General features: G+C 70.5%; 185 protein-coding genes, 5 tRNA genes, 6 pseudogenes and 1 riboswitch. Of the genes and pseudogenes, 136 read left to right on the forward strand and 60 right to left on the reverse strand.

The features are described 5' to 3' along the window. The 4 genes and pseudogenes from AV521_RS51105 to AV521_RS25920 all read right to left on the reverse strand — a co-directional run. Positions 1-75 (reverse strand): annotated as a pseudogene (locus tag AV521_RS51105) (ATP-binding protein); the annotation flags it as partial. Further along, positions 56-454: a DUF742 domain-containing protein gene (locus AV521_RS25910; RefSeq protein ID WP_076091212.1), complete on the reverse strand. Its 399-nt coding sequence runs from the start codon at positions 452-454 to the stop codon at positions 56-58. The gene AV521_RS25910 and the pseudogene AV521_RS51105, both read right to left, overlap by 20 nt. Before the next feature lie 112 nt (positions 455-566). Then, complete coding sequence (locus AV521_RS25915) at positions 567-980, reverse strand: roadblock/LC7 domain-containing protein (protein WP_037654657.1); 414 nt, start codon at positions 978-980, stop codon at positions 567-569. Positions 981-989: 9 nt separating this feature from the next. Next, entirely contained in the window at positions 990-4,805 is a 3,816-nt protein-coding gene (locus AV521_RS25920; RefSeq protein ID WP_107481017.1) for a nitrate- and nitrite sensing domain-containing protein, read from the reverse strand. Positions 4,806-5,397: 592 nt separating this feature from the next. Here AV521_RS25920 and AV521_RS25925 point away from each other — a divergent pair. The 3 genes from AV521_RS25925 (at position 5,398) to gltX (ending at position 8,040) form a co-directional block, all read left to right on the forward strand. Continuing rightward, the gene (locus AV521_RS25925; RefSeq protein ID WP_076091214.1) at positions 5,398-5,592 is read left to right on the forward strand and encodes a hypothetical protein; all 195 of its coding nucleotides are present in this window, start codon (positions 5,398-5,400) and stop codon (positions 5,590-5,592) included. Between the two features lie 185 nt (positions 5,593-5,777). Further along, positions 5,778-6,563: a fumarylacetoacetate hydrolase family protein gene (locus AV521_RS25930; protein ID WP_076091216.1), complete on the forward strand. Its 786-nt coding sequence runs from the start codon at positions 5,778-5,780 to the stop codon at positions 6,561-6,563. After that, on the forward strand, positions 6,556-8,040 hold the full coding sequence (gene gltX / locus AV521_RS25935; protein ID WP_076091218.1) for a glutamate--tRNA ligase: 1,485 nt from the start codon (positions 6,556-6,558) through the stop codon (positions 8,038-8,040). The genes AV521_RS25930 and gltX overlap by 8 nt, the downstream gene beginning before the upstream one ends. 58 nt (positions 8,041-8,098) lie before the next feature. On the opposite strand, the gene AV521_RS25940 is transcribed toward gltX, so the two are convergent. Further along, positions 8,099-8,383, reverse strand: a complete 285-nt coding sequence (locus tag AV521_RS25940) for a hypothetical protein (protein WP_076091220.1) — start codon at positions 8,381-8,383, stop codon at positions 8,099-8,101. Between the two features lie 41 nt (positions 8,384-8,424). Here AV521_RS25940 and AV521_RS25945 point away from each other — a divergent pair, with 41 nt between their 5' ends. The 6 genes from AV521_RS25945 (at position 8,425) to AV521_RS25970 (ending at position 9,740) form a co-directional block, all read left to right on the forward strand. Next, positions 8,425-9,156: an HAD family hydrolase gene (locus AV521_RS25945; RefSeq protein WP_107481018.1), complete on the forward strand. Its 732-nt coding sequence runs from the start codon at positions 8,425-8,427 to the stop codon at positions 9,154-9,156. Positions 9,157-9,246: 90 nt separating this feature from the next. Then, positions 9,247-9,318 (forward strand) — tRNA-Gln (locus tag AV521_RS25950). Positions 9,319-9,339: 21 nt separating this feature from the next. Then, positions 9,340-9,412 (forward strand) — tRNA-Glu (locus tag AV521_RS25955). Between the two features lie 62 nt (positions 9,413-9,474). Further along, positions 9,475-9,547 (forward strand) — tRNA-Glu (locus AV521_RS25960). Between the two features lie 20 nt (positions 9,548-9,567). Then, positions 9,568-9,639 (forward strand) — tRNA-Gln (locus AV521_RS25965). A gap of 28 nt (positions 9,640-9,667) precedes the next feature. Beyond that, positions 9,668-9,740: transfer RNA gene (locus AV521_RS25970), tRNA-Glu, on the forward strand. A 61-nt stretch (positions 9,741-9,801) separates the two neighbouring features. Here AV521_RS25970 and AV521_RS25975 read toward each other — a convergent pair. Beyond that, a complete protein-coding gene (locus tag AV521_RS25975) occupies positions 9,802-10,446 on the reverse strand; it encodes a MerR family transcriptional regulator (RefSeq protein WP_076091224.1) in 645 nt (214 codons plus the stop codon). An 84-nt stretch (positions 10,447-10,530) separates the two neighbouring features. Here AV521_RS25975 and AV521_RS25980 point away from each other — a divergent pair, with 84 nt between their 5' ends. Next, a complete protein-coding gene (locus tag AV521_RS25980; protein WP_076091226.1) occupies positions 10,531-11,040 on the forward strand; it encodes a DUF4188 domain-containing protein in 510 nt (169 codons plus the stop codon). Between the two features lie 75 nt (positions 11,041-11,115). Here the strand turns inward: AV521_RS25980 and ndgR are convergent, their stop codons facing one another. Further along, positions 11,116-11,832 carry an IclR family transcriptional regulator NdgR gene (gene ndgR, locus AV521_RS25985; protein ID WP_014675221.1) on the reverse strand — a complete coding sequence of 239 codons (717 nt, stop codon included), beginning with the start codon at positions 11,830-11,832 and terminating at the stop codon, positions 11,116-11,118. A gap of 200 nt (positions 11,833-12,032) precedes the next feature. Here ndgR and leuC point away from each other — a divergent pair, with 200 nt between their 5' ends. The 4 genes from leuC to AV521_RS26005 all read left to right on the forward strand — a co-directional run bounded on the left by leuC (position 12,033) and on the right by AV521_RS26005 (position 15,343). Then, positions 12,033-13,457, forward strand: coding sequence for a 3-isopropylmalate dehydratase large subunit (leuC, locus tag AV521_RS25990; RefSeq protein WP_076091228.1), 1,425 nt, complete (start codon positions 12,033-12,035; stop codon positions 13,455-13,457). Positions 13,458-13,463: 6 nt separating this feature from the next. Continuing rightward, complete coding sequence (leuD, locus tag AV521_RS25995) at positions 13,464-14,057, forward strand: 3-isopropylmalate dehydratase small subunit (RefSeq protein ID WP_076091230.1); 594 nt, start codon at positions 13,464-13,466, stop codon at positions 14,055-14,057. Positions 14,058-14,322: 265 nt separating this feature from the next. Beyond that, positions 14,323-14,553, forward strand: coding sequence for a hypothetical protein (locus AV521_RS26000; RefSeq protein WP_076091232.1), 231 nt, complete (start codon positions 14,323-14,325; stop codon positions 14,551-14,553). A 136-nt stretch (positions 14,554-14,689) separates the two neighbouring features. Next, on the forward strand, positions 14,690-15,343 hold the full coding sequence (locus AV521_RS26005) for an HU family DNA-binding protein (RefSeq protein WP_076091234.1): 654 nt from the start codon (positions 14,690-14,692) through the stop codon (positions 15,341-15,343). A 70-nt stretch (positions 15,344-15,413) separates the two neighbouring features. On the opposite strand, the gene AV521_RS26010 is transcribed toward AV521_RS26005, so the two are convergent. Continuing rightward, positions 15,414-15,617: a hypothetical protein gene (locus tag AV521_RS26010; protein WP_076091236.1), complete on the reverse strand. Its 204-nt coding sequence runs from the start codon at positions 15,615-15,617 to the stop codon at positions 15,414-15,416. Between the two features lie 195 nt (positions 15,618-15,812). Continuing rightward, positions 15,813-16,451, reverse strand: a complete 639-nt coding sequence (cofC, locus tag AV521_RS26015; protein ID WP_076091238.1) for a 2-phospho-L-lactate guanylyltransferase — start codon at positions 16,449-16,451, stop codon at positions 15,813-15,815. Positions 16,452-16,604: 153 nt separating this feature from the next. Between cofC and AV521_RS26020 the strand changes: the two genes are divergently transcribed. From AV521_RS26020 to AV521_RS26030, 3 genes are read left to right on the forward strand one after another with little or no spacing between them, the layout of a single operon-like run. Beyond that, a complete protein-coding gene (locus AV521_RS26020; protein WP_076091240.1) occupies positions 16,605-17,375 on the forward strand; it encodes a 1-acyl-sn-glycerol-3-phosphate acyltransferase in 771 nt (256 codons plus the stop codon). Next, positions 17,372-18,382 carry an NAD(P)H-dependent glycerol-3-phosphate dehydrogenase gene (locus AV521_RS26025; RefSeq protein WP_076091242.1) on the forward strand — a complete coding sequence of 337 codons (1,011 nt, stop codon included), beginning with the start codon at positions 17,372-17,374 and terminating at the stop codon, positions 18,380-18,382. Before AV521_RS26020 ends, AV521_RS26025 begins: the two co-directional genes overlap by 4 nt. A gap of 59 nt (positions 18,383-18,441) precedes the next feature. After that, positions 18,442-19,599: a D-alanine--D-alanine ligase family protein gene (locus AV521_RS26030; protein WP_076091244.1), complete on the forward strand. Its 1,158-nt coding sequence runs from the start codon at positions 18,442-18,444 to the stop codon at positions 19,597-19,599. A gap of 12 nt (positions 19,600-19,611) precedes the next feature. Here AV521_RS26030 and AV521_RS26035 read toward each other — a convergent pair whose 3' ends face one another. Next, positions 19,612-20,133, reverse strand: coding sequence for a DUF3515 domain-containing protein (locus tag AV521_RS26035; protein ID WP_076091246.1), 522 nt, complete (start codon positions 20,131-20,133; stop codon positions 19,612-19,614). A 20-nt stretch (positions 20,134-20,153) separates the two neighbouring features. Continuing rightward, a complete protein-coding gene (locus tag AV521_RS26040; RefSeq protein WP_023546505.1) occupies positions 20,154-20,387 on the reverse strand; it encodes an Lrp/AsnC family transcriptional regulator in 234 nt (77 codons plus the stop codon). A gap of 248 nt (positions 20,388-20,635) precedes the next feature. On the opposite strand from AV521_RS26040, the gene AV521_RS26045 reads away from it, so the two are divergent. Together AV521_RS26045 and thiD are read left to right on the forward strand one after the other, a co-directional pair. After that, entirely contained in the window at positions 20,636-21,601 is a 966-nt protein-coding gene (locus tag AV521_RS26045) for a thiamine-phosphate kinase (RefSeq protein ID WP_076091248.1), read from the forward strand. Further along, entirely contained in the window at positions 21,598-22,419 is an 822-nt protein-coding gene (gene thiD, locus AV521_RS26050; RefSeq protein WP_076091250.1) for a bifunctional hydroxymethylpyrimidine kinase/phosphomethylpyrimidine kinase, read from the forward strand. The genes AV521_RS26045 and thiD overlap by 4 nt, the downstream gene beginning before the upstream one ends. Here thiD and AV521_RS26055 read toward each other — a convergent pair. The 3 genes from AV521_RS26055 to rpmB form a co-directional block, all read right to left on the reverse strand. Next, positions 22,407-23,612 carry an FAD-dependent monooxygenase gene (locus AV521_RS26055; RefSeq protein WP_076091252.1) on the reverse strand — a complete coding sequence of 402 codons (1,206 nt, stop codon included), beginning with the start codon at positions 23,610-23,612 and terminating at the stop codon, positions 22,407-22,409. The two genes, thiD and AV521_RS26055, sit on opposite strands and share 13 nt — an antisense overlap. A gap of 454 nt (positions 23,613-24,066) precedes the next feature. Continuing rightward, positions 24,067-27,084 (reverse strand): BTAD domain-containing putative transcriptional regulator, encoded by a 3,018-nt coding sequence (locus AV521_RS26060; protein ID WP_076091254.1) that lies wholly within the window; start codon positions 27,082-27,084, stop codon positions 24,067-24,069. 132 nt (positions 27,085-27,216) lie between these two features. Beyond that, positions 27,217-27,402, reverse strand: a complete 186-nt coding sequence (gene rpmB / locus AV521_RS26065) for a 50S ribosomal protein L28 (RefSeq protein ID WP_003993230.1) — start codon at positions 27,400-27,402, stop codon at positions 27,217-27,219. A gap of 257 nt (positions 27,403-27,659) precedes the next feature. Between rpmB and AV521_RS26070 the strand changes: the two genes are divergently transcribed. Next, on the forward strand, positions 27,660-29,342 hold the full coding sequence (locus AV521_RS26070; protein WP_076091256.1) for a DAK2 domain-containing protein: 1,683 nt from the start codon (positions 27,660-27,662) through the stop codon (positions 29,340-29,342). 12 nt (positions 29,343-29,354) lie between these two features. Here the strand turns inward: AV521_RS26070 and AV521_RS26075 are convergent, their stop codons facing one another. Together AV521_RS26075 and AV521_RS26080 are read right to left on the reverse strand one after the other, a co-directional pair. Further along, entirely contained in the window at positions 29,355-32,297 is a 2,943-nt protein-coding gene (locus tag AV521_RS26075) for a hypothetical protein (protein ID WP_076091258.1), read from the reverse strand. Then, positions 32,297-34,147 (reverse strand): HSP90 family protein, encoded by a 1,851-nt coding sequence (locus AV521_RS26080; RefSeq protein ID WP_076091260.1) that lies wholly within the window; start codon positions 34,145-34,147, stop codon positions 32,297-32,299. Before AV521_RS26080 ends, AV521_RS26075 begins: the two co-directional genes overlap by 1 nt. A gap of 221 nt (positions 34,148-34,368) precedes the next feature. Between AV521_RS26080 and AV521_RS26085 the strand changes: the two genes are divergently transcribed. The 8 genes from AV521_RS26085 to mutM all read left to right on the forward strand — a co-directional run bounded on the left by AV521_RS26085 (position 34,369) and on the right by mutM (position 42,695). Beyond that, a complete protein-coding gene (locus tag AV521_RS26085; RefSeq protein ID WP_076091262.1) occupies positions 34,369-37,530 on the forward strand; it encodes a helicase-related protein in 3,162 nt (1,053 codons plus the stop codon). A 141-nt stretch (positions 37,531-37,671) separates the two neighbouring features. Further along, positions 37,672-38,259, forward strand: coding sequence for a 16S rRNA (guanine(966)-N(2))-methyltransferase RsmD (gene rsmD, locus AV521_RS26090; protein ID WP_076091264.1), 588 nt, complete (start codon positions 37,672-37,674; stop codon positions 38,257-38,259). Positions 38,260-38,285: 26 nt separating this feature from the next. Next, positions 38,286-38,765, forward strand: coding sequence for a pantetheine-phosphate adenylyltransferase (gene coaD / locus AV521_RS26095; RefSeq protein WP_179023399.1), 480 nt, complete (start codon positions 38,286-38,288; stop codon positions 38,763-38,765). 57 nt (positions 38,766-38,822) lie between these two features. Continuing rightward, a complete protein-coding gene (locus AV521_RS26100; RefSeq protein WP_076091268.1) occupies positions 38,823-39,902 on the forward strand; it encodes an ATP synthase F0 subunit B in 1,080 nt (359 codons plus the stop codon). A 178-nt stretch (positions 39,903-40,080) separates the two neighbouring features. Beyond that, complete coding sequence (locus AV521_RS26105) at positions 40,081-40,731, forward strand: DUF177 domain-containing protein (protein WP_076091270.1); 651 nt, start codon at positions 40,081-40,083, stop codon at positions 40,729-40,731. 2 nt (positions 40,732-40,733) lie between these two features. After that, entirely contained in the window at positions 40,734-40,907 is a 174-nt protein-coding gene (gene rpmF, locus AV521_RS26110; protein ID WP_003951102.1) for a 50S ribosomal protein L32, read from the forward strand. A gap of 19 nt (positions 40,908-40,926) precedes the next feature. Further along, positions 40,927-41,742 (forward strand): ribonuclease III, encoded by an 816-nt coding sequence (gene rnc / locus AV521_RS26115; RefSeq protein ID WP_076091272.1) that lies wholly within the window; start codon positions 40,927-40,929, stop codon positions 41,740-41,742. A gap of 92 nt (positions 41,743-41,834) precedes the next feature. After that, positions 41,835-42,695 carry a bifunctional DNA-formamidopyrimidine glycosylase/DNA-(apurinic or apyrimidinic site) lyase gene (gene mutM / locus AV521_RS26120; RefSeq protein WP_076091274.1) on the forward strand — a complete coding sequence of 287 codons (861 nt, stop codon included), beginning with the start codon at positions 41,835-41,837 and terminating at the stop codon, positions 42,693-42,695. On the opposite strand, the gene AV521_RS26125 is transcribed toward mutM, so the two are convergent. Beyond that, complete coding sequence (locus AV521_RS26125) at positions 42,668-43,078, reverse strand: helix-turn-helix domain-containing protein (RefSeq protein WP_076091537.1); 411 nt, start codon at positions 43,076-43,078, stop codon at positions 42,668-42,670. The two genes, mutM and AV521_RS26125, sit on opposite strands and share 28 nt — an antisense overlap. A gap of 118 nt (positions 43,079-43,196) precedes the next feature. Between AV521_RS26125 and AV521_RS26130 the strand changes: the two genes are divergently transcribed. After that, positions 43,197-43,781, forward strand: a complete 585-nt coding sequence (locus tag AV521_RS26130) for a flavodoxin family protein (RefSeq protein ID WP_076091276.1) — start codon at positions 43,197-43,199, stop codon at positions 43,779-43,781. Positions 43,782-43,847: 66 nt separating this feature from the next. Further along, entirely contained in the window at positions 43,848-44,327 is a 480-nt protein-coding gene (locus AV521_RS26135) for a GNAT family N-acetyltransferase (RefSeq protein ID WP_076091278.1), read from the forward strand. Between the two features lie 3 nt (positions 44,328-44,330). Here AV521_RS26135 and AV521_RS26140 read toward each other — a convergent pair whose 3' ends face one another. Then, the gene (locus AV521_RS26140) at positions 44,331-45,446 is read right to left on the reverse strand and encodes a CAP domain-containing protein (protein ID WP_079249414.1); all 1,116 of its coding nucleotides are present in this window, start codon (positions 45,444-45,446) and stop codon (positions 44,331-44,333) included. Between the two features lie 538 nt (positions 45,447-45,984). On the opposite strand from AV521_RS26140, the gene AV521_RS26145 reads away from it, so the two are divergent. The 4 genes from AV521_RS26145 to AV521_RS26165 all read left to right on the forward strand — a co-directional run bounded on the left by AV521_RS26145 (position 45,985) and on the right by AV521_RS26165 (position 52,381). Beyond that, complete coding sequence (locus AV521_RS26145) at positions 45,985-46,266, forward strand: acylphosphatase (RefSeq protein WP_076091282.1); 282 nt, start codon at positions 45,985-45,987, stop codon at positions 46,264-46,266. Positions 46,267-46,648: 382 nt separating this feature from the next. After that, positions 46,649-46,852: a hypothetical protein gene (locus AV521_RS26150; RefSeq protein ID WP_023546484.1), complete on the forward strand. Its 204-nt coding sequence runs from the start codon at positions 46,649-46,651 to the stop codon at positions 46,850-46,852. Between the two features lie 244 nt (positions 46,853-47,096). Beyond that, positions 47,097-50,735, forward strand: coding sequence for a chromosome segregation protein SMC (smc, locus tag AV521_RS26160; RefSeq protein ID WP_076091284.1), 3,639 nt, complete (start codon positions 47,097-47,099; stop codon positions 50,733-50,735). Between the two features lie 227 nt (positions 50,736-50,962). After that, a complete protein-coding gene (locus AV521_RS26165; protein WP_076091286.1) occupies positions 50,963-52,381 on the forward strand; it encodes a sugar porter family MFS transporter in 1,419 nt (472 codons plus the stop codon). 115 nt (positions 52,382-52,496) lie between these two features. On the opposite strand, the gene AV521_RS26170 is transcribed toward AV521_RS26165, so the two are convergent. The 3 genes from AV521_RS26170 to AV521_RS26180 form a co-directional block, all read right to left on the reverse strand. Further along, complete coding sequence (locus AV521_RS26170) at positions 52,497-52,874, reverse strand: hypothetical protein (protein WP_076091288.1); 378 nt, start codon at positions 52,872-52,874, stop codon at positions 52,497-52,499. Positions 52,875-52,927: 53 nt separating this feature from the next. After that, the gene (locus AV521_RS26175) at positions 52,928-53,899 is read right to left on the reverse strand and encodes an LLM class flavin-dependent oxidoreductase (RefSeq protein ID WP_076091290.1); all 972 of its coding nucleotides are present in this window, start codon (positions 53,897-53,899) and stop codon (positions 52,928-52,930) included. 135 nt (positions 53,900-54,034) lie between these two features. Beyond that, the gene (locus AV521_RS26180; protein WP_076091292.1) at positions 54,035-55,498 is read right to left on the reverse strand and encodes a cytosine permease; all 1,464 of its coding nucleotides are present in this window, start codon (positions 55,496-55,498) and stop codon (positions 54,035-54,037) included. A gap of 169 nt (positions 55,499-55,667) precedes the next feature. On the opposite strand from AV521_RS26180, the gene ftsY reads away from it, so the two are divergent. Then, the gene (gene ftsY / locus AV521_RS26185; protein ID WP_076091294.1) at positions 55,668-56,882 is read left to right on the forward strand and encodes a signal recognition particle-docking protein FtsY; all 1,215 of its coding nucleotides are present in this window, start codon (positions 55,668-55,670) and stop codon (positions 56,880-56,882) included. Between the two features lie 177 nt (positions 56,883-57,059). Here ftsY and AV521_RS26190 read toward each other — a convergent pair whose 3' ends face one another. Beyond that, positions 57,060-57,716 carry a bifunctional DNA primase/polymerase gene (locus AV521_RS26190; protein ID WP_076091296.1) on the reverse strand — a complete coding sequence of 219 codons (657 nt, stop codon included), beginning with the start codon at positions 57,714-57,716 and terminating at the stop codon, positions 57,060-57,062. Positions 57,717-58,205: 489 nt separating this feature from the next. Between AV521_RS26190 and AV521_RS26195 the strand changes: the two genes are divergently transcribed. The 6 genes from AV521_RS26195 to ftsH all read left to right on the forward strand — a co-directional run bounded on the left by AV521_RS26195 (position 58,206) and on the right by ftsH (position 68,545). Next, positions 58,206-59,684, forward strand: a complete 1,479-nt coding sequence (locus AV521_RS26195; RefSeq protein WP_076091298.1) for a tetratricopeptide repeat protein — start codon at positions 58,206-58,208, stop codon at positions 59,682-59,684. Positions 59,685-60,027: 343 nt separating this feature from the next. Then, positions 60,028-61,374, forward strand: a complete 1,347-nt coding sequence (locus AV521_RS26200; protein ID WP_076091300.1) for an ammonium transporter — start codon at positions 60,028-60,030, stop codon at positions 61,372-61,374. Further along, positions 61,371-61,709 carry a P-II family nitrogen regulator gene (locus AV521_RS26205; RefSeq protein ID WP_076091302.1) on the forward strand — a complete coding sequence of 113 codons (339 nt, stop codon included), beginning with the start codon at positions 61,371-61,373 and terminating at the stop codon, positions 61,707-61,709. The genes AV521_RS26200 and AV521_RS26205 overlap by 4 nt, the downstream gene beginning before the upstream one ends. Before the next feature lie 30 nt (positions 61,710-61,739). Continuing rightward, positions 61,740-64,184 carry a [protein-PII] uridylyltransferase gene (locus tag AV521_RS26210; protein ID WP_076091304.1) on the forward strand — a complete coding sequence of 815 codons (2,445 nt, stop codon included), beginning with the start codon at positions 61,740-61,742 and terminating at the stop codon, positions 64,182-64,184. Positions 64,185-64,992: 808 nt separating this feature from the next. After that, the gene (gene ffh / locus AV521_RS26215) at positions 64,993-66,543 is read left to right on the forward strand and encodes a signal recognition particle protein (RefSeq protein WP_076091306.1); all 1,551 of its coding nucleotides are present in this window, start codon (positions 64,993-64,995) and stop codon (positions 66,541-66,543) included. A gap of 61 nt (positions 66,544-66,604) precedes the next feature. Continuing rightward, positions 66,605-68,545: an ATP-dependent zinc metalloprotease FtsH gene (gene ftsH / locus AV521_RS26220; protein WP_076091308.1), complete on the forward strand. Its 1,941-nt coding sequence runs from the start codon at positions 66,605-66,607 to the stop codon at positions 68,543-68,545. A 99-nt stretch (positions 68,546-68,644) separates the two neighbouring features. Here the strand turns inward: ftsH and AV521_RS26225 are convergent, their stop codons facing one another. Further along, complete coding sequence (locus tag AV521_RS26225; protein WP_179023401.1) at positions 68,645-69,565, reverse strand: class I SAM-dependent methyltransferase; 921 nt, start codon at positions 69,563-69,565, stop codon at positions 68,645-68,647. Positions 69,566-70,087: 522 nt separating this feature from the next. On the opposite strand from AV521_RS26225, the gene AV521_RS26230 reads away from it, so the two are divergent. From AV521_RS26230 to AV521_RS26310, 17 genes are all read left to right on the forward strand, one after another. Next, entirely contained in the window at positions 70,088-70,684 is a 597-nt protein-coding gene (locus tag AV521_RS26230) for a hypothetical protein (RefSeq protein WP_076091312.1), read from the forward strand. A 325-nt stretch (positions 70,685-71,009) separates the two neighbouring features. Beyond that, on the forward strand, positions 71,010-71,429 hold the full coding sequence (gene rpsP, locus AV521_RS26235) for a 30S ribosomal protein S16 (RefSeq protein WP_076091314.1): 420 nt from the start codon (positions 71,010-71,012) through the stop codon (positions 71,427-71,429). A gap of 5 nt (positions 71,430-71,434) precedes the next feature. Beyond that, positions 71,435-71,674, forward strand: a complete 240-nt coding sequence (locus AV521_RS26240; RefSeq protein WP_003973401.1) for an RNA-binding protein — start codon at positions 71,435-71,437, stop codon at positions 71,672-71,674. Positions 71,675-71,779: 105 nt separating this feature from the next. Continuing rightward, on the forward strand, positions 71,780-72,349 hold the full coding sequence (rimM, locus tag AV521_RS26245; RefSeq protein WP_076091316.1) for a ribosome maturation factor RimM: 570 nt from the start codon (positions 71,780-71,782) through the stop codon (positions 72,347-72,349). After that, on the forward strand, positions 72,346-73,179 hold the full coding sequence (trmD, locus tag AV521_RS26250) for a tRNA (guanosine(37)-N1)-methyltransferase TrmD (protein WP_076091318.1): 834 nt from the start codon (positions 72,346-72,348) through the stop codon (positions 73,177-73,179). The genes rimM and trmD overlap by 4 nt, the downstream gene beginning before the upstream one ends. 135 nt (positions 73,180-73,314) lie before the next feature. Continuing rightward, the gene (gene rplS, locus AV521_RS26255; RefSeq protein ID WP_076091320.1) at positions 73,315-73,665 is read left to right on the forward strand and encodes a 50S ribosomal protein L19; all 351 of its coding nucleotides are present in this window, start codon (positions 73,315-73,317) and stop codon (positions 73,663-73,665) included. A 47-nt stretch (positions 73,666-73,712) separates the two neighbouring features. Next, on the forward strand, positions 73,713-74,408 hold the full coding sequence (gene lepB, locus AV521_RS26260) for a signal peptidase I (protein WP_076091322.1): 696 nt from the start codon (positions 73,713-73,715) through the stop codon (positions 74,406-74,408). After that, complete coding sequence (gene lepB / locus AV521_RS26265) at positions 74,401-75,492, forward strand: signal peptidase I (RefSeq protein ID WP_076091324.1); 1,092 nt, start codon at positions 74,401-74,403, stop codon at positions 75,490-75,492. The genes lepB (AV521_RS26260) and lepB (AV521_RS26265) overlap by 8 nt, the downstream gene beginning before the upstream one ends. After that, positions 75,380-76,357 carry a signal peptidase I gene (lepB, locus tag AV521_RS26270; RefSeq protein WP_076091326.1) on the forward strand — a complete coding sequence of 326 codons (978 nt, stop codon included), beginning with the start codon at positions 75,380-75,382 and terminating at the stop codon, positions 76,355-76,357. Before lepB (AV521_RS26265) ends, lepB (AV521_RS26270) begins: the two co-directional genes overlap by 113 nt. 147 nt (positions 76,358-76,504) lie before the next feature. Further along, positions 76,505-77,290, forward strand: a complete 786-nt coding sequence (gene lepB / locus AV521_RS26275) for a signal peptidase I (RefSeq protein ID WP_076091328.1) — start codon at positions 76,505-76,507, stop codon at positions 77,288-77,290. Continuing rightward, a complete protein-coding gene (locus AV521_RS26280) occupies positions 77,280-77,804 on the forward strand; it encodes an NUDIX hydrolase (RefSeq protein WP_076091330.1) in 525 nt (174 codons plus the stop codon). Before lepB (AV521_RS26275) ends, AV521_RS26280 begins: the two co-directional genes overlap by 11 nt. Positions 77,805-77,878: 74 nt before the next feature. After that, on the forward strand, positions 77,879-78,187 hold the full coding sequence (locus AV521_RS26285) for a DUF2469 domain-containing protein (protein ID WP_003965949.1): 309 nt from the start codon (positions 77,879-77,881) through the stop codon (positions 78,185-78,187). 81 nt (positions 78,188-78,268) lie between these two features. Beyond that, the gene (locus AV521_RS26290; protein WP_107481019.1) at positions 78,269-78,664 is read left to right on the forward strand and encodes a YraN family protein; all 396 of its coding nucleotides are present in this window, start codon (positions 78,269-78,271) and stop codon (positions 78,662-78,664) included. Continuing rightward, a complete protein-coding gene (locus AV521_RS26295; RefSeq protein WP_076091334.1) occupies positions 78,665-80,290 on the forward strand; it encodes a YifB family Mg chelatase-like AAA ATPase in 1,626 nt (541 codons plus the stop codon). It abuts the gene before it with no gap. Further along, positions 80,287-81,447, forward strand: coding sequence for a DNA-processing protein DprA (dprA, locus tag AV521_RS26300; RefSeq protein WP_076091337.1), 1,161 nt, complete (start codon positions 80,287-80,289; stop codon positions 81,445-81,447). Before AV521_RS26295 ends, dprA begins: the two co-directional genes overlap by 4 nt. A gap of 321 nt (positions 81,448-81,768) precedes the next feature. Beyond that, positions 81,769-82,611, forward strand: coding sequence for an RNA polymerase sigma factor WhiG (whiG, locus tag AV521_RS26305; RefSeq protein ID WP_076091339.1), 843 nt, complete (start codon positions 81,769-81,771; stop codon positions 82,609-82,611). A 65-nt stretch (positions 82,612-82,676) separates the two neighbouring features. Then, complete coding sequence (locus tag AV521_RS26310; RefSeq protein WP_076091341.1) at positions 82,677-83,231, forward strand: TetR/AcrR family transcriptional regulator; 555 nt, start codon at positions 82,677-82,679, stop codon at positions 83,229-83,231. Between the two features lie 61 nt (positions 83,232-83,292). Here the strand turns inward: AV521_RS26310 and AV521_RS26315 are convergent, their stop codons facing one another. Continuing rightward, positions 83,293-83,865: a M23 family metallopeptidase gene (locus tag AV521_RS26315; RefSeq protein ID WP_076091343.1), complete on the reverse strand. Its 573-nt coding sequence runs from the start codon at positions 83,863-83,865 to the stop codon at positions 83,293-83,295. A 284-nt stretch (positions 83,866-84,149) separates the two neighbouring features. On the opposite strand from AV521_RS26315, the gene rpsB reads away from it, so the two are divergent. From rpsB to AV521_RS26340, 5 genes are all read left to right on the forward strand, one after another. Continuing rightward, positions 84,150-85,010, forward strand: a complete 861-nt coding sequence (gene rpsB, locus AV521_RS26320; RefSeq protein WP_076091345.1) for a 30S ribosomal protein S2 — start codon at positions 84,150-84,152, stop codon at positions 85,008-85,010. Positions 85,011-85,185: 175 nt separating this feature from the next. Next, complete coding sequence (gene tsf / locus AV521_RS26325; protein ID WP_076091347.1) at positions 85,186-86,022, forward strand: translation elongation factor Ts; 837 nt, start codon at positions 85,186-85,188, stop codon at positions 86,020-86,022. A 227-nt stretch (positions 86,023-86,249) separates the two neighbouring features. Then, positions 86,250-87,008, forward strand: a complete 759-nt coding sequence (pyrH, locus tag AV521_RS26330; protein WP_031167360.1) for a UMP kinase — start codon at positions 86,250-86,252, stop codon at positions 87,006-87,008. Positions 87,009-87,192: 184 nt separating this feature from the next. Further along, a complete protein-coding gene (gene frr, locus AV521_RS26335) occupies positions 87,193-87,750 on the forward strand; it encodes a ribosome recycling factor (protein WP_076091539.1) in 558 nt (185 codons plus the stop codon). Further along, positions 87,750-88,895 carry a phosphatidate cytidylyltransferase gene (locus tag AV521_RS26340; RefSeq protein ID WP_076091349.1) on the forward strand — a complete coding sequence of 382 codons (1,146 nt, stop codon included), beginning with the start codon at positions 87,750-87,752 and terminating at the stop codon, positions 88,893-88,895. Before frr ends, AV521_RS26340 begins: the two co-directional genes overlap by 1 nt. 72 nt (positions 88,896-88,967) lie before the next feature. Here the strand turns inward: AV521_RS26340 and AV521_RS26345 are convergent, their stop codons facing one another. The 4 genes from AV521_RS26345 to AV521_RS26360 form a co-directional block, all read right to left on the reverse strand. Further along, positions 88,968-89,639 (reverse strand): YceI family protein, encoded by a 672-nt coding sequence (locus AV521_RS26345; RefSeq protein ID WP_076091351.1) that lies wholly within the window; start codon positions 89,637-89,639, stop codon positions 88,968-88,970. A 124-nt stretch (positions 89,640-89,763) separates the two neighbouring features. Beyond that, positions 89,764-90,018: a hypothetical protein gene (locus AV521_RS26350; RefSeq protein ID WP_076091353.1), complete on the reverse strand. Its 255-nt coding sequence runs from the start codon at positions 90,016-90,018 to the stop codon at positions 89,764-89,766. A 259-nt stretch (positions 90,019-90,277) separates the two neighbouring features. Further along, positions 90,278-90,808 carry a nuclease-related domain-containing protein gene (locus tag AV521_RS51110; RefSeq protein WP_256725685.1) on the reverse strand — a complete coding sequence of 177 codons (531 nt, stop codon included), beginning with the start codon at positions 90,806-90,808 and terminating at the stop codon, positions 90,278-90,280. 623 nt (positions 90,809-91,431) lie between these two features. Next, a complete protein-coding gene (locus AV521_RS26360; protein ID WP_076091543.1) occupies positions 91,432-91,662 on the reverse strand; it encodes a hypothetical protein in 231 nt (76 codons plus the stop codon). Between the two features lie 229 nt (positions 91,663-91,891). Here AV521_RS26360 and AV521_RS26365 point away from each other — a divergent pair, with 229 nt between their 5' ends. The 6 genes from AV521_RS26365 to AV521_RS26390 all read left to right on the forward strand — a co-directional run bounded on the left by AV521_RS26365 (position 91,892) and on the right by AV521_RS26390 (position 98,164). Beyond that, entirely contained in the window at positions 91,892-92,098 is a 207-nt protein-coding gene (locus tag AV521_RS26365) for a hypothetical protein (protein WP_076091355.1), read from the forward strand. 118 nt (positions 92,099-92,216) lie between these two features. Then, a complete protein-coding gene (rlmN, locus tag AV521_RS26370; RefSeq protein ID WP_076091357.1) occupies positions 92,217-93,323 on the forward strand; it encodes a 23S rRNA (adenine(2503)-C(2))-methyltransferase RlmN in 1,107 nt (368 codons plus the stop codon). Positions 93,324-93,376: 53 nt separating this feature from the next. Next, positions 93,377-93,485: riboswitch (TPP riboswitch) on the forward strand. An 83-nt stretch (positions 93,486-93,568) separates the two neighbouring features. Then, on the forward strand, positions 93,569-94,651 hold the full coding sequence (locus tag AV521_RS26375; RefSeq protein WP_076091359.1) for a thiamine ABC transporter substrate binding subunit: 1,083 nt from the start codon (positions 93,569-93,571) through the stop codon (positions 94,649-94,651). A 47-nt stretch (positions 94,652-94,698) separates the two neighbouring features. Further along, entirely contained in the window at positions 94,699-96,300 is a 1,602-nt protein-coding gene (locus AV521_RS26380; protein WP_076091361.1) for an iron ABC transporter permease, read from the forward strand. A 20-nt stretch (positions 96,301-96,320) separates the two neighbouring features. Next, on the forward strand, positions 96,321-97,343 hold the full coding sequence (locus tag AV521_RS26385; RefSeq protein ID WP_076091363.1) for an ABC transporter ATP-binding protein: 1,023 nt from the start codon (positions 96,321-96,323) through the stop codon (positions 97,341-97,343). 23 nt (positions 97,344-97,366) lie between these two features. Beyond that, positions 97,367-98,164, forward strand: a complete 798-nt coding sequence (locus AV521_RS26390; protein ID WP_076091365.1) for a maleylpyruvate isomerase family mycothiol-dependent enzyme — start codon at positions 97,367-97,369, stop codon at positions 98,162-98,164. 99 nt (positions 98,165-98,263) lie between these two features. Here AV521_RS26390 and AV521_RS26395 read toward each other — a convergent pair whose 3' ends face one another. The 7 genes and pseudogenes from AV521_RS26395 to AV521_RS26425 form a co-directional block, all read right to left on the reverse strand. Next, positions 98,264-98,860, reverse strand: a complete 597-nt coding sequence (locus AV521_RS26395) for an LAETG motif-containing sortase-dependent surface protein (RefSeq protein ID WP_371917065.1) — start codon at positions 98,858-98,860, stop codon at positions 98,264-98,266. A gap of 295 nt (positions 98,861-99,155) precedes the next feature. Then, a pseudogene (locus AV521_RS51115) lies at positions 99,156-99,707 on the reverse strand (Rossmann fold nucleotide-binding protein); the annotation flags it as partial. 49 nt (positions 99,708-99,756) lie between these two features. Beyond that, positions 99,757-100,164, reverse strand: coding sequence for a VOC family protein (locus tag AV521_RS26405; RefSeq protein ID WP_076091369.1), 408 nt, complete (start codon positions 100,162-100,164; stop codon positions 99,757-99,759). Between the two features lie 117 nt (positions 100,165-100,281). Continuing rightward, complete coding sequence (locus AV521_RS26410; protein WP_076091371.1) at positions 100,282-101,715, reverse strand: hypothetical protein; 1,434 nt, start codon at positions 101,713-101,715, stop codon at positions 100,282-100,284. Beyond that, positions 101,697-102,437: an ABC transporter ATP-binding protein gene (locus tag AV521_RS26415; RefSeq protein ID WP_076091373.1), complete on the reverse strand. Its 741-nt coding sequence runs from the start codon at positions 102,435-102,437 to the stop codon at positions 101,697-101,699. The genes AV521_RS26410 and AV521_RS26415 overlap by 19 nt, the downstream gene beginning before the upstream one ends. Positions 102,438-102,646: 209 nt before the next feature. Beyond that, complete coding sequence (locus AV521_RS26420) at positions 102,647-104,011, reverse strand: aspartate aminotransferase family protein (protein WP_076091375.1); 1,365 nt, start codon at positions 104,009-104,011, stop codon at positions 102,647-102,649. A 19-nt stretch (positions 104,012-104,030) separates the two neighbouring features. Continuing rightward, positions 104,031-104,549: an Lrp/AsnC family transcriptional regulator gene (locus AV521_RS26425; RefSeq protein WP_076091377.1), complete on the reverse strand. Its 519-nt coding sequence runs from the start codon at positions 104,547-104,549 to the stop codon at positions 104,031-104,033. A 216-nt stretch (positions 104,550-104,765) separates the two neighbouring features. Between AV521_RS26425 and AV521_RS26430 the strand changes: the two genes are divergently transcribed. Further along, positions 104,766-106,205, forward strand: coding sequence for a gamma-aminobutyraldehyde dehydrogenase (locus AV521_RS26430; protein ID WP_076091379.1), 1,440 nt, complete (start codon positions 104,766-104,768; stop codon positions 106,203-106,205). Positions 106,206-106,368: 163 nt separating this feature from the next. After that, entirely contained in the window at positions 106,369-107,562 is a 1,194-nt protein-coding gene (locus AV521_RS26435; protein WP_076091381.1) for a PotD/PotF family extracellular solute-binding protein, read from the forward strand. Positions 107,563-107,702: 140 nt separating this feature from the next. Here AV521_RS26435 and AV521_RS51120 read toward each other — a convergent pair whose 3' ends face one another. Together AV521_RS51120 and AV521_RS52775 are read right to left on the reverse strand one after the other, a co-directional pair. Further along, complete coding sequence (locus AV521_RS51120; RefSeq protein ID WP_076091383.1) at positions 107,703-107,918, reverse strand: hypothetical protein; 216 nt, start codon at positions 107,916-107,918, stop codon at positions 107,703-107,705. An 80-nt stretch (positions 107,919-107,998) separates the two neighbouring features. After that, a pseudogene (locus AV521_RS52775) lies at positions 107,999-108,079 on the reverse strand (hypothetical protein); the annotation flags it as partial. Positions 108,080-108,461: 382 nt separating this feature from the next. Between AV521_RS52775 and AV521_RS51130 the strand changes: the two are divergent. From AV521_RS51130 to AV521_RS26480, 7 genes are all read left to right on the forward strand, one after another. Then, positions 108,462-108,659 (forward strand): SDR family oxidoreductase, encoded by a 198-nt coding sequence (locus tag AV521_RS51130; RefSeq protein WP_079249406.1) that lies wholly within the window; start codon positions 108,462-108,464, stop codon positions 108,657-108,659. 212 nt (positions 108,660-108,871) lie between these two features. Next, positions 108,872-109,753, forward strand: coding sequence for a U32 family peptidase (locus tag AV521_RS26455; RefSeq protein ID WP_256725686.1), 882 nt, complete (start codon positions 108,872-108,874; stop codon positions 109,751-109,753). 57 nt (positions 109,754-109,810) lie between these two features. Next, positions 109,811-111,073, forward strand: coding sequence for an MFS transporter (locus tag AV521_RS26460; RefSeq protein WP_218639366.1), 1,263 nt, complete (start codon positions 109,811-109,813; stop codon positions 111,071-111,073). A 21-nt stretch (positions 111,074-111,094) separates the two neighbouring features. Then, positions 111,095-112,432, forward strand: coding sequence for a hypothetical protein (locus AV521_RS26465; RefSeq protein ID WP_143658649.1), 1,338 nt, complete (start codon positions 111,095-111,097; stop codon positions 112,430-112,432). 55 nt (positions 112,433-112,487) lie between these two features. After that, a complete protein-coding gene (locus AV521_RS26470; RefSeq protein ID WP_076091391.1) occupies positions 112,488-113,846 on the forward strand; it encodes a DUF6002 family protein in 1,359 nt (452 codons plus the stop codon). Beyond that, positions 113,843-115,051, forward strand: a complete 1,209-nt coding sequence (locus AV521_RS26475; protein WP_107481021.1) for a GNAT family N-acetyltransferase — start codon at positions 113,843-113,845, stop codon at positions 115,049-115,051. The genes AV521_RS26470 and AV521_RS26475 overlap by 4 nt, the downstream gene beginning before the upstream one ends. 20 nt (positions 115,052-115,071) lie before the next feature. After that, positions 115,072-116,280 (forward strand): acetyl-CoA carboxylase biotin carboxylase subunit family protein, encoded by a 1,209-nt coding sequence (locus AV521_RS26480; protein ID WP_076091395.1) that lies wholly within the window; start codon positions 115,072-115,074, stop codon positions 116,278-116,280. A 46-nt stretch (positions 116,281-116,326) separates the two neighbouring features. Here AV521_RS26480 and AV521_RS26485 read toward each other — a convergent pair whose 3' ends face one another. Continuing rightward, a complete protein-coding gene (locus AV521_RS26485) occupies positions 116,327-116,839 on the reverse strand; it encodes a hypothetical protein (RefSeq protein WP_256725687.1) in 513 nt (170 codons plus the stop codon). 153 nt (positions 116,840-116,992) lie between these two features. On the opposite strand from AV521_RS26485, the gene AV521_RS26490 reads away from it, so the two are divergent. From AV521_RS26490 to AV521_RS26510, 5 genes are all read left to right on the forward strand, one after another. After that, positions 116,993-118,213 (forward strand): acetyl-CoA carboxylase biotin carboxylase subunit family protein, encoded by a 1,221-nt coding sequence (locus AV521_RS26490; protein ID WP_143658650.1) that lies wholly within the window; start codon positions 116,993-116,995, stop codon positions 118,211-118,213. A 43-nt stretch (positions 118,214-118,256) separates the two neighbouring features. Further along, on the forward strand, positions 118,257-118,694 hold the full coding sequence (locus tag AV521_RS26495) for a hypothetical protein (RefSeq protein ID WP_076091397.1): 438 nt from the start codon (positions 118,257-118,259) through the stop codon (positions 118,692-118,694). A 146-nt stretch (positions 118,695-118,840) separates the two neighbouring features. Then, the gene (locus tag AV521_RS26500) at positions 118,841-119,803 is read left to right on the forward strand and encodes a hypothetical protein (protein ID WP_256725688.1); all 963 of its coding nucleotides are present in this window, start codon (positions 118,841-118,843) and stop codon (positions 119,801-119,803) included. 30 nt (positions 119,804-119,833) lie between these two features. Beyond that, positions 119,834-120,490 carry a hypothetical protein gene (locus AV521_RS26505; protein WP_076091401.1) on the forward strand — a complete coding sequence of 219 codons (657 nt, stop codon included), beginning with the start codon at positions 119,834-119,836 and terminating at the stop codon, positions 120,488-120,490. After that, on the forward strand, positions 120,474-121,424 hold the full coding sequence (locus AV521_RS26510) for an inositol monophosphatase (protein ID WP_076091403.1): 951 nt from the start codon (positions 120,474-120,476) through the stop codon (positions 121,422-121,424). Before AV521_RS26505 ends, AV521_RS26510 begins: the two co-directional genes overlap by 17 nt. Positions 121,425-121,434: 10 nt before the next feature. On the opposite strand, the gene AV521_RS26515 is transcribed toward AV521_RS26510, so the two are convergent. Further along, the gene (locus tag AV521_RS26515) at positions 121,435-122,715 is read right to left on the reverse strand and encodes an SLC13 family permease (protein ID WP_076091405.1); all 1,281 of its coding nucleotides are present in this window, start codon (positions 122,713-122,715) and stop codon (positions 121,435-121,437) included. A gap of 101 nt (positions 122,716-122,816) precedes the next feature. Here AV521_RS26515 and AV521_RS26520 point away from each other — a divergent pair, with 101 nt between their 5' ends. From AV521_RS26520 to AV521_RS26535, 4 genes are all read left to right on the forward strand, one after another. Then, positions 122,817-128,645 carry a TIR domain-containing protein gene (locus tag AV521_RS26520; protein WP_076091406.1) on the forward strand — a complete coding sequence of 1,943 codons (5,829 nt, stop codon included), beginning with the start codon at positions 122,817-122,819 and terminating at the stop codon, positions 128,643-128,645. A 53-nt stretch (positions 128,646-128,698) separates the two neighbouring features. Continuing rightward, positions 128,699-129,211 (forward strand): hypothetical protein, encoded by a 513-nt coding sequence (locus tag AV521_RS26525; protein WP_076091408.1) that lies wholly within the window; start codon positions 128,699-128,701, stop codon positions 129,209-129,211. A gap of 74 nt (positions 129,212-129,285) precedes the next feature. Next, positions 129,286-130,554 carry an alginate lyase family protein gene (locus AV521_RS26530; RefSeq protein WP_076091410.1) on the forward strand — a complete coding sequence of 423 codons (1,269 nt, stop codon included), beginning with the start codon at positions 129,286-129,288 and terminating at the stop codon, positions 130,552-130,554. A 23-nt stretch (positions 130,555-130,577) separates the two neighbouring features. Next, positions 130,578-132,242 (forward strand): sigma-70 family RNA polymerase sigma factor, encoded by a 1,665-nt coding sequence (locus tag AV521_RS26535; protein ID WP_076091412.1) that lies wholly within the window; start codon positions 130,578-130,580, stop codon positions 132,240-132,242. On the opposite strand, the gene AV521_RS26540 is transcribed toward AV521_RS26535, so the two are convergent. Both AV521_RS26540 and AV521_RS26545 read right to left on the reverse strand, forming a co-directional pair. After that, a complete protein-coding gene (locus AV521_RS26540; RefSeq protein WP_076091551.1) occupies positions 132,243-132,929 on the reverse strand; it encodes a glycerophosphodiester phosphodiesterase in 687 nt (228 codons plus the stop codon). It lies immediately after the preceding gene. Positions 132,930-132,960: 31 nt separating this feature from the next. Further along, a pseudogene (locus tag AV521_RS26545) lies at positions 132,961-134,135 on the reverse strand (adenosine deaminase); the annotation flags it as partial. 87 nt (positions 134,136-134,222) lie between these two features. Between AV521_RS26545 and AV521_RS26550 the strand changes: the two are divergent. Both AV521_RS26550 and AV521_RS26555 read left to right on the forward strand, forming a co-directional pair. Continuing rightward, positions 134,223-134,939 (forward strand): DUF4190 domain-containing protein, encoded by a 717-nt coding sequence (locus tag AV521_RS26550; protein WP_076091416.1) that lies wholly within the window; start codon positions 134,223-134,225, stop codon positions 134,937-134,939. 105 nt (positions 134,940-135,044) lie between these two features. Further along, positions 135,045-135,467, forward strand: coding sequence for a DUF4190 domain-containing protein (locus AV521_RS26555; protein ID WP_076091418.1), 423 nt, complete (start codon positions 135,045-135,047; stop codon positions 135,465-135,467). Positions 135,468-135,517: 50 nt separating this feature from the next. On the opposite strand, the gene AV521_RS26560 is transcribed toward AV521_RS26555, so the two are convergent. After that, on the reverse strand, positions 135,518-136,081 hold the full coding sequence (locus AV521_RS26560; RefSeq protein ID WP_076091420.1) for an NADAR family protein: 564 nt from the start codon (positions 136,079-136,081) through the stop codon (positions 135,518-135,520). Between the two features lie 209 nt (positions 136,082-136,290). On the opposite strand from AV521_RS26560, the gene AV521_RS26565 reads away from it, so the two are divergent. From AV521_RS26565 to AV521_RS26600, 8 genes are all read left to right on the forward strand, one after another. Continuing rightward, on the forward strand, positions 136,291-137,826 hold the full coding sequence (locus tag AV521_RS26565) for a gamma-aminobutyraldehyde dehydrogenase (protein ID WP_076091422.1): 1,536 nt from the start codon (positions 136,291-136,293) through the stop codon (positions 137,824-137,826). A gap of 104 nt (positions 137,827-137,930) precedes the next feature. Continuing rightward, positions 137,931-139,178, forward strand: coding sequence for a spermidine/putrescine ABC transporter substrate-binding protein (locus AV521_RS26570; RefSeq protein ID WP_076091424.1), 1,248 nt, complete (start codon positions 137,931-137,933; stop codon positions 139,176-139,178). An 8-nt stretch (positions 139,179-139,186) separates the two neighbouring features. After that, the gene (locus AV521_RS26575; protein WP_076091426.1) at positions 139,187-140,338 is read left to right on the forward strand and encodes an ABC transporter ATP-binding protein; all 1,152 of its coding nucleotides are present in this window, start codon (positions 139,187-139,189) and stop codon (positions 140,336-140,338) included. Continuing rightward, positions 140,338-141,267 (forward strand): ABC transporter permease, encoded by a 930-nt coding sequence (locus tag AV521_RS26580; protein WP_076091428.1) that lies wholly within the window; start codon positions 140,338-140,340, stop codon positions 141,265-141,267. The genes AV521_RS26575 and AV521_RS26580 overlap by 1 nt, the downstream gene beginning before the upstream one ends. Then, positions 141,268-142,068: an ABC transporter permease gene (locus tag AV521_RS26585; protein WP_076091430.1), complete on the forward strand. Its 801-nt coding sequence runs from the start codon at positions 141,268-141,270 to the stop codon at positions 142,066-142,068. It begins immediately after the preceding gene. A 35-nt stretch (positions 142,069-142,103) separates the two neighbouring features. Then, a complete protein-coding gene (locus AV521_RS26590; protein ID WP_076091432.1) occupies positions 142,104-143,534 on the forward strand; it encodes an FAD-binding oxidoreductase in 1,431 nt (476 codons plus the stop codon). A gap of 183 nt (positions 143,535-143,717) precedes the next feature. After that, entirely contained in the window at positions 143,718-144,020 is a 303-nt protein-coding gene (locus AV521_RS48725) for a hypothetical protein (RefSeq protein ID WP_143658651.1), read from the forward strand. Positions 144,021-144,164: 144 nt separating this feature from the next. Continuing rightward, the gene (locus AV521_RS26600) at positions 144,165-144,629 is read left to right on the forward strand and encodes a hypothetical protein (protein WP_076091436.1); all 465 of its coding nucleotides are present in this window, start codon (positions 144,165-144,167) and stop codon (positions 144,627-144,629) included. Positions 144,630-145,015: 386 nt separating this feature from the next. Here AV521_RS26600 and AV521_RS26615 read toward each other — a convergent pair whose 3' ends face one another. Both AV521_RS26615 and gabT read right to left on the reverse strand, forming a co-directional pair. Further along, positions 145,016-145,774, reverse strand: a complete 759-nt coding sequence (locus AV521_RS26615) for a phosphatase PAP2 family protein (protein WP_076091438.1) — start codon at positions 145,772-145,774, stop codon at positions 145,016-145,018. 376 nt (positions 145,775-146,150) lie between these two features. Then, entirely contained in the window at positions 146,151-147,485 is a 1,335-nt protein-coding gene (gabT, locus tag AV521_RS26620) for a 4-aminobutyrate--2-oxoglutarate transaminase (protein WP_076091440.1), read from the reverse strand. A gap of 290 nt (positions 147,486-147,775) precedes the next feature. Between gabT and AV521_RS26630 the strand changes: the two genes are divergently transcribed. The 4 genes from AV521_RS26630 (at position 147,776) to AV521_RS26645 (ending at position 154,941) form a co-directional block, all read left to right on the forward strand. Continuing rightward, a complete protein-coding gene (locus AV521_RS26630) occupies positions 147,776-149,902 on the forward strand; it encodes an ATP-binding protein (protein WP_079249410.1) in 2,127 nt (708 codons plus the stop codon). A 161-nt stretch (positions 149,903-150,063) separates the two neighbouring features. Next, positions 150,064-151,719, forward strand: coding sequence for a PucR family transcriptional regulator (locus AV521_RS26635; RefSeq protein ID WP_076091447.1), 1,656 nt, complete (start codon positions 150,064-150,066; stop codon positions 151,717-151,719). Between the two features lie 160 nt (positions 151,720-151,879). Beyond that, on the forward strand, positions 151,880-153,328 hold the full coding sequence (locus AV521_RS26640; protein WP_076091449.1) for an aldehyde dehydrogenase family protein: 1,449 nt from the start codon (positions 151,880-151,882) through the stop codon (positions 153,326-153,328). A gap of 245 nt (positions 153,329-153,573) precedes the next feature. Next, positions 153,574-154,941, forward strand: a complete 1,368-nt coding sequence (locus AV521_RS26645) for a S8 family serine peptidase (RefSeq protein ID WP_076091451.1) — start codon at positions 153,574-153,576, stop codon at positions 154,939-154,941. A 179-nt stretch (positions 154,942-155,120) separates the two neighbouring features. Here AV521_RS26645 and AV521_RS26650 read toward each other — a convergent pair. Then, positions 155,121-155,561 (reverse strand): annotated as a pseudogene (locus tag AV521_RS26650) (glycoside hydrolase family 3 N-terminal domain-containing protein); the annotation flags it as partial. A gap of 237 nt (positions 155,562-155,798) precedes the next feature. Here AV521_RS26650 and AV521_RS51135 point away from each other — a divergent pair. Then, a pseudogene (locus tag AV521_RS51135) lies at positions 155,799-156,093 on the forward strand (Tat pathway signal sequence domain protein); the annotation flags it as partial. Between the two features lie 216 nt (positions 156,094-156,309). Here the strand turns inward: AV521_RS51135 and AV521_RS26660 are convergent. Then, positions 156,310-158,358, reverse strand: a complete 2,049-nt coding sequence (locus tag AV521_RS26660; protein ID WP_076091453.1) for a TIM-barrel domain-containing protein — start codon at positions 158,356-158,358, stop codon at positions 156,310-156,312. Positions 158,359-158,456: 98 nt separating this feature from the next. Further along, entirely contained in the window at positions 158,457-159,470 is a 1,014-nt protein-coding gene (locus AV521_RS26665) for a LacI family DNA-binding transcriptional regulator (protein ID WP_076091455.1), read from the reverse strand. A gap of 331 nt (positions 159,471-159,801) precedes the next feature. On the opposite strand from AV521_RS26665, the gene AV521_RS26670 reads away from it, so the two are divergent. Continuing rightward, the gene (locus AV521_RS26670) at positions 159,802-161,739 is read left to right on the forward strand and encodes an acyl-CoA dehydrogenase family protein (protein WP_076091457.1); all 1,938 of its coding nucleotides are present in this window, start codon (positions 159,802-159,804) and stop codon (positions 161,737-161,739) included. 33 nt (positions 161,740-161,772) lie between these two features. Here the strand turns inward: AV521_RS26670 and AV521_RS26675 are convergent, their stop codons facing one another. Together AV521_RS26675 and AV521_RS49435 are read right to left on the reverse strand one after the other, a co-directional pair. Further along, complete coding sequence (locus tag AV521_RS26675; protein ID WP_256725689.1) at positions 161,773-162,240, reverse strand: hypothetical protein; 468 nt, start codon at positions 162,238-162,240, stop codon at positions 161,773-161,775. A 93-nt stretch (positions 162,241-162,333) separates the two neighbouring features. After that, a complete protein-coding gene (locus tag AV521_RS49435) occupies positions 162,334-162,501 on the reverse strand; it encodes a hypothetical protein (RefSeq protein ID WP_179023408.1) in 168 nt (55 codons plus the stop codon). Positions 162,502-162,673: 172 nt separating this feature from the next. On the opposite strand from AV521_RS49435, the gene dxr reads away from it, so the two are divergent. From dxr to AV521_RS26695, 4 genes are all read left to right on the forward strand, one after another. Further along, positions 162,674-163,945, forward strand: coding sequence for a 1-deoxy-D-xylulose-5-phosphate reductoisomerase (dxr, locus tag AV521_RS26680; RefSeq protein WP_076091461.1), 1,272 nt, complete (start codon positions 162,674-162,676; stop codon positions 163,943-163,945). Continuing rightward, a complete protein-coding gene (locus AV521_RS26685) occupies positions 163,942-165,246 on the forward strand; it encodes an RIP metalloprotease (RefSeq protein ID WP_076091463.1) in 1,305 nt (434 codons plus the stop codon). Before dxr ends, AV521_RS26685 begins: the two co-directional genes overlap by 4 nt. A gap of 169 nt (positions 165,247-165,415) precedes the next feature. Continuing rightward, complete coding sequence (ispG, locus tag AV521_RS26690; protein WP_076091465.1) at positions 165,416-166,573, forward strand: flavodoxin-dependent (E)-4-hydroxy-3-methylbut-2-enyl-diphosphate synthase; 1,158 nt, start codon at positions 165,416-165,418, stop codon at positions 166,571-166,573. Between the two features lie 143 nt (positions 166,574-166,716). Next, entirely contained in the window at positions 166,717-167,565 is an 849-nt protein-coding gene (locus AV521_RS26695; RefSeq protein WP_076091467.1) for a GNAT family N-acetyltransferase, read from the forward strand. A gap of 174 nt (positions 167,566-167,739) precedes the next feature. Here AV521_RS26695 and AV521_RS26700 read toward each other — a convergent pair whose 3' ends face one another. Beyond that, the gene (locus tag AV521_RS26700; protein ID WP_076091469.1) at positions 167,740-168,783 is read right to left on the reverse strand and encodes a questin oxidase family protein; all 1,044 of its coding nucleotides are present in this window, start codon (positions 168,781-168,783) and stop codon (positions 167,740-167,742) included. 186 nt (positions 168,784-168,969) lie between these two features. Between AV521_RS26700 and AV521_RS26705 the strand changes: the two genes are divergently transcribed. Both AV521_RS26705 and AV521_RS26710 read left to right on the forward strand, forming a co-directional pair. Then, the gene (locus tag AV521_RS26705; protein ID WP_076091471.1) at positions 168,970-169,500 is read left to right on the forward strand and encodes a GNAT family N-acetyltransferase; all 531 of its coding nucleotides are present in this window, start codon (positions 168,970-168,972) and stop codon (positions 169,498-169,500) included. 135 nt (positions 169,501-169,635) lie between these two features. After that, complete coding sequence (locus AV521_RS26710; RefSeq protein WP_076091473.1) at positions 169,636-171,339, forward strand: proline--tRNA ligase; 1,704 nt, start codon at positions 169,636-169,638, stop codon at positions 171,337-171,339. A gap of 74 nt (positions 171,340-171,413) precedes the next feature. Here AV521_RS26710 and AV521_RS26715 read toward each other — a convergent pair whose 3' ends face one another. The 3 genes from AV521_RS26715 to AV521_RS26725 form a co-directional block, all read right to left on the reverse strand. Then, a complete protein-coding gene (locus AV521_RS26715) occupies positions 171,414-172,322 on the reverse strand; it encodes an aminoglycoside phosphotransferase family protein (protein WP_076091475.1) in 909 nt (302 codons plus the stop codon). 61 nt (positions 172,323-172,383) lie between these two features. Beyond that, the gene (locus tag AV521_RS26720) at positions 172,384-172,887 is read right to left on the reverse strand and encodes a ferritin-like domain-containing protein (protein WP_076091477.1); all 504 of its coding nucleotides are present in this window, start codon (positions 172,885-172,887) and stop codon (positions 172,384-172,386) included. Beyond that, complete coding sequence (locus AV521_RS26725; protein WP_076091479.1) at positions 172,884-173,390, reverse strand: hypothetical protein; 507 nt, start codon at positions 173,388-173,390, stop codon at positions 172,884-172,886. Before AV521_RS26725 ends, AV521_RS26720 begins: the two co-directional genes overlap by 4 nt. A 256-nt stretch (positions 173,391-173,646) precedes the next feature. Between AV521_RS26725 and rimP the strand changes: the two genes are divergently transcribed. The 9 genes from rimP (at position 173,647) to AV521_RS26775 (ending at position 185,931) form a co-directional block, all read left to right on the forward strand. Next, positions 173,647-174,156 carry a ribosome maturation factor RimP gene (gene rimP / locus AV521_RS26735; protein WP_076091481.1) on the forward strand — a complete coding sequence of 170 codons (510 nt, stop codon included), beginning with the start codon at positions 173,647-173,649 and terminating at the stop codon, positions 174,154-174,156. A 2-nt stretch (positions 174,157-174,158) separates the two neighbouring features. Then, complete coding sequence (gene nusA, locus AV521_RS26740) at positions 174,159-175,145, forward strand: transcription termination factor NusA (RefSeq protein WP_076091483.1); 987 nt, start codon at positions 174,159-174,161, stop codon at positions 175,143-175,145. 132 nt (positions 175,146-175,277) lie between these two features. Further along, positions 175,278-175,574 (forward strand): YlxR family protein, encoded by a 297-nt coding sequence (locus tag AV521_RS26745; RefSeq protein WP_076091485.1) that lies wholly within the window; start codon positions 175,278-175,280, stop codon positions 175,572-175,574. Between the two features lie 145 nt (positions 175,575-175,719). Then, positions 175,720-178,782: a translation initiation factor IF-2 gene (gene infB, locus AV521_RS26750; RefSeq protein WP_076091487.1), complete on the forward strand. Its 3,063-nt coding sequence runs from the start codon at positions 175,720-175,722 to the stop codon at positions 178,780-178,782. 252 nt (positions 178,783-179,034) lie between these two features. Continuing rightward, positions 179,035-179,328 (forward strand): DUF503 domain-containing protein, encoded by a 294-nt coding sequence (locus AV521_RS26755; RefSeq protein ID WP_023546363.1) that lies wholly within the window; start codon positions 179,035-179,037, stop codon positions 179,326-179,328. A 52-nt stretch (positions 179,329-179,380) separates the two neighbouring features. Continuing rightward, complete coding sequence (gene rbfA, locus AV521_RS26760; protein ID WP_076091489.1) at positions 179,381-179,842, forward strand: 30S ribosome-binding factor RbfA; 462 nt, start codon at positions 179,381-179,383, stop codon at positions 179,840-179,842. After that, on the forward strand, positions 179,839-180,744 hold the full coding sequence (gene truB / locus AV521_RS26765) for a tRNA pseudouridine(55) synthase TruB (RefSeq protein ID WP_076091491.1): 906 nt from the start codon (positions 179,839-179,841) through the stop codon (positions 180,742-180,744). The genes rbfA and truB overlap by 4 nt, the downstream gene beginning before the upstream one ends. Positions 180,745-181,022: 278 nt before the next feature. Beyond that, entirely contained in the window at positions 181,023-184,811 is a 3,789-nt protein-coding gene (locus tag AV521_RS26770; RefSeq protein WP_107481025.1) for a trypsin-like peptidase domain-containing protein, read from the forward strand. A gap of 172 nt (positions 184,812-184,983) precedes the next feature. Further along, positions 184,984-185,931 (forward strand): bifunctional riboflavin kinase/FAD synthetase, encoded by a 948-nt coding sequence (locus AV521_RS26775; RefSeq protein ID WP_076091493.1) that lies wholly within the window; start codon positions 184,984-184,986, stop codon positions 185,929-185,931. An 84-nt stretch (positions 185,932-186,015) separates the two neighbouring features. On the opposite strand, the gene AV521_RS26780 is transcribed toward AV521_RS26775, so the two are convergent. From AV521_RS26780 to eccE, 3 genes are all read right to left on the reverse strand, one after another. After that, positions 186,016-189,237, reverse strand: coding sequence for an SCO5717 family growth-regulating ATPase (locus tag AV521_RS26780; protein ID WP_076091495.1), 3,222 nt, complete (start codon positions 189,235-189,237; stop codon positions 186,016-186,018). A 335-nt stretch (positions 189,238-189,572) separates the two neighbouring features. Then, entirely contained in the window at positions 189,573-190,382 is an 810-nt protein-coding gene (locus AV521_RS26785; RefSeq protein WP_371917066.1) for a hypothetical protein, read from the reverse strand. Then, the gene (gene eccE / locus AV521_RS26790) at positions 190,379-191,719 is read right to left on the reverse strand and encodes a type VII secretion protein EccE (RefSeq protein ID WP_371917067.1); all 1,341 of its coding nucleotides are present in this window, start codon (positions 191,717-191,719) and stop codon (positions 190,379-190,381) included. Before eccE ends, AV521_RS26785 begins: the two co-directional genes overlap by 4 nt. Positions 191,720-191,912: 193 nt before the next feature. Here eccE and eccB point away from each other — a divergent pair, with 193 nt between their 5' ends. The 8 genes from eccB (at position 191,913) to AV521_RS26830 (ending at position 199,951) form a co-directional block, all read left to right on the forward strand. Further along, positions 191,913-193,445 (forward strand): type VII secretion protein EccB, encoded by a 1,533-nt coding sequence (gene eccB / locus AV521_RS26795; protein ID WP_076091499.1) that lies wholly within the window; start codon positions 191,913-191,915, stop codon positions 193,443-193,445. Positions 193,446-193,455: 10 nt separating this feature from the next. Beyond that, a complete protein-coding gene (gene mycP / locus AV521_RS26800) occupies positions 193,456-194,718 on the forward strand; it encodes a type VII secretion-associated serine protease mycosin (protein ID WP_256725690.1) in 1,263 nt (420 codons plus the stop codon). A 142-nt stretch (positions 194,719-194,860) separates the two neighbouring features. Further along, positions 194,861-195,295, forward strand: coding sequence for a hypothetical protein (locus AV521_RS26805; RefSeq protein WP_256725691.1), 435 nt, complete (start codon positions 194,861-194,863; stop codon positions 195,293-195,295). Then, entirely contained in the window at positions 195,295-197,022 is a 1,728-nt protein-coding gene (locus AV521_RS26810) for a hypothetical protein (protein WP_076091501.1), read from the forward strand. The genes AV521_RS26805 and AV521_RS26810 overlap by 1 nt, the downstream gene beginning before the upstream one ends. 85 nt (positions 197,023-197,107) lie before the next feature. Then, the gene (locus AV521_RS26815) at positions 197,108-198,274 is read left to right on the forward strand and encodes a S8 family serine peptidase (RefSeq protein WP_076091561.1); all 1,167 of its coding nucleotides are present in this window, start codon (positions 197,108-197,110) and stop codon (positions 198,272-198,274) included. Between the two features lie 78 nt (positions 198,275-198,352). Next, positions 198,353-198,691: a WXG100 family type VII secretion target gene (locus AV521_RS26820; protein WP_076091503.1), complete on the forward strand. Its 339-nt coding sequence runs from the start codon at positions 198,353-198,355 to the stop codon at positions 198,689-198,691. A 23-nt stretch (positions 198,692-198,714) separates the two neighbouring features. Then, positions 198,715-199,020 (forward strand): WXG100 family type VII secretion target, encoded by a 306-nt coding sequence (locus AV521_RS26825; protein ID WP_076091505.1) that lies wholly within the window; start codon positions 198,715-198,717, stop codon positions 199,018-199,020. Between the two features lie 259 nt (positions 199,021-199,279). Next, on the forward strand, positions 199,280-199,951 hold the full coding sequence (locus AV521_RS26830) for a serine/arginine repetitive matrix protein 2 (protein ID WP_076091507.1): 672 nt from the start codon (positions 199,280-199,282) through the stop codon (positions 199,949-199,951). 335 nt (positions 199,952-200,286) lie between these two features. Here the strand turns inward: AV521_RS26830 and eccCa are convergent, their stop codons facing one another. Beyond that, a complete protein-coding gene (gene eccCa, locus AV521_RS26835; protein WP_076091509.1) occupies positions 200,287-204,252 on the reverse strand; it encodes a type VII secretion protein EccCa in 3,966 nt (1,321 codons plus the stop codon). A 305-nt stretch (positions 204,253-204,557) separates the two neighbouring features. Between eccCa and eccD the strand changes: the two genes are divergently transcribed. Both eccD and AV521_RS26850 read left to right on the forward strand, forming a co-directional pair. Continuing rightward, positions 204,558-206,051 carry a type VII secretion integral membrane protein EccD gene (eccD, locus tag AV521_RS26845; protein WP_076091511.1) on the forward strand — a complete coding sequence of 498 codons (1,494 nt, stop codon included), beginning with the start codon at positions 204,558-204,560 and terminating at the stop codon, positions 206,049-206,051. A gap of 63 nt (positions 206,052-206,114) precedes the next feature. Continuing rightward, positions 206,115-207,605 (forward strand): PQQ-binding-like beta-propeller repeat protein, encoded by a 1,491-nt coding sequence (locus AV521_RS26850; RefSeq protein ID WP_076091513.1) that lies wholly within the window; start codon positions 206,115-206,117, stop codon positions 207,603-207,605. Between the two features lie 49 nt (positions 207,606-207,654). Here the strand turns inward: AV521_RS26850 and AV521_RS26855 are convergent, their stop codons facing one another. Then, positions 207,655-207,948: a DUF397 domain-containing protein gene (locus tag AV521_RS26855; protein WP_076091515.1), complete on the reverse strand. Its 294-nt coding sequence runs from the start codon at positions 207,946-207,948 to the stop codon at positions 207,655-207,657. Between the two features lie 265 nt (positions 207,949-208,213). On the opposite strand from AV521_RS26855, the gene rpsO reads away from it, so the two are divergent. The 5 genes from rpsO (at position 208,214) to AV521_RS26880 (ending at position 213,663) form a co-directional block, all read left to right on the forward strand. Then, positions 208,214-208,501, forward strand: a complete 288-nt coding sequence (rpsO, locus tag AV521_RS26860) for a 30S ribosomal protein S15 (RefSeq protein WP_053664877.1) — start codon at positions 208,214-208,216, stop codon at positions 208,499-208,501. 321 nt (positions 208,502-208,822) lie between these two features. Beyond that, entirely contained in the window at positions 208,823-211,042 is a 2,220-nt protein-coding gene (locus AV521_RS26865) for a polyribonucleotide nucleotidyltransferase (RefSeq protein WP_076091517.1), read from the forward strand. Then, a complete protein-coding gene (locus AV521_RS26870; protein WP_076091519.1) occupies positions 211,039-212,418 on the forward strand; it encodes a pitrilysin family protein in 1,380 nt (459 codons plus the stop codon). The genes AV521_RS26865 and AV521_RS26870 overlap by 4 nt, the downstream gene beginning before the upstream one ends. Positions 212,419-212,444: 26 nt before the next feature. Then, complete coding sequence (dapB, locus tag AV521_RS26875) at positions 212,445-213,197, forward strand: 4-hydroxy-tetrahydrodipicolinate reductase (RefSeq protein WP_076091521.1); 753 nt, start codon at positions 212,445-212,447, stop codon at positions 213,195-213,197. A 13-nt stretch (positions 213,198-213,210) separates the two neighbouring features. Continuing rightward, on the forward strand, positions 213,211-213,663 hold the full coding sequence (locus AV521_RS26880; protein ID WP_076091523.1) for a tetratricopeptide repeat protein: 453 nt from the start codon (positions 213,211-213,213) through the stop codon (positions 213,661-213,663). A 197-nt stretch (positions 213,664-213,860) separates the two neighbouring features. Here AV521_RS26880 and AV521_RS26885 read toward each other — a convergent pair whose 3' ends face one another. Together AV521_RS26885 and AV521_RS26890 are read right to left on the reverse strand one after the other, a co-directional pair. Beyond that, positions 213,861-214,427, reverse strand: coding sequence for a phage holin family protein (locus AV521_RS26885; protein WP_076091525.1), 567 nt, complete (start codon positions 214,425-214,427; stop codon positions 213,861-213,863). A gap of 90 nt (positions 214,428-214,517) precedes the next feature. Beyond that, complete coding sequence (locus tag AV521_RS26890) at positions 214,518-214,754, reverse strand: hypothetical protein (RefSeq protein ID WP_076091527.1); 237 nt, start codon at positions 214,752-214,754, stop codon at positions 214,518-214,520. 169 nt (positions 214,755-214,923) lie between these two features. Here AV521_RS26890 and thyX point away from each other — a divergent pair, with 169 nt between their 5' ends. The 3 genes from thyX (at position 214,924) to AV521_RS26905 (ending at position 218,646) form a co-directional block, all read left to right on the forward strand. Then, positions 214,924-215,673, forward strand: a complete 750-nt coding sequence (gene thyX, locus AV521_RS26895) for an FAD-dependent thymidylate synthase (protein WP_076091529.1) — start codon at positions 214,924-214,926, stop codon at positions 215,671-215,673. A 222-nt stretch (positions 215,674-215,895) separates the two neighbouring features. Further along, positions 215,896-216,795, forward strand: a complete 900-nt coding sequence (dapA, locus tag AV521_RS26900; RefSeq protein WP_076091531.1) for a 4-hydroxy-tetrahydrodipicolinate synthase — start codon at positions 215,896-215,898, stop codon at positions 216,793-216,795. Between the two features lie 165 nt (positions 216,796-216,960). Then, a complete protein-coding gene (locus AV521_RS26905; protein ID WP_076091533.1) occupies positions 216,961-218,646 on the forward strand; it encodes a ribonuclease J in 1,686 nt (561 codons plus the stop codon). Positions 218,647-218,851 lie beyond the last annotated feature (205 nt).

Raw genomic sequence — 218,851 nt, forward strand, 5'->3', positions numbered from 1 at the left:
CACGCCGAAGCCGCCCGCCACCACGATCTTCGCGGAGGTGGTGGCCCGGCCCGCGTCAGAGCTTGCGAAGTCCACTGAGCACCCTTTCGAGCAGCGTCACGTCGGGAGCGCCGCCGTTGTTCTCGTCGCCACCCGGCTGGTGGATGGCGACCAGGCCGGCCTCGGCGAGGTCGGCGACCAGGATCCGGGCCACTCCGAGCGGCATGGCCAGCAGCGCGGAGACCTCCGCGACCGACTTGACCTCACGGCACAGATGGCAGATGCGCTGGTGCTCCGGGAGCAGTCCCATGAGCGCTGCCGGATCGGCCGTGGTGCTGATCAGCGCCTCGATCGCGAGCTGGTAGCGCGGCCGGGTCCGGCCGCCGGTCATCGCGTACGGACGGACCAGCGGCTGGTCGCCCTCGTCCCCGTACGGGTCCGCGTACGGATCGTGATGGGCGGTGGGCGGGGTCATGAATCCTCCGGGCGGGACAGCAAGTCGGTCGGTCAAGCCGTCTTGTCGGGGGCCGGTGGGGGGATTGTGTCGGCCGGACGGTGTTTTGGTGAGGTGGGTGGTGCCGGGGCGGTCAGTGCAGCAGACTGCCTTGGAGTTCGGCGCGCAGGTCCGGGGTGAGTACAGCCCCCGCGCGGTCGACGAGCAGTGCCATCTCGTAGCCGACGAGACCGATGTCGCACTCGGGGTGGGCGAGGACCGCGAGGGACGACCCGTCCGAGATGGACATCAGGAAGAGGAACCCGCGTTCCATCTCGACGACCGTCTGCGCCACGGTGCCGCCCTCGAAGATCCGGGACGCCCCGGCCGTGAGGGAGGTCAGCCCGGACGCGACGGCCGCCAGCTGGTCGGCGCGGTCCCGCGGGAAGCCTTCGGACATCGCCAGCAGAAGGCCGTCGGCGGAGACCACCACGGTGTGGGACACCCCGGGGGTGTTGTCCACGAAGTTGGTGATCAACCAGTTCAGGTTCTGTGCCGCCTGGCTCATCGGACTCAACTAACGCTCCTGCTGGTGAGTGGGGCTCGGGTAGCTGCCGGTCTGGCCGCTGCCGGCCTGCCGGCCCTGAGCGATGCCCCGACGGAGATTGGTCAGCCGTCCGCGTACGTCATCGGGCGCACGCGAGACCTGCGGACCGGCTTGGTGCTGTTGCTGCTGAGCCGTGCCCGGGACGAGGTTCGCCCGGGGCACCCGGCGCGGCAGGCCGGAGGTGGTGACACCGCCCGCGGCGGGCTGCCGGACGCGCTCGGCCTGCCGGACGAGTTCGTCGTTCGGCGAGGTACGCCAGGAGCCGGTGGTCGAGGCCGTGCCGTTCGCGTTGTTGTTGCCGCCGTTGCCGTTCTGGTTGCCGCCGAAGCCGCGCTGCGGAGCCGGGGCGGGCGCCTGCGGCTGCTGGGGCTGCGCCGGTGCGCCTCCCTGCGGACCGCCGTGGAACCAGTTGGTCTCCAGCGTGTCGTACAGCGGGGTACGGGCGTCCACCGGGCCGTTGGCCGGCGGCAGAGCCTCCGGTTCACGGTGTACCGGACGCTGCTGCTGCTGCTGCGGGGCGGGCGGGCGCGGGGCGCCGAAGTCGTCCCGGCCGGCCGGCTGCGGGCGCTCGAACTGGCCGGTGTGGGCCGGGTCCTGGCGTCCGGGCAGCGCGTGCTGCCCGGTGGAGCTGCCGTCGTAGCCGCCGTCGAAGCCCTGCGGAGCGGCGAACTGGCCGGTGTTCTGGCCCGTGCTGCGCGGGAGGTCGTCCGGTCGCGGCGCCGGCGTGCTGAAGACGTCGGAGCGGACGAACGGCCCGGAGTCCTGCTGCCCGCCGCCGGTGCGGTCGTACCCGCCGGGCAGCTCGGAGGCGTCCGGCCGGGCGAACTCGCCGGTCTGCTGCGGGTTGTCGGGACGCGTGAACTGACCGGTCTGCTGCGGGTTCTCCGGACGCGGGAACTGGCCCGTGGCGGAGGGACCCTGGTCGTCGATCCTCGGTATCTCCGCGGTCGAGCCCGGACCCTGCCGGTCGTCGATGAGCGGCATACGCGAGCTGTGCGCCGGGTCCTGCTCGTCGTGGCCACGCGGGGTGTCCAGCGCGGCACGCGACAGCGGGGCCTGGGTGTCGCCCCAGTCCGGGGTGCGCGGCTGGTCGGCGCCGGGCAGCTCGGCCCGCGCGCCGTCGCGCGGCGGCAGCTGGGGCCGGCGGCCCTGGTCGGAGCCGGCGCCGGGCCGCTGCGGGCCACGGCCGCCGAAGGCGTCCTGCGGGCCGCCCGGGTTCGCGGTCGAGAGGCCCTGCGGGGCGCCGGGCGCCTGACCGCCGAAACCGCCCGCACCGGCACCCGCGGGCAACGGCCGGCCCTGCTGCGGACCGCCCAGGCCACCGGGAGCACCGGGACCGCCCTGGGGACCGCGCGCACCGCCCGGCGCACCGGGACGGCCGCCCTGGCCCGAGCCGGGCAGCGCGGCCCGGGGACCCTGGCCGGCGCCGACCTGGCCGCGCGGAGCGGGACCGGCACCGAGCAGACCGCCACCGGCCGGGGCACCACCGAGGGCGCCGCCGTTGCCGGTCTGCCGCCGGGCCGCGGCCGCACCGGCGGCGGCCTGCGCGGCGGCGGGGCCACCGGTGCCACCGGGTGCGCCCGGCTTGCCCGGAGCGGGCTTCTTGCCGCCCTGGGCCACGTCCACGGGCAGCATGACCAGGGCGGTCGTACCACCGGAGTCGGACGGGCGCAGCTGGATGCGGATGCCGTGCCGCTGCGAGAGCCGGCCGACCACGAAGAGTCCCATGCGGCGGGAGACGGAGACGTCCACGGTGGGCGGCGAGGCGAGCCGCTCGTTGATCGCCGCGAGGTCCTCGGGGGAGAGGCCGATACCGGTGTCGTGGATCTCGATCAGCACGCGGCCGTCGGGCAGCGCGTGACCGGTGACCTTGACCTTGGTCTGCGGCGAGGAGAACGAGGTCGCGTTCTCCAGCAGCTCGGCGAGCAGGTGGACGAGGTCGTTGACCACGCGGCCGGCGACCTCGGTGGTGGGCACGGAGGCCAGCTCGATGCGCTCGTACTGCTCCACCTCGGACGCGGCGGCGCGGAGCACGTCGACCAGCGGGACCGGGCGGGTCCAGCGCCGGCCGGGCTCCTCACCGGCGAGGACCAGGAGGTTCTCACCGTTACGGCGCATACGGGTGGCGAGGTGGTCGAGCTTGAACAGCGAGGACAGCTGGTCCGGGTCGGCCTCGCGGGACTCCAGTTCGGAGATGAGCGACAGCTGGCGCTGGATGAGGCCCTGGGAGCGGCGCGAGAGGTTGGTGAACATCGCGTTGACGTTGCCCCGCAGCAGGGCCTGCTCGGCGGCGAGGCGGACCGCCTCGCGGTGCACGTCGTCGAAGGCCGCGGCCACCTGGCCGATCTCGTCCCGGGAGTGCACACCGACCGACTCCACGGACGTGTCGACGTCCTGCGGGTCGGACTCCGACAGCTGCTTGACCAGCTCGGGCAGGCGTTCCTGGGCGACCTTGGTCGCGGTCTCCTGCAGCCGGCGCAGCGAGCGGATCATGGACCGCGCCACGACGAACGCGCCGACCAGCGACACGCCGAGCACGAGGAGAATCAGCGCACCGGAGATGATGGCGTCACGCTGGGTGGCGCTCTTCAGCTCACGGGCCTTCTGCTCCATGTCCTCAAGCAGCGTGTGCTCGATCTTCTTCATCTGGTCGATCTTGGTCGAGCTGTCGTCCACCCAGTCCTTGTAGGAGCGGGCGTTCAGGGTCTGGATGCCGTCGCGGGAGTCGAAGACGCGCTTGGCGTAGGTGTCCGCGGACTCGATCGTCGGGTTGCCCTCGTCGATCGGCTTGAGCAGTTCCTCGGCGTTGTTGCTCGCGTAGATCTTCCGGAAGATCGCGATTTCCGAGTTCTCGCTCTGGTACGCCGACTGGCCGTACAGGCGGTCGTTCTCGGAGAGGTCGCCCTTGGTGGTGTTGGTCGCGGGCAGGGCGGCCGCGATCGTGGCGCGCTGTACGGAGGCGTACTCCTTGGCGGTGGAGAAGGCCGCCAGGGCGCGGGTGCGCGAGATCATCTCCGGGTTGCTGGACGCCTCGGCCATGTCCTGGGACAGGCTGATCAGCTGGGTGATCAGCCGGTGGTAGGACTCGATCGTCTGGGTCGAGTTGCCGTTCGCCTTGAACGCCGTCTTGCGGATCTTGGCGAGGTCGTCCAGCTGGTTGGCGAGACCGACCAGCGCGTCACGGACGCCCTGGAGGTTGCCGTCCTTGCTGGCCGAGTCGATCTGCTCGGAGGCGTTGAGGAAGTTCTCACGGGCCCGGTCGGTCTTGTCCTCGTAGCCCTTGACCGTGTAGTCGTTCGCGCTCAGGCCGTGCGCCAGGGGACCGGCGGACTGGTCGCGCTCCTCCTGGAGCGCGGCGGCCAGCTCGGTGGCCTGCTTGGTCATGTCCGTGAGCAGCTTCATGTTGTCGAGCTGCTGGATGTCCGTGATGTTCTGGTCGATGCGCAACGCGCCCAGCGAGGTCGCCGCGACCACGGGCAGCGCGAGCAGCGACACCAGGCGCGTGGAGATGCGCCAGTTGCGCAGGGCCACCCGCGAACCGGGGCCGGAGGGGCCCTTGGCGGCCTTCACCGCCGGCGCGGGGGTGGCGCCGGCAGGGCCCGACCCGGTGGAGGCGGTCGGGGACGACACGCCGGGGCGTCCGCTGCGCTGACCGCCGTCCCCGGACGGGGCCGAGCCCGGGTTCTGGGCGTGCTGGGGCGAGGAGCTGCCCTTCATGGGGCCAGTCCCGTCGTGCGACTCCGGCTCCGCCGAAGCGCTGCCATCCCTCTTGAAACGTCCCTGCACTAGCGTCGCAACCTCTGGACCAGGCGCCCCTCCGCGTGAACGGAGGGACACGGTGTCGGCGTTGTGGAGAGCGCCCTGAAAACGCCCCCCGGTGGTCTTGAGTGACCGGCGCTGGTTCCCCCCTGTCTCACCGCCGCTGGTCGGCGCTGGTCGCGCCCCTGTGCGCCGGTTCGATCCCCGCGGCGGTCCGGTCCGTGGAATTCCAGCACAGTGCAGGATCTCCAACAAGGGCCGTGGTCCGAGCTGTGACCTCCGTGACGGGCTGTGAGTGCCAAGTCACCAGCCGTGGAAGCCGTTCCTGAATATATCGGGCATATCTCTGCGAGTTGCCGCTCGGTGTCAGGTGTCTGAGTCGCCATGATCAGGAGCGGAATGATGGGTTCAGGGGGTCAATGTCCGTTTCGCTGCGACGCGTTGCGGTGCGGATTTAACCGAATTGTCATCGAGGTCGTGAGCAAACTCACACGCAGATCGTGGGCAGTTGGCGCCGTCGGCAGGGAATCGGATGTTTAGCCTGACGCTTTACATCAGGGAGGAGTCTGTAAACAGACGACTCCGTAAACCCACCCACCAGAGGCACAGGACCACAACGGTGAAGACGACGACGATGTTCCACAAGATCGCCAACCCGCGACGCACGACTCTGGCGCATCTCCAGGACGCCGACGAGCTGCAGACGCCCGAGCTGCCGGAGCACTCCGTCGATCTCCCCACCCAGACCGCCAACCCGCGGCGCACGATCCTGGTGGACGTCCCGGTGGACGCCATGGCCCCGGCCGGAGAGTAGCCGATCACGCTCCCGCGCCCAGCGGCCGGCCGGGCTCCCGCGGCTCACCTTTTCCGCTGAATTCCCGGGACCGCGTTTTCGTACGACGCCTTTCCGGGCCTGCGGCTGTGCCGAACGCCGGACGGTCCTACCGGTTAACCTGGGGCGTCAGTACGCCGGTTCTCAGTAAGGGGCGCAAGGATCCCGTGCGCATCGCCAGGTTCTCCATCGATGGGAACGTCGCCTTCGGCGCGGTCGAGGGCGACAAGCAGGACGAACTCGTCCTCGACATCATCAAGGGCATCCCGTTCGCGGACCACGAGCTGTCCGGTACGAAGGTGCCGCTGAGCAAGGTCAGGCTGCTCCCGCCGATCCTCCCCAACAAGATCGTGGCGTTCGGCCGTAACTACGCCGACCACGCGCGCGAGCTGGGCAACGAGGTGCCCGACGCCCCGTTCGCCTTCTTCAAGCCGTCCACCTCGGTGATCGGCCCCGGCGACGACATCCAGTACCCGGCGTTCTCCGAGGAACTGCACCACGAGGCCGAGCTGGCCGTCGTCATCGGCCGGATGTGCCGCGAGGTCCCGCGTGAACGCGTCAAGGACGTCGTCTTCGGCTACACCTGCGCCAACGACGTCACCGCCCGCGATGTGCAGAAGCGCGAGAAGCAGTGGGCCCGGGCCAAGGGGTTCGACACCTCCTGCCCGCTCGGCCCCTGGGTGGAGACGGACCTGGACCTGGAGCGCGCGAACGACCTGACCATCCAGTGCACGGTCAACGGTCAGCAGCGCCAGCTGGGCCGCACCAGCGAGATGATCCACCCCATCGAGGACCTGGTCGTCAACATCTCCGAGGCCATGACCCTGCTCCCCGGCGACGTCATCCTCACCGGCACCCCCGCGGGGGTCGGCCCCCTGAACGTCGGCGACGAGGTCGCCGTCACCATCGAAGGCATCGGCACTCTCACCAACAAGGTTGTCAAGCGTGGCTAGCGCACCCGGCTCCCCCGTACGCGTCCGTTTCTGCCCCTCGCCCACCGGTAACCCGCATGTGGGCCTGGTCCGCACCGCCCTGTTCAACTGGGCGTTCGCCCGGCACCACCAGGGCACCATGGTCTTCCGCATCGAGGACACCGACGCGGCCCGCGACTCCGAGGAGTCGTACGACCAGCTGCTGGACGCGATGCGCTGGCTCGGCTTCGACTGGGACGAGGGCCCCGAGGTCGGCGGCCCGCACGCGCCGTACCGGCAGTCGCAGCGCATGGACATCTACAAGGATGTCGCCCAGAAGCTGCTGGACGCCGGCCACGCCTACCACTGCTACTGCTCCCAGGAGGAGCTGGACACCCGCCGCGAGGCGGCGCGGGCGGCCGGGAAGGCGTCGGGCTACGACGGCCACTGCCGCGATCTCGGTGACGGGCAGATCGAGGAGTACCAGGCCCAGGGCCGCACCCCGATCGTCCGCTTCCGGATGCCCGACGAGACGATCACCTTCACCGACCTGGTCCGCGGCGAGCTGACCTTCACCCCGGAGAACGTGCCGGACTACGGCATCGTCCGGGCGAACGGTGCCCCGCTGTACACGCTGGTCAACCCCGTCGACGACGCGCTGATGGAGATCACCCACGTCCTGCGCGGCGAGGACCTGCTCTCCTCCACCCCGCGCCAGATCGCGCTGTACAAGGCGCTGATCGAGCTGGGCATCGCCAATCAGACCCCGGCCTTCGGCCATCTGCCGTACGTGATGGGTGAGGGCAACAAGAAGCTGTCGAAGCGTGATCCGCAGTCGTCGCTGAACCTCTACCGCGAGCAGGGCTTCCTCCCCGAGGGCCTGCTCAACTACCTCTCCCTGCTGGGCTGGTCGCTCTCCGCGGACCAGGACATCTTCACGATCGACGAGATGGTCGCCGCGTTCGACATCTCCGACGTGAACCCCAACCCGGCGCGCTTCGACCTGAAGAAGTGCGAGGCGATCAACGGCGACCACATCCGCATGCTGGATGTGAAGGAGTTCACCGAGCGCTGCCGCCCGTGGCTGAAGGCCCCGTTCGCCCCCTGGGCGCCGGAGGACTTCGACGAGGCGAAGTGGGAGGCGATCGCCCCGCACGCCCAGACCCGCCTCAAGGTCCTCTCCGAGATCACCGACAACGTCGACTTCCTGTTCCTCGCCGAGCCGGTCGAGGACGAGGCCTCGTGGACGAAGGCGATGAAGGAAGGCAGCGACGCCCTCCTCCGCACGGCCCGCGAGAAGCTGGAGTCCGCGGACTGGACGTCTCCGGAGTCCCTGAAGGAGGCGGTCCTGGCAGCCGGCGAGGCCCACGGCCTCAAGCTCGGCAAGGCCCAGGCCCCGGTCCGCGTCGCCGTCACCGGCCGCACCGTCGGCCTGCCCCTCTTCGAGTCCCTGGAAGTCCTGGGCAAGGAGAAGACGCTGGCACGGATCGACGCGGCGCTGGCCAAGCTGGGCGCGTAGCCGACCCAAGCATGAGGGGCGGTACCCGGAGTTCCGGGTACCGCCCCTGTCGCGTTGCTCACTGAGCGTCGGCTTCGTCGATCAGGTACTGGGTTTCGTCGAAGATCCAGACCACAACGACGACCATGATCGCGCCAGCCACCACGTATTCCAGCATCACGCCAGGGGCCACATAGGCCTTGCGCAGATTGTCGTCCGGTCCCAGTGGCGCGGTCGAGGTCTTCCGGAAGGGGTCGCGGGCCAGTATGCGTACGGCCCTGTCCAGCTGGGACCGGCGCTCAGAGGTCAGGGCGTCGTACGTCGCACGGGCCTCGACGGTGAACTGGACGCGGTACTCGCTCATGCTCACCAGTTTGCCAGCCGTCGGGCAGTACCGTCGGTGGTATGACGATCAGAGCCGTGGTCTGGGACGTTGACGACACCCTCTTCGACTACACGACCGCGGACCGGGAGGGTATGCGGGCCCATCTCGCGGCGGAGGGACTGCTCGCCGTGTACGGCACCCCGGAGCAGGCCCTGCTGCGCTGGCGGGAGATCACCGACGTCCAGTGGGCCCGGTTCGCCGCCGGAGAGGTGGACTTCGTCACCCAGCGCCGCGACCGTACCCGGGTCTTCCTTGACCGGGAGCTGACCGACGGCGAGGCCGACGCCTGGTTCGAGCGCTATCTGTCCCACTACGAGGCCTCCTGGAGCCTCTTCCCGGACGTCCTGCCCGCCCTGGAGACCCTCGCCGCCAGCCACCGGCACGCGGTGCTGTCCAACTCCAGCCTCACGGTCCAGGAGCACAAGCTGCGCACCCTCGGCCTCCTCGACCGCTTCGAGGCCGTCCTGTGCGCCGCAGAGCTGGGCGTCTCCAAGCCGGAGGCCGGCGCCTTCCTGGCGGCCTGCGAGGCGCTGCACCTGCCGCCGCGCGAGGTGGCGTACGTCGGCGACCACCCGGAGATCGACGGGCGGGGCGCCGCCGAGGCGGGCCTGCTGTCCGTGTGGATCGATCGCGGGACGACTCCCGCGCAGGCCACGGAGGAGGCCGTCGTGCACCGGATCTCGACCCTCGCCGAACTCCCCGCGCTCGTCGGCGCGGATACCCGTTTTGGAGCCCCGTCCACCTTCGGGTAATGTTCTTCCTGCGCCGAGGGGAGCGGGCCGGAAGGCCGAAGCCCCGAGGAGCGAACTAGAACGAGAACCCCGCAGGGGCTTGAGTTCCGGTGGCCTATGGTGTAATTGGCAGCACGACTGATTCTGGTTCAGTTAGTCTTGGTTCGAGTCCAGGTAGGCCAGCTCGCAGAGCTTATCTGCAAAGCCCCCGTTGTGTAGCGGCCTAGCACGCTGCCCTCTCAAGGCAGTAGCGCCGGTTCGAATCCGGTCGGGGGTACAGATCCTTCCCGCGAGGACGGCTCGGGTAGCTCCCACCGTCATCGATGCAGGATCGCTAGGGCCCCCGTTGTGTAGCGGCCTAGCACGCCGCCCTCTCAAGGCGGTAGCGCCGGTTCGAATCCGGTCGGGGGTACGACTGGTCTAAACCATCATTGGTCTATGGTGTAATTGGCAGCACGACTGATTCTGGTTCAGTTAGTCTTGGTTCGAGTCCAGGTAGACCAGCTCGGACCTGCGGAAACGCAGAGTCCACGCCCCCGTTGTGTAGCGGCCTAGCACGCCGCCCTCTCAAGGCGGTAGCGCCGGTTCGAATCCGGTCGGGGGTACGCAACAGGGAAGGCCCTCCACTTCGGTGGGGGGCCTTCGCCGTGTCCGGCATCGACCGGCTCACTCGAAGCCGTACCGCCGCGACGACTCCTCCTCCTGGGCCAGCCGGTGCAGCGCCTGCAGCACCGGCTCGTTGAGGATCGCGCCCAGGATCGCGAACTCGATCCGCTCCGCCTCCGACGGGTACGTCTCCATGTTGTCCAGGTCGAGGACGGCTGTCCGGTGCATCAACTCGGCGTACGGCGCGAGCAGTTCGGCCCCGAAGCCGTAACCGATCCGGCGGAACGCGGCCACCGCCACCACCAGCGAGCGGTACGCGGGGGAGATGGTCGTGAGCCGTTTGGCGTTCTCCCAGCCGAGCATGTCCAGGAGTGCGGTGACCTGCTGGTGCGCGGCCTTGATGTACTCGTCCTCCTCGTCCGGCTCCGGGATCTGCGGCAGCGCCCACAGTGCCGCGCCCAGCCGGATCGTGCGGCCCAGGGAGTTGTCGTCCACGTGCCCGAGCACCTCGCGCACCTTCGCCACCGGCACCCGGCCCACCTGGATCATCGCCCGCACCAGCCGAAGCCGGCGCAGATGCTCCTCGTCGTACTCGGCCGTCGTGGCGTTGATCTGGCGGCCCGGCGGCAACAGCCCTTCGCGCAGGTAGTACTTGATCGTCGCCGTGGACACACCACTGCGTTCGCTCAGTTCGGCCAGCCGCATCTCTTGCGCTCCTTCTCGGATAACGGCACTATCCAAGCATCGCTACTTGGATAGCTTCGCTCACCAACGAGGGGGAAGTTGGTCATGATGACCCGTACGACCGCTGACACGAAGGGCGAGGTCGTCGTCCTGTTGATCGGCATGCGCATCAACCGCTTCTGGGCGGCGCACCTGTGGCTTCCGGTGATGCTCGCGATGCTCCGCATGCTGCGGGATCTGCGGAAGGAACCGGAGCGGGGTCTGCTCAACCACGTCCTGCTGACGGCCTCGCCGCGGACGTACTACGTCGTGCAGTACTGGGAGTCGAAGGACAAGCTGTACGCCTACGCGACCGCGTCGGACGCCTTCCACCACAAGGCCTGGGCGCGCCTCAACCGCATGGAGCGGGCCGGGAAGCTGCGTGGGCAGGTCGGCATCTGGCACGAGTCGTATGTCGTGCCCGAGGGGTCGTACGAGGCGATCTACGGCGACATGCCCGCGTTCGGGCTGGCCGCGGCGCACGGGCAGATCCCGCTGGAGAAGCGGGGCCGGTACGCGAAGGACCGGTTCGCCTACCGGTCCCAGCAGGCGCCGGTGGCCGAGAAGACCGGCTGAACAGGGGGACGGGGGAGCGAGGAGGGCCTGCCGCGGCGTTGAGGCAGGCCCTCCTCGGCGTTCCCGGACCCGGGCTCAGCCCGAGCGGCGCAGGGCCTCGGAGAGGCGGCCGGCCGCGTCGATGACCGCCTGGGCGTGCATACGGCCGGGATGGCGCGTCAGCCGCTCGATCGGGCCGGAGACGGACACCGCGGCCACCACGCGGTTGGAGGGGCCGCGTACGGGCGCGGAGACGGACGCGACGCCCGGCTCGCGCTCGCCGATGGACTGGGCCCAGCCGCGCCGCCGTACGCCCGACAGCGCCGTCGCCGTGAAGCGGGCGCCCTGCAGTCCGCGGTGCAGGCGCTCGGGCTCCTCCCAGGCCAGCAGGATCTGCGCCGAGGAGCCGGCCTTCATCGTGAGCGTGGAGCCGACCGGGACGGTGTCCCGAAGGCCGGACAGGCGTTCCGCGGCGGCCACACAGATGCGCATGTCACCCTGGCGCCGGTAGAGCTGCGCGCTCTCGCCCGTGACGTCGCGCAGGTGCGTGAGCACCGGGCCGGCCGTGGCGAGCAGGCGGTCCTCGCCGGCCGCCGCCGCCAGCTCCGCGAGACGCGGCCCGAGAATGAAACGGCCCTGCATGTCGCGTGCCACCATGCGGTGGTGTTCCAAAGCCACGGCCAGGCGGTGAGCCGTGGGTCGTGCCAGTCCGGTCGCGCCGACCAGACCCGCGAGGGTGGCCGGACCGGACTCCAGAGCGCTCAGGACGAGGGCCGCCTTGTCCAGAACGCCGACGCCGCTACTGTTGTCCATGCAACGATACTCGCGTCTCACTCTGTGAAACGCAAGTTCAATTTTCCGTGGAACGCGCCACCCTGGAATCACACCGCGGCCCGCAGACCAAGGGGCCGGGTGTCGGGCGCCCGCAATCACCGGACATCGGGAACCAGGGCGCTGCTTCCTCAAGATCTCTAGTTGCGTCGGCGTGACCGTGGCCGGCCGGAGGGAAAGCGATGGGTAGGACACTCGCGGAGAAGGTCTGGGACGACCACGTCGTCCGGCGCGCCGAGGGCGAGCCCGACCTCCTCTTCATCGATCTGCACCTGCTGCACGAGGTGACCAGCCCGCAGGCCTTCGACGGCCTCAGGCAGAACGGCCGCCGGGTGCGCCGGCTCGATCTCACCATCGCCACCGAGGACCACAACACCCCGACCCTCGACATCGACAAGCCCATCGCCGACCCGGTCTCCCGCGCCCAGCTGGAGACGCTGCGCAAGAACTGCGCCGAGTTCGGTGTGCGGCTGCACCCGCTGGGCGACGTCGAGCAGGGCGTCGTACACGTCGTCGGCCCGCAGCTGGGCCTGACCCAGCCCGGTACGACCGTGGTCTGCGGTGACTCGCACACCTCCACGCACGGCGCGTTCGGCGCGCTCGCGTTCGGCATCGGCACCTCCCAGGTCGAGCACGTCCTGGCCACCCAGACGCTGCCGCTGGCCCGCCCGAAGACCATGGCCATCACCGTCGAGGGCGAGCTGCCCGACGGCGTCACCGCCAAGGACCTGATCCTGGCGATCATCGCGAAGATCGGCACCGGCGGCGGCCAGGGCTACATCCTGGAGTACCGCGGCTCCGCCATCGAGAAGCTCTCGATGGAGGCCCGGATGACCATCTGCAACATGTCGATCGAGGCCGGCGCCCGCGCGGGCATGATCGCCCCCGACGAGACCACCTTCGAGTACCTCAAGGGCCGCCCGCACGCCCCCGAGGGCGCGGACTGGGACGCCGCCGTCGCGTACTGGAAGACGCTGAAGACGGACGCGGACGCCGAGTTCGACGCCGAGGTCGTCATCGACGCCGCCTCGCTGTCCCCGTTCGTCACCTGGGGCACCAACCCGGGCCAGGGCGCGCCGCTTTCGGCGTCCGTCCCCGACCCGGCTTCGTACGAAGACGCTTCGGAGCGCCTCGCCGCCGAAAAGGCCCTGGAATACATGGGGTTGGAGGCCGGTCAGTCGCTGCGCTCCATCAAGGTGGACACCGTCTTCGTAGGCTCCTGCACCAACGGCCGCATCGAGGACCTGCGTGCCGCCGCGAGCATCGTGAAGGACCGCAAAGTCGCCGACGGCGTACGGATGCTGGTCGTCCCCGGCTCCGCGCGGGTCGGTCTGCAGGCCGTCTCCGAGGGCCTTGACGTGGTCTTCAAGGAGGCCGGCGCCGAATGGCGGCACGCGGGCTGCTCGATGTGCCTCGGCATGAACCCCGACCAGCTGGCCCCGGGTGAGCGCTCCGCGTCCACCTCCAACCGCAACTTCGAGGGCCGGCAGGGCAAGGGCGGCCGTACGCACCTGGTGTCGCCGCAGGTCGCGGCCGCCACCGCGGTCCTGGGCCATCTGGCCTCCCCGGCCGACCTGACCGACGTCCGTACGCCCGCTGGAGTCTGAGAGATCATGGAAGCCTTCACCACGCACACCGGCCGGGCCGTGCCGCTGCGCCGCAGCAACGTCGACACCGACCAGATCATCCCTGCTCACTGGCTCAAGAAGGTCACCCGGGACGGGTTCGAGGACGGGCTGTTCGAGGCCTGGCGCAAGGACGAGAACTTCATCCTCAACCGCCCCGAGCGGCAGGGCGCCACGGTCCTGGTCGCCGGCCCCGACTTCGGCACCGGCTCCTCCCGTGAGCACGCCGTCTGGGCGCTGCAGAACTACGGCTTCAAGGCCGTGATCTCCGCGCGTTTCGCGGACATCTTCCGGGGCAACTCGCTGAAGAACGGCCTGCTCACGGTGGTTCTCGACCAGAAGATCGTGGACGCGCTGTGGGAGCTGACGGAAGCGGACCCCACGGCTGAGGTCACTGTGGACCTTGAGGCGCGTGAGGTGCGCGCCGAGGGCATCACCGCCTCCTTCGAGCTGGACGAGAACTCCCGCTGGCGGCTGCTGAACGGCCTGGACGACATCTCCATCACGCTCCGGAACGAGGCCGACATCGCCGCGTACGAGGCCAAGCGGCCCGCCCACAAGCCGCGGACCCTCCAGGCCTGATCCCGCCCCCCGAGCGGGGCTGGTTTCGGCCACGTCAACATCCCCGTCCGTACCCCCGATCGCCACGATCGGGGGTACGGCCATGTCTGCCCCCGAACGGCCCCGCACAACTGCGGCGCGACGCTCAACTTCCCACGTTACGAAGGACGTTGTCGGGGTACGTGAGTGCTGGGATCGCGTCCTCCGCAAGTGCCTGGAAGGCCATTTGAGGCGGCAGTTGCCCCCTGCGCAGGCGACAACTCGCCCCAGATGGCACAATCTGTGCATGGAACACGACGGCCAACTCCAGCTCTATACGGCGGTCGCGAACCAACTGAAGGAAGCGCACGCAAGGGTGCGCGCACTGCAAGTCCCGGAGGGCGTACGGATGGCGCTGACCCGGAAGCTGCTGGTCATTACGGCCGCGGCCAAGCACGATCTCGCCGCTGCGGCAAGGCGGCTCGAGCAGTTCAACGCGGACCTCGACGAGGGTCGGATCCCCGACGAGGAGCACTGAACAGCCCGAGACCACCGAGTCCGTTGCGGCACAAGGGTGATAAGCCCGTTTCGTGTTTGATTTGCGGTATATATCTGCCTAACGTGCGAAAAAGCTTGAACACTTTCGTTCTGGCGATGTCTCCGAAGGGGAAGACGTGAACAAGGCGCAGCTCGTAGAAGCGATTGCCGACAAGGTCGGCGGCCGTCAGCAGGCCGCCGAAGCTGTCGATCATGTCCTGGACGCCATCGTCCGCGCGGTCGTCGCGGGCGAGCGGGTCTCGGTCACCGGCTTCGGGTCCTTCGAGAAGGTGGACCGCCCCGCCCGCTACGCCCGCAACCCTCAGACGGGCGAGCGGGTTCGGGTCAAGAAGACCTCCGTGCCGCGCTTCCGCGCCGGTCAGGGCTTCAAGGACCTGGTGAGCGGCTCGAAGAAGCTGCCGCGCGGTGGCGAGGTCTCGGTCAAGAAGGCGCCGAAGGGCAGCCTGACCGGCGGCGCCGCGGCGACGGTCAAGAAGGCCGCCGCGAAGAAGACCACGGCGAAGAAGGCGGCCGCGAAGAAGGTCACCGCCAAGAAGGCGGCGGTGAAGAAGACCGCGGCCGCCGCGAAGAAGACGACGGCGAAGAAGACGACCGCCAAGAAGACCACGGCGGCCGCCAAGACCACCGCGGCGAAGAAGGCCGCCGCCAAGAAGGCGACGGCGAAGAAGGCCCCGGCGAAGAAGGTCACCGCGAAGAAGGCCCCGGCCAAGAAGTCGACGGCCCGCAAGACCACCGCGAAGAAGGCCACCGCCCGCAAGGCGACGTCGTAAGGCCGCCGGGCACCCACGCGCCGGGCCGGACTCCCCAGGGGAGTCCGGCCCGCGGCGTGTGTAAGGGAAGTTACAGGGTTTGAAGGGTTACGAGGGTGATCCGCAGGGTGTCGCCCTCCCCCTCGGTCTCGATCCGCACGCGCTGGCCGGGGCGCAGCAGCCGGAGGCCTCCGGCGCTGAACGCGGCGTCGTCGAAGGGCACCGGGGTGCCGTCGTCCAGGAGGACCTGGCCGCTGCGGGTTTCGGGGTCGTAGGTGTATGCGGTGGCTTGCATGGCTGCAGGGTAGCTCTGGTGCCGGGTATCGCCGTGGGGGCGGGGCGTCCGCAGGCTGCGGGTCCGTCGTGGCTTGTCGCGCCTCGCGGCGGAGCCGCACATCGATACAGCCCCGCGCCCCTAGGGGGTTGCGGCCGCCGCACCTCCCAGCGAGCAGTGCGCCGGATCCCCGCCCATCCCCCGCACCGGGCGCCCTTACGACCCCGGGATCAGCAAACCCGCCGATATCGCCGCCGTATACCGGCCCACTCCCAAAGCCAGGGCCGCGCGCAAGTCGTCACCGGTATCCACGTCCTGTCGTACCGAATCGACACCGGCGAGCTCCAGTTCCCGGGCGCCGGAGGCGTGATGCCGGGAACGGGATTCAAATCCGAACTCCGGCCGCAATTCCTCGTCCGGCCCCGCGGCCAGCAACGTCGTGCCCAGCTGCGCCGCATCCGCGAGAAACGCCCGCGGAAACTCCCCGGCCGCGCCGAGGACAACGCCGAGTTCCGCCGGCCGCAACGCCGGCAGATCGGCGTTGAGCGCCGCGACCGGTGTGCGCGGGCGCATTTCCCGTACGACGGCCGCGCCGTGCGCCAGGGCGGCGTTCAGCCCGCTTCCCGGGGCGTCCGGGACGATCCGGGCGCCCAATGCCGCCAGCTCGCGCGCGGCCAGCTGGTCGTCCGTGACGACTGCCACATCCGCCACCGCCGTACAGGCAACCGCCGCGGCCACCGTGTCCTGCGCGAACGCCAGGGCCAGTCCCGGCCGCACACCGTCGGCTGCGGTGTCCGAGAGTCTGCTCTTGGCCCGGGACAGGGGCTTCAGCGGGATGACCAAGGTCCATTGCACCGGCGTACCGTCCCTCTCTCCTCGCGATCATTGTCCCCCGTGCCGGCCGGCGGCCCGACTCTCGGGCGTACGGTGTTCTCGACAGACCGGCGGCCTGGGGCGACACTTGTGCGGCCCCCGCCGAGGTGGCAGCCCCTAGAGGAAGGTGTCCTTGTGCCCCGCCGCAGAATCGGCTTCTGGTACCGCTTCGCCGCGGTGCTCTGCAAACCGCCGCTGGTCGTTCTGATCAAGCGGGACTGGCGCGGAATGGAGCACATTCCGGCCGAGGGCGGATTTATCACCGTGGTGAACCACAATTCCCACGTGGACCCCTTCGCGTACGCGCACTATCAGTACAACACCGGACGGGTTCCTCGATTCCTGGCGAAGAGCGGACTTTTCAAGAAGGGATTCGTCGGCGCCGCCATGCGCGGCACCGGGCAGATCCCCGTCTACCGCGAGTCCACGGACGCGCTGAGCGCCTTCCGCGCCGCGATCGACGCCGTGGAGCGCGGCGAGTGCGTCGCCTTCTACCCCGAGGGCACCCTGACCCGCGACCCGGACGGCTGGCCCATGACCGGCAAGACCGGCGCCGCCCGCGTGGCCCTGCAGACCAAGTGCCCGGTCGTCCCGGTCGCCCAGTGGGGCGCCAACGAACTGCTGCCGCCGTACGCCAAGAAGCCGGACCTCTTCCCGCGCAAGACCCATCACGTGCTCGCGGGCCCGCCCGTGGACCTGTCGCGCTTCTACGGCAAGGAGATGACCCCGGACCTGCTCAAGGAGGCCACCGAGGTCATCATGGCGGCCATCACCCGCCAGCTTGAGGAGATCCGCGGCGAGAAGGCGCCCGCGACCCCCTACGACCCGCGCCGCGAGCGGATCGAACAGCGGCGCCGCACCGAGGCACAGACGCAGGGCAAGGAACCGGAGGGGCAGAGCAAGTGAGCAAGGCGGTAAAGGCGGCGGTCATGGGCACCGGCTCGTGGGGCACCGCCTTCGGCATGGTGCTCGCCGACGCGGGCTGTGAAGTGACCCTGTGGGCCCGCCGCCCCGAGCTGGCCGAGGCCGTCAACTCCACGCGGACCAACCCCGACTACCTGCCCGGCGTCGAACTCCCGGAGAATCTCAGAGCGACCTCGGACCCGGCCGAGGCCCTGCGGGACGCGGACTTCACCGTCCTCGCCATCCCCTCCCAGACCCTGCGCGCCAACCTCGCCGAGTGGACCCCGCTGCTCGCCCCCGACACCGTGCTCGTCTCCCTGATGAAGGGCGTCGAACTCGGCTCCACCATGCGGATGAGCGAGGTCGTCGAGGACGTCGCCAAGGTCGGAGCGGACCGCATCGCCGTCGTCACCGGGCCCAATCTGGCCCGCGAGATCGCCGCCCGGATGCCCGCCGCCGCCGTCGTCGCCTGCACCGACGAGGCCGTCGCCCAGCGGCTCCAGGCCGCCTGCCACACGCCGTACTTCCGGCCGTACACGGAGACCGACGTGGTCGGCTGCGAGCTGGGCGGTGCCGTGAAGAACGTCATCGGGCTCGCCGTCGGCATCGCGGACGGCATGGGCCTCGGCGACAACGCCAAGGGCTCGCTCATCACCCGGGGCCTCGCCGAGACCGCGCGGCTCGGTGTCGCGCTCGGCGCCGACCCGCTGACCTTCTCCGGACTCGCGGGCCTCGGCGACCTGGTGGCCACCTGCTCCTCGCCGCTGTCCCGCAACCACACCTTCGGCACCAACCTCGGCAAGGGCATGACGCTCAAGGAGACCATCGCCGTCACCAGGCAGACCGCCGAGGGAGTCAAGTCCTGCGAGTCGGTGGCGGATCTGGCCCGAAGGCACGGCGTCGACATGCCCATCACCGAGACGGTCGTGGACATCGTGCACGAGGGCAAGCCGCCGGTGGTCGCTCTCAAGGAGCTGATGTCGCGCAGCGCGAAGCCCGAGCGACGCTGAGCGAACCCCCTGTGCCGCCGCTGTATCAGGGCTCTACCAACGGGTACTCTCAACGCGATATGAGCACCGAGAACCTTCCCCAGAGCCCTGAGCAGCCGTCGCGCAAGCCGCGCGTGGCCGTCGTGTTCGGCGGGCGCAGCTCCGAACACGGGATCTCCATGGTCACCGGCGGCGCCGTCCTCGGCGCCATCGACCGGACCAAGTACGACGTGCTGCCGATCGGCATCACGCGGGAGGGCCGTTGGGTGCTCACCGCCGACGAGCCGGAGCGGATGGCCATCACCGACCGCCGGGTGCCCGCCGTCGAGGACCTGGCCGAGTCCACCGAGGGCGGCGTGGTGCTCCCCGTCGACCCCGCGAACCGCGAGGTCGTCTACAGCGAGCCCGGCGCGGTGCCCAAGGCGCTCGGCGAGGTCGACGTGGTCTTCCCGGTGCTGCACGGGCCCTACGGCGAGGACGGCACCCTCCAGGGCATGCTGGAGCTGTCCGGAGTGCCGTACGTGGGCGCGGGTGTGCTCGCCTCGGCCGTCGGCCAGGACAAGGAGTACATGAAGCGGATCTTCACCTCCTACGGGCTGAAGGTCGGCCCGTACGTGGTGATCCGCCCCCGCGAGTGGCAGCAGGACGAGTCCGCCGCCCGCAAGAAGATCATCGACCTGGCCGGCGAGCACGGCTGGCCGCTGTTCGTGAAGCCCGCGCGCGCGGGCTCCTCGATCGGCATCACCAAGGTCGACGACCTGTCCGGCCTGGACGAGGCGATCGCCACCGCGCAGGCCCACGACCCGAAGATCCTGGTCGAGGCCGCCGTCCGGGGCCGTGAGATCGAGTGCGGGGTGCTGGAGTTCGAGGACGGGCCGCGCGCCTCCGTACCGGCCGAGATCCCGCCGCCGGACACGCACGCGTACTACGACTTCGAGGCCAAGTACATCGACTCCACGCCCGGCATCGTCCCGGCGCCGCTCACCGAGGAGCAGACCGCAGAGGTGCGGCAACTCGCGGTCGAGGCGTTCGAGGCCGTCTCCTGCGAGGGCCTGGTCCGCGCGGACTTCTTCCTCACCGAGGACGGCGAGTTCGTGATCAACGAGATCAACACCCTGCCCGGCTTCACACCGATCTCGATGTACCCGCAGATGTGGCAGGCCAGCGGCGTCAGCTACCCGGAGCTGATCGACCGCCTGGTGCAGGCGGCGCTGCGCCGCTCGACCGGGCTGCGCTGAGCACCCGGCGGATCATCCGCGCATGGAGGCGATCCCCTTGGGGATCGCCTTCTTCACGGTGTCCGCGAGACCCGTGAGCACCGCCGTGCCCTCGTCCTGCGCGGACATCCCCTTGGGCAGGCTGACCTGCACATAGGCCTCGCGGCCCGCGGTGGTGAACCGCCAGGTGCCGTCGCCCTGCTTCTCCATCAGCCAGTCGACGCCGTTCACCCCGCCCGCGATGGCATCGGGGTCACCGCCCTCGGCCACCTTGGGATCGATCATCTTCGGCGGCCGTACGACGCCGCAGCGCAGTATGATCGCCGGGTTTCCCCAGCCCGCCGTGTAGGCGGACCGGGGTTCGGGGTCGTCCCGGCCGTGTCCGTCGAGCTTGCGCGGCAGCACCCGGTGCAGTTCCCGGCACACCGTCGCCGTCTTCGCGTCGGGGCTGGGAACCGCCACCGTGGCACTGTCGTCTGCTGATGAGCAGCCCGCGACCGCGATCAGCAGCGCGGGCGCGAGCAGGCCGAAGGGCCGGTGACGGAAGATGTTCACCGGCCAAGCGTAGACGGGGGCTACAGATGCACGACCGGACAGGTCAGGGTGCGGGTGATGCCTTCCACTTGCTGGACCTTGGCGACCACCATGCGACCGAGGTCGTCGACCGTGTCGGCCTGGGCGCGCACGATGACATCGTACGGACCCGTCACGTCCTCGGCCTGGATCACTCCAGGGATCTTGGCGATCACTTCGGCGACGGTCGACGCCTTGCCGACCTCCGTCTGGATCAGGATGTACGCCTGTACCACGGAACCTCCAGGGCGGCCACGAGGATCATGTGGGGAAAAGGAACGCCACGGTATCGCGTCGCCGCTCCCCGCGGGGAGACCTGCGGGAACCGGGCTTGCGCGCCAGGGTGCAGGCACGACGGAAGTTGACGGTCTGCGCGACCGTGTCGACGGCCGTGAAGGACCGCGTCGACGGTCATCTCGACCGTATCGGGGACACTGATGACGCGCGAGTGGGCACGGCATGGCAGAGAAGGGGAGCAAGGGCAATGAAGGGCACTGTTGGTGAGCTCGGGGAGTTCGGGCTCATCAGGGAGCTCACCTCCCGTCTCACCACCACCCCGGCGGTGCGGGTAGGCCCCGGCGACGACGCCGCGGTGGTCGCCGCGCCCGACCGGCGGGTGGTGGCGAGCACCGACATCCTGCTGGAGGGACGGCACTTCCGCCGCGACTGGTCCACGGCCTACGACGTCGGGCGCAAGGCGGCGGCGCAGAACCTCGCCGACATCGCCGCGATGGGCGCCGTACCGACCGCCCTGCTGCTCGGCCTGGTCGTGCCGGCCGAACTCCCGGTGACCTGGCCCAGCGAGCTGATGGACGGCCTGCGCGACGAGTGCCAGGTCGCGGGCGCCTCCGTGGTCGGCGGGGACGTCGTACGCGGGGACACGATCATGGTGTCGATCACCGCGCTCGGCGATCTGCGCAACCAGGAGCCCGTCACCCGAGCCGGCGCCCAGCCCGGCGACCTGGTGGCCGTCACGGGCTGGCTGGGCTGGTCCGCGGCCGGCTACGCGGTCCTCTCCCGCGGCTTCCGCTCCCCGCGCGCCTTCGTCGAGGCCCACCGCCGCCCCGAGCCGCCTTACCACGCGGGCCCGGCCGCCGCCGCGCTCGGCGCGACCGCGATGTGCGACGTGAGCGACGGGCTGATCGCCGACCTCGGGCACATCGCCGAGGCCAGCAAGGTCCGTATCGACATCCGATCCGGAGCGATCGACATCCCGACCCAGATGAACGACATCGGTCAGGCCGTCGGCGTCGACCCGCTGCAGTGGGTGCTGAGCGGGGGAGAGGACCACGCGATCGTCGCGACCTTCCCGGCGGACACCAAGCTGCCGGCCCGCTGGAAGGTCATCGGCGAGGTCCTCAACCCCTCCGCGCTGCCCCAGGTGACCGTCGACGGGGCGCCCTGGACCAGCAAGGGCGGCTGGGACCACTTCGGGGACATCGAGTCATGATCCCGCGCGTGGTCACGGTGGCCGGTTCGGACTCCGGCGGCGGTGCCGGCATCCAGGCCGACCTGAAGACGATGCTGGCGCTCGGGGTGCACGGGATGAGCGTGATCACCGCGGTGACCGCCCAGAACTCGCTGGGCGTGCAGGGCGCGTGGGAACTGCCCGTCGAGGCCGTACAGGCCCAGTACCGCAGCGTCGTCGACGACATCGGCGTCCAGGCCGTGAAGACCGGCATGCTGGCCTCGGCGGAACTGGTCGAGGCGGTCGCCGAGTTGATCTCCGGCACGGACGCGCCCGCCGTGGTGGACCCGGTGGGCGTCTCCAAGCACGGCGACCCGCTGCTGGCAGCCTCCGCCCTGGAGTCCGTACGGACGAAGCTGCTGCCGGCGGCCACCGTGGCCACCCCCAACCTCGACGAGGTGGCCCAACTCACCGGCGTGCACGTCGAGTCCGAGGACGATCTGCGGCGAGCCGCGGAGGCCGTACTGGCGTACGGGCCGCGATGGGTGCTGATCAAGGGCGGGCATCTGCCCGCGGATGCCGGGCGCGAGGGCGGGAACCAGGCAGTCGATCTGCTGACCGACGGCTCGGGCGAGCACTGGCTGCGCGCCCCCCGCCACGACAACCGGCACACCCATGGCACCGGCTGCACTCTGGCCTCCGCGATCGCCTCGGGGCTGGCGAAGGGACTCACCGTGCCGGACGCGGTCACGCAGGCCAAGGAGTACGTCACCGGGGCGATCGCGGCCGGATTCGCGCTCGGCGCGGGCATCGGCCCGGTGGACCACGCGTGGGCGCTGCGCGGCCCTCACGCCGGGTAGTCGCGCAGCTCGATGTCCGTGGCCGCCTTCTCGGTGAGCCGCTTGAAGAAACCGGCCAGCAGGCGCGAGCTGAGCAGCCGGTACATCCGGTCGCGGCTGCGGATGCGCCGCTCGGTGGGCGGTGCGAAGAACGGACCCGCGTTGCCGGAGATCTTCTGGCAGCCCTTGGCGAAGCCCGTGATCCGGCTCTCGTACTCCGTGAAGGCCGTACGGTGATCGCCGCCGGCGAGGGCGAGTTCACCGGCGAGCACATACGCGCCGACGACGGCCACGCCGGTGCCCATCCCGCCCATGGTGGCGCCGTACCCGGCGTCCCCGAGCAGCACGACCCGCCCCTTGGCCAGCCGGTCGACATGGATCTGCGCGATGGCGTCGAAGTACAGGTCGTCGGTCTCGTCGAGCGCCTTGAGGACGTGCGGGGTCTGCCAGCCCATGTCCGCGAACCGCTCGGCGAGGATCCGCTTCTGCGCGCCCGTGTCCCGGCGGTCGTACGTCAGCCGCTCGGAGCGGAACACCAGCAGGGCGCCGGCCCGGTCCGGGTCGCCGTCGTAGTTGTTGATGACGACACAGCGGCCGGGCTCGCTGTACAGGAGGCCGCCGCGGTCGAGGCCCAGATGGTTGGGCACCGGGAAACCGGCCACGTAGTGGTCGAAGAACCGCAGATAGCGGGACTCGTCGCCGAAGACCAGACGGCGGGTGTTGGAGTGCAGGCCGTCGGCGCCGACCACCAGGTCGAAGCGGCGGGGCGCGCCGCGCTCGAAGGTGACCTCGATGCCGTCCGGGGTCTCGGTGAGCGCGGTGATCGAGTCCCCGAAGACGTACTCGACGCGGTCCTCGGTGCGTTCGTACATGATCTGTGCCAGCTCGCCGCGGAAGATCTCCACGTCTCCGCTCATCATCTGGGCCGGCAGCGCCACGCGCGGGGTGCCGTCGGCGTCCACGACGCTCTGGGCGCCCATGTGCGTCTGGCGGGCGTGGATCTCGTCCCAGATGCCCATGCCGGTGAGGACCTCGCGGTGGACGTGGCCGCGGAAGTCGACCGCGAAGCCGCCGCCGCGCAGGGCGGGCGCCCGCTCGACGACGGTGACCCGGGCGCCGTACCGGGCGAGGTTCAGCGCCAGCGCGGGTCCGGCGACGCTGGCGCCGGAGACGAGGACGTTCAGGTGGCTGAGGCGGTGGTGTGTGTGCGTCATGGGCGTCAGCCTCGGCGGGCGCGCTGACCGTCCGCCTACCATTCGCTGACCGCGCCGCTTACCGTCAACCTGCCCGCCCGTTCCTCCTGTGCGCCCACCGCCGCGCCCATCGCGTGCCGACCGCCAGGTCTGCTGGTGCCCACCGCCGCGCCCACGGTGTGCCGTGTACCGGACCTGCCGTGTGCTGACTGCGGGGCCTGGCGTGCGCCCCCATCGCGTGCTGACCGCCCGTTCTCCTGGTGCTCACCGCTGGGCCCATCGTGTGCCGTGTGCCGGGCCTGGCGTGTGCTGGCTGCGGGGCCTTGCGTGTGCTGACTGCCGGGCCTGGTGTGTGCTGACCGCCCGTCCTCCTGGTGCCCACCGCCGCGTACACCGTGTGCGGGGCCTGTCGTGTGCTGACTGTCCGGCCTGCCGCTCGCCGCCCGCCCGGCCTGTCGTGTGCCGGCTGCCCCGTCTACCGGTCGCCGACCGCCGCCGACCGAAGCAGCCGGCCCCGCTCGAAGGCCCCGTCGTAGACCTCCGGAGGCAGCTGCGCCCGGACGGCCCGCACGGTGCCGGCGACATCGGGGTCGCCCTGGGGTGCGGCGCCCCGCAGACCGGTGCCCGCGCCGAGCAGCACGGCCGCCCGCTCGGGGCTCTCGGCGACGGACGCCAGCGCCTCGGCGCACTCGGCGAGTTCGAGGTGGCCCGGTCCCTCGCCGGCCAGTCCCGTCGCCTGCGTGAACCACTCGCGGGCCTCCTCCGCCCGTCCCTCGGCGGCGGCCGCGCGCCCCAGGCCGATGAGGATGCGCACGGTCTCGCCCACCCCGAACCAGCCGGCGGCACAGGCCCGCAGGCCTTCCTCGTAGTGCCCACGCGCGCGCTTGGGATCACCCGACAGCCGGGCCACGTCACCGAGACCTCTGCGCGCGCCCGCCGCCTTGTCCCGGGCCCCGGCGGTGCGGGCGAGCGTCAGCGCCCGCTCGAAGTCCGCCGCGGCCCGCTCCGGCTGCCCCTGGCGCAGCAGCACGGTGGCGCGGCTGCGCAGCAGGTCGGCCATCTCCTCCGGCGCGGCCAGCTCCGCGACGTACCCGAGCCCCTCGTCCAGCAGCTCCAGGGCGCGCCGTGGTGCGCCGCGCAGCCCGTGGTACATCCCCAGCGGGTCGAGACAGTTGGCCATGCCCCAGCGGTCCCCGGTGCCGCGGAACCCCTCCAGCCCCCGCGCGAAGCACTCCTCGGCCTCCCGGGCACGGCCCGCGAACTGCTCCTGGTAGCCGAGTCCCACGTCCAGCAGCGCACGCGCCCACGGGTCGTCGCCGGCCTGCGTCACAGCCCGCTCGTCGGTGTGCGGCTGCGGGCCCGCCACGATCGACCACAGCACCAGGACGAACGGCATCCGCAGGGGCCCCTCGTACGCGGCGAGGAGGGCGTCCACGCGCGCGACGAGGTCGTCCCGGGCGACTCCATCACCACCTTCGTCCCCGTCTCCGGCGAGCGTGTTCATTGCGCACAGGACGTACTCCTCGACCAGGCCCGGCGGGGGTGCGTCGCCGACGGCGGCCAGCAGGGCGCGGGCGAGCGGCACCTGTTCGCCGTGCAGCCCGCGCAGCCGCCAGAACCAGGACAGTACGGCCATCAGCCGCAGCGCTTGCGCGGTGTCGGTGCCCGTGAGGTGGCGCAGGGCGGCGTCCAGGTTCGCGTGCTCGGCGGCCAGCCGGGCCAGCCAGGGCAGTTGGTCGCCGCCGCGCAGCAACGGCTCGGCGCGCTCGGCGAGCCGCAGACAGTAGGCGGCGTGCGCGTCCCGCAGCGCCGGGCCGTCGGTGACGTGCTCGGCGGCGAAGGCGCGGAGGGTCTCCAGCATCCGGTAACGCCCCTCGGACACCTCCAGGAACGACTTCTCCACCAGCGACGCCAGCAGATCCTCCGGATACGGCACCCCGCACACGGCCTCCACCGCGTCCGCCGTGGCACCCCCCGGGAACACGGTCAGCCGCCCGGCCAGCTCCCGTTCCTCCTCGTCCAGCAGGTCCCAGCTCCACTCCACGACGGCCCGCAGCGTGCGATGGCGGGGCGCCTTGGTGCGGTCGCCGCGGGACAGCAGCCGGAAGCGGTCGTCCAGGCGGTCCGCCAGCTCCTGCGCGTCCAGCGTGCGCAGCCGGGCCGCGGCCAGCTCGATGGCCAGCGGCAGCCCGTCCAGGGCCCGGCAGATGTCCGGTACGCGCGCGTGGCCGTCGAAACCGGGGCGCACCGCGCGGGCACGGTCGAGGAACAGCCGCTCGGCGGGCTCCGGCGGTAGCGCGGGCACCGGTACCAGCACCTCGCCGGTGATGCCGAGGGCCTCCCGGCCGGTGGCGAGGATCCGCACCCCGGGGCAGCAGCCGAGCAGCAGCGTGACGACCCGCGCGGCGTCCTCCACGAGGTGCTCGCAGTTGTCCAGTACCAGCAGCACCTCCCGGTCCTCCAGCGCGGCCAGCAGCCGCCCGGCGCTGTCGGTCGTCGCGGTACGCAGGCCCTCCCGGACCCCGAGGGCGGCGAGCATCACGTACGGGATCCGGGTGCCGTCGGTGAGCGGGGCCAGCTCGACGAGACACGCGTCGGCGCGGGCGCGGACGGCTTCGAGCGCGAGCCGGGTCTTGCCCGCCCCGCCGGGTCCGGTCAGCGTGACCAGCCGGGTGTCGGCGAGGAGTGCGGTGATACGGGCCAGTTCGGCGTCCCGGCCGACGAAGCGGGTCAGCTGGGCCGGGAGCCGCAGCCGAGGCCGGCCGGCCTCGGCACCCCGCAGCAGCTCCAGGTGCAGGGCCGCCAGTTCCGGCGACGGATCCGCGCCCAGTTCGTCGGCGAGCGCGCGCCGGGCCTCCTCGTACACCGTGAGCGCCTCGGCGGGCCGCCCGGCCGCGTGCAGGGCCCGCATCAGCTGCCCGTAGAGCCGCTCGCTCAGCGGCTGCTCGGCCAGCAGCGAGCGCAGCTCGGGCACCAGCTCCGGCCCGCCGCCCAGGGCGAGGTCGGCCTCGGCCCGGTCCTGTACGGCGGCCAGCCGCAGCTCTTCCAGGCGTGCGCTGTCGGCGTGCGCGTCCGGCAGGTCGGGCAGCGCGGGGCCGCGCCACAGGGCGAGCGCCTCGCGCAGCCGGGCCGCGGCACCCTCTGGGTCGCCGGCGGCGAGAGCCTCGCGTCCCTCGCGGGCCAGCCGTTCGAAGCGGTGGGCGTCGACGCGGTCGGCGGGGACGTCGATCCGGTAACCGGCCGGTCCCGCCTCGATCGTGGTGTGCGGGGCCAGCCGCCTGCGCAGCCGGGAGATCTGCGACTGCAGGGCGCCCGCCGCTCCGGCGGGCGGCTCGGCGCCGTACAGGCCGTCGGTCAGCCGCTCCGTGGAGACCGGGCGGCCGGCGTCCAGGAGCAGCAGCGTGAGCAGGGCGCGGGGGCGGGGGCCGCCGGGGTCGATCGGGCCGCCGTCGCCGGTACGGATGTCCAGCGGGCCCAGGATGCCGAAGCGCATTCCCGCGATTCTGGCAGGTGACCGGGATTTCGGGGGACCGGATTTTCCGGGTACGGCAAAAAGCCGGTCCACCCTCAGGTGGACCGGCTCAGTGCAGCGAACCAGCAGTGGCCGCGCGCTCAGCTGTTGGCGTCAGCGCGAGACCTTGCCGGCCTTGATGCACGAGGTGCAAGCGTTCACGCGCTTCGGCGTCCCGCCGACCACGGTACGCACACGCTGGATGTTCGGGTTCCAGCGGCGGGACGTACGGCGGTGCGAGTGCGAGATGTTGTTGCCGAAGCCCGGCCCCTTGCCGCAGACGTCGCAGTTGGCAGCCACGGGTCACTCCAAAGACTTCAGATGCACTTACGGTTAATCCCGGCATGCCGGGATCGAGATCGTACGACCTGAGATCTGAGTGGCGTTGCCAGGGGAACAGCCCGATCGGGATCGGGCAACCGGAGCAGCATACAACGGCTGCGCCCGTACAACGAAACTACCATGGCAGCTCAGGGCCCCGCTCCCGGCCCTCTTCCGGCGGACAGGGGTCCACGGTCTACGCTGCGACCACGTCCAGCCAGTTCAGGGAGGCGCAGGTGGCGCAGGTGCCGCAGACATTCCTCGATGCTCTCGCGGTGCGCACCTGGTGCGGTCTGGCGCTCGCGGCGGTGGGGCGCGCGCGTGCGGAGATCGACGCGATCAACGTCTATCCGGTGGCCGACGGTGACACCGGAACGAATCTCTACCTCACCCTGGAGTCGGCGGCCACGGCCGTGGAGGCGGTGTTCGCCGGGTACGAGACGGGCGCCGGGGAGCCGTCCCTCGCGGACGCCTCGCACGCGATGGCCCACGGGGCCCTCATCGGGGCCCGGGGCAACTCCGGGACCATCCTGGCGCAGCTGCTGCGGGGCATGGCCCAGGTATTCGCCGACGACGCCGGGCGTGAGGCGCCGCGCATCGACGGCGCCGGGCTGCGGCTGGCGCTGCGGCGGGCCGCGGACTCCGCCCGGCAGGCCGTGGCCCACCCCGTGGAGGGCACGGTGCTGACGGTCGCCTCGGCCGCCGCCGAGGCCGCCGAAGGGGCCGAGGGCGACTGCGGGACGATCGCGCGGGCGGCCTACGAGGGTGCGCGGACGGCCCTGGCGGCCACACCGGAGCAGCTGGCCGTGCTCGGCCGGGCCGGGGTGGTCGACGCGGGGGGGCAGGGGCTCGTGGCGGTGCTCGGTGCGCTGGTGGAGGCGTTCACGGGGGAGGCGGTACGGGAGACGCCGACCGTTCCGGAGGCCGTTTCCGGCGGGCACGCGCGCGTGGAGCCCGTTTCCGACGCCGACCTCTGCGCCGAAAGGTCCGACGACGGCGGGCCCGCCTACGAGGTGATCTATCTCCTGGAGGCCGACGACCCGGCCGTGGCCCGGCTCCGGGCCCGCCTCGACGCCCTCGGCGACTCCCTGGTGGTGGTCGGCGGCGACGGGCTGTGGAACGTCCATGTGCACGTCGACGACGCGGGCGCCGCCGTGGAGGCGGGCGTCGAGGCCGGACGGCCGTACCGGATCCGGATCACCCACTTCGGGCTCGGCGACGCGCACACCGGCGGCGAGCGGCTCCCGCGCGAGCGCGTCCAGCGGGCCGTCGTCGCCGTCGTACCGGGCGAGGGCCTGGCCGGGCTGTACAGCGAGGCGGGCGCCACGACCGTCCTCGCGCGCCCCGGGGAGCCGCCCGCCAGCGGGGAGCTGGTGCAGGCGCTGCGGCGCGCCCACGCGCGCGAGGTCGTCCTGCTGCCCAACGACGCCGAGCTGCGCCATACGGCCGCCGCGGCCGCCGAGCAGGCCCGCACCGAGGGCATCCGGGTGGCCCTGATCCCGACCCGCTCGGCGGTCCAGGGCATCGCCGCGCTCGCCGTGCACGAGTCGGAGCGCCGGTTCGACGAGGACGTCGTCCAGATGACCGCCGCGGCGGGCGCCACCCGGTACGCCGAGGTCGTCGTCGCCGAACACGAGTCCTGGACGACGGCCGGCATCTGCCAGGCCGGGGACGTGCTCGGGCTGATCGACGGCGACGTGGCGGTCATCGGCCCCGAGGTCACCGCCACCGCCGCGACCGTCCTGGACCGCATGCTCCAGGCCGGCGGCGAGCTGGTCACCCTCGTCGTCGGCGACGAGGCCCCCGAGACCATCGCCGAGCACCTGGAGGCACGCGTACGGGAGTCCTACCTCGCCGTGGACACCGTGGTGTACCGGGGCGGCCGGCAGGGGACGCTGCTGCTCATCGGCGTGGAGTGACCCGACACCGCCTCACTGTTCGAGCAACTGGGCTGCCTCCGCCCGCCGGGCCCGTACGGTCTCGTCCGCGTCGTCGGTGTCCTCGTAGGCCGCGAGTACGGAACGCGCGCGTGCCGCCGCCTCCGCGGGCCGGCCGAGGTCGGCCGCCAGCCAGCCGGCGGCGAGTTCGGCGCCGGTACGGTCGTGCAGCCCGTCCGCGCCCAGGGTGCCGAACAGCGCGGCCGCCCGCTCCAGCTGGACCAGCGCCGCCTCGAACGCGGCCCGGATCACGCCGTCTTCGGCCTCCTCGGCCACCGAGCGGGCCAGCAGATCGCCGAACTGGCTGTGAGTGTGGGCCAGTTCGATGCCGAGCTGCTCCCGGGCCACCGGGTCCGCGGCGGCCTCCAGCGCCCGCTCGCACTCCCGTACCGCCTCCGCCATCAGCTCGCGCGCACCCTCGGCTGCACCGTCCCCGCGCAGCGCCAGCCAGCCACGGGCCCGCAACGAGCGGACGCGGAAAGGCGCGTTGCCCAGCGCGTGCCACAGCTCGCCCGCACGCGCGTAGGCCCGATCCGCCTCCTCCAGCAGACCGGCCTTGCTCAGGGACTCGCCCGCGAGATGGGCGAGCGTGGCGTGGTCCTGCTGCTCGGGCCAGAGCCGGGCGATCTCGGCCGCGCGCAGCCGGTGTTCGGCGGCCGCGCGGTGGTCGCCCAGCTCGCTCAGGCAGTCGCCGAGCCACCACCGTGCCTGGACGACGGCCCCGTCGCCGTGCGTCTGGGCGGACAGGTCGGCCAGCGCCGACTCCAGCACCTCGGCGGCCTCCGCGCAGCGGCCCTGGCGCAGCAGCAGCCCGCCCAGTTGCTGTCGCGCCCAGCCGCCCAGCGCGCTTCCCCCGGAGGGGGTACCCCCGGCGCCCGCCTCGTCGGCCCAGTGCGCGGCCTCCCAGGCGTGCTCGGCGGCCTCGGCGACCGCACCCCGCGCGCCGACGATCTCCGCGAGCTGCAGATGCAGCTGCGCCCGCCCGACCGGCTCCACGTACGGCCCGCCGTGCTCCAGGGCGGAGCGCAGCGCCCGCTCGGCCCCGGCCGGGTCGCCGGCCTGATGGGCGAGGGCGGCCACCTGCGCCTCGTACTCCACCGCGAACCACGGCAGCCCGGCGCTCACGTACCCGTCGACCGCCCGCCGGAACAGCTCCGCTGCCCGGTCGCCGTCCCCGCGCAGCAGCGCCAGCTCGGCGAGCATCCCGCGCGCCTCCGCGTCCCGGGCGGCCAGCCGTACGTCGTCCGCGACCCGCCCCCCGACCAGTGCGAGCACCTCGCGCACGGCCTGCTCGGCCCGGGCGAGGCCCTCCGTGACGGCCGCCTCGCCGGATCCGTCGTGCACGCACCGCATCAGGATCCGGGCGCGGCTCATCACCACCGAGGCCGTCTGCCGTACGCCGGTGGCCTCGTCGGCGTACAGCGCGAGGGCCTCGTCGTACAGTCCGGTGACCGCTTCCAGAGCGGCGTCCACCTCGCCCGCCAGGGCGCGGACGTACGTGGCACGCGCGCGTGCCGCCAGTGCCTCGCCGAGGTCGCCCGCCTCCGTGTACAGCGCCGCCGCCCGCTCGAACAGCTCGACGCCCTCGGGGCCGCTGGCCATCGCCTCGTGGTCGGCGATCTCCGCGCGGTCGCGTGGCGCCGGCTCGGTGCCGCGCGCGGCCCGCGCGACCGCGGCCCAGGCCTCAAGGGCGTGCGGCTGCAGCGTCTCGGACAGCCGCCGTGCCTCGGCGAGCAGCGCCGCCAGGTCGGGCGTGTCCGCGGCCTCGGCCACCGGTGGCGCGGCCGCCGGTGGCGGCGCGGGGCGCACCGTACGCACGCCCAGCGGCAGCCGGTCCACCAGCGGCTGCTGCGCCATCCGCGCGCGGGTCCGCTCACCGACATTCGACGTGCCGTTGCGCCGGTCGAACCGCTCGGCCAGCTCCAGCGCCTCCTTACGCGCGTGCCCGGCGAGTTCCCCCGCGGTCCAGGACCGCCCGGCCGGCCCCGGCACCCGCTGTCCGGCGAGTCCCAGCCCGGTCAGCCGGTCCATCAGCAGCGCCACCACGGCCAGGAAGTCCAGCCGGCTGCGCGGATGCCCGGTGTCCGTGAAGTACGCCGGACGCTCGGCGAGCAGCTCCAGGCCGCGCGCCTCGTTGCCGGTCAGCGCGCAGAACTCCACATGGTCGGCGTACGCGCCGCGCATCGACTCCATCGGGCGGACGAGCCGGAAGCCCCGCAGATGGTGGGCGCGCGCCTCGTCCGCGCGCCCAAGGCGCAGCAGCGGAGCCAGCGAGGACGCCAGCACGGTGTGCGGTTCGTGCGCGCAGGCGAACTCGCCCTCCAGCACCGGCCGCCACAGTTCCAGCGCCTGCGCGTCCCGGCCGCGCGTGACCTGCCAGATGCCCTGCGCGTGCAGCTCGCACGCGTGGCAGTCGGCCATCGCGTCCCGGTCCGCGGCGAGCCACGCCGAGTACGCCCGCTCCGCGCGCGGCACGTCCCCGGTGTGCTCGGCCACACTGAACTCAGCGCTGTGCACGGCCCGTTCGGAGTGCCCGGCGAGCCGGTAGCGGTGCGCCATCTCGCCGAGCCACTTCTCGATCGAGGCGAGCGGGATGTGCGGCTGGTCCAGCATGCCCGCCGACATCCACTTGAAGACCCAGTGCAGCGAGTGCGCCTCGTACTCGTCGAAGTCCTCCGGCCGTTCGTCCCACATGCGCAGCAGCCGCGCGAACGGGACGAACATCTTGTCCTTCTCGGAGCTGTAGTTGTAGACCTTCAGCTGGTGTCCGAGCGCCTCGATCACGGCGAGCGGGATGTTCAGCAGCTCGGCCTCGGCGAGCAGCTGCTCCGCGCGCGCGTTGCGGGCCGGACCCTCCGGCCGCCCGGCGTTCTCCTCCAGCGCCCGGCGCAGCGCGTCGAGGTCGGTGATTCCGTCGATTCCGTCGCCGTCACCCATCAGCGATCACCCTCCCCGTGCGTGGACCCGCCGTGTGTGGCCCATTCCAGGAGGCCGATGAACGCCCGGTTCAGCAGCGCCGAGTCGGCCGGCCGGAGCGGGCGATGCGCCATCAGCAGGGCCTGCCCGTACAGCGACTCGGTGGCGGTGCCGATCAGTTCCGGGTCCTTCAGTGAACCGATGCGCCGGATCAGCGGGTTGAGATGGTTGAGCACCAGACGCGCGCGTGGCGCGCTGCCGCGCAGCGAGCCCAGGATGCCCGCCCACAGGTCGTCCGCCTGCTCCTCGGCCGCCGCGCGCGCCTGTTCGTGCCGGGCGGCCCGGTCGTCCAGGTGCAGCGCGGGCACCGACAGCGGGTGGAAGGCGCGCAGCACGACGTCGCAGTTCAGCGGGTCGAGCCGGGCCCGCGCGGCCGCCAGGAAGCCGGTCAGGGCCAGCTCCTCGCCCGGGTCGACCGCGTCCAGGTGCGCGGTCACGGTGTCCGCGTCCAGCTCGGCGACGACCGTCCCCGGCCGCACCGACGGCAGCGCCTCGACCAGCTCGCCGTCGTACGTGTAGCCGCCGTTGACGACCCCGACACCCTGCGCCGAGGCGATCGGCGCGACCTGCCGGTACTCCTCGACGGTCCGCGTGAAGTGCACCACCGGGTGCCGCTGCGCGAACTCCTCCAGGGACAGCTGCCCGTCGGTGGTCTCGAACGGCAGCCAGGGCAGCATCGTGCGCAGCATGCCGCGGTCGTGCCGGGCGAGGGACTTCACGCCCAGGTGGTGCACGGCGAGAAAGGCCGTCAGCCGCTCGGGATCACCGGCGGCGAGTCCCGTGAGCCACGAACGAATCCTCTCGCCGAGCGCCTCCCGCACGGCGGCCAGCGTCTCGTCCTCGTACAGCGACTCGCGCGAGGCCGTGGGCCGCAGGCTGTCGGTGTCCAGCACACACCGCACGAAGAACGCCCAGTCGGGGAGCAGCTGTTCGGCCCGCTCGGTCAGCAGCATGCCCTTCAGATGCACCCGGTGGGTCGCCCGCTGGGCGGGGCTCACGGCCGCGGGCAGCACGTACGCCACCCCGCGGATCCCGGCCGGCGGCACGTCCAGGTCGATCGAGTCCAGCGGCGCGAAACCGAACAGCTCGCGACAGTGCCGGGCCAGCGCCACCCGTCTGCTCGCCGGGCTCGGATACCGCCGGTCCCAGGGCGCGGGCAGCTCGGTGACCGGCTCCTCGCCCACCCGGACGTCGTACGGCAGCAGCGCGCCGAAGTCGCGGGCCAGGGTCAGCACCCGCTCCGGCGCCAGCCACTCGGCCGCTCCCGCGCGGGCGGTGAGATACACGGTGGTGCCCGGCTCGGGCCGCGCCGAGCCGTCCAGCGTGCGCACGGTGTACGAGCCGTCGTCGCGCGCGATCCACTCCACCGGCGGCGTGCCGGGCGTACGGGCGCTGCGGCTGACCACCCGGATCCGCTCGGCGACCAGGAAACAGGCGAGCAGACCGATGCCGAACTGGCCGAGGAAGTCCGAGCGGGCCTCCCGCAGGCTCTCGGCGCGCTTGGAGCTGCGCCCGATGGTGGCCAGCAGTTCGTGCACGTCCGCCTCGGTGAGGCCGACGCCGCTGTCCTCCACCCGCAGGCCGCCGTCCACCGGGTGCAGCCGGATCAGCGCCGGAGCGTCCGGCTGTTCGGCCCGCCGCGCGGTGACGGCGTCGACGGCGTTCTGCAGCAGCTCGCGCAGATAGACCTTGGGACTGGAGTAGAGGTGATGGGAGAGCAGGTCCACCAGGCCGCGCAGGTCGACCTGGAAGGTGTGAGGTGAGTGAGGTGACTGGGATGCCTGGGCTGACTGTGAGGTCTGGGAGTCCATCGTCACTGCGCCGGAGGGGGGCGTGCGTGCGGCGCGGGGTCGGGCGGTCCCGGCGGGGCGGTGACCGCGAAGGATGGCCGGAGCGCGCCATCCTAGAGCCGGATCATCCCACCTGACCAGGGGTTTCCCGGATGTTAACGGCCGTTCGGCCGAATCCGCAGGGCAGCACCACCATGTTCCGCGGGGCGGGGTCTACGGCATTGTCAGTGCCGTGGTGTGCAATGGATCTCGTGCCCGCACTGGAAGAACCACTGAAGCAGCCACTGAAGTCAGTGCTCGGCCCCGCCACCGCGAAGGTGATGGCCGAGCACCTCGGCCTGCACACCGTCGGCGACCTCCTCCACCACTACCCGCGCAGATACGAGGAGCGCGGCCAGCTCACCCATCTCGCCGACCTCCCCATGGACGAGCACGTCACGGTGGTCGCCCAGGTGGCCGACGCCCGGCTGCACACCTTCGCCTCCGCCAAGGCCCCCCGCGGCAAGGGCCAGCGCCTGGAGGTCACGATCACCGACGGCAGTGGCAGGCTCCAGCTGGTCTTCTTCGGCAACGGCGTCCACAAACCCCACAAGGAGCTGCTGCCGGGCACACGCGCGATGTTCGCCGGCAAGGTCTCCGTCTTCAACCGCCGCCTCCAACTCGCCCATCCGGCCTACGAGTTGCTCCGAGGCGACAGCGACGAGACGGTCGAGAGCTGGGCCGGCGCCCTGATCCCCATCTACCCCGCCACGGCCAAACTGGAGTCCTGGAAGATCGGCAAGGCGGTCCAGACGGTCCTGCCCACCGCCCAGGAGGCCCTCGACCCGCTGCCGCCGTCCCTCCGCGAGGGCCGCGCCCTGGTCCCCCTCCCCGAGGCCATCCTCAAGATCCACCGCCCTCACACCAAGGCCGACATCGCGGACGCCCGCGCCCGCCTGAAGTGGGACGAGGCCTTCGTCCTCCAGGTCGCCCTGGCCCGCCGCCGCCACGCGGACGCCCAGCTCCCGGCCGTCCCCCGCCGCCCGAAGCCCGACGGCCTCCTCGCGGCCTTCGACGACCGCCTGCCCTTCACCCTCACCGAGGGCCAGCGGAAGGTCTCCAAGGAGATCTTCGACGACCTCGCCACGGAACACCCGATGCACCGTCTGCTGCAGGGCGAGGTCGGATCGGGCAAGGCCCAGCCTCTTGACTCGCTCGTGCTGACACCCGTCGGTTTCCGCCGTATGGGGGACTTGAGGGTGGGAGACGAGGTTGTCGTGCCGAACGGCGAGATCTCGCTGATCGATGGTGTCTTTCCCCAAGGGGATCGTGATGTCTGGCGGCTGATCCTTTCCGATGGGAGTTCGGTCGAGTGCGACGACGAGCATCTCTGGATTGTCGGTACGAGTCGCGGGTGGCAGCGTGGCCAGGCCCCCGATGTCATGACGACTCGGGAGATCCGCCTCGACCTGTTCGAGGCGAACGGAGACTCGAAGTGGTACCTCCCGGCGGCCACCCCGGTTGATCTGGGAGACGATTCCGGACTGCCCCTCGATCCGCACCTGTTCGGTCTCCTTCTTGGAGACGGCTCATACCGGCACAACCTGCGTCACACCACCGTGGACGACGAGATCCGTGACGCGACACATCGTGCCGGGGGCGTACGAAATCCTGTGATCCAAACGCTGCGAGACCTGGGTCTTCGGGATGAGTCCGCGCATGGAGAATTCGTTCCCGAGGAATTCAAGAACACCTCGATCAAGAACCGGCATGCTCTGTTGCAAGGGCTCCTGGATGCCAATGGCACCGTCGGGAAAGACGGCTTGAGTATCTCGCTCTGCTCGGCTTCGCGCAGACTCGCTGATGATGTCGCCTGGCTGGTCCGCTCACTCGGTGGCCGGGCACAAGTACTTCCGAAGAAGGCCGCGTTCAACGTCTCGGTGGTCATGCCCGAGGAATACGCGCCGTTCAGGCTCGCCCGCAAAGTCGAGCGGGTCCGTCCGCGCCCCGAGTACAACGCCTTTCGGCGAGGAATCCGTGCCGTGGAGTACGTGGGGCGCAAACCCGTCCAGTGCATCAGCGTCGCGCACCCCAGCCACGCTTATGTGACCGACAACTTCACGGTGACCCACAACACGATGGTGGCCCTGCGCGCCATGCTCGCCGTGGTCGACGCCGGCGGGCAGGCGGCCATGCTCGCGCCCACCGAGGTCCTCGCCCAGCAGCACCACCGCTCGATCACCGAGATGATGGGCGAGCTGGCCGAGGGCGGCATGCTGGGCGGCGCCGAGCACGCCACCAAGGTCGTGCTGCTCACCGGCTCCATGGGCGCCGCCGCCCGCCGCCAGGCCCTGCTGGACCTGGTCACCGGCGAGGCCGGCATCGTCATCGGCACCCACGCCCTGATCGAGGACAAGATCCAGTTCGATGACCTCGGCCTGGTCGTGGTCGACGAACAGCACCGCTTCGGCGTGGAGCAGCGAGACGCGCTGCGCGGCAAGGGCAAACAGCCGCCCCACCTCCTGGTCATGACGGCCACCCCCATCCCGCGCACGGTCGCCATGACGGTCTTCGGCGACCTGGAGACCTCCGTGCTCGACCAGCTCCCGGCCGGCCGCTCCCCGATCGCCAGCCATGTCGTCCCCGCCGCCGACAAGCCCCACTTCCTCGCCCGCGCCTGGGAGCGGATCCGGGAAGAGGTGGCGAACGGCCATCAGGCGTACGTCGTCTGCCCCCGCATCGGTGACGACATCGATGAGGCCGCCGACCAGAAGAAGGCGAAGAAGTCCCCGGAGGACGAGGCCGAGAAGCGTCCTCCCCTGGCCGTCCTCGACGTGGCGGAGCAGTTGGCGAAGGGCCCCCTCCAGGGCCTGAAGGTCGAGGTCCTCCACGGCCGTATGCACCCCGACGACAAGGACGCGGTGATGCGCCGCTTCGCGGCCGGCGAGACGGACGTCCTGGTCGCCACGACCGTGATCGAGGTGGGCGTCAACGTTCCCAACGCCACCGCCATGGTGATCATGGACGCCGACCGCTTCGGTGTCTCCCAGCTCCACCAGCTCCGCGGCCGCGTCGGCCGTGGCTCGGCCCCCGGTCTGTGCCTCCTGGTCAGCGAGATGCCCGAGGCCAGCGCCGCCCGTCAGCGCCTGAACGCCGTCGCCTCCACCCTCGACGGCTTCGAGCTCTCCCGCATCGACCTCGAACAGCGCCGCGAGGGCGACGTCCTCGGCCAGGCCCAGTCCGGCGCCCGCACCAGCCTGCGCGTCCTGGCGGTCATCGAGGACGAGGAGGTCATCGCGGAGGCGAGGGAGGAGGCGACGGCGGTGGTGACGGCGGATCCGGAGCTGCAGCGTCTGCCGGGTCTGCGTACGGCTCTGGACGCCCTCCTGGACGAAGAAAGAGAGCAGTACTTGGAAAAGGGGTGAACTGGTTCTTGCGCAGGGGCGCGGGGCAGCATGGGACATGCGGCCACCGCCGCGATGGAGGTCCCCCACTCGATCGAAGCCGAGAGCGGGGGAGCGACCGGTCACAATGAACCGTAAAGCCGCCACGACGAAGGACCCCACATGACCCGCGTGATCGCCGGCCTGGCCGGCGGACGGCGCCTCTCGGTACCGCCCGGCACCGGAACCCGGCCGACATCAGACCGCGCACGTGAAGGTCTCTTCTCCACCTGGCAGGCGCTGCTCGGCGGTCCCCTCGAAGGTGAACGAGTCCTCGACCTCTACGCGGGCTCGGGTGCCGTAGGCCTGGAGGCCCTCTCCCGGGGCGCGAGCCACACCCTGCTCGTCGAGGCCGACGCCCGCGCGGCGAAGACCGTGCGCGACAACGTGAAGAACCTGGGCCTCCCCGGCGCCGAGGTGAGAACGGGCAAAGCGGAACAGATCATCCAGACGGCGGCGCCGACGGAGCCGTACGACATCGTCTTCCTCGACCCCCCGTACGCCGTCACAGATGACGATCTTCGCGAGATTCTCCTCACACTCCGCTCGTTGGGCTGGCTCGCGAAGGACGCGCTGGTCACCGTGGAGCGCAGCACCAGAGGCGGCGCATTCCACTGGCCGGACGGTTTCGAGGCCCTGCGGTCCCGTCGCTACGGCGAGGGAACGTTTTGGTACGGTCGCGCCGCCGCTACGTGCGAAGACGCACAATGACCGGACCGGAGAGCGAGGGATCACAAGTGCGCCGCGCCGTCTGTCCCGGGTCGTTCGACCCGATCACCAACGGACATCTCGACATCATTGGCCGCGCCTCCCGTCTGTACGACGAGGTCTACGTCGCGGTGATGATCAACAAGTCCAAGAAGGGCCTGTTCGAGATCGAGGAGCGGATCGAGCTGATCCGCGAGGTCACCGCCGACTACGCCAACGTCCGCGTCGAGGCCTTCCACGGCCTCCTCGTCGACTTCTGCAAGCAGCGCGACATTCCTGCGATCGTCAAGGGTCTGCGCGCCGTCAGCGACTTCGACTACGAACTGCAGATGGCGCAGATGAACATGGGCCTCACCGGCGTCGAAACGCTCTTCGTGCCCACCAACCCCACCTACAGCTTCCTCTCCTCCTCCCTGGTCAAGGAGGTCGCGGCCTGGGGCGGAGACGTCTCCCACCTGGTGCCCGCCCCGGTGCTGGAGGCCCTGAACAAGCGCCTGCGCAAGGACTGATGGGGCTACAGTCGTCCCGTCCGTCTCCAACCCGGCTGTAGAGAGTGGCGAGCACAGGTGGACGTGCAGAAGAAGCTCGACGAGATCGTCTCCGCGGTCTCAGGCGCCCGGTCCATGCCCATGTCGGCGTCCTGCGTGGTCAACCGCGCCGAGCTGCTCGCGATGCTGGAAGAGGTGCGCCAGGCCCTGCCCGGCTCCCTCGCGCAGGCGCAGGAGCTGATCGGCGGCCGTGAGCAGATGGTCGAGCAGGCACGCCAGGAGGCCGAGCGGATCATCGAGAACGCGCATGCCGAGCGCGGTTCGCTGATCTCCGACACCGAGGTCGCCCGCCGCTCCCAGGGCGAGGCCGAGCGGATCGTCGCCGAGGCCCGCCAGGAGGCCGAGGAGGTCCGCGCCGAGGCCGACGACTACGTCGACTCCAAGCTCGCCAACTTCGAGGTCGTCCTCACCAAGACCCTGGGCTCGGTCGGCCGCGGCCGCGAGAAGCTGCTCGGCACCGGCCCCGGTCTGGACGAGAACGGCTACGAAGACGAGGACGCCCCCGAGCGCAGCCACGACCCGCAGACCCTGCGCCAGACCGCCGACCAGTACGTCGACGCCAAGCTGGGCGCCTTTGAGGCGGTCCTCGCCAAGACCCTGGAGGCCGTCGGCCGCGGCCGGCAGAAGCTGCACGGCCGTACCGCCACGGACGACCTCGGTGCCCTCGCCGACGACCCCACGACCTTCCAGCACTCCAGCGACGCCGACTACCTCGCCGACCTCGCCGCCCTCGCGGAGCAGGACACCCCGGCCGAGCGCACGGCCCAGCCGGCGCAGCAACAGCCGCAGCAGCCGTCGTACGAGCCACAGCCCGCCTACGGCTACGACCAGCAGCAGCCGGACCCCTACGGGAGCTTCCCGCAGCAGCCCGCCGCCTACGCCCAGCAGGACCCCTACGGCTACCAGCAGGCGGACCCCTACGCCTACCAGGGTGCCTATGACCCCCAGCAGGCCGCCTACGACCCGCAGCAGGTCCAGCAGCAGCCCCACCAGCACCAGCCGCAGCAGGGCTACGCTCTCGACGAGACCAGCCTCTTCGACACCAGCATGATCAGCGCGGAGCAGCTCAGGGCGTACGAGCAGGGCCGGGGACTGTAGGGCGCGGCCGCGCGCGATCGTCGCCCGCTGACCACCGGCGACCACCGCCGACCACCGGATTGGGCCGAGAGCGAAAGGTCCAGTATCCTGGCTCTTCGGTCGCGCGTACGTCCGCGATCACCGCTGCCCTCGGCATCGACGGGCGGCGGCCCTCCGAGCTCGAAGATCGAAAGCAGGAATGGCTTCCAACGCCCGCCTCGACCACCGCAACCCTCTCGTGTTCGACACACACGAGCTGGGTCGGCGTCCTGGCGCGCTGCAGCGCCTGACCCGCATGATCGACGCTCCCGCCGATCTCGGCATCCAGGGAGTCATCGGAGTGCCGGAAGGCGCCCCGGTGGAGCTCGAACTCCGACTTGAGTCGGTCATGGAAGGGGTGCTCGTCACAGGCACCGCCCGTGCACAGGCCGAGGGGGAGTGCGTAAGGTGTCTGGAGCCGGTCGGGCTGGAGCTCGAAGCGGACTTCCAGGAACTGTTCTCGTACCCTGACGCCGACGACCGGGGCCGCGTGATCGCGGAACCGGGCGACGACGCCGAGGACGACGAGGACAGGTTCTTCCTCGAGGACGGACTGTTCGACCTCGAACCTCTGCTGCGCGATGCGGTGGTGCTCGCACTGCCGATGCAGCCGGTGTGCCAGGAAGACTGCCCGGGCCTGTGCTCCGAGTGCGGAGCGCGGCTCGCGGACGACCCGGACCACCATCACGACGCCGTCGACATCCGTTGGGCGGCTTTGCAGGGACTCGCCGGTTCCATGAAGGACGGCGAGAAGGACGAGATGAGCGGCGCCGAAGCGGAAGCGGGCGTCGACGAGAAGCAGGAGAAGTAGCCGTGGCTGTTCCGAAGCGGAAGATGTCGCGCAGCAACACGCGCCACCGCCGGTCGCAGTGGAAGGCTGCGGTCCCCACCCTGGTTGCGTGCGAGCGCTGCCACGAGCCCAAGCAGCAGCACATCGCGTGCCCGTCTTGCGGCACCTACAACAAGCGCCAGGTCCTCGAAGTCTGAGCGGCTGGTGAGAGGCACCGTGTCCACGCCAAAGAAGAACGCATCGGACAATACGGCCTCGTCCCACACGCTTCTGGAAGGGCGGCTCGGCTATCAGGTCGAGTCCGCCCTTCTGGTGCGTGCGCTGACCCACCGTTCCTACGCATACGAGAACGGCGGTCTGCCGACGAACGAGCGGCTGGAGTTCCTCGGGGACTCCGTGCTCGGTCTCGTCGTCACGGACACGCTGTACCGCACCCACCCCGACCTGCCCGAGGGCCAGCTGGCCAAGCTGCGGGCCGCGGTGGTCAACTCGCGTGCGCTGGCGGAGGTCGGCCGCGGCCTCGACCTGGGCTCCTTCATCCGGCTCGGCCGTGGTGAAGAGGGCACGGGCGGCCGGGACAAGGCGTCCATCCTCGCCGACACCCTGGAAGCGGTGATCGGCGCGGTCTATCTCGACCAGGGCCTCGACTCGGCGTCCGAGCTGGTGCACCGGCTCTTCGACCCGCTGATCGAGAAGTCCTCGAACCTCGGAGCCGGCCTGGACTGGAAGACGTCCCTCCAGGAGCTGACCGCGATCGAAGGGCTCGGTGTGCCCGAGTACCTCGTCACGGAGACCGGCCCCGACCACGAGAAGACCTTCACTGCTGCCGCCCGCGTCGGAGGCGTCTCGTACGGCACCGGCACCGGCCGCAGCAAGAAGGAGGCGGAGCAGCAGGCAGCCGAGTCCGCCTGGCGGGCCATCAAGGCCGCCGCGGACGAGCGCGCCAAGTCGGCCAAGGAAGCGGCCACCCAGGCCGCCAAGGCCGGCGATGCGGCTCCGGAGGCCGGCGACCCGTCGTCCGCTCCTGCCTGACCCGACAGCAGTACCAGCAGTACCGAGCGCCCGCCCCGCGGTTCCCGACGGGGCGGGCGCTCGCTCATCCACCGCTCTGTACGGGGGTCCCGATGCCCGAGTTGCCCGAGGTCGAGGTCGTCCGGCGCGGCCTTGCGCGTTGGGTCGCCCATCGCACCGTCGCCGAGGTCGAGGTGCTGCACCCGCGTGCCGTGCGCCGGCACATCGCGGGTGCCGACGACTTCGCGCACCGGCTCAAGGGCCACCACATCGGCACCCCCAGCCGCCGCGGCAAGTACCTGTGGCTGCCGCTGGAGGAGACGAACCAGTCCGTCCTCGCCCACCTCGGTATGAGCGGCCAGCTGCTGGTGCAGCCCCATGAGACGCCGGACGAGAAGCACCTGCGCATCCGGGTCCGGTTCGCCGACTCCCTCGGCACCGAACTCCGCTTCGTCGACCAACGCACCTTCGGCGGGCTGTCGTTGCACGACAACACCCCCGACGGCCTGCCCGACGTCATCGCGCACATCGCCCGCGACCCCCTCGATCCGCTGTTCGACGACGAGGCCTTCCACCAGGCGCTCCGCCGCAAGCGGACCACGATCAAGAGGGCCCTGCTGGACCAGTCGCTGATCAGCGGGGTCGGCAACATCTACGCGGACGAGGCGCTGTGGCGCGCCCGCATCCACTACGAGCGCCCGACGGCGAACTTCACCCGCCCGGTCACGACCGGACTCCTCGGCCACGTCCGGGACGTGATGAACGCGGCCCTCGACGTCGGCGGCACCAGCTTCGACAGCCTGTACGTCAACGTGAACGGCGAGTCGGGCTACTTCGACCGCTCCCTCGACGCGTACGGCCGTGAGGGCGAGCCCTGCGGGCGGTGCGGCACGCCGATCCGCCGCCGCCCCTGGATGAACCGGTCCAGCTACTTCTGCCCGCGGTGTCAGAGGGCGCCGCGCGTCTCGTCGTAACGCGCGCGTGCCGCGAGGACGTCGTCCATGGCGCCCTCCACGCAGTGGATGAGCGCCAGCAGACGCTCGGCGACCTGGCGGCCCAGGGGGGTCAGTTCGTAGTCCACGCGCGGCGGGTTGGTCGGCTGTGCCTCGCGGCGCACCAGGCCGTCGCGCTCCAGCGCGTGCAGCGTCTGGGACAGCATCTTCTCGCTCACCCCGTCGACCCGGCGGCGCAGCTCGTTGAAGCGCAGCGAGCCCTCGTACAGCGCGCCGAGCGTCAGTCCGCCCCAGCGGCCCGTGACGTGCTCCAGCGTGCCGCGGGACGGGCAGGCCTTGGCGAAGACGTCGTAGGCGAGGTCGTCGTATGCCTGGTCGTCGTGGTCCTGGGTGGTGGAGGTCATACCGGCGGTCATGTCCTTGAGGATACGCGTACACAGCGCTAACCACCAGGTTGCACTATCTATAAGTTAGTGCTTTTCTTTGGTTACTGCTTTTGAGCTGCCCACTTGAGGAGTCTCTGTGACCACCCCTGTCGTTTCCATCGCCTACCACTCCGGCTTCGGCCACACCGCCGTCCTCGCCGAGGCCGTCCGCGCCGGTGCCGTCGAGGCGGGTGCCGAGGTGCACCTGATCAAGGTCGACGAGATCACCGACGAGCAGTGGGAGACGCTGGACCGCTCCGACGCGATCGTCTTCGGCTCGCCCACCTACATGGGCACCGCCTCCGGCGCCTTCCACGTCTTCGCCGAGGGCACCTCCAACCGCTGGTACACCCGGGCCTGGCAGGACAAGCTGGCCGCCGGCTTCACCAACTCGGCCTCCAAGAGCGGCGACAAGCTGCACACCCTGCAGTTCTTCCAGACACTCGCCGCCCAGCACGGCATGCACTGGGTCAACCTCGGCCTGCTCCCCGGCTGGAACTCCAGCACCGCCTCCGAGAACGACCTCAACCGCCTCGGCTTCTTCTCCGGCGCCGCCGCGCAGAGCAACAACGACCAGGGCGCCGAGGCCGTCCACAAGGCCGACATCGCCACCGCCGAGCACCTGGGCCGCCGGGTGACGGAGACGGCACGGGTGTTCACGCAGGGGCGGCTCGCGGCGTGACGCCGCGCTGAGCGCCGGGCAGAAAAGCGGGGGACGTGCGCCTGCCTGGCTGCGTACAGTCCTCGCATGCCCGAGCTGCAGTCGCTCAGTCCGGATCACGGCCCCGCTCTTCTCGCCTTCGAGCGGGAGAACCGGGCCTACTTCGCCGCGTCCGTCCCGGATCGGGGCGAGGAGTACTTCGCCCGGTTCGAGGAGCGGCTGCGCGCACTGCTCGCCGAGCAGGCCGCGGGCGACTGCTTCTTCCATGTGGTGACCGGCGCCGACGGCGAGGTCCTGGGGCGGGTCAACCTCTACGAGGTGGCGGACGGGAGTGCCGAGCTCGGGTACCGGGTCGCGGAGCGTGCCGCCGGCCAGGGGCTCGCCACCTGGGCCGCGCGGGAGATGTGTGCCCGGGCCGGCGAGCGGTACGGGCTCACCGTCCTCACCGCCAGGACCACCCTCGACAACGCGGCCTCGCGGGCCGTGCTGGCCCGCACCGGCTTCACCGTCGTCGGCGGGACCCGGCTCAACGGCCGCCCCGGACTGTCGTACCGCAGGAGTCTCTGAGCGTCAGTAGCCGAAGTCCTGTGTCCACCAGGGCCCGCCCGGGCCGAGGTGGACGCCGACGCCGAGGGTCTTGAAGTCGCAGTTCAGGATGTTGGCCTTGTGGCCGGGGCTGTTCATCCAGGCCTGCATCACGGCGGCTGCGTCGGCCTGGCCGCGGGCTATGTTCTCGCCGCCGAGGTTGGTGATGCCGGCCGCCGCGGCCCGGTCCCAGGGCGACTTGCCGTCCGGGTCGGTGTGGTCGAAGAAGCCCCGCGCGGCCATGTCGTCGCTGAACGACTCGGCCAGCTTGGTCAGCGCGGAGTTGGCGGCCAGCGGGGTGCATCCGACCTTCGCCCGCTCCTGGTTGACGAGCCCCAGCACCTCGGCCTCGGCCGCGTTCGCCGCCGGCACCGCCATCGGCGCGGAACCCGCCCTGGGCGTCGTGCTCGCGCTGCCCGTCGTACGCGACGGGGTGCTCCGCGCCTTGCCGGACGACGCCGAAGACGGCGTCGGCTTCTCGCTCGCCGTCTTGGACGGGGCGGGCGTGGGGGAGGCCGACTCCGTGTTCGAGGCGGAGGCGGTCTGGCTCGGGGACTCCGGGGTCGCGGTGTCCTGGCCGGTGCCGACGCCACCCTCCTGTCTGTCGGCGCTGCCCGAGGTGCCGCCCTGCTCGACGGCCGTGTTGCTCGGCGTGTCCACCGCCTGCACCGTGTCGCCGCCGGTGGTGTGCGAGTCACCGCCGAGCTTGTAGTTCTGCAGCCCCGGCACCACACCCGAGGCCACCGCTGCCGTACCGAGGGCGAAGGCGGCGGACACCCCGATCAGGCCCGTGCGCACCGGCTTCGAGCCCTTCCTCCGGCGCCGCCGACCGGGGGAGGGGGCGCCGTCCGGAGTGAAGCCGCCGCCACCGGGACCGCCCGGGCCGCCCCCGAAGCCGGCCGGGCCCCCGTCCTCGGCCGCGAACAGATAGGCGTGGGCCTTGGCGGTCTCACGGGCGTAGGCCAGCGGCTGCAGACCGGTCGACGCGGGGTGGATCTCCGGGTTCAGATACGGTGCGATGCCCCTGGGCGCCCGGCCACCGCCGTACGAGTCCTGCCTGGGGGCGGGCACGTGCGGGTACGCGTCCCGCCCGGGAGGCAGTTCCCGCGGGTACGGGGAGAAGTCCTGTCCGGGGGGCAGCTCACGCCGGTACGTGTACGAGTCGCGCCCGGGAGGGAGCTCCCGCGGGTACGGGGAGAAGTCCTGTCCGGGGGGCAGCTCACGCCGATACGTGTACGAGTCCCGCCCGGGGGGCAGCTCACGCCGGTACGCGTCCTGTCCGGGGGGCAGTTCACGCGCGAACGAGTGCCGTGCGGGTGGCAGCTCAGGCGCGTACGAGTCCCGCGCGTACGAGTCCTGCGGGGCGCCGCCTGCGTCGGCGGAGCGCTGCGTGCGTATGTCCCCCGTGGCGCGGCCCCTGGCGGCGCGGCCGGCGGCGGAACGTCGGTGGCGTCCCATGTCCTGGCCCTCTTCCTCGTCCTCGCGGTCGACCGGCGCCTGCGCGGCGAGTGACTCCCCTTGGCCAACCAGGCCCACTCGATCGAGTGAGTTTCATATGAGATTCATTGGGTCGGGACGGTACCCCATGCCGCTTCGGGACGATGTGTCCTGAGCGACACCGGCCGGTTAGGTTGCACCCATGAGCGAAGAAGTACGACTGGTCGCCTGGGTGCGCGGACGCGTGCAAGGTGTGGGTTTTCGCTGGTTCACGCGTGCCAAGGCACTGGAGATCGGCGGCCTGAGTGGTTTTGCTCTCAATTTGGCCGACGGTCGCGTCCAGGTGGTCGCCGAGGGGCCGCGCGAGGGCTGCGAAGGGCTCCTGGGGTGGCTCGAGGGTGACGACACGCCCGGACGTGTGGACGGAGTCACCGAGATCTGGGACACACCCCGCGGCGGCTACGACGGCTTCGCGATCCGCTGACCCCGTTCTGTAAAGCCGCGCAGGCCGACGCGCGGCAAGTTGCCGGGGGCACCTGCATGAAGCAGAAACTACCTGGTGGTTGCCAACAACGGCCCGGCGTGGCAGGCTCCGCTGGTACAGCTGATCGTCACGCCCTGAGGGTCCCGGATGACTTGCAGCGCCGCCGCTTTTCCGGCCGCGCGCCCCGGTTTGCCCGCCAATACAGGGCGTGATCGTGTTGACCGTCAAACTTTTTGGTGAGACGCTGAAAGCCCCGCGCACCTTAGCTGTTTGGCATGGAGCAACAGCAGAGCAACACCCGGATGTGCCAAGCACCGCGGGTGCGAATCCCTCACGACCCACACCGCATCGGTCGGTCACTCAGTGTGGAGGACCATCCATCATGGCAAAGGCGCTTCTCGGTTACGTCGGCGGCTCCGACCCTCGACTCCTCGCCGAGATGCGACGGCTGCAGCAGCGTGTCCAGGACCTTGAATCCGAGCTCGTACGGATCCAGGCGGAGAATGACGCGCTGACGGCTGCCGCCTCTCAGGACAGGATCATGGAGAGCATCGACGCACACCAGGCGGAGCCTGCGCTCACCTGATCACTGCATCGCTCCACGACAGCAGTCGCAGCGATCGGGCTGCCGTATCAACCGCTCAGTTGATCGGGCGACCGAAACCCGGTCGTCAGAGTTGCAAGGGACGCTTCGGCGTCCCTTCTTTCTTTGTCCTGCGCATCCTTTCACCCTCTTTAACGTACGGTGTGCCCTGCATGTTCATTGGCGAAACCGCGCGGTTGCGAGGGTTCATGGAGTGAGATAGCGGCGCCCGGTAGAGTCCAGCGGCGTGCACCTCAAGGCCCTGACCCTGCGCGGGTTCAAGTCGTTCGCGTCGGCGACCACGCTCCGGTTCGAACCGGGCATCACGTGTGTCGTCGGACCCAACGGCTCGGGCAAGTCCAATGTCGTGGACGCGCTCAGCTGGGTCATGGGCGAACAGGGCGCCAAGTCCCTGCGCGGCGGCAAGATGGAGGACGTCATCTTCGCCGGCACCACCGGCCGCCCCCCGCTGGGCCGCGCCGAGGTGTCCTTGACCATCGACAACTCCGACGGGGCGCTGCCCATCGAGTACGCCGAGGTCACCATCACGCGGATCATGTTCCGCAACGGCGGCAGCGAGTACCAGATCAACGGCGACACCTGCCGCCTGCTGGACATCCAGGAGCTGTTGAGCGACTCGGGTATCGGCCGAGAGATGCACGTCATCGTCGGCCAGGGCCAGCTCGACTCCGTCCTGCACGCGGATCCGATGGGCCGCAGGGCCTTCATCGAAGAGGCCGCGGGTGTGCTGAAGCACCGCAAGCGCAAGGAGAAGGCCCTCCGCAAGCTCGACGCGATGCAGGCCAACCTCGCACGCGTGCAGGACCTGACGGACGAGCTACGGCGCCAGCTCAAGCCCCTGGGCCGACAGGCCGCCGTGGCCCGCAGGGCCGCCGTCATCCAGGCGGACCTGCGCGACGCCCGGCTCCGCCTCCTCGCCGACGATCTCGTACGACTGCGTCAGGCGCTGCAGACCGAGGTCGCCGACGAGGCCGCCCTCAAGGAACGCAAGGAAGCCGCCGAGCAGGAGCTGAAGAAGGCACTCCAGCGCGAGGCCCTGCTGGAGGACGAGGTACGACAGCTCACGCCCCGCCTGCAGCGCGCCCAGCAGACCTGGTACGAGCTGTCCCAGCTGGCCGAACGCGTCCGCGGCACGGTCTCGCTGGCCGACGCACGCGTCAAGAGCGCGACATCCGCGCCCCCCGACGAACGCCGGGGCCGAGACCCCGAGGACCTGGAGCGCGAGGCCGCCCGCATCCGCGAGCAGGAGGCCGAGCTGGAGGCGGCCCTGGAGGCGGCCGAGCGCGCCCTCGACGACACCGTCGCCCACCGCGCCGAACTGGAGCGGGAGCTGGCCGTCGAGGAGCGCCGCCTCAAGGACGTCGCCCGCGCCATCGCCGACCGCCGCGAGGGCCTGGCCCGCCTGAACGGCCAGGTCAACGCGGCCCGCTCGCGCGCCGCCTCCGCCCAGGCCGAGATCGACCGCCTGGCCACGGCCCGCGACGAGGCACAGGAGCGCGCCACCCGGGCCCAGGAGGAGTACGAGACGCTCAAGGCCGAGGTCGACGGCCTCGACGCGGACGACGCGGACCTGGCCGAGCGGCACGATGCGGCCAAGCGACGGCTGGCGGAGGCGGAAGCGGCACTGAGCGCGGCGCGGGAGGCGGCCACCGCGGCCGAACGCAGCCGCGCCGCCACCCAGGCCCGCCACGAGGCGCTGGCGCTGGGCCTCAGACGAAAGGACGGCACCGGGATACTGCTGGGCGCACGGGACCGGCTGACCGGAGTCCTCGGCCCGGCGGCGGAACTGCTGACGGTCACCCCCGGCTACGAAGTGCCGCTGGCGGCAGCCTTCGGCGCGGCGGCGGACGCGATCGCCGTATCGACTCCGGCATCAGCGGCAGAAGCGATCCGCCTGCTGCGCAAGCAGGACGGGGGAAGGGCGGCGCTGCTTCTTGCGGGCGCCCCGGAGGGCGCACCCGCAAGGGGCGCGGGGCAGCCGCACCGTGCGGCTCCGCCGCCGGACGCGGCCGGCCACAACGAACCCGCGGACGCCGGACCGTCCGGCAGCCCCCTCCCCGCCGAGCGCCTTCTCGCCGCTGACCTGGTCCGCGGCCCCGCCGACCTCATGCCCGCCGTACGCCGCCTCCTGCACGGCATGGTCGTCGTGGACACCCTCGAGGACGCCGAGGACCTCGTCTACGCGCACCCGGAACTCACTGCCGTAACCGCCGAAGGCGACCTCCTCGGCGCCCACTTCGCGCACGGCGGATCGGCCGGCGCACCGAGCCTGCTGGAGGTGCAGGCCTCCGTCGACGAGGCCGCGGCCGAGCTGGCCGAGCTGGCGGTCCGCTGCGAGGGCCTGGCCGAGGCACAGCACACGGCGGCCGAGCACCGCGGGCAGGCCGCCGCCCTCGTGGAAGAACTCGGCGAGCGCCGCCGGGCCGCCGACCGGGAGAAGTCGGCCGTGGCCCAGCAACTCGGCAGGCTCGCCGGACAGGCGCGGGGTGCCGCCGGAGAGGCCGAGCGGTCCGCCGCGGCCGCCGCACGTGCGCAGGAGGCGCTGGACAAGGCCGTGCAGGAGGCCGAGGAACTGGCCGAGCGGCTGGCGGTGGCCGAGGAGATGCCCGTCGAGGAGGAGCCGGACACCTCCGCACGCGACCGGCTCGCCGCCGACGGCGCCAACGCCCGGCAGACCGAGATGGAGGCCCGGCTCCAGGTCCGTACCCACGAGGAGCGGGTCAAGGGGCTTGCCGGACGGGCCGACTCGCTCGACCGGGCCGCCCGCGCGGAGCGCGAGGCACGCACGCGTGCCGAGCAGCGTCGGGCCCGGCTGCGCCATGAGGCGGCCGTTGCCGAGGCTGTCGCCTTTGGCGCCCGGCAGTTGCTCGCGCACATCGAGGTGTCCCTCGCCCGCGCCGAGCAGGAACGCTCCGCCGCCGAGGCCGCGAAGGCCCGGCGGGAACAGGAGTTGACCACCGCACGCACCCAAGGACGCGACCTCAAGGCCGAGCTCGACAAACTCACCGACTCCGTGCACCGCGGCGAGGTACTCGGCGCCGAGAAGCGGCTGCGGATCGAGCAGCTGGAGAGCAAGGCGCTGGAGGAGCTGGGCGTGGAGCCGGCGGGGCTCGTGGAGGAGTACGGCCCGCACCAGCTGGTGCCGCCTTCGCCCCCGGCCGAGGGCGAGGTCCTGCCCGAGGACCCCGAGCACCCGCGCAACCAGCCGAGGCCCTTCCACCGGGCCGAGCAGGAGCGCCGGCTGAAGGCCGCCGAGCGGGCGTACCAGCAGCTCGGCAAGGTCAATCCGCTGGCGCTGGAGGAGTTCGCGGCGCTGGAGGAGAGGCACAAGTTCCTCAGCGAGCAGCTGGAGGACCTGAAGAAGACCCGCGCCGACCTGCTTCAGGTGGTGAAGGAGGTCGACGAGCGCGTCGAGCAGGTCTTCACCGAGGCCTACCGGGACACGGCCCGAGAGTTCGAGGGCGTCTTCAGCCGGCTCTTCCCGGGCGGCGAGGGGCGCCTCGTCCTGACCGATCCCGACAACATGCTCACCACCGGCGTGGACGTCGAGGCGCGTCCGCCGGGCAAGAAGGTGAAGCGGCTCTCCCTGCTGTCGGGCGGTGAACGCTCGCTGACGGCCGTCGCGCTGCTGGTATCGATCTTCAAGGCACGGCCGAGCCCGTTCTATGTCATGGACGAGGTCGAGGCGGCCCTGGACGACACCAACCTCCAGCGGCTGATCCGCATCATGCAGGAGTTGCAGGAGGCATCGCAGCTGATCGTGATCACGCACCAGAAGCGCACGATGGAGGTCGCCGACGCGCTCTACGGCGTGTCCATGCAGGGCGACGGTGTGTCCAAGGTCATTTCTCAGCGGCTTCGCTAGCCGATTCAAGATCAACTCCTCTTGTGTTCGAGAAGTGAACGCAAGCCGGTATAGGGAATATCTAGAAGCTCACAGTGGCTGAACTATTGACTTCGAAACTTGAAGGCATAGTCTCTGCAACGTTGCTTTTACCTTCAGGTGTGAGCGCAGTTCAGGTATGCGCCACTTGATCCTGACAGGGCTCGCCCCCCACCCCGGCAGCGTTGCCGTGGCCCGAGGAGATACACGTGACCAGCACAGCGCAGGCACCTCAGTCAGGAGCCAGGACGGCTCACCCCGAGCATCTCGGGCACGTCATCTTCATCGCGGCGGCCGCCGCCATGGGCGGTTTCCTCTTCGGTTACGACAGCTCCGTGATCAACGGCGCCGTCGAGGCCATCCGCGGCCGTTACGACATCGGATCCGCGGCCCTCGCCCAGGTCATCGCGATCGCCCTGATCGGCTGTGCCATCGGCGCCGCGACGGCAGGCCGCATAGCCGACCGCATCGGCCGTATCCGCTGTATGCAGATCGCCGCGGTCCTCTTCACCATCAGCGCCGTCGGCTCCGCGCTGCCCTTCGCGCTGTGGGACCTCGCCTTCTGGCGCATCGTCGGCGGCTTCGCCATCGGCATGGCCTCCGTCATCGGCCCGGCCTACATCGCCGAGGTCGCCCCGCCCGCCTACCGTGGCCGGCTCGGCTCCTTCCAGCAGGCCGCGATCGTCGTCGGTATCGCCATCTCCCAGCTGGTCAACTGGGGCCTGCTGAACGCCGCCGGGGGCAACCAGCGCGGCCACCTGATGGGCCTGGAGGCCTGGCAGGTCATGCTCGGCGTCATGGTCGTCCCGGCCGTCCTCTACGGCCTGCTCTCCTTCGCGATCCCCGAGTCCCCCCGCTTCCTGATCTCCGTCGGCAAGCGTGAGCGGGCCAAGGAGATCCTCACCGAGGTCGAGGGCCAGGGCGCCGACCTGGACGCCCGCGTCGCCGAGATCGAGCACGCGATGAAGAGCGAGCACAAGTCCACCTTCAAGGACCTGCTCGGTGGCGGCTTCTTCTTCAAGCCGATCGTCTGGATCGGTATCGGCCTGTCGGTCTTCCAGCAGTTCGTCGGCATCAACGTCGCGTTCTACTACTCCTCCACCCTGTGGCAGTCGGTCGGCGTCGACCCGACGGACTCGTTCTTCTACTCCTTCACGACGTCGATCATCAACATCATCGGCACCGTGATCGCGATGATCTTCGTGGACCGCATCGGCCGCAAGCCGCTCGCCCTCATCGGCTCGGTCGGCATGGCCGTCGGCCTCGCGCTGGAGGCCTGGGCGTTCAGCTCCCACCTGGTCGACGGCAAGCTCCCGGCGACCCAGGGCTGGGTCGCCCTGATCGCCGCCCATGTGTTCGTCCTCTTCTTCGCCCTGTCGTGGGGCGTGGTGGTCTGGGTCTTCCTCGGTGAGATGTTCCCGAACAAGATCCGCGCCGCCGCCCTGGGCGTGGCCGCCTCCGCGCAGTGGATCGCCAACTGGGCCATCACCGCGAGCTTCCCGTCGCTGGCCGACTGGAACCTCTCCGGCACGTACGTCATCTACACGATCTTCGCCGCGCTCTCCATCCCGTTCGTCCTGAAGTTCGTCAAGGAGACGAAGGGCAAGGCGCTGGAGGAGATGGGCTGAGGCCCGCAGACCCGAGGAGACGGGCCCAGACCCCGCTGCCCTTCTCCTCGTACCGTCCGCTGCCCCCGCTCGGCCACTGCCCGAGCGGGGGCAGCGGTCTGTTGTGGGCTCGTCCTCACCAGATGAGGACGCCACCGCCGATCTCCAGGGCCTGGTGCGCGCTCTCCTCGATGATCCGCAGGCGGGTCTCGATCCGATGCCGGTGCTCCTCCACCGTCCGCGGCCGGCCGGTGCCGTGCGCGACCGCGTCGAGACGGGTGCGCAGCAGGGCGACCTCGCGCAGGAACTCCGCCACGTCCCCGGCCTCCACGTAGAGGTCGCCCTCTGCCAGCAGGGGCAGGAATCGGGCGCCGAGCGCGCGCACGAACGCGTGTCCCCACACCGTCGTGCGCCACGACTCGAAGCCGGCGGACCGGCACACGTCGTCCGGCACGTCGAGTATCCGGATCTCTCCGTCCGGCTCGCGGACGAACACTTCCACCAACAGACTCATGACGGCAGTCCACCACCGCCGGCCCCGGCCGAACCACCGGTTGTCGCCGTGGCTCAGCCGCCCAGCTCCGGCAGCACCCGCTCCGCGAACAACCGCAGGCTGCGCCAGCCCTCCTCCAGTGGCATCCCGCCCGCCAGTGGATGCAGGACGAGGCTGTCCAGGCCCTGCGTCACGCACTGCTCCGGGGTGAGGATCCGGTACACGCCCTCCGCGCGCAGCTCCTCCACCGTCGCGGCCGCCGACTTCACGGCCGAGCGGATCTGCCCCGACTGCCAGGAGGCGTACGTCCGTGCCTCGTGCAGGAAATGCTCGCCGTACACGGCCCACGCCCGGTCCGGGTCCTCGGCGAGGTGCAGGAGCGGGGTCTCGGCGGGGGGCATCATCGTCCAGCCCTCGGTGCCGTACTCGGTGAGCTTCTCCTTGTAGTACGCCTCCAGCTCCGGCAGATGCGCGCTCGGGAAGAACGGCAGGCCGAGCCGGGCCGCGCGACGGGCGGCCGCCTTCGAGGAACCGCCGACCAGCAGGAGCGGGTGCGGGGCGGTGTACGGGCGCGGGGTGAGTCGTACCGTGCGGCCCTGGTACGTGAACGCGTCGCCGGACCAGGCCTTCAGCAGGGTCTCCAGCAGCTCGTCCTGGAGCCGGCCCCGGCGCTTCCAGTCCACGCCCAACAGGGCGTACTCCTCGGGCCGGTAGCCGATCCCGGCCACCGTCACCAGCCGCCCGCCGCTCAACAGGTCAAGTACGGCGATCTCCTCGGCCAGGCGCAGGGGGTCGTGCAGGGGACCGATCACCGCGGACACCGTCACCGCGATGTTCCGGGTCGCCCCGAACACCGCGCCCGCGAAGGCGAACGGCGACGGCAGCCAGTTGTTCTCGGCGCCGTGGTGCTCCTCGGTCTGCACGGTGCTGATCCCGTGCTCGTCCGCGTACCGAGCCATCTCCAGGGCGGCCCGGTAGCGGGCGGAGAGGGCGGCGGGGGAGGCGCCGGGAGCGACGAGGTTGAAACGGACGACCGTGACGGGCATGGGAAGTCCCCCTCCGGTGCGATGCGGTGGAGGGGGACGTTAGCTGACGTGGCGTCAGATTGCCATGGAGAGGCGGGAGACAGGCTCGCGGGACGACCGAAGCCGTACCGGCGCGGCCTCTTCGGCCGAGCCGCCCTACGCGTCGACGGCCGCGCGCTCCCCGGCCGGATCGGCCGCCCCGGTGGCGGACTCGGCCGGGCGGGCCACCGCCGGCTTCGGCAGGACCAGGTACAGCAGGCCCGAGATCACGATCGTGGCGACCCAGCCGAGGCCGTACTCGCCGATCACGTTGTTCTTCGCGAGCGGGCCGGTGAACCAGTCCGAGGTCGTGAACATCAGGCCCGAGACCAGGCCGATCGCCCAGGCGGCCACGGCCGCGGGGGAGAAGCCGCCCTTGTACCAGTAGGCGCTGGTGCGGGTCGTGTCCACCATGGCCCGGCCGTCGTACTCGGTACGGCGCAGCATGTCCGCGCCGAAGACGCCGACCCAGGCGGAGAAGGCGACCGCCAGCAGCGACAGGAAGGCGATGAAGGAGCCCATGAAGCTCGTCGCCACCAGCATCAGCACCCCGCCGAAGACCAGCGAGATCACGGCGTTCACCGAGACCGCCCAGTGCCGCGGCACCTTGAAACCGAGGGTCTGTGCGGTGAAGCCCGCCGAGTACATCGACATCGAGTTGATCAGCAGCATGCCGATCAGCGCGATGAACAGGTACGGCACCGCGATCCACGTCGGCAGGATCTCGCCGAGGAAGGAGACCGGGTCGGTGGCCGAGGCCAGGTCCGGTGTGGACACCGCCATCACCGCGCCCATCAGGACCATGGGGAGCACGACCACACCGGCGCCGCCGACCGCCGTGCCCACGATCGCCTTCGAGGACGCCGTACGCGGCAGATAGCGGGTGAAGTCCGGCGCGGACGGGATCCAGCTGACACCACCGGCCGCGATCATGCCGACACCGGTGATCACCGCGGCCGTCGAACCGCCGCCGTGGTGCACCACCTTCGACCAGTTCGTGTTCACGGCCAGGTACCCCAGCACCAGCACCGAGAACAGACCGAAGAAATAGGTCGCGTACTTGTTGCACTTCTGCACGGCGTTGATGCCGAGCCCGGAGATCGCGAAGGTGGCGACGACGAACGCCAGCAGCATCACCATGTCCAGCACGCTGTTCGCCTTGAGGCCGAACAGGATGTCCAGGATGGTGAGCATCGCGTAGGCGCCGGTGACCGCGTTGATCGTCTCCCAGCCCCAGCGCGCGACCCAGATCAGCGAGCCGGGCAGCAGATTGCCGCGCTGGCCGAAGACCGCGCGTGAGAGCGCCATGCCGGGCGCGCCGCCGCGCTTGCCGGCGATGCCGATCAGCCCGACGAGGCCGTACGACACGATCGGCGCGGCCGCCGCGACGACGAGCGCCTGCCAGATGTCCAGGTGGTACGCCACGACGAGGCTCGCGCCCATCGTCAGCAGCAGCACGCTGATGTTGGCGCCGACCCAGGTGGGGAACAGCTCACGGGTCTTCGCGGTGCGCTCGTGATCCGGGACCTGCTCGATGCCTCGGGTCTCGAGAGCGCCTTCGGTCTCGACGGTTTTGGTCATGAAGAAATGGCCAGACGTGGGGGGACAGCGGACGGTCGGACTCTACGCGCGTCAACAGAGCCGCCACCATCGTACTTTGCTCCCACTCCTCGCATTACGTGGCGTTTGTCTCTCAGAGGAAGCCACAAATAGGCCCTCGTCGTAACCCATGGCTGATACTGGACGGGTTATGGAAACCGTCATCCTTGCTGTAGTCATCGCCGTGGTCGTGATCGGCGCGCTCGGTGGGCTGATCGTCGGCAGCCGGCGCCGTAAGCCGCTGCCTCCGCCGCCCCCGAAGACGCCCGACATCACCGCGCCCCCGGCCGAGCCGCACGTCGGCGACGAGGCCGAGACACCGCGCGACGAACCGCGCCGGACGATCGAGGAGGTGGATCTCCCCGGCGGCGCCGCACCGGTCGCCGTGGAGGAGCCTCCGGCCGGCCCCGCCCTCGAAGAGGCGCCCGAGCTAGAGATCCCGGAGCCCACCGCAGGCCGGCTGGTCCGGCTGCGCGCCCGCCTGTCCCGCTCCCAGAACGCCCTCGGCAAGGGCCTGCTCACGCTGCTCTCGCGCGAGCACCTGGACGACGAGACCTGGGAGGAGATCGAGGACACGCTGCTCACCGCCGACGTCGGCGTGCAGCCCACCCAGGAGCTGGTCGAGGGCCTGCGCGAGCGCGTGAAGGTGCTCGGCACCCGTACCCCGGAGGAGCTGCGCGGCCTGCTGCGCGAGGAGCTGCTCAAGCTGGTCGGCACCGAGGTCGACCGCTCGGTGAAGACCGAGCCCGAGGACCGCAAGCCCGGCATCGTGATGGTCGTCGGCGTCAACGGCACCGGCAAGACCACCACCACCGGCAAGCTCGCGCGCGTGCTCGTGGCCGACGGCCGCACCGTAGTGCTGGGCGCCGCCGACACCTTCCGGGCCGCCGCCGCCGACCAGCTGCAGACCTGGGGCGAGCGGGTCGGCGCCTACACCGTGCGCGGGCCGGAGGCCGGTGACCCCGCCTCCGTCGCCTTCGACGCGGTCAAGGAAGGCAAGGAGATGGGGGTCGACGTCGTCCTCATCGACACCGCCGGCCGGCTGCACACCAAGACCGGCCTCATGGACGAGCTGGGCAAGGTCAAGCGGGTCGTGGAGAAGCACGCGCCGCTCGACGAGGTGCTGCTCGTCCTGGACGCCACCACCGGCCAGAACGGCCTGGTGCAGGCCCGCGTCTTCGCGGAGGTCGTGGACATCACCGGCATCGTGCTGACCAAGCTGGACGGCACGGCCAAGGGCGGCATTGTCGTCGCCGTCCAGCGCGAGCTGGGCGTGCCGGTCAAGCTGGTCGGTCTCGGCGAGGGCGCGGACGATCTCGCGCCGTTCGAGCCGGAGGCTTTCGTGGACGCCCTGATCGGCGAGTAGCGCATACGGATACCTACAGGTGCTCAGCGAGAAGCGCCCGGCCCCCGGTTCCAGTCGGGGGCGGGCGCTTCGCCTTTTTGCGCCTGAGCCGGCGCCGCTCGCGCGGATGTGGTTGCTCGCCGTCGTGGCGGCTCAATTGATGGTTGCTGTGGGTGGGGGGAGAATTGGCTGGGCGCGTTACGTGCGCGAACGGTGTGCCACGTAGGCCAGGGTGCCCAGCAGCAGGCGCGCCGCCGGCGGCCGGGTCGCCGAGTCCAGCGCGGGTGGGCGCAGCCAGTGCACAGGGCCCAGGCCGCCCCGGTCGGAGGGCGGCGCGGTGACGTACGTACCGGGGCCGAGGCCGCGCAGGTCCAGGGCCGAGGGGTCGTCCCAGCCCATGCGGTAGAGCAGCCGGGGGAGTTCGGCGGCGGCGCCGGGGGCGACGAAGAAGTGGGCGCGGCCTTCCGGGGTCGCGGTGACCGGGCCGAGGGGGAGGCCCATGCGCTCCAGGCGGACCAGGGCGCGGCGGCCGGCGGCCTCGGAGACCTCGATGACGTCGAACGCCTGGCCCACGGGCAGCATCACCGCGGCGCCCGGGAACTCGGACCAGGCCTTGCTCACCTCGTCCAGCGTGGCCCCGGCCGGCACATGGGGCGCGAAGTCCAGCGGATGCGCGCCCGGTGCCGTACAGTCGGCGCGTCCGCATGAGCAGGCGCCCGCCGCGGCCCGTGCCCCCGGCACCACGTCCCAGCCCCACAGCCCCGTGAACTCGGCGACGGCGGTGCACTCCGACGAACGGCCGCGCCGGCGCGTGCCGGAGCGGATCTCGCGAATGCCGCCGATCGTGAAGCCCATGCCCCCTCCAACGGGTCAGCGCGCCGGTGGTTACGACACGGAACGAGACGAAAGCGGAATGTAACGCTACGGCTCCGCCTTCCCGCGGCGAGGCGAGGTCAGGCGGCGCCTTGAAGCGCTCCGAGTGGCGCATCGGGGACCGTGCGCCCCCAGTGCGCGTCACTCCGCCCACTTCCGGCCGTCCTATGTCAAGTGAATCGCGGACGGGCAACCATGAGTTCATTCGAAGGGGTGGCGAATGGTGGCGTTTCCGGGATCCCCGTGGCTGAGCGGGTGATCGTAGGATTACTGTGAGTGTGCGAGTCCGGGAGGCATATGCATCCAGGGGTATGCCGGAGGCGAGTCGTCAGCTCGTTCGATGGGTGAGAACCGACGGACGGGAAGCCGTATTTACCGGCATTCTGATAGGGCTTGGCGCGCGGTGGTCTCCCTCTGGGGCGACCGAGGGTCGCAACGACGACAAGTGGTCTCAGGGATGGGGGCGTTCCAGTGGGCGGCAACGAGGGTAGCGGGGCGAACGCTGACAAGCGCCCCAACGAGCTGCTCGGCTCGTGGTTCGTGCGCAGCGGCTGGTCCAAGGGCGAGCTGGCCCGCCAGGTGAACCGCCGGGCCCGCCAGTTGGGGGCCAACCACATCTCCACCGACACCTCGCGCGTGCGCCGCTGGCTGGACGGGGAGAACCCGCGCGAGCCGATCCCGCGCATCCTCTCGGAGCTGTTCTCGGAGCGCTTCGGCTGTGTGGTCTCCATCGAGGACCTCGGCCTGCGCGCCGCCCGCCAGTCGCCCGCCGCGTCGGGAGTCGACCTGCCCTGGACCGGCCCGCAGACGGTCGCCCTGCTCAGCGAGTTCTCGCGCAGCGACCTGATGCTCGCCCGGCGCGGCTTCCTCGGCACCTCCCTGGCGCTGTCCGCCGGCCCCACCCTCATCGAGCCCATGCAGCGCTGGCTCGTCCCGACCACCGCCTCCGCGGCCCCCGTGGCGCCCGAGTCCGTCCTCGACTCCCGCAGGCCCGGCCGGCTGTCCCGGCCCGAGCTGGACCTGCTGGAGTCGACCACGCGGATGTTCCGCCAGTGGGACGCCCAGTGCGGCGGCGGCCTGCGCCGCAAGGCGGTCGTCGGCCAGCTGCACGAGGTCACCGACCTGCTCCAGGAACCCCAGCCCGAGGCCACCACCCGCAAACTCTTCAAGGTCGCCGCCGAGCTGGCCGAGCTGGCCGGCTGGATGTCGTACGACGTCGGGCTCCAGCCCACCGCGCAGAAGTACTTCGTCCTCGCCCTGCACGCGGCCAAGGAGGCCGGCGACAAGCCGCTCGGCTCGTACGTCCTCTCCAGCATGAGCCGCCAGATGATCCATCTGGGCCGGCCCGACGACGCCCTGGAGCTGATCCACCTCGCGCAGTACGGCAGCCGGGACTGCGCCAGCCCGCGCACCCAGTCCATGCTGTATGCGATGGAGGCCCGCGCCTACGCCAACATGGGCCAGCCCGGGAAGACCAAGCGCGCGGTCCGCATGGCCGAGGACGCCTTCGCCGAGGCCGACGAGTGGGACGAGCCGGACCCCGACTGGATCCGCTTCTTCTCCGAGGCCGAGCTGTACGGCGAGAACTCCCACTCCTTCCGCGACCTCGCCTACGTCGCCGGGCGCAGCCCCGCCTACGCCTCCCTCGCCGAGCCGCTCATGCAGCGGGCGGTGGAGCTGTTCGCCAAGGATCACGAGCACCAGCGGTCGTACGCACTCAATCTGATCGGCATGGCCACCGTGCACCTGCTCCAGCGCGAGCCCGAGGAGAGCACGGCGTTTGCCACCCGGGCCATGGAGATCGCCAAGAAGGTCCGCTCCGAGCGCGTGAACACTCGTATTCGAAAGACGGTCGACACGGCTGTACGCGATTACGGCGACCTCACGGTCGTGGTCGACCTCGGCGATCAGCTCGCCGTCGACCTGCCGGAGACCGCGGAAGCGGTCTGACACCCCCCGGCCACCCGTCCCCGGCCGCGGCCGGTCCTCCCGAACTGCCCGACTCGGCTCCCCCACGCCAGGTCATCGGAGAGGCCCGCCGCGGCCGGTTTGCCGCTCCGGCCGGACCACCCGGAGGAGGTTGCGTCACGATAACGATCAGCACGGCCGAGATCCGGCAGTTCATGTACGCGTAACACACACGGCGTCTTCGTCACCCCGGCGAAACAACGAGGGGCGTCCACCGAAACCGCGCTGCGCCAATCTCATGGCGCATAACCGGCCCACCCCCCGCCACCACCGGACCGCCCAGGCACCGCCCGCACGGGGCCGTACCAACGACGAGGAGACGCCGATGGCCCCAGCCATCACGCTTGCCGCGGAGGCACCCAAGCTGTCGTCCGCGAACACAGGCTTCATGCTCATTGCTTCCGCCCTGGTGCTGATCATGACCCCGGGACTCGCCTTCTTCTACGGAGGCATGGTCCGCGTCAAGAGCACCCTCAACATGCTGATGATGAGCTTCATCAGCATGGGGATCATCACCATCCTCTGGACGCTCTACGGCTTCTCCCTCGCCTTCGGCACGCACAACGGCCTCATCGGCTGGAACTCCGACTGGTTCGGTCTCAGCCACATCGGTCTGACCGAGCTGTGGCCCGGATACACCATCCCGATCTTCGTGTTCATGGTCTTCCAGATGATGTTCGCCATCATCACCCCGGCCCTGATAAGCGGCGCGCTCGCGGACCGCGTGAAGTTCTCGGCCTGGTGCCTCTTCATCGCCCTGTGGGCCACGATCGTCTACGTCCCCATCGCCCACTGGGTCTGGGGCGCCGACGGCTGGGCCTTCAAGCTCGGCGTGATCGACTTCGCGGGCGGTACCGCGGTCCACATCAACGCGGGCGCGGCGGCCCTCGGCGTCATCCTGGTCATCGGCAAGCGCGTCGGCTTCAAGAAGGACCCGATGCGCCCGCACAGCCTCCCGCTGGTCATGCTCGGCGCCGGTCTGCTGTGGTTCGGCTGGTTCGGCTTCAACGCGGGCTCCTGGCTCGGCAACGACGACGGCGTCGGCGCGCTGATGTTCGTCAACACGCAGGTCGCCACCGGTGCCGCCATGCTGGCCTGGCTCGCCTACGAGAAGATCCGGCACGGCGCGTTCACCACGCTGGGCGCCGCCTCCGGTGCGGTCGCCGGTCTGGTCGCGATCACCCCGTCCGGCGGCGCGGTCTCCCCGCTCGGCGCGATCGCCGTCGGCGCCATCGCCGGTGTCGCCTGCGCCGCGGCCGTGGGCCTGAAGTTCAGGTTCGGCTACGACGACTCCCTCGACGTCGTCGGCGTCCACATGGTCGGCGGCATCATCGGCTCCCTGCTGATCGGCTTCTTCGCCACCGGCAAGGGCCAGTCCACCGCGACCGGTGTCTTCTACGGCGACCACTCCTGGACCCAGCTGTGGAAGCAGTGCGCCGGTGTGGGCGCGGTCCTCGCCTACTCGCTGGTCGTCTCCGCGGTCCTCGCCTTCCTGCTCGACAAGACGATCGGCATGCGGGTCACCGAGGACGAGGAGATCTCCGGCATCGACCAGGCCGAGCACGCCGAGAGCGCCTACGACTTCAGTGGCACCGGCGGCGGTGTCATCGGCTCCGCCGCGCACTCTCCGGCCCTGGCCGCCGGCACGCAGACCAAGAAGGTGGACGCATGAAGCTCATCACCGCCGTCGTCAAGCCCCACCGGCTGGATGAGATCAAGGAAGCGCTGCAGGCGTTCGGCGTGCACGGCCTGACGGTCACCGAGGCCAGCGGTTACGGTCGTCAGCGGGGCCACACCGAGGTCTACCGCGGTGCCGAGTACACCGTCGACCTGGTCCCCAAGATCCGCATCGAGGTACTGGCCGAGGACGACGACGCCGAGCAGCTGGTCGACGTCATCGTCAAGGCCGCCCGCACCGGCAAGATCGGTGACGGCAAGGTCTGGTCCCTGCCGGTCGAGACGGCCGTACGGGTCCGCACCGGCGAGCGCGGCCCCGACGCGCTCTGACGGACAGCAGAAAAAGACGGGAGCCACTGGGTGACGGGAACGGACGTGCGCACGGAAGCAGAGGACTCGGGACCCAGCGGCTACGCGGCGGCCCGGCTGCGCCTCCTCACCGAGGGGGCGCGGTCCGGGCCGCCGCGCCGTGCCGCCCTCGCGGAACTGACCGACGACTGGCTCGGCGGCCTGTTCACCGCGGCGGCCCGGGACCTCAGGGGCGTCTCATTGGTCGCCGTAGGCGGCTACGGCCGTGGCGAGCTGTCCCCACGCAGCGACCTCGACCTCCTGCTGCTGCACGACGGGTCCGACCCCGGTGCGGTCGCCGCCGTGGCCGATCGCCTCTGGTACCCGATCTGGGACCTCGGCCTCGCCCTGGACCACTCCGTGCGCACCCCCGGCGAGGCCAGGAAGACCGCCGGAGATGATTTGAAAGTCCAACTCGGTCTCCTGGACGGCCGCCATCTCGCGGGCGACCTCGGCCTCACCGCCGGGCTGCGCACGGCCGTCCTCGCCGACTGGCGCAACCAGGCCCCCAAGCGCCTCCCCGAACTCCAGGAACTGTGCTCCGAACGCGCCGACCGGCAGGGCGAGTTGCAGTACCTGCTGGAGCCCGACCTGAAGGAGGCGCGCGGCGGTCTGCGGGACGCCACCGCCCTGCGCGCCGTCGCCGCCTCCTGGCTCGCCGACGCTCCGCGCGAGGGCCTCGCCGACGCGCGCCGGCGCCTGCTCGACGTACGGGACGCGCTGCACCTGGCGACGGGCCGCGCCACCGACCGGCTCGCGCTCCAGGAGCAGGACCAGGTGGCGGCCGAGCTCGGCCTGCTGGACGCCGACACCCTGCTGCGGCAGGTGTACGAGGCGGCACGTGTCATCTCGTACGCCAGTGATGTCACCTGGCGCGAGGTGGGGCGCGTGCTGCGTTCGCGCGCCGTACGGCCACGCCTGCGCGCCATGCTGGGCGGTGGCAAGCCGGTTGCCGAACGGTCGCCGCTGGCCGAGGGTGTGGTGGAGCAGGAGGGCGAGGTGGTGCTCGCGCGCGCCGCACGCCCCGAGCGCGACCCCGTGCTTCCCTTGCGTGCCGCGGCCGCCGCCGCACAGGCCGGCCTCCCGCTCTCCCTGCACGCCGTACGGCGCATGGCCGCCACCGCGCGCCCCCTGCCCACGCCTTGGCCCGCCGAGGCCCGCGAGCAGCTGGTCACCCTGCTCGGCTCCGGCCGCCCCACCGTCCAGGTCTGGGAGGCACTGGAGGCGGAGGGCCTGATCAGCCGTCTGCTGCCGGACTGGGAGCGGGTCCGCTGCCGCCCGCAGCGCAATGCCGTCCATATCTGGACAGTCGATCGCCACCTCATCGAGACAGCGGTCCGCGCCTCCGAGCTGACCCGCAGCGTCAGCCGCCCCGACCTGCTCCTGGTCGCCGCCCTGCTGCACGACATCGGCAAGGGCTGGCCCGGCGACCACTCGGTGGCCGGCGAGATCATCGCCAAGGACGTGGCCGCGCGGATCGGCTTCGACCGGTCGGACGTGGCCGTGCTGTCCCTTCTGGTCCGCCACCACCTGCTGCTCATCGAGACGGCCACCCGCCGTGACCTGGACGACCCGGCCACCGTCCGCTCGGTCGCCGAGGCGGTCGGCACCCAGAGCACCCTGGAGCTGCTGCACGCCCTGACCGAGGCCGACGCCCTCGCCACCGGACCGGCAGCCTGGTCCTCCTGGCGCGGCTCCCTCGTCGCCGACCTGGTCCGGCGGGTCTCCGCCGTACTCGCCGGAGACGCCCCCGAGGAGCCGGAGCCCGCCGCGCCCACGGCCGAGCAGGAGCGGCTGGCGATCGAGGCCTACCGCACCGGCGGCCCGGTCCTCGCACTGCGCGCCCAGACGGAACCGGTCACCGAGGAGGAGACCGCCCAGGAACCCCTCGGCGTCGAGCTGCTCATCGCCGTACCCGACCAGCCCGCCGTGCTGCCCGCCGTCGCCGGTGTCCTCGCCGTGCACCGCCTCACCGTCCGCACGGCCGAGCTGCGCACCCTGACGTTGCCGGGCGACGTCGACGACGGCGCGGTGCTGCTGCTCAACTGGCGGGTGGCCGCCGAGTACGGCTCGCTGCCCCAGGCCACCCGGCTGCGCGCCGACCTCGTCCGCGCCCTGGACGGCACCCTGGACATCGCCGGCCGCCTCGCCGAACGGGACGCGGCCTACCCCCGCCGGCGCGGCTGGACCGCCCCGCCGCCCCGGGTCACGGTGGCCCCGGCCGCCTCCCACCACGCCACGGTGATCGAGGTCCGCGCCCAGGACGCCCCGGGCCTGCTGCACCGCATCGGCATGGCCCTGGAGAAGGCGGGGGTGCGGGTACGGAGCATGCACGTGAGCACCCTGGGCTCCAATGCCGTGGACGCCTTCTACGTCACGACCGGCGCGGGGGAGCCGCTGCCCGGGGACGACGCCGGCTCACTGGCGCGGGTACTGGAGGAGACGTTGCGGGGGTGACCTTACGGTGGCCGTGACCACCGGCCGAGCCGGTCTCGGCTCGCCGGCCGGGCGCGGTCTCCGGGGTCGTGGAGGTGCTCCGGGGCGGTTCTCTGTCGCGGCGGAGGTGCTCCGGGACGGCTCTGCGTAGCCGCAGATGTGCTCTGGGGCGGTTCTCCGTAGCCGTGGAGGTGCCTCCGGGGTGGCTCTCTGTGGCCATGGAGGTGCTCCGGGACGTCTTTCCGCAGTCGCGGATGTGCCTCCGGGGTGGCTCTCCGTAGTCGCGGAGGTGCTCCGGGGGCGGTTCTCCGGAGCCGTGGAGGTGCTCCGGGGCGGCTCTGCGTAGCCGCAGATGTGCTCTGGGGCGGTTCTCCGTAGTCGTGGAGGTGCCTCCGGGGTGGCTCTGCGTAGTCGTGGAGGTGCTCCGGGACGGCTCTGTGTAGCCGTGGAGGTGCTCCGGGGCGGTTCTCCGTAGCGGTGGAGGTGCTCCGAGACGTCTCTCCGCGGTCGCGGATGCGATCCAGGGCGTCTCTCCGCGGTCGCGGATGCGATCCAGGGTGGCTCTCCGCGGTCGCGGATGTGCTCCGGGGCGTCTCTCCGCGGTCGGGGATGTGCTCCGGGGTGGCTCTCCGCGGTCGCGGATGTGCTCCAGGAGGTCTTCCCGTGGCCGGTCCTGACGGCTTCGAGGCCGGTCCGCACGGCGCATGATCCCCGCCGCTGCGGGGGAGCCCCGCTCGCCGATCGCGACGGGCGGGGACTGTTGCCTTGCCGGGCCGGATACCCTGGAGGGCAGCCCAGACCATCTCCGACCCCGAGGACCGACGCCACCGTGTTCGATACCCTCTCCGACCGCCTCAGCGCGACTTTCAAAAACCTCCGCGGCAAGGGCAGGTTGTCCGAGGCGGACATCGACGCCACGGCGCGCGAGATCCGCATCGCGCTCCTCGAAGCGGACGTCGCCCTGCCTGTCGTCCGCACGTTCATCAAGAACATCAAGGAGAGGGCTCTCGGCGCCGAGGTCTCCAAGGCGCTGAACCCGGCCCAGCAGGTCCTGAAGATCGTCAACGACGAGCTGGTGACCATCCTCGGCGGCGAGACCCGGCGGCTGCGGTTCGCCAAGCAGCCGCCCACCGTGATCATGCTCGCGGGTCTGCAGGGTGCCGGTAAGACCACCCTCGCGGGCAAGCTCGGCCGCTGGCTGAAGGAGCAGGGCCACTCCCCGCTGCTGGTCGCCGCCGACCTCCAGCGCCCGAACGCCGTCAACCAGCTGAGCGTCGTCGCCGAGCGCGCGGGCGTGGCGGTGTTCGCACCGGAGCCGGGCAACGGTGTCGGCGACCCGGTCCAGGTCGCCAAGGACTCCATCGACCACGCGAAGACCAAGGTCCACGACATCGTGATCGTGGACACCGCCGGCCGTCTCGGTATCGACCAGGAGATGATGCAGCAGGCCGCGGACATCCGCGACGCCGTCTCCCCGGACGAGATCCTGTTCGTCGTCGACGCGATGATCGGTCAGGACGCCGTCAACACCGCCGAGGCCTTCCGCGACGGCGTCGGCTTCGACGGCGTGGTGCTCTCCAAGCTCGACGGTGACGCCCGCGGTGGTGCCGCCCTGTCGATCCGGCAGATCACCGGCAAGCCGATCATGTTCGCGTCGAACGGCGAGAAGCTGGACGACTTCGACGCCTTCCACCCGGACCGGATGGCCTCGCGCATCCTCGACCTGGGTGACCTGCTCACCCTGATCGAGCAGGCGGAGAAGACCTTCAGCCAGGAAGAGGCCGCCAAGATGGCCTCGAAGCTGGCGTCCAAGAAGGGCCAGGACTTCACCCTGGACGACTTCCTGGCCCAGATGGAGCAGGTCAGGAAGATGGGCAGCATCAGCAAGCTGCTCGGCATGCTTCCGGGCATGGGCCAGATCAAGGACCAGATCCAGAACATCGACGAGCGGGACGTCGACCGCACCGCCGCGATCATCAAGTCGATGACCCCGGGCGAGCGCCAGGACCCGACGATCATCAACGGTTCCCGCCGCGCCCGTATCGCCAAGGGTTCCGGCGTCGAGGTCAGCGCGGTGAAGAACCTGGTCGAGCGGTTCTTCGACGCCCGCAAGATGATGTCCCGCATGGCCCAGGGCGGCGGTATGCCCGGCATGCCGGGGATGCCGGGCATGGGCGGCGGCCCCGGCCGGACCAAGAAGCAGCCGAAGAAGGCCAAGGGCAAGCAGCGCTCCGGCAACCCGATGAAGCGCAAGCAGCAGGAGCTGGAGGAGGCCCAGCGCCGCGAGTCGGCCGGACAGGCCGGCGGCGCGTTCGGGCTGCCGCAGCAGGGCGGCCAGGACTTCGAGCTGCCGGACGAGTTCAAGAAGTTCATGGGCTGAGTTCGCCCCTGAGTTCACCGCTGGGCATGCCAGGGGTTGGTCACTGTCGTACGGTCCGGATATGACCAACCCCGCGCCGCCCCGTAAGTCGCCCGACCAGCCCTGGCGTACCGAGGGCGCTCCGGAGGAGCCGCCGAAGCCGCCGTCCGGCGGGCCGGGCATGCGGGGCGGCTGGTGGCGCCTGGTCCTCACCGCGCTGATCGTGTTCCTGATCGCGAACCTGGTGCTGTCGTACTTCGACCAGGAGACCGAGCCGACGATCGCGTACACCGAGTTCAGCAAGCAGGTGAACGACGGCAATGTCGCCAAGATCTACGCCAAGGGCGACTCGATCCAGGGCCAGCTGAGGAAGGAACAGAAGAACCCCGAGGGCGGCGGGAACTACACCAAGTTCAACACCGAGCGCCCGTCCTTCGCGAACGACAGCCTCTGGTCGAACCTGACCAAGCACAACGTCACGGTCACCGCCGAACCGGTCGTCCAGCACCGCAGTCTTCTCTCCAACCTGCTGATCTCGCTGGCGCCGATGCTGCTGCTGATCGCGGTGTGGGTCCTCATCGCGCGGCGGATGAGCGCGGGGCTCGGCGGTGCGGGCGGCATGCTGGGCCGCAAGGCGCCGCCGAAGCCGGTCGAGCTGGTGCCGGGGGAGAAGCGCACCACGTTCGAGGACGTGGCCGGCATCGACGAGGTCGAGGGCGAGCTGAACGACGTCGTCGACTTCCTGAAGAACCCCGACGCCTACCGCCGCATGGGCGCCAAGATGCCCCGCGGGGTACTGCTCGCGGGCCCGCCCGGCACCGGAAAGACACTGCTCGCGCGGGCGGTCGCCGGCGAGGCGGGCGTGCCGTTCTTCTCCGCGTCCGCGTCCGAGTTCATCGAGATGATCGTGGGCGTCGGCGCCTCGCGCGTCCGGGAACTGTTCGCGGAGGCCCGCAAGGTCGCGCCGTCGATCATCTTCATCGACGAGATCGACACCATCGGGCGGGCCCGCGGCGGCGGCGCGTCGATGGGCGGGCACGACGAACGCGAGCAGACCCTGAACCAGATCCTCACCGAGATGGACGGTTTCTCCGGTTCGGAGGGCGTCATCGTCATCGCGGCCACCAACCGCGCCGACATCCTCGACCTGGCCCTGACCCGCCCCGGGCGCTTCGACCGGGTGGTCCAGGTCTCGCCCCCGGACCGCGGCGGACGCGAGGCCATCCTGGAGATCCACACCCGTGACATCCCGCTGGCCCCGGACGTCGACCTCGCCCAGGTCGCCCGTACGACCCCGGGTATGACCGGCGCGGATCTGGCCAACCTCGCCAACGAGGCGGCCCTGCTCGCGGTGAAGCGGCAACAGGAACGGGTGCACCAGGCCGACATGTCCGACGCCCTGGAGAAGGTCCAGCTCGGCGCGGAACGGCCGCTGGTGATGCCCGAGGAGGAACGCCGGCGCACCGCCTACCACGAGAGCGGGCACGCCCTGCTGGGCATGCTCCAGCCGGGCGCCGACCCGGTACGCAAGATCACCATCGTGCCGCGCGGCCGCGCCCTCGGCGTCACCCTGTCCACGCCGGACGCGGACAAGTACGCGTACACCGAGGAGTATCTGCGCGGCCGGATCATCGGCGCGCTCGGCGGGATGGCGGCCGAGCACGTCGTCTACGACGTGATCACCACCGGCTCCGAGAGCGACCTGGAACAGGTCACCAACATCGCGCGCGGAATGGTGTCCCGCTGGGGCATGAGCGAGGAGGTCGGCCGCCTCTCCGCGCTCCCCAACGACGCCCAGCAGGCCTACGGCCTCGCCGCCGCCCCGCAGACCCTCGACGTGATCGACACCGAGATGCGGCGGATCGTGGACGAGTGCTACGACGAGGCGTGCCGCAAACTCCGCGACCATCGCGGCCAGTTGGATGCCCTGGCCGAGGCGCTGCTGGCGAACGAGACCCTGGAGGAGGCGGACGCGTACCGGATCGCCGGGATCACGCGCCTGACCAAGGACACCGAAGTCTGAGCGTGGGCTGCGTCCCCAAGGGGCGCGGGGAACTGCGCGGCCGGCCACGACGGTGCCGCAGACGAAGGACTCACCGAAGCACCCGCCTGCAGCGGAGCGCTACGGCACGCGCGCGATCAGGTACCGGAAGACGTTCGGCATCCACACGGTCCCGTCCGGCCGCCGGTGGGGATGCAGGGCCTCCGTCAGCTCCTTGTCGACCTGCTTGGCGTCGGTCGCCGCGATCGCCGCGTCGAACAGGCCGGTCGACAGCAGCCCGCGTACGGCACTGTCGACATCGGCGTACCCGAACGGGCAGGCCACCCGCCCCGAGCCGTCCGGCTTCAGCCCCGCCCGCTGGGCGACCTCCTCCAGGTCGTCCCGCCGGGCCGGCCGCCAACTGCGCGCGCTGCGCAAGGGATCGGCCAGTTTCGTCGCCACCCGCAGCACCGAGGAGGTGGCGCAGCGCTCCGGCGGACCCCAGCCGGCCAGCACCACGGCTGCCCCGCGTGCGGCCGCCGGCAGCGCGGCCGCCAGCAGCTCGCCGAGCCCCTCGGAGTCACCCGCGAGGCAGCCGATCGGCTCGAAGACGGTCACCAGGGTGTACGCGGCTGTCTCCGCGCCGGCCGCGGCACCGGGCGTGCTGTCGAGGAGCTGCACGGCAGCTGGCTCGCATGGGCGATTTCTTCCACCGCGCGGACCGTGTCCGCGTTGTCCGCCGGGGATGCCGCCGTTCGCCTCGCGCGGGGTGTCCGGCAGCAGGCGGTCGCGGGCGAGCGCGAGCCGTTCGGGTGAGGAGGCGTCGACCCCGGTGACCGCGGCGCCTCTGCCGGCCGCCAGCAGCAGCGCGAGCCCGGAGCCGCAGCGCAGGCCCAGCAGCCGGGTGGCGGGGCTCACTTCGAGTCGTTCGTAGACGGCTTCGTAGAGCGGCACCAGCATCCGCTCCTGGATCTCGGACCAGTCACGCGCGCGTGCGCACCGGTCCACGCGCGGTGCGGAATCCGCGTGAGACGCGTGCTGCCGCACGAGCGTAGGTGTCATAGGTAAGCGCCCCAATCCGCCGACAGTTCGCCGCTGTGCCCGGTTGCGTGGCCCCCGTGCCGTGCGCGCGCAGTTCCCACGTATGCCAGGTAACTCCCGGCTCGCGGCCCCGTCCAGGGGGCGTGGGGCCCCGCTTGGGGTGCGGGCCCCGGTGTGGCGAGATTTCACATCCCGGCAATCTGGATGGCCATACGGTGTCCGCTTCGGGGGAACGCGCCGGTGCAGGGCGGTTGGGTCGCACGCAGTAACGTCCCGCGCGTCCCGCACGCTGACCGAGGTGAGGCTCCGCGCCGAGAGCGACCGAAAGGGCTCTTGCGTACCCGCCGACCGCAGCCATGCCGGCTGTACTGGCGGGGTCGTAGCGCGGACTACGCACCGGCTTGGTACGAGCTGTGAGGCTTCTCCGCAGATCAGCGCACCCGCCCTCGTCCGGACGCATCAGCGGCAACTGACGGGTACGTGCAAATTATTTGGGATGCCCCGGAATAGGAACACAGCGGCACCCCCGCTCGTTGTCATTACGTGAGCACGACACAGACACCACCTGTTCTCGCCGCAGAGCTGGCGCAGGCGTGGGCCGATATTCAGCGGTACCACCCCGAGCTGCCGGACCTTGCCGCGCCAGAGTCCCTGATCGGGGAGTCGTCGTCCGCGTGCGGACACGAACTCTCCTTCGAGCGACTGCTCCATGAGGCAGTCCACGGCATCGCCGCCGCCCGTGGGATCCGCGACACCTCCCGCGCCGGCCGCTACCACAACCGCCGTTTCCTCGCGATCGCCGAGGAGCTGGGCCTCGACCACCCCGAGGAGCCGCACCCGAGCAGCGGCTTCTCCCTGGTCACGCTCAACCCCGAGGCCAAGCGGCGCTACCGCCCGACCATCGAGCGGCTCCAGCGCGCGCTGAAGGCGCACACGGCGGCCACCTCGTCGGACACCACCCGCACCTTCCGCGGTCCGGCCGCCCGGCACGGCTCCTCCGGCGGTGGCGTCCGCGTCAAGGCGGTCTGCGACTGCGGGCGCAACGTCCGCGTGGTCCCCTCGGTCCTGGCCCAGGCCCCGATCGTCTGCGGCGGCTGCGGCAAGCCGTTCAGAATTCCGGAGGTCGCGGGAGCGGCGTAACACGGGACGGACCACAGAACACCGGCATCTCGTGGGTGCCGGGTAGTGGCCGACCCAACGCAGCGGTACCTCGTTGCGCCGAGCAGCGCACCCGACGCACGGTCACCTCCGCGCCGGGTGCGCACTCAGGCGTGCCCAGCCACAGCTCACGCCCCCTCGGCCAAAAGCGACCCGCAGGGTGTGGCACAATGGCTAGCTGTACTCGACAGCCGCACAGGACCCCTCTCTCCTCCGGCTGACGCGTCCATCGGGCACTCGGGTACCGCAACCCCACGCGGCAATCTCGCCGTGCCCAACCACGTCAAAACCAGGAGAACCCACTCCCGTGGCAGTCAAGATCAAGCTGAAGCGTCTGGGCAAGATCCGTTCGCCTCACTACCGCATCGTCGTCGCCGACTCCCGTACCCGCCGTGACGGCCGGGCCATCGAGGAGATCGGCAAGTACCACCCGACCTACAACCCGTCGGTCATGGAGGTGGACGCCGAGCGTGTGGCGTACTGGCTGGGTGTCGGCGCGCAGCCGACCGAGCCCGTTCTCGCCATCCTGAAGAAGACCGGCGACTGGCAGAAGTTCAAGGGCGAGCCGGCTCCCGCGCCGCTGCTCGTCGCCGAGCCGAAGCCTGCTCGTCCGTCGTTCGAGGCTCTCGGCGGTGACGACGAGGGCAAGGGTGAGGCCATCACCCAGAAGAAGAAGGCTGAGAAGAAGGACGAGGCTGCGGCTGAGTCCGAGTCGACCGAGGCCTGAGCAGCATGCTCGAAGAGGCGCTTGAGCACCTCGTGAAGGGCATCGTCGACAACCCTGACGATGTGCAGGTCGCCTCGCGCAACCTGCGCCGCGGGCGCGTGCTGGAGGTCCGGGTCCACCCCGACGACCTCGGCAAGGTGATCGGCCGCAACGGCCGTACCGCGCGCGCTCTGCGCACCGTCGTGGGCGCCATCGGCGGTCGCGGTGTCCGCGTCGACCTCGTCGACGTGGACCACGTCCGCTGACGCTTCATCGCAACCGGCTCGGGCCGGGGAGGGCCACTGGGCCGTCCCCGGCCCGAGCCGTATCAGCAGGATGCGTGAGCAGGAGATGACAGGAGAATTGGACACGTGCAGCTGGTAGTCGCACGGATCGGCCGCGCCCATGGCATCAAGGGCGAGGTCACCGTCGAGGTACGTACCGACGAGCCCGAGCTGAGGCTCGCCCCGGGCGCCGTCCTGGCCACCGACCCGGCCTCCGCCGGGCCGCTCACCATCGCCACCGGCCGCGTCCACAGCGGCCGCCTGCTCCTGCGCTTCGAGGGCGTCAGCGACCGCAACGGCGCCGAGGCCCTGCGCAACACCCTGCTGATCGCCGAGATCGACCCCGAGGAACTGCCCGAGGGCGAGGACGAGTACTACGACCACCAGCTCATCGACCTCGACGTGGTCACCGAGGACGGGGTGGAGGTCGGCCGGATCACCGAGATCTCGCACCTGCCCTCCCAGGATCTGTTCATCGTGGAGCGCCCGGACGGGACCGAGGTCATGATCCCGTTCGTCGAGGAGATCGTCACCGAGATCGACCTGGAGGAGCAGAGGGCCGTCATCACGCCCCCGCCGGGCCTGATCGACGACCGCGCCGAGATCGCCTCCCCCAGGGAGGAGACCGGGGGAGAGCCCGGGGAAGACAGCGCATGAGGCTCGACGTCGTCACGATCTTCCCCGAGTACCTGGAGCCCCTGAACGTCTCCCTGGTCGGCAAGGCACGCGCGCGTGGGCAGCTGAACGTCCAGGTGCACGACCTGCGCGCGTGGACGTACGACCGGCACAACACGGTCGACGACACGCCGTACGGCGGGGGCCCCGGCATGGTCATGAAGACCGAGCCCTGGGGCGACGCCCTGGACACGGTCCTCGCCGACGGCTACGAGACCGGCGCCCAGGCCCCCGCGATCATCGTCCCCACCCCCAGCGGCCGCCCCTTCACCCAGGAACTCGCCGTCGAACTCTCCGGGCGCCCCTGGCTGATCTTCACGCCGGCCCGCTACGAGGGCATCGACCGGCGTGTCATGGACGAGTACGCGACCCGCATACCGGTGTACGAGGTGTCCATCGGCGACTACGTCCTCGCCGGTGGCGAGGCGGCCGTACTCGTCATCACGGAGGCCGTCGCGCGGCTGCTGCCCGGCGTCCTCGGCAACGCCGAGTCCCACCGCGACGACTCCTTCGCGCCCGGCGCGATGGCGAGCCTCCTGGAGGGCCCCGTCTACACCAAGCCGCCCGTCTGGCGCGGCCGGGACATCCCGGACGTGCTGCTCAGCGGCCACCACGGCAGGATCGCCCGCTGGCGCCGCGACGAGGCCCTCAGGCGTACGACCGCCCACCGCCCCGACCTGATCGAGCGCTGCGACCCCGAGGCCTTCGACAAGAAGGACCGCGAGATGCTCTCCATCCTGGGCTGGGAACCGGACCCGGCGGGGGAGCCGTACGGCCGATTTTGGCGGCGGGCCGAGGGCGTGGAAGAATAGACCGCTGTTGTGCGTCCGTCCGGCGTGCGCCCCTGCCACAGGGGGACACGACGTCCGCCCCGACCCGCACACGGCTTCGTGCAAACACCTAGTTGCCGTTGATGACCTGTGGCATCAGCGAAGAAAGCAGACGAAATGTCTCACCTGCTCGACTCCGTCGACGCCGCGTCGCTGCGCAGCGACATCCCGGCCTTCCGCCCGGGTGACACCGTCAACGTCCACGTCCGCGTCATCGAGGGCAACCGCTCCCGTGTGCAGCAGTTCAAGGGCGTTGTGATCCGCCGTCAGGGCTCCGGTGTCCGCGAGACCTTCACGGTCCGCAAGGTCTCGTTCTCCGTCGGCGTCGAGCGCACCTTCCCGGTGCACACCCCGATCGTCGAGAAGATCGAGCTGGTCACCCGTGGTGACGTGCGTCGCGCCAAGCTGTACTACCTCCGTGACCTGCGCGGCAAGGCCGCGAAGATCAAGGAGAAGCGCGAGAACTGAGCGCTCTGAACGGGGTCTACAGCGAGGCGGGATAGCATCTCGCCCCGATGGACACCGAAGCACAGCCGACGGAACGCGACCGCTCCTCCCACCCGGATTCCCCGGGGCCGGAGGAACGGTCGCGTTTCGCGTTGACGGAGCGCATCGCCGACTGGCTGCCGGGCGGCCGGATCGTCCTCACCCTCTTCGTCTGCCTGGTGTTTTTGCTGGTCCTCAACACTTTCGTGGTGCAACCGTTCCAGATTCCGAGCGGATCCATGGAACAGGGTTTGAGGATCGGGGACCGCGTTCTCGTAAATAAGTTGGCGTACCGTTTCGGTGCTCAGCCACGGCGCGGAGACGTGGTCGTGTTCGACGGCACCGGGTATTTCGGGGCCGCCGACTACGTCAAACGCGTTGTCGGGGTGGGGGGAGACCACGTGGTCTGCTGCGACAAGAAGGGAAGGATCGAGGTGAACGGCCGCGCCGTCGACGAGTCGGCGTTCCTCTATCCCGGGGACACCGCCTCGAGCGTGCCCTTCGACGTCGCCGTGCCCGCCGGCCGTCTCTTCGTCCTCGGCGACCACCGCAGCGACTCCAGCGACTCCCGGGACCATCTCGGCTCCCCCGGTGGCGGCATGATCCCGGTCGGCGACGTCATCGGCCGCGCCGACTGGATCCTGTGGCCCTCGGCCCACTGGAAGCACCTCACGCGGCCCTCCGCCTACGCGCGCGTGCCGGCCCCGGAGCGTGCCCATGGGTAACCGCGGCAAGCCGCGCGGGCTGCCCAGCAGCCCCGCAGAGAATCTGCTGCCCACCGGATCGCGCCGCACCTCCGCGCCCGGCGGCGGCCGTACGCGCGCGGAGCGGCGGAAGCTCCAGCGCAAGGTCAAACGCAAGCGCCGACGTTCAGCCGTTCGGGAGATCCCTCTTCTGGTCGGTGTCGCCGTCCTGATAGCGCTGGTCCTGAAGACCTTTCTCGTCCAGGCGTTCGTGATCCCGTCCGGCTCGATGGAGCAGACGATCCGGATCGGCGACCGCGTCCTGGTCGACAAGCTCACCCCGTGGTTCGGCACCAAGCCGCAGCGCGGGGACGTCGTCGTCTTCCACGACCCGGGCGGCTGGCTGGCCGACGAGCAGACGGCCAAGAAGCACGACCCGGTCGTCGTCAAGCAGGTCAAGGAAGGCCTCACCTTCATCGGCCTGCTGCCGTCCGACAATGAGAAAGACCTGATCAAGCGGGTGATCGGCGTCGGCGGCGACCACGTCAAGTGCTGTGACGCGCAGGGCCGGCTCACCGTCAACGGCGCACCGCTCACCGAGGGTGATTACATCTATCCGGGGGACGCCCCGTCCGCCCAGTCCTTCGACATCACCGTCCCCAAGGGCCGGCTGTGGGTGATGGGCGACCACCGGGGCAACTCCGCGGACTCCCGTTTCCACCAGAACACGCCCTACGGCGGCACGGTCTCCGAGGAGTCCGTCGTCGGCCGGGCGGTCGCCATCGGCTGGCCGGTCGGCCACTGGACCCGTCTGCAGGAACCTAAAACCTTCGCAAGCGTGGTGAACTCCGTGTCGGGTGTGACCGCCGGTCCCCGGCTGTCGCATAGGGTTGCCCCCGAGAATCCGAACGGACTGACCCGACTCCCGACCCCTGCGGAACTCCCGCTCGTTATGGGAGTAGTGGGCCTGCACCGTATGCGGGGCAGGCGGCGGCGCACAGTAAGGAGTTGGCGTGGGGGATGTGGCGGTTGGCGCACGGTCGGGGCACGACGGCGAGGAGCACCGCGGGCACCCCGTGGAAGCGAACGCCCCCGTGCCGGACGGTGCCATGACCTCAGGGAATGACCCGGTGGGCGACCAGGACGGGCTCGGCCAGGAGCAGCAGCCGCCGGGCGGGGCCGCGGGCGAGTCGGCCGGACGGCCGAAGAAGCAGCCGCGCTCCTTCTGGAAGGAGCTGCCGATCCTCGTCGTGATCGCGCTGGTCCTTGCGCTGCTGATCAAGACGTTCCTGGTGCAGGCGTTCTCGATCCCGTCCGCCTCGATGCAGAACACCCTTCAGGTGGGTGACCGCGTCCTGGTCGACAAGCTCACCCCGTGGTTCGGCTCCGAGCCCGAGCGCGGCGAGGTCGTGGTCTTCCACGACCCGGACGACTGGCTGGCGGGCGAGCCGGCGCCGACCCCGAATGCCATCCAGAACGTCCTCAGCTGGATCGGCCTGATGCCGTCCGCCAATGAGAAGGACCTGATCAAGCGCGTGATCGGTGTCGGCGGAGACACCGTCCAGTGCAAGGGCACCGGCCCGCTGCTGGTCAACGGCAAGGCGCTGAACGAGCCGTACGTCTACCCCGGCAACACGCCGTGCACCGATGACGACCTGGGCGGCCAGTTCAAGGTGAAGGTCCCCCAGGGCTACATCTGGGTGATGGGCGACCACCGCCAGAACTCCCGTGACTCCCGCTACAACCAGTCCGACAAGAACCACGGCATGGTCCCCGTCGACAAGGTCGTCGGCCGCGCCATCGTCAAGGCCTGGCCGATCAACCGCTGGGGCACCCTTCCGATCCCGGACACCTTCGACCAGCCCGGCATGTCCCAGCAGTCCTCGGCCTCCGCAGCCTTGACGGTTGCCCCGCAGGGAGTCGCCATCGCGGCGGTGCTGCCGGTGGCGGTGTGGAGGCGCCGCAGGGCGGTGAAGACGGAGCGCGGCTAGACAAGCAGCAGGAGGTTGCCCCGGGGCGAGGAGTGCCCCGGGGCGGAGCCTCTGGCGGGTCCGGGGGCGGAGCCCCAGGAGGGTCGACCAGCGGAGTCGGGCAGGTGGGTGGGCAAGCCCAGGTACCGCCGGGTAGGGTCCGGGGCCATGGGTGGCGAGAGCACGACGCGTACGGCCCCGCACAACGGCGGGACAGGCACGGCACAGCCCGGCGGGAGCCGGCTCGGACAGCGACTGTCCGGAGTGGCCGTGGCCCTGGGTCTGGTGCTGTTCCTCGGCGGGTTCGCCTGGGCGGCGGTCAGCTACCGGCCGTACACCGTGCCCACCAGCTCCATGACGCCCACCATCGACGCCGGCGACCGGGTGCTGGCGCAGAAGGTCGACAGCGGCGAGATACGGCGCGGTGACGTCGTCGTCTTCGAGGACACCAGCTGGGTCAGCAACTCCAAGGTGGTCAAGCGTGTCGTAGCGGTCGGCGGCGACACCGTCTCCTGCTGCACGAACGGCAAGCTGACCGTCAACGGCAAGCAGATCGACGAGCCCTATCTGCCCAAGGGCAGCCTGGCCGAGGTCCAGAACTTCCCGACGGTGACCGTCCCCAAGGGCCGCCTGTTCCTGCTCGGTGACGAGCGCCAGGGATCCCTGGACTCCACGGCCCACCTCACCGACGCGGCCAAGGGCACGGTCTCCAGCGGCGCCGTGACCGCCCGGGTGGACGCCGTCATATGGCCCTGGAAGGGCTCGCTCAAGCGCCCCACCGGCTTCGAGGCCCTCGGCGCCCTCTCGCAGCCCGGCCCGCTGGGCACGATCGAGCTGCTGATCGTCGCCGGCGCCGTCCTGGTCCTGGCGGGCGGTGCCTACGGCCCGATCGCCGGCCGTCTGGGCCGCTCCCGCGCCCGTGAGGCCCGTCCGGAGGCGGCCGGTGTCCGCTGAGGCCACGCGGACCGGCGAGGAGTCGTACGAGGGCGGTCTGCGCAAGGTGGCCCGGGTGGTCCTCCTCGACGCCGAGGACCGCATCCTGCTGCTGCACGGCCATGAGCCGGACGATCCGGCCGACGACTGGTGGTTCACCCCGGGCGGCGGTCTGGAGGGCGCCGAGACACGTGCGGAGGCCGCGCTCAGGGAGCTGGCCGAGGAGACCGGCATCACCGACGTCGTACTGGGCCCCGTGCTGTGGCGGCGCATGTGTTCCTTTCCGTTCGCGGGCCGTCGATGGGACCAGGACGAGTGGTACTACCTGGCCCGTACGACGCAGACCACCACCGCGGCCACGGGGCTGACGGAGCTGGAGCGGCGCAGCGTCGCCGGAGCGCGTTGGTGGACGTGTCAGGAACTGACCCGGGCACATGAGACGGTGTATCCGACCAGACTCGCCGAGCTGCTGCGCACGCTGCTCGACGAAGGTCCCCCGGCCAGTCCTGTGACCCTCGACCCGGAAATCGTCTAGCAACCCGGAAATCGTCTGAGGGTCCGTCGGACTGGCGCACAATGGTGGGATCGCACGCTGAAGGGGAACATGCCATGAGCGCCGAGGACCTCGAGAAGTACGAGACCGAGATGGAGCTGAAGCTCTACCGGGAGTACCGAGACGTCGTCGGTCTGTTCAAATACGTGATCGAGACCGAGCGGCGCTTCTACCTCACCAACGACTACGAGATGCAGGTGCACTCGGTCCAGGGCGAGGTGTTTTTCGAGGTGTCGATGGCCGACGCCTGGGTCTGGGACATGTATCGGCCGGCCCGCTTCGTGAAGCAGGTCAGGGTTCTCACGTTCAAGGACGTGAACATCGAGGAGCTGAACAAGAGCGACCTGGAGCTTCCGGGCGGGTGATCCGCACTCGCCCGCCCGGGTGACGAGGTTTTCCACAACCGCTGAGCCACCCACCAAGATCAACAATTGAGGCCGTGATGCGTGACCGTTGGCGCCGGAGGTGGTGCCGACATGAGCAACGCACGCAGTGCACTCGGCAGGTACGGCGAGGATCTGGCCGCGCGGCGGCTGGCCGAGGCCGGAATGGCGGTCCTGGAGCGCAACTGGCGCTCCGGCAGGACCGGTGAGATCGACATCGTGGCCAGGGACGGCGACGTCCTGGTCGTCTGCGAGGTGAAGACCCGCAGGGGCGGCTCCTTCGAGCATCCGATGGCCGCGTTGACGCCCGAGAAGGCGGCCCGGCTGCGCGAACTGGCCGAGCACTGGATCCAGGCCCATGGAGGGGCTCCACCGGGCGGCGTCCGCATCGACCTGATCGGCGTCCTGCTGCCCCAGCGGGGCGCCCCGTCCGTCGAGCATGTACGGGGGGTGGCCTGAATGGGCTTCGCCCGCACCTGCTCGGTGGCCCTCGTCGGCGTCGAGGGCGTCGTCGTGGAGGTCCAGGCCGACCTCGAACCCGGCGTCGCGGCCTTCACCCTGGTGGGCCTCCCGGACAAAAGCCTCACGGAAAGCCGCGACCGCGTCCGGGCGGCGGTGGTCAACTCGGGCGGCGAGTGGCCGCAGAAGAAGCTGACCGTCGGACTCAGCCCGGCGTCGGTGCCCAAAGCCGGTTCCGGCTTCGACCTGGCCGTCGCCTGCGCGGTGCTCGGCGCCGCCGAACGGATCGATCCACGTGTCCTCGCGGACATCGTCATGATCGGGGAGCTGGGCCTGGACGGCCGGGTCCGACCGGTCCGCGGCACCCTGCCGGCCGTCCTCGCCGCGGCCGACGCCGGTTACGACCAAGTGGTCGTGCCTGAGTGCGCCGCCGCCGAGGCCTCGCTGGTCCCCGGCGTCTCGGTGCTCGGCGTCCGCAGTCTGCGGCAGCTCATCGCGGTCCTCACCGAGGAGCCCGTCCCCGAGGAGGAGCCGGACGAGCAGGGACGCCCTGATCCGCTGCTGGCCGGTCTGCGCATGCCCGGCACGGGTGCTGCCACCGGCATGCACAGCATCGGCGCCGCACAGCACGACCACGATCACGACCTGGCGGACGTCGTGGGCCAGACCTCGGCCCGCACGGCTGTGGAGGTGGCCGCCGCCGGCGGACACCACCTCTTCCTCGAAGGGCCGCCCGGCGCGGGCAAGACCATGCTCGCCGAGCGGCTGCCCGCGGTCCTGCCCCGGCTGATCAGGGAGGAATCGCTGGAGGTCACAGCGGTGCACTCGGTGGCCGGGCTGCTGCCACCGGGCAAGCCGCTCATCGACGTCGCTCCCTACTGCGCACCGCACCACTCGGCCACGATGCAATCGCTCGTCGGCGGCGGACCCGGGATCGCACGACCCGGCGCGGTCTCCCTCGCCCATCGCGGCGTGCTGTTCCTGGACGAGGCGCCCGAGTTCCACAGCCAGACCCTGGACGCTCTGCGGCAGCCGCTGGAGTCCGGGCATGTCGTGATCGCGCGCAGCGCGGGTGTCGTCCGGTTCCCGGCACGCTTCCTCATGGTGCTGGCGGCCAACCCGTGTCCCTGCGGGCGCTTCTCGCAGCGGGACTCCCTGTGCGAGTGCCCTCCATCGGTGATCCGCCGCTACCAGTCCCGGCTCTCCGGCCCGCTGCTGGACCGGGTGGATCTGCGCGTCGAGGTCGATCCGGTCACCCGGGCCGAGCTCATCGAACCCGGCGTTCGGGGCGAGTCCACGGCGGTCGTGGCCGAGCGGGTACGGCTGGCCCGCGAGCGCACGGCAGCCCGCCTGGCCGGAACACCGTGGCGCACCAACAGCGAGGTGCCGGGCCGGGAGCTGCGCAGCCGCTACCAGGCCGTGGCCGGCGCGATGGACGAGGCCGAGCGCAGCCTCGAACGGGGTGTGCTCACCGCGCGCGGCATCGACCGGGTCCTGCGTGTCGCCTGGACGGTCGCCGACCTCGTCGGACACGACCGCCCCGATGCGACCGACGTCGCCCTGGCCCTGCAACTGCGCACCGGAGTCCCGCGCGGGGTGCCGATGGCCATCGGAGCGCTGACATGAGCACGGGCGCGGACCCCGGAGACGAGGTGCTCGGGCGAGTCTTTCTCGGTCGGGTTGTCGAGCCGGGGGACGAGGTTGGGGGGCGGTGGGTTCGGGAGTTCGGGGTGGGGGAGGTGGTGCGGCGGTTGCGGGAGGGGGTGACGGCGTTGCCGGGGGTGAGTGAGGTGCGGTGGGCCGGGCTGGTCGCGCGGGCTCGGCGGGCCGAGCCGGAGCGGGATCTCGTCGTGGCGAGGACCGCCGGGGCGCGGTTCGTCGGGCCCCACGACGCGGAGTGGCCGCGGCAGCTCGACGATCTCGGCGACGCCCGGCCGATCGGGCTGTGGGTGCGCGGCCGGCCCAGCCTGCGGATGTGGGCGCTGCGGTCCGTGGCCATGGTGGGCGCCCGTGCCTGCACCGAGTACGGCACCCATGTCGCCGCCACCCTCGCCGCAGGGCTCGCCGAGCGCGGCTGGGTGGTGGTCTCGGGCGGCGCGTACGGCATCGACGGCGCCGCCCACCGAGGCGCCCTCGCCGCCCGCGGAGCCACCGTCGCGGTCCTGGCCTGTGGCGTCGACCGGCCCTACCCCCGCGGTCACGCCGCGCTGATCGAAAGGATCGCGGAGCAGGGACTCGTGGTCGGTGAGCTGCCCCCGGGGGATCATCCGACGCCGAGCCGGTTCATCCTCCGCAATCGTGTCATCGCCGCCCTGACCAGGGGCACCGTCGTCGTGGAGGCCGCCTGCCGCAGCGGCTCGCTGGCCACCGCGCGGGCCGCGCAGCGCCTCGGCCGGTTCACCATGGGTGTCCCCGGTCCCGTCACCAGCGCACTCTCCGCCGGCGTGCACGAACTGCTGCGAGGCGAGGCCGTCCTGGTCACCGATGCCGCCGAGATCGTGGAACTGGTGGGTGACATGGGCGAGCTGGCGCCGGCCCGGCGGGGCCCCGTACTCCCGCGTGACCTGCTGGAACCCGCCGCCCGGGCCGTTCTCGCCGCACTGCCCGGCAATCGCACGGCCTCCGTCGAGGAGATCGCGCTCGGCACGCCGACGACACGGGACGAGGCGATCGCGAGACTGTACGAACTCCGAGCACTTGGTTACGTCGAACGACACGACGATGGCTGGAAGTTGACACGCCAGGCGGTGATGTCGGTCCGCACCGGTCGCGGCCCGTCCTGACCGAGCGTGTTCGGCCGTCCGGGGGAATGCCCGACGCCCTTGACGTTTCCCGGAGTTGACCCTCCGGCCGGTCACCCAGAGCGAGCTGCGAAACGCGCCCGTGAGGCGCGCCTGAGCGCCCCGCGCACGGGTGGAGCCTCATTGTTCGCACACCGCGACAGCCCAGTCACGCTACGCTCACAAAGGAGCCGACACAGATCCCGCCAACTCGACACCAGACCGACAGCTCACCCAGGTAGCCCACTCCCCCCGCCGAACCCCACCCCGTCCCACTTCACAGCACTTCACAGCACTTCACGGCAGAACGGCACAAGGCGACGAATGCCCCAGCACACCTCCGGGTCCGACCGGGCGGCGATCCCCCCAGCTGCCCGCGACGGTGGCAGCGAGCGGCCGCCCGCTCCCTCGACGCTCGACGAGCTGTGGCGGTCGTACAAGGCCACGGGGGACGACCGGTTGCGGGAACAGCTGATCCTGCACTACTCGCCGCTGGTGAAATACGTCGCGGGGCGGGTGAGCGTCGGGCTGCCGCCCAATGTCGAGCAGGCCGACTTCGTCTCCTCGGGCGTCTTCGGGCTGATCGACGCGATCGAGAAGTTCGACATCGACCGGGAGATCAAGTTCGAGACGTACGCGATCACCCGCATCCGCGGCGCGATGATCGACGAGCTGCGGGCGCTGGACTGGATCCCGCGGTCGGTACGGCAGAAGGCGCGGAACGTGGAGCGAGCCTACGCCACCCTGGAGGCGCGGCTGCGGCGTACGCCGAACGAGGGCGAGGTCGCCGCGGAGCTGGGCATGGAGGTCGACGAGCTCCACGCCGTGTTCAGCCAGTTGTCGCTGGCCAACGTGGTCGCGCTGGAGGAACTGCTGCACGTCGGCAGCGAGGGCGGGGACCGGCTCAGCCTCATGGACACGCTGGAGGACACCGCCGCGGACAATCCGGTGGAGGTGGCCGAGGACCGGGAGCTGCGGAGGTTTCTCGCGCGGGCCATCAACACGCTGCCCGAGCGGGAGAAGACCGTGGTCACGCTGTACTACTACGAAGGGCTCACCCTCGCCGAGATCGGCAACGTCCTCGGGGTCACCGAGAGCCGGGTCAGCCAGATCCACACCAAGTCGGTGCTGCAGCTGCGGGCCAAGCTGGCGAGCTTCGGACGCTGAGTCCTCCCTCTCCGGGGCGCGGTGTCCGTAAAGTGGTTGACGTGCCAAGGATTCGAGCGGCCTCCGTGGCCGAGCACCGGTCGATGCAGCGAGCCGCCCTGCTGGACGCGGCCAGGTCCCTGCTCTCCGAGGGCGGAACGGAGGCGCTGACCTTCCCGGCTCTCGCCGAGCGCACAGGGCTGGCGCGGTCGTCCGTGTACGAGTACTTCCGGTCGCGGGCCGCCGTGGTCGAGGAGCTGTGCGAGGTCGACTTCCCCGTGTGGGCGGCTGAGGTCGCGGCGGCGATGGAGCGGGCGGTGTCGGCCGAGGGCAAGGTCGAGGCGTATGTGCGGCAGCAGCTGGCGCTGGTGGGGGACCGGCGGCACCGGGCGGTCGTCGCCATCTCCGCGAGCGAGCTGGACACCGGGGCGCGGGAGAAGATCCGGGCGGCGCACGGGGGGCTGGTCGCGATGATCGTCGAGGCGCTGGGGGAGATGGGGCACGAGCAGCCTCGGCTGGCGGCGATGCTGCTGCAGGGGGTTGTGGATGCGGCGGTGCGAAGGATCGAGCTGGGGGCGGAAGAGCCGGCGGCGGTGACCGAGGCGGCATTGGGGATGGCTCTGCGGGGTGTGAAGGGCTGACTGGGGCTGCCGCCCCAGCGGTACGACTGCCCACGCGGCGGCTGCCCGCGCATGCCCGCGGCTACCGCGGAATCGGTACCCCCAGCACCGGCAACAGTCTCGGCGGCGCCCCGTGCAAGAGCCACGGTGGGAGGAGGGACAAGGGGTTCAAGTAGGTTTCGTCCCGCAGCAGGCCCCAGTGGACGCAGGAAGTTGTGCAGTGGGAACCCGTTGGGCCGACAGTCCCCACCACGTCCCCCGCTCTCAGCTCGTCGCCCTTCTTCACCGAGGGGGTCACCGGCTCGTACGTCGTTCGCAGGTCTGTGCCCTTCAGCGCCACCGAGACCACCCCCACGCCCGCTACCCGGCCCGCGAAGGACACACGGCCCGGGGCGACCGTGCGTACCGGGGAACCGGGCGGTGCGGACAGGTCCACGCCGCGGTGGCCGGGGCCGTACGGCGTGGACGGGGGCTCCCAGCCGCGCAACACCGGGGGGCGGACGCCCACCGGCCACATGTGGGCGAGGGGCGGGACCGGGGGTTGGGGGGCCGGTGCGTGGGGTGGGGGAGGGGAGTCCGCCCGGGCCCACTGGGGTGGCAGGGCCGCCCACACCGGACCGAGGAACAGCCCCGCCGACAACAGGGCGTATCGCATCACTCGTCGCATGCGAAAACCCTCCCGTACCCCGCCGATCATGGCCGGAGACTGTGGATCGCACCCCGGTTGTGGACAGCGGCGTCACCCGGTGCCTCGGCGGTCCCGTACACTTCTTCTGGCGATCCGGGTCACCGGGTCGACTTCGCACGCCCCGACACCGGGCCGGTCAACCGGTCGGTGTCAGCGCCTCTCGGTCCTCAGCGGCAAGGCGCGTCGCGGGCGTCAGGCGCGGGAGCCGTCCGGCATCCGCGGCACAACCGAGAACCAAGGAGAATACGGCCATGGCCGTCGTCACGATGCGGGAGCTGCTGGAGAGCGGCGTCCACTTCGGTCACCAGACCCGTCGCTGGAACCCGAAGATGAAGCGCTTCATCTTCACCGAGCGCAACGGCATCTACATCATCGACCTGCTCCAGTCGCTGTCGTACATCGACCGCGCCTACGAGTTCGTCAAGGAGACCGTCGCCCACGGCGGCACGGTCATGTTCGTCGGCACCAAGAAGCAGGCGCAGGAGGCCATCGCCGAGCAGGCCACCCGCGTCGGCATGCCCTACGTCAACCAGCGCTGGCTGGGCGGCATGCTCACCAACTTCTCGACCGTCTACAAGCGTCTGCAGCGCCTCAAGGAGCTTGAGCAGATCGACTTCGAGGACGTCGCCGCGTCCGGTCTGACCAAGAAGGAGCTTCTCGTGCTCTCGCGCGAGAAGGCCAAGCTGGAGAAGACCCTCGGTGGTATCCGCGAGATGCAGAAGGTGCCGAGCGCCGTCTGGATCGTGGACACCAAGAAGGAGCACATCGCGGTTGGCGAGGCCCGGAAGCTGAACATCCCGGTCGTCGCGATCCTCGACACCAACTGCGACCCCGACGAGGTCGACTACAAGATCCCGGGCAACGACGACGCGATCCGCTCCGTCACCCTGCTCACCCGTGTGATCGCCGACGCCGTCGCCGAGGGCCTCATCGCCCGTTCCGGCGTGGCCGCCGGTGACAAGGGCGAGAAGGCCGCGGGCGAGCCGCTCGCCGAGTGGGAGCGCGACCTGCTTGAGGGTGAGAAGAAGGCGGACGAGGCTCCGGCTGCCGAGGCTCCGGCTGCCGAGGCCGCTCCGGCCGAGGAGAAGCCGGCCGAGGGCGAGCAGGCCTGACGCAGGCGTCGACAGCGGGGGCGGTACTACATCCCATTGCGCCTCCGGCGCGGTGAAGTCCGCCCCCGTTGTTCACCCGTAGGTCGGTACGACGTATGCGGTCCTCGACTACATGTGGAACGCAAACCGTGCGGATCTGAAGATCTTCCAGACTTCGAGAAAGACTCACAGACTCATGGCGAACTACACCGCCGCCGACGTCAAGAAGCTCCGTGAGCTCACCGGCGCCGGCATGATGGACTGCAAGAAGGCGCTGGACGAGGCCGAGGGCAACGTCGAGAAGGCCGTCGAGGCGCTGCGCATCAAGGGCCAGAAGGGCGTCGCCAAGCGCGAGGGCCGCTCCGCCGAGAACGGCGCCGTGGTCTCCGTCATCGCCGACGACAACTCCTCCGGCGTCCTCGTCGAGCTGAAGTGCGAGACGGACTTCGTCGCCAAGGGCGAGAAGTTCCAGGCCGTCGCCGCCGCGATCGCCGAGCACGTCGCCAAGACCTCCCCGGCCGACATCGAGGTCCTGCTCGCCTCCGAGATCGAGGCCGGCAAGACCGTCCAGGCGTTCGTGGACGAGGCCAACGCCAACCTCGGTGAGAAGATCGTTCTGGACCGCTTCGCGCAGTTCGCCGACGGCTACGTCACCGCTTACATGCACCGCACCATGCCCGACCTGCCTCCGCAGATCGGTGTTCTGGTCGAGCTCGACAAGCCGAACGCCGATGTCGCCAAGGGCATCGCCCAGCACATCGCCGCCTTCGCGCCGAAGTACCTCTCCAAGGAGGACGTGCCGGCCGAGGTCGTCGAGTCCGAGCGCCGCGTCGCCGAGGAGACCACCCGCGCCGAGGGCAAGCCCGAGGCCGCCCTGCCGAAGATCGTCGAGGGTCGCCTCAACGGCTTCTTCAAGGACGCCACGCTGCTCGGCCAGCCCTACGCGCTGGACAACAAGAAGTCGGTCCAGAAGGTGCTGGACGAGGCCGGTGTCACCCTGAAGCGCTTCTCGCGCATCAAGGTCGGCATCTGAGTCCGGACCGCGATCGACTCGCGACCCGGACAGAGATCCCGGAACCATCCCCGGTGAAATCCCGATAGGGTCGTAAGCAGTCGTCCGCGTACACCGCCACACCCCGGCGTGCGGCGGACGGCAGCAGATCTGACGAGGAGGCCATTGCCGCGCATGGGAGCGAAAAGCGACCCCATCGGCAATGGTCTTCTTCGTATGTGCAACACGTGAAAGAGGCGGGATCTCCCATGACCACCAAGGCCCAGAAGAGCGACGACGGCAAAGTACGCGGCCGGTTTCTGCTAAAGCTGTCCGGAGAGGCCTTCTCCGGCGGCGGGGGCCTGGGCGTGGACCCGGACGTGGTGCACAAGATCGCCCGCGAGATCGCGGCCGTCGTCCGGGACGGCGCGGAGATCGCGGTCGTCATCGGCGGCGGCAACTTCTTCCGCGGCGCCGAGCTGCAGCAGCGTGGCATGGACCGCGCCCGCTCCGACTACATGGGCATGCTCGGCACCGTGATGAACTGCCTCGCCCTCCAGGACTTCCTGGAGAAGGAGGGCATCGACTCGCGGGTGCAGACCGCGATCACCATGGGGCAGGTCGCCGAGCCGTACATCCCGCTGCGCGCCGTGCGCCACCTGGAGAAGGGCCGTGTGGTCATCTTCGGCGCCGGTATGGGTATGCCGTACTTCTCCACCGACACCACCGCCGCCCAGCGCGCCCTGGAGATCGACGCCGAGGCGCTGCTCATGGGCAAGAACGGCGTGGACGGGGTGTACGACTCCGACCCCAAGACCAACCCGGACGCCGTCAAGTTCGACGCCCTCGGCTACGGCGAGGTCATCACGCGCGACCTGAAGGTCGCCGACGCCACCGCCATCACGCTGTGCCGCGACAACAAGCTCCCGATCCTCGTCTTCGAGCTTCTGGCCGAGGGCAATATCGCCCGCGCCGTCAAGGGTGAGAAGATCGGCACGCTGGTGGGCGACCAGGGCAGCCGGGACTGACCGGCACACCCCCGTCGCCCGGGGTGCGCCACCTGTCCGGGGGACGGACGGGACGCGCCCTGGCCGGGGGATGGACAATGTCCTGCCGGTCGGGAACCGTGCAGGAAGAAGACGCGACGCAGCCGGCCGCCGCCCGATAGAGGAACCGCAGCCGGGCCTTACTCAAGACACGCAGGAGCAAGTGGTGATCGAAGAGACCCTCCTCGAGGCCGAGGAGAAGATGGAGAAGGCCGTCGTGGTCGCCAAGGAGGACTTCGCCGCGATCCGCACCGGCCGTGCGCACCCGGCGATGTTCAACAAGATCGTGGCCGACTACTACGGTGCCCTGACGCCGATCAACCAGCTGGCCTCGTTCTCCGTGCCGGAGCCGCGCATGGCGGTCGTGACGCCCTTCGACAAGAGCGCGCTGCGCAACATCGAGCAGGCGATCCGCGACTCCGACCTGGGCGTCAACCCCAGCAACGACGGCAACATCATCCGGGTGGTGTTCCCCGAGCTGACCGAGGAGCGCCGGCGCGACTACATCAAGGTCGCCAAGCACAAGGCCGAGGACTCCCGGGTCTCCATCCGCTCCGTGCGCCGCAAGGCCAAGGACGCCATCGACAAGCTGGTCAAGGACGGCGAGGTCGGCGAGGACGAGGGCCGCCGTGCGGAGAAGGAGCTGGACGACACCACCGCGAAGTACGTCGCGCAGGTGGACGAGCTCCTGAAGCACAAGGAAGCGGAACTGCTCGAAGTCTGATGAGCGACTCTTCCTGGGGGGCGCCGCCACCGGTGGGGCCGGCCGGCTACTGGGGGCCCACCGAGGGTGGGCCTGTCCAGGGGGCTGCCCCGGCGGGTCCCGCGTACGATGCGCCTGAGGCGCAGCACACTCGCCCCATGCCCATCGTGCCCGACGAACCCGCGTATGGCGGAGACCAGGACGGCGATCGGGGGGCCGCCCGGCTGAGCGGCCCCTTGTTCCAGGACGAGTTCCGCCCCCGGCCCCCGCAGGCCCGGACCGCCCAGGCCGAGAACCAGAATCCGGAGCCCATGCCCGACGCCCACCAGCCGGCGCCAGCGCCGCAGAAGAAGAGCGCGGGCCGTGACCTGAGCGCGGCCATAGGGGTCGGGGCCGGGCTCGGTGTGGTGATCATCGCCTCCCTGTTCATCGAGAAGTCCGTGTTCGTCGGCGTGGTCGCCGTCGCCGTCGTCGTCGGTCTGTGGGAGCTGACCAGCAGGCTGCGGGAGCGCAAGCAGATCAAGGCGCCGCTGGTGCCGCTCGCGGTCGGCGGTGCGGCGATGGTGGTCGCCGGGTACGTCCGTGGCGCCGAGGGTGCCTGGGTCGCCATGGCCCTCACCGCCCTGGCCGCGCTGGTCTGGCGTATGACCGAGTCGCCGGAGGGCTATCTCAAGGACGTCACGGCGGGTGTCTTCGCGGCGTTCTACGTGCCGTTCCTGGCCACGTTCGTCGCGATGATGCTGACCGCGCAGGACGGTCCCTGGCGCGTCATGACCTTCCTGCTCCTCACCGTCGTCAGCGACACGGGTGCGTACGCGGTCGGCTGGCGCTTCGGCAAGCATAAACTGGCCCCGCGGATCAGCCCCGGCAAGACCCGCGAGGGCCTGCTGGGCGCGGTGCTGTTCGCGATGGTCGCGGGCGCGTTGTGCATGCAGTTCCTGATCAGCCACGGCACCTGGTGGCAGGGCCTGTTGCTGGGCCTCGCGGTCGCGGCCAGCGCCACGCTGGGCGACCTCGGCGAGTCGATGATCAAGCGCGACCTGGGCATCAAGGACATGGGCACCTTGCTCCCGGGCCATGGCGGCATCATGGACCGGCTGGACTCACTCCTGCCGACCGCGCCGGTGGTCTGGCTGCTGATGGTGGTCTTCGTCGGCTCGGCCTGAGCCCGCCGCCGCACGGCTTACGGGCCCTCGTCCTCGGTGGAGGGTGGGGGCCCGTTGTGGTGCGTACGGATGTCAGACCGAAGCAGTGGTGCGGATCGCGGCGATGTCGAACTGGAGGCGCACCGTCTCGCTCACCATGGACCCGCCCTGGGCCAGCCGGGCGTCGTAGGTCAGGCCCCAGTCGGAGCGGTTGATGGTGGTGGTGCCGTCGAAGCCGACCCGCTCGTCACCGAACGCGTCGGTCACATGACCGATGTAGGTGAGTTCCAGGTCCACGGGGCGGGTGGTGTCCTTGATGGTGAGATCGCCGGTCATCCGGTAGACGTCCTTGCCCCCGAGCTGCACGGTGGTGCTCGTGAACGTCATGCGCGGATAGGCGGCGGCGTCCAGGAACTGCCGGCCGACCAGGTGGGCGTCGCGCTGCTCGACGCCGGTGTCGACGCTGGCGGTGTACAGCACGAGGTCGGCCCGGGAGCGGGTCGGGTCGCGGCCGTCGAAGTGGAGGCGGCTCTCGTACTGTGCGAAGGCGCCACGCACCGTCGTCACCATCGCGTGCCGCACGGAGAACCCGATCCTGCTGTGCGCGGGGTCGATCAGCCAGTCGCCGGTGAGGCCCGCCAGCTCGGGATCGGGCAGGTCGGCGGTGGCGGCTGCGCGGGCACTGGTCCCCGGGGCGGCGCTCGCCACGGGAGCGGCGGACGGCTGCGCGCGCCGGTGGAAGGAGTTGCGGCCGAAAAGGTTCATGGCTCATCTGGTTACGTCAGAGCCAGGAGGCGGGACAAGGCCCGACCAGGAAACCCGACCGTTCGTCAGCAGAACTTCACAGGCCGCCCGGCCCGTGAACGGCCGAAGCGGCCTGTTCAGAGGCTCAGCGGCGGCCCCGGGGATCCTCGGGGCCAAGGAAATGGCTCACGACAACGAGCACACCGAGAATCCCCAGGCCGAACGTGCCGAGGACGGCCCCGATCCGCTCGCCGTCCCAGGCGGAGCGCACCCCGCCGGCGAGCCCGCCCACGGCCATGCACACGCCGAGGACGAGAAACCGCGAACCCCGGGGTCGCAGCCAGTGCCTCGGCTCCGGGTGACGCTGGCCCGGCGACGGCGGCCCGGCAGAATGCGTCATCGGTACCTCACCGTTCCTCGTCCATCGGCCGCCGACCGCAGGGCTGAGCGCGGGTAAGGGTTTTGATCAGCCGAAGCTGATCTCCCCCCTCGGCCAGGTGACCGACGATCTGATCGGAGCATGGTATCGGGACGGTGTCTGAAACGACCGTCTCGAAGATGGACCGCTCCTGTAGCCGGGCGGGCTGCATCCGACGGACCGAGGGCTCTCGGGGAGCGGGCCGATGCTCTCTGTGGAGCCGCGGGGCGGCAGCCGCCCATCAGGACTTCAGCCAGACGCGTCGGTGCCGGGCGACGACATGGACCTGTTCGACTTGTGCAGCGGTGAGCCTGCCCGTGAGGGGGCCGAGCGACGCGACTTCTCGCTCCTGGTAGATCCGCACTGTGTACTGGGTGGCGGCTCGGTCCAGGGACGCGATACCGACAAAGACCAGGGCCGGCTCGACGGACACGGCGAAGTCGCAGTACCGCTCCAGGACACCGCGTACGTAGTCGGCCTCCGCTCTGCTCGCGGCGGCGTAGGGCTGCGGCCGCCCACCGTTGACCTTGGCCATGGTGTCGCCGACCCAGACCGAGGCGCCTCGATGGGTCTTGGTGTTGATGCTGAACACCCCACCGGGGCCGATCAGTAAGTGATCGATGTCGCCGCCGTTGCTCTTCTCGATGCCGTGAAGGACCCGCCACCCGAGTGGGGACAGGCGTTCCAGCTCTCGGCCGACCCGTCGCTCTCCTTCAAGCCCGGTGTACCAGCTGTCCCATTCCGAGGACCGCCGCAGTAGCTTCGCCCGCACCCGCTGAGCTGTTGACGGGCCCCGCGCAGCAATCATCTTGAGGACACCGGCGCCGGGGCGGTTCCTCGCCAGGTCCTCACTGGGGGAGAGGGGCGGGAGGGGCGCCGACCGTTCCGCACGACGCCCCGGAGCCGGGCGACTGGGCTGTTGAGTGGGCGGGGCGGGGGGCGACGTATGAGTACGGGAAGGTGCGGAGGCAACCGTGATCCCGTCACCAAGGTGCCCACGGAGCAGGGCCAACACCTCGTCCCGATACTCCTGCACCTTGATCGTCACGACCTTCGTCGCCCGGTCCGCCCATGCGACAGCGGTTCCGTCCGGCAGGTTCACGTAGAGCCGATCCTTGCCGTGCCGCTTCCACGGATTCACCGTGAGATCGCTTATCGGTCGCCCCCCAATGCCTGCCGTCCCCGCACATATGCCAGCAGCCGGGGGCCGGGTCGACAAGACCGCCTGGTCAGAGCGAGTTGTTACAGGCTTCTCCACCTCGTCAGCGGGCGGGCCCCTCGGGTGGTCCGGCCCCTGCGCCCACGGCGCCGGGATGGAGGGGGCGCCGTAGGCGACTGCGGGGCCGTAGTGGCCGGTGAGTTGGGGAGAGCGGTGGGCTGCGGGGATCGTCCGACCTAGATCGCCGGGTGATCGAGCAGGTTGCCGTTCGAGCAGCTGTTGGAGTGGATGGGGACGTAGTCGGTCAGAATGGGCAGCGCCGACACCTCTGCCCCTTCCAGCCCGCAGACGGATGCCGGCGAGAAGGTCCAGTTTGTGAAAGGCGTCGACTTGTTGCCCGCATGGGCAGGAACTGCCATGGCGAGGGCAGCCACGGCCAGCGTGGCGGTCATGATGATCTTTCGCATGCCCGCTCCAACGACCGTGACGATCACCGGACACGGCTCACCATGGGTGTGTCCCCCGCGTGCCCGAACCAGCGAGCACCAACGGGAAACAGGGGCCTTTGGTTTAAATGCCCAGATTTAGGGTGTTGACGTCATGTCTGCGGCATATGACGATAAGCGGAATGCGAGCGCCGCCCTCTCGCCCCGTGAACCGCGCGGTGCTCCCGTCTCAGCCCGAAGGAGGGCGGCAATGAAGACGTTCCGGAGGCGTATCCCGGGCAAGAAATCGGCCGTGGCGGCAATGATCCTTGGGGCGGTCGTCTTCGTCGCTCCGACCGCGACCGCCGTCACCGAGAACCCGAAGCCCCAGAGCCCCGCCTTCGACCGGTGCGTCCACAGCGCTGGTCCGGCCGGTCGCTACTACTACCCGGGCTACGCCAACGTCCCTTGCGTTTGAGTGGCGCATCCGACCAGGAGCGGCTCAGCCGATCTCGGCCGAGCCCCTCATCGCCCAGACCGCCGTACAGGCCATGGGGCGCAGGTCACCGAGTTTGATCTGCGACACTGGTTAGGCCATGCCTAAGCCCGGAGAACTCACTTTCGTCGCACCGCGCGGAGCCAAGAAGCCGCCGCGGCACCTTGCCGATCTATCGCCCGCCGAGCGCAAGGACGCGGTGGCCGAGATCGGGGAGAAGCCGTTCCGTGCCAAGCAGCTCTCGCAGCACTACTTCGCGCGGTACGCGCACGACCCGGAGCAGTGGACCGACATCCCCGCCGGGTCGCGCGGGAAGCTGCAGGAAGCGCTGTTCCCGGAGCTGATGACCGTCGTACGGCATCTGTCCACCGACCAGGGGACCACGCGCAAGACGCTGTGGCGGCTGTTCGACGGGACGCTCGTCGAGTCCGTGCTGATGCGGTACCCGGACCGGGTCACCATGTGCATCAGCTCGCAGGCCGGATGCGGAATGAACTGTCCCTTCTGCGCCACCGGACAGGCCGGGCTGGACCGGAATCTGTCCACCGCCGAGATCGTGCACCAGATCGTCGACGGGATGCGCGCACTGCGGGACGGCGAGGTGCCCGGAGGGCCCGCGCGGCTGTCCAACATCGTCTTCATGGGCATGGGCGAGCCGCTCGCCAACTACAACCGGGTCGTGGGAGCCGTCCGGGCGCTCACCGACCCCGCCCCTGACGGGCTCGGGCTCTCGCAGCGCGGGATCACCGTCTCGACCGTCGGGCTGGTGCCGGCCATCCACCGGTTCGCCGACGAGGGCTTCAAGTGCCGGCTCGCGATCTCCCTGCACGCCCCCGACGACGAACTACGCGACACCCTCGTCCCCGTGAACACGCGGTGGAAGGTGCGCGAGGTGCTGGACGCCGGGTTCGAGTACGTCGAGAAGAGCGGGCGCCGGCTGTCCATCGAGTACGCACTGATCCGTGACATCAACGACCAGGCCTGGCGCGGTGACCGGCTCGGCCGGCTGCTCAAGGGCAAGCCCGTGCACGTCAACCTGATCCCGCTCAACCCGACGCCGGGTTCGAAGTGGACCGCTTCCCGGCCCGAGGACGAGAAGGCCTTCGTCGAGGCCATCGCCGCGCACGGCGTGCCCGTCACCATCCGGGACACCCGGGGGCAGGAGATCGACGGAGCCTGTGGTCAGCTCGCGGCCACCGAGCGGTAATCTGGCCACCGTCACTCACATCTTCATATCGACATCCACATATCGACACCTTCATATTCCGACAGGGGAGCGCCACAGCGCTGAGAGTGCGGCGGACAGGGCCGCAGACCCTCTGAACCTTGCCCAGGTCATTCTGGGTAGGAAGTTCGGTCATCACTCGAGCTGTTGCGCCCTGCCCGGGTCCTTCCCAGCGAAGCCCCGGGCAGGGCCGCGTTCTTCCTGGCCAACCCCCAGGAGAACATCCAGTGCACAACAAGACCTTCGTGGCCGTGGCGGCCGGCCTCGGCCTGATCACGCTGTCCGCCCTGACAGGGTGTGGATCGACAGACACCAAGTCGTCCTCGGACTCCAAGAGCGTCACCCTCGTCAGCCACGACTCGTGGGCCGTCTCCAAGAGCGTGCTCGGCGACTTCGAGAAGCAGAGCGGGTACAAGGTCCACGTCCTCAAGGACGGCGACGCCGGGCAGGCCGTCAACAAGGCGATCCTGACCAAGGACAACCCGCAGGGCGACGTCTTCTTCGGCGTCGACAACACCCTGCTGTCCCGCGCCCTCGACAACGGCCTGTTCCAGCCGTACACCGCCAAGGGCCTCGACGAGGTCGGCGCCACCTACCGGCTCGACCAGGACAAGCACCGGGTCACGCCTGTCGACTACGGCGACATCTGCGTCAACTACGACAAGGCCTACTTCAGCAAGCACAAGCTGACCCCGCCGCAGTCCTTCGCCGACCTGGCCAAGCCCGAGTACAAGAACCTCCTGGTCACGGAGAACGCGGCCACCTCCTCGCCCGGCCTCGGCTTCCTGCTCGGCAGCACGGCGCAGTTCGGGGACAACGGCTGGCAGGACTACTGGAAGAAGCTCAAGGCCAACGGCGTGAAGGTCGTCGACGGCTGGGAGCAGGCCTACTACCAGGAGTTCTCCGGCTCCTCCGAGGGCAAGAAGGCCGGCGGCGACCGGCCGTTGGTGGTGTCGTACGCCTCCTCGCCGCCCGCCGAGGTGATCTACGCCAAGAAGCGGCCCAGCACCGCCCCGACCGGCGTGGCGAGCGGCACCTGCTTCCGGCAGATCGAGTTCGCCGGACTGCTCAGCAACGCCAAGAACCCCAAGGGCGCCAAGGCGTTCATCGACTTCCTGGTCTCCAAGGAGTTCCAGGAGGACATGCCGCTGAACATGTACGTCTACCCGGTGCTGAAGGGCGCGAAGGTGCCCGCCGAGTTCACCGAGTACGGCCCGGCCGCGCAGCACCCCGAGACCGTGGCCCCCGGCAAGATCGCCGCCAACCGTGACCAGTGGGTCAAGTCGTGGACCTCGCTCGTACTGAAGTAACGGAAGCAGGCGAACCCCGGCGGGGGAACGCGGCGCGGCTCGGGCTGATGGCCCTGCCCGTCGCGTTCTTCACGCTGTTCTTCGCCTGGCCCGTGGCCGCGATCGTCGCACGCGGGCTGAAGGTGGACGGCGCCTGGCAGTTCGGGCGGATCACGGACGTGCTCACCCAGCCGGACATCCGGCACGTGCTGTGGTTCACCACCTGGCAGGCGCTCGCCTCCACCGCGCTCACCCTGCTTCTCGCGCTGCCCGCCGCCCATGTCTTCGCCCGCCTGGACTTCCCGGGCAAACAGCTGCTGCGGGCCGTGGTCACCGTGCCGTTCGTGCTGCCGACGGTCGTCGTCGGCACCGCCTTCCTGGCGCTGGTCGGCCGGGGCGGTCTGCTGGACGAGGTGTGGGGCGTACGGCTGGACACCACGGTGTGGGCGATCCTGCTGGCGCATGTCTTCTTCAACTACGCGGTCGTCGTACGGACCGTCGGCGGGCTGTGGGCCCAGCTCGACCCCCGGCAGGAGGAGGCCGCCCGGATGCTGGGCGCCTCGCCGTTCCACGCCTGGCGGAAGGTGACCCTGCCCGCGCTGGCGCCCGCCGTGGCCGCCGCCGCACTGATGGTGTTCCTGTTCACCTTCACCTCCTTCGGCGTCGTCCAGATCCTCGGCGGCCCCACCTTCTCCACGCTCGAAGTGGAGATCTACCGACAGACCTCCGAGGTCTTCGACCTCTCCACGGCCGCCGTCCTCACTCTCGTCCAGTTCGTCGCCGTCGGCGCGATCCTTACCGTGCACGCCTGGACGGTACGGCGCCGGGAGACCGCCCTGCGGCTCGTCGCCCCCGAGGCGACCGCCGGCCGCCCGCGCGGCGCCGGCCAGTGGGCCCTGCTCGCCGGTGTCCTCGCCACCATCGCGCTGCTCCTCGTCCTGCCGCTCGCCGTCCTCGTCCGCCGTTCCCTCGACGCGCCCGGCTTCGGCTACTACCGCACATTGATGAACGCCGACGGCGGTACGTTCCTGGTGGCGCCGGTCCACGCGGTGTGGACCTCGCTTCAGTACGCCGTCGCCGCCACCGTCATTGCCGTGGTAATCGGAGGTCTCGCCGCTGCCGCGCTGGCCCGCCGGGACGCGGGACGGCTGGTGCGGGGCTTCGACGCGCTGTTGATGCTGCCGCTCGGTGTGTCCGCCGTGACCGTCGGCTTCGGCTTTCTGATCGCGCTCGACAAGCCGCCACTGGACCTCCGACAGTCCTGGATTCTCGTTCCGCTCGCACAGGCTCTGGTGGGCGCCCCCTTCGTCGTACGCACCATGCTGCCCGTGCTGCGCGCCGTGGACGGACGGCTGCGGGAGGCGGCGGCCGTGCTCGGGGCCTCGCCCTGGCGGGTGTGGCGGGAGGTGGATCTGCCGCTGGTGCGGCGGGCGCTGCTGGTCGCGGCCGGGTTCGCGTTCGCCGTCTCGCTCGGCGAGTTCGGGGCCACCGTGTTCATCGCCCGGCCCGACAACCCGACGCTCCCGGTCGCCGTGGCCCGGCTGCTCAGCCGCCCCGGTGACCTCAACTACGGCCAGGCGATGGCCCTTTCGACCATTCTGATGCTGGTGTGTGCCGCCGCGCTGCTGATCCTGGAGCGGCTGCGCACCGACCGGACGGGGGAGTTCTAGATGCCCACGGGGGAGTTCTGATGCTGCTCAGCCTCGCTGCCGCGACCGTGCGCTTCGGCGGGCGGGCCGTGCTCGACGCGGTCGACCTCGATGTTGCCGAGCACGAGGTGGTGTGCGTTCTCGGGCCCAGCGGCAGCGGGAAGTCGACCCTGCTGCGGTCGGTCGCCGGGCTTCAGCCCCTGTCCGGCGGACGGATCGTGCTCGACGGCCGGGACCAGACGGGCGTACCGGCGCACAAGCGGGGCGTCGGCCTGATGTTCCAGGACCACCAGCTCTTCCCGCAGCGGGACGTCGGCGCGAACGTGGCGTTCGGGCCGCGCATGCAGGGCGCCACCAAGGGCGAACGGGACACGCAGGTCGGCGAGTTGCTGGAACTGGTCGGGCTGCCGGGGGCCGCCCGGCGGGCCGTGGCCGGGCTGTCCGGCGGCGAGCAGCAGCGCGTGGCCCTCGCCCGCGCGCTCGCGCCGAAGCCCCGGCTGCTGATGCTGGACGAGCCGCTGGGCCAGCTCGACCGCTCGCTGCGGGAACGGCTGGTGGTCGAACTGCGGGAGCTGTTCGGCCGGTTGGGGACGACCGTGCTCGCCGTGACCCACGACCAGGGCGAGGCGTTCGCGCTGGCCGACCGGGTGGTGGTGATGCGGGACGGGCGGATCGCGCAGTCCGGCACGCCACTGGAGGTCTGGCAGCGGCCGGCCGACGCGTTCGTGGCCCGCTTCCTCGGCTTCGACAACGTGGTCGAGGCGACCGTCGCCGGTACGGCCGCCGACAGCCCCTGGGGCAAGCTCCCGGTGCCCGACGGATCCTCGCAGGGCGCGCGCACCCTGCTGGTCCGGCCCGCCGGGGTACGGCTCGTGGCGGCCGGTGCCGGCCTGTCCTGCACGGTGACCGCCCGCACCTTCAAGGGCACCCATGTGGCCGTCCACCTCCAGCCCCGCGACGACGGGCCGCGCCTGGAGGCGGCCTGCGCGCTGCGGGACGCGCCGGAGGCCGGGGACGCGGTGGGCGTGGAGTTCGACGCGGCCGAAATCGTCGTGCTGGGCTGATCATCCGGCCGTAGGGTGGGGCCATGACTTTGCTCGCGCATGACCGTTACTGTGACGAAATCGCCCAGCAGGTCGAGCAGTTGAGGGCCGTGGTGACGTCCGGCGCCGACCTCTCCGCGACCGTGCCGACCTGCCCGGACTGGTCGCTGGAGGATCTCGTACGGCATATGGGTGGCGCCCTGCGCTGGGTCGATGCCCTGGTGCGGAGCCGGGCGCAGGAGAACATCCCGCCCGAGCGGATCCCGCTGCACGGGGGGCCGGAGAAGCGGGGTGACGCGGCCGCTCTGGATCAGTGGCTGGCCGAGACCGGGGACCTGGTCGTCGGCGCGCTGCGCGAGGCCGGGCCGGACACCGAGGTGTGGGCCTGGGCCGGAGCGGCGAACGCGGGGTTCTGGGCGCGCCGGATGACCCATGAGATCACCGTGCACCGCGCCGACGCCACGCTCGCCGCCGGGCTGCCGTACGAGCTGGCACCGGACGTGGCCGCGGACGCGCTGGACGAGTGGCTCCAGCTCGTGGAGTGGGTGCAGCGGAACCTGCCGAAGGACCCGGCGCGGGACCTGAGCCGGCCGGGCAGCAGCATCCATCTGCACGCCACCGACACCGACCCGGCGCTGAACGCCGAGTGGCTGATCGAGCTGGGCGAGGAGGCGATCGCCTGGCGGCGCGGGCACGAGAAGGCCACGGTCGCCCTGCGGGGCCCGGTCGCCTCCGTGCTGCTCGCCTTCTACCGCAGGCTGTCCCTGGACAGCCCCGGGCTGGAGATCCTGGGCGAGCGGGAGCTGCTGGAGTTCTGGCTGGACCGGGCGAAGTTCGGCTGAGCCGAGCCCCTGCACGGTCGTACGGGCGTATGGCCGCGGCCCGTCCCCTGGGGATAGGAGGACGGGCCGCGGTGGAGCTGTTGTTACCGGGGTGGGGTGTCAGCCGTTGCCGCGGGTCCCACGGCGGCGCATGCCCAGGAAGACCGCGCCACCGCCGACGACGACCAGCGCACCCGCGATGCCGGCGATCAGACCCGTGTTGGAGTTGGCACCGGTCTCGGCGAGGTTCGAGCTGCCGGCCGCCGGGGACGGCGCGTTGCTCGGCGCGGCGCTCGCCGGGGCGGAGCTGGACGCGGAGGCCGACGGGGTCGGGGACCCGGCCGGGGTGGACTTCGACGGCGACGGCTTCGGGGAGGCCGGCGGGGTCGGGGTGGAGCTCTCGCATGCGGCGGCCGGAGTCGTCAGGCCGCCCGCGATGTCCTCGTCGACGTACGGGCTGGCCGTGACGTGGACGCGGTACGTCGCGTTCGGCTTCCACTTCTCAGAGAAGGTGACCGAGGTGCCCAGGACGGAGCCCTTGACCTCCTGCTCGCCGATCTGCTTCTCGACCCCGCCGTTGTTCGTGCGGAACACGGTGATGGTGGCAGGGGTACCGGAGGCGTCGGTGTCGGTGACGACGATGACACCCTTGTCGCCGTTGCACTTGGCTTCGGCCTTGAACTCACTGATGTTGCACGCGAACGCGGAGCTGGACATACCCAGCACCACTGCGGCCGAGGCGGAGGCAACACCCAGAATGCGCACGGAACGGCGTACGCTGCGGCGGGTTATGGACACGTTTGTCCTTTACAGAGTGCATAACTGCGGGGGGTTTCAGGGGATTTGGGGCGACAGATGAGGTGAGGTCCCAGCATCCCCAGGAGGCTCTCAGGTTTATAAGCGCTCCATAAGCAGTGTCAACGCATATGCCATCCATGGCCCTTGGCTTTACCCGCTTATTAATCACCGGGACGTTTGATCGCGCCCGGATCCTGCTCGATCCGGTCAAGCGGGCGGGCAACCCCCGTGTCCAGTACGCCCCGTTGACCAGCGCCATCGACTTCGGCTCTCCCGGGGCGTCGGCGAAGTACTTGGCGATGTGCGCGGCGAAGGCGTTGGGCGGCTCGTGGCCGTAGACCCAGGTGGGGATGCCCACCGACGCGCCGCCCCGAGGTCGGCGCGTACGCACCTCGAAGGCCGCGCGCCCAGTCGGTGGCGGACAGGCGGAACGAGGGCGCCTCGGCGAGGAGTTGGAGCGCGTTCTCCAGCATCCCTCGTCGAAGGGGGCGGCATCGCGCCGGGGCCGACGCCGGTGGCGATGGTGTGCCCGGCGCGGGACGGCTCACGGTCGAGCCGCGCTGCGCCGGCGTGGGCGGCCGTGCCGCGGTCCCCGGCGTGGCTGCCCATGACGCCCACCGACGGTGCGCCGACGAGGAGTTCGTCCGGCGTCACCGTCGGTCTTCGTCCGCTGGAATCAGGCGCAGGCCCGCGCGTCCGGCGTCGCCTCGTAGCCCGCCGCCAGTGACTCGTACAGTTCGTCGGGCGTGCAGGTGAAGCCCCGGTACCTCAGAGCTCGGTCCGCTCTGCGCAGTGGGGGCGTCTGGGGAGCGGGGTCAGCCCTGGATCGCGGACGGGTCCATCCACATGACCTCCCAGGTGTGGCCGTCGAGGTCGTCGAAGGCGCGGCCGTACATGAAGCCGTGGTCCTGGGTCTGGCCGGTGGCCGTGCCGCCCGCCGCGATCGCCCTGTCGACCAGCTCGTCCACCTTCTCGCGGCTCTCGGCACTCAGACAGACGAGCACCTCGCTGGTCGTGGTGGCGTCGGCGATCTCCTTCTTGGTGAAGGTCGAGTAGAACGGCTTGGTGAGCAGCATCGCGACGATGGTGTCGCTGATCACCACGGAGGCGGCCTTCTCGTTGCTGAACTGCGGGTTGATCGCGTAGCCGAGTTCCGTGAAGAACTTCTTCGAGGCATCGAGGTCGTTCACGGGCAGGTTCACGAAGATCATCTGCTGGTACATGAGGGTCTCTCCCGTGGTGATTCGTGCTGGGGTCAGCGTGTTCGGTGGGTAGACCGGGGGTCCCGGGAGAACTCATCGGCCGCCGGGAACTTTTTTCTCAGCGGATCTCAGCGGATCTCAGCGGTCCACGGGGAGGGCCGACAGCGCGGCGACGACGACGGTGAGCGGGCCGAACAGCGCCAGCAGGGCCGCCGCGCGGAGGGCCGCGGCTGCCCGGAGTGTCCCGGCCGGGGCACCGAGCCGGAGCAGCGCGGCGGTCGTGTCGGCCCGGCACTGGCGGGTCTCCACGGCCGCGGTGAGCACGGTGGCGACCGTGCAGCCGGTGACCAGCGTCGCGCCGAGGGTGGTCAGCGGGCCGAACGACGGTGCGGAGCCGGCGTACAGCGTGGTCATGGCGTAACCGGCGGACGTGACGGCGCTGACGACGCCCAGGGGGCGGCCGATGCGGGTGGCTTCCGTCATGAGGACCCGGCCGGCGAGGAGGCGGAGGGCGCCGGGGCGGGTGCACTGCAGGAAGCGGCCGCACAGGTGGGTGAGGCCGGGGGCGGCGAGGACCAGTCCGGCGGCGGTGACGAGCCAGCCGGTGAGTACGGCGACGTTCGAATGGTTGGCGTAGGACTGGACGGTGAGGCCGGTGGTGAGGAGAGCGATGCCCCAGGGGAGGCCGGCCGGTGCGTCATGGGAGGGCCGGCGGGTGACGTCGGTCCAGTCGGCGTCCGGGGGCGGGGGCTCGGGGTCGGATTCGCCGCGCGGCGCTTTCCCGTTGCCGTCCGTCTTTGAGCCGGGAGCCGCCCCGGTGGCACGACTGTCCGCGGACGGAAGGCTGTCCTGCCCGGCGTCCCCGGCCGCTCGCTCGTCGTCGCCTGCCGGCTCCCGGTCCGCTGCGGGCTCTCGGCCGGCCGCGGGCTTGCGGGCAGCCGCGGGCTTGCGGCCGGAGCGGGCGCCGAAGCGGCCGTAAGCTCCGAAGGTCTCCCGTGCCGACGGGTGCCCGTACGCACCGAAGCGGCCGTACATGCGCAGGACCGGGGTGGCGGGGCGGGGGTCTTTCGGGCGCAGAGCCATGGCCACGGTCGTCGAGGCGACGGCCGGGAGGAGACCCAGCAGGGTCATGGCCGCCGGGACGGGAAGGGGCTGGTCGGCCGCCAGGAAGTCCGCGGCCGCGCCGTCGAAGGGCATGCCCGTGAGGTCGCCGCGCAGATGGAGGAAGACCAGCAGGGCGAGCAGCGAGCCCAGGGTGCACGACAGGGCCGTGGTCAGCGCGGAGACCGCCATCAGACGCGCCGGACCGACGCCCACGGCGGACAGTCCGGGGCGCGGCCGGGTACCGGGGTCGGTGCGGGCGACGGCGAGCGCGAAGTACACCGTGGCGGCGAACGGCACCACGCACCAGGCGAGCCGCAGCGCGGCGGCGTCCGAGCGCTCCGGGTGGTGGAGGGCGTAGCCGAGGCAGGCCAGCATCAGGAAGCCGGTGCCGGCGGCCGCCGCGGCCACCAGCAGGCGGCGGAACTGGACGGCGGGCCTGGCTGCACGGGTCAGACGGAGAGCGAGCACGCGGCCCGGCCTTCCGTGCCGGGGGCGTCCGGCAGCAGCACGGTGCGCACACTGCGGCCGTCCAGCAGGCCCACGGCGCGGTCGGCGAGGGCGGCGGTCTCGGGGTCGAGCGAGGCGAGGACCATGGTGATGCCGTGCGAGCGGGCGGCCGAGATGAGCGTCCGCAGCACATGGGTGCGGTCGGTGCGGTGCAGCGGTGCCGTCGGCTCGTCGGCGAAGAGGACCATGGGGGCCGGAGCCAGGGCCCGGGCGATCGAGACGCGCTGGCGTTCGGCCTGGTGGAGGGCGTGCGGGCGGTTGCGGGCCTTGTCGCCGACGTCGAGTCGTTCCAGCCACTCCAGTGCGGCGACCTTGGCCCTGCGGCGGCCGGCGCCGCGCAGCATCAGCGGGAGCGCGACGTTCTCCCAGGCGTTCAGCTCGGGGACCAGGACCGGTGCGGGGTCGATCCAGCCGAAGCGGTCCCGGCGCAGCCGCTCGCGGCGCATCGGGCCCAGGGTGTGCAGGGGCGTGCTGTTGAACCACACCTCGCCCTCGCGCACCGGCACCAGACCGGACAGACAGCGCAGCAGGGTCGTCTTCCCGCTGCCGCGCGGGCCGATGACGGCGAGGATCTCGCCCTCGCGTACGGCGAGCGAGACCCCGGCGAGTCCGGGCGACCCGTCGGGGTGCCTGAAGTGCAGCGCGCGTGCCCAGAGCACGTCGTTGTCCGGCGGGGCCTCCATGGTCGTACACCTCGGTTCTGATCCGCTATTCCCGTGTTTGTTCCCTCGTGCGGGGGAACGAACGCTGGGCTGATCGGTCACTGGAACGCTAGGCAGCCGTTACCGGAGGGCCGGACAGCACACGGCCCCGGGCCGCCGTTCTCACTCGAACGGGGGCACCGGGGCCGACGTTGATCATCCGGAAGGATCAAAGGATCATCCGAGCACGATCAGAGCTTCGTCCACGCCTCCGTGAGGGTGGCGCGCAGGATCTGCTCGATCTCGTCGAAGGTCTCCTGGTTGGAGATCAGGGGCGGGGCGAGCTGGACGACCGGGTCGCCGCGGTCGTCGGCACGGCAGTACAGGCCGTTCTCGTAGAGCGCCTTGGAGAGGAAGCCGTACAGGACGCGCTCGGTCTCCTCGTCGTTGAAGGACTCCTTGGTGTTCTTGTCCTTCACCAGCTCGATGCCGTAGAAGAAGCCGTTGCCGCGGACGTCGCCGACGATCGGCAGGTCGTGCAGCTTCTGCAGCGTCTGCAGGAAGGCGCCCTCGTTGTCCAGTACGTGCTGGTTGATGTTCTCGCGCTCGAACAGGTCGAGGTTGGCGAGACCCACGGCCGCGGAGACCGGGTGACCACCGAAGGTGTAGCCGTGCAGGAAGGTGTTGTCGCCCTTGTAGAACGGCTCGGCGAGGCGGTCGGAGATGATGCAGGCGCCGATCGGGGAGTAACCCGAGGTCATGCCCTTGGCGCAGGTGATCATGTCCGGGACGTAGCCGAACTTGTCGCAGGCGAACATCGTGCCGAGGCGGCCGAAGGCGCAGATGACCTCGTCCGACACGAGCAGCACGTCGTACTGGTCGCAGATCTCGCGCACGCGCTGGAAGTAGCCGGGCGGCGGCGGGAAGCAGCCACCGGCGTTCTGCACCGGCTCCAGGAAGACCGCGGCGACGGTGTCCGGGCCCTCGAAGAGGATCTGCTGCTCGATCTGGTCGGCGGCCCAGCGGCCGAAGGCCTCCGGGTCGTCGCCGAAGATCGGCGCACGGTAGATGTTGGTGTTCGGCACCTTGTGCGCGCCCGGGACGAGCGGCTCGAACGGCGCCTTCAGGCCGGGCAGACCCGTGATGGACAGGGCGCCCTGCGGGGTGCCGTGGTAGGCGACCGCACGTGAGATGACCTTGTGCTTGGTGGGCTTGCCGGTCAGCTTGAAGTACTGCTTGGCGAGCTTCCAGGCGGTCTCGACGGCCTCGCCGCCACCGGTGGTGAAGAAGACCTTGTTCAGGTCGCCCGGGGCGTAGTCGGCGAGGCGCTCGGCCAGCTCGACGGCCTTCGGGTGGGCGTAGGACCACACCGGGAAGAAGGCCAGCTCCTGGGCCTGCTTGAAGGCGGTCTCGGCGAGTTCCGTGCGGCCGTGACCGGCCTGGACCACGAACAGACCAGCGAGACCGTCGAGGTAGCGCTTGCCCTTGTCGTCGTAGATGTAGGTGCCCTCACCCCGGACGATGGTCGGGACCGGGGAGTTCTCGTACGAGGACATGCGGGTGAAGTGCATCCACAGGTGGTCGTACGCGGTGCGGCTGAGGTCCTTGGTGCTCACGGTTATCGGGTCCTCACGGTTATCGGGTTCCCCACATGTAGGTCTGCTTCTTGAGCTTCAGATAGACGAAGCTCTCGGTGGAGCGCACTCCGGGCAGGGACCGGATGCGTTTGTTGATGACGTCCAGCAGGTGGTCGTCGTCCTCGCAGACGATCTCGGCGAGGATGTCGAACGAGCCCGCGGTCATCACCACGTACTCGACTTCCGACATGTCAGTCAGCGCGTCCGCGATCGACTCGACATCGCCCTCGACGTTGATCCCGACCATCGCCTGCCGGCGGAAGCCCACGGTGAGCGGGTCCGTGACGGCGACGATCTGCATCACGCCCTGGTCCAGCAGCTTCTGGACGCGCTGGCGCACGGCCGCCTCCGACAGGCCGACGGCCTTGCCGATCGCGGCGTACGGCCTGCGGCCGTCCTCCTGGAGCTGCTGAATGATGGCGAGGGAGACGGCATCCAGCTGGGGGGTGCCGTTCCTGGACTCGCGGGACGAGTCCCTCTGGTCTGCGCTTCGACTGGCCACGGCCTCACTGTGCACGAGGTCTCGACAGTTTCGCAACCCCTCAGCGATGAAATTCGTTGTTTCAGGGATCAAGACTTGCGGATTTCGCAGAAGTGATGGCGGCGGGGGTGTTGAAAACGTGGCTCCGGCGACTAGGGTGAGGTGTCTCAGTGATTGGACAGCCCCGCGGTCCCGTGCGGGCTGACCACGCTGGACAGCTCGAACCCCCGAACCAGATTCAGGAGGCCGGCAGTGAGCACCGAGCTGCGTCGTCTGCGCAACTACATCGACGGTGAGTTCCGGGACGCCGCCGACGGACGGACCACCGAGGTGGTCAACCCCGCGACGGGCGAGGCGTACGCGACAGCGCCGCTGTCCGGACAGGCGGACGTCGACGCCGCGATGGCCGCCGCCGCCGCGGCCTTCCCGGCCTGGCGCGACACCACTCCCGCCGAGCGCCAGAAGGCCCTGCTCAAGATCGCCGACGCGTTCGAGGAGCGCGCCGAGGAACTGATCGCGGCCGAGGTGGAGAACACGGGCAAGCCCACCGGGCTCACCCGCTCCGAGGAGATCCCTCCGATGGTCGACCAGATCCGCTTCTTCGCGGGCGCGGCGCGACTGCTGGAGGGCCGCTCGGCCGGCGAGTACATGGAGGGGATGACCTCGATCATCCGCCGTGAGCCGGTCGGTGTCTGCGCCCAGGTCGCTCCCTGGAACTACCCGATGATGATGGCCGTATGGAAGTTCGCCCCGGCCATCGCCGCGGGCAACACGGTCGTCCTCAAGCCCTCGGACACGACGCCCGCCTCCACCGTCCTCATCGCGGACATCGTCGGCTCCGTCCTCCCCAAGGGCGTCTTCAACGTCGTCTGCGGCGACCGTGACACCGGCCGCCTGATGGTCGAGCACTCCGTGCCGGCGATGGCGTCGATCACCGGCTCGGTCCGCGCGGGCATGTCGGTCGCCGAGTCGGCGTCGAAGGACGTCAAGCGGGTCCACCTGGAGCTCGGCGGCAAGGCCCCGGTCGTCGTCTTCGAGGACACCGACATCGCCAAGGCCGTCGAGGACATCTCCGTCGCGGGCTACTTCAACGCCGGCCAGGACTGTACGGCCGCTACCCGCGTCCTCGTCCAGGAGTCCATCCACGACGAGTTCGTGGCCGCGCTCGCCAAGGCGGCGTCCGAGACGAAGACCGGCCAGCCGGACGACGAGGACGTCCTGTACGGCCCCCTGAACAACCCGAACCAGCTCAAGCAGGTCTCCGGCTTCATCGACCGCCTCCCCGCCCACGCCAAGGTCCAGGCGGGCGGCCACCAGGTCGGTGACAAGGGCTACTTCTACGCCCCGACCGTCGTCTCCGGCCTGAAGCAGGACGACGAGATCATCCAGAACGAGGTCTTCGGCCCGGTCATCACCGTCCAGTCCTTCACGGACGAGGACCAGGCCGTCGAGTGGGCCAACGGCGTCGAGTACGCCCTCGCGTCCTCGGTGTGGACCAAGGACCACGCCCGCGCGATGCGCATGTCCAAGAAGCTCGACTTCGGCTGCGTGTGGATCAACACCCACATCCCGCTGGTCGCCGAGATGCCCCACGGCGGCTTCAAGAAGTCCGGCTACGGCAAGGACCTTTCGGCGTACGGCTTCGAGGACTACACGCGCATCAAGCACGTGATGACGTCGCTCGGCGAGTAACGCTCCGCTGGGTTCGGCCGCTTTTCGGCTACGGGTGCGTGGGGACCGGTCGCACGGTTCCCACGCCCCTGGGGTGGCTGGTCGACAAGGTGTCCGGCAGGCCCCGCCTTGCTCGACGCAGCGTCGATTGCCCCTTCGTTCGGCGGGACGGCATGCTTCCGGAGTGTCTCAGACTTCTTCCCGTGAGCCCCTGTTGTCCCGCCGTTCCCTTCTGCGCGGCCTCGGCGGCACCGCCGCGTTCGGCGCGCTGGCCGGCTGCGGGGTGCCCGCCGCCTATGTCGCGCCCGGCGACCGGGCCGTCGCCGACCAGTCCACGGCCGACAAGAAGCTGACCTGGGCGAACTGGCCGCTGTACATCGACACCGACGACAAGAACCCGAACCGGCGGCCCACCGTCGAGGCGTTCGAGAAGCGCACCGGGATACGGGTGGACTACGTCGAGGAGATCAACGACAACGACGAGTTCTTCGGCAAGATCAGCCCCGCGCTGATGAACCACCAGTCGACCGGCCGCGACGTGATCGTCATAAGCGACTGGATGTGCGCGCGGTTCGTACGGCTGGGCTGGGTGCAGAAGATGGACCGGGCCCATCAGCCGAACGTGGCGAGGTACCTCGACCCGCTGCTCCGCTCACCGGCCTTCGACAAGGGCCGCCTTTTCACGGTCCCTTGGCAGTCCGGCATCACCGGCATCGCGTACAACCGCAAGAAGCTGGGCCGCGAGATCCGCCATGTGAAGGACCTCTGGGCAAGCGACTTGAAGGGCCGCGTGACCCTCCTCTCCGGACTGGACGAGTCGTTCGCACTGCTCATGCAGGGCAACGGCGTGGACATCACCCAGTGGAAGGCGGACGACTTCCACCGCGTCTGCGACGAGGTGGAGCGTGAGATCCAGCGCGGCCAGATCCGCCGCTTCACCGGCAACGACTACACCAAGGACCTGGTGAGCGGTGACGTCCTCGCCTGCCAGGCATACTCCGGCGACGTCATCCAGCTCCAGGCGGACAACCCCGACATCCGCTTCGTCGTGCCCGAGGAGGGCGCCGAGCTGTGGTCGGACTCCCTGATGATCCCCAACCGGGCCCGCCACAAGGCCAACGCCGAGCGCCTGATCGACTACTACTACGACCCCGAGACCGCCGCGCAGCTGGCCGCCTGGGTCAACTACGTATGTCCGGTCCCGGCCGCGAAGGAGGTCCTGGCGGCCTCGAAGGACAAGGACACCGCCGCGCTGGCCGACAACCCCCTGATCTTCCCGGACTCCGACATGCGCAAGCGCCTCGCCATCGCCCGGGACATCACGTCCACGGAGCGGGTGGAGTTCGCCAAGCGGTGGAACAAGATCGTGGGGCTGTGACCGTCGCTGCCCGTGCCGCACTTGAACGACATCGGGGCACGCGCCCCCCGAGTCCTCTCTGCCGGTGACGGTCGCATCGGTCAGGTCGATGAATTCGGCGCTGTCGGTCCGCGGTTCCGGGGCTTGCTGGTCGCCGCCGGTCAGCCAGGCACCGCAGCCAGGTACTCGTCGTACAGGTCCATGATGTCGCCCGTGCCGTCGTTGGCGGGCGGGTCCTCCTGGAACCGCAACCGCTTTTCGAGCCAACCGGCACGCAGCGAGGCGGTGTTGTGCAGCAGACGAAACCGCTCCAGGGTCCGCTCGCGGCTGCCGTGCAGGGCCAGTACGGCAGCAACTCCTGCGCGCAGGGCCTCCAAGACGCCGACTTCGGCCGGCCGTTCACTGGTCGAGTCCGTCGTGGGGAGACGCCGGCCTCTCGGGCGATCTGGGCGATGGTCGTCTCGTCGTAGCCCTGCTCGGTGAACAGGCGCAGAGCCGTCTCGGGGATCGCTCGGACAAGGTGACCGTCGCGGCACAGCCCGCTGCCCCACGGACCGCTGAACTGCTCCGCTTCCGCGGCTGCCGCGTCATGGTCACCGGCGCCAGCAACCTCGCCAACGCCGGACTTCCCGAAGGCGTCACGGTGGTCCGGGCCGACGCACGATCCCTACCGGGCATCGACCATGCGATGGAGCAGGCACGGCGGCAACTCGGCTGCCTCGACCTGCTCTTCCTCAACGCGCGCATCTCCCGCCCCGGCCCGATCGAGTCAACCGACGAGCCGCCTTCGACGCCGTGTTCGACACAGGCCCTCCCGCTCCTCAACGACGGCGCCTCGGTCGTGTCCACCGTGGGCGTCGGCGAAGGGGTCGGAGCCGCCATGACAGCTGCCAAGGGCGCACACTGCCGTCAGCCCAGGAATGATCAACACCCCTGCCCACTGCAAGATGGGTGTCTCCCCGGAAATGATCGACTCCTGGGCTTGGGACGTCCCGCTCGGCCGTGCCGGCGCTCCCGCCGGCATCGCCGAAGCCGTGCCCTTCCTCGCCCCGGACGCCGCCGGCCACATCACCGGCGACAACCTCAGCGTCTCCGGAGGCAGTGGGCGGAGAGGTTGACCAGGATGACGTAGACCGGAGTACCGACCGGGCGGGCAGCCCGGTCGGGGCGACCCCGCTTTGCAAACCCATTCGGTAAACAGTTTCCGAGTCAAATTCTGTTCCCGATTCCTCCGTATGTAAGTAAAATATCTTTTTTACATGAAGGTTGGGATTGCTAAGGCGCGTTCCATCGCGATACTGGACGGAACATGACAGGGATACTGTACGGCGTGACTCGTCAACAGTTACGTGAGTTAGGCATACCTGCAAACGACGACGATCCTCCGGATTCCGGACGAACCTTCTCTGATGGTGGAAACTTTCGGATCGAGGTGCCCACCGTCAACTCGGTCGAGGCGGCCGCCCGCATCTTAGCGGAAAGCAAGCGCCGCGGCCTGACGATCAACCGCATCACCGAAACATTCGGCATGTTCCGGCACACGGCCGACGAAATACGACGGTACGTCGAACTCGGCCAGGAATACGGTGCCCAGATCCTGATGTCGGTAGGGCCCCGCGCCATTTATGACATCGGCGGCGGGGCGCAGACGCCCGAGGGTGCACGGATCGGCTATCGGCTGCGGGGTCAGGAGCAGGTGGTTCGCGCGGTCGAGGACGTCAAACGCGGGATCGAATTAGGGGTCCGCGGGTTCGTCGTCTACGACGAGGGATTGCTCTGGGTGCTAGGCCGTCTGCGCACGGCCGGCCATCTTCCGGCCGACCTGCATCTGAAGTCCTCGGCGCATTGTGGTCACGGCAATGCGGCCACCGCCCAGATGCTGGAAATGCTGGGTGCGAACAGCTTCAACCCGGTACGTGACCTGACGCTCCCGATGATCGGCGCGATCCGATCGGCCATATCGATTCCCATCGACATCCACGTCGATAATCCCCGGATGTCCGGCGGTTTCGTCCGCACCTATGATGCGCCGGAATTTGTGCGGATCGCCGCTCCGGTATATCTGAAGACCGGGAACAGCGCGCTGGAGGGCCACGGTACGAAGCCCACCATGGCTCAGGTCGACGATATCCTCGCTCAAGTCGAGATCGTCTCTGAGTTCATTCACAGACACTACGCACAGGCCCAGCAGTCCCCGGCCGGTCGGTTCTGAACGCAATTTCTCCCCAGATTTCCAGAGGATGGACAAGAATTGGGTGGGGTGTCCGGATTGGGTCAGACCGGCCAGGGGGCTGCGGCACCGCAGAAACTAGTGCGGCTGGGAAGCAGTTTCTGGCGTTTGTGGTGGGCCAACGCCATCAACAGCATCGGCGACGGAGCCTTCAACGCTGCCATGCCGCTCCTTGCCGTCACTGTCACCAAGGACCCGCAACAAGTCGCCCTCATCTCCGCCGCCAGCTACCTGCCGTGGTTACTGGTGTCCTTGCCGGCAGGCGCGATCGTCGACCGTTATGAGCGCACCACTTTGATGTGGCGCGGCCAGGCTGCTCAGGCCGCGGTTGTCGCCGCCGTCGCGGTGACCGTCGTCGCGGGTGGAGTGTCCATCCCTGTTCTGGCCGTGGCCTGCTTCCTCCTCGGCAGTATCCAGGTGGTCATCACCAACGCGGCACAATCGGTATTGCCACAGATCGTCCCGGTCGACCTCCTGCAGCGCGCCAACAGCAATCAGTACGTCGTGCAGACCGTGGGCGAGTCCTCTCTCGGACCGCCCCTGGGCAGTCTCCTCTTCACCGCGGCGGCGACGCTTCCGTTCAGTGTGGACGCGGCCTCGTTCATCCTGTCAGCAGGCCTGCTCATCACCATCCCGAAAAGAATCAGCGACCATATCGGCCGACGCTCGTCCATGCGGGCCGAGGTGGCGGAGGGACTGCGCTGGCTGACCAGCCACAAGCTGCTGAGAACGCTCGCCGTTCTTCTCGGTATCAACACCTTCTGCAATCGACTCGGCGTGGCGACCTTGGTCCTGTTCTCCACGCAGACACTCCACCTCAGCGACCGCGCCTACGGATTGATGCTCGTAGGTGAGGGGGTGGGGAGTCTCATCGGCGGACTCGTCAATGTCCGAATCGCCCGGAAACTAGGGCCGATCCGTGCGTTCGCCGTGTCCCTCGCCGCCAACTCCGTCATCTACGCCGGAATGGGGCTCGCCTCCAGCGGAGCGCTCCTCGGGGTGATGCTGGCCCTCTGCGGCTTCGTGATCACCGTATCGAGCGTCGTCACGGTCAGCCTTCGCCAGGAGGTCACTCCCAGCAATCTCCTCGGCCGTGTCAACAGCGTGTTCCGCATGGTGGGTTGGGGTCTGATGCCGCTCGGCGCCCTGGCCGGCGGCTTCGTAGCCCAGCATCTCGGTCTCCGGGCGCCCTTCCTGATCGCGGGTGGCGTACGACTCGCCGCGCTCCTCGTGGCCCTTCCTCTGCTCATTGCCGAAACACGCGCCATGCGAGAGAAGTTCCGAACCTCAACCGAACCATAACAACAGAAGGAGAGTCAGATAATGCTCGATTGCTCCGAACGTTCATGGTTCGGGAGCTACGTCCCCCGAACCGGAGGGCCGTCTCCCAGACTCCTTGCGGAAATAATCGAGAAGGAACTGACGGATATTGCGAGGAGTCGCTTCCCACGGGCGTACGAACCGTTAGTCGTGCCCGTCGAGTCGTACCGCGGCCTGCTCTCGGCCACCCGGCGCATACTCGAACTCCAGCGTCGGGCAGTCGCTGAGATCGCGGCGGACTCGAGCGGACGAGTGACCGCCCTGAAGGCGGATCAGGCAGACCTCCCTCGGCTCAGCGCCGACGAGGCATATGAGTTGGCACACGCCATCGATTTCTCTCGCGCCGATGCGGTCGTCACCGAGGACGGGCCGAAGTTCGTCGAGTTCAACGTCGGTGCGGGTGTCGGGGCTGTGCTGGAATTCGAACTGGAACGCCGGATCTGGCAGCGAATCCGCCAGGAGACCGGTGAGGCCGAACTGACCGCTCCCAGCCTCTACGAGCAGATGGCCTCACTTGTGAAACGGACATGCGCTGAGCTGGGCATCGAGCCGTCTGTGCTGCTCATCGGGACGCTGGAGGATCCAGCGAAGACGACGCGCTACTTCAACACGCAGATCGAGTTCCTTCAGGAATACGGGGTGCGGGCCCGGTTCGCTGATCTCTGTTCGCTGCTCGAAGAGGTCCCCGCGAACACGGACGCCAAGAAGACCCTCGGCATAGTGCAGTTCGCGGAGAGAGAAGCCAACAACTGCGGATGGGACATGTCGCCCCTTGTGTCCGCCGCTCGAAACCACCTCTTCGCGCTGCCGTCGCAGACCGCGCGGCTCATCGATTCGAAGAAAGTGCTGGCCCTGTTATCCGAAGGGCTTCCCTGGATGTCCCGGGAAGACCACGAACTCGTTCAACGCTGCGTTCCCTGGACCCGCATCGTCGGAGACCGGACGGTTGAATGGCGCGGGCACACCCACGATGTCTGCGAACTCCTGCTGAAGGAACGGGAGAACTTCGTTCTCAAGGGTGCCGCCGGATACTCCTCCCAGGAGGTGTTCTTCGGTCTGAGTACTCCCGATGCCACCTGGAAGAGCCTCGTCGCATCCGCAGTGGAGTCGGAGTACTACGTGGCCCAGGAGGTCGTCATCCCGGTACGCCGTCCCATTCAGGCGCTCCTCGACCAGGACGGCAGCGTCGAAACGGTGCTGGCCAATCCAAGGATTTCCCCGTTCTGCGTCGGCGGAGTCGCAACCGGCTGCTCGATGCGCTTCAACCCATCCGGTGAGATCGGCCCGGTCACCCGCCCCTACGGCGCCTGGCCCGGTGTACTCCTCGGCGCTCCGAGCTAAGGCATACCCATCCCGCCGAGCTCGATCATCGAACAGGAGAACAGGAGAACAGGCAATGATCACCGAGAACGTCCTGGCGCGGTACTACTCGCAGGTTCAAGAGGCGCTGTACGCGCTGTTCCCGGAACGGGGTGGTGGAGAAGACGCGGACTTCTCGCCGGGCCCCGAACTCCCTGAACTCACACCCGCAGTGCGGAATTACCTGGCCGCGTCGGAAGTGGCGTACCTGCCCATGCCCCAATACCGCGAGAAGCGTCTGTCGCTGCTGGACCTCACACGTAATCCGGGCACGGGTACGACGAAGACTTTTCCCTCGCTCGTGATGGTCGCCCGTGCCGTCCGATTCATCCAGGACACCGGACAGCGGGTCACCATCGTCACACCGTCATCTGCCAACAAGGGCGTCGCACTGCGAGACGCGGTGCTTCGCGCGATCACCTGCGGACTGGTCACCCCGGACCAGCTCAATGTGATCGTGATAGTCCCATCCGGCTCGGCCCACAAGCTCCGCTCGTCCGAGCTCCTGACGGATGCGGATCTGCGCGGCCGGAACCCCATCGCTGTCTACAACGGCCCCGAGGCGGAGGCCGTGAAGGCGATAGCCCGGGAAATGGTCGACAGGCACAGGAGGGTGCTCGAAAAGGACCTCGACACGAACCTGTGGTACACCCTGCAGCTGGAGAACTACCTGGCCGGCGACGTCGTGCGGGCGCTGAGCGAAGCCGAGTTCTTCCCGGCCGACGCCGAGCGACCGCGACTTCACGCCCACGCCGTGTCCAGCGCCTACGGCTTCCTCGGGCACGCCTATGGCCGTGAGATGGTCACCGGTCACGGGGCCGGTGTGCCGCCCCGCTATTTCCTGGTGCAGCACCTGGCCGCCCCCGACATGGTGGTCAGCCTGTACGGAGGTTGCGATGCCGGCAAGGTGCCGACCTATGTCTATGAGCGGGAATGGGGCGGCTACGCACAACGGGAGAACCCGCACTTCCCGCGTGTCACCTTTGATCCGGAGGAGGTGCTCGACACGACCTTCTACTCCAGGAATCCCGTCACATCCCCGAGGATGAACTCCTTGATCGAGGGGCAGGGCGGAGGCGGCATCGTCGTGTCACTCGCCGAGTGCCTGGAGCGCTACGGTCAAGTGCGCTCGTACCTGAAAGACGCGGGACTCACGATTCCCGCCAATCCGACCTCGGTTCTTGAGTGGTCGGTCAACATGGCCATGACTGGTGTCTTCAACGCGATCGACCGCGGGCTCTTGCCCGAGGACGACATCCTGATCCACGGCTCCGGTGTCTATGGGCGCGATGATTTCGAAGGCGTAGGCCTGTCGCAGCTGCAGAAGGTCGAGAACGCCGATGCGCTGAGAGACCTGGTGCTCAGCACCGCGGCTTCCACAAGGGCCATGTCATGAGTTCGCCGCTGGGCAATCGTGTCCAACTGCCGTCACGCGTATCCCTGAAGAGCCGGCTACGCTTGCATGCGGGATACCAGTGGCGCAACAGCGGAAGTCCTCTGCTCGTTGCGCTGCGCACGACCTGGGACACCAGAAGCTGGGGAAAATTCCCCGCAGTGCGGTCAGAAGTGGGCGGGGTGTCTGTTTCCTACTCCGGCGTGCCTGAAGGACTTGCATACACACTGGAGTTCACCGAGCATCGCCGGGAGGGTGTCAACAGCGGCGCCACGGTGCGGGTTTCGACTTCACTCAGAGGATGCGATCTGGCTTCCCCCGAGGAACTGCCGGACGCCGATATCATCGTGGTCGGCACCAGCGCTGACAAAGTCGGTCGGCTGCCCTCCGACACGTCACTCGTCATGCCCATCCGCGTGCACTTCGTCCTGGATCTCGCCGATGGATACCGATCGGTTCTGGAGAACGCGTCCAAGGGAGCCAGGCGGGACTTCCGGCAGAAGTACCGGCAGTACGACTGGGAGTTCGGGGTCGAAGGCGACCCCATCTGGTTCGATCATTTCTACGAGCGCATCTACCGGGCGACCATGTTCCAGCGTTACGGGGAGCGCGCCCGTACGGAGAGCAGGGACTCCGCCTACGAGTGCCTGTTCCGCTCCGGTGTGCTGTTCTACCTGGCCATGAACGGCGAACGCATCGCCGGCCACCTCTGCCACTGGGATCCGCAGTCCGGAGTCCTTACCTCCCGGCTGCTGGGCGTGCTCGACGGCGCCGAGGAGTACTACGCGGCCGGCACCCTCAAGGTCATGTACTTCCTCCTGATGAAGTGGGCGGCCGAAAACGGTGTCCGTCGGCTCGACTTCCAGGGAACAGAGGCTTTCCTCAGCAAGGGCACCTATCAGATGAAGCGCCGGTTCGGTACCCGCGTGATATTGCCGCCGAACCACTTCGGCCGGAAACGCCTGTGGCTGCAGGTTCGCCGGGACACTCCGGAGGTACGGGACTTCCTCGTCGCGAACCCCGTGTTGCAGGTGACCAAGGAAGGGAAGCTGGAGGCAGTCTACTTCTACGACGATGAGCGGCCCGCCCGGGTGGACTACCGAGCCGTGGGAGCAGGAGTCGAGGCTGTTCGGCACTTCTCGCTGGATGAATTCCTGGCCGGGCGCCGGGCGGACGGCAAGGCATACGGTCGCGTGCAGCCAAGCTGACGGTGGAGTGTGGAGCGCACATGCGTATTCTGGTCATGCACAGCCTTGCTGATTCTTCCGTCCGCTATGGGGAGAACATCGATCACCACAAACATGACGTCACCTATGTGAGCACATTGGCAAAGCTGGGAACACTGCCGAACAATGTGCCCGCTCGGGTGATCGAGCGCCCAGGGGCGGGGGATACGGCGGAAGAGGTCCTCGCTGCCGTGAAGGGTCTGCCGAAGCCGGACCTGATCATCACCTTGTCGGAATTCGACGTGATCGCCGCGGCCCAGGTCCGGGAAACTCTCGGGGTCCCCGGTGCCACGGTGCGCCAGGTCCTTCCGGTCAGGAACAAGGTGGTGATGAAGTCGGCGGTCGCCAGGGCGGGTTTGCGGGTGCCGAGATTCGCCCCGCTCCCGCAGGTGCTCGTACAAGGAGCGGAGTCCGTTCCCTGGAAGGGGCGTACCGTCCTGAAGCCACTGTCGGGCGTACTGGCTCAGCAGATCCAGATCTTCCCGACGGCCGCCATGGCGCTGGATGCGGTGCGGCGTGGCGAAGTTCCGGTTCCCGTCGAGGACTTCGAGATCGAGGAATTCATCAGCGGTCGAATCATGCACATTGACGGAGTACTGGCAGGAGGCAGGCCCATCTCGATCCTCGCGAGCCGGTACGTGGGGACGTGTCTCGCCTATGCGGAGGGCAGCCCTCTGGGTTCGGTGCAGATCGACACCGGCCCTGAGCTGGTCGAATGGTCCCTCAGCTGCCTGAAAGCGGTGGGAATCGAGAACGGTTTGTTTCATCTCGAGGCCATCGCGGCACCGGAAGGGCCGGTGTTCCTGGAGGTGGGCGCGCGATGCGGAGGCGGTGGTGTCATCGACTCCTTTGAACTGGCGACGGGCATACGCATGCCCGGAGTAGCCGTCCGGGTGCTTGTCGAGGGACCGGTGGACCTTCCTGAGGCGCGGATACCGGGCCCCGATGAGCGATACGGCTGGTTCCTGATACCAGGGCACACCCTCGGCTCCAGGTACTGCCGCATCAGTGGCGAGCAGCCGTTCCGTGATGATCCGCTGGTACACCGTTGGTCACAACGCGGGCTCGACGAGCCGGTCAAGTTCTCGTACGCGAGCTCGAACGTGCCGATCGCCGCGATGCTCGGCCCCTCATCCACAGCCACCCTGGAGCGGTACATGGATTCCCTTTTCACATCGGTGCGGGTCCAGCCCCATGACGGTTCCGCCTGATCAGTGGGGAAGAACATCATTAGGCGAAGCGTCAGTTGAAGAAGTGTCAGTAGAGGAAGCGATGGAGCGGTGCCTCCTCGGTGAGCAACATGGTCAGACGGTGCGCAAGGCGCTGCCATGCGTCTTCCTGCGCATAGGTCAGCCGCACCTCATGGCCGTCGGCGGCTTCGAGCGCGGCGGTGAGGGTGTCGGTGTCTTTGTCGGCCGTCAGATCCATGAGGGAGAGCACGCGAGCCATCGTGCCGACCAGACGGACGGCGGTGCCCTCGCCGGAGGAGTCGAGCGAGCGGAGCGCCGCAGCCGTGCCGGTCGGGTGGGCGGAGTCCGCAGGCTTCACCAGGGCGCCGGACAGCTCTCGCAATACCGAGTAGAGCAGATCGATGTGTGCGGTGGGCAGGTCGACGATCCTCAGACCCTCGTGTTCCCAACGGCCGTTCGGCGTCCAGACGCGCGGTCCACGCTCGACGGCCGCGGTCAGGGATTCGCTGATGCTCCGGAAGGCCGCCACCCCTTCCATCAGGACGTCGTGCCCATGGCCGCCTCGCGTCGATTCGGCCATGGGCACAAGCAAGTGCCGGCTCACCTGTTCGCACTGGGCCTCGAAGTCCGGATCCACCACTACGAGGCGTGGTGACACGCTCTCCCTGTCGCGGCTGCTCCTCTGCCTGATCACTGCCCCAACAGTACTCCGCAGCGAGAGGAACGGATGGACATGCGCATTCTCGTCATGCACAGCATCCCTGAATCGTCCATGCGTTACGCCGAGAACATTGATCACTATGAGCACGAGGTCACCTATGTCACTGTCACCGCCAAATTGAACTCCCTGCCGGTCGGCGTGCCCATCCGCGTCGTCGTGCGATCCGAGACCGGTGACACGGCGGCGGACGTACTCGCGGCCGTGAAAGGCCTGCCCGCACCGGACCTCGTCATTTCCACCTCCGAACTGGATGTGATTCCCGCGGCACGGGTGCGAGAAGTACTCGGAGCCCCAGGCGCCACGGTGTGCGAAGTACTGCCGGTTCGGGACAAGGTGGTGATGAAGACCGCGGTGGAGGGCTCCGGGCTGCGGGTGCCCCGGTTCGCGCCGCTGCCCGCAGCCCTGGCAGGGGGAGAGAATTCGGTGTCCTGGCGGGGACGAACCGTCCTGAAGCCACTGGCGGGTCAGGGCAGTGACCAGACCCATGTCTTCCCGACGGTCACGGCGGCCCTGGACGCGGTGCGCGGCGGAGACCTGTCGATCGAAGCCGATCGATTCGAGGTCGAGGAGTTCGTCAGCGGTCGCATCCTCCACGTGGACGGTCTGCTGGTGGCCGGCCGGCCCGTCGTCGTTCTCGCCAGCCGGTACGTGGGCACGTGTCTCGGTTACGCACAAGGCAAACCCATGGGCTCGGTGCAGATCGAGACCGGTGCGGACCTCACCGACTGGACCTTGCGCTGCCTACGGGCGGTCGGCATCGAGAACGGGCCGTTCCACCTTGAGGCGATCGAGGCTCCGGAAGGCCCGGTGTTCTTGGAAGTCGGAGCCCGGTCCGGCGCCCGGTACGTGGTGGACATCTTCGAACTGGCCACCGGGGTGCGCTTACCAGGCGCGGCGGTCCGCCTCCTCGTCGAGGGCCCGGCTGGCCTTCCGGCACCCCGTGTCCCGAGCCCCGACCGGCTCTACGGCGCCTTTCTCTTCCCGGGACACGCCCTGGACTCCGCGTACTGCCGCATCACCGGGGAAGGGGTGTTCCGCGACGACCCGCTGGTATTGCGGTGGCATCAGAAACAGGCCGACGCGCCGGTCAGCCGCCGCCTGACCTACTCGCCTGGCCTCGTGGCCCTCGCGGGAACGCTCGGCCCCTCCTCTCCCCGCGCACTCGAGAGTTTCATACTCAAGCTGTTCGACTCGGTGCTGGTGACACCCGGCGAGCCCTCGCCCAGGGGCTGAGGGGCCGGCAACACGTCGATTCTGAGGGGTGGTTGGGAAGAACATGGCGATTTGGGGGCTGGTCGTCGAGACGACCATGAGCGCCGGTGACCGTAAGCACATCGAGGCCGAGGTGCTCGCGCATGTCCACGGCTCTCGTGCCGAGGCGCTCGCGGAGCTTGAGCGGCGGGCCCGGAGCTACTCGCCCGAGCACCCCCGAAGCCCCAGGCGCCGTCGGCTCTTCCGGGACGGCGACGGATTCCTCCTCGTCGTCGACGGGGCGTGGCAGTCGTTCGCGACCCGGTTCACCGCCGCGGAGCTGCTGGAGGATTCCGCCGCGCCCGTCGCCCCGGAACCCGACAACGCGCCGGCCGAGTCTGTCGCCGCACCGGACGAACCGGTGGATCAGGCCGAGGAGGCCGAGGAGGCCGAGCCGTTCGAACGGTACGCGGACGGGGTGCCGGTCAAGCCGGCGTGGCTGGGGCGTGACGACCTGTCGTGAGCCCGTCCGCCGTCCGACCGTCGCCGTCCGACCGTCCGCGGTCGAGGCCGCGTCGGCCGCTCCGGTGGTGCTGACGGCTGATTGAGGCATGGCTGGCGGGGCGCCCTTGCTCCTACGATGGAAGCCACCGTCGGGGGAGGGTGGACGTGACGAGCAGTACGCCGCAGGGGGCCGGGCGCCGGCTGGAGAACGGGATCGCGTGGGCGGTCCGGAACGCGGACGGAATCGTCGCCATCGTCGTCGCCGTGGTCGTCGGGCTGATGGACGTCCTCAACAACAACATGGACCCCAACATCGTCTCCGGCGCCACGCTGCTCGTGCTCGCCGCGCTGGTGTACGGCTCGCTCACCGAGCGCCGGCGGCGGATGGCCGACCTCCGTGCCGCGACCGCCGGAACCAGCAGGGCCATCGAGGACCTGGCGATGGTGCGCGCGCTCTCCGGCGCCGAGACCGCCCTCGCGCACGAGCAGGCCCGGCGTACGACCAGCCGCTGGGTGTTCAAGGGCGGCACCGGTACCTATCTGCGCGCCGTCACGCTGCCCGAGTGCGTGCTCGAAGCACAGCGCCAGCGGCGCTCCCTCAGCATGAAGATCGACATCATCAACCCCGCCGACGACCACGTGTGCGCCGCGTACGCCCGCTTCAGGAGCACGTTCGGGCCAGGGGCCGGCGGCGGCCACGCCGAGTGGACGCTGGAACGCACCCGCAAGGAGGCGTACGCCACCGTCGTCGCCGCCTGCTGGCACCGGCAGCGGCTGGACACCCTGGAGATCGACGTCCACCTGTCGTCGGTGGCACCGGCGCTGCGCTTCGACCTCTCCGACACCTGCCTGATCATCACCCAGGACGACCCCAGCCGGGTCAGCCTCTACGTGGAGCGCGACCGGCCGCTCTACGACTACTACGTCACCGAGCTGCACCAGAGCCGCGAGCAGGCGGTCAAGCTCGATCTGCGCGATGCCGTCCCGCTCACCGAAGAGCCCACCGTGGACGAGGTCAGACGCCTGCTCGACCGGCTCGGCCTGCCGCTTCCGCCGAGCTACACCGACCGTGACCTCGGCGACATCATCGACAAGGCGCTGCGCGCGGAGAACCCGTACCGCAGGTGAGCGTCGTGTTCCGGCCAAGGGGGAAGGAACATGGACTACCCGGCCCTCGAACGGGCCGCCCGGCGGCACGCGGCCGCCGAGCTGACACGGCACGCCGTATCGGAGCTGGACCGGATCGTCTCGGGCCGCCGCACCCTGCACGCGGTACGACATCCCCTGGGGTTCGTCTGCCTGCCCGTGCTGCGTGACGGCGACGACGGCGTCTGCGTCCACGTCTTCGGCACCCCGGAGGCGGAGCCCGACCGGTCCGTGCCCCAAGTGCACTGCCACAGCTGGGACTTGACCAGCACCGTGCTCTACGGGCGGCTCGGCAACCGGCGCATGGACGTCGACTACGACGCCGGTGAACCCACCCACCGGGTCTTCGAGGTGCTCAGCGATCCCTCCGGCATCGACGAACTCCGGCCCACCGAGCGGCTGGTGCGGCTGCGGCCCGGCGCGGAACAGACCAGCGCGCGCGGCCAGAGCTACACCCTCCCGGCGGGTGAATTCCACACCAGCGTGGTGCCCGACGGCCGCCCCACCGCCACCCTGGTACTGGGGCGGACCCTGCCCGGCCGCGTGGACCTCTCGCTGGGCCCGCCGTCCGCCCCGGGCCACCGCATGGTCCGCCGGACGTGCGACGCGACGCAGACCGCCCGGATCGCTCGGGCCGCCCTCAGGAGGATCCATGAGCCCGAACCCTGACCCGTCGTCCTCGCCGGCCGGCTACGCCGTTGAGCACCGTACGGCCGTGGGCGCCGCCGAGGAGGCCGGGGCGCTGCTGCGCTCCCGCTTTCCCGACGGTTTCGCCGCCCACGCGAAGGGCCAGCTCGGCGACGTCGTCACCGACTTGGACGTGGCCGCCGAGCAGCTCGTGGTCGGGCGGATCCGCGCGCGCTTCCCGCACGACCGGATCCTGGCCGAGGAGTCCGGCGAACTCGCCGGTGACGGCGGCGGCCGCACCTGGCTCGTCGACCCGCTCGACGGCAGCAACAACGTCGTCATCGGGCTGCCCGTCTACGTCGTGGGCGTCGCCCTGTGCGTCGAGGACACGCCGGTCGTGGGCGTCGTCCACGATCCGATGACCGGCCGTACGTGGTCCGCGCTGCGGGGCGGCGGGGCCCAGGGGCCGGGCGGGCGGCTCGCCGCTCCTGCGCTCGCCCGCCCGCTCTCTGCCGCGGGCCCGCTGCTGGCCTGGACCCAGGGCCACGCCGTCTTGCGCGACGACCCCGTCGCCTGCGCCCTGCGCCACTCCCTCGAACTCCGCTCCCGCCGCCTGCTCCAGCTCTGGGCGCCACTGGTCGCCTGGGCCATGCTGGCCCGCGGCGACATCGACGGCTTCATCGGCTACCGCGCCGAGGCGATCGACCTGCCCGCTGGTGCGTTGCTCGCCCGCGAGGCCGGCATCTCGCTACGGCACCTCGACGGCGCGGAGTTCGGCGGCGGATTCGGCGGTCCCGACACGGGGCGTTCCTTCGTCGCCGGGCGCCCGGAGATGCTGCCGCACCTCCTCGACCTCGTCAGCCCTTTCTCTCCCGGCACCGAGGGCACGTACACGGTGGAAACCGCCCCGACAGATCCAGCGGCGCGGCGTTCTTCGGCGGCCGGTACGGCACCGTCGGGCCCCACGGTGCCGTGAGGACGAGCGCCTAACGGGTCAGGGCCAGCGCCGCCACCGATGCCGCCACCGCACACGCGGCGAGTACCGCGCCCGTGCCCATCAAGCGGCGGACCGGCACCCGTACGCCGTACGCATGGCACCGCTCGTACCACAGCAGCGTCGCCAGGGACGCCCACGGCGTGATCACCGGGCCGGCGTTCGTGCCGACCAGCAAGGCGAGCAGCTGGTCATGGTTGCCCACCGGCACGGCCGCCTCACCCGCGAGGTACACGGGGAGGTTGTTGAGGGCGTTGGACAGGCCGCCGCCCACCGCCGCAGCGCGGAACATGCCGAGCGTGCCGCCGTCGTGGCCGACCGCCGAGGCCAGCAGGGCGTGCAGTCCGTGCGCGTCGAACGTCTCGACCACCAGGAACATGCCCGGCACCATCACCAGCAGCCGCCAGGGGATGAGCGACAGCCGGAGCGCGGAACGGTCGCGGATCCCGAAGGCGGCCACGGCGACCAGCGCTGCCGTCGCCGAGGCCGTCCACAGCGGTACGTCGGCCACCAGGATGGCGATCAGGAAGCCGGCGCAGGCGAGCGCGCAGGCGCGGAAGAGCACCGGGTCGACGGGGCGGTGCACGGCGGGCGGTGTGTAGCGATCGGCCGCGTCGGGGCGGACGTCCGCCGCGCGCGCCGCGCCGGGGCCCGACACCGGCACGGCGGTCAGCAGGCCGGACTCGTCGGCAACAGGGCCCCCACGCCTGCCCCGCCGCCAGAAGAACAGCCACAAACAAGCCATTGTCACGGCCAGCGCGGCGAGTTGCGGCGCCCACATCCGGCCCGCCAGGCCCAGCGCAGAGAGCGCGACGCGGTTGGCGGCCAGCAGGTTCGTCAGGTTGGACACGGGCAGGAGGAGGCTCGCCGTGTTGGCCAGCCAGACCGTGGTCATCGCCAGTGGCACCGGCGCGATGCCCACCCGCGAGGCGAGCGCCAGCATCACCGGGGTCAGCAGGACCGCTGTCGTGTCCAGGTTCAGGACGATCGTCGTGACCGAAGCGAAGGCCACGCACAGCAGGAACAACAACCCGTAACTGCCCCGGCCCGCCCGCGCCACCCGGGCCGCCAGCACGTCGAACACCTCGGCCCTGCTGGTTAGTTCGGCCAGCACGATCACCGTGCCCAGGAAGCCCAGGAGTGGTGCTATGCGGGTCATCGCGTCGGAAGCGGAACCGGTGGGCAGGACTCCCGTGGCCACACACAGCAGTCCGGTCACCAGCAGACCGATCGCCACCCGGTCGAGGGCATGCAGACGCAACAAGACACGCACGGTTGGAAGGGTCGCACAGTTGTGCCCCGCTGTGGCCTGCACGCCGTCGAACGCCTGGAAACGACCGGTATCGGCCTCTCTTCTCACGGCATCATGAATACATGGTGGCTCGTCAGAACGCCCCGGGGGACACCGGGCCATTGGACTTCTTCATCAGCTACTCGCCGGCCGACGAACGCTGGGCGGCCTGGATCGCCTGGACCCTGGAGGAGGCCGGGTACCGGACGGTGCTGCAGGCCTGGGACTTTGTCCCGGGCACGAACTTCGTCGACTTCATGGACCGCGGCGTGAGCGAGTCCGCCGCCGTCATCGCCGTACTCTCGCGGAACTACGAACGCTCCCGGTACGGGCGGATGGAGTGGCAGGCCGCGCTGCGGGCCGACCCGGACGCACCCGAGCGGCGGCTGCTGACCGTGCGGGTCGAGGACATCCCCGTGGAGGGGCTGCTCGCCACGATCACGTACGTCGATCTGGTGCCGGTCGCCGATCCGGCGGCGGCCCGGGAGCTGCTGCTCGCCCGGGTCCGGCAGGCCCTGGACGGGCGGGCCCGGCCCAGCGTCCGCCCGGACTATCCGGGTGGGGGCCTGGCGGCGCCGAACGCGACCGTGCCCTCCGACCCGAGCCCCGGGCGGCCGCTCGGCGGTCCTGGGTGGGCGGGGCGCCGTAGACCGGCTGCGGCGCCGTCGTATCCGCGGGTGTCGGCGGAGGTGCGGGAGCGGGAGGCGGTCACCGTGCTCCAGCTCGCCGGGCCCGCCTTCGGACGGGGGCAGGACCCCGCCGAGTTGCAGGCCGCGATCTGGGGCGACCTGGTCGAGCTGGCCGACGCGGGGGCGCCCTCGCCCGATCTGCTGGTCGTCACCGGGGACCTCACAGCCTCCGGCAGCCGGCGCGAGTTCGAGCAGGCCCTCGCCTTTCTCACGGGGCTGCGGGCCCTGCTCGGGCTCGAACCGCACCGGGTCGCCCTCGTCCCCGGCGGCCAGGACGTCAACCAGGCCGCCTGCCAGGCCTATTTCAGCACCTGCGAGGCCGACGAGATGCCGCCCCGGCCGCCGTACTGGCCCAAGTGGCGGCACTTCGCCCGGCTGTTCCAGGAGCTGTACCAGGGCCTCGACGTCGTCTTCGACAGCGATCAGCCGTGGACCCTCTTTCCCGTGCCCGAACTGCACACCGTGGTCGCGGGGTTGAACTCGTCCATGGCCTACAGCCATCGGCGCGACGACCAGTACGGGCTGATCGGGCGCGAGCAGGCCGCGTGGTTCGCGCAGGCGCTGCGGCCGCACGAGACCGAGGAATGGCTGCGGATCGGCGTCGTACGGCATTCGCCCGGTGCCGGCCGGCCCGCCGCCCCCGGTGTCCGGCGGGCCGGTGTGCCGGGTACGGCCGCACTGGACGGCAGCGGTCCGTTGCGCGACACCGATGTGCTGACCCGGCTTACCGCGCCCCGGCTGCATCTGCTGCTGCACGGCCCGGCCGAATCGGGCGCGGCGCAGCCCGACCTGGCCACCGGCTCCGGTGAGCTGCCGGTGATCGGCACGGTCCGGGCCGGCGGTCACCAGCTGGTGCGGGTCAGCCGGGACGGGCTGGCCGTCTGGCAGGGGCCGGCGGAGCCACGGCGGCGGCCGGTCCAGTGGCGGCGGGCCGACCGGGCCTTCGCGCCCGTACCGGGGGAAGCTCCTGATCCGGACCCGGTCACCCCCGACCCCGAGCCCCGCGCCGTACAGACCCCCGCCGAGATACTGCTCGCACGGGTCGCCGAAGTGTGCCGCACCCGGCACGAGGGCGCCCAGCTGCGCCCGGTCGACGGGCCGGTGCCCCAACTGCTCGTCACCTGGACCCAGTCGGGCTTCGTGCGCCAGCAGCGGGTGGCGGTCCACACCGGTACGCCGACCGCGCAGGACGTCGACCGGTTCGTGGCCCTCGTGCACGCCGCCGACGCCGAGACCGAGGCCGAACTCGTCCACGACGGCCCGCCGCCCGCCCGCGAGCTGCGCGACGCGGCGCGCCGCCGGGGCATCCGGGTGCGCAGCTTCACCGAGTTCCAGGGCCTGCTCGACCTGCGCGGCTACGTCTTGGCGCAGAGCGAGCGGCTGCGCGTCGACCCCCGCTATCCCCCGGGCATGTACCTGCCGCAGCGGTACCGCGAGGTGGAGCGCCTCGACGCCGAGGACCGTGCCGGGCTGGTCGACGAGATGCTGCGTCTGCTCGACTCCGACCAGGGGCGCTTCCTGCTACTCCTCGGCGACTTCGGGCACGGCAAGACCTTCGCGCTGCGCGAGCTGGCCCGCCGTATCCCGGCCGAACTGCCGCACCTCGTCCCGCTGTTGATCGAGCTGAACGCCCTGGACCGGGCCTACTCCTTCGAAGGCCTCGTCGCCGGCCACCTCGCCGCCCACGGCGTCGACAACATCGACCTGCGGGCCTTCAGGTACATGCTCCAGCAGGGCCGGATCGTGCTGCTCTTCGACGGCTTCGACGAACTCGTCAACCAGGTGACGTACGACCGTGCCGCCGAACGCCTCCAGGTGCTGCTGGACTCCGCCGTGGACAGCGCCAAGATCGTGGTCAGCAGCCGTACCCAGCACTTCCGCTCCCAGGGTCAGGTGCTCACCGCGCTCGGCGAACGCGTCGGGCTGCTCCCGCACCGCCGGGTGCTGGCCGTCCAGGAGTTCAGCCCGCAGCAGATCCGCGCCTACCTGGTCAACCGCTACGACGGCGACGAACGCGCCGCCGACCACCGGCTGCGGCTGCTGGACGCCATCCCCGACCTGCTCGCCCTGTGCCGCAACCCCCGGCTGCTCGGCTTCGTCGCCGACCTCGACGACGACCAGCTGCGCGCCGTCGCCGGCGCCGGGCGCGCCCTCAGCCCCGCCGGCCTGTACCAGGAGGTGCTCACCGCCTGGCTTGGCTTCGAGGCACAGCGCGCCGGCGGCGGCCCCGGCCGGGCGCCCGGACTCTCCCTGGACCAGCTGTGGGACGCGGTCACCGCGCTCGCCCTGCGACTGTGGGAGACCGGCCAGGACTCGCTGCGGCTCGACGAGCTGACCGACGTCGCCGAGACCCTCACCGGGCTCGCGGAGGCTCGGCTGTCGGTGCCGCAGACCGCGCATGCCATCGGCTCCGGCAGCCTGCTGGTGCGCGGCGACGACAGCGTGTTCCGGTTCATCCACGGCTCGGTCGTGGAGTGGCTCGTCGCCCGCGAGTGCGCTCGCAGGCTCACCGACGGCGACAGCACCCTGCTCGGCCGGCGCCAGCTCAGCCAGCTGGCCGTCGAGTTCCTGTGCGACCTCGCCGACCACCGGATCTGCCAGGCCTGGGCCGAGCGGGAGCTGTCCGGCACACCCGGGGACGGCTCGCTGGACGCCGCCCACGCCAACGCCGTGAAGATCCTCAGCCGGCTCCGCGTGCCCGCCCACACCGATCTGCGCGGCGCCTCTCTCGCCGGGGAGGACCTGTCCCACCGCGACTTCTCCGGAGTCGACCTCACCCGCGCGGACCTGACCGACGCCCGGCTCGTCGGCGCCGGCCTCTCCGGCGCCGTCCTGCGCGGCGCCCGGCTGGTCGGCGCCCGGCTCGACGGCGCGGATCTGACCGGCGCCGACCTGCGCGGCGCCGACCTCAGACGAGCCCGGCTGATCGGCACCGACCTGACCGGCGCCCGGGTGGACGGCAGCCGGTGGCGGCGCGCGGCGCTCATCTCGGCGACCACCGGGACCCTGGCCGGGAGCCCCGAACTCACCGTCGCCGCGAGCGCGCCGGGCATGTCCGTCGACTCCGGCTTCCGGCCCGCCGCGGTCGGCGTGCCGTACGGGTTCAGCAGTCGCACCCGGCTGCCCGAACCCATCTCGTACAGTCCCGACGGCGAACTGCTCGCCGTGGGCAGCGAGGACGGCGGCGTCCTGGTCGCCGATGTCGTGACCGGCCTCCCCCTGCGCACCCTGCAGGGCCACACCGGCCGGGTCTACGCGGTCAAGTTCCGCGAACGGGTGCTGGCCACCGGCAGCTCCGACGGCACCGTACGGCTGTGGGACCCGGTCTCCGGGCGCTGTCTGCACCGGCTGGAGATTCACCCGGACGGGGTCTGGCCGGTCGTCCTCGACGCCGAGGGACTGCTGCTGGCCACCGGGGACGCCGACGGCGTGGTCACCGTCTGGGACACGGCCTCCGGCACCGCGCTGCACCGGCTGCCCGGACACACCGGGCCCGTCTACACGGTGGCGTTCGCACCGGACGACGCCACCCTGGTCACCGGCGACGCGACCGCCGTCGTACGCCTGTGGGACCTGTCCACCGGTCGGCTCACCGGCGAGCTGCCGGGGCACCGCAACGCGGTGTACCGGGCGCGGTTCAGCCCGGACGGCACCCTGCTGGCCACCGGCGACCGGGGCGACGACTGGGCCAACGGCACGATCCGTGTGTGGGACCTCGCCACCGGCACCGTGCGGCACGAGTTCACCGGCCACTCCGGGCGCGTCTACACGCTGGACTTCCACCCGGGCGGCCGGTTCCTGGTCAGCGGCGACACCGACGGCGAGGTACGGCTGTGGGACCTGGCCGCCGGACGTTCCGCGGGGCTGCTCGGCGGCTGCAACGGGGCCGTCTACCAAGTGCTGTTCGACCCCGACGGAAACCTGCTCGCCGCCGGGGACAGCGCGGGGGTGGTCCGGCTGTGGCGGATCGACCCGGAGGCCGACCCCGTCGCCGTACCGCTGAACCGGCAGCCCGCCGAGCACCGCGGCTCGGTGTGGGTGTGCAAGTTCCGCCCGCACGGCGACACGCCCGCCCAGGGCCCCGGCACGATGCTGGTGACCGGCGGCAACGACGGCGTCGTACGGCTGTGGGAGCCGGCCACCGGCCAGGGCCGGCGCATCCTGCGCGGCCACGGACGGCGCATCGGCACCCTGTCCTTCAGCGCCGACGGCTCGCTGCTGGCGGCCGGCGGCAACGACGGTGTGGTCCGGGTGTGGCACTCCGCCTCGGGCCGGCGGCTGCGCGAACTGACCGGGCAGAGCGACCGGCTGGTCTCGGCGGCGTTCGGCCCCTCCGGACCCCTGCTGGCCACCGCGAGCAGCGACGGCGACATCTATCTGTGGAACGCGGCCACCGGCGAGTACCAGCGCGAACTGGACGTCGAGACCGACCATGTGTGGGCGGAGGCGTTCAGCGCCGACGGCGAACTCCTCGCCACCGCCAACGACGACGACACGGTACGGCTGTGGTACCGGACCACCGGAGCGCATGTCGCCACCATCACCGAGCACTTCGGGCGGGTCCGCGCGATCGCCTTCCGGCCCGACGGCGCGGTGCTGGCCACCGGCTGCGACGACCGCAAGGTGCGGATCGTGGACATGGACGGCCACCGTGTCACTGCCGAACTCGACGGCCACAGCGACCGGGTGTACGCCGTGGCCTTTGCCCCCGACGGCTCCTGGCTGGCCAGCGCCTCCTGGGACGGTACGGCGGTGATCTGGAAGGACGGCGGCATCGACCACCGCCTCACCGGCCACACCGGCAAGCTCTGGACGGCGGCGGCGCATCCGTCAAGGGCCTTGCTGGCGACGGCGGGCGACGACCGTACCGTCCGTCTCTGGAACCCCGACACCGGTGAGGAGACGGCTCTTCTGAGGGGCCACACCGGCCGCATCCTGGCCGTGGCCTTCAGCCCCGACGGCTCCCTGCTGGCCAGCGGCGGCGAGGACGGCACGGTGCGGCTGTGGAACGTCCCCGCCGACGCCCCGGCCACCCTCCGAGTCACCCTGGTCGGCATGCCCGGCGGCTGGGCCGCCCTGTCCCCGTCCGGGGGCTACAAGTACGAGGGAGACGTCACCGGCGAGTTCTGGCACGCGGTCGGCATGTGCCGCTTCGAGCCCGGCGAGCTGGACGGTCATCTGCCGGGGATGTGGCAGGTGCCGCTGGACGCCCCACTGGGGTGATGTGCGGGAGGGGCGGTTTTGAACGCGTTCAAATAGACGCGTACGCTCATGCCATGAGCGACAGAGCCGCCCTGCTCAAGGGCATTCGCGCCTGGTTGGTCCTCTTCGTGGTGTGCCTCGTGCTCAGCGGGGCCACCGCCTTCCCTCTGGTGCACGAACTGCGCTGGACGGACAGCGCGTTGCGCGCGCTGTCCGTGCCCGACCACCTGCCGGGGCTGGCGCACTGGATCGAGCGGGTGCGCAACGGCCTCGACACCGCCGACTCCGACTACCCCTTCCTCCTCTACGGCACCGACTGGCTGGCCTTCGCCCACCTCGTCATCGCGGTCGCGTTCTACGGGCCCTACCGCGACCCCGTCCGCAACATCTGGGTCGTCGAGTTCGGGATGATCGCCTGCGCCGGCATCATCCCGCTCGCCCTGATCTGCGGACCGATCCGGGGAATCCCCTTCTGGTGGACCCTGATCGACATGTCCTTCGGGGTCTTCGGCGTCGTCCCGCTGTACGTCGTACGGAAGAAGACCAAGCGACTGGAGTCGCTCGGCTCCCCGGCTCTCGCCGCGTGAAAAACTGTTATCGGGGTCTCCGGCGTCCCGTCTCCTCGTGCGTCACCGTTTCCTCACGCACGGAGTCACCCCTCATGTCCAGCTCCGCCCACAAGCACGTCAACAAGCACCGTCTGAGCCGCCGGGGGCTCTTCACGCTCGGCGGCGGACTCGCGGCGGCCGGGGCGCTCGGCGGCGGGATCGCCGCGTTCGGCGGCGCCGGGGCGGACGCCGCACAGCCCGGCACCGCTGTGCGGAGGACCTTCGCGCACCCCGGCCTGCCGCACAACGCTGGTGACCTGCACCGCGCCCAGGTCCGGGTCGCCGCCGGCCGGGCCCCCTGGCTGGCCGGCTGGAAGCGGCTCACCGCCAACCCGCACTCCCAGAGCACCTGGCGGGCCCGCCCACAGGTCACCGTGTACCGGGGCACGGGTTCCGGCCAGAACCACCGCACCCTCTACAACGACATCCACGCCGCCTACCAGAACGCCCCGCGCCGGCGGATCGGCGGCACGAAGGCCCACGGCGACACCGCGGTCGCCATCCTCAACGCCTGGTCGGCGACCCTCACCACGGTCACCGGCAACGCCGACCGCTTCCTGGCTGCCGGCCTCTACGGCTACCAGTTCGCCAACGCCGCCGAACTCGTCCGCGACCACCCGGACTTCGCGTTCACCCGCTTCAAGAAGATGCTGCGCACGGTCTTCCGCCCGATGAACATCGACTTCCTCACCCGGCACAACGACGCCGTCATCTCCAACTACTGGGCCAGCTGGGACCTGTGCAACCTCGCCTCGCTGCTGGCGATCGGCGTCCTCCTCGACGACCGCGCGACCTTCCGCCGCGCCGTCACCTACCTTGAGCACGGCCAGGGCAACGGCGCCCTCAAGAACGCCATCCCCGTCCGCTACGACACCCAGGGCCTCGCCCAGTGGCAGGAGAGCGGCCGCGACCAGGGCCACACCGTGATGGGCATCGGACTGCTGGGCGCGATCTGCGAGATGGCCTGGAACCAGGGCGTCGACCTCTACGGCTACGACCACAACCGGTTCCTGCACGCCGCCGAGTACGTCGCCCGCTACAACCTCGGCAAGGACGTGCCCTTCACTCCGTACGGCTGGCGGTCCGGCGACGGACACGGCCAGTGGCGGGAGCAGACCGTGATCTCCGCCACGGGCCGTGGCGAGATCCGCCCCGTCCGGGAGATTCTGCACAACCACTACGCCCGCCGCCGCAGGCTCGTCACACCGTATGTCACGGCCATGGCCGAGAAGGTGCGCGCGGAGGGCGGGGGCGGTGACCACGGGCCCAACAGCGGCGGCTACGACCAGCTGGGCTTCGGGACGCTGCTCTACAGCAAGTGACACACGTACGGGAGTGTGGACCGGTGGACGAGCGGCACTGGCGCGACACCGTCGCGGCCGCGCAGGCAGGAGACCGGCAGGCGCTGGACGACCTGGTCGCGGGCTGGCTGCCGCTCGTCTACAACATCGTCGGCCGCGCGCTGAACGGCCATGCGGACGTCGACGACGTCGTCCAGGAGACCATGCTGCGCGCCGTCGGCAACCTCGGCTCGCTGCGCGACCCGGACCGGTTCCGGTCCTGGCTGGTGGCCATCGCCATGCGGCAGATCCGGGAGCGGGCGCGCCGCCGCTCCGCCCCCGGCCGGCTGTCCTCCGACACCGCCCACGACAGCGCCGACTTCGCCGAACTCACCGTGATGCGGCTGCAGTTGGAGGGCCAGCGGCGCGAGGTCGTGGAGGCGGCGCGCTGGCTGGACGACGAGGACCGCCGGCTGCTGTCGCTGTGGTGGCTGGAGGTCGCCGGGGAGCTGACCCGGCGCGAGCTGGCGCAGGCCGTCGGCATCAGCCGGCAGCACGCCGCGGTGCGCGTCCAGCGGATGAAGGGACGCCTGGAGACCGCGCGCGGCATCGTGCGTGCGCTGGACGGCGCCTGCCCCGAGCTGCGCGAGCTGACCGCCGGATGGAGCGGGCGGCCCGACTCCGTATGGCGCAAGCGGCTGGCCCGGCATCTGCGCGGCTGCGGCTACTGCGGCGAGGCACCCGAGTCCCTCGTCCCGGCGGAACGGCTGCTGGTCGGCATCGCCCTGGTCCCGGTCCCCGCGGGTTTCACGCTGGCCCTCACCCTCGGCGCCCTCGGCGGCAGGACGGCGGTGGCGGCAGCGGGCACGGCGGGCTCCGCCGGCTGGTCGGCCAAGGCGCTGGGCGCGCTGACCAAGCCCGCCGTGGCGGTGGCGGCGGGCGCGACGCTCGTGGCGGGCGGCGCCTATGTCGTCGTACGCGCCCCGGACCATGCCCCGCACACGGCCGTCACACCGACGACGACCGGCACCCCCGTACGGTCACCGGCGCCCCACCCGTCGTCCCAGCCGCCTTCCCCCTCCGCCTCCCCGACGCCTTCGGCCGACCTGTACGGCACGGTCGTCGACGCCCCGGACAGGGCGCCGAACCCGGACACGCCCCCGGCCGCCCTGCCACATCGCCCCGAGACCGGCATCACCAGCACCGGCGGCGCGCACGCCGTCATGAACCACCGCGGGGACGGCGTGACGCTGCACGGCAAGGGCTATGTGCTGGTCCGCTGGCAGATCTCCCCGCAGTACCGGGCCGGCAGCCTGGTCATGCCTTCCTGGACCGGGCTGAAGGGCAGGCTCTTCCACGTGGCCTCGGGCGGTGGCCGCCGCATGGACGATCCGCTCGGCACCGACTCCGCCGTCACCGGTATGGGCAACCCGGCCGTCGGCTACACCGTCCTCCCGCCCGGCACCCAACAGATGTGGCAGAACGAGTACTTCTACCTGGACGGCAGCGTCACCCTCACCGTGAACGAACGGGGCGCCGACTACGGCCTGAGCGTCTTCCCGACCACCTGGTCCGCGGCCGAGAAGGACATCACGACCGGCCCCGCCCAGGGCACCCGGCGCTACGGCCTGGTCCGCGACACCGGCAAGGACTCCGCGCCCGTCCCGCAGTACGTCACCCGTGCCACCCCCACGGACCCGGCGACGGTGGCTCAGCGCTCGCGGGTCTAGTCAGGCGCCGTTGCGCAGGGCGTGCAGGACGTCGACGCGGTTGGTCGTGATCGAGTCGACGCCCAGGTCCAGCAGGCGGCTCATCGAGCGGCGGGTGTCCGGGGTCCAGACGGAGAGGAGACAGCCGTCGTGGTGGACGCGGGCCGCCAGGTCCCGGCTCACCAGGGAGAAGCGGTAGTTGAGCCAGCGGGGGCGGACCGCGTCCAGCAGCGCGGGCCGGGGCGGGGCGAGGGTCGTCCAGGTCAGGGCGATCTCGGCGGCCGGGTCGGCGCCGCGGACGGCGAGCATGGCATCGGCGCCCGCGCAGTAGTAGACCCGCTCGCCGGCCCCGCTCTGCCGGATCACGTCCACCACCCTGTCGGCCGTCCGCCGGTCGACGCGCCCGCACAGGTCCACCATCACCCGGCTGTCGCCGGTCGCCGCCAGCGCCTCGGCCAGCGTGGGCACGCCGCCCGCCGTGAGCCCGCGCACCTCCTCAGCGGACAGCGCGGACAGCGGCCGGTCGTGCTCCCACAGCCGCCGCAGCGTGCCGTCGTGCAGCAGCACCGGGACACCGTCGCGGGTGAGCCGTACGTCGATCTCGACCGCGTCCGCGCCCCGGTCGAGCGCGGAACGCAGCGAGTCGATGGTGTTCTCACGGAAGCGGTAGGGGTCGCCGCGGTGGGCCACGGCGGTCACGGTCTGCATGACCCCCATTGTGGTGTGCGTACCGCCCCGGTCAGGAGGCGAGCCAGGTGCTGGTGTACGTGTCGATCTCCGCCGCGATCCGGGCCTTGCCGGCCGGGTCCAGGAAGGACGCCTCGACGGCGTTCTTGGCGAGGCCGGCGAGGCCCCGCTCGTCCAGGCCGAGCAGCCGGGCGGCCACCGCGTACTCGTTGTTCAGGTCGGTGCCGAACATCGGCGGGTCGTCGGAGTTGATCGTGACCAGCACCCCGGCCCGCGTGAACTCCTTGACCGGGTGCTCGTCCAGGGTGCGCACCGCGCGGGTGGCGATGTTCGAGGTCGGGCAGACCTCCAGCGCGATGCGGTGCTCGGCGAGGTGCGCGAGCAGCCTGGGGTCCTGCGCCGAGCTGGTGCCGTGCCCGATGCGCTCGGCGCGCAGCTCGTTCAGCGCGTCCCACACCGTCTCCGGGCCGGTCGTCTCGCCGGCGTGCGGCACGGAGCGCAGACCGGCGGCGATGGCCCGGTCGAAGTACGGCTTGAACTGCGGCCGGGGCACGCCGATCTCGGGCCCGCCAAGCCCGAAGGAGACGAGTCCCTCGGGGCGGATCCGGTCGTCGGTGGCGAGCCGGGCGGTCTCCTCGGCGGACTCCAGGCCGGCCTCGCCCGGGATGTCGAAGCACCAGCGCAGTACGGTCCCGAACTCGGCCTCGGCCGCCTTGCGGGCGTCCTCGATCGCCGCCATGAAGGCCAGCTCGTCGATGCCGCGCCGGGTGGAGGAGAAGGGTGTGACGGTCAGCTCGGCGTAGCGCACCTGCTGCCGGGCCAGGTCACGGGCCACCTCGAAGGTCAGCAGCCGGATGTCCTCCGGGGTGCGGATCAGGTCGACGACCGACAGATACACGTCGATGAAGTGGGCGAAGTCGGTGAAGGTGAAGAAGTCCGCCAGGGCCTCGGGGTCGGCGGGGACCTTGGAGTCGGGGTGGCGGGCGGCCAGTTCCGAGACGATGCGCGGGGAGGCGGATCCGACGTGGTGGACGTGCAGTTCGGCCTTGGGCAGTCCGGCGATGAAGGTCCGCAGATCGCGGTCGGCGGTGCCGGCGGCCGGTACGGAGCTGTCGGTCATGGAGTCCTCCCCGAGAAGGGCGCCCGCGGAGCGGGATCCGTGATGCGGAGTCCGTCGTGCGGGCGCGGTGATCGGCTGATCGGTTGCGCGGGATCATCGTAGGCGGGTGGCGGTCCGGGCGGCGGGACCGGGCCGCTGTGCTGCGAAGGCGAGGCCGTAGCATGGCGGGACGAACGACCGAGGGGGACACGCCCGTGAGTGACGGAGCACAGCCGAGTGGAGCCCCGGGGGGCGACTACAACCCGTGGGCGCCGCCCGAGCACCGGCCTTCACTGGAGAAGAAGCCGCCCGAGCCCCAGGACCAGGCGCCGGCGCAGCCGCCGTCCGTGCACGACCAGGCGACCGTGATCTCCCTGCCGACCGACGGTTTCACCCCGCCCATGTCTCCCCCCGGCTTCGCCCCACCGGCCGCCGCCTCCGGGTTCGGCGTACCGGGCGCGGCCCCGATGGGGGCCGAGGCAGTGCCGCCTCCGCCGATCGCGCCCTCGGGCCCGGGTATACCGGCACCGCCCGCTTCCGGCGGCTACGGCTACCCCGGTTACCCCGCGGGCTACGGCTGGCCCGGTATGCCGATGGCCCCGCAGAACGGCATGGGTGTCGCGGCGCTGGTGCTCGGCATCCTCTCGATCTGTCTGTTCTGCCTGTACGGCGTGGTCTCCCTGGTGCTGGGCATCCTCGCGGTGGTCTTCGGCATCAAGGGCCGCCGGCGGGCCGAGCTCGGCGAGGCGAGCAACCACGGCCAGGCCCAGGCGGGTCTGATCATGGGCATCATCGGTATCGTCCTCGGTATCGCCGTGATCGTCCTGCTCGCGATCGGCATCACCACCGCCATCAATGACAGCAGAACGCACTCCGACCCGTACGACGACTCCGCCCGGAGCGTCTCGGTGACGGTGGCCGCCGACCGCTGAATCCGCCGGAACGCGGCCTTCCGGAACCGTCGGCCGGAACCCGCCCTCTCCTCCTGTGTCCTGCCATTACGATGCCTTGACTGTCAACGGAGGGGAAAGCACTTCATGTCCTACAGCAACCCCACACCCGGCGGCTACGGTCCGCCGAACCAGCCCCCGCAGCAGCCGGCCCCGGGCTACGGCTACCCCCAGTCGGGTCCGTCGTACCCGGCCGCGCCGCCGGTGGGCTACGGGCAGGCTCCCGGTTATGGCATGCCGATGCAGCCGAGCAACGGCATGGGCACCACGGGACTGGTGCTGGGCATCATCGGGGTGGTCTGCAGCATCACCTTCTTCCTCTGGTTCTTCGGAGTCATCCTGGGCATCCTCGGGATCATCTTCGGTGCCATCGGACGAGGAAAGGCCAACCGGGGCGAGGCCACCAACAAGGGAGCGGCGACCGCCGGACTCGTCTGCGGCATCGTGGCGACGGTGATCCTGCCGCTGCTGGGTCTGCTGCTCTTCGCGAGCATCATGGGCGCGTCCTGAGCCGGGACCGACCCGGCCGGTGAGGGGGCCGGCCCACGTGGCCGGTCCCCTCAGTCCCCAGCCCCCGACAGCCGCTCCCGCGCCTCCATCAGCGCGAACCCCAGCAGATTCGGCCCCCGCCACCGCTCCGGATCCGAGGCCGCCGCATCGTCCGCCGCGAGCCCGATGCCCCACACCCGGTCCAGGGGACTGGCCTCCACCAGGACACGGTCACCGGTGCCCAGCAGGAACGCCCGCAGTTCCTCGTCCGCCGCGAACTTGTGCATGCTGCCCTCGACCACGATCCGGAAGCGCTCCCGCTCCCATATCGCCTCGTCGAAGCCGCGCACCAGCCGTCCCGCCTTCTTCGCCTCGGCGGGATGCTCCGCGGCCAGGACCTGCCGCTCCGCCTCCGCGTCCTCGAACAGCCGCGCCTTGCCCGCCATCATCCAGTGCTCGGCCGTCGCGTACGCCACCCCGTCCACCGCGAACGGTGACGGCCACCACTGACTCAGACAGCTCGCGCCGATCCTGCCGTCGGGCCTCGGCCGGTGCCCCCAGAAGTGCAGGTACTTCACCTGCGCCCCGGCCCGGACCTCGCTGATCAGCGCTTCCACCCCGTCGATCTTTCCCATGCACGCGAGTCTGGCACGCACCACTGACACTCCGTCCGCCCTTTTCCGTCTCCACTCGACACCTGGTCGACAGATTCCGTCGCGTAACCAAAAGGCAACAACGGAATCACTTGTTGGAGTCCTATTGCTCTGTCAGGATCGGCACTCAAATCGAGCTGGAGCTACGCCACCCACCCCCCGGGACGGGGCGAACGGCGGAGGAGAGCGACATGCACAACCCGGGCACCGCCACCCCGGAACGATTCCCCGCACAGGACCGATTCGCCGATGGCGCGCAGTTCATCGCCGGTCGCCTGACCCAGGGCACCTCGGGCCGCACCCACGCCGTGGTCGACCCCGCCACCGGCGCGGAGGTGTACACCTATGAGCTGGCCGGCACCGACGACGTCGACGCGGCCGTGGCCGCCGCGCGCGAGGTCTTCCCGGGCTGGTCCTCGGCCACCCCGGGCGAGCGCTCCGCCGCCCTGCACCGGTTCGCCGCCGTGCTCGCCGACCGCGCCGAGGAATTCGCCCGCGCCGAGTCCCTTCAGTGTGGCAAGCCGCTGAAGCTGACCCGCGAGTTCGACGTGCCGGGGACCATCGACAACACCGCCTTCTTCGCGGGTGCCGCCCGGCATCTGCAGGGGCAGTCCGCCGGTGAGTACTCGGGCGACCACACGTCGTACATCCGGCGCGAGCCGATCGGTGTCGTCGGGTCCGTCGCGCCCTGGAACTACCCGCTGCAGATGGCCGCCTGGAAGATCCTCCCGGCGATCGCCGCGGGCAACACCATCGTGCTGAAGCCCGCCGAGCTGACACCGCTCACCTCGCTGCTCTTCGCCCAGGCCGCCGCGGACGCCGGTATCCCGGACGGGGTTGTCAACATCGTCACCGGGACCGGAAGGGAGGCCGGGGAGCGCCTCGTCGGGCACCCCGACGTCGCCATGACCTCCTTCACCGGGTCCACCGCCGTCGGCAAACGCGTCGCCGAGGTCGCCACCGCCACCGTCAAGCGGCTGCACCTGGAGCTGGGCGGCAAGGCGCCCTTCGTCGTCTTCGACGACGCCGATCCGGAGGCCGCCGTCCACGGGGCCGTCGCCGGGGCGCTCATCAACACCGGCCAGGACTGCACGGCCGCCACGCGCGCGTACGTGCAGCGACCGCTCTACGACGCCTTCGTGGAGCAGACCGCCGCGCTGATGGAGACCGTTCGCCTCGGGGACCCGTTCGCCGCGGGCACCGATCTCGGCCCGCTCATCTCGCACGTCCAGCGGGACCGGGTGGCGGGGTTCGTGGACCGGGCGCGTGCCTACGCGCGCGTGGTGACCGGCGGCGAGGCACCGCAGGGCGACCTGGCGAAGGGCGCCTACTACCGGCCGACCCTGATCGCCGGCGCCGCCCAGGACAGCGAGATCGTCCAGTCCGAGATCTTCGGCCCAGTACTGGTCGTACTACCGTTCGACAGTGATGATGAGGGCATCCGGCTGGCCAACGACACCCCGTACGGCCTCGCCGCCTCCGCGTGGAGCAGCGACGTGTACCGCGCCAACCGCGCCACCCGCGAGATCAAGGCGGGGTGTGTGTGGATCAACGACCACATCCCGATCATCAGTGAGATGCCGCACGGCGGCTACAAGGCCTCCGGCTTCGGCAAGGACATGTCGGCGTACTCATTCGAGGAGTACACGCAGGTCAAGCACGTAATGTTCGACAATACTGCGGTCGCCCGCAAGGACTGGCACCGCACGATCTTCGGGGACCGGTAGCAACCGTCGTCCGGCGACACCGGACATCACACAGACGGCTTGCCGCCGGGTTGACGATCCGGCCCCGACCAGGCCGACCCTCCCTCCGAAAGGGCACCACGCGCATGGAGCAGTACGAGCCCGACCGCCTGACGCCGGTCGAAGCCGCCGCCGTACGGCGCAGTCTCCGTAACGGCCGGGCCGCCATGACCCGCCGCTCGCTGCTGCGCGCCTCCGCGGGCGGCGCGCTGGCGGTCGGCGGACTAGGGGCGCTGAGCGCCTGCGGGATCCCCCCGGCGAACAAGTCGCAGGGCGGCGTCTCGGCCGACGACCACTCGGCCACGGAGAAGGTCGTCAACTTCTCCAACTGGCCCGAGTACATCGACGTGGACGACAAGACCAAGCGCCACCCCACGCTCGACGCGTTCGCCCGGCAGACCGGCATCCAGATCAAGTACACCGAGGACATCAACGACAACGACGAGTTCTTCGGCAAGATCCAGCCGCAGCTCGCCGCCGGCCAGGACACCGGCCGTGACCTCATCGTCCTCACCGACTGGCTGGCCGCCCGCATGATCCGGCTGGGGTACGTCCAGAAACTGGACCCCTCCAACCTGCCGCATGCCTTCGCCAACCTGTCGGACCAGTTCCGCGCGCCGGACTGGGATCCGGGCCGGGCGTACTCGTACCCCTGGCAGGGCGTTTCGACCGTCGTCGCCTACAACAAGAAGGCCCTGAACGGCATCGAGGTGAAGTCGGTCTCCGACCTGCTGGACAACCCCAAACTCAAGGGCCGCGTCGGCTTCTTGACCGAGATGCGCGACACCATCGGCATGACCATGCTCGACATGGGCAAGGACCCGGCGAAGTTCACCGCCGACGACTTCGACGCCGTGATCGCCCGCCTGCAGAAGGCCGTCGACAAGGGCCAGATCCGCCGCTTCACCGGCAACGACTACACGTCGGACCTCAGCAAGGGCGACTTCGCCGCATGCGTCGCCTGGGGCGGCGACATCGTCCAGCTTCAGGCGGACAACCCGGACGTCGGTTACGTCATCCCCGCCGCCGGCTACATGACGTCGACCGACAACATGCTGATCCCCAACAGGGCGCGCCACAAGACGAACGCCGAGCGGCTCATCGACTACTTCTACGAGCCGCAGCCGGCCGCCGAGCTCGCCGCCTACATCAACTACGTGAGTCCGGTCGCGGGAGTGAAGCCCTACCTCGCGAAGATCGACCAGTCGGCGGCGAACAACCCGCTGATCATTCCCGACAAGGCCATGCAGGCGAAGTCCCATTCCTTCCGCGTGCTGACGCAGCAGGAAGAGACCGCCTACCAGCAGAAGTTCTCGAAGCTCACAGGGGCGTGACGACGACGATGACGACACCAGACAGCAGCGGCGACGTCCGCCTCTCCGGTATCAGCAAGACGTACGACAACGGCTTCACCGCCGTACAGCCGCTCGATCTGACCGTCCCCCAGGGCTCCTTCTTCGCCCTGCTCGGCGCCTCCGGCTGTGGCAAGACCACCACCCTGCGCATGATCGCCGGCCTGGAGGAGCCCACGACGGGCGCCGTCCACCTCGGCGACCAGGAAGTGACCCATCTGCCGCCGTACAAGCGGCCGGTGAACACGGTCTTCCAGTCCTACGCCCTCTTCCCGCACCTCGACATCTTCGAGAACGTCGCCTTCGGCCTGCGCCGGCGCGGCATCAAGAGCGTGAAGAAGCAGGTCGAGGACATGCTGGAGCTGGTCCAGCTCGGCGAGCAGGCGCGCAAGAAGCCGCACCAGCTCTCCGGTGGCCAGCAGCAGCGTGTGGCGGTGGCCCGCGCCCTCATCAACCACCCGAAGGTCCTCCTGCTCGACGAGCCGCTCGGCGCCCTCGACCTCAAGCTGCGCCGCCAGATGCAGCTGGAGCTTAAGCGCATCCAGACCGAGGTCGGCATCACCTTCGTACACGTCACGCACGACCAGGAGGAGGCCATGACCATGGCCGACACGGTCGCCGTGATGAACGCGGGCCGCGTCGAGCAACTCGGCTCGCCCACCGACCTGTACGAGAACCCGAACACCACCTTCGTCGCGAACTTCCTCGGCACCTCCAACCTCATCGAGGCCGAGGTGGACACGAAGAACGGCGGCGACATCGTCCTGAAGGCCGGCGGCGGCAAGCTCGTGCTGCCCGAGTCGCGATGTTCGGCGCCCGCGAAGGCCGGCGGGAAGGTGCTGGTCGGCATCCGGCCTGAGAAGATCTCCCTCACCCACGCCGACGACGCGGGCGAGATCCCCGAGGGCCGCAACCGCCTCACCGGCAAGATCGCCGACGCGAGTTTCATCGGCGTCTCCACGCAGTACGTGATCGACAGCCCGGTCTGCGACGAACTGGCGGTGTACGTGCAGAACGTCGAGCGCGACGGCCGGCTGATGCCCGGCGCCGACGTCGTCCTGCACTGGAGCCCGGCCCATACCTTCGGTTTCGACGCGGCTCAGGACATCGACGCGGGCACCGAGGAAGAGGCGGCCGCCTGATGTCGACGCTCACCGAGGCGCCTCCGCCCCTCGCCCCCGCCGGGCCGGAGAACAAGCCCCCGCGCAAACGCGGCCGGTTCACGCCGTACTGGCTGCTGCTGCCCGGCATCCTGTGGCTGGTCATCTTCTTCGCGCTGCCGATGATCTACCAGGCCTCCACCTCCGTACAGCAGGGCTCCCTGGAGGAGGGCTACAAGGTCACCTGGCACTTCGCGACGTACTGGGACGCGCTGTCCCAGTACTGGCCGCAGTTCCTGCGGTCCGTGTTCTACGCCGCCGCCGCGACCGTCCTGTGCCTGCTGCTCGGCTATCCGCTGGCCTATCTGATCGCCTTCCGCGCGGGCCGCTGGCGGAACCTGATCATGATCCTGGTGATCGCTCCGTTCTTCACCAGTTTCCTGATCCGCACCCTCGCCTGGAAGACGATCCTCGCCGACAACGGCCCGGTCGTGCACGTCCTGAACTCGCTGCACATCCTTGACCTCACCAACTGGCTCGGCTGGACGGCCGGCGACCGCGTTCTCGCCACCCCGCTCGCGGTGGTGTGCGGACTGACGTACAACTTCCTGCCGTTCATGATCCTGCCGCTGTACACCTCGCTGGAGCGGATCGACGGACGGCTGCACGAGGCGGCCGGCGACCTGTACGCCAGGCCCTGGACCACCTTCCGCAAGGTCACCTTCCCGCTGTCCATGCCGGGCGTGGTCTCCGGCACACTGCTGACCTTCATCCCGGCGGCCGGTGACTACGTCAACTCCGAACTCCTCGGCTCCACCGACACCCGCATGATCGGCAACGTCATCCAGACGCAGTTCCTGCGGATTCTCGACTACCCCACGGCCGCGGCCCTGTCCTTCATCCTCATGGCCGCCATCCTGGCCATGGTCACGATCTACATCCGCCGGTCCGGGACGGAGGATCTGGTCTAAATGCCCTTCGTCAACTGGCTCAAGCGCCATCTCGTCGTCATCTTCGGGATTTCGACGCTCGCCTATCTCCTGCTGCCGAACGTCATCGTGACGGTGTTCTCCTTCAACAAGCCGAAGGGGCGCTTCAATTACGAGTGGCAGCAGTTCTCGCTGGACGCCTGGAAGAAGCCGTGCGGCGTCGCCGACATGTGCGGCTCGCTGTCCATCAGCCTCCAGATCGCGATCTGGGCGACGATCGGCGCCACGATCCTCGGCACGATGATCGCCTTCGCGCTGGTCCGCTACCGCTTCCGCGCCCGCGGCGCCGTCAACTCGCTGATCTTCCTGCCGATGGCGATGCCCGAGGTCGTCATGGCCGCCTCGCTGCTCACCCTGTTCCTCAACATGGGCGCCCAGCTGGGCTTCTACACGATCCTCATCGCGCACATCATGTTCTGCCTCAGCTTCGTCGTCACCGCGGTCAAGGCGCGTGTGATGTCGATGGATCCACGCCTGGAGGAGGCCGCACGCGACCTGTACGCCGGTCCCGCGCAGACCTTCCTGCGGGTCACCCTGCCGATCGCGGCACCCGGAATCGCCGCGGGCGCGCTGCTGTCCTTCGCGCTCTCCTTCGACGATTTCATCATCACCAATTTCAACGCGGGCTCGACCGTCACCTTCCCCATGTTCGTGTGGGGTTCGGCGCAGCGCGGAACACCCGTTCAGATCAATGTCATCGGTACGGCCATGTTCCTCGTCGCCGTACTGTTCGTCCTGATCTCGATGATCATCAACAACCGCCGTAACAACCAAAAGGCATAAGCCTTTCAAGAAAGCCCTCGTAGGGAGTTGAAATCATGGCCCCAAGCGCCATGAGTCGTGGCAAAGACAACTGGATCGCCTCTCTCTCCGAAGCCCAGCCGGTCCCGTACTGGCTGGAAGACCCCGGCAAGCCGCAGGCCGAGCCCGCCCTCACCGGCACCGACACCTGCGACCTGCTGGTCGTCGGCGGCGGCTACAGCGGGCTGTGGACCGCGCTCAATGCCAAGGAGCGCGACCCGCAGCGCGAGGTGGTGCTGCTGGAAGGCCGCGAGGTGGGCTGGGCCGCCTCCGGCCGCAACGGCGGCTTCTGCGCCGCCTCCCTCACCCACGGCCTGCCCAACGGGCTGACCCGCTGGCCCGACGAGATCCAGAAACTGGAGGAGCTGGGCCGGCGCAACCTCGACGAGATCGAGGCCGCGGTAGCCCGGCACGGCATCGACTGCGACTTCGAGCGGACCGGCGAGATCGACGTCGCCACCGAGACCTACCAGGCCTGGGAACTTCGCGACTGGCACCGGGAGTTGGAGGAGAAGGGACTCGCGGACGGCATCGAGTTCCTGGATGCCGACGCGGTGCGCGAGCAGGTGAACTCGCCGACGTTCGAGGCGGGCCTGTGGGACCGCCGCGGCGTGGCCATGCTGCATCCGGCCAAGCTCGCCTGGGGCCTGAAGCAGGCCTGCGTCAAACTGGGCGTGCGGGTGTACGAGCACACGCCCGCGCTCACCCTCAAGCAGTACGGCGCCGGCATGGCCGTCAGCACGCCGTACGGCGCGGTCCGCGCCCGCAGGGTCGCGCTCGGCACGAACATCTTCCCGAACCTGCTGCGCCGCGTGCGCTCCTACACCGTCCCGGTCTACGACTACGCGCTGATGACGGAGCCGCTGACCGCCGAGCAGCTGTCGGACATCGGCTGGAAGAACCGCCAGGGGCTCGGCGACTCGGCCAACCAGTTCCACTACTTCCGGCTGTCCGCCGACAACCGGATCCTGTGGGGCGGCTACGACGCGATCCACCACTACGGCGGCAGGGTGCGCGCCGAGTACGACGACCGGCCGGAGACGTACGCCAAGCTCGCCGGCCACTTCTTCAGCTGCTTCCCGCAGCTGGAGGGCGTCCGCTTCACGCACGCCTGGGGCGGCGCGATCGACACCTGCTCGCGCTTCTCGGCGTTCTTCGGCACGGCGCACGGGGGGAGGGTCGCCTACGCGGCCGGCTACACCGGCCTCGGCGTGGGTGCGACCCGCTTCGGCGCGGACGTGATGCTCGACCTGCTGGACGGGGAGCGTACCGAGCGGACGGAGCTGGAGATGGTCCGCAAGAAGCCGCTGCCGTTCCCGCCCGAGCCGTTCGCCTGGACCGGGATCGCCCTCACCAAGTGGTCTCTGGCCCGTGCGGACGCGCAGGGCGGCCGCCGCAATCTGTGGCTGCGGGCGATGGACCGGCTGGGGCTGGGCTTCGACAGCTGATCCCTTTTATACAGCTGATCCCTTTTGTATGGTCTGCGGGATTTCGCAGCCTTTACCCGGTCCTTATGGCCGCGTCAAGCCACGAATTTCCGGAGCATGACCCTGCTGTCGCATTCCGGCGTACTGGAAGCACGGACCTCACCGGAGGCGCCGATTCCCTCACCGGATCAGCAGGAGAAGATCATGAACCGCATCATTCGCATCAGCCGTAAGCACGACGAGTCCCGTCCCAGGCGTCGTCTGGGCCTGGCGACGGCGGTGGCCTCCGCCGCCGTTGTCGCCGGAGGTGTCATGCTGCCCGCGGCGGCCGCCTCGGCGGCGCCGATGCCCCAGACGTCCGCGGTGACCATGGCTGCCCATCACGATCACCATGACGGGGACTACTGGCACCACGACCACGACGGGGAGCACTGGTATCACCACCACTACTGGGACTACCACCGCCACTGCTACGTGTGGGTCTGGGACTGGGACTACGGGTGGTGACCCCCAGCCGACACGACACCGAAGTGTGACCTAGGTCACATCGAAGGGGGTGTAGAACCCGCGTAATGCCCCCTGGAAGGCCTCCCTCTCTCTCCTTGACGCGACCGCGCCGGACGGTCGGGCGAGAGAAAGGGAGGCCTTCTGATGACTGGGGCGAAGACGGCCGTCGAGTGGCTGGCATCCGTCGCACCGGATCCCGAGGCCTGCCGCTGGGAATGGGAGCGCAATCCCCTGGGGATCGCGCTGCTGCCCGCCGGCAGGGCCTGGGACGTACTGATCCTGCCGGGCGACCTCGGCTATCCGACCCTGGACGTGCTCACCCGAATCCTCGACCAACCCGGCCCGGTGCTCGTCGACTTCGGCGACAACCGGGTCGGGTTCTTCGTGCCGCCGGGCACCGCGGCCCGCTGGGTCGGCACCGGCATCCGTACCGCGGGACCCGGCACCTGGATCGTCGTACCGTATCCCGGCCGGGTGACCAGGGGTGTGCGCTGGCTGGTGCCACCGGACGGCTCGGGCACGCTGACCGATCCCGCGCTGCTGGAGCTGGCGATGCACGAGGCGGCGGCGCGGCTGGCCGGGGGCGGGGGTGGGGACGGGGGTGTCTAGGGCCTCTCTTCCGGGTCCCGCCGGGGCCGTGGACCGTCCCGGATCCGCCCCCGCCCCCGCCCGCGTCCGGCCTGACCGGCTGGAGTTGTAGGGCAGGCAGCGGTACGACCGTGAACTCGCCAGTGCGCAGCGGCGGTTCCGCGCTGCGGGCGCCCCCGGCCGGCAGCGACGACGCTCAGTGCGCACAGACGGTCCCGTCCAGCCGGACTCGACGTACACCCTGTCCGGTTACGTCCGCGGCTCGTACGTCTGCGGGTCCGTCGTGGCTGGTCGCGCGGTTCCCCGCGCCCCTTTGGGGCGGTGCCGACTTCCACATCCCGACCAGGTCACGATCGGCATGCCGGCGTCGACCGGCGCGGGCAACGGCTGCGTACCGCCGTCCGAGATCACGAAGACCCTGGACTGCCTGAGGAAGAAGACGAACTGCGGCTCGTACGCGACTCATGGGACCTGGCCGGCGCTGCGCGGTCCGATGACGTCGTCGGTGAACTGGGACCGCTGCCCGGACTGGGAGTTCCAGAAGAACCTCGACGCGTACTCCGGCTGATCACCAGGGACAGGCTGGTCAGCAGCACGGTGCACAGGCACCAGCTGGCCAGCACGTCCAGCGGCCAGTGATAACCGCGCCGGACCAGTCCGTACGACACCCCGAGGACCAGGACCGTGCAGAGGGCGAGCAGGCTCCGGCGGGCGGCCGGTGTGCGCAGCCAGGGGAGCAGGAGCAGGGTCGCCGAGCCGTAGGCGACGGCCGCCGTGGCCGTGTGGCCGGAGGGAAAATAGCCGACGGCCGGGGGCACCACGGGGGTCCCCGGCCGGGCGGTCCAGTCCTTGAGCGGGACGATGATCGCCGGGACCAGTGCCATCAGCACGAACGCGCCGAGCGGCGGCAGCCACCAGCGGGGCGCACCACCGCGCCGGCCCCGCCACAGGACGTAGCCGATGGCGACGAGCAGCACCGGCACGGCGACCTGAGCGTTCCCGAGGTCGGAGAGGATCTCGGAGAACCGGTCCGGATGGGCGAGGGCCCGGCTGAGGCGGGCGTCCAGCCGAAGCAACGGGCCGTGCGCCACGACCTGCCAGGTGGACAGGACGAGGAGCACGGCCGGAAGGACGAGCAGCGGGGCACGGCGGACAACGGTCGACACGGCGCCCAGCTTCGCAGGTTGTTCGGGAGAAGGAGGCCGGCCGCCCCGGAACAGGGGGGGTGGTTCCGAGGCGGCCGATCGGATCGGAACGTCGCGCGCCCCGGGGGGTTTGGGGCGGCGACCGTCCGATCGGTGAGGAGATCCCGGAGCCGTCAGGCGCCGGATGTGTGCGCGAGGGCACGACCAGGTCGAAGCTGGGGAGGCCTCGTCCTGAAAACGCCCACAGTCCCCTGTGGACGGGGTGTATCTCTCATCTGGGTAGAACTTACGGCAGGCCGAGGCGCTTGGGCAGATGGAATCGCGTCCCGCCATCCACCTCCCACACGTTCTTCACACGGCCTGCCGTAGGTGCCGTTCACAGGTGCGGATCGCTCGCTCAGATGCGCGCGAAGGCCTGTTCGATGATGTCGAGGCCCTCGTTCAGGAGGTCCTCGCCGATCACCAGCGGGGGCAGGAAGCGCAGCACGTTGCCGTAGGTGCCGCAGGTCAGGACCAGCAGCCCTTCGGCGTGGCAGGCCTTGGCGAGCGCGGCGGTGGCTTCGGGGTTCGGCTCCTTGGTCGTACGGTCCTTGACCAGCTCGATGGCGATCATGGCGCCGCGCCCACGGACGTCACCGATGATGTCGAACTTCTCGGCCATGGCGGCGAGGCGGCCCTTCATGACCTCCTCGATGCGCTTGGCCTTGCCGTTGAGGTCCAGCTCCTTCATGGTCTCGATGGCACCGAGCGCACCGGCGCAGGCGACCGGGTTGCCGCCGTAGGTACCACCCAGGCCACCGGCGTGCGCGGCGTCCATGATCTCGGCGCGCCCGGTGACGGCGGCGAGCGGAAGCCCACCGGCGATGCCCTTGGCGGTCGTGATCAGGTCAGGCACGATCCCCTCGTCCTCGCAGGCGAACCACTGGCCCGTCCGGCAGAACCCGGACTGGATCTCATCGGCGACGAAGACGATCCCGTTGTCGGCGGCGAACTGCCGAATCGCCGGGAGGAACCCCTTGGCCGGCTCGATGAAGCCGCCCTCGCCGAGCACCGGCTCGATGATGATCGCGGCGATGTTGTCCGCACCGACCTGCTTGCTCATCTGGTCGATGGCCTGCGCGGCGGCCTCGGGACCGGCGTTCTCCGCACCGGTCGGCCAGCGGTAGCCGTACGCCACCGGCACCCGGTACACCTCGGGCGCGAACGGCCCGAACCCGTGCTTGTACGGCATGTTCTTGGCGGTGAGCGCCATGGTCAGGTTGGTCCGCCCGTGGTACCCGTGGTCGAACACCACCACGGCCTGCCGCTTGGTGTAGGCACGAGCGATCTTGACGGCGTTCTCGACGGCCTCGGCGCCGGAGTTGAACAGCGCGGACTTCTTGGCGTGGTCACCCGGGGTCAGCTCGGCGAGAGCCTCCGCGACCTCTACATAGCCCTCGTACGGGGTGACCATGAAACAGGTGTGGGTGAAGTCGGCGAGCTGGGCGGCGGCACGCCGTACGACGGCTTCGGCGGAGGCGCCGACGGAGGTCACGGCGATGCCGGACCCGAAGTCGATGAGCCGGTTGCCGTCGACGTCCTCGATGATCCCGCCACCGGCGCGCGCGGTGAAGACCGGCAGCACCGAGCCCACGCCCTGCGCGACCGCGGCGGTACGGCGGGCCTGCAGCTCCTGCGACTTCGGACCGGGGATGGCGGTGACGACGCGGCGCTCCTGCGGAAGTGCGGTCATGGGGGCTCCCTGATGATCTTGCGTACCGGGCGGTCCCGGACGATTCCGGGCGGTGCGTTTTCGGCCGCTTACCTATCTTTCTTCGCAGGCTAGGGCCGGGGGTGGGGGGTGGGCATGCTCCATGTGGGCGTTGTCGGGGACTCCGGTTGTCCGCCATGGACATAGCCGCGTGACCGGGGTACGCCCAGTCGGCGGGCGCTCTCGGCCACGTATGCGGTGAACTCCCCTTCCCGGGGCGTTAGATTGGCTCGCTGATGGTGGATGGAACGGCTGGTCAGGGGGCAAGGGCGATGGACGGCGACGGCACGCGCGACGCACGCGGCACGCATGCGCATCCTGTACCGCGTCCGGCGACACCGCCACAGGGGGGTGGCATGCCACCGATGCCCACGTCACCACCTGGGCTCCCGCCGACTCCGGACGGCTCCGCCTTCCTGACCTGGCTGCGGACACCGCGCCCGGAGGCGGCGCCCGGCGTGTGGCGCCTCGGACACCGGCCCCGGCCCGAGCAGGAGCCCGAGCGGATCCCGGCCCGGCAGCTGATCAGCGGAGCCCTCATCGCCTTCCTCGTCGGCTGGCTGGTCTGGTCCCTGCTGTGGAACGGCTATCTCGGCAGCTGGTGGGTGCTGCCGCTCCAACTGCTCGTCCCCGAATCCTGGCGCAACAGCGACAGCAATGTGGCGCGTGCCTTCCTCTGGTACGGCTATTACACCCTCATCGGCCTCTCCATCCTGCTGATCGCCGGCCGTCTCGGTCGCTGGGGCGAGGTCTGGCGCCGCTACGGCCCCCCGGCCTGGCGTCCGGCCATGCCGGTGGCCGAGCGTCCGCCCGCACCGGAGCAGGACCCTGTCGAGTGGCCCCAACTGCGCCATGCCGGTGCCCACGAGGCTGCCGATCGGCTTGCCGCCGAGGCGAGGTCCGGGCTCATGCGCGACGTCGATCACGCCCGGATCAGCCGGGCCTGGCAGGGAGTGCGGTCGGGACGGCACAGCCTGGCCACCTTCACCGGCGCCGTGCTCAAGGACGGCTCCGCCGCCTGTCTGCACCCCAGCGGTGAGCGCGACCTGCCCGCCCGGCACGCCCGCCACGACCTGCTCACCGGCCAGGTTCGGCTCGGTACCGCCGCCGACGACCCCCGCAACCCCTACCACTACCGCGGCGCCGGGCTCGGCCTCGAACCCGGACTGCTCGGCACCTCGCTGCTCGCCGTCGGCCCGGCCGGCTCCGGAAAGACCGGCGCGCTGGTACGGCCGCTCGCCGAGTCCTTGTGCCTGCACGCCCTCGCCGGGCGCGCCTCCGTCGTGATCGTCGGCGCGGCGGACGCCGGACTCGGCCCGGCCGAGGGCTACGACGTCGTCGTACGCATCGGCCACCCGGAGTCCGTCTACGACCTCGATCTCTACGGCGGCATGGCCGACCCCGACGAGGCCGCGGCCATACTCGGCGAGGCCCTCGTCGGCGATCTCGCCGACCCGCACCCGGGCAGCGACACCCGCCGCTCCACCACGGTCCTCGCCCAGCTGCTCGGCCCCTTCCACGCCGTCCACGGCCGGTTCCCGTCCGTGCCCGAACTACGCGGGCTCCTCGACGGCGCTCCCGGCCCGCTCGCCGCCCTGCGCAAGGCATTGACGGACACCGGACAGGACGGGCTGCTGCGCGAACTCGACGCCCGCGAGAGGCAGATGGCCCACCCGGGAGACGTCGGCACCGTGCTCGCCGACCGGATCGCGCTGCTCGACCGGCCCGCCTTCGCCGCCTTCTTCGACACCTCCGGACAGAGCCGGCCGTTCTCGCTCAAGGCCCTCGACCATCCGGTCCGCGTCCGCATCGACCTGCCTCAGCGCGGCCACGCCGACGCCTCCCGGATTCTGGCCCGGCTGGTGCTCGCACAGTTCACAGCGGCCGTGACGGCACGGGAGGACCGGTCGCTCTTCGCCTGTCTGATCCTCGACGACGCCTCCGGTGTCGTCACCCCGGAGGCAGTCCGCGGCATCCAGCGGCTGCGTTCCGTGGGTGCCGGCGCGGTGCTCACCCTGCGCACCCTGGACGACGTGCCCCGGCCGCTGCGCGGACCTCTGCTCGGCGCCACCGGCTGCCGGATGGCGCTGTCCGGGGTCACGCCCTGGGACGGGCAGGACTTCGCCGAGGTGTGGGGCAAGGAGTGGACCGAGACCCGGGATGTCACCGATCGGCAGATCATCGCCCAGACCCCCGCCGGCAAGGCCGTGCACATGCTGCGCCGGGTCATCACCGGACAGGCGCCCACTGCCCGAGCCGTCACCGTTCGGCAGGTCGAGCGGGAGCGGTGGTCGGCTTCTGAGTTGGCTCATGGGGTGCCGGCCGGGCATGCGGTGTTGTCGTTGACGAGTGTGCGGGGGGAGCATGCGCCGCCGTTGCTGGTGGATTTGAGGGGGTGAGGGGCGGGCGCGGGGACCGTACGGTGAGGCAGAATCGGTGTAGGTCGTTCATACGGTTCGGCCAAAGATTGCAGTGATTGTCTCGATCACCGGGATCACCGTGATCACCGTGATCACCGTGATCACCGTGATCACCGGGAATTCCTCGTACTGAAGGCCTCATGCCCCCTACCCTCGCCTCGCTCGTCCACCACTCCGCGCTCAAGCTGACCGTGCGCGCGGGCGAGGATCGTCTCGACGTGCCCGTCCGCTGGGCCCACGTCAGCGAGCTGGCCGACCCCGTGCCGTACATGGAGGGCGGCGAGCTGTTGCTGATCACCGCGCTGAAGCTGGACGCGGAGGACCGGGAGGCCATGCGGCGGTATGTGAAGCGCCTGGTCGGGGCCGGTGTCGTCGGGCTCGGGTTCGCCGTGGGGGTGAATTACGAGGACATCCCCGACGCTCTGGTCGAGGCCGCGCGGGAGGAAGGGCTGCCGCTCCTCGAAGTGCCCCGCCGCACCCCCTTCCTCGCCATCAGCAAGGCCGTGTCCGCCGCCATCGCCGCCGACCAGTACCGGGCCGTCACCGCGGGCTTCGCCGCCCAGCGCGAGCTGACCAAGCAGGCCCTGAGCGCCGGGCCCGAGGGGCTGCTCGGCGCGCTCGCCGCGCAGGTCGACGGATGGGCCGCCCTCTACGACGCCTCCGGCGCCGTCGTAGCCGCCGCGCCGGAGTGGGCGGGGCGGCGTGCCGCCCGGCTGACTCCCGAGGTCGAGCGGCTGCGGGAGCGGCCCGCACCCGCCTCCTCCGTCGTCGGCGGGCCCGAGCACGAAGACCGCGTCGAGCTGCACTCCCTCGGGACGGGACGCCGGCCGCGCGCCGCGCTCGCCGTCGGCACCGCCGCCACCCTCGGCACCGCCGAACGGTACGCCGTGCACTCCGCCATCGCCCTGCTCACCCTCACCACCGAACGCTCCCGCTCCCTGCACGCGGCCGAACAGCGCCTCGGTACGGCGGTGCTGCGCATGCTGCTCGCCGGGGAACCCGACCACGCCCGCGCCGTCGCCGGGGACCTGTACGGCGGGCTGCTCGACGCGCCGTTCCGGATGATCGTCGCCGAGTCGGTGTCCGGAACCGCCGCCCGGGTGCACGCGGACGCCCATGGCCATCTCGCCCAGTCGGTGTCCGGGGGCGCCGCCCTCGTCGCCGACGCCGGCGGTGATCCGCTGGGCGGGCTCACGGAGAGTGTGGAGGCCGCCGCCGCGCGCTCCGGGGAGGCCGTACTGGTCGTGCCCGATGGAGAACGGCTGGTGGTGCTCGCCGCCGACGGGGGTGCGGCGGTGGCCGCCTGTACGCAGTACGCGGCGGCGCTGGAGGCGGCACGGGCGGTGCCCGAGCAGGCCGGGGGAGAAGAGGAGGAGCTGGTCGTGGGGCTGTCCGCGCCAGCCGGGCCGATCGCCGCCGCGGCGGCCTACAAGCAGGCCGAGCAGGCGCTGTCCGTGGCGCGGCGGCGCGGGCGGGTGCTCGTGGAGCACGAGCAGCTGGCCGCGGGCTCCGTGCTGCCGTTGCTGGCCGACGACGCGGTGAAGGCGTTCGCCGACGGGCTGCTGCGGGCGCTGCACGAGCACGACGCGACGGGGCGGGGGGATCTGGTCGCCTCGCTGCGGGCGTGGCTGTCCCGGCACGGGCAGTGGGACGCGGCCGCGGCGGATCTCGGGGTGCACCGGCACACGCTGCGCTATCGGATGCGCCGAGTCGAGGAGATCCTGGGGCGCTCGCTGGACGATCCCGACGTACGGATGGAGCTGTGGCTGGCCCTGAAGGCCACGTCAACCGAGTGATCGCCCGCCCGGTGCCCGAGCCCCCCGGTGACCCCGCCATTCCGGCGTACCCCCCACCCCGACTGCTACGACTCGGACAAACGACCCTCGGCCGTCGCGCCCCTACCGTGGAGCTCGAAAGCCAAGCACCCCCCAAACGCGGAAAGGCCGGGACTCACAGATGACTTCCACCCACGCCTTCTGGCTCGCCGGCCGCCAGGTCACCGGCGAGGACACCTTCGACGTCACCTCCCCGTGGGACGGCCGGCTCGTCGGCAAGGTCAGCGTGCCGACCGACGCCCAGGTCGAGGAGGCCGTGGCCGCCGCGTACGCCGTGCGGGACGAGTTCGCCGCCACCCCGGCGCACGTGCGCGCCGCCGCGCTCGACCACGTCAGCAAGCGGCTGGTCGAGCGCGCCGAGGAGATCGCCCAGCTGATCTCCGCCGAGAACGGCAAGCCGATCAAGTGGGCGCGAGGGGAAGTCGGACGTGCCGTTTCGGTGTTCCGGTTCGCCGCCGAAGAGGCCCGCCGGTTCAACGGCGGTGAGGCCCAGCGGCTCGACACCGACCTCGGTGGGCAGGGGCGTCTCGCCCTCACCCGCCGCTTCCCGAAGGGCGTCGTGCTCGGCATCGCGCCGTTCAACTTCCCGCTGAACCTGTGCGCCCACAAGATCGCCCCGGCGATCGCCGCCGGCGCCCCGATCATCCTCAAGCCGGCCCCGGCCACCCCGCTGTCCGGCCTGATCATCGGCGACCTGCTCGCGGAGACCGAGGGCCTCCCGGCCGGCTCCTGGAGCATCCTCCCGGTCGGCAACGACAAGATGCCCGCCCTCGTCCAGGACGAGCGGCTGCCGGTCATCTCCTTCACCGGTTCCGAGAAGGTCGGCTACGCGATCATGGACTCGGTGCCGCGCAAGCACTGCACGCTGGAGCTGGGCGGCAACGGCGCCGCCGTCGTCCTCGGCGACTTCGCCTCCGACGCCGACCTGGACTGGGCCGCGACCCGCATCGCGACCTTCTCCAACTACCAGGGCGGCCAGTCCTGCATCTCCGTGCAGCGGGTGATCGCCGACGCGTCGGTGTACGACCGTCTGCTGCCGCGCATCGTCGCCGCCGTCGAGGCCCAGGTCACCGGTGACCCGACCGACGCCAAGACGGACGTCGGCCCGCTGGTCAGCGAGGCCGCGGCCGAGCGCGTCGAGTCCTGGGTGAAGGAGGCGGTCGAGGCCGGCGCCACGCTGCTCACGGGCGGCGACCGCGACGGCGCCTCCTACGCGCCGACCGTCCTCACCGACGTACCGGCCGATGTCACCCTCTCCTGCGAGGAGGTCTTCGGGCCCGTCCTCACCGTGCAGAAGGCCGACGGGGAGGCGGCGGCCTTCGCCGCCGTCAACTCCTCCAAGTACGGCCTCCAGGCAGGCGTGTTCACCCACGACCTGCAGGTCGCCTTCCGTGCCCACCGCGCCCTAGAGGTCGGCGGTGTCGTCATCGGCGACGTCCCGTCCTACCGCGCCGACCAGATGCCGTACGGCGGTGCCAAGCAGTCCGGTGTGGGCCGTGAGGGCGTCAAGTTCGCGATGGACGACTACACATACGAGCGCGTGCTGGTCCTGACCGGCCTCGCGCTCTGACCTGCCACGGACAGGTCAGCCGGAGACGGCCGCAGCCCACTGTGCGGGGGCTGCGGCCGTTTCTCTCTTTTCTGCATGTTTTCTGTCTGTTTTCTGCTTCCTGGTAAAGGAATCGACATCGGCTGTTCAAGAGTCCTGCCCTGAGTCTTGATCTGTCCATGACTCACCCGATGGGATGCGCCTGACCACTTCGTCCGAGTCGGGTCCTTCCTGATCAGGACGGAACAGACCACTCAGGGGACCACATGCACATAGCCCGTTCCGGGCGCGGCGTCGCGGCGTCCGCCGCCACCGTCGCGCTCGTCGCCGCCGCACTGGCGGCCACCTCCCAGGCCGGCGCCACCACCGCCGCGCCCGCCGGCGTACCGCACACCTTCGCGCAGCCGGCCGTCGCGGGGCACTCCCTGGTGCACGGTGTGGCCAGCCCCCTCCCCATCGAGCAGTGCCAGGCCAAGTGGCACATCAACTGCTACAACCCGCTGCAGTACCGCACCGCGTACAACCTGAACCCGCTGTACAAGAAGGGGATCACGGGCAAGGGGCGGACGATCGTCATCGTCGACTCCTTCGGCTCCCCGACCGTCCAGCACGACCTGGACGTCTACAGCAAGCAGTTCGGGCTGCCCAGCACCAAGGTCAACGTCGTCAAGTGGGGTCATGTCCCGCCGTTCGACCCCAAGAACTCCGACATGACCGGATGGGCCGGCGAGACCACGCTGGACGTCGAGATGGCGCACGCCGTCGCGCCGGACGCGAAGATCGTGCTGGTCGAGACGGCGGTCGCCGAGACCGAGGGCACCACCGGTCTGCCGGAGATGATGTCCGCCGAGAAGTCCATGATCGACCACGGGGTCGGCGACGTCATCAGCCAGAGCTTCGGCGCCACCGAGAACACCTTCCCGGGCTTCGACAAGGGCGACTTCTCCAGCATCAAGAAGCTCCGGTACGCCTTCGAGGACGCCCAGCGCAAGCACGTGACGGTCCTCGCCTCCTCCGGTGACGGCGGCGCCACCGACGCCATGGCGGACGGCAAGACGTTCTACAAATACCGCGTCAACTCCTGGCCGTCCTCCGACCCGTTGGTCACCTCCATCGGCGGCACCCAGCTGCACCTGAACGACAAGGGCCAGCGCGTCAAGCCGGACAGCGTGTACAACGACAACGGCGCGGGCGGCGGCGGCCAGTCCCACGTGTTCACCCGCCCGTCCTTCCAGGACGGCGTGAAGAACGTCGTCGGCACCCGCCGCGGCACCCCGGACATCTCGATGGCCGCCGCGGTCAACGGCGGTGCCTGGGTGTACTCCAGCTACGACCCGACCGCCACCGGCTGGGACGTCTCCGGCGGCACCAGCGAGGCCAGCCCGCTCTTCTCGGGCATCGTCGCGCTCGCCGACCAGGCGGCCGGCCACCGCGTGGGCAACATCAACGCGGCTCTCTACACCCTGCTGAAGCAGAAGAACCCGGGCGTCGTCGACGTCAACGACGGCACGGACAACAGCTACCAGGGCGTCGAGGGCTACAAGGCCGTCACCGGCTACGACATGGCCACCGGCGTCGGCACCCTGGACGCCCTCCGCTTCGTCCCGGCTCTCGGCAAGGCGAGCCGCGGCTGACGATCGGGCGTGAGCACCGCCACTGTGACGGCCCGGGTCCTGGACCCGGGCCGTTTCGCATGCCCGCCACGGAGAAGGGGTCAGGCACCGCTGCCTTCCGGTGCCGGACCCCTTCTCCGTGGCGGACCCCTTCCCGTCGCCGGGCTCCTCCGGGCCCTCACCCGGAGAAGCCGACGTGCGCGAGCCACCTGGGCCGTGCGCCAGTACAGCGGATGGTCGCCGCTCAGCCCACGCGTGTACGGCGTGGCGATCGCCGAGGTCAGCTTCGGGTCCTCCGAGTAGCCCTCCTCGTTACGGCCCCACAGCGGATGCCGGAGCAGATTCACCGTCGGGGACCAGACGTTGAGGCCGACCCGGCCGTCCCGGGCCCGCATCGCCCGCGCCTCCGTGGACACCGCCTCGCCGACCCGCCGCACCAGCTCCGGGTTCCAGGTCGCGCCGAGGCCGACGGCCTGCGGGAGCACCGTCGCCGGGCCCATCCAGGCGACGCCGTGCAGCGCCTCCTGGCCGGTGCGGAAGGCGCCGATGCCCAGACGCTCCACGGCGGGCGCGTACTGGTGCAGGAAGGAGACCTTCTCGTCCAAAGTGAGCCGCGCCAGCAGGTCGTCGACGCGCTTCGCTGCTCGGTCGGCGGAAGCCGGGTGTCAAGGTGCCCTGCGTGGAGAAGGCTCACATCTGGCCGACAAGGTAAGGGCGTAGGGACGTTCGCGGGGTGGCGCCGGGTATCGCAGGAATCTTGGAAGCGACCCTTGTGCGCCCCCAGGCGTTCACTTACCTCATAGCAGCGAAGCGCTTCGAGTGACCGCAGCCGACGGCCCACCGCCGGGTGTCCTGGTGCGTCATGAAGGGTTGACGCGATGACGCCGAACGCCGCCTCTTCCGCCCCTAGGCCCTGAGAAGCTTCCTCGCCTCCACCGCGGCGGTCGCCGCCGCAGCGGTGGCGGGAGGCATGCCGTTGCTCACCGCGTGCGGCGGCTCGGGCAGCGGTTCGGGCGGCGGTTCGGGCGGCGGCTCCTGCGCGGGCAAGAGTGCCAAGAAGCTCTTGCCGTCCTACGTCGCGACCACGTGGTGACCCCGGACATCCCCGCGAAGAACGGCTCCGCGATCGGCTTCACCGGCAAGATCGACCTGGCGACCCTGAAGACCTCGGTGCTCTGGGTCGACAAGACCGGCGCCGTCGGCCCGCTGGGCACCGCACAGGGCACCGTCGGCCTCGGCGGCTCCACCTGGACTGTCTGCAAGGGCAACAACGAGTCGAGATCACCTCCTCGGCCGGCGGACTGAACTTCACCGTCAACGGCGAGAGCATCAGCGGCAGTTGAGTGGCACTTGGGGGCCGGGCCCGTGCGGGGCCGGCCCTTCGCGCGCTCACTCGGTGACCGGCAGCTCCGCACCGTCCCGCAGGAACAGCGGGATGCGGTCCAGCGGAGCGTCCACCGTCACCGCCGTACCTCCCTCGTACGACTCACCCGTCCACGCGTCCGTCCAGCGCGCGCCCGCCGGCAGGTACGTCGTCCGAGTCGTCGCGCCGGCGGTCAGCACCGGGGCGACCAGGAGATCCCGGCCGAACAGATAGGCGTCGTCCACCGACCACGCCGCCTGGTCGTCCGGGAACTCCAGGAACAGCGGGCGCAGCACCGGCAGCCCCTCCTCGTGAGCCTCACGCATGACCGTCAGCACGTACGGCCTCAGGCGCTCGCGCAGCCGCAGATACCGCTCCAGGATCCCGCCGGCCTCCGTGCCGTAGGACCACACCTCGTTCGGGCCTCCGGTCATCTCCGGGCCCAGCGGCATGGCCGGGTCGCGGAAGCCGTGCAGCCGCATCAGCGGGGACAGCGCGCCGAACTGGAACCAGCGGATCATCACCTCGCGGTACGCCGGGTCCTCCGGGTCGCCGCCGTGGAAGCCGCCGATGTCGGTGTTCCACCAGGGGATGCCGGACAGCGCGGTGTTGAGGCCCGCCGCGATCTGGCGGCGCAGGGTCGCGAAGTCGGTGCCGATGTCACCGGACCACAGGGCCGCGGCATAGCGCTGACTGCCCGCCCACGCCGAGCGGTTGAGGCTGATCACCTCGTCGTCGCCGACGCCGGACGCACGCAGGCCCTCGTAGAAGGTGCGGGCGTTCTCGCGCGGGTAGAGGTTGCCGACCTCCAGACCCGGGCCCGCCCAGTAGCGCAGGTTTTCCGGGAAGCCCGGCTTCAGCTCCGGCTCGCAGGCATCCAGCCAGAAGGCCGTGATGCCGTACGGGGCGAGGTAGTTGTCGCGGACGCGGGACCACAAGAACTCCCGGGCCTCGGGGTTCGTGGCGTCGTAGAACGCCACCTGGACCGGGGCGGCGACCTCGTTGTCCGGCCAGTCGGCGTGCGCGACCGGGCCGTACTGGGTGCCGATGAAGTGGCCGCGCTGCTCCATGAGCGGATGGTTCTCCGAGAGCGGGGACACCGACGGCCACACGGACACGACCAGCTTGACGCCCAACTCGTCCAGTTCGCTGACCATCGCCGCCGGGTCCGGCCACTCCCGCGGGTCGAAGCGCCACTCGCCGAGGTGGGTCCAGTGGAAGAAGTCGCACACGATCGCCGACAGGGGCAGGCCCCGGCGCTTGTACTCCCGTGCCACGGCGAGGAGTTCGTCCTGGGTGCGATAGCGCAGCTTGCACTGCCAGAAGCCGGCCGCCCACTCCGGCAGCATCGGGGTACGCCCGGTCACCGCGCTGTAGGCGCGCTGGCCGTCGGCCGGGGTGCCCGCCGTGATCCAGTAGTCGATCTGCCGGGCCGCATCCGCCACCCAGCGGGTCCCGTTGCCCGCCAGCTCCACCCGGCCGATCGCCGGGTTGTTCCAGAGCAGCGTGTAGCCCCGGCTGGACACCAGCACCGGGACGCTCACCTCGGCGTTGCGCTGCACCAGGTCCAGCACGAGACCCTTCTGGTCCAAGTGCCCGTGCTGGTGCTGCCCGAGGCCGTACAGCTTCTCGTCCTCGTAGGCGGCGAAGCGCTGCTCCAGGCGGTGGTGGCCGCCCCCGACCGCCGTGTACAGGCGCGGTCCGGGCCACCAGAAGTGGGCCCGCTCCTCGGCGAGCAGCTCGCTGCGGTCGTCGGTGCGCAGAAAGCTGACCAGGCCCTCGGCGCTCACCTCGACGGTCAGCGCGCCGACCGTCAACTGCCCTTCGCCCTCACCGATCTTGACCGTCGCGTCCTGGGCGGGCGGGGAGTCGAGGAGGGCACCCGGCAGCCCCTCCAGCACCGGGCCGCCGAGCCGGGCGCGCACCCGGACCGCGTCCGGACCCCAGGGCTCGATCCGCACCGTCTCCTGCCGGCCGCTCCACTCCAGCGCCCCGTCCCGCTCCCGGAAGGTGCCGACGGTGGGGGAGGACTGGGCGAGACTGACCTTGGGCTGCGCGACGGCATGCTGGTTCACGGCGTGCTCCTGGAGTGAGGAGTGCAGACGGGGAAGCAGGCAGGGGTGCCCCGCACGGACGAGGCACAGGAGAGGTGAGGCAGCGGAGAGGGGTGGTGTCAGGGCGCGGCCGGTGCCGGTCCCGAACTCGCCCGTACCGTCAGCTCGGGCGTGAGCAGCACGACCTCGTCGCCGCCCCGCCCGTCCAGCTTGGCCACCAGGTGCTCGACCGCGTACCGGCCCATCTCCTGCGCCGGGATCGCGACCGAGGTCAGCCGTACCGAGGCCTGGACGGCGACCTGGTCCGGGCAGATCGCGACGACGGACACGTCCTCCGGCACGGCCCGGCCCTGCTGGCGCAGCAGCGCGAGCAGCGGCTCCACCGCCGACTCGTTCTGCACCACGAACCCGGTCGTCGCCGGGCGCTCGTCGAAGATCCGGGCCAGGGTGAGGGCCATCGCGTCGTACCCGCCCTCGCACGGACGGTGCAGCACCCGGACGCCCGTCTCGCGGGCCCGGGAGCGCAGTCCGTCGAGGGTGCGCTCGGCAAAACCGGTGTGCCGCTCGTAGACGGCCGGGGCCTCGCCGATGACGGCGATGTCACCGTGACCGAGCCCCGCCAGCTGGTCCACGCACAGCGCGCCGGTCGCGCTCCAGTCCAGGTCCACGCAGGTCAGACCCGTCGTGTCGGCCGGCAGACCGATGAGTACCGAGGGCTGGTCGGTCTCCCGCAGCAGCGGCAGCCGCTCGTCCTGCAGCTCGACGTCCATCAGGATCATCGCGTCGGCGAGACCGCTGCCGGTCACCCGGCGCACCGCGTCTGGCCCCTCCTCTCCGGTGAGCAGCAGGACGTCGTATCCGTGGATGCGCGCCGTGGTGGCCACCGCGATGGCGATCTCCATCATCACCGGCACATACATGTCGGTGCGCAGCGGGATCATCAGCGCGATGATGTTCGACCGTTTGCCGGCCAGGGCGCGGGCACCGGCGTTCGGGTGGTAGCCCAGTTCCCGGATGCTCTGCTCGACCCGTTGCCGGGTGGTCGCGGAGATGGACCGCTTGCCGCTGAGGACATAGCTCACCGTGCTCGCCGAGACTCCGGCGTGCTGGGCGACCTCGGCGAGGGTGACCATCCGTGCTCCAAGCTTTGTGAAGCGCTTCGACAACGCGCGCTGCTGACGAGAACGAGTGAGGGTGAGACTGACACTAGCCTCAGCCAAGGTGGGGTGTCCAGAGGCTGTCGAAGCGCTTCGACGCCTTTTCCTCGTCAAGAGAGATGGCCGATATCTCGGACGTACCGTCGAGAGGTAGTACACACCCGCGCGCCGGGGCGGTGGCAGGGCTTTCGGCCGGATGGCCGCGCGAGGGGTGGTGGGGTGGGCCCGTTTCGGGTACGAACGATCCAGTAGCACTGGTCGGTAGCGAACGTCCCAGTCGTCCCTCTTCGCGGCGAGGTGAGCCTCAATGTCCGCCCCCACCACTTCACGCACCACCGTCACCGAGCGCGAGGCACGCCGGGTGGCGGAGGCCGCCCGGGAACAGGACTGGCGCAAGCCCAGCTTCGCCAAGGAACTGTTCCTCGGGCGCTTCCGGCTCGACCTCATCCACCCCCACCCGCTCCCCGACGACGAGTCCGTGCGGCGCGGGGAGGAGTTCCTCGCCGAACTGCGCGCGTTCTGCGAGACCACAGTCGACGGGGCCCGCATCGAGCGCGAGGCCCGTATCCCCGACGAGGTCGTGGCGGGTCTGAAGGAACTCGGCGCCCTCGGCATGAAGATCGACCCCAAGTACGGCGGTCTCGGTCTCACCCAGCTCTACTACAACAAGGCCCTCGCCATGGTCGGCTCCGTGAGCCCCGCGGTCGGCGCGCTGCTCTCCGCCCACCAGTCGATCGGCGTACCGCAGCCGCTGAAGATGTTCGGCACCCAGGAGCAGAAGGACGCCTTCCTGCCGCGCTGCGCCCGCACCGACATCTCCGCCTTCCTGCTCACCGAGCCGGACGTCGGCTCCGACCCGGCACGGCTCGCGACCACGGCCGTACCCGACGGGGAGGACTACGTCCTCGACGGGGTGAAGCTGTGGACCACCAACGGGGTGGTCGCCGATCTGCTCGTCGTCATGGCCCGGGTGCCGAAGTCGGAGGGGCACAAGGGCGGCATCACCGCTTTCGTGGTGGAGGCGGCCTCGGAGGGCATCACCGTCGAGAACCGCAACGCCTTCATGGGTCTGCGCGGCATCGAGAACGGCGTCACCCGCTTCCACCAGGTGCGCGTCCCGGCGGCGAACCGCATCGGGCCCGAGGGCGCGGGCCTGAAGATCGCGCTCACCACCCTCAACACCGGCCGGCTCTCACTGCCCGCGATGTGCGCGGGCTCCGGCAAGTGGTGCCTGAAGATCGCCCGCGAATGGTCGGCGGAGCGCGAGCAGTGGGGCAAGCCGGTGGCGCTGCACGAGGCCGTCGGCTCCAAGATCAGCTTCATCGCGGCGACGACGTTCGCCCTGGAGGCCGTCCTCGACCTCTCCTCGCAGATGGCCGACGAGGACCGCAACGACATCCGTATCGAGGCCGCCCTCGCCAAGCTCTACGGATCCGAGATGGCCTGGAAGATGGCCGACGAACTGGTCCAGATCCGCGGCGGCCGCGGCTACGAGACGGCCGAGTCCCTGAAGGCACGCGGCGAACGGGCGGTCCCGGCCGAGCAGATGCTGCGCGACCTGCGGATCAACCGCATCTTCGAGGGCTCCACGGAGATCATGCACCTGTTGATCGCCCGCGAGGCCGTCGACGCCCATCTCTCGGTCGCCGGTGACCTCATCGACCCCGACAAGTCCCTGTCCGACAAGGCGAGGGCGGGCGCGAACGCGGGTGTCTTCTACGCCAAGTGGCTGCCGAAGCTGGTCGCCGGACCGGGGCAACTCCCCATGGCATACGGCGAGTTCAAGCAGAGCGTCGATCTGTCCGGGCATCTGCGCTATGTCGAGCGCACCGCCCGCAAGCTGGCCCGCTCCACCTTCTACGCCATGTCCCGCTGGCAGGGCCGGATGGAGACCAAGCAGGGCTTCCTCGGGCGGATCGTGGACATCGGTGCCGAGCTGTTCGCGATGAGCGCGGCCTGTGTCCGTGCCGAACTGCTGCGCAGCCGGGGCGAACACGGCCGCGAGGCCTACCAGCTGGCCGATGCCTTCTGCCGGCAGGCCCGCATCCGCGTCGAGGAACTCTTCGACCGGCTGTGGACCAACACCGACGCCCTCGACCGGAAGGTGGTCAAGGGCGTGCTCGGAGGGTCCTACACATGGCTGGAGGAAGGCATCGTCGATCCCTCCGGGGACGGCCCGTGGATCGCCGACGCGACCCCGGGACCGTCCGCTCGGGAGAACGAACGCCGTCCTTACGGCGCCTGAGCCCTCCTGGTCCGGCCGACCGGGCGCCTGGGGTCAGTTGCCCCAGGTGCCCTGGTTCACGGCGCAGGTCCAGCCCGAGCCGCGCAGAGTGAACTTCACCTGGTAGGAGCGGGTGTTGAGCAGGTGCGTCTGCACCTTCACACCGAGGCTCGCCTTCTTGTTCAGCGTCCCCGTGGACACGGTCACCGTCGTCGACGTCCTGTGGGTGACCTTGCCACCCGTGGCCCTGGCCGAGCCGAAGCGGATGTTCTTCATGTCCGTGATGGTGAGCGAGGCGTTCTTGAAGGCCTTCGTCGTGCTCACGTTCTTGATGCCGAAGTACAGTCCCCCGTTGGTCGCCCAGCCGTGCGAGTCGATGTAGAAGCGGCTCGGGTAGACCAGGTCGATCGGGCAGCCGGCGCTCTGCGGCGCTCGGGTGGCCGCGAACGCGCCCCCGGCGAGACCGAGTTGAGCGGCGGTCAGCAGACCGGCCGTCGCCAGGACCGTCGCGGTCGTACGCATGCGGTTCATGGTGGTGATTCCTCCCCCTATGTGGCCCTTCGTGGCGGGCGCCGACGAAAGGATGTCATGATCGGCGAGCGGAAGCGCGGGAATTCAGCAGTACTCGCCGCTCGGGTCCCGCGTGGTCCACGAGCAGGAGTCGATCCCGGCGTCCGGGAAGACGTACCCGTGGTCGGAGGTGCCCTTCAGTACCCGGCCCCTGAGCGAGGCGGCCCCGCCGGCGAGGGCGGGCAGGGCTGCGCGTAGGCGCTGTGCGCGCATGGAGATCCCCCAGGATGTCGTCCGCGAAGTGATGCGACTGAAGTCTTATCACGCGATCTTCACCAGTGCTTCACAACGGGAGAACTGCTTCATCCCGCGACGAAACCCGTTTACGCACCCGCCCGGGGGATGCCCTGTCCTGACCGTCACCGCTTGCGGCAACAATGGGGGGATGACCGACAGCCTCGCCCATCCGGCGCCCCTCGCCGACCCGCACCTCGTCTACGACCCGGTCGCGGGCGACGGCCCCAAGGACGTGGTGATCCTCGGCTCCACCGGATCCATCGGCACCCAGGCCATCGACCTCGTGCTGCGCCACCCCGGCCGCTTCCGGGTCACCGCCCTGTCCGCGAACGGCGGCCGCGTCGCCCTCCTGGCCGAGCAGGCACACCGGCTGCGGGTGCGGACCGTGGCGGTCGCCCGCGAGGACGCCGTACCGGCCCTGCGCGAGGCACTCGCCGCCGAGTACGGCCCCGGGGAGGCGCTCCCCGAGATCCTCGCCGGCCCGGACGCGGCCAGCCAGCTCGCCGCCTCCGACTGCCACACGGTGCTGAACGGCATCACCGGCTCCATCGGCCTCGCGCCCACCCTCGCCGCACTGGGGGCGGGCCGCACCCTCGCCCTCGCCAACAAGGAGTCCCTGATCGTCGGCGGGCCACTGGTCAAGGGGCTGGCCAAGCCCGGCCAGATCATCCCGGTCGACTCCGAGCACGCCGCCCTCTTCCAGGCCGTGGCCGCCGGCACCCGCGCCGACGTCCGCAAACTCGTCGTCACCGCCTCCGGCGGCCCCTTCCGCGGCCGCACCAAGGCCGAGCTGGCGAACGTCACCGTCGAGGACGCCCTCGCCCACCCCACCTGGGCGATGGGCCCGGTGATCACGATCAACTCCGCGACCCTCGTCAACAAGGGCCTGGAGGTCATCGAGGCACACCTCCTCTACGACATTCCCTTCGACCGCATTGAGGTGGTCGTGCATCCCCAGTCGTATGTCCACTCGATGGTCGAGTTCACCGACGGATCCACGATCGCCCAGGCGACGCCCCCCGATATGCGCGGGCCCATCGCCATAGGTCTGGGCTGGCCCGAACGCGTCCCCGACGCCGCGCCCGCTTTCGACTGGAGCAAGGCCTCCACCTGGGAGTTCTTCCCCCTGGACAACGAGGCCTTCCCCTCGGTGAACCTCGCCCGACACGTGGGGCAGCTCGCGGGGACCGCCCCGGCGGTGTTCAATGCGGCCAACGAGGAGTGCGTCGAGGCCTTCCTGGGCGGCGCACTGCCCTTCAACGGGATCATGGAGACCGTCACCCGGGTCGTCGAGGAACACGGCACCCCGGACACGGGAACTTCACTCACGGTGTCGGACGTCCTCGAAGCGGAGACCTGGGCCCGTGCCCGGGCTCGTGAACTGACTGCCACGACGGCGACCGCGGAGGCGCGTGCATGACGACCTTGATGTTCATCCTCGGCATAGTGGTCTTCGCGGTCGGCCTGCTCGTCTCGATCGCGTGGCACGAGCTGGGGCACCTGTCCACGGCCAAGCTCTTCGGCATCCGCGTTCCGCAGTACATGGTCGGCTTCGGCCCGACCGTCTGGTCGCGGAAGAAGGGGGAGACCGAGTACGGCATCAAGGCGGTCCCGCTCGGCGGCTACATCCGCATGATCGGGATGTTCCCGCCCGACGACCAGGGCCGCGTCTCCGCCCGCTCGACCTCCCCGTGGCGGGGCATGATCGAGGACGCCCGCTCGGCGGCCTACGAAGAACTGCAGGCCGGTGACGAGACGCGCATGTTCTACACGCGCAAGCCGTGGAAGCGGGTCATCGTCATGTTCGCGGGCCCCTTCATGAACCTGATCCTCGCGATCGGCCTGTTCTTCACCGTGCTCATGGGCTTCGGCATCCAGCAGCAGACCACCACCGTCGCCTCCGTCTCGCCCTGTGTCATCGCGCAGAGCGAGCACCGCGACAGCTGCAAGAAGTCCGACGCCGCCTCCCCGGCCGAGGCCGCCGGCATGAAGAAGCGCGACAAGATCGTCTCCTTCGACGGCACACCGACCAAGGACTGGAACACCCTGTCGGACCTGATCCGGGACAGCGCCGGGAAAACCGTCCCGATCGTCGTCGAGCGCGACGGCAGGCAGCTCACCCTGCACGCCACCATCGCCACCAACCTGGTCGCCCAGAAGGACTCCAGCGGGCAGTACGTCCAGGGCAAGTACGTCAAGGCCGGCTTCCTCGGCTTCGGCTCCGCCACCGGTGTCGTCCACCAGGACTTCGGTCAGTCGGTCACCTGGATGAGCGACCGGGTCGGCGATGCCGTCGACTCCCTCGCCGCCCTGCCCGGCAAGATCCCCGCGCTGTGGAACGCCGCCTTCGGCGACGGCCCGCGCGAACCCGACTCCCCGATGGGCATCGTCGGCGCCGCCCGGGTCACCGGCGAGATCGCCACCCTGGACATCCCCGCCTCCCAGCAGGTGGCGATGTTCGTGATGCTGCTCGCCGGCTTCAACCTCTCGCTGTTCCTGTTCAACATGCTCCCGCTGCTCCCGCTCGACGGCGGGCACATCGCGGGCGCCCTGTGGGAGGCGCTGCGGCGGAACGTGGCCCGGGTGCTCCGGCGTCCGGACCCGGGTCCGTTCGACGTGGCGAAGCTGATGCCGGTGGCGTACGTGGTGGCCGGGATCTTCGTCTGCTTCACCATCCTGGTGCTGATCGCGGACGTGGTTAACCCGGTGAAAATCTCGTAGCCACGCGACGTTCGAGGCGGCCCGGAATCATGTGTTCCGGGCCGCCTCCCAACGAGTGGGTTTACGGGTGGGATGTGCTCGGGCCAAGGCCTGTGCCGTAATCTCGAAGCCTGGAGCCCGCCGGTCGACGGGACCGGACCTAGATCCACGACTTGGGGTTGCACAGCAGATGACTGCGATTTCTCTCGGCATGCCGTCCGTTCCGACCAAGCTCGCCGAGCGCCGGAAGAGCCGGCAGATCCAGGTCGGAAGCGTGGCGGTCGGCGGAGACGCACCCGTCTCGGTCCAGTCGATGACCACGACCCGTACGTCGGACATCGGCGCCACCCTCCAGCAGATCGCCGAGCTGACCGCGTCCGGCTGCCAGATCGTCCGCGTCGCCTGTCCCACCCAGGACGACGCCGACGCCCTCGCGACCATCGCCCGCAAGTCCCAGATCCCGGTCATCGCCGACATCCACTTCCAGCCCAAGTACGTCTTCGCGGCCATCGAGGCCGGCTGCGCCGCGGTCCGCGTCAACCCCGGCAACATCAAGCAGTTCGACGACAAGGTCAGGGAGATCGCCCAGGCCGCCCAGGACCACGGCACCCCGATCCGCATCGGTGTCAACGCCGGCTCCCTCGACAGGCGCCTGCTCCAGAAGTACGGCAAGGCGACGCCGGAGGCCCTGGTCGAGTCGGCCCTCTGGGAGGCGTCCCTCTTCGAGGAGCACGGCTTCCGGGACATCAAGATCTCCGTCAAGCACAACGACCCGGTGATCATGATCGAGGCGTACAAGCAGCTGGCGGCGCAGTGCGACTACCCGCTCCACCTCGGTGTGACGGAGGCGGGCCCGGCCTTCCAGGGCACGATCAAGTCGGCGGTGGCCTTCGGCGCGCTGCTCTCCCAGGGCATCGGCGACACCATCCGCGTCTCCCTGTCGGCCCCGCCGGCGGAGGAGGTCAAGGTCGGCAACCAGATCCTCGAATCCCTGAACCTGCGCCAGCGCGGCCTGGAGATCGTCTCCTGCCCGTCCTGCGGCCGCGCCCAGGTCGACGTCTACAAGCTCGCCGAAGAAGTCACCGCCGGCCTGACCGGCATGGACGTCCCGCTGCGCGTCGCCGTCATGGGCTGCGTGGTGAACGGCCCGGGCGAGGCCCGGGAGGCCGACCTCGGGGTCGCCTCCGGCAACGGCAAGGGCCAGATCTTCGTCAAGGGCGAGGTCATCAAGACCGTCCCCGAGTCCAAGATCGTGGAGACCCTCATCGAGGAGGCCATGAAGCTGGCCGAGCAGATGGAGAAGGACGGCGTGATCTCCGGCGAGCCGTCGGTGTCGGTGGCCGGCTGAGCCCGCACACCCTGGTCCGAGTCCCGTCACCCGTGGGTGGCGGGACTCCTCTCCTCGGGCCTCGTCCCTCACCCCCAAGCGCGCCACAATCGCTCGGGGTAAAGTTCCGAGACCAGCAGAACCCCCAGGGTGAGGCCCCGCACGTGTTGACCCAGACCAGCTCACGGGTGCTCGAACCGAGCGACCTTGACGCCGCGCTCGCCGTCCTCGACCGCGAGCCGGTCACGAACGCCTTCGTGACCTCCCGGGTGCAGGTCGCCGGCCTCGACCCGTGGCGCCTCGGCGGCGAGATGTGGGGCTGGTACGAGGACGGCATGCTCACGTCCCTGTGCTACGCGGGCGCCAACCTGGTCCCGGTCTGCGCCACTCCGCGCGCCGTCCGCGCCTTCGCGGACCGGGCGCGAAGGGCCGGCCGCCGCTGCTCCTCCATCGTCGGTCCGGCCGAGCCCACCGCCGCGCTGTGGCGCCTGCTGGAGCCCCACTGGGGTCCCGCCCGGGAGATCCGCGCGCACCAGCCCCTGATGGTCACCGACCGCATGCCCGCCGACATCGCCCCGGACCCCTACGTCCGCCGCGTCCGCAAGGACGAGATGGAGACGATCATGCCGGCGTGTGTGGCGATGTTCACCGAGGAGGTCGGTGTATCGCCGATGGCCGGCGACGGTGGTCTGCTGTACCAGGCCCGCGTCGCCGAACTCGTCGGCTCCGGCCGCTCCTTCGCCCGCCTCGACGAGCGCGGCAAGGTCGTCTTCAAGGCGGAGATCGGCGCGGCGACCAGCGAGGCCTGCCAGATCCAGGGCGTCTGGGTGGCCCCCGAGTACCGGGGGAGAGGCCTGGCGGCACCGGGGATGGCAGCCGTCCTGCGCTATGCGCTCGCCGATGTGGCCCCGGTGGTCAGCCTCTACGTGAACGACTTCAACACGGCGGCGAGACGGACGTACCACCGCGTCGGGTTCCAGGAGATCGGCGCGTTCATGAGCGTGCTGTTCTAGGGCAGGGCCTGCCCGGCGGATCAGGTCGCAGGGCATCGGCGGCGCTTCATCGGCGCAGGTGAGCGTGAGCGACGGGGGTGCCCCGGGCAAGCGAAGGCGTGTCGGTCCCCGCGTCTGCGACAGGATCCGGCGGACAGGCCCTGGTCCACCCCCGGTCCCACCTCCCGGCCACGGCTACACGGTCAGCTCCTCGACCAGAGCGGCCGCGCGGATCACCGCCGCGAGCGCCTCGGGGCGGCCGGTGCGCGCGTGTACGTCCAGACAGGTGTCGGCGAGCTTGATGACGTGCTCGTCCCCGTGCCGGGCGGCCAGTTCGAACACCTCCTCGGCCGATCCGGGAGCGGTGGGCAGGCTGTCCGGGGGCGCGGGCGCCACCGGGGCGTAGACCGCCGTCACGGCCGCGCTCGCCGCCCAGGCCGCGTGCAGGCTCGCGACCCACTCGGTGCGGGGCAGCGCGGGCAGCGTGCGCAGCACGGCCATGGGCGCGGTCGCCGCGTGCACCAGCATCACCGGTGCGCCGTGCGCGGTCGGGAGGTAGTGCAGCGCCGCCGCCGTGGTCACCTCCGCCAGCAGATCGCGGGCCTGCCCGGCATCGGCGGCCGGGCGCAGGGCGGCCAGTGCGGTCGGCCAGCCGGGCAGGCCGGAGAGCCGGCCGAGCCGGTGGTTGATGCCGCCGCTCTGGCCGGGGATCCGGACCAGGCCGGCCAGGGCGGCGGCGGGCTCGGCGGTTCCGGACGGGGCGGTGAGCGGGACCGGCTGCCAGCGCGCCGCCCAGTAGCCGAGGGCCTGGCCCAGTTCGGCGAGCCGGGGCTCATCCTCGTGGTCCAGCAGGGCGTGGACGGCGTGGCCGGTCCGGATCACCCCGTGCGTGGCGCCGGCCGCGATCCCGGGCAGCAGCCGCGGCCACCATGACTCCAGTACGGCGCGCCAGGGCCGCTCCCCGACCTCCCGCGCGAAGAACGCGAGCCAGTCAGCGAGCCGGCGCGGGTCGCCGAGCGCCGCGCGCCAGTCGTCGGCGGTGACCGGCGACAGACCGCGCGGCAACTCGTCCAGCCGGTCCATGTAGCGGTCCAGCCAGCGATGGACATGGCGTGCCTGTCCGTGCCGGACCAGCGCCTCCACGGCCATGGGGCCGTGATTGCTCAGCCATCCTTCGAACTCGGGCCCGGTCCGGTGCAGTCGTTCATAGGCCTCGTCGAGCGTGCCGTCAGCGTCCATGACACAAGACGCTAGGCGAGTGCCCAGGCGGCATCATCGGCCGACGGGTCGAGCCGGGTCCGTACGCAGGACCTAGGACCGCGGACGGACCGGCGCCGGCCCCGCCTTGCACCTGGTCCCGCATGCCGGGCACAGCCCGTCCCGCACGCCCGTCCGGCCGCGGTCAGCCCCCTGTACGCTCCCGGCATGGACCTCGTGATCGGCACTCTGGACCTCTCCGCCCACGTGGACGAGGCCTTGGCCGTCCAAGCCGTCGCCTTCGGACTCGGCCCGGACGAAGTGGCCGTACGCCGGCAGATCGTCCAGCGCCATATGCAGTACCAGGGTGCGCGGGCCCTCGGCGCGAGTGCCGGCGGACGGCTCGTCGGATTCGTGTACGGCATGCCCAACTCCCGTACCCACTGGTGGTCGACGGTCGTGGAGCCGTACCTCCGCGCGGCCGGCAACGACTTCTGGCTGGACGACTCCTTCGTGATCACAGAGCTCCACGTCCACCCCGACCACCAGAACCGCGGCATCGGCCGCCGTCTGATCACCACCATCACGGACTCCGCCGCCGAACCCCGCTCGATCCTCTCCGCGATCGACACCGACAGCCCGGCCCGCGGCCTCTACCACTCCCTCGGCTATGTCGACCTCGCCCGCCAGGTCCACTTCCCGAGCGCCCCGCGGCCGTACGCGGTGATGGGCGCCCCCCTGCCGCTGCGCCGCAGATAAAGCCGCGAACACACCCGCGAGCAAACCCGCGGACAAACTCGCGGACAAAGACGAGGCATAACCGATTTCCGCCCGCACAGGCGGCCCGGCTAACCTCCTATGCCATCACCCTTACCCAGCAGGAGTACGAGAACCATGGCCAACGCACCGGTCCAGCGCATGTCCCAGTTGATGGCGAAGACGCTGCGCGACGACCCGGCGGACGCCGAGGTCCTCAGCCACAAGCTCCTCGTCCGCGCCGGCTACGTCCGCCGCACCGCCGCCGGCATCTGGAGCTGGCTGCCCCTCGGCAAGAAGGTCTTCTCCAACGTGGAGCGGATCGTCCGTGAGGAGATGGACGCCATCGGCGCCCAGGAGGTGCTGCTCCCCGCCCTGCTGCCCCGCGAGCCGTACGACGCCACCGGCCGCTGGGACGAGTACGGCCAGGAGCTGTTCCGGCTCAAGGACCGCAAGGGCGGCGACTACCTCCTCGGCCCCACCCACGAGGAGATCTTCACCCTCCTGGTCAAGGACCAGTGCACGTCCTACAAGGACCTGCCGGTGATCCTCTACCAGATCCAGACCAAGTTCCGCGACGAGGCCCGCCCCCGCGCCGGCATCCTGCGCGGCCGCGAGTTCCAGATGAAGGACTCGTACTCCTTCGACACCGAGGACGAGGGCCTCGCGAAGTCCTACGCCCTGCACCGCGAGGCCTACCAGCGCATCTTCGACCGCCTCGGCCTCGACTACCGCATCTGCGCGGCCACCGCCGGCGCCATGGGCGGCTCCAAGTCCGAGGAGTTCCTGGCCCCGGCCGAGGCCGGTGAGGACACCTTCGCGGACTGCCCGAACTGCGACTTCGCGGCCAACACCGAGGCGATCACGTACGCGCTGCAGCCGGTCGACGGCTCGGCCGTGCCCGCGCTTGAGGAGATCCCGACCCCCGACACCCCGACCATCGAGACCCTCGCCGCCTCCCTCGGCGTCCCGGCCTCCGCCACGCTGAAGAACCTGCTGGTGAAGGTGGACGGCGAGATCGTCGCCGTCGGCGTGCCCGGCGACCGCGAGGTCGACCTGGACAAGGTCGAGGCGCACTTCGCCCCGGCGTCCGTCGAGATGGTCACCGAGGCCGACTTCGCCGGCCGCCCCGACCTGGTCCGCGGCTACGTCGGCCCGCAGGGTCTGGGGGAGAAGGTGAAGTACGTCGCCGACCCGCGCGTGGCCCCCGGCACCTCCTGGATCACCGGCGCCAACAAGGAGCACACGCACGCCAAGAACGTCGTCGCCGGCCGTGACTTCGAGGTCGACGAGTACGTGGACGTGGTCGTGGTGCAGGAGGGCGACCCCTGCCCGAAGTGCGGCACCGGCCTGAAGCTGGACCGCGCCATCGAGATCGGCCACATCTTCCAGCTCGGCCGCAAGTACGCCGACGCCCTCAAGCTCGACGTCCTCGGCCAGAACGGCAAGCCCGTCCGCGTCACCATGGGCTCCTACGGCATCGGCGTCTCGCGTGCCGTCGCCGCGCTCGCCGAGCAGAACGCCGACGACAAGGGTCTGGTGTGGGCCAAGGAGGTCGCCCCGGCCGACGTGCATGTGGTCGCCGCCGGCAAGGCCCTGCAGACCGAGCTGGCCCTCGACGTCGCCGAGAAGCTGGCCGCCGCAGGCGTCCGCGTCCTGGTCGACGACCGGGCCGGTGTCTCCCCGGGCGTGAAGTTCACCGACGCCGAGCTGATCGGCGTCCCGCAGATCCTGGTCGCCGGCCGCCGCTCCGGCGAGGGTGTCGTGGAACTGAAGGACCGCAAGACCGGCGAGCGCGAGGAGCTGACGGTCGAGGACGCGATCGCCCGCCTGACGGCGTAGCGGCAAGGAAAGCCCTCGGCAGAGGAAAGCCCCCTGAGATCCGCGGAGGTCTCAGGGGGCTTCTCCCATCGCCTTCACAGCCAGCCGGCGAACTCCAGCAGAAGTTCCCCGTCCTGCGGCCGCCCCACGCGAAGTGCTCGCACCCCGGACTCCACCGCCCGGAACAAGGTCCACCCCCGCAACCGCTCGTGATCGACCTCCAGCGACTCCGCGAGCCGCTTGATCCGCCGCCGGACGATCGCCGCCCCCGAGGGCGCCGCGATCAGGTCCTCCACCCGGTCCCGCACCAGCCGCGCCAGATCGAACGCACACTCGCCGACCACCGGATCCGGCCCCACCGCGAGCCACGGCATCCGCTCCCCGGCGAGCACCTTGCTCTGCCGGAACGTCCCGTGCAGCAACCGCTGTTCAGGCGGCGCGGCCACCAGCTCGTCGCGGGCCGCCAGCGCCGCGTCGACCAGCGGCGCCACCTCGGGTTCGGCGTCCGCGCCCGCCCGCATCGCCGTCGCCTGCCGCCCGGTGCGCTCGGCGACGGTCTCGAACACCTCGAAGACAGGGCCCGCCGGCGGCTCGGTCCACAGCCGCCGCAGCGTCCCCGCCGCCTCCAGCAGCGCCTTCGCCTCCGGCAGGGACCGCACCGACACATCCGGGTGCAGCCGCTCCAGCAGCAGCGCCCCGTCCTCCGCACCGTCCTCCAGCAGCTGTACGGCGCCCAGTCCGCCCCAGTGCGCCAGCGCCGCCCGCTCGCTCTCCGGGCGAGCCCTGGGCGGGGCCAGCTTCAGCACGGCCGGGGTGCCGTCGGACCGCCGTACCAGGACCACCAGGCTGCTCCGCCCGCCCGGCACCTGCACCCGCTCCACCGTCAACTCGCGCCTGGCGACGGCCTGTTCGGCGGCGGCCGACAGCTGCGCCAGCCAGTCGTCCCCGGCCGGAGCCGTCTCACCGAGCGCCCGTACCAGGCGCGGCGGCGGTTCGAAAGCCATGCGCGAGTCGTTCCCTTCCAGTCCACGGTCGTGTCGTACGGGCGCCTGCCGGGTCACCGGGTCACGGTGCCGTCGAGGCGGCGGCCGACGGCGTGGTACCGGCCGCGCCCGTCCCCTCGCCGGCCCGCTCGGCGAGCCCAGGGAAGGTTACGCTCTGCCCGCTCCAGCGCACCGCGCGCACCGCGGCCTCCCGGAGCGCCGCGGCGGCCGCCCCGCGCCGCGCGCCCGTCGTAGCCCGCACCAGGTCCGCGTACACCCCGGCCACTCGTTCCTCCAGGTGCGCGGCGAGCAGCACGGCCGTGGCCGGATCCGGCACCGGGAAGGGCAGCGCGTAGGCGGCGTCCGCGGCGACCGGCTGCCCGCCCAGATCGCGGACCTCGCGGGTCAGCGCGTCCCGGCTCGCCCGGTGGGCGTCGAACGCCGCCCGCGCCTCGGTCCGACGGGCCTCCCCGATGCGGCCGCCGACGACGCCGTACCCGTACACCGCCGCGTGCTCCGCCGCCAGCGCGGCCTGCACCGCGGTCAGCTCGGCCGCCTTCGTCTCGTCCTTCGCTCCGTCGCTCACTTCGCCCCCTCCGTCAGCAGGTACGCGTGCGCGGCCCCGGCCGCCGCCACCGAGGCCAGCAGCCGCGCCAGTTCGGCCGGCACCTCCAGCAGGTCCTTGGCGCGCCAGCCGGCGAGGGTGCGCTCGGCGGTGGCCAGGTCGGCCAGCGCGTCCTTCTCGCCGGCCGGAACGGTCACGGCGGACGGGGAGGCCGAGGACCGTGCCGGAGCGGGCGCCGTACCGTCCGTGAACGCCCGGACGTGCGCCGCGACCTGGGCGCGCAGCGGGCGCAGCCGACCGGACAGCCCGGGATGCGCGGCGAGGACGGCGTCGTACCGCTCCAGCAGCCCCTGGCTGTCCCGCGCCGCACGCGCGCGTTCCCGGGCCGTCACCGATGCGCCCCCGCTGTTGCCGGAGTCCGGATCGGCCGAGCAGCCCACCAGCAGGGCGGCGCCGGCGGCGGAGGCGAGCAGGGATCTTCTGCGCGGACCCGAGGGGGTGCGCGACGGCGGGGGGTACGGCACGGCTGACGTCCTCGGAGGCTCGTACGAACACACGGGCGGGAGGGCAGCCCGCAGTGATCACGGTACCCGCGCAGTCCCTCGCTTCATGTCACCGGCTCAGACAGCCGACCCCAGGGCGCGGGACGGTGCCGACCGGGCTCGACGGCGCTCGGCCCGCCCGCCGGTGGCAGGACGCAACAGTCCTCGCGACCGGATACCCTTTGACCAGACACGCGACCCATCCCACAACAGCACACGCGGCCGAGGAGTCACCCGGATGAGCACCACCCAGAGCGAGAGGCTGCGAGAGCTGCTGGAACCGCTCGTCACGTCCCAGGGACTGGATCTCGAAGAGATCGCCGTGGACTCCGTCGGACGCAAGCGGGTGCTGCGTGTGGTCGTCGACTCCGACAGTGGCGCGGACCTGGACGCCATCGCCGATGTGAGCCGTGCGCTCTCGGCGAGGCTCGACGAGACCAACGCGATGGGCGACGCGGCGTACGACCTGGAGGTCGGCACCCCCGGCGCGGAGCGCCTCCTCACCGAGCACCGGCACTTCGTGCGCGCCGTCGACCGGCTCGTGAAGTTCCAGCTGGCCGAGGACGGCGAACTGGTCGCACGGATCCTCGACGTCGACGAAGAGGGTCTGGACGTCGAGGTTCCCGGAGTCAAGGGCCGCAAGGCGACCACCCGCAGACTCGGCTTCCCGGAGATCGCCAGGGCGCGCGTGCAGGTCGAGTTCAACCGCAAGGACAAGAAGGACATGACGGAAGAGGAGGAGGCGTAGCCGTGGACATCGACATGAGTGCCCTGAGGGGCTTGGTTCGGGAGAAGGAGATCTCCTTCGACCTGCTGGTCGAGGCGATCGAGTCGGCCCTCCTCATCGCCTACCACCGCACCGAGGGAAGCCGCCGACACGCGCGCGTGGAGCTCAACCGGGAGACCGGGCATGTGACCGTGTGGGCGAAGGAGGATCCCGAGGACATCGAGGAGGGCCAGGAGCCCCGCGAGTTCGACGACACCCCCTCCGGCTTCGGCCGGATCGCCGCCACCACCGCCAAGCAGGTGATCCTGCAGCGGCTGCGCGACGCCGAGGACGACGCGACGCTCGGCGAGTACGCGGGCCGCGAGGGCGACATCGTCACCGGTGTGGTCCAGCAGGGCCGCGACCCGAAGAACGTGCTCGTCGACATCGGCAAGCTGGAGGCCATCCTGCCGGTGCAGGAGCAGGTGCCCGGCGAGACCTACCCGCACGGCATGCGCCTGCGTTCGTACGTCGTCCGGGTGGCCAAGGGCGTCCGCGGACCATCGGTCACCCTCTCCCGCACGCATCCCAACCTGGTGAAGAAGCTCTTCGCCCTGGAGGTTCCGGAGATCGCCGACGGCTCGGTGGAGATCGCCGCGATCGCCCGCGAGGCCGGCCACCGCACCAAGATCGCCGTACGGTCCACCCGTTCGGGTCTGAACGCCAAGGGCGCCTGCATCGGCCCGATGGGCGGCCGGGTGCGCAATGTGATGGGTGAGCTGAACGGCGAGAAGATCGACATCGTCGACTGGTCGGACGACCCGGCGGAGATGGTGGCGAACGCCCTGTCACCCGCTCGGGTGAGCAAGGTGGACGTCGTCGACCTCGCCGCCCGCTCCGCCCGGGTGACCGTGCCGGACTACCAGCTGTCGCTCGCGATCGGCAAGGAGGGCCAGAACGCCCGCCTCGCCGCCCGCCTCACCGGCTGGCGCATCGACATCCGCCCGGACACCGAGCAGCCGGCCGAGTAATCGGGCGGCGGGGCGGCCCGTCAGCCGGGCCGCCGGGAATAGATCCAAGCCGCAGGTCGCTTGGTTTACGACAACAGCCGTTCGATCTTTCCCCCGAAGGGGTGAGGTCGGTACGGGGAGGTAGACTTAACCGTGTCTGGCCGGACGCACGCCCGAGCATGCCCTGAGCGCACCTGTGTGGGGTGCCGGGAGCGGGCGGCCAAGAACGATCTCCTGCGGATCGTGAGGATCGAGGACGCATGCGCCCCCGATCCTCGCGGTACGCTGCCCGGCCGGGGTGCCTATGTGCACCTCGCCCTGGTCTGTCTCGACCAGGCGGTGCGCCGTCGGGCGTTCCCGCGGGCACTGCGCGCCCCGGGGCCGCTCGACACAAAGGCGTTGCGCCAATACGTCGAGCAGACAACAGTTGCCGAGCAGGCAACACCGTAAGACGTGCCGTACGGAACCCCGTGCGGCCTGGTACCTCGCGAGTCGAAAGCAGGTCGAGATTGCGATGAGCACTCGATGAGTACGCGATGAGTACGCCCATGAACTAGCGACGGTCCGGCTTCAACCCGGACCTCAAAGGAGCGAAGTGGCTAAGGTCCGGGTCTACGAACTCGCCAAGGAGTTCGGTGTGGAGAGCAAGGTCGTCATGGCCAAGCTCCAGGAACTCGGTGAATTCGTCCGTTCGGCGTCTTCGACGATCGAAGCGCCGGTTGTACGCAAGCTGACCGACGCCTTCCAGGGCGGTGGCAACGGCAAGTCCGCCGGTAAGCCCGCCCCGCGCAAGGCTTCCCCCAAGCCCGCCGCGCCCTCTCCGGCGCAGGCGGCACGTCCGGCTGCCCCGAAGCCGGCGGCCCCCAAGCCTCCGACGGCGCCCGCTGCCCAGCCGCCGGCCGCCCCGTCGGCTCCCTCGGCGCCCGCGCCGGCCGCGGGCCCGCGACCGGTTCCGGGTCCGAAGCCCGCGCCGCGTCCGGCTCCGGCAGCCCCGGAGTTCACCGCTCCGCCGGCCGCCGCCGCTCAGACCCCGCAGGCCCCGGCCGCGCAGGGTCCGCGTCCCGGCGCCCGTCCCGGTGCGCCGAAGCCCGGTGGCGGCCGTCCCGGCGGTCCCGGCCAGGGCCAGGCGGCCCGTCCGGGTCAGGGTGGTCCGCGTTCCGGTCAGGCCCCGCGTCCGGGTGCCCGTCCGGCCGGTCCGCGCCCGGGCAACAACCCCTTCACGTCCGGTGGCTCCACCGGCATGGCCCGCCCGCAGGCCCCGCGCCCGCAGGGTGGCGCCCGTCCGGGCCCCGGCGGCCCCGGCGGCGGTCCCCGTCCGCAGGCGCCCGGCGCCCAGGGCGGCGGTCCGCGTCCGCAGGCTCCCGGCGGTTCCCGTCCGAGCCCGTCCGGCATGCCCCGTCCGCAGGGCGGTCCGCGTCCCGGCCCGGCCGGTCCGCGTCCGAACCCCGGCATGATGCCGCAGCGTCCCGCTGCCGGCCCGCGTCCGGGCCCCGGTGGCGGCGGTCGCGGTCCCGGCGGTGCGGGTCGTCCCGGCGGCGGCGGTCGTCCCGGTGGCGGCGGCTTCGCCGGTCGTCCCGGTGGCGGCGGTGGTGGCGCCCGTCCGGGCGGTGGCGGCGGCTTCGCCGGTCGTCCCGGCGGCGGTGGCGGCGGCTTCGGCGGCGGTCCCGGTGGTGGCGGCGGTGGCCGTCCCGGCTTCGGTGGCCGTCCCGGCGGTCCCGGTGGCCGCGGTGGCACGCAGGGCGCCTTCGGCCGTCCCGGTGGTCCGGCGCGTCGTGGCCGCAAGTCGAAGCGGCAGCGTCGCCAGGAGTACGAGGCCATGCAGGCCCCGAGCGTCGGCGGCGTGATGCTGCCGCGCGGCAACGGCGAGACCATCCGTCTCTCCCGCGGCGCGTCGCTCACCGACTTCGCGGAGAAGATCAACGCCAACCCGGCGTCCCTCGTCGCGGTCATGATGAACCTCGGCGAGATGGTCACGGCCACGCAGTCCGTCTCCGACGAGACGCTGCAGCTCCTCGCCGACGAGATGAACTACTCGGTTCAGATCGTCAGCCCCGAGGAGGAGGACCGCGAGCTGCTGGAGTCCTTCGACATCGAGTTCGGCGAGGACGAGGGCGACGAGGAGGACCTGGTGGTCCGTCCGCCGGTCGTCACCGTCATGGGTCACGTCGACCACGGCAAGACCCGACTGCTCGACGCCATCCGCAAGACGAACGTCATCGCGGGCGAGGCCGGCGGCATCACCCAGCACATCGGTGCCTACCAGGTCGCGACCGAGGTCAACGACGAAGAGCGCAAGATCACCTTCATCGACACCCCGGGTCACGAGGCGTTCACCGCCATGCGTGCCCGTGGTGCGAAGTCGACCGACATCGCGATCCTGGTCGTCGCGGCCAACGACGGCGTCATGCCGCAGACGGTCGAGGCGCTGAACCACGCCAAGGCGGCCGACGTCCCGATCGTCGTCGCGGTCAACAAGATCGACGTCGAGGGTGCCGACCCGACCAAGGTGCGCGGTCAGCTGACCGAGTACGGCCTCGTGGCCGAGGAGTACGGCGGCGACACGATGTTCGTCGACATCTCCGCCAAGCAGGGTCTGCACATCGACTCGCTGCTGGAGGCCGTGGTCCTCACGGCCGACGCCTCGCTCGACCTGCGGGCCAACCCGGCCCAGGACGCGCAGGGCATCTCGATCGAGTCCCGTCTCGACCGCGGCCGCGGTGCCGTGGCGACGGTCCTCGTCCAGCGAGGCACGCTGCGGGTCGGCGACACGATGGTCGTGGGCGACGCCTACGGCCGGGTGCGCGCCATGCTCGACGACAACGGCAACAACGTCGCCGAGGCCGGCCCGTCGACGCCGGTCCAGGTCCTGGGCCTGACCAACGTCCCGGGTGCGGGCGACAACTTCCTGGTGGTCGACGAGGACCGTACGGCCCGTCAGATCGCCGAGAAGCGCGCCGCCCGTGAGCGGAACGCGGCCTTCGCCAAGCGCACGCGCCGTGTGTCGCTGGAGGACCTGGACAAGGTGCTGAAGGCCGGCGAGGTCCAGCAGCTGAACCTGATCATCAAGGGCGACGCGTCCGGATCGGTCGAGGCTCTGGAGTCCTCCCTGCTCCAGCTGGACGTCGGCGAAGAGGTCGACATCCGCGTCCTGCACCGCGGCGTCGGTGCGGTCACGGAGTCGGACATCGACCTGGCCATGGGCTCCGACGCCATCGTGATCGGCTTCAACGTCCGCGCGGCCGGCCGCGCGGCGCAGATGGCCGAGCGCGAGGGTGTGGACGTCCGGTACTACTCGGTCATCTACCAGGCGATCGAGGAGATCGAGGCGGCCCTCAAGGGCATGCTCAAGCCGGAGTACGAGGAGGTCGAGCTCGGTACGGCGGAGATCCGCGAGGTCTTCAAGTCGTCCAAGCTGGGCAACATCGCCGGTGTCCTCATCCGGTCCGGCGAGGTGCGCCGCAACACCAAGGCCCGCCTCGTCCGCGACGGCAAGGTGGTCGCGGAGAACCTCAACATCGAGGGCCTGCGTCGCTTCAAGGACGACGTCACCGAGATCCGCGAAGGGTTCGAGGGCGGTATCAACCTCGGCAACTTCAACGACATCAAGGTGGACGACGTCATCGCGACGTACGAGATGCGGGAGAAGCCGCGGGCGTAACAGCCGACGGTTCGTGCTGGCCGGCGGGGCTTCGGCTCTGCCGGCCAGCGCGCCGTTCCTTGGGGCTCCGATCCCGGACTCCCGGGTGGTGAGCGGGGTCTGGGGGCGGAGCCCCCGGGCGGCCCGCAGGCCAACGGTGCCCAGGAAACCCTGTCGAGCCCCCGGCAGGGACGCGGTACCGTTCTTGATGTCCCCGGCCACACGGACCCGGGGCCATCGATCCCGTGCCGGCGGGTGAACCGGCTACACAACATGTACGTGGGGACGCTGTCCTTCGACCTCCTCCTCGGCGACGTCCACTCGCTGAAGGAGAAGCGCTCCGTCGTCCGCCCGATCGTTGCCGAACTCCAGCGCAAGTTCGCGGTGAGCGCGGCCGAGGTGGACCACATCGACCTCCACCGGCGAGCAGTCATCGGCCTCGCCATGGTGTCCGGCGACGCGGCGCACCTCACCGACGTACTGGACCGGTGCGAACGGCTGGTCGCCGGCCGCCCCGAAGTGGAGCTGCTGTCGGTCCGACGCCGCTTCCACGGCGAAGACGACTGACGACGACCAGACCACAGAACGCAGAGAAGAAGAAAGAACGGGAGACGGACCAGTGGCCGACAACGCGCGGGCGAAAAGGCTGGCGGACCTCATCCGGGAGGTGGTGGCCCAGAAGCTGCAGCGCGGGATCAAGGACCCGCGGCTCGGCTCGCACGTCACCATCACGGACACCCGGGTCACGGGTGACCTGCGGGAGGCGACCGTCTTCTACACGGTCTACGGCGACGACGAGGAGCGGAAGGCCGCGGCGGCGGGCCTGGAGAGCGCCAAGGGCATCCTGCGCTCCGAGGTGGGCCGCGCGGCCGGCGTGAAGTTCACGCCGACCCTCACCTTCGTCGCGGACGCCCTGCCGGACACCGCCAAGACCATCGAGGACCTCCTCGACAAGGCACGGCAGTCCGACGCGAAGGTCCGCGAGGCCTCCGCGGGCGCGTCCTACGCGGCCGGGGCGGACCCGTACCGCAAGCCCGCCGACGACGACACGACCGAGACGGACGGCGACGCCGCGGAATGACCCAGAAGCACACCACGCCCGACGGCCTCGTCATTGTCGACAAGCCGTCGGGCTTCACTTCGCACGACGTGGTCGCCAAGATGCGCGGGATCGCCAGGACCCGCCGCGTCGGCCACGCCGGCACCCTCGACCCGATGGCGACCGGCGTCCTGGTCCTCGGTGTCGAGCGCGCCACCAAGCTCCTCGGGCACCTCGCCCTCACGGAGAAGGAGTACCTGGGCACCATTCGCCTGGGCCAGAACACCGTCACCGACGACGCCGAGGGCGAGATCACCTCGTCCACCGACGCGTCCGAGGTGACCCGGGACGCCATCGACGCCGGGATCGCCAAACTGACCGGCGACATCATGCAGGTGCCGTCCAAGGTCAGCGCCATCAAGATCGACGGCGTGCGGTCGTACAAGCGGGCCCGCGAGGGCGAGGACTTCGAGATCCCCGCCCGGCCGGTGAGGATCTCCTCGTTCACGGTGTACGACGTCCGGGACGCCGTCGCCGACGACGGCACCCAGGTCCTCGACCTGGTCGTGTCCGTGGTCTGCTCCTCCGGCACCTACATCCGCGCCCTCGCCCGTGACCTGGGCGCCGACCTGGGCGTCGGCGGCCACCTCACGGCGCTGCGCCGGACGCGCGTCGGGCCGTACAGGATCGATACGGCGAGGACGCTGGACCAGCTCCAGCAGGAGCTGACCGTGATGCCGATCGCGGAGGCCGCCGCGGCCGCGTTCCCGGGCTGGCAGGTGGACGCCCGGCGCGCCCGGCTGCTGCTGAACGGCGTCCGGCTGGACATGCCCAACGAGTACGCGGGCGCCGGTCCCGTCGCCGTCTTCGACCCCGAGGGCCGCTTTCTCGCGCTGGTCGAGGAGCAGAAGGGCAAGGCGAAGAGCCTGGCCGTGTTCGGCTGAGCCATCCCGCCACGGACCCCCGGCGGGTCGTCCGTGGAGCGGCGGCAGGCCACGGGGTGGGCCCCTGCCGCCGCTCCACGGTCCCCCCTCGGTTCCCCCACCTCTAGGGTTATCCACGGGCTCCCGCCTATTCACCCGTCCGGGCAGGCGCTCGGAGTGAACCAGGGGAGCGGAAGGGGGCGCGTTCGCCGCGCGATCTGGTCCCGCCGATCATCGCGCGCCTACCGTCGAGACAGGGGTCGAGACAGGGCACGCGGTACGGGCGGGGAGGTACGGCCATGGCGGGACGGGGCCCGCGCACCGGGGGCGCTCGCCGGTCGGCGGCGGACGGTACGCGGGAGACGACGGACGGTACGCGGGAGACGACGGACGGCATCCGACGGCCACCTGGCGACCGTACGGAGACGGAGCCCGGGGGCATCACGGGCACCGGCTACACCACGGGCACGGGCCACTTCACCGGCCCGGACAGCGCTACCGGCCCGGACAGCGCTACCGGCCCGGACGGCACCACGGGCACCGGCTACACCACAGGCACCTGGCACACCACCGGCACCCCATCCGCCCCTCATCCACCTCACACCCCCCACGCACCCCATCCGCCTCATGACACCTCCCGCCCCGCTCCGCCCCTCGTCCAGATCCGCGACCTCGCCGGCCGCCCCCGAGGCGTCGGGTTCCTCGTCGATCACCAGGGCACCCTGCTCACCAGCCACGAGGCGGTCGACGGCCTGGTCCGGGTGGTCCTGCAGACCGCGGGCGACCTCACCTGTGTGGTCGGTGCCGACGCCGTCACCCCGCTGCCCGACCTCGATCTGGCCCTGGTCCGTACCGAGGGCCTGGGCCTGGAGCCGCTGCCGCTGACCGTGCGGGAGCGGATCGACGCCGGGACCTACGTACGGATCCCGGCGGGCTGCTGGCGGGAGGCGCGGGTGCTGGCCGCCACCGAGGTGACGTACACCGCCACCGACCGCTTCCGCCTCCTGCCGGACGCACTGGAGCTGGCCATCGGCACCGCCGGCCGGGACGCGCTGCGGCTGGGCGGCGGAGCGGCCGGGGGACCAGTAGTCGACGCGGAGACCGGCGCGGTCCTCGGCGTCCTCGGCACCGCCCTGCGCTCCGACCAGCGCGACACGGGCTTCGCGGTGCCGCTCCGGCCCGCCGACGGCCCCCTCGCCGAACTGCTCGACCGCAACGCGGCCACCGTGCCCGCCTACGGCGCCGACCTCAACCTGGCCGGGATCCAGCAGCTGACCGCCACCTCGGTCGGCCAGAACGGCCCGCACGGCTTCCTCGCCGGCACCGTGGAACCGGTCGAACGCCACGGTGTCGTACGGGAGTTGGCCGCTTTCACGGCCGGGGACCGGACCGTGCTCGGGCTCGTCGGCGACTCGGGCAGCGGCCGTACGACGGAACTCGCGGCCCTCGCCGCCCGCCGGGCCGGCGGCGAACGCCCCGCCCCGACGCTGTGGCTGCGCGGCGCCGACCTGGAGGACGCCGACGACTCCGTGGCCGACGCCGCCCGCCGCACCCTGGAACGGGCCGCCCGGATCGTCGCCGCCGCCCGCTCCGTCGACACCGAGGACCTCGGCGACCTCGGGCCCGAACATCTGGCCCGCCTCGCCGCGCTGGCCGGGCGCCCGCTGCTGCTCCTCCTGGACGGCCCCGAGGAGATGCCCCCCGTCCTGGCCCACCGCCTGCCCGAGTGGACCAGGGGAACGGCCGCCTGGCTGCGCACGACCGGGGCGCGCCTGGTGGTGGCCTGCCGGGAGGAGTACTGGGAGCGCGCCGGAGCGGAGTTCCCCGCCGACCTGCTGTACTCCCCGGCGGCTCCGCCGGCACCGGCGGATTCCCTGGCCTGCGCGGCAACCGCCGAGATGACCGCCCCAGCCTCCACGCCCCTCCCACCCTGCCTGCGCCTCCCCGACCTCACGGCGGACGAGGCCCGCGCGGCCCGTGCCCGGTACGGCATCCCCGACGGGGTCCTCACCGACCGCGACGCCCGGCATCCGCTCACCCTCCGGCTGCTGTCCGAGGTCCGGGCCGCCGCCCCGGACGCCCCTGTCGCCGCGCCCGTCGACCGGCACGAGGTGTTCGCGGCCCACCTGGACCTGATGTGTCTGCGGATCGCGGTCCGGCTCGCCGCCGAGAGCGGGCTGCGCGGCGCGGCCGTACGCCGGCTCGCCGCGCGTGTGGCCGGGCAGGTGCACGAGGCCGCCCGGCGCAGCCTCGGGCCCGGACAGGGCGAGCTGGAGCGCGCGTCCTTCGAGGCGGTGTTCCCGTGGGGTCCCGCCCCGGCCCGGCTCGGCGGCGGCACCGGGTGGGCGTCCGCCGTACTCGCCGAGGGCCTCCTGGTCCCGGCCGGAAGCGGCTACCGCTTCGCGCACGAGGAACTGGCCGACTGGATCCAGGGCATACACCTCGACCTCGACGAGGCGCTGCGCGCCCTGGTCCACCGCCCCGACACCGCGCGGGAGACCGCTCCCGTACCCGTGCCGCACCATCGCGTCGGACCCGTCGTCCAGGCCCTGCTGCTCCTCGCCCGGCAGCACGGCACCCACCAACTGGCCGACCGCCTACGGGACTTGTCGGACGCCGTGGACCGCTACCCCGGCTCCTGGTGGGCCGCCCGGCTGCTCGCCCGCACCCTGCTCCAGGTTCCGGACGCGACACCGTACACGGACGTGCTGCGGCTGCTCGCCGACCGCATCGTCGCCTGGCGGCGCGTGGAGCGGCCCGTACCGGGCGAGTTCGGTCCCGGTTTCTGGACCGAGCTGCCGGTCTCCGACACCGAGCGGTTCGACCTGCTGCGCCGGCTCGTGCTGGCCGACCAGGCACCCCCGGAGGCCGGCGAGCGGGCCGGCGAGCGTTACCTCGACGCCGTCGCCCGGCTGCTCGCCGCCGCGCCCGCCGCCGTACAGCCACGGCTGACCCGCTGGTTCGACGACGAACGGCCGCTGCCCGCGACCCCGCACGCCACCGTCGCGACCGCCGCACAGGCGCTGCTGCACACCCACCGGCACGGTGCGCTGGACGACCTCACCGAGATCCTCGTCGCGAGCGCGCACCGGCGCGCCGACGAACTGCTCGCCACGCTCGCCGAGGACGAGCCGTCGGCCGTCTGCCGCGCCGTCGACCGCTGGGCCCACGACGAGCGCCCCGCCCGCCGGGTCGCGGCCGTGACGTACGGTCTGAGCGCGGCCCCCCACGTCCGCTCGGAGGCCGACCGCGAACTGCTGCGCTACGCCGCCCTCGCCCTGCTCGCCCGCCCCGCCGACTGCACCCTGCACGGCGGCGCCCTCGCCCTGCTGGTCCGCGACCCGTACACCCGCGACCGGCACCTCGCCGTGGCCCTGCGCCACTTCGCCGAAGGCGACCCGCAGTTCCCGGCGAGCGCCCTGGCCCCGGCCCTGACCACCCACCCCGAACCGGTCCTGGAGGCATTCCGCGCCCGGCTGAGCGGCCCGGACACCGGGGAGGCGCTGCGCACCCTCACCGATGTCACCACCCCGGCCCTCGCCGGCCGTGTCGCGGCGCTGCTCCAGGACGCGGTACGGCTGCGCCCGGCGACCGCGGGGCCCGTCGCCGCCCACATCGACCGCCGCCTGGCCCAGGGCCCCACCACCCGCCCGGCCCTGCTGCCCCTGGTCACCGGCCTGCTCGACAATGCTCCGGAACAGCTCCGCGCGGCCCTCGCCACGGTCCTCGCCGCCGCCGGCACCCCCGCCTGCCGTCCGCTCCGCCGCGAGCTGCTGGAGCTCCTCCTCGCCGGGGAACAGGCCCCCTCCGTGCTGGACGCCGTCCTGCACGCGGCGGCCGAGCACGGCGACGGCCGGGAGGAGGAGGTCCGCGGCCTCGTGCACCGCACCGGCCTGCTCCTCGTCCGCACCCCCGAGGGAGCCACCCGCTTCGACCGCGGCCTGGTCGACCTCGGCCGCCAGGTACCCGGCTTCGCCGCGCAAATGGCCCGCTGGCTGGCCGCCACCCCGGACGACTGGGCCGCCGTGGTGGGCCCCAGCACCCGCCGCATGCTTGAGAACCTCGCGGGCGTCCGCGTACCCGCGTGAACGGCCGCCGCGGTGACGGACGGGGCGGAAGCCGGGAGGCAGGCGGTGGTCCCGAACGTGCGCCCCGTCACAGCCTCCCTACCGATGCGGGCGCGGGGGACCCGGCGTGGCACCCTTAGACCTGCGCAAGTCTTAAGAGTCGATATGGACACGGGTTCGAGGAGCGGTCACAGTGCAGCGCTGGCGTGGCTTGGAGGACATCCCCCAGGACTGGGGGCGCAGCGTCGTCACCATCGGTTCCTACGACGGCGTCCACCGCGGCCACCAGCTGATCATCAAGCACGCCGTGGACCGCGCCCGCGAGCTGGGCGTGCCGGCCGTCGTCGTCACCTTCGACCCGCACCCCAGCGAGGTCGTCCGCCCCGGCAGCCACCCGCCGCTGCTCGCCCCGCACCACCGCCGCGCGGAGCTGATGGCGGAGCTGGGCGTCGACGCGATCCTGATCCTCCCCTTCACCACCGAGTTCTCGAAGCTGTCGCCGGCCGAGTTCGTGGTGAAGGTCCTGGTGGACAAGCTGCACGCGAAGGCGGTCGTGGAGGGCCCGAACTTCCGCTTCGGCCACAAGGCCGCCGGCAACGTCGAGTTCCTCACCGAGCAGGGCAAGGTCTACGACTTCGAGGTCGAGGTCATCGACCTGTACGTCACCGGCGAGGCGGGCGGCGGTCTGCCGTTCTCCTCGACCCTGACCCGCCGCCTGGTCGCCGAGGGTGACGTCGCGGGTGCCCGCGAGATCCTGGGCCGCCCGCACCGCGTGGAGGGCGTGGTCGTGCGCGGCGCCCAGCGCGGCCGCGACATGGGCTTCCCGACGGCCAACGTCGAGACTCTCCCGCACACCGCCATCCCCGCCGACGGCGTGTACGCCGGCTATCTGCACGTCGAGGGCGAGGCCATGCCGGCCGCGATCTCCGTCGGCACGAACCCGCAGTTCGACGGTACCGAGCGCACGGTGGAGGCGTACGCCATCGACCGTGTCGGCCTCGACCTGTACGGCCTGCATGTCGCCGTCGACTTCCTCGCGTACGTCCGCGGCCAGGCGAAGTTCGACTCGCTGGACGCCCTGCTGGAGCAGATCGCCGCGGATGTGAAGCGGTGCCGGGAGATCATCGCCGAGGAGGAGTAGTCCTCTTCTCGTAGACGGTGTAACGGTGCAACGGAAAGGGCGGCCGATGCGGAATGCGCACCGGCCGCCCTTCCTCGTGCCGTTCTACTGCTGCTGGGGCGGTTGGGGGTAGCCGTACGGCTGTCCGGGCTGTTGCGGCGGGTACGGCCGCTGGCCCGGCGCGGCCTGCGGGTAGGGCTGCCGACCCGGTGCCTGCGGCGGGTACGGCTGTCCCGGCTGCGCCGGATAGGGCTGCTGCGGCCCGGTGTACAGCTCCTGGCCGGGGGCCTGAGGGTACGGCTGTCCCGGCGTCGCCTGGCCCGGCATCGGTGGGGCGGCCACCGGGGGCGGGTTGCCGTCGCTGGTCCACAGGCCCTGTGCCTGCTGGTGCCGTACGAAGTCCTCGGCGATCAGCGCGGCGAGGTTGAAGTACGCCTCGCGGGTCCGCGGCCGCATCATGTCGAGGTCGACCTCGGCACCGGCGGCCAGATGCTCGTCGAAGGGCACGACCACGACCCCGCGGGTCCGCGTCTCGAAGTGGGACACGATGTCCTCGACCTTGATCATCTTGCCGGTCTCGCGGACCCCGGAGATCACGGTCAGGGACCGGGAGACCAGGTCGGCGTACCCGTGCGCGGACAGCCAGTCCAGCGTCGTACTGGCGCTGCTCGCGCCGTCCACGGACGGCGTGGAGATGATGATGAGCTGGTCGGCGAGGTCCAGCACGCCGCGCATGGCGCTGTACAGCAGACCGGTGCCGGAGTCGGTGAGGATCACCGGGTACTGCCGGCCGAGCACGTCGATCGCGCGCCGGTAGTCCTCGTCGTTGAACGTGGTCGAGACGGCCGGGTCGACGTCGTTGGCGATGATCTCCAGACCGGAGGGCGCCTGCGAGGTGAACCGCCGGATGTCCATGTAGGAGTTCAGGTACGGGATCGCCTGCACGAGGTCACGGATGGTGGCTCCGGTCTCCCGGCGCACGCGCCGCCCGAGCGTACCGGCGTCCGGGTTCGCGTCGATGGCGAGGATCTTGTCCTGCCGCTCGGTGGCGAGGGTGGAGCCGAGCGCGGTGGTCGTCGTGGTCTTGCCCACGCCGCCCTTGAGGCTGATGACCGCGATCCGGTAGCAGGACAGCACGGGCGTGCGGATCAGCTCCAGCTTGCGCTGCCGCTCGGCCTCCTCCTTCTTGCCGCCGATCTTGAAGCGACTGGATGCCGCGGTGGGCCGCCCGCTCTTCGCCTTCTGCTTCTTGTTGTTGAGCAGCCGGTCAGCGGAAAGCTCCACGGCGGCGGTGTAACCGAGCGGCGCGGCACCGGGGTTGGTGGGCTGCCGCTGGTCGTGCTGGAGCGGCTGGGGCCATGCGGCACCGGAACGGGGGTCGACGGGGGCGTGCGGGCCCTGCGGCGCATGCGGGTCCTGCGGGGCGTGGGGAGCATGCGGGGCCTGCGGCGCCTGGTGGCCTTCGGCCGCCGGTGCGCCGCCGGGCCCCTGGGGGCTCTGCGGGCTCTGCGGCGGCTGCGGGAAGCCGTAACCGCCGGGCTGGCCCTGGGCGTTGGGGTTGCCCGGCTGGGGGAAGCCGTAGCCGCTCTGCGGGGTGGGTGCTTGGGGGTTGGGCTGCTGCGGGAAGCCGTAACCACCGGGCTGGGGCTGGGCGTTGGGTGCGGGCTGCTGCGGCGCAGGTGGCTGGGGGAAGCCGTAGCCGCCCGCGGCGGGGGCCGCCGGGTTCGGCTGTGGTCCCGGTCCCTGGGGTGGCGCCGTCGGCTGACCCGGCTGCGGTGCGGTGGGTACGCCGGGCTGGTTGGGCTGGTTGGGCTGGTGGGGCGGGTTCGGCTGGTTCCAGGCGGCGGGCGCGGGCTGCGGGGCCTGCGGCTGGAACGGCGGCTGCTGTCCGGGCGCGCCACCGGGCCCCTGCGCGGCTGCCGGCTGCGGCTGCGGCTGACCGGGCGTGGGACCGGGCTGCTGCTGCGGCGCTGCCGGCTGCCCGGGCCACTGGCTCGCCGGGGCGGGCGCGGCGGGCTGGTAGGAAGGCGGCAGCGGGGGCACCCCACTCTGCGGCGCGGCGGTCGGCGGCGACCAGGCGGGCCTGGCGTCCTGAGGAGCGGGCGGTACGGCGTCCTGGGGACCGGGCTCGGCCGCGACGGCGTCCGTGGGCTCCGAGGAAGCGGCCTTCGAGGCGTCAGCCCGGGCGCTGTCGGACTCGGCGTCGCCGGACTCGGCACCGTCGGCGGACTCCTCCTGGGCGCCGGCCGTGTCCCCGGCCAGGGCCTTGCCCTCGGCCTGGACTTCGCCCCGGTCCTCACTCCCGTCGGCGTCGGCGTCGGCGTCGGCGTCGGCGTTGGCGTCGGCGTCGGCGCCAGAGGCCTCAGGTCCGTCGAGGGCGGCGCCGTCGTGCCCGGAGCCGTCCTCGGCGACGACCGAGTCCCCGGACTCCTGGCCGCCCGGCTCCTCGGCACCCTCGGCGGAGCCGGCCAGCGCGGCCGCCTCGGACGTGTCACCGTCGGCCGACCCGTCGGCCGTAGCCGTACCGGAGCCCTCGTCGTCCGACGCGGGCTGCTCCGCGGCCGTCCGAGCGCGCTCGGCGATGTCGGCCATCTCGCGCTTCAGGGCCACGGCGGAGAACCGCATGGTGGCCCCGCTCTCCAGGTCCCCGTTGCTCGTCTCCGGCTCGACCACGGCGGCCGGGGGCACGGCCTCCGGGGCCACTGCCTCCGGCCGGGCCTGCGGGGCAGGCTGCGGCTGCTGCAGCTCGAAGCCGTCCGGCAGCCGTGGCATGGGCACGGGATTCCCGGCGGGCGGCGTGGGTGGCGCGGGCGGCACGGGCGCCGCGTAGGGCGCGCCCTGCGCCGCCGGGGGCGGAGGCGGCGGTGTGAACGGCGTCCCCGGCTGAGGCGTGTACGGAGCCCCCTGCGGAGGCGCATACGGAGCTCCCTGCGGGGGCGTGAACGGAGCGCCCTGGGGCGGTGCGTGCGGCGCGCCCTGCGGAGGTGCGTGCGGGGTTCCCTGCGGCGGGGTGCCGGAGGGGTGGACGGCGGGTGGCTGCGGAGCCGGCCCGGGCGCCGGCGTGTTCGACGGGAAGACCGGCCTCGGGGGAGCGGCCTGAGCGCCCGCGTCGCCGGAGCCGTCCGCCCCGGTGGCCCGGCCCTCGCCGCCCGATTCCTCTGCCGTACCCGCGGAGCCTGACGTGCCGGACGCGTTCTGCGTGTACCAGGCGGGCGGGGCGTAGTCGATGGTGAACTCGCCCGTCATCTCGATGGCGGACTCCGCGTCGGGCTGGTCATCGCCGGGTGTGGCCCAGCCCCCGCGCATCCCGTCCCGATCGCTGCTCACAGTTCCTCCTGGTGTGGTCGAGCACCCTCATGTCGTGCCGGGGCGACCATGTCGTGTCGTTCCGAGTCGTCCGTAGTCGTTCGGGGCAGCCCGATCCGGCGGTTCTCCCCCTGGGACACCGACGACCGGTCGACGGGTCGTGCATCGCGCCCGCTCCCAGCCTAATCACCACGAGCCGTACCTCGGCAGGCCCGCCCACCTTCGAGCCGAGCCCGAACGCCCCGAACCGCCGCACCGGCCGCATGGCTTGGGTGGAGAAATCAGGGAGCAACCGGCAGACAAGTGACGAACAGGAAACGCACCCGCGACGAACAAATGGGTCAGATACGGGCAGTTCAGTCCATCCGACGCGGTGCGCCCAACAATCCGACTTCGGGGTCGGTGGGTTGCGTCAGCACATACTGCCGGTCACGATCCGTGCACCACAGGGTGACACCGTCGGGCAACGCCGGCAGCGACTCCACCTCGGCCCGCGTCAGTCCCATGGTGCGCCCCAGCTCGGCGGCCTCGTCCGGCGAGACCCGCTGGATACCCGCGAGCCGCGCCTGCCGCAGCAGCCGGGGCGCGACGGGGCTGAGATACGGCAGCAGCGTCAGCACCGACTGCCAGGGCCCGGACACCACGCGTCCGCGTGGCGGCCGCATACCGCAGTCCCGCACCACCACCACGGGTGTACCGGCTGAGGCGCCCTGCGGCGGCACACGGCCGACGTCGTACACGGACAGACCGTTCTGCCCGCCGCCCATCGCGTGCACCATCTGCATCCAGGCCTGAGGCCTGCCCGTCTCCACCGCGACCCGGGCGCCCGTGGCCGCCGAGCGCAGCGCCAGCACCTGAGCGGTCCACAGCCCGCCGATCAGCACGACGTCGTACGCCGTCGGCCGGTTGATCCCCAGCACGGCCGGCTGGCCCTCGGCGTCGACACCGGCCACCACGCCGTCGTCCCCGATGGGCAGCGCGAACGCGTCCAGTTGCTGCACGGACAGCCCGTGTCGCCCGTGCCGGGGCCCGATCAGCCCCAGCCCGTGCCGCAACAGCTCGATCCCCCGGCGCGGACCGGAGCCCACCGACGGCCCCGCACCAGCACCCGTATCCGTATCCGCCCCCGTGCCCGGTATCGCGGGCGTCGTCGGAATCGTCGTCACCGCGCACCTCCGAGGGGCAGCGTGGCCAGCATCCCGGGCAGTTGCTCGCGGTCGAGCCGGGCCAGACCGGCCCCGGCCTGCCGGGCCGCGCTCTCCAGCGCCCGGCGCGCCGCCACGAGCTCGTCGTCACTGCGCCCGGTCACCCGCAGATGGGCGGCCAGGGACACCTCCTGCCGCTCGCCCTTCGCCAGAGTGAGGCTGAACGTGGTCGCCAGGGCCGGTATCGCCGTGACCCGGGCGACGAAGTGCGGCAACGACTCGCCGCGGGCCTCGCCCAGTTGAGGCCAGCGCCTGACCCAGTACGTCGTGTGCCGCCGATTGTCGCAGCGCCAGCTGTGCCCGGACTCCTCCGTGCGCCGCTCCCGGGTCTCCCCGCGCCCGGCTTCGGCGGTGACCAGCGGGTTGGCGCAGGCCGAGGTGGCGAGCGCCGCGACCAGCTCCTCCTCGTCGAGCACCCGTGCGCGGAACCCGGCGCCGGTCAGCCGGCTCGCCAGATGGTCCGCGGCCCGCGCGACGCACTTCTGCGCGCCGAGCAGCCCGCCACCGCGCGCGGCCACGGCCTCCGCGCACAGCTCGGGGTCGAGCTTCAGCGCGATCCAGGTGATGCGCACCGCCGGGGCGCCCGTCCGCTCCTGCAGCGGAAGGTAGTTGGCGACGGCGACGGACTGCTTGGGCAGATGCAGCGCGGGCGCCGGCTGGGTGTGCAGCACGATCTGCGCGGACTCCAGCCGGATCCCGTCCACCTCCAGTGCGTCCCGCACCAGCGCGACCGGCAACGGCTGCCGGCTCCGCTCGGCCCGCAACGCCGTCGCGTCCGCCTCCACCTGGAGCACAGCCGTGACGAACGTGCCGTCCCCGACGACACCGACCGGCCGCTGGTCACGGCGGCCGTAGGAGTACGTGCGCAGCGCGGGTTCGCATTCCAGAGCGGGAACCAGGGATGGTTCCGTACCCGGCGGTATCGGGGTGGTGGCGGCCTTGCGCTGACGTGCCTTCAGCGCGCGTGCCGTGACGATCCATTCGGGCAGCGACCGACCCCGTCGCCGGACGAACGCGAGAGCGACCAACAACACCGCCACGACCGCGGCGGGGACCAGGACCACAGGGCTGATGACCCATCCGACGACGAGTGCCGCAGCGGCGAGCTGCGGGAGCACAAGCCGTTGCAGACGGAACGAACCGGACTGCGTCGGGCGGACGTGGAGAAGTACCGCGTCCGGGGCGTGCTGTCCCCCGGGCGGTGCCGGCCGCGGTCCCGCCGGTTCCGGACCGGTCGCGGAAGGAGCAGGTGTCCGCTCCTGCCGGCGAGTGCGGGCCCGAGTCCCCGAAGCCCTCAATTCATCCCCCGTTTTCACTGCAATTCGCTGGAAATCCGCTCCTGAGCAAGGCCCTTGAGAGCCCCGGTACCCTACCCGTTCCACGGAGGCGATCTGACACAAGGCATAGTAGGGGGTCGGTCCGACAGCGGAGGAACGGAGACGCTGGTCTCCGGCCCCCATCCGGACGGCACACGGGGAGAATCAGGGGCAGATGGCATCTCGGCGGGATCAACTCAACGCCTACACCTTTGCGAAGCAGCGCATGCTCGCGGCGTTCGTCCAGCCTTCCTCCGACGGCTCGGAGGAAGGAGCCCCCAAGCCCCTGCGGGCGATCCTGCCCAGCACCGTCGTCGGAGTGGTAGTCATGGCGGTGTTCGGCGCCTGGGGCATGTTCCGGCCGACCGCCCCGCAAGGCTGGGACACCCCGGGCGAAAAGGTGATCATCGCCAGCAAGTCCACCACCCGGTACGTCGTGCTCACCACGAACGGCAGGACCGAGTTGCACCCGGTGCTCAACATGGCGTCGGCGAAACTCCTTCTTGCCGACGGCAAGGGTGAGGTGGTCACCGTCGATGAGTCGGTCCTGGACAACGGAAAGATCCCGCACGGCGTCACCATCGGCATCCCGTACGCCCCCGACCGCCTGCCCTCCAGCCAGGAGGCCGGCGCCGAGAAGCGCTGGGCCGTCTGCGAGCGCCCGAGCGCGGGCGGCAGAGCCGTCCAGAAGGCCGCGTTCGTCCTCGCAGCCCGTGACATGAACAAGACCGAGGGGCCCAGCGAGAAGCTCAGCGGCGGTGACATCCTGTACGTCGCCGATCCGAGCGACAAGCGCTACATCGTGGACGCCCACGGCACCGCGTACCCGGTCGACAAGAACAACGAGTTGCTGTTGCGCACCCTGGTCGGTCTGGGCCGGCAGCCCGAGCAGGTGTCGCGGGACTGGCTCGACACCCTGCACATGGGTGATCAGATCAAGTTTCCGCAGGTTCCGGGAAAGGTGAGCGCGCCCGCCGGTATCCAGGGCAGCCTGCCGGACAAGGCGAACCAGGTCGGCATGGTCCTCCGGGCCCCCGACGGCGACCATCAGCAGTACTTCCTCGTCGAGCAGGGCAAGGTGCTGCCCGTCTCGGACTTCACCGCGAAGCTCCTCCTCAACAGCAGTGCCCTGGTCGGTCTCGGCCAGGCCGGAAAGGCCCTCGACGTCAGCGCGGGTGCGTTCGAGCCCGCCACGACCGCGTTCGCGGCCGACCAGAAGTGGCCGAGCCTCGAACCGAGGGCGGTCAACGACGCGGACCTCTCGGGTGGCAGCCGCAACACCGTCTGCAACGTCCTGCGCGACGTCGACAAGACCGACGGCACGCGGACCACCCTGAGCACCTGGGCGGGCACGGACTTCCCGGCCACGCTCCCCACCGGGTCGTCGAGCGCCTACGTGACCCCCGGATCGGGCCAGTTCTACCGCCAGTACCAGGGCACGGACACCAAGGTCGGCGGGCTCTTCCTCGTCACTGACACCGGCCTGCGCTACGCCATGCAGTCCAACGCCGACAGCGACTCGGACGGCACCGAGTACGGCATGACCGCGCAGAGACGCAAGGAGCTGCAGCAGGAAGCCCAACTGGCCCAGATTCACCTCGGATACTCCGATGTGGACCCGGCACCCATTCCGGCGGCCTGGTCCCTGTTCCTGCCGACGGGACCGCGGCTGTCGACCACGGCGGCAAGCCAGCCGCAGGGTTCGTAGGAGGGGCAGAGTGTCGTACGGGCCATCGTCTTCGCGCACGCTCCGAACCGCGGCTACCGCGGCCGCGGCGCTGTGCACCGTCACAGTCGCTCTCGCGCCGCCCGCCACCGCCGACTCCTTCAGCGACCAGTGCACCTTCCCGAACAAGAAGTACACCGGCACGCCCTGGGCGCTTCAGCGCGTCAATCTCGACGAACTGTGGAGTCAGTCCACGGGCAAGGGGGTGAACGTGGCCGTGATCGACACGGGCGTCGACACGACCAACCCGCAGCTGACCCACGCGGTGGCAGCCTCCCTGGGCGAGAACCTCCTGACCGGCAAGGACAGCAAGGGCCAGCCGCTCGACAGCGGCAACAAGTACGGCACTACCGACACGGTGGGGCACGGCACGCGCGTGGCGGGCATCATCGCCGCCCGGCCCATGAAGGGCACGGGCTTCGTCGGCCTCGCCCCCGCGGCCACCATCATCCCGATCAAGCAGAACGACGCCGAGGGCCACGGCACGTCCGAGTCCCTCGCCCAGGCGATCCAGTACGCGATCCACGCCAAGGCACAGGTCATCAACATCTCCCAGGACACGACGAACGCCGTGCCACCGGGCGACGATCTGCACAACGCGGTACAGGCGGCCTTGGACCAGGGGATCATCGTGGTCGCCTCCGCAGGTAACGACGGCCTGGACGGCAACGTCAAGCCCACCTACCCCGCGTCCTACCCCGGTGTCCTGGCAGTCGCCGCGTCCGACCGTAACAACGAGCGCGCGCCTTTCTCCCAGTCCGGCGACTTCGTCGGTGTTGCCGCCCCGGGCGTCGACATGATCTCCACCGTGCCCAAGGGCGGCCACTGCTCGGAGAGCGGTACGAGCTTCTCGGCCCCGTACGTGGCCGGGGTCGCCGCCCTCATCAAGGCGAAACACCCACGCTGGACGGCGCGCGAGGTCGTCGCGCAGATCGAACAGACCGCGGAACGCTCGGTCGCCGGCCACGACCGACTGGTCGGCTGGGGGGTCGTCGACCCCGTCCGCGCCCTGACGGAGGACGACCGTCCCATCGAGAGCCCTGATCCGCACGAGGGCCTCAGCCGGGCCGAGGCCCCCACCCCGGCCCGACTGGAACTCGGCGAAACGGCGGACGAGCGCAACGCGCGCCTGGCGACGTATGTCTCCGTGGGCGCGGTCGTCCTCGTGGCGGCCCTCGGCGGGGCGGCGGTGGCGATACGCGATGGACGCAGGAAGACGGTGAAGACGGTGACCGGCGGTACGGGGGATGCGTGACGGATCGGTGGGCAGTAGCAGGGTTGTCACACAAGCGAGTTGGGGCTGTCAGTCCCGTTGACTAGAGTGACTGCACTGCGAAAACGGGTGCTTGAGGAGTGCGCTTGCCTCAAGCAGGGGACAGAAACGGGGGAGGCGCAAGGTGCTGCCTGACCTGGGTGCGACCGACCTGAGGCGCGGGCTGGAGGCGCTGAAGACTTTCAAGGCGCGCGTGGACACCCTTCTCGACACCTTCGAGGGCTCGGCAGGCGGCCCGAAGAAGGTGGCGATGCACACGCTCACGCCGGCCTCGTTCTGCGGCAAGGGCGAGTTCGCCGAAGCCGCAGGCCTGCACAGCCAGTACGAGACCGTCCACGAGCGCATCACGTCACTCTCCAAGTCACTGGCGCTCCAGATCGAGGCGATGCAGATCGCGGTGCACGGCGCGGACATCGGCTACGACAAGCTGGAGGACGATCTCCGGCGCCGCTTCCACGAGATCCGGACCCAGATCAACGACGAGATCGACGAGCAGGTGGCCAAGGCGCAGAGCGACCAGAAGCGCGTCGACCACAAGCAGGCCAAGGCGGGGTACTGATGGGCGACCACCACGAAAAGCCGGACGTCTACCAGTCGGAACGGGATCAGGCCAAACAGCAGATCGAGAACGTCGACGTGGCCCGAACAGGGCTCATGGGCGGGATCGCAGCCGTCAATCCCATGGCCGTCGCACAGGGCGTCAGCTTCGGGCGGACCAATTTCGAGAGCCACCAGCTGAACGAAATGAAGGACATGGTGGACTCCGCGAGCCCGGAGCATCTGGAGGACGCCGGCAAGGCCCTCTGGGAGGCGCGGGACGCCATCCACACGGCTGCCGAGGAGCTGAGCGGCCACATAGCCCGCATCGACTGGCACGGCGAGGCGGCGAGCGCGTTCCACGCCTGGGCCGGAAACCTCGTCACCAACGCCTACGCCCTCGGGGACTATGCGGACAACGCGGGCACGCACATCACCGCGGCCAGCACCGGACTCGTCTCCGTCCGCAAGTCCATGCCGCCCCACGACACTCGGCTGACGCCCATGGGCGTCCACGACTTTCCGCTGGTCACGCAGGTCGCCGGCAACAAGGACTACCAGGCGGCCGTCACAGTGGAGAAGCACCGCCAAGAGGCGATCAACCAGATGAACCGGTTGGCGTCGTACTACTCGGTGACCGAGGAGTCTTTGCGGGGGGAACAGGCGCCTACGTTCGGCAAGATGCCGGATATGGGGGTGCCGCAGGCCCGTGCAAAGTCCATACACATAGGCGGTGGGGACGAGACGTCTCCTTCGCGCGCTCCCGAGGTCGGCAATGCGGAACCAGTGAAGCATCACTCCGTCGCCGCTACGGCCGGGCCTGATACGGGAGAGACTCCCGCCCCGGGAAAGAAGCTGCACGACGTTGTCATAGCACCGGATCGGCATGTGCACACCGATCCGTCCCAGCACGTGGGTACCGATATCGACAGCGTAAAAATACTCCCTCCGGACACAGCGACGTCGACAGCCCCTGTCACGCCGCCGACAGCGCCTGCCCCCAGTGGAGGCGGCGGAGGACCGATTTCTCCCGTACCTACCGGTCCCTTGCCCCAGACCGTGGGATTGCCCATCGGGCGCCGTGGCGCGGGCGGCCCCCGAGGCCCGGTCGTGACGCCGCCGCGTATGACTCCTCCTGCCGGTCAGCTACGCCGGGTCGGCGGTGGCACAGGACGCAGCCCTGTCGGCCCCGTGGGACGGCCTGCCATGCCCGGCCAGGCAGGAGCGCGCGAGACCGTCTCTCCCGTCGGCAAGGCGCCCTTGGGCGAGGCGCCCGTGGGCAAGGCCCCGGTCAGCCGTAATGTCGTCGGCGGAACACCCAGGCCCGTAGGTGTGCCCGCCGAGCGCATGGGCGGTACGGGCCCGACCAGCGCTGCACGTACCAGCGGTGTCGTCGGCGGGAAGCCGACCACGCCACCCGCGCAAGCCGTGAACGGTTCCAAGGTGCCGCGTGGCACGGTCATCGGTGGTGAGACGTCCTCCCGTAACCCGCGCGCCATCGAGCGACCTGGGCAGCGCGGGGTGATCAGGGCGCCCGAGCAGGAAGGCGACGCGCAGGCACCGCGCAGGCCGGTGACGCCTACCGGCGGTGTGGTCGGGACGCCCAACAGCAAGGCCTCAACGGCCAGGAACGGCGGGCGCGCCTCCGAGGAGACCGTCCAGGGCCGTACCTCAGCGGTAAACCGAGGCTCCGCTCGGGACGGCGACGGGAAGAAGTCGCGTCGCCGGCAGTCACCGGAGACCGAGTAACCAGATGAAGCGAGGACGTACGAGAGGCATGTTGTCAGCGAGCAGGAGACGAGTGACCGCCGGGTGCGCAGCACTCGGCGCACTGATGGCTCTGTCGGTGGGTCTGGCCCCCGGCGCGGCGGCCGACGACGTCCAGTCGCAGCAGTGGTACCTGTCGGCCATGAAGGCCGACCAGATGTGGAAGGTCAGCACAGGCAAGGGGGTCAAGGTCGCCGTCATCGACTCCGGCGTCAATGCCTCGACTCCGTCTCTCAGGGGGCAGGTGCTGGCGGACGAAGTACCGAAATCTGTCGCGTACGGAGCCACGAAGGACTACGACGGCCACGGCACCACGATGGCCGAAATCATCGCTGGGACGGGGGCCGGTGGAGGCCTGAAAGGCCTGGCCCCGGGTGCCAAAATCGTGCCCTATCGCATCGCGCTTGATGGGCTGTCGCTGTCTGAGGAGAACAAGGCTCCTGACGTAGGCGCGGTGATCAAGGCCGTCGCCGATAGCGATGCGAAGATCATCAATATGTCCTTCGGGGACGACATCAGCTACGACGACGAAAAGGCGGCGATCAAGTACGCCGCTTCCAAAGGCAAGTTGATGTTCGCTGGGGCAGGGAACGACGCTAAGACGACGAATAGGGCCGGATATCCGGCGTCGTATCCCTATGTCATCGGGGTCTCTGCCTCCGACAAGACCGGCACGGTGGGGAAGTTCTCGACCCACGGGAGCTACGTTGATCTCGCATCCCCCGGTGTCGACGTTCCCGAATGGTGCGACGCGACCTTCCGTTCATACTGCATTCACGGGAATGGAACCAGTATGGCCACCGCCGTAGCCTCCGCCTCCGCCGCCCTAATCTGGTCCGCCCACCCCAACTGGACCGCCGACCAGGTGCTCCGCTCGCTGATCGACACCGCCGGCCGCGACTGGCCCAAGGACACGCCCAGCAACTATCTCGGGTACGGCCTCATCCGCCCCCGCATGGTGCTGGAGAACCCGAACTACAACCCGGGCCCGGCGGACGCCGACCCGCTCGCCAAGGAGAACTCCCTTGGCAACTCGGGGGCTTCACCCTCCACCTCCGCATCCACCTCATCGCCACCCGGCAAGTCCACGTCCGGCGGCCAGACTTCGGCGACCGGAGCAAACCCGAAGTCGTCCGACGGCGCACTGCCCTGGGTGGCCGTCGGCGCGGTCGCGGCGCTCGTGGTGATCGGCGGCGCAGCCTTCGCTGTCATCCGGTCACGACGCCGCGCCTGACGGTTCACAGGAAAGGCGTCACCACCCGGTGACGCCCAGTCAATGCGAAATACAGCTCTCACGAAGGGGAGTGCCGAAATGGCTGATGGCCGTAAGTTTCAAGACGACCATGCACAAAAGCTCCAGACGAACATCATCGAACGCTACGACTCCGTCAAGAAGCAGCTCGGCAGGCTCCAGGGCACGATCGACATGATCGAAGCCCACTGGACGGGTCACGGAGCCAACGCGTTCAATCAGAAGCAGCACGAGATCAACGAGCACATGGCTGCAATCGGGCGCATGCTCGAGGACTTCCTCGAGGGCATCCGACTCAACAAGAAGGACAAGACCGCGCTCGAGGACGAGCTCCACTCGACGATCTCCAAGATCGAGGTGGACGCCGGCGCGAGCACCTCGGCGTTGAACCTGTACTGACGGGCCCTAGGGAAGAGAAAGACATGACCGGCACACCGCATTACCAGGATCTGTCCGTCAAGTACGGCGCCATGGACGCCCTCACCACCGAACTCGGTGACGTGGCCAAGAAGCTAGAGGAAGACCTTCGCGCTCTGAAGAAGGCCGTCCTCGACGTGGCCGAGGGCTGGAGTGGTGAGGCGTACGACTCCTTCCAGCGCAAGTCACAGAAGTGGGACCAGCACGCCACCGGCATCCATCAGGCGCTGCTCTCCATCACGCACAGCGTTCACGCCGCCGGCGGTGACTACCGCGGTGGCGACCTCAAGGGCGCCAGCTACTTCGAGTAGGACAAGTGCCGTAGAGACAGCGGGGGTGGGCACGCGCGGGAGGTGCCCACCCCCGAACTCCGCCTGTGGACCGGCGGACCGGCACCGAATACCCGGGGAGTGAAGTTGTGGCACGGCCCGCCCAGGAGCAATGCCGCCGCCAATGAGGTGGAGCGACCACGAGGACCCGCATGCGCTTCGTTCTCGCCAAGTTCTGTGACGGGTCGATGGGTCAGCCATCACCGACGGCTCCCCATGCGATGCCGTACTATGCGACGTCGTGGCGATACAGACCCCTTGGGGAGCGCCGTTCGGCGGTCCGCTGCCTCTGCCGGGCATCCCGGCGAAGGACTTGAGACCCCGGCGCATCTGGTACCTCGTAGCTGCCCTGCTGGGGCTCGTACTTGCGGGTGCCGGTATCGCCTTCATCGTGGCGACGGTGAACCACACGGTGCACTCGATCGACACCGCCCGGAGTTTCTCCAGCGGCGACTCTCAGACGTTCAGCTTCGTCCAGGGAAAAACCAAGGCGATCTACGTCTCCCAGTCCGGGAAGGGCCACGTCAACTGCCGGATCCCGGAGATGCCGTCCGGGGCGATGACCCAGCCGGACAGCACCTTCCAGATCACCCTCGGGTCCCGCACCTGGGAGCGGGTCTTCGAGGTGAAGCCCGGCAGCAGCGGCGACTACACGCTCACGTGCACCTCAGAGCTGCCGGCCGAGTTCGCGCTGGGCGACAAGCCCGAGGTCGGCGCCACGATCGGCAGCATCGCCGCGGCGGTCGGCTGCTTCATCGCCGCGTTCGTCGGAGCCGCGACCATCATCGTCATCACCGCCGTGCGCCGCAGCCGTCACCGTCGACGGCTCCTGGCGATGTGGGCCCCTGCGCCACAGTGGGGCCCACCGCCCTCTGGTCCCGCCGCTGGGCCCCCGCCTGGCCCGGTGCCCTAGCGCGCAGTGGCAAACGAATCCGTCGCGGACGAGCTACGCCGCCGTACCAACGCAGGCGCGGCAAGTCCGGCACCCCAGAGCGGCCGTTACGGCGCTGTGGATTCCGGCGCCCATACGTTGAACGCGCGCAACAGAGCCAAGGCGAGCACGGCGTGGATACCGCTCCCAGTACGGACGCCGCCGCGTAACGGTTCCCGGAGCTCCACGGCCGAGACGGTCAACACCCCGTACACGCGAGGCGACGCGGGTCGGCACGAAAGGGCGGGGCGGAGCCAGACGCGTGCGTCCCGCTCCGTCCCATCAGCCGCCGCGTCCGGCAAGCACCTGAGCGCCACTCAGTAATCGACCGGTACCAACCCCGTCTGCACCAGCATCTTCCCCCGCCTCCGCGACACGAAGACGCCCCGCCCCGTCGGCATCGGCCGCGGTCGCACCCCGCCGAGGAGGTCGCCCTCAGCCGGGTCGCCGGCCAGTACCACGCCCTGCGCGCCCAGCTCTGTCATCCGCTGCATGAACGGCTCGAACGAGGCCCGCCCGGCCCCCGCCGTCGACCGCGCGATGATGAATCGCACGCCGACATCACGGGCGAACGGCAGCAGTTCGGCGAGACCGCCCAAGGGGTTCCCGCTGGGCGTCGACACGAGGTCGTAGTCGTCCACGACCACGTAGACCGTCGGACCCCGCCACCAGCTCCGCTCCCGCAGCTGCTGGGCCGTGACGTCGGCCGTGGGCGTGCGTCGTTTCATCAGGTCGGCGAGGGCCACCATATGGTGGTCCATGGCGTTGGACATCGGGATGTACTCGGCCAGATGCGAGGCCGGGGTGACATCCAGCAGGGACCGCCGGTTGTCGACCACGAAGAACTTCGCCTCATCGCCCGAGTGGCGCTGCGACAGCTGTGTGATGAGCAGCCGCAGCAGGTTCGACTTGCCCGACTCGCTCTCGCCGAAGACCAGGAAGAGCGGGTCCTGCTCAAAGTCGACGAAGACGGGCTCCAGGTTGTCCTCGTCGACGGCGAAGGCGATGCCGTGCTGAGGGAAGCGGTCGCCCGGCGGCAGCTGCTCCGTGGGGAGCTCCCGGGGGAGCAGCCGGACCTGCGGTGCCCCTGGAGCCTGCCAGTGCCGGGAGACCTCGGCCGTCAGGGCTGCCGTAGCGTCGGCCAGGTCGGTGTCGGACGTCAGGCCGTCGATTCTCGGCACCGCCGCCATGAAGTGCAGTTTCTGCGGCGACACACCGCGTCCCGGGACCCCCGCCGGGACGTTCGCCGCGACCTTGCGGTCGATCTCGGAATCCATGGTGTCGCCGAGCCGCAGTTCGAGGCGGTTCATCAGGTGGTCCTTGAGGTTCGCCCGGACCTCCATCGAACGTGATGCCGTGAGGATCAGGTGGATGCCGTAGCCGAGACCGCGTGCCGCGATGTCAAGAACGACCGGTTCCAGGCTCTCGTAGTCCGAACGGAAGTTGCCCCATCCGTCGATCACCAGGAACACGTCGCCCCACGGCTGGTCGGTGACCGGGATCTCACCGCGTGCGCGCCGGGTGCGGAAGTCCGCGATCGAGGCGATGCCCGACGACCGGAAGTACTCCTCGCGGCGCCGTAGTACGCCGTACACCTCCGACACGGTACGGCGTACCCGCTCCGGGTCCAGCCGGGACGCGACGCCACCCACGTGCGGAAGGCCGGCCACGGACGCCATACCGCCGCCACCGAAGTCCAGGCCGTAGAGCTGCACTTCATACGGTGTGTGCGTCAGAGCGAAGGAACACATCAGCGCCCTCAGCAGGGTGGACTTGCCGGACTGCGGGCCGCCGAGGATCTGCAGATGGCCCGCGGCCCCGGAGAAGTCGAGCCACAGTGGCTCACGACGCTGTTCGTACGGCTTGTCGACCAGGCCCGCCGGGATGACGAGGCGTCCGGCGCCCTCGTAGCCGGGCTGCGTGAGTCCTCGTTCCGGTACGGCCGTGAGCTTGGGGAGCAGCCCGTCCAGCGACGGCGGGCTGTCCAGGGGCGGCAGCCACACCCGGTGCGCCGCGGGTCCCTGTGCCTCCAGCCGGCGCACGATCACGTCGAGCACCGTGTCCGCGAGGGCGTCGTCGACCTGTGCCGTCGACTCCTTCCGCTGCTGCGGCACCGGTGCGTACTGCAGGGGCACCTCCGCAGCCGTGAACAGCACCGGTCGCCGGTCGATGGGCAGCGTGCTCCCGGCCGACGCGGCCGGCCTGTTCCCGGAGCGGTACACGCCGGACACGTACGCCGCCTTGAAGCGCACCATCTCGTCCGTGCCGAACTTCAGGAAGCCGGACCCGGGGACGTTGGGGAGTTCATAGGCGTCGGGGACGCCGAGGGCCGCGCGGGACTCGGCCGCGGAGAAGGTGCGCAGACCGATCCGGTACGAGAGGTACGTCTCCAGACCGCGCAGGCGGCCCTCCTCCAGACGCTGCGAGGCCAGCAACAGGTGCACGCCCAGCGAACGGCCGATGCGGCCGATCTGCACGAACATCTCGATGAAGTCCGGCTTGGCGGTGAGCAATTCGCTGAACTCGTCGATCACCAGGAGAAGGGACGGGATCGGCTGGAGCGGGGCGCCGGCCGCGCGTGCCTTCTCGTAGTCGTGGATGTTGGAGTAGTTGCCCGCGTCGTGCAGCATCTCCTGGCGGCGGTTCAGCTCGCCGCGGATCGAGTCACCCATGCGGTCGACCAGGGTGAGGTCGTCGGCCAGGTTGGTGATGACGGCCGCCACGTGCGGCATCTGCGCCATGCCGGCGAACGTCGCACCGCCCTTGAAGTCGGCGAGGACGAAGTTCAGTGACTCCGAGGAATGCGTCACCGCGAGCCCGAGCACCAGTGTGCGCAGCAATTCCGACTTGCCGGAGCCGGTGGCTCCCACGCACAGCCCGTGCGGGCCCATGCCCTCTTGTGCCGCCTCCTTGAGGTCCAGCATCACGGGGCGGCCGTCCACGCCGACACCGATCGGCACCCGCAACCGCTCGGCGAGCCCACGCGGCCGCCAGGTGCGTTGCGGGTCGACCGAGGCAGCGTCCCCGAGGTTCAACAGGTCGGTGAACTCCAGGTTGGCGAGCAGGGGTTCGCCTTCGTCGCCGCCGGAGGCGAGGCGCAGCGGGGCCAGTTGCCGGGCGAGGGCTTCGGCGGACTCGTACGACAGGGCGTCCGGCGTGCCCTCGTAGACCTCGCCACTCGCCGACTCCAGGCTCAGGGAGCCGGGCCGCACGACGACCGTGAGGTCGCCGCGTGCGGCTGTGAGCTCACCGGGCACGACCTCGATCAGCGTGACGCCCTGGAGCCCTTCCAGGTTGGCCAGGACGGAGTCCGGCGGCAAGGAGACACCGTCGAGGACGACGACTATGTGGGGCTCCTCCATGAGCGGCGCGGCTCCCGGGTGGAATCGCGGTCGGCCGGAGAGGCGATCGGCCAGCAGGCTTTCCAGATCGCGGGCGTCAGAACCGATCAACCGGCGGACGCCCGCCCCGTCCACGGCACCGGCCGCCTGGGCGTGCGGCAGCCACTTGGCCCACTCCCACTGCGGGAGTGTGTCGTGTCCGGCCGCCACGGCGAGGAGCAGGTCCTCCGGAGAGTGCAGCGCCGCCAGTGAGCCGGTCAGGGCACGGACGCAAGAGCGCACGGATTCCGTGTCACCGCTGACGGTGACGTGACAGAAGGCGCGCAGCGACACGGCCATCGGCAGGTCGTTCAGGGTGCCGTGGACGTCGAGGAAACGCTGCATGGCACCCGCCGTGAGTGGTTCCAGCCGGCCGGCCGGTCCGGTCTCGGGGGCGACGAGCGGTGTGGCCAGTTCCTGGGAACCGAGTCCGATGCGTACTTGGGCGAAGTCCTCGTCGCCCGGCCTGCGTTCCCATACCCGGCTGCCCTCGGCGACCAGCGCCCACAACTGTTCCGGCGTGGGGTGCAGATAGTATTGCCCGTCGCGCTGTGCCTTCGCGGTGTCCACCGCCGCACGCCGCGTCTGTGACAGGTACCGGAGGTAGTCACGCCGCACGTCCGCGAGTTGCCCCTGGGAACCACGCCGGAAGCGGACCACCATCGCGATGGACATGGCGACCGTGGACGCGATCATCACCATGCCCATGATCTTCATGAACGGCTGTCCGTTCGTGAAGAAGAAGACCACCGAGCCGCCCATGCCGAGCGTCGGCAGCAACTGCATGAGGACGCTCTCCTGCGGCCCCCGGGGCAATTCCGGGGGAGGCTGGAGGACGACCTCTTGTGTGGGCACTTCGGACGGCAGCGCCCGAGGCGGACGCTTCACGGCGATGTGACTCACTGCTCCCCAATTCCTTTGCCGGGCCCCACGAATGAGGTCCGCCTCCCGTTGATGGACGGACGCAGGCCGCCGCGTGATCCTACTGAGTCCATGGATGACCGGCGGAGGGTAGGGTGCCGGGTGTTCGCTTGAGCACACGCGAACGCACCCCGCGAAACCGGGGTATTCCGTGCGAGGCGCCACCAGACGCCACCCATGGCGGAGCCGGGCGGCGCCATCCGCGCCACCCCCGGCGGTCCCGCCCGGGGAGTGCCGCATGATCTTCGCATCGCGGGCGCAGTTTCATCACTGAGGGGGAGTAGAAGGTGAGCACGACGGCCACGGGGGCAGCGGTGCCCGGCGCGGGATCGGGATCGGGGCTCGGTTTCTGCCGGGTCACGATCGTCGCACCCGACAGCCGTATCGATGTGGCGCTGCCCGACGACATCCCGGTCGCCGACATCTACCCGGAGATCCTCCGGCTCTCCCGGCAAGGCCCTGATGAGGGCGCTCCGGTCGGCTACCACCTCGTACGCAGGGACGGCACCGTTCTCGACAGTGCTCGTTCCTTTGCCGCGCAACGGATTCTCGACGGTGAACTGCTCACGCTGCGCCCCTTCTCCGAGTCGTTGCCTCCGGCCGTCTTCGACGACGTCTCCGAGGCGGTCGCCTCGGCGGTGACCCAGTACCGCACCCTGTGGAGCGACGACCTCACACGCGTCGCCGGCCTCGTCGGCGCGGGCGTTCTGTCGGCCCTGCTCGCTCTCGTCGCCTGGAATGCCGATCCCCGGCACGACATGCACAGCCTGCCCGGGATTCTCGCGGGCATCGCCGGAGTACTCCTCGTCGTGTTCGCCGCCGTACGGGGCCGGATCTACGACGACCGGGGTTCGGCGACAGGCCTGGGCCTCGGCGCCCTTCCCGGCGTGGGTGTGGCCGGCTCCGGACTCCTCTCTCTCGCCCACGGCCAGGGCGTCGGCAAACTGCAGTTCCTGCTCGCCTGTGCCGCGGTCCTGATCGCCTCGCTCATCCTGGCGTTGTGCACACCGGGCGGAGACGCCCCGTTCGTCGCGTTCGTCCTCGCGTCCGTCATCGGCCTGATCGCCGATTTCACGGCGATCCTCGTGCACTGGACACCGAAGGAGCTCGCCGCCTTGTGCGCGCTGGTCGCGGTGGCCGGTCTGGCCTTCCTGCCGGGACTGTCCCTGCGCTTCGCCCGGCTGCCCATCGGCTTCGACCCGCCGGACTCCGCCCAGAGCAGCGTCTACGGCACGGCGACCGCCGTGCAGGAACCGGTCGACATGCGGCGGATCGAGGCCCAGGCGCGTCGTGGCCACGAGATCCTGGTCGGGCTCGTCGGCGGCTGTGCGCTGACCGCGCTCGCCTCCTCCTCGGTGCTCGGGTTCTCCGACGACGTCTGGGCCCAACTGCTCGCCTGCGCGACGGGCGTGGCGCTGCTCATGCGTGCCCAGCTCTTCCGCTACACCGGGCAGGTCGCCCCGCTCCTGGCAGCCGGACTCGGCTCACTCGTCCTGCTCGGTCTCGGCCTGGCGCTCAACCCGCCGCAGTCCGTGCTGCGCGAGGCCCTCACCGGGGACCGCTCCGGCCTCGACATCCGTACGATCTGGCTCGTCGCGGCGATCGCGGCAGGGTCGGTCCTCGTGGCAGCCCTGGGCCTCATCGTGTCGCGCCGGGGTCTCAGCCCCTTCTGGGGCCGCTTCCTGGAGATCACCGAGGGCTTCGTGCTCCTGACGCTGGTGCCCCTGGCGCTCGCGGTGTTCGACGTGTACGCGACGGCCCGCGCGATGACCAGCAAGTGACCCGGAGCGGCCCCGTCGGTCTGCCCGCACTTCCGTACCAGCGAAGACAAAGGATCTCTCCACGTGAGCTTCGGCCCACCACCTTCGATATACACCCACTCCGCGCTGGAGGCGGACCGGTCGCGGGCCAGACGTCGTAGACGCGTTCTCGGCGCGGTCGCCGCGGGGGTGCTCGCCGTCGTGTGTCTCGGCGTGGGCCTGTTCTGGTACCACTCGGCCGGCCACTCGAAGGGGCGGACCGGCACCACGCAGGCCGAACAGGCTCCGGACGCCATACGCGAGACCGTGGAGAGGACCCCCGTCTCACCGGAGGGCCAGGTCGTCGTCCAGCACAACGAGCCCAACCTCACCGGCAAACAGCAGCGGCCCGCGCCCGGCACCTGGGCCACGGGCAGGATCCTCGCACGGGCCGTCGGCGACCACCTTGAGGGCTACAAGATCGAGCCCGATCCCGACTGGGATGCGAAGGCATGGACCCTCCCGCTCGACGGCCCCGTCTGCGCCACCGGTCGCGAAGTCACCGCTGGCGGCCGGACAGCGGTCGTCGTCCAGCCCGCGCGCGCCAAGTCCGCCGGCAAGAGCGGCGTCTGCGACGAGGTGGTCATGGTCGACCTCGGCTCCGGCAAGAAGCTCTGGCAGCAGAGGCTCCCGGCGGCCGACTCCGCCGACGTCACCGACACCGACATCGCCCTGACCCAGGGTGTCGTGGCCATCGCCTGGAGGGAGGGGTCGGCGGCGTACGCCATGGACGGCGGCAAGCGGCTGTGGAACACCACGGCCGCCACCTCCCGGTGTCCCGACTCGGGCTTCGCCGGCGGCCGGGCCCTGCTGGCCCTCGTCACCTGCGGCGAGGCCGACAACACCACCTACCGTGTGGAGAAGCTCGACCCGCGCACCGGCAAGACCGTGTGGCGGTATCCGGTCAGCAAGGGCGTCAACTCGGTCTGGCTGCCGTCCGCCGACCCGCCCGTGATCGCCATCGAGGCGGGGGACTACACCGTCACCGACCTGATCTCCCTGGACTCGAAGACCGGCGCACAGCTGACCAGGATCTCGATGACGAACTACAAGCCCGACTGCAGCATCGACATGTACTTCGGCGTCGTCGCCAAGTGCTACGGCATGGTGGTCGGCCGCGACCGGGTCTTCGTCATGAGCAAGGACAACGACGACATCACGAAGCCCGAGAACCAGATCACGGCCTTCGACCTCAAAAAGGGCACCGTCGTCGCCAGGTTCCAGGGCCGTCCCTTCCAGCCCGTCCTCCCACTCCGTACGAACGGTGACGACCTGATCATCTACCGCAGCACCCTGGACGACGTCCAGCCCGCGGCCGTAGTGGACTGGAACCCCCGGACCGACAAGGAGACTCCGTACCTCCTGTTCCATCTCCCGGACGAGTACGGTCGACTCAGCAACCCCGACGACTCGGACATCCTCTACGAACAGGGTCACGTCTTCTTCGCCCACCGCGAGCTCCAACGCGACGACGTCCATCCGAAGGACCCGGTGCTGTCGGTGATCGGAGTGGGCAGTGCTGGACTGAAGCACTGACGCGGGAAGGGGCGGCACGCACGCGTGCCGCCCCTTCCTCACCTTTCGCTCACTGCGCGGCAAGCCCTCCGTTGCGCTCCGAAGGCTCCAGATCGAACTCCCCGTCGCGCGCCCCCAGCACGAACGCCGTCCACTCCGCCTCGGTGTAGCGCAGTACGGTGCCGTGGTCGAGGGAGGAGCGCATCGCCACCGCCCCGCCGGGCAGGTACGCGATCTCGACCCGCTCCTCGTGCTCCTCCGTGCCCGGTGCGCAGTGCCACTCCACGCCGGAGATGTCGAGCGCGTAGAGCTCGTCCCGCTCCCGCTCCTTGCGTGCCTTGATCTCCGCTTCCGTCTCCGTCATCGTGCCGCGATCCCTTTCCGGCGTACCTACGGTCCCGGCGCTCACCCTAGTGGCCGGTCGCGTCCTACCTGGGCGGTTTCAGGACCGGGGGAAAGATGCCGGCCACCTCCTGGTACCCTGACTGGCGACCGTTCGTGTACGCACCCCCGGAGCCCTCGGCCCTGGTGGCCGCGCGCGGCGGATCCCGCCTTCCGAGTAACGGAAGCTTCCCCGAGACGAAGACCGGGGGCACTCGGTGGCTGTTCACAGACTATGAGGAGTACGCGTGTCGCTCGACGCCGCTACGAAGAAGCAGATCATCGGCGAGTTCGGTACCAAGGAGGGTGACACCGGCTCCCCCGAGGTCCAGGTCGCTCTGCTCTCCCGTCGGATCTCCGACCTGACGGAGCACCTCAAGACCCACAAGCACGACCACCACTCCCGTCGTGGCCTGCTGATCCTGGTCGGTCAGCGCCGTCGCCTGCTGCAGTACCTGGCGAAGAAGGACATCCAGCGCTTCCGTACGCTGGTCGACCGCCTCGGCATCCGCCGTGGTGCGGCGGGCGCCAAGTAAGACGCCGTGAAGGGAGCGGTTCCCGGTAGCACCCGGGGACCGCTCCCTTCGTCGTACTTGCCGAAACGTGCGGAGTGTCACTCACGCTTTGTAGTGTGGTAGCACAACGCAGTACGCACGACACAGAACGACGTACGACACAGAACGAGGAGAAGCGCACCTCGCCGCCGCCGGTCCTCGGTAGTGGCCCCCGGGGGATGCGAGCCCCGGGTGCTTCGATCGAAGACCGGCCCGCACCAGACGGCGCGCTTCTCCGCCACCGTCCCCCTGCCACACGGGCAGCCAAGGGACGAAAGACGATATGTAACGGAGAAAACGCTAGTGGAGAACGAGACCCACTACGCCGAGGCCGTCATCGACAACGGTCCCTTCGGCACCCGCACCATCCGCTTCGAGACGGGCCGCCTGGCCAAGCAGGCCGCCGGTTCCGCCGTGGCGTACCTGGACGACGACACCATGGTGCTGTCGGCCACCACCGCCTCCAAGAACCCCAAGGACCAGCTCGACTTCTTCCCGCTGACGGTGGACGTCGAGGAGCGGATGTATGCGGCCGGGAAGATCCCCGGTTCCTTCTTCCGCCGCGAGGGCCGTCCCTCCGAGGACGCCATCCTCACCTGCCGTCTCATCGACCGCCCGCTGCGCCCGTCCTTCAGGAAGGGCCTGCGCAACGAGATCCAGGTCGTCTGCACGGTCATGGCGCTCAACCCCGACCACCTGTACGACGTCGTGGCGATCAACGCCGCGTCCGCGTCCACGCAGCTGGCCGGTCTGCCCTTCTCCGGCCCGATCGGCGGCGTCCGCGTCGCGCTGATCCGCGGCCAGTGGGTCGCCTTCCCGACGCACACCGAGCTTGAGGACGCCGTCTTCGACATGGTGGTCGCCGGTCGCGTCCTGGAGGACGGCGACGTCGCGATCATGATGGTCGAGGCCGAGGCCACCGAGAAGACCATCAAGCTGGTCGAGGGCGGCTCCGAGGCGCCGACCGAGGAGGTCGTCGCCGCCGGTCTGGATGCCGCGAAGCCCTTCATCAAGGTCCTGTGCCGCGCCCAGTCCGACCTCGCCGCCAAGGCCGCGAAGCCGGTCGGCGAGTTCCCGATCTTCCTGGACTACCAGGACGACGTCCTGGAGGCCCTGACCGCCGCGGTCAAGCCGGAGCTCGCCCAGGCGCTCACCATCGCCGGCAAGCAGGAGCGCGAGGCCGAGCTGGACCGCGTCAAGGGGCTCGCCGCCGAGAAGCTCCTGCCCGAGTTCGAGGGGCGCGAGAAGGAGATCTCCGCCGCGTACCGCTCGCTCACCAAGCAGCTGGTCCGCGAGCGCGTGATCAAGGAGAAGAAGCGCATCGACGGCCGCGGCGTCACGGACATCCGTACGCTCGCCGCCGAGGTCGAGGCCATCCCGCGGGTGCACGGCTCCGCGCTGTTCGAGCGTGGCGAGACGCAGATCCTGGGCGTCACCACCCTCAACATGCTCCGCATGGAGCAGCAGCTGGACACCCTCTCCCCGGTGACCCGCAAGCGCTACATGCACAACTACAACTTCCCGCCGTACTCCACCGGCGAGACCGGCCGCGTCGGCTCCCCGAAGCGCCGCGAGATCGGCCACGGCGCCCTCGCCGAGCGCGCCCTCGTGCCGGTGCTGCCGACGCGCGAGGAGTTCCCGTACGCGATCCGCCAGGTGTCCGAGGCCCTCGGCTCCAACGGCTCGACGTCCATGGGTTCCGTCTGCGCCTCCACCATGTCGCTGCTGAACGCCGGTGTGCCGCTGAAGGCCCCCGTCGCCGGTATCGCCATGGGTCTGATCTCCCAGGAGATCGACGGCGAGACGCACTACGTCTCCCTCACCGACATCCTCGGTGCCGAGGACGCCTTCGGTGACATGGACTTCAAGGTCGCCGGCACGAAGGACTTCGTGACCGCCCTCCAGCTCGACACCAAGCTGGACGGCATCCCGGCCTCCGTCCTGGCCGCGGCCCTCAAGCAGGCCCGCGACGCCCGCCTGCACATCCTCGACGTGATGATGGAGGCCATCGACCGGCCCGACGAGATGAGCCCGCATGCCCCGCGGATCATCACCGTCAAGATCCCGGTCGACAAGATCGGCGAGGTCATCGGCCCCAAGGGCAAGATGATCAACCAGATCCAGGAGGACACGGGCGCCGAGATCACCATCGAGGACGATGGCACGATCTACATCGGTGCCGCCGACGGCCCCTCCGCCGAGGCCGCCCGCGCCACGATCAACGGCATCGCCAACCCGACGATGCCCGAGGTCGGCGAGCGCTACCTCGGTACGGTCGTCAAGACGACCACCTTCGGTGCGTTCGTCTCCCTGCTGCCCGGCAAGGACGGTCTGCTGCACATCTCGCAGATCCGCAAGCTGGCCGGCGGCAAGCGCGTGGAGAACGTCGAGGACGTCCTCGGTGTGGGCCAGAAGGTCCAGGTCGAGATCGCCGAGATCGACTCCCGCGGCAAGCTCTCCCTCATCCCGGTGATCGAGGGCGAGGAAGGCAACGAGTCTGACAAGGACGACGCCGAGCAGTGACGTCCCGTAGCTCCAAGGTGACGGCCCGCCCCTCTTCGGAGGCGCGGGCCGTCGCCCGTACCCAAACCCTCATCAAGGGCCAGAACGGCATCGGCACGGTCCGCAAGACCACCCTCCCGGGCGGCCTGCGCATCGTCACCGAGACTCTGCCCTCGGTCCGCTCCGCGACCTTCGGCATCTGGGCGCACGTCGGCTCCCGCGACGAGACCCCGGCCCTGAACGGCGCCACGCACTACCTGGAACACCTGCTCTTCAAGGGCACGGCCCAGCGCAGCGCACTCGACATCTCCGCCGCCCTCGACGCCGTGGGCGGCGAGATGAACGCGTTCACGGCGAAGGAGTACACGTGCTACTACGCGCGCGTGCTCGACACCGACCTGCCGCTCGCCATCGACGTCGTCTGCGACATGCTGACCGGCTCGCTCATCCTCGAAGAGGACGTCGACGTCGAACGCGGCGCGATCCTCGAAGAGATCGCGATGACCGAGGACGACCCGGGTGACTGTGTGCACGACCTGTTCGCGCACACCATGTTCGGCAACAACGCCCTCGGCCGCCCGGTCCTCGGCACGGTCGACACGGTCAACGCCCTCACCGCCGACCGCGTCCGCCGCTTCTACAAGAAGCACTACGACCCGACCCACCTGGTCGTCGCCTGCGCCGGCAACATCGACCACAACAAGGTCGTACGACAGGTCCGTGCGGCCTTCGAGAAGGCGGGCGCCTTCAGGAACGCCGACGCGCAGCCCATCGCCCCGCGCGACGGCCGCCGTACGATCCGCACCTCCGGCAAGGTCGAGCTGCTCGGCCGCAAGACCGAGCAGGCGCATGTGGTCCTCGGCATGCCGGGGCTCGCCCGCACCGACGACCGCCGCTGGGCCATGGGCGTGCTCAACACCGCCCTCGGCGGCGGCATGTCCTCCCGCCTCTTCCAGGAGGTCCGGGAGAAGCGCGGCCTCGCCTACAGCGTGTACTCGTACACCTCCGGCTTCGCCGACTGCGGCCTGTTCGGCGTGTACGCCGGCTGTCGGCCGAGCCAGGTGCACGACGTGCTGAAGATCTGCCGGGACGAACTCGACCACGTCGCCGTCAACGGCCTCACCGACGACGAGATCGCCCGCGCCGTCGGCCAGCTCCGCGGCTCCACCGTCCTCGGCCTGGAGGACACCGGCGCGCTGATGAACCGTATCGGCAAGAGCGAGCTGTGCTGGGGCGAGCAGATGTCCGTCGACGACATGCTGGACCGGATAGCGGCAGTCACCCCGGACGAGGTCCGCTCGGTCGCCCGCGACATCCTGGGACAGCGCCCGTCGCTGTCGGTCATCGGCCCGCTGAAGGACAAGCAGGCCGCACGCCTGCACGACGCCGTCGCCTGACCCACCTCCCGTAAGGAACGAAGAAGATGAGCAAGCTGCGCGTGGCGGTCCTCGGCGCCAAGGGCCGGATCGGGTCCGAGGCGGTCCGGGCGGTCGAGGCCGCCGAGGACATGGAGCTGGTCGCCGCCCTCGGCCGGGGCGACAAGCTCGAGACCCTGGCGGAGACCGGCGCCCAGGTCGCCGTCGAGCTGACCACCCCCGACTCCGTCATGGAGAACCTCGACTTCTGCGTGCGCCACGGCATCCACGCGGTCGTCGGTACGACGGGCTGGACCGAGGAGCGCCTCGCGCAGCTGCGGGGCTGGCTGGCCGCGTCCCCGCAGACCGGTGTGCTCATCGCGCCGAACTTCTCCATCGGCGCCGTCCTGACCATGAAGTTCGCACAGATCGCCGCGCCGTACTTCGAGTCGGTCGAGGTAGTCGAACTGCACCACCCGAACAAGGTGGACGCCCCGAGCGGCACGGCCACGCGCACGGCTCAGCTCATCGCCGAGGCCCGGCGGGCCGCCGGCACCGCACCGGCCCCGGACGCCACCGCCTCCGCCCTGGACGGCGCGAGGGGCGCCAGTGTCGACGGGATCCCGGTCCACGCGGTCCGCCTGCGCGGCCTGCTGGCCCACCAGGAGGTGCTGCTCGGCGGCGAGGGAGAGACGCTGACCATCCGCCACGACTCCCTGCACCACAGCAGCTTCATGCCGGGCATCCTGCTCGGCGCCCGCCGTGTGGTGACCACTCCGGGCCTGACCTTCGGCCTGGAACACTTCCTGGACCTGAGCTGAGACAGACTCTCCGATGCGCGCGAAGATCACCTATCTCGTCACGGCCGCCGTCCTGGTCTTCTACTTCGTCCTGGTCGGCAGCCGTGGAGTGATGCTCATCCAGTCCGGCACGGTCCTCACCGTCACCTTCGGGGTCGCGGTGCTGATCCTGCCGGTCATCGGAGTGTGGTTCCTGTGGAAGAACACCCAGTTCGTCCGCAAGGCCAACCAGCTCGCCGCCGAACTCGACGCCGAGGGCGGACTGCCCGTCGACGAGCTGCGGCGTACCCCGGGCGGCCGGATCGACCGCGACTCCGCCGACGAGGTCTTCGCCAAGCGCAAGGCCGAGACCGAGGTGTCCCCCGACGACTGGCGCTGCTGGTTCCGCCTCGCCATCGCCTACCACGACGCCCGCGACACCCCACGCGCCCGCAAGGCGATGCAAAGGGCTATCGCCCTGCACGACGGCCGCCCGGTCCCGGCCTGACACCCATCAAGGCCTGACCGCAGCGGCCACCCGCCGAGCCGCATCTGGCCGTGCGCAAGCGCGGGTGCGTGGCAGGGCGGGTCGCTCCCCGAGTTCTCGGCATCGCTCGAACCCGGAGGGACCCCCAGCGCGGCGGCCGCACATCGATACAGTCCCGCGCCCCGTGGGAAGCAGCAGTGCACCGCTCCTTGCGGCAGCTAGCCGCGCTCGCGTCCGCGGCCGTACTCCGCCGCCCAGGCCTCCACCGTGTCCGCGGCCCGGTCGAACGCGGCCGGGCGGCCCAGGAAGTCCATGGTGTGCGTCGTCAGCAGCGGAGGCGTGTCCTCGGCAGGCCGGTCCTTGCGGACGAGCGCCAGCGCCTGCCCCTGCACCGTGCGGGGCAGCCCCAGCCAGCGCACCGGCTGCTGCACCGTCCGCACGGAGATCACCCGTGCCCACGGCGCCGTACGCGTCACCAGGAAACCGACGTGCCGCAGCCCGCGCCTGCTCACCCACACGCCCATACGCAGCAGCCGCAGCGCACCGGCGATGACCAAGAGGGCCACGACCAGGACCGTCGCCGCCGAGGGCACCGAGCCGGTCAGGGCGATGAGCACCGCGGCGAACAGCACGAAGGAGGCCAGAAGCAGCACCAGCGCCGCCATACCCACACGCCAGGGACCGGGACGGTAGGGGCGCCGCCAGCGCTCCCGGTCGTCGTACGGCAACGCGTTCTCGGGAGCGGCCTCGAAGGTGCGGTCGGCCGTCAGGAAGGACAGGGGCACGGCGGGTCCTCGCTCGATCCTCGCGTGGGTTGTGCCCGGTGAGGCTATCCGGCGGTGTGCCCGCTCACCACCCGAGGGCGGCCGGAAGGGTCAGTGCCCCTGGGAGGCCTGGGACTGCTGCGTCGTCGTACTGGACGGCGTCGACATCGACGGCATACCGACGATCAGGGCTCCCACCAGCCCGGCGACGATCGTGAGTCCCAGCAGCAGGCGCCCGGCTATCTCCCCGTAGGACGCCCGCGGACGGGGCGGGGGAGTGACATTGCTGCGGAAGCTCTCCGCCTCGGCCAGGAAGGCGAAGGGTACGGGCTCGCGCCGACGGAACATCGCGGATACGTCTCCTTTCGGGGTCGAACGAGCGGCTCTCACTGATACAGACGCTCGAGTGGCACAAAAGGTGCCCATGTCGGAAAAAATCCATGGTGGGATTTCTGGGGTGAGGTACTGCCGTGGCCCGGCCGGGGGCCCCGTAAGGTGGGCGCGAACCACAGCTGTGATGGGAAGGACCCCAACCCCCGTGACCACCCCCGAGTCGCTCACGTTCCGCAGTGACGTCACCGTCGAGCTGGTGAAGTCCAGCGCTTCGGACGCCGACGTCCTCTTCGCCGCCCGCGTCTCCACCGCCGGCGAGCAGTCCCTGGACGAGCTGAAGAAGGACCCCGAGCGCTCCAAGGGCCTGATCAACTACCTGATGCGCGACCGGCACGGCAGCCCGTTCGAGCACAACTCGATGACGTTCTTCATCAGCGCCCCGATCTTCGTCTTCCGCGAGTTCATGCGGCACAGGGTCGGCTGGTCGTACAACGAGGAGTCCGGCCGCTACCGCGAGCTCGAGCCGGTCTTCTACGTCCCCGGCGCCGACCGCAAGCTCGTGCAGCAGGGCCGCCCCGGCAAGTACGTCTTCGTGGAGGGCACCCCGGCCCAGCACGAGGCGGTCAGTAGCACGCTGCAGGAGTCGTACGAGCAGGCGTACGCGGCCTACCAGAAGATGCTCGCCGAGGGCGTCGCCCGTGAGGTCGCCCGCGCCGCACTCCCCGTGGGCCTCTACTCCTCGATGTACGCCACCTGCAACGCCCGCTCCCTGATGCACTTCCTCGGCCTGCGCACCCAGCATGAACTGGCCAAGGTGCCGTCCTTCCCGCAGCGGGAGATCGAGATGGTCGGCGAGAAGATGGAGGCGGAGTGGGCGAAGCTCATGCCGCTGACGTACGCCGCCTTCAACGCGAACGGGCGCGTGGCCCCGTAACTGAGGACTACGAAGCCCTGTTCCCCCACCAGGAACGGATGTACGGATCAGCCTCGCGAGGTGTCCGTATTGCGGCGTTTGGAGAAGTTCATCTAGCCTGATCAAACGGACCCGGCACTGCTTGAACCCCCGAGCAGGCAGTGCCGGGCTCCGCATTTGTCCTGACTTCTCCCGGTACCCCAAGGGCAGACCACGCTTGGAGCACCGAGTAGCGTGTTACCCATGGCTCCGACCTCGACTCCGCAGACCCCCTTCGGGCGGGTCCTCACCGCCATGGTCACGCCCTTCACGGCGGACGGCGCACTCGACCTCGACGGCGCGCAGCGACTCGCCGCCCACCTGGTGGACGCAGGCAACGACGGCCTGATCATCAACGGCACCACCGGCGAGTCCCCCACCACCACCGATGCGGAGAAAGCGGACCTCGTACGAGCCGTACTGGAGGCGGTCGGCGGCCGCGCCCACGTCGTCGCCGGCGTCGGGACCAACGACACCCACCACAGCGTCGAGCTGGCCCGCGAGGCCGAGCGCATCGGCGCCCACGGCCTCCTCGTCGTCACGCCGTACTACAACAAGCCCCCGCAGGAGGGCCTGTACCGGCACTTCACGACCGTCGCCGACACCACCGGCCTGCCCGTCATGCTCTACGACATCCCCGGCCGCAGCGGCGTCCCGATCAACACCGAGACGCTCGTCCGGCTCGCCGAGCACCCCCGGATCGTCGCCAACAAGGACGCCAAGGGCGACCTCGGCCGCGCCAGCTGGGCCATCGCCCAGTCCGGCCTCGCCTGGTACTCCGGCGACGACATGCTGAACCTCCCGCTGCTCTCCGTGGGCGCGGTCGGCTTCGTCTCGGTCGTCGGCCACCTCGTCACCCCGGACCTGCGCGCCCTGGTCGACGCCTACGTCTCCGGCGACGTCGTCAAGGCCACGGAGATCCACCAGAAGCTGCTCCCGGTCTACACCGGCATGTTCCGCACCCAGGGCGTCATGACCACCAAGGCCGCGCTCACGCTCCAGGGCCTGCCCGCTGGGCCCCTGCGCTCGCCCATGGTCGAGTGCTCGCCCGAGGAGATCGCGCAGCTCAAGATCGATCTTGCTGCCGGCGGGGTACAGCTCTGACAACAGACTTGGCACCACCCGAGGTTCACAAGCTTCACAACTGAAGAACAACAGAACAAAGCGGGCCACCGGTGCCCGCACCCCACAACGACAACTGCTTCTGCACGAACGTCATGCGCGCCACGTGCCCGACCGGTACGTGGCGCGTGTGGTGAGGAGAGTCTTTTGAGTCATCCGCATCCTGAACTCGCCCCGCCCCCGCCGCTCCCCGAAGGCGGCCTGCGGGTCACCCCGCTCGGCGGTCTCGGTGAGATCGGCCGGAACATGACGGTCTTCGAGTACGGGGGCCGCCTGCTGATCGTCGACTGCGGAGTGCTCTTCCCCGAGGAGGAGCAGCCCGGAATCGACCTGATCCTGCCGGACTTCTCGTCCATCCGGGACCGCCTCGACGACATCGAGGGCATCGTCCTCACCCACGGCCACGAGGACCACATCGGCGGTGTCCCCTTCCTGCTCCGCGAGAAGCCGGACATCCCGCTGATCGGCTCCAAGCTGACCCTCGCCCTGATCGAGGCCAAGCTCCAGGAGCACCGGATCCGCCCGTACACCCTGGAGGTGGCCGAGGGTCAGCGCGAGCGCATCGGCCCCTTCGACTGCGAGTTCATCGCCGTCAACCACTCCATCCCGGACGCCCTGGCAGTCGCCATCCGCACCCCCGCCGGCATGGCGGTGCACACCGGCGACTTCAAGATGGACCAGCTCCCGCTGGACAACCGCCTCACCGACCTGCACGCGTTCGCGCGGCTGAGCGAAGAGGGCATCGACCTCCTGCTCACCGACTCCACCAACGCCGAGGTCCCGGGCTTCACCCCGCACGAGCGCGACATCTCCAACGTCCTGCGCCAGGTCTTCGCGAGCGCCCGCAAGCGGATCATCGTGGCGAGCTTCGCCAGCCACGTCCACCGCATCCAGCAGATCCTGGACGCGGCCCACGAGTACGGCCGCCGGGTCGCCTTCGTCGGCCGCTCGATGGTCCGCAACATGGGCATCGCCCGCGACCTCGGCTACCTGAAGGTCCCGCCGGGCCTGGTGGTCGACGTCAAGACGCTGGACGACCTTCCCGACGACGAAGTGGTCCTGGTCTGCACGGGCTCCCAGGGCGAGCCGATGGCCGCGCTGTCGAGGATGGCCAACAGGGACCACCAGATCCGGATCGTCGAAGGCGACACGGTGATCCTGGCGTCCTCCCTGATCCCGGGAAACGAGAACGCGGTCTACCGCGTGATCAACGGCCTGACCCGCTGGGGCGCCAACGTCGTCCACAAGGGCAACGCCAAGGTGCACGTTTCCGGCCACGCGTCTGCGGGCGAGCTGCTGTACTTCTACAACATCTGCCGCCCGAAGAACCTGATGCCGGTGCACGGGGAATGGCGCCATCTGCGCGCCAACGCCGAACTGGGCGCCCTCACCGGCGTCCCGCACGACCGGATCGTCATCGCCGAGGACGGTGTGGTGGTCGACCTGGTCGAAGGCAAGGCGAAGATCTCCGGCAAGGTCCAGGCCGGTTACGTCTACGTCGACGGCCTCTCGGTCGGCGATGTCGGCGAGCCGGCCCTCAAGGACCGCAAGATCCTCGGCGACGAGGGCATCATCTCCGTCTTCGTGGTCGTGGACTCGTCCACCGGCAAGATCACCGGCGGCCCGCACGTCCAGGCGCGCGGCTCCGGCATCGAGGACTCGGCCTTCGCCGACGTCATCCCGAAGATCACGGAAGTGCTGGAGCGGTCCGCCCAGGACGGCGTCGTGGAGCCCCACCAGCTCCAGCAACTCGTCCGGCGCACCCTCGGCAAGTGGGTCTCGGACACCTATCGCCGCAGGCCGATGATCCTCCCTGTGGTCGTGGAGGTCTGACGCCTCGTCGGTTGCAAGCCCGGAGCGGGGCGCCTCGATTTGCATCGGGGCGCCCCGCTCCAGTACGTTTACGGCTCCGCCAAACCGGGAACCCCAGCACTTCATGCGCTGGACACTGGTGCCCGGAGGCGGTGGAAAAACCGACTCAGAACTTCTGATAAAGTCGGAACCGCCGGAAAGGAAACCGCGAGAAAAACGCGGGAGC

Source organism: Streptomyces sp. IMTB 2501 (assembly GCF_001953885.1).
In the GTDB taxonomy this organism is placed as follows: Bacteria; Actinomycetota; Actinomycetes; order Streptomycetales; family Streptomycetaceae; genus Streptomyces.

What these genes read in the sequence shown, in the direction of transcription:
- AV521_RS26340 (WP_076091349.1), top strand. Translation starts at nt 87,750, where the DNA reads ATGAGCGACTCTTCCTGGGGGGCGCCGCCACCGGTGGGGCCGGCCGGC.
- AV521_RS26700 (WP_076091469.1), bottom strand. Translation starts at nt 168,783, where the DNA reads ATGGACGCTGACGGCACGCTCGACGAGGCCTATGAACGACTGCACCGG.
- AV521_RS25940 (WP_076091220.1), bottom strand. Translation starts at nt 8,383, where the DNA reads ATGAGCGAGTACCGCGTCCAGTTCACCGTCGAGGCCCGTGCGACGTAC.
- AV521_RS26590 (WP_076091432.1), top strand. Translation starts at nt 142,104, where the DNA reads ATGGCCCCAAGCGCCATGAGTCGTGGCAAAGACAACTGGATCGCCTCT.
- thyX (WP_076091529.1), top strand. Translation starts at nt 214,924, where the DNA reads ATGGGAAGGACCCCAACCCCCGTGACCACCCCCGAGTCGCTCACGTTC.
- AV521_RS48725 (WP_143658651.1), top strand. Translation starts at nt 143,718, where the DNA reads ATGAACCGCATCATTCGCATCAGCCGTAAGCACGACGAGTCCCGTCCC.
- AV521_RS26880 (WP_076091523.1), top strand. Translation starts at nt 213,211, where the DNA reads ATGCGCGCGAAGATCACCTATCTCGTCACGGCCGCCGTCCTGGTCTTC.
- AV521_RS26555 (WP_076091418.1), top strand. Translation starts at nt 135,045, where the DNA reads ATGTCCTACAGCAACCCCACACCCGGCGGCTACGGTCCGCCGAACCAG.
- AV521_RS26855 (WP_076091515.1), bottom strand. Translation starts at nt 207,948, where the DNA reads ATGACGGAGACGGAAGCGGAGATCAAGGCACGCAAGGAGCGGGAGCGG.
- thiD (WP_076091250.1), top strand. Translation starts at nt 21,598, where the DNA reads ATGATCCCGCGCGTGGTCACGGTGGCCGGTTCGGACTCCGGCGGCGGT.
- AV521_RS25945 (WP_107481018.1), top strand. Translation starts at nt 8,425, where the DNA reads ATGACGATCAGAGCCGTGGTCTGGGACGTTGACGACACCCTCTTCGAC.
- AV521_RS26470 (WP_076091391.1), top strand. Translation starts at nt 112,488, where the DNA reads ATGATCACCGAGAACGTCCTGGCGCGGTACTACTCGCAGGTTCAAGAG.
- AV521_RS26415 (WP_076091373.1), bottom strand. Translation starts at nt 102,437, where the DNA reads ATGGAGGCCCCGCCGGACAACGACGTGCTCTGGGCACGCGCGCTGCAC.
- AV521_RS25915 (WP_037654657.1), bottom strand. Translation starts at nt 980, where the DNA reads ATGAGCCAGGCGGCACAGAACCTGAACTGGTTGATCACCAACTTCGTG.
- pyrH (WP_031167360.1), top strand. Translation starts at nt 86,250, where the DNA reads ATGACCACCAAGGCCCAGAAGAGCGACGACGGCAAAGTACGCGGCCGG.
- AV521_RS51130 (WP_079249406.1), top strand. Translation starts at nt 108,462, where the DNA reads ATGATCAACACCCCTGCCCACTGCAAGATGGGTGTCTCCCCGGAAATG.
- truB (WP_076091491.1), top strand. Translation starts at nt 179,839, where the DNA reads ATGACCCAGAAGCACACCACGCCCGACGGCCTCGTCATTGTCGACAAG.
- AV521_RS26525 (WP_076091408.1), top strand. Translation starts at nt 128,699, where the DNA reads ATGAGCGACAGAGCCGCCCTGCTCAAGGGCATTCGCGCCTGGTTGGTC.
- AV521_RS26575 (WP_076091426.1), top strand. Translation starts at nt 139,187, where the DNA reads ATGACGACACCAGACAGCAGCGGCGACGTCCGCCTCTCCGGTATCAGC.
- dxr (WP_076091461.1), top strand. Translation starts at nt 162,674, where the DNA reads ATGACCGACAGCCTCGCCCATCCGGCGCCCCTCGCCGACCCGCACCTC.
- AV521_RS26710 (WP_076091473.1), top strand. Translation starts at nt 169,636, where the DNA reads ATGGCCAACGCACCGGTCCAGCGCATGTCCCAGTTGATGGCGAAGACG.
- AV521_RS26030 (WP_076091244.1), top strand. Translation starts at nt 18,442, where the DNA reads ATGAGCACCGAGAACCTTCCCCAGAGCCCTGAGCAGCCGTCGCGCAAG.
- AV521_RS26485 (WP_256725687.1), bottom strand. Translation starts at nt 116,839, where the DNA reads ATGGCCGAATCGACGCGAGGCGGCCATGGGCACGACGTCCTGATGGAA.
- AV521_RS26685 (WP_076091463.1), top strand. Translation starts at nt 163,942, where the DNA reads ATGACGACCTTGATGTTCATCCTCGGCATAGTGGTCTTCGCGGTCGGC.
- AV521_RS26510 (WP_076091403.1), top strand. Translation starts at nt 120,474, where the DNA reads ATGAGCCCGAACCCTGACCCGTCGTCCTCGCCGGCCGGCTACGCCGTT.
- AV521_RS26600 (WP_076091436.1), top strand. Translation starts at nt 144,165, where the DNA reads ATGACTGGGGCGAAGACGGCCGTCGAGTGGCTGGCATCCGTCGCACCG.
- gabT (WP_076091440.1), bottom strand. Translation starts at nt 147,485, where the DNA reads ATGACCGCACTTCCGCAGGAGCGCCGCGTCGTCACCGCCATCCCCGGT.
- AV521_RS26530 (WP_076091410.1), top strand. Translation starts at nt 129,286, where the DNA reads ATGTCCAGCTCCGCCCACAAGCACGTCAACAAGCACCGTCTGAGCCGC.
- AV521_RS26640 (WP_076091449.1), top strand. Translation starts at nt 151,880, where the DNA reads ATGACTTCCACCCACGCCTTCTGGCTCGCCGGCCGCCAGGTCACCGGC.
- leuD (WP_076091230.1), top strand. Translation starts at nt 13,464, where the DNA reads ATGGAAGCCTTCACCACGCACACCGGCCGGGCCGTGCCGCTGCGCCGC.
- AV521_RS26285 (WP_003965949.1), top strand. Translation starts at nt 77,879, where the DNA reads ATGAGCGCCGAGGACCTCGAGAAGTACGAGACCGAGATGGAGCTGAAG.
- AV521_RS26665 (WP_076091455.1), bottom strand. Translation starts at nt 159,470, where the DNA reads ATGGTCACCCTCGCCGAGGTCGCCCAGCACGCCGGAGTCTCGGCGAGC.
- AV521_RS26175 (WP_076091290.1), bottom strand. Translation starts at nt 53,899, where the DNA reads ATGCCCGTCACGGTCGTCCGTTTCAACCTCGTCGCTCCCGGCGCCTCC.
- AV521_RS26010 (WP_076091236.1), bottom strand. Translation starts at nt 15,617, where the DNA reads ATGCAAGCCACCGCATACACCTACGACCCCGAAACCCGCAGCGGCCAG.
- AV521_RS26405 (WP_076091369.1), bottom strand. Translation starts at nt 100,164, where the DNA reads ATGTACCAGCAGATGATCTTCGTGAACCTGCCCGTGAACGACCTCGAT.
- AV521_RS26055 (WP_076091252.1), bottom strand. Translation starts at nt 23,612, where the DNA reads ATGACGCACACACACCACCGCCTCAGCCACCTGAACGTCCTCGTCTCC.
- AV521_RS26465 (WP_143658649.1), top strand. Translation starts at nt 111,095, where the DNA reads ATGCTCGATTGCTCCGAACGTTCATGGTTCGGGAGCTACGTCCCCCGA.
- AV521_RS25980 (WP_076091226.1), top strand. Translation starts at nt 10,531, where the DNA reads ATGATGACCCGTACGACCGCTGACACGAAGGGCGAGGTCGTCGTCCTG.
- AV521_RS26585 (WP_076091430.1), top strand. Translation starts at nt 141,268, where the DNA reads ATGCCCTTCGTCAACTGGCTCAAGCGCCATCTCGTCGTCATCTTCGGG.
- rimP (WP_076091481.1), top strand. Translation starts at nt 173,647, where the DNA reads ATGAGCACCACCCAGAGCGAGAGGCTGCGAGAGCTGCTGGAACCGCTC.
- AV521_RS26825 (WP_076091505.1), top strand. Translation starts at nt 198,715, where the DNA reads ATGACCGGCACACCGCATTACCAGGATCTGTCCGTCAAGTACGGCGCC.
- AV521_RS26755 (WP_023546363.1), top strand. Translation starts at nt 179,035, where the DNA reads ATGTACGTGGGGACGCTGTCCTTCGACCTCCTCCTCGGCGACGTCCAC.
- ftsH (WP_076091308.1), top strand. Translation starts at nt 66,605, where the DNA reads ATGACCAACCCCGCGCCGCCCCGTAAGTCGCCCGACCAGCCCTGGCGT.
- AV521_RS26200 (WP_076091300.1), top strand. Translation starts at nt 60,028, where the DNA reads ATGGCCCCAGCCATCACGCTTGCCGCGGAGGCACCCAAGCTGTCGTCC.
- AV521_RS49435 (WP_179023408.1), bottom strand. Translation starts at nt 162,501, where the DNA reads ATGCGCGCACAGCGCCTACGCGCAGCCCTGCCCGCCCTCGCCGGCGGG.
- AV521_RS26820 (WP_076091503.1), top strand. Translation starts at nt 198,353, where the DNA reads ATGGCTGATGGCCGTAAGTTTCAAGACGACCATGCACAAAAGCTCCAG.
- AV521_RS26315 (WP_076091343.1), bottom strand. Translation starts at nt 83,865, where the DNA reads ATGCGATACGCCCTGTTGTCGGCGGGGCTGTTCCTCGGTCCGGTGTGG.
- rpsB (WP_076091345.1), top strand. Translation starts at nt 84,150, where the DNA reads ATGGCCGTCGTCACGATGCGGGAGCTGCTGGAGAGCGGCGTCCACTTC.
- AV521_RS26480 (WP_076091395.1), top strand. Translation starts at nt 115,072, where the DNA reads ATGCGTATTCTGGTCATGCACAGCCTTGCTGATTCTTCCGTCCGCTAT.
- AV521_RS26540 (WP_076091551.1), bottom strand. Translation starts at nt 132,929, where the DNA reads ATGCAGACCGTGACCGCCGTGGCCCACCGCGGCGACCCCTACCGCTTC.
- AV521_RS26570 (WP_076091424.1), top strand. Translation starts at nt 137,931, where the DNA reads ATGGAGCAGTACGAGCCCGACCGCCTGACGCCGGTCGAAGCCGCCGCC.
- AV521_RS26635 (WP_076091447.1), top strand. Translation starts at nt 150,064, where the DNA reads ATGCCCCCTACCCTCGCCTCGCTCGTCCACCACTCCGCGCTCAAGCTG.
- AV521_RS26810 (WP_076091501.1), top strand. Translation starts at nt 195,295, where the DNA reads ATGGGCGACCACCACGAAAAGCCGGACGTCTACCAGTCGGAACGGGAT.
- tsf (WP_076091347.1), top strand. Translation starts at nt 85,186, where the DNA reads ATGGCGAACTACACCGCCGCCGACGTCAAGAAGCTCCGTGAGCTCACC.
- dapA (WP_076091531.1), top strand. Translation starts at nt 215,896, where the DNA reads ATGGCTCCGACCTCGACTCCGCAGACCCCCTTCGGGCGGGTCCTCACC.
- AV521_RS26105 (WP_076091270.1), top strand. Translation starts at nt 40,081, where the DNA reads ATGGCTTCCAACGCCCGCCTCGACCACCGCAACCCTCTCGTGTTCGAC.
- rsmD (WP_076091264.1), top strand. Translation starts at nt 37,672, where the DNA reads ATGACCCGCGTGATCGCCGGCCTGGCCGGCGGACGGCGCCTCTCGGTA.
- AV521_RS26495 (WP_076091397.1), top strand. Translation starts at nt 118,257, where the DNA reads ATGGCGATTTGGGGGCTGGTCGTCGAGACGACCATGAGCGCCGGTGAC.
- AV521_RS26520 (WP_076091406.1), top strand. Translation starts at nt 122,817, where the DNA reads ATGGTGGCTCGTCAGAACGCCCCGGGGGACACCGGGCCATTGGACTTC.
- AV521_RS26365 (WP_076091355.1), top strand. Translation starts at nt 91,892, where the DNA reads ATGAAGACGTTCCGGAGGCGTATCCCGGGCAAGAAATCGGCCGTGGCG.
- AV521_RS26675 (WP_256725689.1), bottom strand. Translation starts at nt 162,240, where the DNA reads ATGCGTACGACCGCGACGGTCCTGGCGACGGCCGGTCTGCTGACCGCC.
- dapB (WP_076091521.1), top strand. Translation starts at nt 212,445, where the DNA reads ATGAGCAAGCTGCGCGTGGCGGTCCTCGGCGCCAAGGGCCGGATCGGG.
- rplS (WP_076091320.1), top strand. Translation starts at nt 73,315, where the DNA reads ATGTCTCACCTGCTCGACTCCGTCGACGCCGCGTCGCTGCGCAGCGAC.
- AV521_RS26295 (WP_076091334.1), top strand. Translation starts at nt 78,665, where the DNA reads ATGGGCTTCGCCCGCACCTGCTCGGTGGCCCTCGTCGGCGTCGAGGGC.
- leuC (WP_076091228.1), top strand. Translation starts at nt 12,033, where the DNA reads ATGGGTAGGACACTCGCGGAGAAGGTCTGGGACGACCACGTCGTCCGG.
- AV521_RS26580 (WP_076091428.1), top strand. Translation starts at nt 140,338, where the DNA reads ATGTCGACGCTCACCGAGGCGCCTCCGCCCCTCGCCCCCGCCGGGCCG.
- AV521_RS26645 (WP_076091451.1), top strand. Translation starts at nt 153,574, where the DNA reads ATGCACATAGCCCGTTCCGGGCGCGGCGTCGCGGCGTCCGCCGCCACC.
- whiG (WP_076091339.1), top strand. Translation starts at nt 81,769, where the DNA reads ATGCCCCAGCACACCTCCGGGTCCGACCGGGCGGCGATCCCCCCAGCT.
- rlmN (WP_076091357.1), top strand. Translation starts at nt 92,217, where the DNA reads ATGCCTAAGCCCGGAGAACTCACTTTCGTCGCACCGCGCGGAGCCAAG.
- AV521_RS26815 (WP_076091561.1), top strand. Translation starts at nt 197,108, where the DNA reads ATGGCTCTGTCGGTGGGTCTGGCCCCCGGCGCGGCGGCCGACGACGTC.
- lepB (WP_076091322.1), top strand. Translation starts at nt 73,713, where the DNA reads ATGGACACCGAAGCACAGCCGACGGAACGCGACCGCTCCTCCCACCCG.
- AV521_RS26000 (WP_076091232.1), top strand. Translation starts at nt 14,323, where the DNA reads ATGGAACACGACGGCCAACTCCAGCTCTATACGGCGGTCGCGAACCAA.
- lepB (WP_076091324.1), top strand. Translation starts at nt 74,401, where the DNA reads ATGGGTAACCGCGGCAAGCCGCGCGGGCTGCCCAGCAGCCCCGCAGAG.
- AV521_RS26240 (WP_003973401.1), top strand. Translation starts at nt 71,435, where the DNA reads ATGCTCGAAGAGGCGCTTGAGCACCTCGTGAAGGGCATCGTCGACAAC.
- AV521_RS26145 (WP_076091282.1), top strand. Translation starts at nt 45,985, where the DNA reads ATGAGCGAAGAAGTACGACTGGTCGCCTGGGTGCGCGGACGCGTGCAA.
- AV521_RS26505 (WP_076091401.1), top strand. Translation starts at nt 119,834, where the DNA reads ATGGACTACCCGGCCCTCGAACGGGCCGCCCGGCGGCACGCGGCCGCC.
- AV521_RS26045 (WP_076091248.1), top strand. Translation starts at nt 20,636, where the DNA reads ATGAAGGGCACTGTTGGTGAGCTCGGGGAGTTCGGGCTCATCAGGGAG.
- lepB (WP_076091328.1), top strand. Translation starts at nt 76,505, where the DNA reads ATGGGTGGCGAGAGCACGACGCGTACGGCCCCGCACAACGGCGGGACA.
- AV521_RS26565 (WP_076091422.1), top strand. Translation starts at nt 136,291, where the DNA reads ATGCACAACCCGGGCACCGCCACCCCGGAACGATTCCCCGCACAGGAC.
- AV521_RS25910 (WP_076091212.1), bottom strand. Translation starts at nt 454, where the DNA reads ATGACCCCGCCCACCGCCCATCACGATCCGTACGCGGACCCGTACGGG.
- AV521_RS26715 (WP_076091475.1), bottom strand. Translation starts at nt 172,322, where the DNA reads ATGGCTTTCGAACCGCCGCCGCGCCTGGTACGGGCGCTCGGTGAGACG.
- AV521_RS26395 (WP_371917065.1), bottom strand. Translation starts at nt 98,860, where the DNA reads ATGTCCAGCTCCGCGTTCGCGTGCAACATCAGTGAGTTCAAGGCCGAA.
- AV521_RS26770 (WP_107481025.1), top strand. Translation starts at nt 181,023, where the DNA reads ATGGCGGGACGGGGCCCGCGCACCGGGGGCGCTCGCCGGTCGGCGGCG.
- AV521_RS26085 (WP_076091262.1), top strand. Translation starts at nt 34,369, where the DNA reads ATGGATCTCGTGCCCGCACTGGAAGAACCACTGAAGCAGCCACTGAAG.
- AV521_RS26075 (WP_076091258.1), bottom strand. Translation starts at nt 32,297, where the DNA reads ATGGGTGACGGCGACGGAATCGACGGAATCACCGACCTCGACGCGCTG.
- AV521_RS26190 (WP_076091296.1), bottom strand. Translation starts at nt 57,716, where the DNA reads ATGGGCTTCACGATCGGCGGCATTCGCGAGATCCGCTCCGGCACGCGC.
- ndgR (WP_014675221.1), bottom strand. Translation starts at nt 11,832, where the DNA reads ATGGACAACAGTAGCGGCGTCGGCGTTCTGGACAAGGCGGCCCTCGTC.
- AV521_RS26385 (WP_076091363.1), top strand. Translation starts at nt 96,321, where the DNA reads ATGCTGCTCAGCCTCGCTGCCGCGACCGTGCGCTTCGGCGGGCGGGCC.
- AV521_RS26560 (WP_076091420.1), bottom strand. Translation starts at nt 136,081, where the DNA reads ATGGGAAAGATCGACGGGGTGGAAGCGCTGATCAGCGAGGTCCGGGCC.
- AV521_RS26170 (WP_076091288.1), bottom strand. Translation starts at nt 52,874, where the DNA reads ATGAGTCTGTTGGTGGAAGTGTTCGTCCGCGAGCCGGACGGAGAGATC.
- AV521_RS26150 (WP_023546484.1), top strand. Translation starts at nt 46,649, where the DNA reads ATGGCAAAGGCGCTTCTCGGTTACGTCGGCGGCTCCGACCCTCGACTC.
- ispG (WP_076091465.1), top strand. Translation starts at nt 165,416, where the DNA reads ATGACTGCGATTTCTCTCGGCATGCCGTCCGTTCCGACCAAGCTCGCC.
- AV521_RS26350 (WP_076091353.1), bottom strand. Translation starts at nt 90,018, where the DNA reads ATGACGCATTCTGCCGGGCCGCCGTCGCCGGGCCAGCGTCACCCGGAG.
- eccB (WP_076091499.1), top strand. Translation starts at nt 191,913, where the DNA reads ATGGCATCTCGGCGGGATCAACTCAACGCCTACACCTTTGCGAAGCAG.
- dprA (WP_076091337.1), top strand. Translation starts at nt 80,287, where the DNA reads ATGAGCACGGGCGCGGACCCCGGAGACGAGGTGCTCGGGCGAGTCTTT.
- AV521_RS26180 (WP_076091292.1), bottom strand. Translation starts at nt 55,498, where the DNA reads ATGACCAAAACCGTCGAGACCGAAGGCGCTCTCGAGACCCGAGGCATC.
- AV521_RS26890 (WP_076091527.1), bottom strand. Translation starts at nt 214,754, where the DNA reads ATGTTCCGTCGGCGCGAGCCCGTACCCTTCGCCTTCCTGGCCGAGGCG.
- AV521_RS26390 (WP_076091365.1), top strand. Translation starts at nt 97,367, where the DNA reads ATGACTTTGCTCGCGCATGACCGTTACTGTGACGAAATCGCCCAGCAG.
- mutM (WP_076091274.1), top strand. Translation starts at nt 41,835, where the DNA reads ATGCCCGAGTTGCCCGAGGTCGAGGTCGTCCGGCGCGGCCTTGCGCGT.
- trmD (WP_076091318.1), top strand. Translation starts at nt 72,346, where the DNA reads ATGAGGCTCGACGTCGTCACGATCTTCCCCGAGTACCTGGAGCCCCTG.
- AV521_RS26475 (WP_107481021.1), top strand. Translation starts at nt 113,843, where the DNA reads ATGAGTTCGCCGCTGGGCAATCGTGTCCAACTGCCGTCACGCGTATCC.
- AV521_RS26205 (WP_076091302.1), top strand. Translation starts at nt 61,371, where the DNA reads ATGAAGCTCATCACCGCCGTCGTCAAGCCCCACCGGCTGGATGAGATC.
- AV521_RS26060 (WP_076091254.1), bottom strand. Translation starts at nt 27,084, where the DNA reads ATGCGCTTCGGCATCCTGGGCCCGCTGGACATCCGTACCGGCGACGGC.
- AV521_RS26705 (WP_076091471.1), top strand. Translation starts at nt 168,970, where the DNA reads ATGGACCTCGTGATCGGCACTCTGGACCTCTCCGCCCACGTGGACGAG.
- ftsY (WP_076091294.1), top strand. Translation starts at nt 55,668, where the DNA reads ATGGAAACCGTCATCCTTGCTGTAGTCATCGCCGTGGTCGTGATCGGC.
- AV521_RS26135 (WP_076091278.1), top strand. Translation starts at nt 43,848, where the DNA reads ATGCCCGAGCTGCAGTCGCTCAGTCCGGATCACGGCCCCGCTCTTCTC.
- AV521_RS26225 (WP_179023401.1), bottom strand. Translation starts at nt 69,565, where the DNA reads ATGACACCTACGCTCGTGCGGCAGCACGCGTCTCACGCGGATTCCGCA.
- AV521_RS26080 (WP_076091260.1), bottom strand. Translation starts at nt 34,147, where the DNA reads ATGGACTCCCAGACCTCACAGTCAGCCCAGGCATCCCAGTCACCTCAC.
- AV521_RS26670 (WP_076091457.1), top strand. Translation starts at nt 159,802, where the DNA reads ATGTCCGCCCCCACCACTTCACGCACCACCGTCACCGAGCGCGAGGCA.
- AV521_RS26360 (WP_076091543.1), bottom strand. Translation starts at nt 91,662, where the DNA reads ATGCGAAAGATCATCATGACCGCCACGCTGGCCGTGGCTGCCCTCGCC.
- AV521_RS26490 (WP_143658650.1), top strand. Translation starts at nt 116,993, where the DNA reads ATGCGCATTCTCGTCATGCACAGCATCCCTGAATCGTCCATGCGTTAC.
- AV521_RS26345 (WP_076091351.1), bottom strand. Translation starts at nt 89,639, where the DNA reads ATGAACCTTTTCGGCCGCAACTCCTTCCACCGGCGCGCGCAGCCGTCC.
- AV521_RS26380 (WP_076091361.1), top strand. Translation starts at nt 94,699, where the DNA reads ATGGCCCTGCCCGTCGCGTTCTTCACGCTGTTCTTCGCCTGGCCCGTG.
- AV521_RS26125 (WP_076091537.1), bottom strand. Translation starts at nt 43,078, where the DNA reads ATGACCTCCACCACCCAGGACCACGACGACCAGGCATACGACGACCTC.
- AV521_RS26630 (WP_079249410.1), top strand. Translation starts at nt 147,776, where the DNA reads ATGGACGGCGACGGCACGCGCGACGCACGCGGCACGCATGCGCATCCT.
- AV521_RS25975 (WP_076091224.1), bottom strand. Translation starts at nt 10,446, where the DNA reads ATGCGGCTGGCCGAACTGAGCGAACGCAGTGGTGTGTCCACGGCGACG.